Here is a 230686-nt window from a genome sequence, read left to right as displayed (position 1 = left end):
ATAACCCATACAGTCCCCTGACCGGCACAGGCGGCGCATCCAAGTACCGGGCCGCCGCCCGATACCCCAGACCCCTTTCAAAACACGCTACAGCCGAGACCCGCTGCACCACAGACAAAGAACTACGCGAACACATAAAAACTGCTCCCCTCAAATCGGAACTGAAATTCTCAGTCCAACTTCAGGGGAGCAGTTCATCCCCCGCCCTTCCCACCAACCCCCTCCCACATCCCCCGCCCTTCCCACCAACCCCCTCCCACATCCCCCACCCTTCCCACCAACCCCCTCCCACATCCCCCGCCCTTCCCACCAACCCCCTCCCACATCCCCCGCCCTTCCCACCAACCCCCTCCCACATCCCACGCGGTTTTCCCCAACCGTCTCCCACATCCCCCGCCCTTCCCACCAACCCCCTCCCACATCCCACGCGGTTTTCCCCAACCGTCTCCCGCTCTCTCTGAGGAGTGATAGAGCGTCAGGGAATTAGGGGTGGGACGTGATAGAGCGTCAGGGAATTAGGGGTGGGACGTGGAAGAGCGCCAGGGAATTAGGGGTGGGACGTGGAAGAGCGTCAGGGAATAAGGGGTGGGACGTGATAGAGCGTCGGGGACGCAGAAAGGGACCGGTTCTTCAACCGGTCCCTTTCTGTTTATTCAGCTCTTTTTATTCAGCTCTTTTTATTCAGCTCTGTCTATTCAGCTCTGTTTATTCAGCTCTGTCTCTCCAACGAGTGAGCCTTCAGTTGCGCGGGCGTCATTAGCCGCGGCAGAGCTCGCCGTACTTGGTGCCGGCTTCCTGGAATGCTGCATTGAGCTCGCCCAGCTTCGCTTCATCAGGGGCTTCCTTGGCCTGCTCGTCCAGGAATTCCAGGATGGCGGTTACAACCGGCTTCATCTCGGTGGATGCAACGGGCTCGATAGGCCGGATGGCGTTGGCGGCGCGGATGGTGGCGGTCTGGCTGGGGCTCTGGGGAATGCCGGCTGCGGCAACGCCAACGCGGTCGCAGGTTTCCTTGGTGGTCAGCTGCTGCTGAGCGGAACAGGCGGATGCCGTGGCGATGAGCCCGGCAGCGATCAGGACAGTGGTGAGTTTCTTCATGATTCCCTCAGTGGTCGACGTCCCTCTGATTGTAATCAGTGCCGGGCCCCCGCCGCGCATCGGACATCCTTTCCAACCTTTCCGGGCCCTGCCCTAGGCTGGGGTGATGGCGATCATTCACAAGGCAAACCTGTCCCCGTCCAAGCTCGATCTCATCGCCGGCTACCTGCCAAAGCAGCCCTGGTTCATTCAGGACGGCACGCCGGAGCTTATTGGCGCCTACCGTTTTGACGATCCCGCCGGCGAGGTCGGGATTGAGACACATGTGGTGGCCGCGGGCGAGCGCATTTACCAGGTTCCCCTCAGCTACCGGGGCTACGAGCTTGCCGGTGCCGACGAGTGGCTGATCGGCACCATGGATCACTCGGTCCTGGGCAAGCGCTTTGTTTACGACGCCTGCGCCGATCCCATCTACGTCAAAGCCCTGGCCACGGCCATTTTGACCGGCCAGAAAGAAGCCGAGCTGATCGTCGACGGCGAGCCCGAACCCCGGCCCAGTTCCGTGACGGTGAAAGGCAGCGGAATGCTCGACGGCGGCGTTCCCGCCCTGAGTGCCTCGGCACCGGTTTCGGGGAGCGGCGTGACCATCATTGACGCCGGCGAGCTTCGCTTGAAGGTGGCACGCGTGGTTGACATCGCCGCGGACTCCTCCGCCAACTCGGCGGCCGCTCCTGAGCTCCACGGCGAGCTGACCCTGAACGGTCACTGGGCAGGGCTGGAGAACCCGGTGGAGCTGGCGGCTGTGCTCCGCAACTAACGTTTCGACGCGCCGGAGCACCTGTTGGTCCAAGGAGCTCCGGCGTAGTCTGGCTATCGGGGGCCGTCTACTCCTCAAGGAGTGCATCATGTACAAACCACAGAACATCATTCCCGCCGCGCAGGATCTGGCCCGGGAGTGGGTGTCCCACGCGGCGGACGGCACGTCGTCCCAGACTGACGCAGTGGTGAAGTGGGCCTTGGCCCGGATCAACCACGCCGATGTCCCGTCCGTTGTTCACGGCGTCATGCTCACCCTGACCGGGAACAAGAAGACCGCCAAGGAAGCCCAGCGGGCGGCGGCCAAAGCTGTGATCAGGACGACGCAGGCCTTGCGGCGGAGCAGTCCGCAGCGCGCTCCACGTCTGTCCGGGTGGGTGATCGGGCTCATCGTGGGGGCCGCTGTTGGTGCCGGGGCCATGCTGGCTTGGCGCATGATGGTGCCCCCGGGTGAACCTCAACCCGTCAAGCAGCCCGAGGCTCCGGTCCAGCCACCCGTGCCGCCGGTTCCCTAAGACACATTCCCGGTCCGAACCTCAGACGGCTGCACTAAAAGGTGAGCGGCCCCGCTAAGGTGCGGGGTCGTCGTCGTGCGTTCCGAATCTTCGCCGGAGCCAGGTCCCGGCCAGCAGCCAATATGCCCCGGTGCTGGCAAGGAGGAAGCCCAGCACCCCCAGGACTACAAGCTGGGTCATGATCCCGGCAATCACCATGGCAAAGCCGCCTAGAACGGCCAGGGTTCCGAGAATGGTGCGGGCAGCTTCTCCGCGCGGCCGGCCCGATGTCAGCTCGGAGGCGAGATCGGGATCGGTCGAAGCGAGTTCCCGCTCCAGCTCTTCCAAGCTCCTGCGTTCTTCATCGGACAACGACACCGTCATCACCCTCACGATGCTCGGGCCATCAGCACGTGCGCTGCTTGCCGTGCCATGTCTTCATTATCTGCCCCTTTTGGTGTTCAAGCCACAGGGCTGCCTGCCGGAACCGGCCTGCGCTTTGTTTCTGTGGCCTCGACTTACCAATAGTCCTCAGCATGCTTACGATGGTGGTGCGGGTTACAGCCTGCTCATGCACGGACTACCGAACGCCGACCGGAAAGTTGAACTCCCATGGCACGACGAAACTCCAAAAAGGCACACCCCAACGGGACAATTCCCAAGCGCCGCGGACCAGGCCGGACCATCTGGCTCATCGCCACGGGACTCATCGCCGGTGTGGCAGGCGGAGCCTTTGCGTTCCGTATGTTGGTGCCGCCGGGAGAACCCGAACCCGTCAAGGGCCGTCGTCAGGAGCCCAGGGGCGCGTCACGGCTGGAAACGCCACGTATGGACGCTTCCGAGCCGCACGTGGCCCAGCCGGCGGAAATCCTGGTTCCGGAAGAGCCAGTGGAAATTTCAACGAGAATGCGTCCAGGCGAATGGACCGAAGAGTCGCTCGAAGCGCACCTTGAGGAGTATCGGCGGCAGATCCGTGACATGGGCGCCCCGGAATCGCAGATTGTCACTAACGTGGAGCGGACCGAAGAAGGGGCTGCCCGCGTAGTGGTGAGCTGGGACCGGACCCTGCCGTAGCTCCCGGCCTAGAGGTTCTCCCCTTGGCGCGGCCGCCATACAACTACCGCTTGGGACCTTGCCCGGGGACGCTGTCCGCGGGCAAGGCTCACGACGTCGCCCGCTGCTCCCGCGGCGAAGATCCTCGCGTCCAACGGTGAGCGGCGTCGGGACAGTTCCTCGGTCAACTCGGCCACCCGGTACTGGAGGGCAGCTACCTGGTTTTCGAGGTCGAGGATGCGTTTGATGCCCTCAAGGGAGACGCCGGACTGCGAGAGGCGCTGGACCTCCCGCAGTTTGTTGACGTCGTTCTGCGAGTAACGGCGGGACTTGCCGGGCGCACGACTAGGGGAAACGATGCCCAAGCGATCGTACTGGCGCAACGTCTGCGGATGCATGTCGGCAAGCTCCGCAGCCACGGAGATGACAAAGATCGGCTGGTTGACGTCGATTGCCATGACCGCCTCCTTACAACCGGGCCTTTGCGGCCAGGTCGTGACGCGGGTTGGCGTCAGTAGTGGCGGCGGCGAAGGCCTTCACGGCTTCCTCCGCTTCCTTGTTCAGGTTCTGCGGAACCGCGACGTCGATGGTCACTAGCAAGTCACCTGTCACTTTGGACGTCTTCACGCCACGGCCCTTGACCCGGAGGGTTCGGCCCGACGGCGTTCCTGCCGGGACGCGTACCTTGACGGTGTCGCCGTCGAGCGTTGGCACTTCGATGGTGGCGCCGAGCGCCGCTTCGGCGAACGTGACGGGCACGTGGATGCGGATGTTGTCGCCATCGCGGTGGAAGAAGTCATGCGGCTTCACACTAACGGTAATGATGAGGTCGCCGTTGCCGGCCGGGCCAACGTTGCCCTTGCCGCGTTGGCGGACTTTCTGACCGTCTTTGATACCGGCGGGAATCTTGACGTCGATCACGTTGCCGTTGCTTTCGCGCAAGCTGACCGTGGTCCCCTTGATGGATCCGGCAAACGAGATGGAGGTTGTGGCCGTACGGTCCGAGCCCTTCTGGGGGGCACGCTGGAAGCCGGTCTGGCCTGCACCGCCGAAGCCACCGCCAAAGAGGTCAGCGAATTCCGGAGGAATTCCGCCGCCGGCAGGCTGACGGGCACCGGGGCCACCGCCAAACAAGCCACCGAACAGGTCCTCGAACCCGCCGTTGGCTCCTGCACCACCGCGTCCGGCGCCGGCACCCGGAGCAAACCGGGCACCACCCATGGCGCGGATGGCATCGTACTGCTGGCGGTCCTCAGGGTTGGACAACACCGAGTATGCCTCGGAGATGTCCTTGAACTTCTTCTCCGCAGCAGCGTCACCCGAGTTGGTATCAGGGTGATGCTCGCGGGCTAGCTTGCGGTAAGCCTTCTTGATATCCGCGTCGGACGCGTCCTTGGCAATACCAAGGATCGCGTAAAAATCCTTTTCAACCCAGTCCTGGCTGGCCAAGAGCGTTTCCTTTCGTTGTATGTTGCGTTGCGCTCCGTGGATTATGGGCCCCCCGCCCCTACGCGTGGCTCCGGCAGGCCCGAAGCCACTCCCGGGGCCTATAATCCACTCCGCGCTGCGGTCAACTCACCTCAGGCGAGCTTACAGCGGGCGCGAAACCGGATATGGGGCGGCGGTGTAAAGGGCACCGCGGAGCGGGCACCGCCCCATTTCCCGTGTAGCGACAAGGTGAGACCTACGCCGGAACAGCCACGATCACTTGGGCTGCACGCAGGACACGCTCGCCGGAGCGGTATCCGGAGCGCAGCACCTGGCTGACCGTGTCAACCTCGATGTCTTCGCCGGGCTGCTGGATGAGTGCCTCGTGGATGGTGGGGTCGAATTCGACTCCGGTGTCCGCGATGCGTTCCAGTCCGTACGTCTTCAGCGCGTTCTCCAGCTTGGTGGCGATGGCGGCGAAGGGGCCGTCTTCGAGGTCACCGTGCTGGCGGGCGGCATCGACGTCGTCCAGCACCGGGAGCAGGGAGTTCAGGACGCCGATGACGGCCATCTCTCCTGCTACGGCGCGGTCGCGTTCGACGCGCTTGCGGTAGTTGACGTACTCAGCCTGAAGGCGGAGGAGGTCGTTGCGGAGCTCCGCTGCCTGGGCTTCAGCCGCGGCACCGGAGGCTACCGATTCCTCGGCCGGCACCTCAACCCCGTTGAGGATTTCCTCAGCCTGGGAGAGGGCGTCGCCGTCCGTGGGAGCGGCGTTGCCTTCGGTGGGAGCCGCAGCTTCGCTGTCAGGCTGACGCGCCTCACCGGTCTCCGGGTCAACCTTGCGGTTGTCCCGGATTACCGGCTTGCGCGGCTCGTTGCCTTCTGAGTGCTCTGCTTCGTTGCCGTGGTGAGGCATGGCTACTTCTTCGCTTCGTCTTCGTCGATGATTTCAGCGTCGACGATGTCCTCGTCAGCAGCAGTCTTCTCACCGGCAGGAGCACCTTCAGCACCGGCACCCGGAGCGTCAGCTGCAGCGGCCTGCGAGTAGATGGCTTCGCCGAGCTTGGTCTGGGAAGCCTGGAGCTTCTCGAACGCAGTCTTCACGGCGGCGTCGTCGGTTCCTTCCAGCGCGGACTTGAGGGCGTCGACGTCGGCCTTGACCTCGGTCTTGACTTCCTCCGGCAGCTTGTCGTCGTTGTCGGCGATCAGCTTGTCCACGGAGTAGGCGAGCTGCTCTGCGGAGTTACGGGTGTCCGTAGCTTCGCGGCGGGCCTTGTCCTCAGCAGCGTGCTCTTCGGCTTCACGGACCATGCGGTCGATGTCGTCCTTGGAGAGCGCCGTGCCACCGGTGATGGTCATGGACTGTTCCTTGCCGGTGCCCTTGTCCTTGGCGGAGACGTGGACGATGCCGTTGGCGTCTATGTCGAAGGTGACCTCGACCTGCGGAACGCCGCGGGGCGCCGGAGCGATACCGGTCAGTTCGAACGTGCCCAGCGGCTTGTTGTCGCGGGTGAATTCGCGCTCGCCCTGGAAGACCTGGATGGCCACGGACGGCTGGTTGTCGTCAGCGGTGGTGAAGGTCTCGGAGCGCTTGGTGGGGATAGCAGTGTTGCGCTCGATGAGGTGCGTCATGACGCCGCCCTTGGTTTCGATGCCGAGGGAGAGCGGGGTGACGTCGATGAGGAGGACGTCCTTGCGCTCACCCTTGAGGACACCGGCCTGGAGTGCTGCGCCAACTGCCACAACTTCATCCGGGTTGACGCCCTTGTTGGGCTCCTTGCCGCCGGCGAGTTCCTTGACGAGCTCGGAGACAGCAGGCATACGGGTGGAGCCACCGACGAGCACGATGTGGTCGATGTCCGAAACCTTGATGCCGGCTTCAGCGATGACGTCCTGGAACGGCTTCTTGGTGCGGTCCAGCAGGTCCTTGGTGAGGTCCTGGAACTTGGCGCGGGTCAGCTGCTCGTCCAGGTGGACCGGGCCGTCGGGGGTGACGGAGAGGTACTGGAGGGAGATGTTGGTGCTGGTGGAGGAGGACAGTTCCTTCTTGGCCTGCTCTGCAGCTTCACGGAGACGCTGGAGGGCGATCTTGTCCTTGGAGAGGTCGATGCCCTTGACCTTGAGCTGGTTCAGGAGCCACTCGACAACGCGGTTGTCCCAGTCGTCGCCACCGAGGCGGTTGTCACCGGCGGTTGCGCGGACCTGGATGGTGGAGAAGTTGTCTTCGTCCTTGCCAACCTCGAGGAGGGAGACGTCGAAGGTTCCGCCACCGAGGTCGAAGACCAGGATGAGTTCGTCTTCCTTCCCCTTGTCCAGGCCGTAGGCCAGTGCAGCCGCGGTGGGCTCGTTGACAATGCGGAGGACGTTGAGGCCTGCGATTTCACCGGCTTCCTTGGTGGACTGGCGCTCGGCGTCGTTGAAGTATGCCGGAACGGTGATCACAGCGTCGGTGACCTTTTCGCCCAAGTAGCTCTCGGCGTCGTTCTTAAGCTTCATGAGGATACGCGCGGAGATTTCCTGCGGCGTGTACTTCTTGTCATCGACGGCGACGTTCCAGTCGGTGCCCATGTGGCGCTTCACTGAAGCGATGGTGCGGTCGATGTTGTTGACGGCCTGGCGCTTGGCGATTTCGCCAACCAGGACTTCGCCGGACTTGGAGAACGCGACGACGGACGGCGTGGTGCGGCCGCCTTCTGCGTTGGCGATGACGGTGGGCTCGCCACCTTCGAGAACAGAGACCACGGAGTTGGTGGTTCCGAGGTCGATACCTACTGCACGTGACATATCTTGTTTCCTTTCAATGGCCGATGTTGGAGATTGCACCCTGGCAGCGGTCCGCTGGGCGGTCTACGTGCCGGAAGCCTGCTCAACAATCGGCTAGTTGAGCGTTCTGGACTCAACTGTACTCAGCCTCAGAAGGATGTCAATCCAAAGTTGAGTGAAGTACGCTCAACTTTGCTTTTCAGCTCCGGAAACATCCCGGAATCACGGGGCCGGAGGGCTGGTTTCGCCCACGGTGAACTGGCAGTTGCACTCGGGTTCAATTGCTCTACATGACTAGTGGAACGCAGGAAGGGCCCGGCCGTCTGCTGACTGCCGAGCCCTTCCTCTACGAGGTGCGTTTTAGGCGCTTAAAGCGTGAACCTCTTTGCCCGTGAAGTAACGCGAATGAGTCTTCTGGACTGTCTCCAAAGAGTCGCTATTCAGCGAGACGACTTCCCAGTCCTCGCTGGGGCGCAACTTCTCCAGACGCAGTCGCTCTAAGAGCGCTGCTTTATGACCATCGGCTCCAGGAAATGCTGTAACCAGCCGATCGCCGGTAAGGCGGTTGTACTCGATAACATAACCAGGCATGTCTCATTCCTTCCTAGTAAGCCGCATGGTATCAAACGAAGCTTTGAGATTCGCCAGTCCTTCCAGGACCACATTCTCCGTCTCGTCCATGTCTCTTTCCGCTTTGGTGAATTCTCTCAACTTGCTCTTGGACGGCTGTTCTTTGGCCTCTTCCAAGCTGCGAAGCGTGCGGACTTTGCTACGGCGCCGCTCAAGTGTGGAGAGGCCACTAGTGGAGATGTCTTGTAGATCAACGACGAACTTTTTCTCCCTATCGTCCGTGGGCAATTCATCATATCGAATCCCCCTGCCCAGCACGTCTGCTGCTGCTTCATAGGTGTTCGCCCATCGGCCTTGAAGGTGGGTTCTGATTTGGACTTCAACTCGTGCCGGGAGTTTTAGCCAGAGGTGAAGCGCGCGGTATCCACTATGCGGGCTGTCCCGCATGTCGCGACAGCACACCTGCAGATCGTGACCAAACAGACCAGCGATGGCATTCGCCACGCCATCCTGCTCATCAAGGGTCATTTCTGCTTCAAACCGCACGCCAGCTATGTCTTGCACGCTTTGCAAGGGCGTCGAGTGGTCGCGCTGAAGCTTCTCTCGCAGGGTATCGATGGTCTTGGGGCGGGAGGTAACCTCCGGTACGCGCTCACCAAGTAACGGAGTCCAATCCAACGCTTTGATCTTTGATTGCGTGTCGGCAGCTACGTCGTTGTAGTACACCATCACGGCATCGTAGGTGGGGAGTGATTCGGGAATTGGCCTGGAGTCCCTGATGCAGATGCCCAGTTTACGCAACTGATTGGTGGTCCAAGGTAAGTCCGGCATGCTGTGATCTTATGTGATTCGTTGGCCATCGACCGCCCGTGAACTGCAAGTACCAGCGGAAAGTTGCACGTAACGACAGAGCACCCCTACATTTCGCCCCTTGTACCCCTGAACGACCTCGTGGTAGACGGCAGCACTCAAGAAGATACGCGGCGAAGCCTAGAAACCCCCGCGTCCGCGGCAGCGTCCAACGGCTCCGGTTTGTATACCCACGCCACCAGCACCACGGAAATGATCATGAGCAGGAACCACGCCAACAGCTTGTCGATGGAGACGGCCTGCCAACCCTCCAACTGATTGGGATAGAGCCACGCGCGCGACCACGTGCCGATGTTCTCGGCGAACCATATGAACAGCGCCACCAGCAGGAATGACACCAGGATCGGCATGCGGAAGCGACGCCGGAACACCCGGAAGTGCATCACGCACCGCCCATAGACAAGCACGACGGCGGCCAGCAGCACCCAGCGGAGATCGAAGATGTAGTGGTGCGAGAAGAAGTTCACGTAGATCGCGCCCGCCACCAGGGCCGTGATCCACCGGCGCGGGTATCGGTCGAAGCGGAGGTCGAACAGCCGGAAAACCCGCACCATGTAGGAGCCCACGGCCGCGTACATAAAGCCGCTGAACAGCGGGACCGCGCCGATCCGCAGGACGCCCTCGGCCTCGTAGGCCCAGGATCCGACGTCCGTCTTGAACAGCTCCATCACCGTCCCCACCACATGGAACAGGAGGATCACCCGCAGTTCCCGCAGGGTTTCCAGCTTGAAGGCGATCATCAGCACTTGAATCACGACGGCGGCAAGGGTCAGGAAATCGTTCCGGGCGAGGCCGGCGTTGTCCGGATACCAGAGCCGGGCCGCGATGATCACTGCGAGCAACGCTGCCCCGAACACGCAAGCCCATGCCTGCTTCAGCCCGAAGACCACGAACTCCGTGAGCCGCTCACGCAGCCTGCCACCGCGGGCGCGGTCCAAGTAGCGGTGAGCGGCGTCGTCGATTGACTGCTCAATTGAGGTGAAGTTACGCATGCGGCATCACGGCTTCCCCATCGAGCCGGCCCAGATAGTAATCCCGCGGCCAGTGCCGAAGCCGTTGCGGGAGCCGAGGATAAACACGGCCCAGGACCCGCATGGTCCGTTCGAACCGCCGGGCATGCCCCGCGCCCCATTCGAAACCGAATCCGTTACGCACGTGCTCCGGCAACAGGCCGGCAGTGAGGAAGCGCGCCAGCGGCATGGCCAGGCGCAGGAGCCGCGGTCCCGCTGCCGGATAAAGGAGCTCCCGGGCGACCCTTAGCGCCTGGTCGTCCGGCCGGAGTCCGCGCACGCGAGCATCCCAATATGCGGCGAACGCAGCACGATCAGCGGGCCACATATCCGGCGGAAGCTGCAGGGCTGTCCCTATCCGCGCGTACTCGCGGTAAATACGGTCGGCGGCGTCGTCGTCGAGCGTTCCATGGATCTGCTCGTAGACGGTGACGGCGGTGTCGTAGAGGGTGGCCACCACCCACAGCTGGGATTCGGCGTCGAAGGCGTTGTAGCCCGTGGAGCCGCCGTCCGGTCTGCGGCGAACCGGCGCGTGGGCGCGGTTGACGGCGCGGCGCACGGCCTTTAGCTGCTCTTCGGAGCCGTAAACCACCGCATAGACGTAGGTCATGGTGGCCCGAAGCCGATCCATGGGACGCTCCGCGAAATTGCTGTGCTCGGCTACGCCGTGGCCCACCCTGGGGTCTGCGATTTGCAGCAGAATGGCGCGGCCGGCGCCTGCGAGCAGGACGCCCTCCGCACCAATATCTGCCAGCCCTCGAACCATCTGAATACTGTAGCTCCCTAGCCTTGGAGCCCGGCCACGCCTTGAAGCACGCTCAGTTGATGGCAAAAAAGTTCGTCGCGGGCGGTGAAAGTATCCGGACCGTATTGCCCAAACACCTCGAAACTGACCGCCCCAAACAGGGACGTCCACACCAGGACGCCCCGCGCCAACGACGCGTCAGGGGCCGCGAGGTTCAGTTCAGTCCGAATGGCCGTCAGGTCTTTTGCCAGCTTTGGGGGAATCACGACGGCGGGACTCACCTCTGCGTTCAGCACACCTGCACGGTAGGCGGCGTCAAAGATACTGACGAGGCGAACGATGACTCGGGTACCAGGAATGGTGGTGCGCTCACCCGGCGCTTGATACCCGGGGACGGGGCTGCCGAACAACAGGGAGTAGCTGGCGGGTTCACGGATGGCCCAGGCGCGGACCGCTTTTGCGAGCGCCGCGAACTGTCCGGCGAAGTCATCTCCGGGTACAGCGTTCACTGCAGCATCCACTTCGTCGCCGAGTTGGTTGTAGCCGTCTATCAGCAGGAGCGTGAGGAGTTCGTCGCGGCTTTCCACATAGCGGTACACGGCAGAGGACACGACGCCGAGATCCCTCGCGACTGCGCGAAGGGACAGGGCGGCTGCGCCGTGGACCGCCAGGTGTTCCCGGCCGAGCCGGATGATGTCTGCAATGGTCTGAGCGCGAGCCCGTTCGCGGGGAGTCCGGGGCTTGACCTCGGCCTTGGCAGTTGCTGGTTCGGCTGACGTCATGACCACATCCTGCCACAACAGAGAGCGCTGTCAGCAAACGAGAGCACCGCTCTTGACAGTTCCAATTGCAGGGCCCATGCTGAATGAGAGAGCACTGCTCTCCCTTTAGATCTCCCGACACCCACCCGAAAGAAGGACCCCCATGTACGTCGTCACAGGAGCAGGACCGGTTGGTTACAGTGTTGCGGAGCAATTGGCAGAGCTGGGTCACCGCGTCCGGGTATTGACCCGCTCCGGGACCGGACCGGAGCATCCCCTCGTTGAACGCATCAGAGCCGACGTCTCGGATCCATCCCAGCTGGGCCCTTCCGTGCAGGGTGCCATCGCCGTCTTCCACTGCATCCACGGATCCGCCTACCGGGCATCAGCGTGGGCCGCCGAACTCCCCCAAGCCGAGCAGGTGGTGATGGACGCCGCGGCGGATGCGGGCGCCGTCGTCGTCTTCCCTGAAAGTCTCTACTCGTACAGCGAGCCGGAACTGGTCATGACGGAATCGAGTCCACGGGAAGCCTCCGGCGGCAAGCGCGGCATCCGGGTCCAGCTGCTGAAAGCACGGGAGCTGCACGCTGCCAATACGGTGAGCGTCATAGCCGGCGACTTCTTTGGACCACGGGTAAAAATGGCCCATGCCGGCGAACGAATGGTTCCCCTTGTCCTGGCGGGCAAAGCAATCCAGGTCATCGGAAGCGCAGATCAACCGCACTCCTTCACGTATGTTCCGGACCTCGCCGCGGCCATGATCGCTGCGGCGCAGAAGCCCGAGCTGTGGAACAGCGTGCTGCACGCACCAACCGGCCGGGCAATGACCCAGCGTGAAGTGGCTGCCGCCTACGCCGAGGCTGCCGGGGTGTCCGTACCAAAGGTCAGTGCCGTGCCCGGTTGGGTACTGCGGGCTGCCGGCGTCTTCTCCACTGACATGCGTGAGCTGGCGGAGATGCTCTACCAGTTCGAGCGCCCTTTTGTGATGGACTCGACCGCCAGCCAGCGGAGGCTCGGGCTTGAACCCACTCCCCTGCCCGAGGCAGCAGCGGTCACCGTGGCGTGGTGGCGAGGCGCTGCACGGCTGGCCACGTGAGAGCCTAGGAGCGGTGACAGTGAACAGTTGGGACCTTGGCCACACAAGAAACTTGCGCTCACGTCATCTCCGCCGCGGAGGAGCTGGCTGTTCCCCCATTTGTTTCAGTGGAACGTTGAAATGGTGAGACACGCGACCATGAAAATTCGAGAAAGGGATCCCTGAAGAAGTTTCTCATTGGAAAATTGAAGCTGGTTCCTCTAAAGTTGTTTCCGGTAGCGGGTTCCATTGCGGATTGCGCGCCATTTCCGAAGCCCGCGCTCTGCGCGGGCTTTCGTGTTCTCCGGCGGAGCAGCTATAGCATCGAGAAATGCTCATCGCTTATCTGGACGAGTTCGGCCACATCGGTCCGTACATCTCGGATTCCCACACGAAGTTCAACACTCATCCGGTCTTCGGTTACGCCGGCTTTGTTATGCCAGCCGAGAACGTCCGTGAGTTCGGGGGCTACTTCGAGTACATCAAGGAGAACCTTCTCCGCTTCGAGATCGAAAGAGACGGCGCGCACCCGCGACGTTGGGAGAAAAAGGGCGCCTCTTTGTTCACGACTAAGAACATCGAGCAGTACCCGGAACTGATCAGAGCATTCAAGCGCCTGATGCGAAAACTCGACAAGCTCGGCGGCAAGGTCATCTTCTACGGCCAGGTAAAGCCGCTGGGCAGCGCCAAGGAAACCGGCGAAAGCGCCGCAGACCGCACCGCCCACGCCCTACGTCAAACCCTTCGGAGGCTGAGTTGGCATGCCGGTCGTCTGGACAGGGACATCATGATCGTTCTGGACAGCGTTGACGATAAGCCCCGCCTCGAAGCTGTCTCTGTGATGGCCAGTTTCATTTACTCCAACAGCAAAACCGATCTGCGACGAGTGGTTGAGGCGCCGATGCAGGTCGAGAGCCATCTCTACGCAACGATCCAGTTCGCTGACTGGCTTTGCGCTCTCCTCGGCCGCGCTGCTCACCACCAGTTCGTGGAAAACTCCCAATTCGCGTGGGCTCCAGCAAACTTCTCGTCCGTGATAGCCAGCTCGGTCTGTTCAGAAGAGTCAAAGATCCTCGTCCCCCAGAACCCGACGAAAAGCGTCCACTCCAAACACCTCTTCAGCGCACAGACCTGGATGGAACGTACGAAACCAAACCCATCGGCGCGGGTAACACCGGTGCCAGGTCCGCGCCCGATCTTTCAACGACTTGAGACCAACAACCCCGAGCTGGTCAAACTCCGCGATAAACTCGCCGGCGACTAAACACTTCTGCGGACAGAGAGGTAACACATGCGAGTCGAGTACGTCGGGAAGAGCGTTGCAGACCTACATGTGAACCTCAGGAGTGGACCTTCGATCCAGTGCGGTTTTACCTACGGTCTGCGGTTCCGCAAACATACCCCTGACGACCTCTTCAAGGAGGGCGTTACCTCCATCAATATCGCACTAGAGGATACCGCCGACATCCTTGTGTTGGATCCGCATATAGACGACGATCCATACGAGCTCATCGTCGTTGTGGTCAACCAAAGGTGTCTGCAAAATCAGCGACTTTACCAATGGCTTAAGAACGCTTTGACCTCAGATCCAGACGCTCCCTCAACTGCTCTGGTGTTTGTTCCGGAGGACCAACCCGGCGGAACGGGGTTCGCTCACACTCTTGGGAAGAGGCTGAATCGAAACCAAGTGGACGCGGAAGCGTGCTCTTACTACCCGGCGCTCATATAATGAAGTTCGTGATGGACTTCTCTGCCTGCCAGCGACTTCTAGGCCTGGGTTATAGGCCGTCGTCGTAATTCCAGTGCTCCTGGCAGCGCCAATCGACAGGTTCGCTCAGCCGCTGGTAGCGGATGTCTGTCGACAGGCGCATGGTGCCGTGGCTGTCTATGTTGTCCAAAGCGGCATGGACATTATGCACTGAGTGGACCCACGACATTACCCACCTCGTTGTCGGTGACGGGACTCGCGCTCGTTCGCCAGCCCCGGAAGATCTGCGGTGATTGAAGCGGCGGGCAGCTTCAGGGTTCCCTCACGTTTCTGGGCCATCACCCGGTGATGGCTGCTCGCGGAGATAGGCAAAATCCTAATGAGTTTGCGTGGCCGTATCGATGGCGCCTTCGCCCGGTTTGGTGGGGCGGATGATCTTCCGGCGGTGCATATGGACATCATCCCAGAGGAACCATGCGAACCAATCGGCAATCCCTTCGGCGGTGCACAGCCCCTGGTATTCCGGCCCTGCCACGATGTGGTCGAAGAGGCCCCGGCGCAACGCAGCACGGTGCATATCACCCGGCGCTGCAATGCCATCACGCGGATCCGTGCCGGCCGAGTACACATTGGCGTCGGCCAAGGACTCGAAGTAGAACTCCCGGAAATCCAGCAGTTGGCCCGGTTCCAACTGCCCCTTCAAGTAGAGGTGGCCGTCCCGGCGGAGCCTTGCCCACAGCGCGTCACGATCCCTGCGTTCGGAGGGGTTACCGGTTCAGCTCGCCGAGGCGGGTCTCCAATTCGTTGGAACATAGCCATGCGAAGTCAACATGTAGTCCACTGTGGCCGCGGAAGCCAGTGAAGTGAATGGACTCCGATTTGCTGCTACCGCCTGAACTTCGGCACCGCAGTCCAGACTGCGACGGGCTTGGGGCTGAAGGAGCTGCTGATCCAGCTCCCAATGACGCGTGTCCAATCGCTCCTGGCGGACACTGACCTGCCGGTCCAATGCGTCGCCACGCTCACCGGATACGACGATCCGCGATCCTCACCGGCAAAGGCCGCACTGACCTCCATGCAGCCAATGTCTGAAAATGTTCGAATCATGGATTCCGCGGTCTCCAGCTGAAACCCTGAGGGAAGTGCACGTGGACGTATCCGGATCGTCCTCAAAAGCACCATAGCCACCCCCACGGGACACTCAATGAGGAGATCTTCCATGCCCACCTTTGCCATCAATCGCCGTCAATTGCTGCAGACCGGGGGCATCGGCGGACTCGCCGTAGCACTGTCGGCAATGTCCACCGGCGCAGCCCACGCCGCCCGGCCGCTGAACACCTCGGCTCCGCTGATCACGGACCTGGGACCCGCCGTCGTGCAGTTTTCCCTGATGAGCTCGCTACTGGTGGGCGACACCGTCTACATCGGCTCGCGCAATCTGAATCCTGTGCGGATCATAGGATTCCATCTGCCCACCCGCAAGGTGACCTCCCGCACCGATCTCGGTTCCGGTTACAGCATCCAGGCGCTGGCCACTGACTCCACCGGCCGCTATCTGTACGCGGGAGTACTGCGCGATGGCGTGGATGGGAAACCAAACCTCTACCGCTGGGATCTGACCACACCCAACGCTCCGGCAGTGGGCGTGGGCGAAACCGGGGACCGCGACATCAGGGCGCTGGCGGTTGCTCCCGATGGCAAGGTTTACGCGGCCGGTGGCGGTCAAACCACCAACGCACCTTCCCTCTGGGAATACGATCCCGGCACTAATGCCATGACCAGCTGGGGCGTGCCCGATCCCGGGGCGACCATTGCCCAGGCTGTGGCAGCCACTGCCAGTCACGTGTATTTCGGCACGGGCAGCACCTTGGGCGGGGGCAACGGCTCCAGTCCCGCGCGTCTGTTTGCGTTCGATCGGACAACGAAGACGTCCACAAACATCCTCCCGGCCGAGGTAGCCACCGGCGTCTCGGTGACATCTCTCAGCGTCCTGAACGGCCAGCTCGGAGTGGGCGTCAAGGGACCCGGAAAATCCGTGCTGATCAACCTGGCAGATCACAGCAAGTACGCGCTCATCGCCAAGACCGGCGTGATGTTCCGGCAGTTGGGCAATGACGTGTTCTTCGCCAAGGAGCCGGGAGTCTGGTCCTACAACATGGTCACCAAGAGGATCACCCAGATCCTCACCGAGGATGTTGGCGCCATGTGGGGCTTGGACGTCTACGGCACCAAGGCGCTCACGGTCTCTTCCTACGACGTCATTGAAGTCGATCCTGTGGCGAAAACCGCCGTCAAGCATGACCTGACCGAAGCCGGCGCACCTGGCGGACCTCAGTCGTGCATGGGCTTGGCGGCAGGAGCCGGGAGCGTTTACGTGGGTGGCACCGGAACCATCGCGCGCCACCAACCGACCGCAAGCCAGGTGTCCTACCTCCGGGCAACCGGCGAGGCGAAGGACGCCGTGATTGTGGGCGGAGTTTTGTACACCGGTCAGTACAACTCCCGCGGAATTTACGCCTACGACCCCAACACCGGGCAGCTCCCCTACCAAGTGGCGGCACTTCCACCCGGGCAAAACCGGCCCCTGGACGTCTGCTGGGACGCCGTCAACGGGCTGGTCATTGCCGGGGCGCAGAACGATACCGCCGGTGGCGGGTGCTTCGCCGCGTACAACCCGGTCACGACTCAGGTCACCTCCAAGGTCAACCCCATCGATAATCTCCAGATGGTCCGGGCCGTGGCCACCAAGGATGGAGTGGCTTATCTCGGCGGGGACAATATCTACGCCACAGGTCCCCGGAGCACCGTGGTGGCCTGGGATCCAGTAGCGAACCAGGAGTTGTGGCGCCTTGATCCCGGCCAACCCCAAGGGATCGCAGCAATGGCCATCCACGGCAAGTTCCTTTACGGGATGTCGCGCAAGGCGGCGGGCTTGTTCGTCATTGACCTGGACACCCGGCAAGTGGTCCACCGCGGTGACCTGAGCACCGTGTGCACGGACTTCGGCGCGCTCCAGGTCAGCCGCGGAATCGTCTACGGCGTTTCGGACACCACGGTCTTCCGCGTTGATCCAGTGACATTCGCGGTGTCCGTTGTTGTGGCAGACATCAACGGCGGCTGGTACAGCGGACCCCACATCACAGCCGATGAGGACGGCCTGCTGTACACACTTCGTGGCCCCAACCTCGTCCGGATTGACGATCAGCAGGCGATGCAGACCATCCGGCGCTAAGCCAACCAAAGTAAGTAGCAGTAGATGCCGTTCAGAGCCCTCTAAACGGCATCTACTGCTACCCAGTTGGGGTGGCGGTAAATAGTCCCGCAAGAACTGAGCACGCAGCACCTCGGGCCAGCGCTACCGGATCTGCAACGGATGCATCAAACAATGGAGGCGGAGTATTCGCGTGGTCGTATTGGCGCACAAACGAGTGCTTGGTCTGCTCGGCAAAGGTCCCCAGATCGGCTTCGGGCGCAAAACCCACCACCACCTGCTCGGGCCCGAGCACCTTGGCCGCGTTCGCCATGCCGATTCCCAAATGCAAGGCGGCGTCGGCAATCAGTGCGGAGTCGGCGTCGGGGTCCAGTTCCCGGTCCTGACCGCTTCGCTCCAACTCCCGTTGCATGCCCCACAGGCTGCCGCGGGTTTCAAAACAGTCCTCGGCACCGCAGTGGCACGGTCTGGCCGGCCCGGGTCCGGTGATGGCACGCGAATGGGCGAAGCCACCCGCGGCACCGTTGAAGCCCCGCTGGATGCGGCCTTCAACCACGACGGCGGCACCCAAGCTGGTGCCGACGCTGAAAATCAGCATTTCCCGGCCTTTGAAAACGTCGTCGAACAGCAGCCCGCGCGTGTAGGCGTTGACGTAACTATCAATGATGACGGGGTGTTTGGCTGCTTCTTCGAGGAGCGATTGGAACGCAATGTCAGCCCAGCTCATCGCCCCGCTGTGCCGCACCAGGCCACTTGCTTGGTCCACCACTCCGGAGACGGCCGCCCCCACACCAATGAGCCTGGGCTCCCGGGAGCCTGCAGCAACGCGCACAGCCCTCGCCGCGGCTGCCGCGGCTTCGGCAGGTTCCGTAGATGCCAACGGCTCGCTGTGCGTGGCCGCCACGTCTCCGCGCAAATCGACGACGACGGCGTGCGCTTCCGTAGCGGACAACCTCACACCCGCGGCGAAAACGCCTTCGCGGCCAAGTTCGAGCAGGCGGGCTGGTCTGCCCCCCGTGCTGGGCGCGATCTCGGATTCCACCAGAAGGCCCGAGTTGATGAGCTTGCCCGTAATTCCGGTGACACTGGCAGCGCTCAAGCCGGTCTGGACAGTGATGGCTGCCCGGGAAACAGGCGATTGGGTGCGCACGACATCGAGCACAAGGGCTTCGTTGATCTCCCGGATCAGGGCCTTGCTGCCTGCGCGTGGCTTCATTGCTGGTGGCTCCTGTTGTTGCGCCGCATGGGATCCCACCCATTCTGGCATCCGTAGGGCGGTTGCTTTCACACTCTCCATGATACTTACTTTAGTCATTGACAAAAGATATCGAAACTGGCAATCTCAACCCATGAACATCAACAACGGCGTTGCATCTACCCCATCGCCACCCTTACCAAGTCCCAGGATTCTGCTGAGCATCCCGGGCGCGGAACTCGCGGCGTTCATTTCTCCGGAAACCCGCGCCGCACTGGACCAGCTCGGGAACGTCACGGTCATCGATCCTGCCCAACTGCAGTCCCTGGAGGCCTTTGCCGATGCGGCCGCGGAAACAGCCATCTTCGTCACCGCCTGGGGATTCCCGCGCTTGGACGCCGAACACCTCGCACTGGCCCCGCACCTCAAGTGCGTTGTCCACGCCGCCTCGTCGCTGCATGCACTGGTCAGCGAGGCATTCTGGGCCACCGGCATCCCCATCTCCCAAGCAGGAGCTGCCATGGCGCCAGCTGTCGCGGAGCTCTCGCTGACCTTCACCCTGAACCTGCTGCGCCGTGTGCATCGACTCGATCACAGCCTCCGTTCCGGTGCCAACTGGGACGACGCCCGCAACGTCAGCCGAGCCCGCGAAATCTCCGGAGCGCGCATAGGCGTAGTTGGCGCCTCAAGGACAGGACGCCGCTACATCGACGCCTGCCGGGCGCTGGGCGCAGACGTACATGTTTATGATCCGTACCTGGCCAGTGGAGATCCCCTCGCAGCCAGTTCGACCACCCTGCATGGCTTAATGGCAAACAGCGATGTCGTCGCCATCCACGCCCCCGCCACCAATGAAACCGTGGGCCTGATCGGGGCCGGCGAACTGGCCCTCCTCCCGGATGGAGCAGTGTTCGTAAACACCGCCCGTTCCACCATCGTGGACATGGAAGCCCTCTATAAGGAGGTGCACTCGGGCAGGATCGATGCGGCGTTGGATGTCTTCGACGCCGAGCCCCTCCCGATGGATGACCCTTGGCGTTCCCTGCCCAACGTCCTCCTCACACCGCACCTTGCCGGTGCCACCGTTGACTCGCGTCGGCGTGCCGGCGGCATCGTCGTTGACGAGCTCCGGCGCTTTATCACCGGCCAGCCCATGGAACACGCCCTCACCCGGACTGACTTGGAAAGGATGGGCTGAACGTGCGCAACATCCTCTTGATCCACTGCCACGACCTCGGCCGTTTCCTGGGTACGTACGGCGTGGAAACCGTCTCCACGCCAAACCTGGACGCGTTGGCCGATGAGTCAGCACTCTTCGAACAAGCCTTCGCGACGGCTCCGCACTGCAGCCCCGCCCGGGCCTCGCTGTTCACCGGTACGTATCCCCAGAGCAACGGCGTCCTCGGCCTCACACATGAACCGTTCGCCTGGGATCTCAAAGAACCGAAAGACCACATCGCCTACCGTCTCAAGTCCGTGGGGTACCAAACCGAACTGGTAGGCGTGCACCACGAATCGCGTGTCTTGGACGATGACGTGGTGGCCGCCAGACTCGGTTTCGACCACGCCCGTACGGGAGGGGCCCGGGACGTCGTCGTGCATCGCGCCACTGACGCCTTGCGACGGATGTCCGGCAGCGAGCGGCCTTTCTACCTGCAGGTCGGCTTCACTGAGCCGCACAGGGTGCCCTCCCCGAGGGACCGTCCCGGGGTCATGGGTTTTCTGGCCGACGGCGTGAATCCGGACGCGTCCCTGGGACACACCGTTCCAGCTCACCTGGTGAACGACGACGGTGCCCGCGAGGAAATCGCCGAGCTCCAAGGCGCAGTCAAACACATGGATGAGGGTGTTGGCAGCATCCTCGCGGAACTCGATGCGCTCGGCCTCCGCGACCATACGCTGGTGCTGTTCACCACCGACCATGGGCTTGCGCTGCCACGCGCCAAATGCACCCTGTACGACGCCGGACTCGGCGTTGCGCTGATGCTTCGCCATCCCGGCAACCCGGCGTGGTCCGGAAGACGCGTGCCGGACATGGTCAGCCACGTAGATGTCCTGCCCACCTTGTTGGACCTGGCCGGACTGCCGGTGCCGGAGGGTCTGGCCGGAACAAGCCTGCGGCCCGCCGTTGAATCGGGAGACACTCCGCGGAGCCACTGCTTCAGCCAGTTGAGCTACCACACCTACTACGATCCCAAGCGATCAGTTCGGACATCAACGCACAAGCTGATCGTCAACTTTTCCAACGCACCACGCGCCATGGATCCCACACAATCATGGATCCACCGCAGCCTGCCGGCGGACCTCGGCGGGCCAACCATTGGCACCAGCCCTGAAATGGAGCTCTACGACCTCACAGCAGATCCTGAGGAACTGGACAATATCGCCGACCATCCGGATCAGCTGGAGACCCTCAGGGACCTCTCCGCTGCCCTCTTCGACTGGATGCGCGAATGCGGCGATCCCCTCCTCACCGCCCCCGTTGCAGCCAGCCGCCACCAGATCGCGATCGACGCGATCCAAGAAGCCACCCTCACCAGAAAGTAGCCACCATGTTCACTCGAAAGATGCGCCGTGCCACTGTGGCCACTGCCGCCGTCGTCACCGCCGCTTTGACTCTCACCGCCTGCGGTTCGGCTGGTTCTTCAACGTCCGACGGCGGCCAGGCCACCGGGAAGGTGACGCTCTGGATGTACCCCGTCATCAAGGACGAGACAGCCAGCAAGAAATTCTGGCAGGACACCGAAGCCAGCTTTGAGAAAGCCAACCCGGGAATTGACCTGACCATTGAACTCCAGACGTTCGACAAGCGGGACGCCCAGATCTCAGCGGCGCTGGCCGCGGGCTCGGGTCCCGACGTCGTACTCATTACGCCGGACCAAGCTGCCACCTACCGCAACGTTCGTGGTCTGCTGCCAGTGGACAAAGCCGTTGAGAAGGACAAGGACAGCTTCTATCCGGGCACTTTGGAGGCAGCGACGTTCGACGACGAAGTGTTCGGAGTCCCGTTGTTCCAGAACATCAACACCACCGCGTACAACACCAAAATCTTCGCGGATGCCGGGATTCCGCTGCCCAGGACCTGGGACGATCTCCGCAGTGCCGCGCCGGTCCTGGCGAAGAAAGGCATCGCCGTCATGGACTACGCCGGCAGCCCGGAACAAACGTTGAACCTGTCCTTCTATCCTCTGTTGTGGCAGGCAGGCGGCACGGTGTTCACCGATGATGCCAAGGACGTTGCTTTCGACTCCGAGGCAGGGGTTTCGGCGCTGCAATTGCTGGTGGACCTCAAAAAGCTCGGTGGACTTCCCGCAGATGCGGCCACCGACGGACCCAAGGTTGAAGGTGCGCCGATCGCCACCGGCAAGGCAGCAATGCGCGCCACCACCTCGCTGCCGGAGCTGAAACAGATGCGCGCCGCACTCGGTGCCGAAAATGTTGCCCTCGGAGCTCCCTTGCAGGGCAAAGTCCAGGCAACCTACGGCAATCCCGGATTGCTAGCACTGACTTCCATCAACAAGAAGGAAAACCGCGACGCTGCCTACACGGTGATGAGCTACCTGAGCTCGGCTGAGTCCCAGAAGGCCCTCAACGCCGCTGCGGGCAACCTGCCCACCCGTACGGACGCCGCGGCGTTGGGCACGGACGCCGATTCCCTAGCCATGGCCGAGGCCCTGAAGTCCGCCAATCCCGGCGAACCCTCGCCCGTAGCACGCCAGGTGATGGGCGCCCTGGCGCCGAACATCCAGGCAGCCCTCCGCGGCGACGTTTCCGCCAAGGAAGCCCTGGACCGTGCCGCTAAAGAGGCTCGCGGCATCCTGCAGCGCTCGGCATCCTGAGTCCAGCCCAACCACTGATTGGTCACCCCATGTCTGTAAACACCCGCACCAGAAGCACACTGGCCGGTCGACATCCCGAGTTGACGGCACCCCCGCTCAAGCCCTTTGGAGCCAAGACGGCCCGTAACCGCGAGGCCATTGCCGGGATCCTCTTCGTGCTTCCCACCTTGGTCATTTTCGGCCTCTTCAAGTTCCTCCCTATCTTTGGGGCGGGCGCCATGAGCCTGACCGAGTACAGCCTCAACGGCGACTTCGAATTCCTGGGGGCGGATAACTACACACGGCTTGCCGCTGATCCCAACTTCTGGCAGAGCCTCAAGGTGACGTTCCTGTACGTGGCCATCTTTGTGCCGTTCATCATCGGAGTCTCCCTGGCCGGGGCGGTCCTTTTGGACAAACTGGTCCGATTCACCGGGACTTTCCGGGCGTTGCTGTTCATTCCGTACCTCAGCTCATTCGTCATGGCGGGCATCATCTGGACGTGGATCTTCTCCACGGATGGACCGCTGAACGCAGCTTTGGGCGGCCTGGGCATGGGCCCTGTGCACTTCACCTCCGGGCCCCAGCTGCTGGTCCTGCTATCCCTGGCCGTGGTGTCCGTATGGAAAGGATTCGGCTACTCCATGCTGATCTTCCTGGCCGGACTCAAAGCCCAACCAGCAGAGGTACACGAGGCTGCCCGCATTGACGGTGCAGGCGCCTGGAAATCGTTCTGGTACGTCACGCTTCCGCTGCTGAAGCCCGTGGTGTTTTTCGTCCTGGTCATCGAGACGATCGTCGGATTCCAGGTTTTCGACACCATCTACGTGATGACCGGAGGCGGACCCGCCCGGGCCAGCCATAGCCTCATCTACTTCCTGTTCGATGAAGGCTTCAAGTTCTTCGACTTCGGCTACGCATCTGCCATCGGTGTGGTGCTGTTCGTGATCGTACTCATCCTCTCGCTCATCCAGCAGCGCTTCTTCGAAGGTAAGGACTCCAAGTGACTGCCACAGTTTCCAGCCCCGCCGCTGGGCAACGGCCCGCCACGGGCACCGCCCCGCGCAGCCCCCGCCGCAACACGGAGAAGCGCCGCCAGCGCACCCTGACGTGGGTATTGGCAGTGATCTCACTCTTCACCGTGGCGCCACTGATCGCCGTTGCCGTGCTGGCGCTCTCCCCGGAGGACGCTCCCACGCTCCCCTACGCGTTACCGTCGTCGCTGACGTTGGACAACATTGTCCGCATCTTCAACGTAGGCGAATTCCCGCTCTGGCTTTGGAACTCCTTCTTGTACTCAGCAGTATCCGTGGTGGTGGTCCTGCTGACCGCTGCCATGGCCGCCTATGCCTTGGCCCGTAAGAGGTTCCCGGGACGGAACGCGCTGCTGTGGGCCATCATCGCCACCATGATGGTGCCGGTTCAGGCCACCCTGATTCCCACGTTCATCCTCATCTCCAAGATGGGCGGCGTGAACACCCTGTGGGGCCTGATCCTGCCCACCTTGGCCAACGCCCAGGCGATCTTCCTCATCCGCCAGTTCGTCAGGGACATGCCCGAGGAACTCTTCGACGCCGCCCGCATTGACGGCGCCGGTGAGTGGCGTACTTTCTGGCAGATCGTTCTTCCGCTGATCCGACCTGTCCTGGCAACACTGGCAATCTTCGTCTTCCTATGGCACTGGAACGACCTCCTCTGGCCGCTGGTGGTGGGCCAGTCCGACGCAGCCCGCACGCTAACCGTCGGCCTGGCAACGTTGAACACCGAGACAGCCTCCACGTCCAACGTCATGGCAGCAACGCTGGTCAGCTTCATCCCGTGCCTGGTGATCTTTGCCCTCCTGCAGAAGCACATCGTCGCGAGCATCACGCACAGCGGGGTGAAGGGATGACGTATGTTGCGCCCATCCGTTTCGGCCTCATCGGCGTCGACTCCCCGCACGCGCCCTCGTTCACCCGGCTCTTCGGGAACGGTTCCGACGGCGTGGTCCCCGGCGGCACGGTGACGCACGCCTGGAAGGGGGAACCGGCGTCGGACTTTCCGTTGAGCCGCGACCGGATCGACGACTTCGCGGACGAGGTGAGCGGGCTGGGCGTCACCCTGTGCGACTCGCCGGAAGAGGTGGCTGAAGCCTGTGATGCCCTGCTGATCGTCTCCTCCGATGCACGGACACACCCTGGCTACTTTGAGCGTGTGGTGCGGTTCGGCAAGCCGATCTACGTAGACACGCGGTTCGCTCCCACCCTTGCGGAGGCCCGAACCATGCTCACCCAGGCGCAGGCCTCCGGATCATTGGTCCTGGCTGGCTCTCCCAAGCGGTTCACACCGGAGTTCCAGGAGGCCCTTTCCCGCGGGACCGGGCAGTCCGTGTCTTTGGAAGGTCCCCTCCCCACCCAGCCCGGCCACCCGGGCCTGTCCTGGTACGGAGTGCATCTGGTGGACCTCGCAGTGGCCGCCCTGGGGGCCGGACCGGAGACGGTAACGGTCGACGCCGTCAGGCCGGGGTCACCGGCCAGCGCCACCAGCGTGACGGTCCGCTGGGGAGACGGCCGCGTGGTCTCGTTGACGGGCGAAGCGGAATGGAGCGCCTTTACGTCAGGGCGCATCAATACCGACGGCGGCTGGTCCGAGTTCTCCATCGAGGCGGGCCCGCCCATGCTGGTGGGCCTCTTGGAAGGGATCGTTAATTCCATCCGTAACGGGACACCGAATGTGCCGTTACGGGAAATCCTCAGCATTGTCGCGATCGTGGAAGCCGCCAACAAGAGCCTGGAAGCCGGCACACCCGTCCCCCTCTCACCCAACTGAGCAACAGCTATCTTTTACTAGCCAAAGGAACACCCATGGCAGAAGTCATCATTGTCCGCGACCCCATCGAGGCCGGAAGCGTCGCTGCATCCATCTTTTCGCAGCAGATCATCGCAAACCCCGCCACAGTCCTGGGCCTGGCAACAGGTTCCACCCCGCTGACCACCTATTCGGCCTTGGCCAGGGCAATCCAGGAGCGCAGCATTGATGTTTCCCGCGTGCGTGGCTTCGCCTTGGACGAGTACCTCGGGGTCCCGCCTGAGCATCCGGAAAGCTACCGCACAGTTATCACCCGCGAAGTGGTGGAGCCGCTGGGACTGAATCCGGACCAGGTGTTCACCCCGCGGGGAACTGGCCCGGACATCACCCAGGCCGGGGCAGAATATGAAGCCATGATCACGGGTGCTGGCGGCATCGACATCCAAATCCTGGGCATCGGTTCCAACGGCCACGTGGGTTTCAACGAGCCCGGGTCCTCCTTGGCGTCCACTACACGCATCAAGGCACTGGCCGAACAAACGCGCGCGGACAACGCCCGCTTCTTTGGTTCCTTGGAAGGAGTCCCAACCCATTGCATTACCCAAGGGCTTGGGACCATCCTCCGGGCAGGGCAGTTGGTGCTGTTGGCGTTCGGTTCCTCTAAGGCAAAGGCTGTTGCCGCTGCGTTGGAAGGGCCAGTGTCCTCAGCAGTTCCGGGTTCGGTCATTCAGCAGCATCCACGGGCGACGGTGATCATCGACGAGGACGCCGCCGCCCGTCTGGTGCACGCGGAGTACTACCGGCATGCTTGGCAATCGGCACAAGACCTGCTTCCAGTAGATTTCTAAGCGGGACCAACATTCGTCCCGCCGACTCAAGGGGGCACTACGTGGACCAAACCGTCCGTTCATCAGCTTGGAAAGCATTCTGGGACAAAGGCGGTTGGTGGCGGGCTATCCTGCTGGCCGTGCTCTATATGGCGGTTTACCTTGGCGCCGGCCTGGCAATTGGGCCGCTTGCAGGCGACCAAGTGGTAGCCGAGGACATTTTCCGCACCCCGCAGAGCGTCTTCTTCGGCCTGACCCTGTCGTTGATTGTTGGCAGCGTGGCCCTGGCTGCCTTTGTGTACTCGGTGAAGTGGTTCAAACCGCTGTTCGCTCCGCAACCTGTCAAGGGGAGCTGGTGGATGTGGGTAGCTCCGTTCTTCCTGGTGGCCGCGATCGTGCTGCGCTTCCTGGGCATCAACTACAGCAGCTACCATGCCTCCGTTGTGGTGATTACGCTGCTCACGGGCTTGCTGGTGGGCTTTGCCGAAGAAATCCTCACCCGCGGCATAGTGGTGAAGATGCTGCGTGACTCGGGAAAGTCCGAGTGGGTGGTCATGGTGCTGTCTTCCCTGGTCTTCGCGTTGCTTCATTCGGCGAACGTCTTGTCAGGCATGCCGATCGTCACCGTCTTGGTGACCGTGCTGTTTACGTTCGGCTTCGGCATTTGTATGTACTTGACTCTCCGGGTCACCGGCAACCTGATCTGGCCAATGATCCTGCACGCCCTGTACGACCCCACGCTCTTCCTGTCCACTGGCGGCATTGACCAGGCCGCCGCGGGTCCGCAGAGCCCGCTCTTACAGTTGGCGGGCCCGGCCAACATGATCTACATGCTGATTGCTGTCGTCGCTCTCATTGTTGTGCGGGGGCGCGTGCAGCGCGCCCCTCTCGCGGTGCCCGCGGGACTTTAGACCAGTCAAAGCAGAAACGTTCGACGGCGGGTGCGGACCGCCGTCGAACGCTTCTGTTAAGTGCAGCGGCAGTTTGCTGCGGCTTCAGGACTGACCGATATCGATGCCCGTAACCGGCGCCCCGGCACGCTCGTACGCCAGCGCTACCGCCCCGTTGGGAAAGCCCTGCGGCGGCTGAACCAAGCGGAACGCTGCGGGCACCCCGGCTCCATCGGCCCACAAGCGCTTGCCTGTGCCGAAGGTGAGCGGGTAGAGGTACAAGTTGAGCCGGTCCACCAGGTCCGCGTCGAGGAGTGACCGTACCAGTTCGCCGCTGCCGATCACGTGGATATCCTTGAAACGCTCCTTCAGGGCAACGAGCTGATCAATGTCCCCCAGCGTCGTCGTCCCGTCCCAATGAGCGTCGGTCAAGCTTCTGGAAACCACGAATTTGGGCAGGCCGTTCAGTGTCCGGGCAATGTGGTCGTCCTGGTTGGGCCAGTACGCGGCGAAGATGTCGTACGTCCGCCGACCCAGCAAAAGGGCGTCCATCCGGTTAATCCCATCGACGATCGCGGCACCGGCTTCCTCATCTGAATAGGCGGCCTGCCATCCGCCGTGCTCGAAGCCGCCCGAGCGGTCCTCGTCCGGGCCACCCGGAGCCTGGTACACGCCGTCGAGGGTGATGAAGAGGTCAACGGAGAGAATCCCCATGGTGTGCTCCTCTCACTTGTGGTTCAGGGTCGCTGATCTTGCCAGCCGGCTGGCGGCGGGGCGTCCAGGAATGTGGTCACAACGTCCAGCACAAGATTGGTCCTCGCCAGGCCGAAGAAGTGTGTGGTGCCAGGGAATACAGCGAGCTGCGAGGCGGGTACGCCCTCAAAATCGCCGTTGACGTCACCGCCGCGCAGCTGGAGGAACCGCACCGCGTGCTCCAGTTTGACCATGTCGGAATCCCCCACCGTGATCAAGGTAGGGGCCTGGATTCCGCGGATCTCGTCATCCGACCACCCCTTTGACCCGGTGTCGTAGCCGCCGAGCTTGGTCAGGAGTCCTTGCAGGTGCTCGTAATCCGGGTGCGGCGAGACGGCCATGTACCGCTGCTCCATGGGAGTGCCCACGATCATGTCCACTGTCATTTCGGTGACAGCTTCAGCATTTCCACCGCGATCGCCGTCGGGATTGAACGACACCGACGACACGATGAGCTTCCGGATGAGCTCGGGGTGCTTGATCGCCAGATGCAGTGCAACGGCCCCGCCGACGCTGAAACCAAAGACATCAACCTCGCCGACGTCCAGGTGTTCCAGAAGGCCAACGACATCCGATGCAAAGTCAGCGGTGTTCAATGGGCGGTCGATGTCGTTGGTTCTGCCGTGGCCCTGGAAGTCCGTGGCGATCACCCGACGCTCCGCTGACAAGGCCGGGATAGGCGCACCGAACTGCTGCTCGATGTCGAATAGTCCACCGTGCAGGAGCAGCAAGGGCGTACCACCTGAGCCGTGCAATTCGTAGTACATCTGTAGTCCGTTGACGTCTGCGTAACCGGCTTCCGGGTCCGGGGTCTGATAGTTCATTCGTTGCCCTTCCACGTTGTAAGGATCGCTGGCCGTTGCGCGTCATCCTAGTCTCGCGGCGGTGATGGCGGCAGGGTCGCGGGGTGAAGGTAATGCGACTAATTTACAAGCGTCTCCTGGGAGGCGCTCGGCTGTTCCTCGTCAGGATCTGCCCATTCGAGGGCAGCCACAAGGTGGCTTTCGTTGGGTAGGGCTTGCTGTTCGGAGGCCGGGAGCTTGTCGTATGTATAGGCGGCGACTGCCATGGGTGAGGTTGACCGCCCGAGGCTGTACCTGACGCTGCGGTCGTTCTTGGTACCGCAGATCAGGATGCCAATCGTTTCATTGTGATGTTCGCGGCGAAGCATGTCATCCACAAGGGCAACGTAGAAGTTCAGTTTGCCGGCATACTCGGGCTGGAACTTTCCCGTCTTCAGCTCGATAACCACATACCGGTTCTGGTCCATATGGAAGAACAGCATGTCTATGTAGAAGTCGTCGCCGTCGACATCGAAGTGGACCTGACGGCCAACGAACGAGAATCCCGGCCCAAGTTCCCTCAGAGTTTCGGCGATCCGGCTGGTAAGGGCCAGTTCCAGGTCTCGTTCGGCGACTTCCCCCGACAAGCCAAGAAATTCGAAATTGTAAGGGTCCTTGGCGACCTGCTGGGTCAGCTCGGAATCTTGTCCAACAAGCCGTTGGACAAAGTTCGATGGTGCCGCACCTGTCCTTTCCAGCGTCCGGTTCATGATCATGTTCAGGAGGACGTTGCGAGACCAGCCGTGTTCAGCTGCGGCAGCCGCGTACCAATCCCGATCGAACTGGTTGTCCAGTTTGTCTAAGAGCACTGTGATGTGACCCCACGGCAATTGTCCAACAGCTTGTTGGACAATTGGATCCGTCCAGGCCGTTGCGAATCCCCGCATATAAAAGAGGTTCGATCGTGAAAGGCCTTTCATCTCCGGAAACTCTGCCCGGAGGTCGTCAGCCAAGCGCCCCATGACGCCGCTCCCCCATTGCTCCACCTGCTGGCGCTCCAACACAGTCTTCCCGATCGACCAATACAACTCGATCAGCTGTGTGTTGACGGTTCGAAGCGCAGTCTGACGCGCATCGCGCACGCGTTTCTTGAGTGCGTCCAGGAGATCTTTGTAGTCTGCCGGTAAAGCCAGGGCACGCGAATCAGTCATGCACACAAACCTATTGACCGCCACTGACATTTCTCAGAGCAACCCCCCTACTCCGCGTCCTCCCCCGTCACCGTGGACTCCCGGATGATCAGCGTCGGGGCCAGGCTCACGCGCCTCAGCGCCGGAGACGCCAAGGAGCCGGTCTTCCCGCCCAGCCTTTCCATGCACATGGCGACGGCGGCATGCCCCACATCGCGCTTGGGCGGGGCGATGGAGGTCAGGGGCACCGGGGCGAGGTCCGCAACTTCGTCGTCATAGGCCACGATCGCCAGGTCCTCCGGAACGTCCAGCCCGGACTCCTCGGCAAGGTTGATGAGGGTGATGGCTTCCTCGTCCGGAAGCACCAAGGCTGCGTGGGTATCGGTCCGTCGGCAGTCCTTGAGGAACTTGGCAAACTCCTTCTGGTTATTGCCTGCCCCCACCACTGACCTGACATATTCCATGACGGGCGCATCTGTTTCGAGGCCGAGCTTGGACACCATGCGCTCGTGGCTTTCACGAAGCCACGGCGCCGTGGGGCTGGTGGCGATGGCCAGCCCAATCCTGCGGTGGCCCAAGGATGCCAGGTGCTCGATGGCTAGCTCAGCACCATAAGAGTGGTCCGACATCACGGATTCGAACACCCTGCTTGACCGTTCCACCAGCACCACTGGTATCCGCAGCCCGGAGAGCAGGTCAAAGGTGGACGAACCGGGCTCAAGTGACCCGGCGGTTGCCAGCAGTATCCCGTCCACGGAGTTGGCCACCATGCGTTGGAGTTGCCGGTGCTCGTCCTCGGTGGAGTAGTTGCTGACGCCTAGGATAAGCCGCGCGTTCAGCTCCCTGGCTGCTGCTTCCGCGCCTCGGATAACCTCGGGAAAGTAGTAACCCGTGGTGGGCACAATAAGACCCAGGGTGGCCAGCGGCTGGCGGGATCTTCTATGGACAGTGTCCCCGGAGCGCTCGGACGGCACTGGGACAGCCCCGCCATGCACGCGGCGCAAAAGCCCCTGGGCGGCAAGCTGTGTCAGGTCCCGCCGGATGGTCATGGTGGACAGCCCGGTCTTCTCCGCGAACCCGTTGACCGTCAGGGTTCCCCGCATTTCAAGCTCGCGCAGAATCTTCTCGTGGCGTTCGCTGCTGAGCATGCCCACCCTCTCCGGAATCGCGATGTTCAAATAAGCATAGGTGACCATATGCACGTGCGTTGCGGGGCCTGCTTTGCGCGTTAAAAACTCGCCAGAGAACGCAAAGCGGGCCCCGCAACGCCGGGCACCTACCGCCGTGGGTGGTCGTTGATCCGCACTACGTTGCGGCCGCGCATGGTGTACAGGTAACCGTCTTCGTCATTGGTGATGTGCGAGCCGCTGTACCAACCGCCATCGATGTCAGCCACCACCGTGGCGAGCTCGAACGTCTTCGGATCAAAGCGGAAGACATCCGTGTCCGAGACACCATAAACAGCGCCACGGTTGGTCACCAAGGCTGCGAATCCGGTGCAGACCGAACTGATGTCTGCCTGGTGCACCACCACACGCCGAGACAGATCAATGACAAACAAGCGCCCGGTCCGGACAATCCCGTAGAGGTAACGCCCCTGCACAGCCAAGGCAGACACACCAGCGCCCAGACCCGGATCGAGGCGCCACAATTCCTTGCCCGTCACGGGGTCCATTGCCACAACTGTGCCGGGTCCTTCGGTACCCGGCCGTCCGCCGCCAAGGTAAGCGACGCCGTCGTGCGCTGTTACTGCGCGCACCAACTGCACCTTGTCCACGGGGTTGAGGAAGAACCCGGATTTGCCCGTGGCGGGGTCGTAGGTCCAGAGCGAGCCGCCGCCCTCAGTGTCAGCTTGCGCGCACACCAGGACGAGCTTGTTGACCTCATCCCAGTGGACATCCAGGGGCCGGTTCTGTTCGGAGGAGAACTTGGCCACTTGGCTGATCGGCTGCCCGCTGCGGGGGTCATAGCTCCAGATGCCCTGGGAGCTGTACTGGCCTGTGTACAAAACCTGATCCACCACCACGGCGTCTTTCGCTTCGCCCGGAACGGTCATGTTGGTGACTTGTCCGTCCGTCAGCGACCGGCGCGAGATCACACCGTTGCCGCCGACGTACACCAGACCGCCTCCGGCTGCCAGCCCCATGGCTTCCTGCGCGTCCGACGGCGCTCCTGCCTCGCCGAGGTCCGTGGTTTTGCAGGCCCCTGATACGGGATCGATTTCGGCCACGAAACCGAACGCGGAAGTCACCAGAAGCTTGCCGTTCAGGGCATCAACGCCCCAGATTTCGCCAAGGAACGGCCCCTGGTAAGGCACTGATGAAACCTGGTTGCCGGACAAGGAGTAGGCCAGGAGCCCGGCCTCGTTGGCGAAGTAGACCTTGTCCCCGATCGCCGCGAAGTTCTTGGCGGTTTTTCCTTCAGAGGCAACGGCAGCATACGAGGACGGATTAGCGACGCTCACCGCAGCAATCTTGGACGTGGACGTCGAAGCTGCGGAGCTCACCAGGACTTTGTCTCCGACGATCGCCAGGTCACGGATGCTCGGGTCCGCCACCATCTCCGCCGGCGTGACGTTGGTGAAGGTCTTGGCGGCATGGTTGTAGGCATAAAGGCAGGCACGGCTGGCGCTTCCTCCGCCGGCCAGAGTGCTGCCTGCGCCGAAGAAGATGGTGGAGTCCGTGGCTGCGACGGCTCGGGCCAAGGTGGCGCCGGCGTCGGGGACTCCCAAATTGGACACCAATCCGGTGGCGGGGTCGTACTCCCACAACGCGGGCGCCGTGCCGCTGCCGCCGCCCACGGCATAGAGGCGGCCGTTCGGGGCCACGCTCATGTCCCGGACGTCACGGTCACCGATGCGGCCAATGGGCTTGGCTTTCACACCCGGGTTGGAAAGGTCCCAGCGGAACAGGTTCGGCTTGGGCCCGGTGGCGTTCTGCAGCACGCCGGCGTAGAGGTATCGGCCGGATGCGTCAGCGGCCATGGTTTGGATGGCGTAGCCGTTCTCCAATTCGGTCACACCGGTGACCTTGCCGCTGGGAACGTGGAATGCCACCACCCGGACGGGATCCAGGTTCCGCGAGCCGATGAACAGAGTATCGCCTACCAGCAGCCCGCTCATGAGGGAGAACTGTACGACGCCGGGGCCCAGGTCCAGGACTTCAGTCGCCTTCGGATTGGTACCCGGCACCGTGGACGCCGACGCCGGGTGGCCGGCTGCCAGCCCAAAGGCCGCCGCCAAGGACGCCGCTCCACCAACGTGCAGGACCGCTCGCCTGCTGATGTTCGATTTCTCCATTGAAACGCCTGCTTCTCAGTAGTGGGGATGGGGATGGGTGTCCAAAATTCATAGCAGGGGCAGCCTCGGGAGGTCTACACTTTCTGTTCGTTCGAACAAAATTGGCGCCCGACACTTCCGACGCCGCTCATTACCTGCGTGGTCAACACTCAATCCCAATGTTTGAAAATGTTTGAAATCTTGTAGATGTTCGAAGCAGCGCGGTTACATGGATTCATCGCATGTGGCCCCAACCACACCAAACTTCTTCGCATCGCAAGTCTTCAAAGGAGAACACCATGAAGCGTCGTCATCTCTTCGCCGGAGTAGCCGGCTTGGCTGCCAGCACCTTGTTGCTCGCAGCCTGCGGCACCGGCCCCACCCCTGCGGCAGCACCCACACCCACCGAAGACCCTTCGGGTTCCATCACCTTCTGGTCCTCGCTGGCCGGCATGGACAAGGTGGCTGAGGCGTTCAACGCCAGCCAGGACAAGATCAAGGTCAGCTTCGAAACCATCCCCAACGGCGCCAACGGCGGTTACGCAAAGCTCTCCACTGCCATCACCGCAGGCAACGGCCCGGATGTCGCCACCATCGAATACCCGCAGTTGCCCCAGTTCGTCAGCAACAGCCAGGTCATTCCCCTCGATGGCCTGATCAACAAGGCCGAAACGGTGGACAAGCTCACTGACGAGACCAAGGCACTGGTCCAGTTCGGAGAGAAGACGTACGCCCTTCCGTACGACGCAGCCCCCATGCTCATGTGGTACCGCAAAGACATGCTGGACAAGGCCGGCGTCGGGGTCCCTAAGACCTGGGATGAATTCGAACAGGCGGGCAAGAAGCTCAAGGCTGTAGCGCCCGACTCCTACCTGGCCAGCTTCAACCCCAACGAGGTAGCGGCGAGCGCCGGTTTGGCCTGGCAGGCCGGGGCCAAGTGGTTCGGAACCGAAGGCGAGAGCTGGAAGGTGGGCGTCAACGATGAAGCAACGCAGAAGGTTGCCACTTATTGGCAGAAACTGATCGACCAGAAAATCGTCAAGGTTACCCAGGCGTACAGCGACGAGTGGAGCCTGGATCTGGCCAACAGCACCGTTGTTGGCGTAGTGGGCGCCAACTGGAGTGCCACAGGCATCCAGAAACGCACGGAAGCCAGCGGCCAGAAGGGCCAATGGATCGCCGCCGAACTGCCCAACTGGGGCAATGAGTCCGGAGCCTTCTACGGTGGATCCAGCTTCAACGTGACCAAGAGCAGCAAGAACCCCGCCGCTGCCGCCAAGTTTGTTGAGTTCCTTACCACCAGCCTGGAAGCCATCAAGGCCCGCGGCAACACCGGCTCGGCGTTCCTTGCCTTCCCGGGACTGACACCTGTAGCCCAGCAGGCCTTTGACGCCAGCTACTTCGGCAACGACATCTATGAGGTCTTCACCAAGGCCTACGGCACCATCACCCCGGGCTGGCAGTGGGGTCCCAACTGGGACATCACCAACACAGCCCTTAAGGATGCCTACGGCAAGCTGACCACCGGCGGCACCATCCACGACGCCGTCGATACCGCCCAGGACGCCACCGTGGCAAGCCTGAAGCAGGCCGGCCTGTCGGTCAAAGAGTAGTTCCGCCAAAGAGCAGTAGGAGAACCCCATGGCCACCCAGGCCCTCACCACCACAGTGCGCCGCCGCGGCCGTGCACTGGCGGGAACCGGCGGACGGACTGCCGCGCTGTTCCTGGTCCCCTTCTTCGCGGTCTTCGCGATCGCCATGATCGCGCCCGTGATCTACTCCCTGGTGCTGAGTTTCCACTCGCAGCAGAAGTCCGGTTTGGGCTTCGGGGAAGCCAAGACCGTGTTCGTTGGCCTTGAGAACTATGTACAGGTGTTCCAGTCCGAAACGTTCATGGAGGGAATCGGCCGCCTCGGCTTGTACTGCCTGATCTACATTCCCTGCATGGTGGGTGGCGCTGTGGTCTTTGCGCTCCTTCTGGATGCCTCGGTGGCCAAGGCACGCAAACTGTTCCAACTCCTGGTGTTCCTGCCCCACGCAGTCCCTGGCGTCATTGCTGCCCTTATCTGGGCATACCTTTATACCCCGGGCATCAGCCCACTGGTTCAAGCGCTCCAGGGCGGCGGCATCCAGATCAACTTCCTGGACGCGCACTTGGTCCTTCCGTCCATTGTGAACATCGGCGTTTGGGAGTGGACGGGCTACAACGTGATTATCTTGTTCACCGCGTTGCAGGCTGTGCCCCGGGAAATCCTGGAAGCCGCCCGGGTGGACGGCGCCGGCGAAATCCGGGCCGCCGTGAGCATCAAGTTCCCCCTGATCCTCCCGGCCCTGAGCGTCATCATGCTCTTTACCATCATCGGCACCCTGCAGCTGTTTACCGAGCCAAACATCATCTCCAAGGCCACAGCCTCGGTCACCAGCACCTGGGTTCCCAACCTGTGGGCCTACGACGCAGCGTTCATCCGCCACAACCTCAACCAGGCAGCGGCGGCTTCCATCATCATTGCCGGGCTGGCCGCAATCCTGTCCCTGGCCGTCACCCGCCTTAGCTCCAGGATGAACAAAGCATGAGCACCTCAACAGTTTCCCGGCCCCACAGCAGCGCTGCTGCCAAGCAAAACCCAAGCCGTAACGGCGGCCGTACCAACCGCGGCGCATCCAAACGTGCAGGAGGATTCGCCAGCAAGCTCACGGTCAACGGCCTGCTGATCATCGGCTCCGCGTACATGGTGGTCCCCGTCCTGTGGCTGGTGTTCGCTTCCACCAAGAACGCAGCTGACCTGTACGGCACCAGTGCCTACGCGTTGGGGAACTTCTCCCTGTTCGAGAACATCGCCAACGTGGCCAATCAGGACGGTGGCCTCTTCTTCCGCTGGCTGGGCAACTCAGTGATGTACGCCGGGGTGGGCGCCGTCCTTGGCAGCCTGATTTCGGTCATGGCAGGGTACGCGTTCGACAAATTCCAGTTCCGTTGGAAGGACTCACTGTTCGGCTTCGTTCTGGTTGGCGTCCTCATTCCGAACACCGCCACTGTGCTGCCCATGTACCTTCTGGCCTCCGTGGTGGGCATGACCAACACGGTCTGGGCCATCCTCATCCCCGTTCTGTGCAACCCGTTCGGCGTGTACTTGGCCAGGGTCTACTCCGCCAGCTATGTGCCGGCTGAAACTCTCGAGGCCGCCCGCATGGATGGCGCCGGGCCCATCCGGTCCTTCTTCTCCCTGGGCCTGCCCATGATGATGCCCGGTTACATCACCATCGCCCTGTTCCAGTTTGTGGGCGTCTGGAACAACTTCATGCTCCCCTTGGTCATGCTGCAGGACCAGCAGCTACTTCCCGTCAGCGTGGGCATCTCCATCTGGCAGGGGTATTCGGTACCGCAGCCCGAGTTCACGCCCATGGTCATTACGGGCTCGCTGCTTTCCATCCTTCCGTTGCTGGTGGCCTTCATCATGCTCCAGCGCTTCTGGAAGTCCGGCCTCACCGCAGGGAGCGTCAAGTGACCAGCACCAAACCAAACGTCGCGCTGGCCATGGGTCCCGGCGTCGTGTCCCGCGTCTTTCCCCGCCGCCGCCTCGAGACCCTCTCCCCCGGCCTGAAGCTGCTCAGCCCCGAGCCCATGGAAGACTTCACTTCCGCGCGTTCGCTGGAAATCCTGGCTGAGACGGACATCCTGATCACCGGATGGAGCTGCCCGAGGCTCGATGCCGCAGCCCTGGCCGCAGCCCCGCGATTGACCCATGTCCTCCACGCGGGAGGCACGGTCAAACACCATGTGGGCGACGAATGCTGGGAAAGGGGCATCGAAATCAGCACGGCTGCGGACGCAAACTCCATCCCCGTTGCCGAATACACGGTGGCCATGATCCTGCTGGCCAACAAGCGGGTCCTCCAGATCGCCCGCCAACTGCATTCGGAGAAAACAGGGATCGAGCCGGACCAAGTGTTCCCGGACATGGGCAACTTCAGCAAACGGGTGGGCCTCATCGGCGCCTCGAGGATCGGCAAGCACGTCATCCGGCTCCTGAAGCCCTATGACGTCCAGGTTGTGGTGGCTGACCCCTTCCTGGACGATTCCGCGGCCGCGGCCCTCGGCGTCGAACGTGTTTCCTTGGAAGAGCTCGTGGCGACGTCCGACGTCGTCAGCCTCCACGCGCCGTCGTTGCCGTCCACCCGCAACCTGATCCATCAAGGGCTGGTGGCCAGCTTCAAGCCCGGTGCCACTTTCATCAACACCGCCCGTGGTGAGCTGGTGGATCAGGACGCGCTGCTCCGGCGGATCCAGGAGGGCGACCTCTACGCCGTCCTGGACGTCACCACGCCCTGGGTACTCCCTGCCGAATCCGGTTTCTACACGCACCCCAACGTGCTCCTCACTCCTCACTTGGCCGGCTCACTGGGCATGGAGCTGGAGCGGATGGCCGTCAGCACCATCGAGGAAGCGCACCGGGTCTCCCGCGGCGAACCGCTCCGCCACAGGCTGCACGCGAAGGACCTCGCCTTCACGGCCTGACTGTCACGTCCCAGGACACCGACGACGGCGACATTACCGCCCGCGGCTGGCATACTCAGTCCCATCGCTCCACCCATCCTCGGGCAGACTCAGCTCCTTGGATTGACTCAACAACTGGGGGCATGAGTGCCAGAGGACAAGCACCAATCACATGCGGCAGTCCGTTTAGCGGGTGCCTCGGCCCAAGGACTGAGCACTTCCGAGGTCGCCGAGCGGGTGGCCGCGGGACAAACCAATGCGTTCGCCCAGGACACCAGCCGCAGCGTGTGGAGCATTGTCCGCGCCAACGTGCTCACCCTGTTCAACGGCATCATCCTGGCCTGCTTCATTGTCCTGTTCGCGATTGGCCGTTGGCAGGATGCCCTCTTTGGCTTCAGTGCAGTGGCAAACGCGGTGATCGGCAGCGTCCAGGAGTACCGGGCAAAGCGGGCCTTGGATCGGTTGGCCCTCCTGAACGCACCCCACGCCCGGGTGATGCGGGATGGTGCGGAGGCGGAAATCGCCTTGGATGATGTGGTGCTGGACGACTCCCTTATCCTTAGGGCCGGTGATCAAGTGCCCGCTGACGGCGTGGTGACCGGTTCACGGGGACTCCAAGTGGATGAATCCATGCTGACCGGCGAATCGGATCCGGTGGAAAAGTCCGACGGCGATCGCGTCCTGTCCGGGTCCGTGGTGGTGGCCGGCGAGGGCTCCGCGGCGGTGGACCGGGTGGGCGCGGACTCGTTCGCCAACTCCCTTGCCGCCGAAGCCAAGCGATTCTCCCTGGTTGCCTCCGAGCTCCGTTCCTCGATCGACCGCGTCCTGAAATGGGTCACCTGGTTTGTGGGTCCGGTGGCGTTGCTGGTCCTGAACGCCCAAATGATTGCCCAGGGCGGGTGGGCCGAAGCCTCGGCAAGTGGCGCGTGGCGTGACGCTGCGACGGCGACTATTGCCGCCGTCGTCGCCATGGTCCCCTTGGGGCTGGTGCTGATGACCAGCATTACCTTCGCTGTCGGGGCGGTAAAGCTGGCCCGGCAACAGGTGCTGGTCCAGGAGCTTCCGGCCGTCGAGGGCCTGGCGCGCGTGGATATCATCTGCCTCGACAAGACCGGGACACTGACCCAGGGCGACATCGTTTTTGACGCCGCCCATCCCCTGACCGCCCGTCCAGGGTGGGAGTCCGTGCTGTCCTGGTATGGGGTGCAGAAGGATGCCAACGCGACGGCCCGCAGCCTTGCCGGGCACTTCACTGAGCCAGCCGGGCTCCCGCTTGACCGGGTGCCGTTCTCTTCGGCCCGTAAGTGGAGCGCGGTGATTTTCGACGACGGAATGTGGGTGCTGGGCGGCCCCGAAATGGTGTTCCCGGCCCGTGAATCCACCGATCCCGTGCTTCGGCAGCTTGCCGCCCAGGCCGTGGAACTGGCAGCCACAGGACGGCGCACCCTGGTCCTGGCACACGGCACCCCCACCAGCGATGAGACTGTTCCGGCCGATGCTGTCCCTGTGGTCCTCCTGACGTTCAAGGAGAACATCCGTCCCGATGCTGCGGAGACGCTGACTTACTTCGCGGCCCAGGATGTGGATGTCCGGATCATTTCCGGTGACAACCCGCAAACGGTGGCAGCCATCGCCCGCGAAGTCGGCCTGGATGCACCCCATGGCTTCGATGCCCGGGAGTTGCCGGATGATGAGCAAGAACTCATGGAAGTGATCAACAGCAACGTAGTTTTCGGCCGGGTATCCCCGGACCAGAAGAAGCGGATCGTGGTGGCACTGAAGGCTGCCGGCCGCACGGTGGCCATGACCGGCGACGGCGTCAACGATGCCCTGGCCATCAAGGAAGCCGATATTGGCGTGGCCATGAATTCCGGTGCTGCCGCTACGAAGGCCGTAGCCCGGTTGGTGCTCCTGGACGGCAAGTTCTCGCACCTGCCCAGCGTGGTGGCTGAAGGACGCCAGGTGATTGCCAACATCGAGCGCGTCTCCATGCTGTTCCTCACGAAGACTGCCTACGCCACCTTCCTGGCTATCGCGTTCGGCATCCTCCTGCTGCCTTTCCCGTTCCTGCCCCGGCAACTCTCAGTCACTGACGGCTTGACCATCGGCATTCCCGCGTTCTTCCTGGCCTTGCTGCCCAACGCCCAGCGCTACATTCCCGGCTTCCTGCGACGTTCACTCACGTTCGCCGTGCCGGCTGGTGTCGCCGTGACTTTGGGGCTTGCTTCCTATGCACGCCTTGCCGCGAACCTGCAGATACCTGAAGCCGAGATCAGGACAGGCTCCACCCTCATTCTGACGATCATCGGCATCTGGATCCTGGTGGTGCTTTCGCGTCCGGTCACGCGGTTCAAGGGCCTGGTGATCGGGGCGATGATGATCGGACTCATCCTGGTCTATTCCGTGCCGATTGCCCGTGATTTCCTGCAATTCACCGACCCAACCCTGCCCACGGCATTACTCGTCCTGGGAACCTCCGTGGCCTGCATTGCCCTGATCGAAATCGTCCGGTTCGTTCACCGCCGTGTTGCTTACCGGGATGCCCAGGAGGCGCTGCATCACCGGGTTTCCAATCAGCGCGTCTCGAAATAGCGTCGTCCACGGCCCGTCCACAACGGCACCAGCACGGCGACCGTGGCAACGGACTGGGAAATGACAGCCGACCAGTCATTATCTGCGGCAATGATGAGGTCCAGCACGGCAAAGGCCAAGCCCAACAGCATCACCGCTGTTGCGCCCCGGCGTGCCGCGCTGCTTCCCCGCGCCACGCCGGAGGCCAGCCCGATCACCAGGAGGCCGAACAGGATCATGCCCGCACCGAGCAACGTGATGGGCAGGGCGATGCCCCCGGACTGGGCCTCCGGGGTGTACCGCAGGAAGATCGTCAGGATCCCCAGAATGATTTGGGCAATCCCGCCGATGTACATGAGCACCACTGAGAACGTCACCGCACCAGGCCGCTTAGGGCTTTCCCCCGTCGTCATGAACCGAGCATAGATGAGGGGCCCTCCAAGCAGGGACAGTCGCGGGCAGGGGTGACACCTTTTGTCACACAATTAACCACACATTCATGCGGCCCTTGGATCCAGTCAACCCGGACTTCCTAGGGTCGAAGCTATGGAAAAAATCTCCCGCAGGTCCCTCATCTCAGCCGGCCTCGGGGCCGGACTCGTCGCAGCCCTCCCCAGTGCCGCCGTCGCCGGGGCCCTCCCGGCGGTTTCAACAGCGGACGACGCCGGTCTCCGCACCGATCCGTTTACGCTCGGCATCGCGTCGGGCGAACCATGGCCGGACGGCTTCGTGATCTGGACCCGCCTGGCGGTGAACCCCGTGGCCGAGGACGGCCTGGGCAGCATGCCTTCCCGCCCGGTCGCCGTCGCCTGGGAAGTTGCGGAAGACCCGGCGATGCGCCGGGTAGTAGCCCGCGGCGTCGAACATGCCAGGATCGAAACCGCCCACTCGGTGCACGTGGAGCTCAAGGGCCTCCGTCCGGGCCGGGAGTACTTCTACCGTTTCCGTACCGGGCGGCACGTCAGCGAAGTGGGGCGCACCCTGACCAGTCCGGCGCCCGGCGAAACCCCGGCGGCACTGGCCATGGCCTTTGCCAGCTGCGCCCAGTACGAGCACGGCTACTTCACGGCCTACAAGCGCCTGGCCGAGGACCACCCGGACCTGGTGCTGCACCTGGGCGACTACCTCTACGAGTACAAGAAGGGCAGCTACGTGATCGGCGGCGGCAATCCGCGCGATCATGAGGGCCCCGAAACCAGCACCCTGGCCGGCTACCGCCAGCGTCATGCCCAATACAAGTCCGACGCCGATCTCCAGGCAGCGCACGCAATCGCGCCGTGGCTGGTGGTGTGGGATGACCACGAGGTGGACAACAACTGGGCCGACGAAATCCCCGAGAACAACGACGCCGACCAGCTCAACGACACCACGGAGCGTTTCCGGCAGCGCCGCACGGCAGCGTTCCAGGCGTACTACGAGAACATGCCGCTGCGCCGCTCTTCAGTCCCGGCCGGGTTCGACATGAAGATCTACCGCACCATCCAGTGGGGCCAGCTGGCCAACTTCCACATGATGGACACCCGCCAATACCGCGACGATCAGCTCGCGGGCGACGGTTGGCGGAAGAACGTCACCGAACGCCTGGCCGAAAACCGCACCATCACCGGCGCCGAGCAGGAGAAATGGCTGCTGGATGGCTTCAGGAACTCCACGCAGCGGTGGGACATTCTTGGCCAACAGGTCTTCTTCGCCGAGCGGGACCGGGACAAGGCGCCGGATATCGATGACGTCTCCATGGATGGCTGGGACGGCTACGCCGCCTCCCGCCGTCGCATCACCCAAGGGTGGGTGGACGCCAAGGTGCGCAACGCCGTCGTACTGACCGGCGACGTCCACCGCCACTGGGCCACCGAGCTCAAGGTGGATTACAAGGACCCGGCCGCAGCTGTGGTGGGCTCGGAACTGGTGTGCTCGTCCATCACGTCCACGGGAAATGGCACAGGATCCACCACCGACCCCACCATGGCGTGGAACCCGCACCTGAAGTTCTACAACGACAACCGCGGCTACGTGAACACCCGCATCACCAAGGACGCCATGACCGCCGACTTCCGGGTGCTGGACTACGTCACCACGCCCGGTGCACCCGTCAGCACCAAAAAGTCCTACACGATCACCGACGGCGTTCCCGGCCTCGCCTGAGCGCGTGGTCTCCAACTAAGTGACAGCACTTGCTCCAATGAGCCCTCATTGCGACATGTGCTGTCACCTACTTGGGTCCGGATTCCAGTGACTACGCCGAACAGCGGGAGTAGCCTAGTTCCAGTTGATGTAGTAGATCTCTGTCCGGCTGGGGTTCTGCCGTGGGCCATGTGCGTTCGTCGCTGTCCGACCTTCTGGGGGTACTTTCCGACGCCGTCGCTCCTCGGCATGTGAGGTTCGACGACGGGTCCCCCACCGCCGTCGTTCCCTTGCCTGAGGCGCCGGTCACCGTCCGGGCTGTCACCCTCAACCGGATTGGCAGGTCGCGCGGAGACGGGCCCGCACTTGACCTCGAACTGCGGGTTGCCGTGGAATGTCACGGCCCCGAGCAGTTGGACACCATGGAGCAATTGCTGTTGGCAGTGGAACTCCACAGCCAGTACTCCGTGGTTTCTAACGGTGAATTCCGGCCCGAGGAGTATTCGGGCGCCATTCAGCAAGGGCTGGGTTTCCTGGTCCGCATCCCGGTGTCCCTGCCTTTCGACGAACCCTCCGATCCTCCCGCCGGGACTGCCCCCGGCACGTCAGGTGCCGCCCATCGGATCCGGGGACGGGTGGTTGACGGGCACAATAAAGGAGTCGCTGACGCATTTATCTATGCCCATTCATCGGCTACGGCTGCCGTCAGTGATGCCACCGGGCATTTTGAGGTCCTGGCATCAGCGGATGAACTCCAGCACTTCGCTGTTGCGGTGAACGGTACTGAGCGGGAAGTTTCGGCCAACATCAAGACACTTCCTGTGGTGATTCGCTGGCTCTGATTCCGGAATCATTTGCTCCGGCGGGCGGATGCCATGAAATGATCAACCATGCGTCCGATGCAGCACTCCAGCAAACTCCAGAACGTCCGCTATGAACTCCGCGGGCCGATCCTCCAAGCGGCCAAGGCCATGGAGGCCGAGGGGCACCGTATTCTCAAGATGAACCTGGGAGATACAGCACCGTTCGGGTTGGAGGCACCGGAGTCTGTGGTGGTGGACATGATCCACCATCTTCGCGGAGCCCAGGGGTACAGCGATTCCAAGGGCATCTTCTCAGCCCGCACCGCCATCTCGCAGTACTACCAAACGCGCGGACTGATGACCATCGGCGTCGAGGATGTCTTCATTGGCAACGGCGTCAGCGAGCTCATTTCCATGACCCTGCAGGCGTTCATGGAGAACGGTGACGAGATCCTGATCCCGGCACCGGACTACCCTCTGTGGACCGCAGCCGTGACGCTCACCGGTGGCAACCCTGTTCATTACCTGTGCGATGAAGAGGAGAACTGGTGGCCGGACATGTCCGACGTCGAAGCCAAGATCACCCCGCGCACCAAGGGCATCGTGATCATCAACCCGAACAACCCCACCGGAGCCGTCTACCCCCGGCACATCCTGGAGCAGTTCGCCGCGTTGGCCCGCAAGCATGATCTTGTCCTGTTTTCCGACGAGATCTACGAGAAAATCCGCTACGTAGACGCCCCGCACATCCACACCGCCTCCGTGGCCGAGGACGTGTGCGTCCTGACGTTCAGCGGATTGTCCAAGGCGTACCGCATGCCTGGCTACCGCGCCGGATGGGTTGCAGTGACCGGCCCCCGCACCGTCACCGCCGCTTACCGGGAGTCGTTGGAGCTGCTGGCCTCGCTGCGGTTGTGTGCCAACGTTCCAGCCCAGCACGCCATCCAAACATGCCTGGGTGGATACCAAAGCATCGAAGCGCTCATTCGTCCCGGCGGGCGTCTCCGCGACCAGCGGGACCTTGCGTGGAAACTCCTGACCGCGATTCCGGGCGTCAGCTGCGTCCCCGCCGCGGGTGCCATGTACCTGTTCCCCAAGCTGGACCCGGAGATCTACCCCATTGAGAGTGACGAGAAGTTCGTCCTCCAACTCCTGCAGGAGCAGAAGATCCTCATCTCCCACGGAACTGCGTTCAACTGGCCCACGCCGGACCATTTCCGCTTCGTCATCCTGCCCGCAGTAGAGGACATCGAAGAAGCGGTGCGCCGCATCTCCACCTACCTGGCCGCGTACCGGAACCGCCCCGTGGACGCACCCAAGTAAGTCGCAGTTAAGCGCGTTCTGAGCGGTCTAAACACGCTCTGCTGCCACTTACTTGGGCGCTGGGGAAGTGACCTACTGGGCAGGGTCCACCATGGTCATGCCGGCGGGGTTCGCCTTGTCGAAGCCGGGCAATAGTGCCGCTGCTTCTTCCAGGCCAATGGTGCGTTCAATGAGCAACTGCGGCTGCAACGCTCCCTGTTCGATGAGGGCCATCATGCCCGGATAGTCCACAGCGGCCATGCCGTGACTGCCCAGGACGTCCAGTTCCCAACCGATCACCCGTGCCATGGGCACTTGCGGGTTGCCGTCGATGGACGGGAGCAGCCCGATCTGGACGTGCCGGCCGCGCCTGCGCAGGCTCAGTATCGCGTCTGCACAAGTCTGTTCACTTCCGACGGCGTCCACCGCCACGTGGCTGCCTCCGCCGGAGAGGACGTTGACCGCCGCGGGGATGTCCGTGCCGTCAGCCAGCACGGTGTGGTCGGAGCCCAACCGTGCAGCCACAGCCAAAGCTTCCGGGTTCCTGTCCACGGCAATGACCCTTGCTCCCATGGCCTTGGCGATCATCACAGCGCTCAGTCCCACACCTCCCGCGCCAACTACAGTCACCCATTCGCCGGCTTTAACCTGTGCTCGGGCTGCGAGCGCACGGTATGCCGTGGCGAAGCGGCAGCCGAGGCTTGCCGCCGTCGAATATTCAATGCTGTCAGGGATGGCAACCAGGTTGCTGTCGGCCGCGTGCAGGGCCACGTACTCGGCGAAGGAACCCCAGTGGGTGAAGCCGGGTTGCTGCTGGTCAGGGCAGACCTGGGCGTCTCCGGCCAGGCACCACTCGCAGTTGCCGCACCCGCAGACGAAGGGGACGGTGACGCGGTCGCCCACCTTCCAGTGCCGGACGCCCTCCCCTATAGCGTCGATCACCCCCGCGAGCTCATGGCCCGGCACGTGCGGCATGGCGATGTCATCGTGGCCGGCCCAGGCGTGCCAGTCGCTGCGACACATACCGGTTGCCAGCACTCTGACCACCACGCCCCCAACAGGGGCCTGCGGTTTGGCGACCTCCCTGACTTCGGGCTGGGTCCGGACCTCATCAAAAACTATTGCTCGCACGCCCCTGACTCTAACAATCGGCTGCCCCTGTCACACTTTGGCCGGCGAATCCGACATCCCTGATGTAAGGCACCATCTCTGAAGGGACGTCAGCATGACCCGCATCAACATCGGCCGCAGCAACAAGCTCGGCTACGCCGCCGTCATTGGACTCGAAGGCTATGCCCGCAAATCGGTGGATCCCGATCTGTATGAACTGATCAAACTCCGCGCCTCCATCCTCAACGGCTGTGGCTTCTGCGTGGACATGCATGCCACGGACGGCCGGAAGCGCGGCATCCCGGAAAGGAAGCTGCACGCGGTGGCGGCCTGGCAGCATTCGAAGGTGTTCTTCGACGCCCGCGAGCAAGCAGTCCTCGCCCTAACCGATGCGGTAACCCAATTGGGCCCGGAGACAGTCACGGACGAGATTTGGAACGCGGCCGCTACCCATTTCGACGACGGCCAGATGGGTGGCCTGATTCTCGCCATTTCCACCATCAATGTGTGGAACAGGATCGCCATCAGCACCCGGATGGAGCCACCGGTGGATGAGAAGAATCCGATCGTCTGAAAGGTAGCGTTGGCAGCATGGCTCTTGCGGTGTCAGCCACGTCGGCGTGGCAAAGCGAACGGAACCGCCTCCTGGGGATCGCCTACAGAATGCTGGGCGACTTCGGGCATGCGGAGGACGTGGTCTCGGAAGTAGCGATCGACGCTGTGCAGCGGGAGCGTAAAGCCGACGCGGACCGTGTGGATTCCTGGCCGGCCTGGCTGACAACCGTCTGCGTGCGCCGCTCTGTTGATCGGGTACGCCAACTGGCAACCGTGCGTGAGGAGTACACCGGCCCTTGGCTGCCTGAACCGGTGGATGCGTCCCGGCTTCCGGAAGAAACCGTGGCTAACCGGGAGCTTCTCTCCCTGGCCTTGCTGCACTTGGCGGAGCAACTGGCACCGGAGGCCCGGGCGGCGCTCGTGTTGCACCGCGCCTTCGCAATGTCCGCCCCGGAAATTGCGGACATCCTTGAGAAAACCCCCGCAGCCGTGCGCCAAATGATTTCGCGGGCCGAGCGCCGCCTGGAGATCGATCCTGAGGCGCCGGCTCCCCGGACCAAGGATCGCGCGGCCTTGGAGAAGCTGGTTCTGGCCATCGAACTGGGTGACATCAACACAGTGGTCGCCATGCTGGACCGGGACGCTGTCCTGTGGGCCGACGGCGGGGGCAGGGTCAAGAGTGCCATGAACCCGGTCTTCGGAGCGGGCAACATCGGACGCTTCTTTACCGGCATCTTCGGCAAAGCTGCGGAGTTCAACCCTGTGCAGCCGATCCGCGCAAGCCTCATAGGGGTCAATGGCGGAGAAGCTTTGGTGATCCGGCACAACGGCCGCGCCGACATTCTTGAGGTCGAGGCCGGCCCTGACGGGTTGATCCGAGGGCTCCGCCAGGTGTCCAACCCGGACAAGCTAACGTGGGTCTCGCTCTGAGCCGACTCCAAGTAGCCGGAAAGCTGCGTGTTCGTGGGAAACTTCCCTACGAATTGGCAGGTTTCCCGCGGTCTCGCGTGGCTTGGCCCGCCTGAGGCGGGCCACCAGCGTAGCGGCGAGTAACGCCGTCGTGATTTCCAGTCCGATGACCAGCAAAAGCGAGGCGGCGCCGGAAACGCCAACAGCGTTCGACGCCGGTCCCCCGCCGTGCGCGTGTCCGGAACCTCCCGCACCGCCCGCGCTGAGGAGCAGGACGGCGTGAAGTCCCACCATCGCCAGGGCCGAGATGGTCACTTGATGGAGCGCGCCCACGCGGCTGTGGCGCCAAATGTGAACCGTGCACGGGATGCAGACTGCCGCCAGGCCGATCATGAGGATGCCCAGCCAGGCTTGGTGGTGTCCGGAGGCTGCGAGCCACAGATGCACCAGGCAGGAAACAGCCGTGAGGGCCGCGCAGATCCGGGGGTGCAGGACAGGTCCGGAGCCCCGGACCCGTCCTGCCATTGTTCTCATAGTGAGTATCCCGCGGGCTTTAGTGGCAGTGCCCGGCGGGCTCGCCATGTTCGCCGTGCTCTTCGGTTGCGGCCGCGCTGTGGCAGCTCGAACCGGAGGCGTTGGCCGGCACGTCCAGGACCGGGCTCCGATCGAAGAAGCCTTCGGGACGGAGCTTGAAGCCCACCGTGTCCACGGGCATGATGGGCCAATCCTCCACGCGCGGGAAGTGCGTGAGGCCGAAGGTGTGCCAGAGGACAATGTCCTGGCCATCAAGGTCGCGGTCCTGGGCAACGTAGGCGGGTAGGCCGGCGCCACCGGAGTGCTGGTTCACGAAGTCGCCCGTGGGGTAGCGCTCCTCCTCCGAGTACCGGGTCACCCAGAGATCCTTGGTGGCGAAAGCCGCGCGCCTGGCGATGGACGAGCCGGGGTCGGCCAGCAACGTGGGCTGGTTCTCGGCGTGAAGCTTGTAGCCGACCGGCTCACCCAGACGGTTCTTCGAATCAGGGTTGGAGATGATCCATGTCCGGCCGGCGCGGGCGTCGGCCTCACGGACTGCCTCTGATTCCTTTGCCAGGACTGTGCGCTTGCGGGAGAACGCGTTGCCACGCTCGTTGCCCGGGCCCATGGCCTGGCGGACCACGTCTTCTTCCTCCACGCGGTTGGTAAAGCCGTCAATGGCCATGTCCAGCCGGGCGCTGAAGAGGTGCTGGTGGAAGGGGGCGCCGAGGCCCGGGGCGAGCTGGGAGATGTTCTCCGATCCGCCCTCCGGGAAGGCACTGGTGAAGACAACTCCGGTGGCCTTGGCTTCGAATTCAATGGTGCCGTCCAGGTAGAGGTACCAGTAGAAGCCGTAATCGTAATTGCCGATGGTTGTGAAGAAGGAGATCACCAGGCGGCGGTTGCGGCGGGTGTAGTTGATGCCGGTCCAGAGGTCGGAGTGCTTGGAGAGGATGCCCCAGTCTTCTTCATGCATGCAGATGCCGTTGCGGATCTCGCGGGGGTTGCCGAAGGCGTCGCTGATGACGGGGCTGAGGTAGGTGATGTCGCCCAGGCAATCGCAGCCCAGTTCGAGCGAGTTGGCGTACTGGCCTACCAGGTATTCACCGGTGTCGAAGTAGTTCTGCCAGGACCGGATGGGCGATGGATCGCCGTAGGGCACCACCATCTCGGCAATCGAGGCACGGTTGATGATGGGGCGTTTCTTCTCGCCGTCCTTGAAGGCGAGGTTGTGGAGGACAACTCCTTCGCGGACATCGAAGCCGACGTCCAGGCTCCACTTTTCCCACTCAACGTGGTTCCCGCCGGTAACCGTGAAGCTTGGGCCTTCCGGCTGGGTGATGCTGATGGGCTTCTGGGTTTCGCGGAGGGGGCCGGTGAGCTCGGGGTCCGTGTAGTTTCCGTGCTCTGCAGGGATGGGCATGACGCCAAGGTCAATGACCTGGGTGACTTCCTTGTTGACCACGTCCACGTAAGCTACCAAGCCATCCACGGGGTGGGCCCATGCGCTGTCTTCCGGGAAATTCTGGACGAAGGCGAGGCCGCGGAGGATGCGGCGACCTTTCTCGTCGTCGTACTCGAAGACTCCGGCGGACAGGGGCGCGACGCGAACTTTGGCCACCTCCAGATCCCGGGACGCGAGCGCGGCGAGCCACCGTTCGTCAGTGGCAAGGAGTGTCTCGACTACCTCGAATTCCTCTTCCAGGACGGGGAGTTCGCCGGAGACTTTGGTATCCAGCTCGATGGCAGTGAGGATCTCGCCGCTGGTTACGGAGACGAGGACATCGCGCGGAGCTCCGCCGGAGATGTCGTGGATGAAGATGCGGAAGCGGCGGTCCTGCCCGGACTGGCCACGGGAGGGATCCACCAGCCCGAGGTACGCGATGCGCTTCCCGGCTCCCAGGTGGCCGGCGGCCTGCAGGATCCCCTGCACCTGGGAGATCTCGGCGCCTGTTGCCAGTGAGTACTGTGCTTCCGCGGTTGCTGTGTCAGTTGCTGTGGGCGTCATGGCTGCCTCTTGTCCGGGACCTATGATGGGTCAGGATTTATTTTCTATAGGTGTAGAGAATAACCAAAACGTAAGATGGGTCACAAGACCTGTCCGCCATTATTTTTACGGGAGCCCTGCCAGTGCCAAAGATTGTGGACCACGATCAACGACGCCTCGAACTGGTGGACGCAACCTGGCGGATCATCGCGCGGCTGGGCATGGAGGGGGCCACCATGCGGGAAATCGCAGAGGAAGCAGGCTTCGCCAACGGCGCCCTCAAGCCCTACTTCCCCACCAAAGACCTGCTCTTGACCTCGGCATTCGCGCACGTGTTCAACCGGACGAATCAGCGCATCGCCACCATGACGGAAGGGCTCTCAGGTGTCGCAGCTCTCCGCGGGTTCTGCGCCGAAGTCCTGCCACTGGATGAGGAACGCGTCAACGAAGCCCGGATCGTTATTCCGTTCTGGCAGAAGGCGCTCAACGACCCGGACATGGCCGCACTTCACAGCGAGTCCATGAGCCAATGGCACACCACCATCACCGATCACTGCGCAGCAGCCCGCACGGCAGGGGAGATCAACGCCCCCATCGCGGACGCCGCCGTCGCCGACCACCTGCTGAACATGATGCTCGGCGCGCAGATCGTGGTGGCGTTGTCCCCCGCCGAGCATTTCTCGCAGGACCTGGCAGGGCAGTTGGATAGCTACCTGGCGCTGCTGGCAGGTTAGCTGGTGGCTCCCGACGCCACCACTCCGACGCCCAGTCCGGCGATCACACCGCTGCTGACGCGCTCGACGGCGGTGCTCACCTTGGGACGCTTGAGCCACCTCATCGCCTTGAACGCGACGACGGCGATCATCGACAGATAGGCGAAGGCAATGACGGCCACCACCACGCCCAGAATGAGCGAGGTACCCATGGTGTCGCCACCGTGGGGAATGAATTGCGGAACAACGGCCAGGTAGAACAGACCAACTTTGGGGTTGAGCAGCGTCGACAAAGCTCCGGCTCCGAGAGCGGACAGCCGGCTGTACGGGAGCGGGGTGTTCTCCGCGCCGTCTCCGGCCGCGGTGGCTTTGGCTGCTTTTGCGGCCTTCCGGGACTTAATGAATGACGAGACACCCAAGTACAGCAAATAGAGGCCGCCCGCGATCTTGACCCAGCGGAACAATTCCGCCGACTGCTCCAGAATCGCCGCCAATCCGACGCCCACCAGCGCAGCCCACACAATGGCGCCTGCCGCGGACCCGGCCGCAGCGGCAATGCCCGCACTGGGACGGTTCAAGGCAATGCGCAGCACCAGGAACGTGTCCGGGCCCGGCGTCACGGACAGGACGAGGCAGAGGCCGGCGAAGGCCGCGAGGGATGCAAGGGTCACAAGCTCGATTATCAGGCACAGTGCCACGAACGGAAAGCGTTCGCTTCCGGTCAAGGGACGTTCGTGCATAGACAAGGCCCCCGCGCGTGACCCCGGCCACACTGGAAACATCGCCGCGCGCCTCAACGGCCGCCAAGACTTACTACCCGAGCGGAGTACCAATGGAGACTTACGACGCCCTGCTGGCCTCGATCACCCCAGCCCCAGGACAGAACAGCCGCACGATCCTTGACCCGGCAACGGGCGAGGCTGTCGGCGAAGCACCTGTTCACACAGTCGATGACCTCGAAGCAGCCATTTCGGCCGCCGCTGCCGCCCAACCCGCCTGGGCTTCCTTGGGCCACGACGCCCGGTCCGCTGCCCTCATGAAGGCCGCCGACGCCGTCGAACGTTCCGCTGAAGAACTTGCCCAACTCCTGTCCCGCGAACAGGGCAAGCCGCTAAATGGCCCCAACGCGCGCTTCGAAGTTGGCGCATGTGCTGCCTGGCTTCGCGCCACTGCGGCCACGCCGCTTGATCCTGAAACCGTGGTGGACGACGGCGAAACCCACGCCCAACTGCACTACCGGCCCATCGGCGTCGTGGGTGCCATTGGCCCGTGGAACTGGCCCATGATGATCACCGTGTGGCAGATCGCGCCGGCCCTTCGTATGGGCAATGCAGTGGTGGTCAAGCCCTCCGAATACACACCGCTCTCCGTGCTGGCCTTGGCCTCGATCATCAACCAGGAACTGCCGGAAGGCCTTCTCTCGGTCGTCTCCGGTGGTCGCGACGTCGGAGCCCGCCTTGCGGAGCATCCGGTGATCGGCAAGGTCATGTTCACCGGCTCCACCGCCACAGGCAAAGCCATCATCAGGTCCTCGGCCGACACCGTCAAAAGGCTCACGCTGGAACTCGGTGGCAACGACGCCGGGATCGTCCTGCCCGATTCCGATCCCAAGGCCATTGCCGAGGGCCTGTTCTGGGGCGCGTTCATCAACACCGGCCAGACCTGCGCTGCGCTGAAGCGCCTCTACGTGCACGAATCCCAGTACGAGGCCGTCTGTTCAGAACTTGTTGCCGTGGCCGCCGCGATGCCCATGGGCAACGGTTTGGACGAGAACAACGTCCTCGGTCCCCTGCAGAACCGCCAGCAGTACGACATCGTTGCCCGCTTGGTTGAAGCCGCCCGCGAGTCGGGCGCCCGGGTCCTTTTGGGCGGAAACCCCGACGCCGATGCTCCCGGCAACTTCTACCCCACCACTTTGGTGGCCGACATCGACAACGACAACCCGTTGGTTGCCGAGGAACAGTTCGGCCCTGCCTTGCCGATCATCAAGTACAGCACCGTTGACGAGGCAGTCGCCAAGGCAAACGCGCTCGACGTCGGACTCGGCGCCTCAGTCTGGTCCTCCGACCTGAACGCCGCACGCGAAGTGGCGTCGCGGATCCAGGCCGGCACCGTGTGGATCAACAAGCATGGCGCCGTGGACCCGCGGGTCCCGTTCGGTGGTGCGAAGCAGTCCGGCTATGGCCTGGAGTTCGGGGCCGAGGGCCTCAAGGCGCTTGGTGTCCCGCAGGTTATCAACGGCTAAGCCCAACCAGGTGACAGATAACGTCGCAATGAGCCCTCATAGCGACGTTATCTGTCACCTACTTTTGCTTTCCAGTGCTCCATTTTGGCCAGGCTGCGATCGCAACGATGATCGCGCCGCATGCACCTACGACGACGACGCCGAGCTCATGGTCGAATCTGGCGAAAATGGCGGCCCCCAGAGCCAACACCCCCGTTCCGGCAAGGAAGGGGCGGCGGGCACTGGCCGCCCAAGCGATGAGGGCAATTCCGAAGAACGGGCTGTATTGAAAGCCCAATGCGACGTCGGCAAAGAAGAACGCTACGGCTGCGAAACAGAGCAGCCCCGAGGCACTCGTCCGGTGAGCAAATCTTAGGCAGTAGAGATAGATGATGAGCGCTGAAATCAGGCTCAACGCGTGTGATGCGACCTGCCAGGGCACTGTTGCCAGGACGTTCCCGCCCATCAGTCCTGAAATCAGGAATGCCCACAGAAATGTGAATACGCCGATGATCGTGCCCGCAAACCTTGCAACCCGCTGCTCGTTGATCTGCTGCGCCTTGTCCCCTTGTTGTGCCTTGTCCCCTTGGAACGTTGTTGCGCCCGACATCAGCGGCCCCCAATCCTTGCTGCGAACCTAGGGCCGGTGGCACGCGCTTGTCCAGTCACAGGGTGGACGCGGTTGGGAAGCCGGGCGCCCAGCATGCAAACATGAGCATCATGGCCCAGAAGATTGCGTACCAAGGTGAGCCCGGAGCCAATTCGGATCTCGCGTGCAAGGAAATGTTCCCCGAGCTCGAAAGCGTGCCGTGCGCGAGCTTTGAGGATGCTTTTGAGCGAGTATCCACAGGTGAAGTGGATCTGGCCATGATCCCGATTGAGAACTCCATTGCCGGACGCGTAGCTGACATCCACGTGCTCCTCCCCCAGTCCAAGCTCCAGATCGTGGGCGAGTTCTTCCTGCCGATCCACTTTGACCTTCTGGGCGTACCGGGAAGCACCATCGAGGGAGCTACCGAGGTCCACAGCCACATCCACGCGCTTGGTCAGTGCCGCAAGCTGATCCGGGAAGCGGGCCTTAAACCTGTTATCGCCGGCGACACTGCCGGTTCAGCCCGCGAAGTCCGGGACTGGAATGATCCCCGCAAGCTGTCCCTCGCTCCGCCGCTTGCCGCTGGACTCTACGGCCTCGAAGTCCTGGCCTCCGGAGTCGAGGACGACCCCACCAACACCACACGGTTTGTTGTTCTGGCCAGGGAACGCGAGCTGCCCAGCAAAGAGGAACTGCCCGGCCCCGCGATCACCAGCTTCGTCTTCCGCGTACGCAACGTTCCCTCGGCCCTTTACAAGGCACTGGGCGGTTTTGCGACCAACGGCCTGAACATGACGCGGCTGGAAAGCTACATGGTGGGCGACGAGTTCGCTGCCACCATGTTCCTTTCCGACGTCGAAGGCCATCCCGAAGACGCCCGACTCCGCCGGGCGTTGGAGGAACTGGAATTCTTCACTACCGAGGTCCGGGTCCTGGGCGTCTACGCTGCAGACGATTACAGGGAACGGAACACGGTCACCGTCTGATTACAGGCTGCCTTGCCGGCTAGCTGCCTGAGCGGCCGTGGGCAAGCCCTGTGGGGAATCCGACGAATGCTGGTTCTGGAGTGGAGCAGCAGCCGCTGGCCTCCAGCTGCGGTGCCAATGGTGCCACGGCAGGAACGTCACAGCTGGTACCGGCGTCGGAGGAGCAAACCCCCGTCTCCGGCAGTTCAAGGTGAACCGTGTCCGCCGCCAGCTGGTCTCCCGCGAGGGCGGCGGCTACCGAGCGGACCTGCTCATATCCGGTGGCCAGCAGGAACGTCGGGGCACGGCCGTAGGACTTCATGCCGACTATGTAGAAGTTCTTCTCCGGATGGGCAAGCACCTTCGCACCGTGTGGCGGGACCGTGCCGCACGAGTGGAATTCGGGATCGATCAGAGGCCCCAATTCGGTGGGTGCTTCAACGGCAGGGTCCAGGTCCAATCGGAGTTCCCGGAGCATGTCCAGTTCGGGACGGAAGCCGGTACAAGGTACGACGACGTCCGCCGCCAGGGCGCGTCCGTCACCGGAGCTGATGGTCGCCCCGTCCTCGGAATCGGTCAGGGAGCGAATACCAAAACCTGTGTGCAGTTCAATGGTGCCGGATTCAACGAGCCTGCGCAGCCGCGAGCCGAGTTGGCCGCGGGCGGGCAGGCCGTCCGCGTCGCCGCCACCGTAGACCTTCTCCGCGGAGGCACCGCGAATCGCCCAGAGGATCCCCGTCTCCGGTTCCTCCTTGGCCAGTTGGACGAGGTTGATCAGGGTGTTGGCAGCGGAGTGGCCCGCGCCGACCACCAAGACCCTCCGACCAGCGAAAGCCGTTCGATCCCTGCCGGAAACATCGGGCAGCGGCGAAGAGATGCGCCTTGTTGCACGCTCTTCACCCAAGGCAGGCAACCCCGAGGTTCCCAAGGGGTTCCGGGTGGACCATGTGCCGGAGGCATCGATGACCGCTGACACGGTGTAATCGCGTACCTCGTCGCTGTGCTCGACCCGAACCAAAAAGGGAGTGGTGTCCCGGTCACGCACATGGGTTTTGTCGATCCCCGCACGGGTGACTGCAGTAACGCGGGCACCGGTCTGCAGGCGGGAAGCAATAGCCGGGAGTTCCGCCAAGGGGGTGAGGTAGTCATCGATCAGTTCCCCGCCATAGGGCAGGGCGGTGGGGCGGGGCGATTTCCAACCCGTCGGCTCGAGTAGCCGCACAGCAGCGGAGTCGAGGTTGAACCTCCACGGCGAGAAGAGGCGGATGTGGCGCCATTGTTCGATGGCTGCTCCTGCAGAGCTGCCGGCTTCGAAGATGACCGGTTCGAGCCCGCGTTCGAGCAGGTGTGCCGCGGCTGCCAGCCCCACCGGGCCTGCACCGATGACCGCCACCGGGAGGTGCTGAATCATTGTTCTCATATCTCCGTGGGTGGTGTTCAGGAGTGGGTGGGTTCTTCGACCAAGGCCGTGGCAATGCTGTCGGCGTCGTCCAGGGCGGCCAGATAGCGCTCGGCGTCCAGTGCTGCCGAGCATCCGGTGCCCGCTGCGGTAATCGCCTGGCGGTAGCGATGGTCCACGGCGTCGCCGCAGGCAAAGACGCCCGAGAGGTTGGTGCAGGTGGTGGGTGAGTCCACCTTGATGTATCCCTCGGCATCAAGGTCAACCTGCCCTTCGACCAGCTCAGTCCGCGGCACGTGCCCGATCGCAACGAAGATGCCGGTGGCCGCCTGCTCGCGGGTTTCCCCGGTGCGTGTGTCCGTCAGGGTTACCCCTGTGACTTTGGTGTCTCCGTGGATCTTGGTGATGGCGGAGTTCCACGCAAACGTGATCTTGGGGTTGTCCTTGGCGCGCTGGGCCATGATGCGGGAGGCCCGCAGCTGATCCTTTCGGACCACCACTGTCACGGACTTGCCGAAGCGCGTCAGGAAGGTGGCTTCTTCCATGGCGGAGTCACCGCCACCTACAACGATGATGTCCTGCTCACGGAAGAAAAAGCCGTCGCAGGTGGCACACCAGGAGACGCCGTGCCCGCTGAGTTTCTTCTCTTCCGGAAGCCCCAACTCCTTGTAGGCAGAGCCCGTGGCAAGGATCACCGCCGGCGCTTCGTGACTCTCTCCCGCACCGGTGACCACGCGCTTGAGGTGACCCTTGAGGTCAACCTCAGTGACGTCGTCGAATACTATCCGCGCGCCGAATTTTTCCGCCTGTTCCTGAAGGCCGTCCATGAGCTCGGGCCCTTGGACCCCACCCGGGAAACCGGGGAAGTTCTCTACTTCCGTGGTGTTCATCAGGGCGCCGCCGGCGGTGACGGATCCGGCAAGAACCAAGGGGTTCAGCCCGGCGCGGGCCGCGTAGATCGCGGCCGTGTAGCCGGCAGGGCCGGACCCGATGATGATCAACTGTTCAGTGCTCACGATTTCTCCTTGGAAGGGTCAGGTAGCAGGCGTGGGTTACTGGGCGTCGGCGTGACGGGCGGGCAGCAGTTCGGTGATCAGGTTCTCGATGCGGGCCTTGATCTCATCGCGGATGGGACGGACGGCTTCAACACCTTGGCCAGCGGGATCTTCGAGGACCCAGTCCTCGTATCGCTTGCCGGGGAAGTAGGGGCACTCGTCGCCGCAGCCCATGGTGATCACTACATCGGACTCCTTGACCGCCTCGGTAGTCAGGATCTTGGGAATTTCAGCCGACATGTCGATACCGACTTCCGACATGGCTTCCACCGCTGCAGGGTTGACCTTATCCGCGGGCTGCGAGCCGGCGGAGCGGACCTCGATGGCGCCTTTCGCGAGCGTTGTGAGGAAAGCTGCTGCCATCTGGGAGCGCCCTGCGTTGTGAACGCAAACGAACAGGACGGAGGGCTTCTTGGCGGTTTCGGTGCTCACAGGTTTCTCCTGATATCGGTGGGGCTGGTCTGGTGGGGATCATCCGCGCCAATGCCGCGATGAGTCAATATTGATGTTCATCGATGAATTGAGTATTGGTTAATACATTGATGATTGTCAATATAAGTGGGTTGCATGCCTACGCCGCATGCAGGCGGGGCGCGAGATTGTGAACGCGACGCGAAATGTCAGCGAAGGCCTCTTCGAACGCCTCCTCATTGTCGAGTCGAACCGGGTCAGGGATGGACCAGTGAATGCCGCGCAAGTCCGGCAATTCCTCATGGGCGTTATCGCACACCGTGACCACCAGATCCTCATCCCTCATCACTCGGTCTATCAGGCATGGCTTGACTCCATCAAGGTCCAAACCATGCCGGCGGGCGACATCAACGGCCCCCGGCGCCACATGGTCCGCCGGATGAGTTCCCGCTGACACCGAAGGGATGTCGCTGGCAGTTCGCCACAAAGCCGTCGCCAACTGTGAGCGGGCACTGTTCCGGCTACAGACAAACAGAACCCGGCTGGCCCCATGCTCGCGGCCAGGAGTGAGGCCCTCCAGCGCCCCGGGAGCCAGGCGCACATAACTGCGCCGCCTGTCAGCTTCCGAACGATGCCGAACGGCCAACCCGGCGGCCTCCATGGACCGCAGGTGATGGGACAGCAGATTGGCGGGCATATCCAGTTCCACCTGCAATTCCGTGGGCGACATATCCCCCAACGTCAGAAGGTCCACGATGCGGAGCCGTGCAGGATCAGCCAGGGCCGCGTACTTGGCCGCACGCTCCAGGAGGCTTGAATTTCGCTCAATAGTCATTGATTCAATTTTGACTGAACTAACTTATTGCGTCAAGCTGTTTCCCATGACTACTCATCCGCCGGCATTGTGGCGCCGCGCGCTCGCCGAAGCGCTGGGGACCTGCCTCCTCGTTGCGATCGTTGTGGGCTCCGGTATTGCAGCGCAGCAGCTCTCCCCCGACGATGTCGGCCTGCAACTGCTACAAAACAGCACTGCCACGGTGCTCGGGCTGACAGTCCTCATCCTGATCTTTGGACCCATCAGCGGCGCCCATTTCAATCCGGCAGTTTCCCTGGTGGACTGGATTCTGGGCCGAAGGGCCGGTGGCGGGCTGTCCGTGAAGGAACTGTGCACGTACATCGCCTCGCAGACTGCGGGGGCGATCGGCGGCAGCGTCCTGGCCAACACCATGTTTGAGGTGGGCACGTCAATCTCCGGCAAAGAACGTGCAACTGCCGGCCACTTGATGGCCGAGGTCGTGGCTACAGCCGGACTTATCCTGCTGATCTTCTCCCTTGCTGCCACCAAACGCAGCTCCTTGGCAGCCCCTGCGGTGGGCGCGTACATCAGTGCGGCATACTGGTTCACGTCCTCCACGTCCTTCGCGAACCCCGCGGTGACTGTGGGCCGGATCTTCAGCGACACTTTCGCTGGCATCGCACCAGGCTCCGTCCCGGGGTTTGTCCTCGCGCAACTGATCGGCGCCGCCGTTGGGCTCGGCCTTCTGGTGGCCCTCTTTCCCAGGGATGCGCGCACGGGGAATGACGTCGTCGTGCCGCACGCAGTGAACAACCGCGGGTGACCTACCCTTGGTCCCGGGGGGGAACGTTGACATGAAGAAGAACTCAAGCCAAGGACCGGCCTGGATCTTCCCTGTTGGGATGATCGTGGTTGTTGTTGCGGTTTTCGCATGGATGGCCCGCAGCGTCCTGCCCGGGGCTTCAATGGTCTTTGTCTTGGGGGCGCTGTACACCGCGCTGCTGTTCCGGCAGGTTCCGCAGGCTTCCCGAGCCTCCATGGTGATGATCCTGGCACTTCCGCTCACCTTCTACTCGTGGCTCTCCGTCGAAGACAACCTGGGGATACCTGCAGCGGCATCATGGGGTCTCGGGTTCATTGCAGGGGCAACGGGAAGCGGATACCCGTGGTCAAGGAAGAAACCGCGGACCACGGCCCCGAAGAAGGCCAAAAGCAACGCTAAAGACGTCAAGGACGCTGTTGGAAGCCGCCGCCTCTTGCTGACCAATGCAGCCTGCGTGACTGTCCTCATTGCAGGCGGGCTCTCCCACCTGGCCTTCCAGAGCCCGACGGCGGCAGTGGCCGCCGTTTTGGCCGGCGCCTTGATCTGCGGTTGGGCCTTGTTCCGTTTTCCGCCGTCAGCGCTGACCCGGAACGCACTGGTCCTCGTCATCCCGTGGAGTTCTTTTTACTGGCATTCCTGGGCGGGAATACCAGTCAGCCCGCCCTTCCGTTCGCGTGGACGTATGGCGCCCTGGCCGGCATCCTCCTGGGTGGGCATTATTGGAACGGCCTGCCTCAGGGCACACCCAGGCCACCGTTCAGCAGTGACATCAAGCGGCGACGAAAACGCAAGTCAGTACGCCGGTCACGGGATAAGCAGAAGCCGGAAGCAGTCTCCGCAGACCACCCCTGACTTACAGCGGACCGGGGAGCCGGTGTCAGACTGCTGCTGGTTCCGCAGGGTCAAAATCATAGGCGGCGAGGCCGTCAATGCTGGTGCGGTTCTTGGTGATCCGATAGTCCGCACTACCGGCAATGCCCTTGCGTTCAAAGTACGGGCCCAACAGATCGCGGTGGCCCTCAAAGCTCATCAAGGGAACGCCCCACCCGCAGGAATCCGAAATGCGGTGGACGTCAACAACAATGACGGCCCTCGCACCGGGCTTCTCCTCGAAGCGCTGGGCCAGGGATTCAAAGTCTTGGTCGTAGCGGGTAATGACGCGCCCCGTTCCGTGGAGCCTGACAATATTCGGGCGTCCGTCAAAGGCACAGAACATCACAGTTATGCGGCCGTTCTCCCGCAAATGGGCTATCGTTTCACTCCCGCTGCCAGTGACATCAAGCCAAGCAAACGTATGCTCATCCAGGACGGCGAAGGTACCCGGTAGTCCCCTTGGGGACACATTGACGTGCCCCTCGCTGGACAGCGGAGCCGTCGCAACGAAAAAGACCACTTGTTGTTCAATGAATTTGCTCAGCCGCTCATCAATTGCCCCATATACCTTCATGGGGAACACGCTTCCATGAACATGAGCACGCCTCAAAGCCCGTCTCAGGGACCGGTACGGCAAGTTATAGCGGCATACATTGATGACCGTCAATGTAGGCGCATAATAGGTACATGACCGCAATACCAACGCTCCAATCCGCCACAGCGGACGACTGCTGCGAACCCTCAATCCAGCCTGCCCTCGGCGCCGAGGATGCGAAGCGGAAGGCCATGGTCTTCAAGGCCCTCGCTGACCCCAATCGGCTGCGGCTTCTGTCCATGGTCAAGGCTGAAGCTTCGGGCGAATCCTGCGTGTGCGATCTCACCGAGCCCTTGGGCCTCGGCCAGCCAACGGTGTCCCACCACCTGAAAATCCTGGTGGATGCAGGCTTGCTGCACCGGGAAAAGCGAGGTACGTGGGCTTATTACTCCCTGGTGCCTGGCGCATTGGACGATGTTGCCGGCATGGTGGCAAAGCTGTGACGGCAGTATTAAGGGCCATGGAGCCGGGAGACTGGCCGGCCGTCAGGGAGATCTTCCAGGAAGGCATCGACACCGGCTTCGCGACGTTCGAATCATCCACACCGGAATGGGACGCCTTCAATAATTCCAGGTTGCCCGAGCACCGCTTCGTAGCAGTCAACAGTGTGGGCACTATTCTCGGCTGGACCGCGGTCTCGCCCATCTCCACCCGCGCGGCCTATTCAGGTGTCGTTGAGCATTCCATTTATGTGGCTGGCGCCGCCCGGGGCCAAGGCGTCGGAAAACTCCTTCTGCAAGCACTCGCGGCTTCCACGGAGGCGCAGGGAATCTGGACCATCCAGTCCAGCATCTTCCCGGAGAACGAGGCCAGCCTCCGCCTCCATCAAGCTCAGGGATTCGCCATTGTCGGGCGACGGGAACGTATTGCTCGCGTGAGCACCGGACCCGCCGCCGGACAATGGCGCGACACCCTGCTGCTGGAGCGCCGCTCGCCAGTGATCAACTGACAGTTATCGGCCCACCGGAGCCTCTTCCTCCTTGCGGTGCCCAACAGAGGCGCCAGCCGAGGACTCGCGCGCCAGCTTGCTTGGCCACCAGATCTTGCTGCCGATGTCATACGCCAGTGCTGGAACCAGCAGTGAACGGACCAGTACGGTATCCAGCAGCACACCAAAGGCCACGATGAACGCCAACTGCACCAGGAACATGATGGGGATGACCCCAAGGGCGGCAAACGTAGCGGCGAGGACCACACCTGCCGAGGTGATGACGCCGCCGGTAACGGCCAGTCCCCGCAGAATCCCCGGGCGGGTCCCGTGCTTCAGGGACTCCTCCCGGACACGACTCATCAGGAAGATGTTGTAGTCCACGCCGAGCGCCACAAGGAATACGAAACCGAACAGCGGCACCGTGGCGTCGGCTCCGGAGAATCCGAAGACCCCGTTGAAGACCCAGGCCGAGACACCCATGGCGGCGCCGTAGGAAAGAACCACGGACAGGACCAGCAGCACAGGAGCCACAACCGAGCGCAGCAGGAGCATCAGGATGAACAGGATGACCACCAGCACGATCGGGATGATGACTACCAAGTCGCGTTGCGCCGTGGTGTTGGTATCCAGCGCTGTTGCCGTGACACCGCCTACCAAAGCACCGGAATCGACCTCCTTGACGGCCACCCGCAGCGACTTCACCGCTTCCTCAGCTTCGATTGAATCCGCAGCGGAGTTCAGCGTCGCATTGATCAGGACCCTGCCCTCACGGACAGCCGGGTCAGCGGGAGCGCCCGGAGCGCCGGTAATGGGTACGTTTCCGTCAGCCAACAGGTAGGCGTCGCCCACGCCGTCGGCTGCTTTGACCTTCTCCAGGACCTGCTGCGCGGAGACTTCCGAGGCGACTACGACGGCGGGGCTGCCGCTGCCGGCGTCGAAATGGCGGGCCAGCGCTTCCTGGCCGTCCACGGCGTCGGAGGCGGAAAGAATGACGTCCGTTTGCGGAACTCCGTTGGCCTTCAATTGCATCAGGCCGGTCGAGGCCGCAAGGAGCAGCAGCACCGAAGCAACCCACACAACGCGCGGCCGCTTGGAAACCAGGCGGCCCGTGGCGCGCCACAGACCCTTCTGCCCCTCAAGTCCGGTGACAATTTCAGGTTCGCGTTCGTCGTCGGGCAGGAGTTTGGGCCGGAAGGGCCAGAAAGCGGCACGGCCAAGCAGCGCCATCAGAGCGGGCAAAAGCGTGAGTGCCGCGAACAAGGAGCAGAGGATGCCTGCCGCTGCCACTGGTCCCAGGGCTTTGTTGGAGTTCAGGTCCGAGAACAGCAGGCAGAGCAGCGCGATGATGACCGTGGCGCCGGAGGCCAGGATCGGCTCGAACGATGCCTTCCACGCCGTAATGACGGCCTGCGTGCGGTTGGTGGTGTGGGTCAGCGCTTCGCGGAATCGGGCCACGTACAGCAGTGCGTAGTCTGTGGCCGCGCCAATGACCAGGATGGAGAGAATGCCTTGGCTTTGGCCGTTCAGCTGGATCCAGCCGGCCTTGGCCATGCCGAACACCAGCAGAATAGCTGCGCACAGCGCAAAGACAGAGGTGAACAGCACCGCCAGCGGCAGCACCACGGAGCGGTACACCAGCAGCAGGATCACGAATACGGCGCCCAGGGCCACCAGCAACAGGATGCCGTCGATCCCGCCGAACGCGTTGACGAGGTCGGCTGTCAATCCGGCGGGGCCTGTGACGAAGGCTTTCATGCCATCCGGGGCTCCCGGCTGAACTACGTCACGCAACTCCTGCACCTTCTCGCGGAGCTCGTCGGAGGACGCCATGGGGACGATGAACTGGACAGCTTTGCCGTCTTGCGAGGGGATAGGCCCGACGACGGCGCTCCCCAGCTTGAGCGCCTCAATCCCGGCTTTCAGCTGGGCTGCTTCGCCCAGCTGGGCCGGGGTGAATGCGGCATCGTTCTCGACGATGACCACGGCAGGGATCTCTTCGGAGTCCCGGAATTTGGCCTGCCAGTCGCCGGCTTCCGTGGCTTCGGCACCTGCCGGGAGGAATGAGGCTTGATCGTTGGAGGAGACCTCCTCAAGCCGTCCGAACGTGGGGCCGCCGATTCCTGCGATGCCAAGCCACGTGATGACCAGCACCACGGGTAACAGCCATCGCAGCCAGAACGGTACTTTCCGCGAGTTCATGGGTCCTTCTTCTGTGGGGATGCGTAGGGTCTTTCTTCCATCATAGATTATCTCTATGATGGAACTATTCCAAGGCCTTAGGGAAATGAATGCCGGGTTCCCCCGCTGTGGGGAGTAATATCCGGAAGGCACTAATCACCAGGCAAACGCTGGCAGGAGGGCGGAGATGTCGGATACAGAACCCACGCGCCCCGAAAACGCGGGCGGTAGCCACCCTGGCGGCCGCCCCGAAAACGCGGCCCCCCAGGAACTGGTGCGGCTCCTCCAGGACTTCACGTTGGAAGCCAACCACTATGTGGATGCCGCAGGCGGCCGGAACGACATGCACCGCACGGACCTGAACGCACTGGCCGTGATCATGCGCCACACTGCTGCCGGCAAAGTAGTCACGCCCGGAGTCCTCCGCTCCGAGCTGCGGCTCAGCTCCCCAGCCACCACCGCCCTGGTGGATAGGTTGCACGCGAGCGGTCACGTGGTTCGCGAACGCCTTGGCACGGACCGCCGGCAAGTCCAGCTCCAGATGACACCCAAGGCGTACCGGGACGGAAGCGCCATGTTCATGCCTCTCGCCATCCGGATGGGCAAGGCCATGGCCGCGTACAGCCCGGCGGAGCTGGAGCTTGTCACCCGCTTCATGACGGACATGGTGGAAGCCACCCTCGCTGCCCGCGAAGAGGCCACTCAACCCGGCGCAACACATTCCACCTAATTCCACCTTCCAAGTTGTAGCGTTTCCCTATGAACGCGCAGCAGCCTGAAGATGTCTATACCCACGGGCACCACGAGTCGGTTGTCCGGGCCCACGCCTCACGGACGGTCGGGAATTCGGCCGCATTCGTCATCCCGCATCTCACGCCAGGAACATCAGTGCTCGACGTCGGGTGCGGACCAGGCAGTATCACGTGCGACTTCGCGGGGCTGGTGGCGCCAGGGCAGGTGATCGGATTGGACCGGTCAGCAGATATCGTCGCGCAAGCCACCGAGCTGGCCACCGAACGCGGCGTGGACAATGTCACCTTCCAGACCGGCAACATTTACGATCTCGACTTCGAGGACGAGTCCTTCGACCTCGTCCATGCCCACCAGGTCCTGCAGCACCTGACCGACCCCGTCGCCGCCCTTCGCGAGATGCGCCGGGTAGCCAAACCCGGCGCGATCGTTGCCGTGCGGGACGCTGACTTCCACGGCATGAGCTGGTATCCGGAAGTGCCCGAACTGGACGATTGGATGGAGCTTTACCAGAAAATCGCCCGCCGCAATGGAGCAGAACCCGACGCCGGCCGCCGCCTGGTTTCGTGGGCCCAGCAGGCCGGCTTCACCCAGGTTGCTCCCTCCAGCAGCAACTGGCTCTACGCCACCGCACAACAGCGCGCCTGGCAATCACGGGTCTGGAGTGAACGCGTCCTGCACTCCGCGTTCGCTGAGCAGGCACTTGAGTACGGGTTCGCCAACGAGGCCGACCTCGCCAGGATCGCAGCTGGCTGGCATCGCTGGGGTGCTACCGATGACGGCTACTTCCTCATCCCCAACGGCGAGGTGATCGCCCGCGCGTAGTCCTCAAAAAAAAGTTTGCCCGACCATGTAGAAATACCCGCCGCTGTTCCGACCCATGAGTGAAAGCATCCACAAAGGGTGCTCCTCACAAGGAGTTTGAGATGAAATACATGATCATGATGTTCGGATCGGCCGAGGGCATGATGGAGACCGCCGATCCCGCCTGGATCCAGGAAATGATCGGGTTCATGATCCAGATCGACAAGGACCTGACCGAGTCCGGGGAGATGGTGTTCAACGCCGGTTTGGCTGATGGCAGCACCGCGAAGCTGGTCAAGCAAACCCCCGATGGCGTCATCACCACGGACGGGCCATACGCCGAATCCAAGGAATCGCTGGTTGGCTATTGGGTGGTTGACGTGGCCAGCGAGGAACGTGCCGTCGAAATTTGTTCAAGCATCGTGAAGTACGCCCAGGTGGTTGAGCTCCGCGAGGTTCAGCAAGCTCCGCCGCAGGAAGCCCTCCCGGAGGTCTAACTGGGCTCCCCGCGGGACACGCGAATCGAGGACCTGCTGCGCACCTTGGCCCCGCAGGTCCTCGGCGTGCTGGCACGGACGCATGGACAGTTCGATGCCTGTGAAGATGCCGTCCAGGAAGCACTCCTGGAGGCCTCCTTGCAGTGGCCTTCCAGATTTCCGGACAACCCACGGGCGTGGCTGATGGCGGTCGCTTCCCGCCGGCTGGTGGATATGTGGCGCAGTGATAGCGCCCGGCGCGCCCGCGAAGAACGAGTCGCGGCCATGGATTTCCAGGCGGGTTCGGTCCCGGAGGCGGACGATACCCTCACCCTGATGTTCCTCTGCTGCCACCCCGCGCTCTCCGCACCGTCACAACTGGCCTTAACGCTGCGCGCAGTCGGAGGACTCACGACGGCGGAAATCGCCTCCGCCTTCCTGGTCCCCGAGGCCACCATGGGACAGCGCATCAGCCGCGCAAAACAGGCGATCCAGAAGGCGGGAGCCACATTCAGCATGCCGCCGGTTTCCGAGCGCAAGGCAAGGCTCGGCGTCGTACTTCACGTCCTGTACCTGATCTTCAACGAAGGCTACGCGGCAAGCTCGGGCGCGTCCCTTCAGCGCGAAGAGCTCACCACGGAAGCCATCCGGGTGACGCGCCTGCTGGTGGCCGTTGCACCCCGGGAACTCGAGGCGACCGGCCTGCTGGCGCTGATGCTGCTGACTGATTCGAGGCGGGCAGCCCGTGCCTTGCCCGACGGAACACCGGTGCCGCTGGCGGAACAGGATCGAAGCTTGTGGAATCGGCAGCAGATTCAGGAGGGCATCGCCCTGCTGTCCTCCGTCCTGGGACGCGGGGCAGCCGGACCGTATCAACTTCAGGCGGCCATCGCTGCCGTTCACGCGGAGGCCGCCTCTGACAAAGAGACCGATTGGCCACAGATCCTTGCCCTGTACACAGTCCTCGAAGCCGTCTCACCCAGTCCCGTGGTCAGGCTTAATCGAGCGGTAGCTGTGGCAATGGTGCAGGGTCCGGCCGTCGGACTGGAAATGCTGGCCGGACTGGACTTGGCGCTTGGCCGGACCCACCGCTTGGACGCAGTACGTGGCCATTTACTGGAAATGTGCGGCTCCTACGCGGAAGCCCGCGCAGCGTACCTTTCCGCCGCCAAAAAGACCGGAAGCCTGCCCGAACGTAGGTACTTAATGGGAAAAGTAGGGCGAATGGACGGGCATTAAACCCATATAGTCGAACCCATGGAACAACGCATACTTGGCAAGACCGGCCGGTCCGTCTCCACCGTCGGACTGGGAACCTGGCAACTCGGAGCCGACTGGGGTTCCGTCACTGAAGAGGACGCCTTTGCCGTCCTGGAAGCCTCGGTGGAAGGCGGCGTCAACTTCTTCGACACCGCAGACGTATACGGAGATGGCCGCAGTGAGCAGTTCATTGGCCGTTTCCTCCGCTCCCATCCGGACCTGGACATCACGGTTGCCACCAAAATGGGCCGCCGCGTGGACCAACGGCACGAGAACTACACCCTGGAGAACTTCCGGGCGTGGACCGACCGCTCCCGGCGCAACCTGCAGCAGGACACCCTGGACCTCGTCCAGTTGCACTGCCCTCCCACCTCCGTTTACAGCAGCGACGAAGTCTACGATGCCCTGGATACCCTGGTCAGCGAAGGCGCCATCCGCAATTACGGGGTCAGCGTCGAGCGCACGGATGAAGCCTTGGAAGCCATCAAGCGCGGGAACACGGCCTCCGTGCAGATTATCCTCAACGCCTTCCGCCTCAAACCCCTCGACGACGTACTGCCCGCAGCGAAGGAAGCCGGCGTCGGCATCATCGCCCGGGTCCCGTTGGCCTCCGGCCTGCTGTCCGGGAAGTACACGCCGGACACCGAATTCCCGGAGAACGATCACCGTAACTACAACCGCGACGGCTCCTCCTTCGACGTCGGAGAGACGTTCTCCGGCGTCGATTTCGCAACCGGCGTCAAGGCTGCGCAGGAGTTCAGCGGATTAGTGCCCGACGGCGTCAGCACCGCCCAGGCTGCCCTCGCCTGGGTCATCGCCCAGGACGGTGTCACCTCGGTCATTCCCGGAGCGCGATCCGCTTCGCAGGCTGCGGCAAATGCCGAGGCCGGTGGACTGCAATCCGCCGGGGAAGGCCTGACCGGGGGAGTGCGGGACATCTACGACCGCTACTTCCGCGAAGCGATCCACCCGCGCTGGTAGCTGACGGGGCCGCCGTCGGGCCTCTTAGCCCGACGGCGTTAGTGCCCGACGGCGTTCGGCGCCCGACGGCGGTTAGTGCCCGACGGCGTTACCAGCCGCTGCGCGTCGGCGTATGTCCCTTCCTGGCTTCTTCGGGCATGGCCATCTCAGCCCGCAATCCGAGGAGCCGGATGGGACGGTCCGGCTCCATTTTCGCCGTGAGATCCAGGGCTTGGGTGAGGACTTGGTCTTTGTCGAAAGTCTCCGGAATTTTCCTCGCGTAGGTTTTGGTGAAGAACGGCGCATAGCGGACTTTCAAGGTCAGCCCCACCACCGGACGCCCCTCCGCAGCCACGTCCTCCAGGACGCGGGCGGTCAACTCCTTGATGGCGTCACTGATCTGGGCGGGCTCGGTCAGGTCCTGCTGGAAGGTGGTCTCGCGGCCATGTGCCCGGGCGACCCACGGAGTGTCGTCCACTTCGCTGGCACCTTCTCCGCGTCCTAACTGCGCATACCAGGGGCCCATCTTCGGGCCGAACTCCGTGACGAGGTCCTGCGGCTCTGTGGCGGCGAGTTCTGCCACAGTGGTGATGCCGTGCTTCGCAAGCCGCTGCGATACTTTCGGCCCAACGCCCCATAGTTCCTTGGTGGGCTTGGCTCCCATGACGTCGAGCCAGTTCTCCTTGGTCAGGGTGAAGATGCCGGCTGGCTTGCCGAAATCCGTTGCATTCTTGGCCCGGACCAACGTGTCGCCGATGCCCACGCTGCAGTGCAGTTGGGTTTGATCGAGGACTGCGGCTTGGATCTGCTTCGCGTACGCCACCGGGTCCTCGGTTTCGACTCCCACGAAGGCTTCATCCCAGCCCAGCACCTGAACCGTGGCACCGGGCTGTGAGCGCAGGGTGGTCATCACTACCTCCGAGGCCGCGAGATACGCCTCCTGGTCGACCGGCAGGATGATGGCGTCCGGTACCTTCCGGGCCGCAATCCGCAGCGGCATTCCGGAGCCGACGCCGAACGCCCTGGCTTCGTAGGAGGCCGTGGAAACAACAGCGCGTTCCGTGGGATCTCCCCTGCCGCCCACGATGATCGGTTTTCCCGCGAGTTCAGGCCGGCGGAGGACCTCGACCGCAGCAATGAACTGGTCGAGATCAACGTGGAGTACCCAGGGGATTCCGCTCACGGCACCAGTTTGCCCTACGTCCTGGCTGTGGCAGTACGCCCACCACCTACTTTGGTTTTGTTGGGCGGGGGAATCAACCAATTCCGGGTGCATTCCGCTTCGTCCGCCGCCAAAGAGGGTGGTGAAGCAACACGTCCTGAGCACCCGCCCCGCGGGCCTAAGCTGAGGTGTGCAGTTTTCACTTTGGCTGGCCCTGGTTGGCGCCGGCACCCTGATCAGTTTCACTCCCGGCGCCGGAGCCATCTTCACCATGAGCAATTCGCTCAACTCCGGCTTCCGACGCTCCATCTGGGGCATCCTGGGTCAGCAGGTGGCTCTGGTCATCCACATCGTCATCGTCGCTTTGGGCGTTGGCGTACTGGTTTCCAGCTCTCCAGTGATCTTCAACGTTATCCGCTATGCCGGGGCCGCGTATCTGGTGTACTTGGGGATCCGGCAGTTCCTGCGCAAGCCGGACCTGGACGAGGAAGAAGTCGCGGAAAAGAAGAACGAGTCCGCCTTGTCCATGTTCCAGCGCGGCATCTGGGTAAACCTGCTCAACCCGAAGGCCATTGTTTTCTTCCTGGCCTTCATGCCCCAGTTCATCCGCCCGGACCAGCCCCTGCTTCAGCAATACGCGGTGCTGACTATCACGGTCATCATTATCGACGTCCTGGTGATGTGGTTCTTCTTCGCTTTCGCAGCGCGATCTTTCCAGCGATTCACCCACGATGTTCGCGGTCAGCAGGTCCTCAACCGGGTCTTCGGTTGCCTGTTTGTCCTGGTGGGCATCCTGCTCGCAGTCATTCACTAGGCCGGCAAACTAGGCCGGCAACCAGCCCGGCAAACCAGGCCGGCAATGCAGCCTGCGCCGGTGCTACCGTCGAGTGCATGGAACCGGACTGGATCGAACACCGACGCTCGGACGACGGCGAGCCCGTCGGCTGGATGAAGCCCGTGGATGATGGCTTCGTGGCCATGGACCTGCTGGGCCGGGCGCGGACTGAGATTGTGGACTGGTTCAGTGCCGAGGAAACCCTGGACGAGCTCGGGCTGCGTTACCTCGCCGACCCGCACGAGTTACTGCTCGACGACGGCGCTTGGCTGCGGGTCCGGATCGCGGAAGTGACTCCGTCCCTGGTGCGGGTGAAGAAGGAAGACTGGGGAGACATGACCGCTCCGCAGGTCTACTTCACCGTGCCCAACCCGGTCTCGGAAAAGCAGCTTCGCCCGCTGTCACCTAGCTAGGTGACATCCAGCTGGCTGACGTGGATCCCCGAACCACCAGCGAGCTTTCCAGTGTCACATGGGGCTCTGCCAGAGCAACGCCTTCCATCAGTCCCCGCAGTTGTTCCCCCGCTTTGCGTCCCAAGGGCGTCGCCGGCAGGTGGACGCTGGTGAGGCTGGGATTGCTCGTGGCCGAGTACGGCAGATCATCGAAGCCCGCCACCGCCAGCTCCTCAGGGATCCGGACACCCTCCACGCGGGCTTCCTGCAGCACGCCATAAGCATGCGTGTCGGTACCGCAGACGACGGCGGTCACCCCCTCGCGCTGCCACTCCGGCCAGGCTTCGGCGAACGCGGCAGCGGCAGCACCGACGTCGATCGGGGTGCTGATGACATGGCCAGGATCCACTGAAAGTCCGCATGCAGCAGCCTCCGCCAAGAAGGCTTCGCGCCGCAAATGGAACGTGGTTGTGCCAGTGACGCCGTCCACATACGCGGCCCGCGTGTGACCGGAAGCAGCCAGATGCCGGGCCAGCTCGCGGGCACCCTGGGCAACGTCAAGGTTCACCGAGGGCGCATAGGACTCAAGGCCCGGAGCGTCGAGCAGCACAAGGGGCCCGGCTGCGGACAGGTCCTCGAGGAATTCTGCGCTGGGCGCCCCCACCAGCAAGCCGGCGGGACGAAGTGCCAATAGTTTGCGCACGTCGGAAGCCTGGGGCGATTCTCCGGCGTCGGTCACCGAGAGCAACAACTGATACTGGGAGCCCAAGGACTCGCGCACTCCGGCGATCACGTTGGCAAAGAAGGGGTTGGACACATCCGGCGTCACCAGTATGACAATTGAGCTGACACCGCGGGCCAGGGAACTGCCGATGCTGTCCACCACATAACCGAGTTCGGCGATGGCTGAGCGGACCCGGGAAATGTTGTCCTCCGACACCCGTCCCTGGGTTTTTCCATTAGCCACCAATGAGACGGTCGCCGTCGAAACGCCTGCCCGGGCAGCCACCATCGCGGCCGTCACACGAGGCGAACGGGGCGCGCGGCCTTGGCGTCGGTCCAGGGATTCCATGCATCGATCGTAGCGTCCATAAGGGGCCCTGACCTGCGAGAAGGCATCAAGCGCTTGACGTCCCAGCAACAGCGACACGCCCGCGGCTACGTTAAGCGTTTGACGTAGCCCACAAACGAGTGCCAGAATTCCCCTGAATGCTTAGCGCCCTGCCCCGGGCAAGTTCCAGGCAGGCCCCAATGACGTGGAGAGAAACGTGGACCCCAACACCATGACACCGGCACGCAGGAAGATCATTCTTGACTGTGACCCTGGCCATGACGACGCCGTGGCATTGCTGCTGGCGCACGGCAACCCGGACATCGAACTTCTGGCCGTGACAACGGTCGTGGGAAACCAGACCCTGGAAAAGGTCACCCGGAACGCCCTTTCGGTGGCCACCATTGCGGGCATCACCGGCGTCCCCTTCGCTGCCGGCTGCGACCGCCCCTTGGTCCGCACCATCGAAACCGCCCCAAGCATCCATGGTGATTCCGGCATGGACGGCCCGGAACAGCCCGAGTCTGCCATCGAGCTGGACCCGCGCCACGCCGTCGACCTCATCATTGAAACGGTCATGGCACATGAGCCGGGCACGGTCACCTTGGTCCCCACCGCGGGCCTGACCAACATTGCAATGGCAGCCCGCAAGGAGCCACGGATCGTGGAGCGCGTGAAGGAAGTGGTGCTCATGGGCGGCGGCTACCACGTGGGCAACTGGAGCGCCGTGGCGGAGTTCAACATCATCATCGACCCCGAAGCGGCGCACATAGTCTTCAACGAACAGTGGCCAGTGGTGATGGTCGGCCTGGACCTCACGCACCAGGCGCTGGCCACGGACGAGGTAGTGGACCGCATCGCGAAGATCGGAACCAAGCCGGCCAAGTTCGTCATGGAACTCATGGACTTCTTCCAGAAGACCTACAAGGACGCCCAAGGCTTCGACTTCCCGCCGGTCCATGACCCCTGCGCCGTCGCCTACGTGATCGACCCCACCGTCATGACCACCCGCAAAGTCCCCGTGGACATCGAACTCCAGGGCAAGCTCACGCTCGGCATGACCGTAGCTGACTTCCGGGCACCGGCCCCGGACGACTGCCACACCTCCGTGGCCGTGGACCTGGATCACAAGAAGTTCTGGGACCTGGTCACCGACGCGATCGAACGGATCGGCGAACCAACGCACGACGCCGGTGCTGCCGCCACCGCGGCGGGCCGCCCAACCGACGTCGAAGTCAGTGCCACCGCCGAGGCCATCCTGGCAGGAGAGGCAAAGTAATGTCCTCCCTCGCAGCAGATTCCAAGTCCACCCGCGGCAACGTCACCGCCCTCATGGTTGCGTTGCTGGCAGCGTGTGTGGCGTTCCAGCTCAATGCCTCCATGCTCAGCCCGGCCCTGGTCACCATGGGCAACGAACTGAACACGGACCAAGCCACCATCGGCCTGTCCCAGACGTGGTTCTTCACCGCAGCTGCCCTCTTCTCCCTCTTCCTCCCCCGCCTGAGCGACATCGTGGGCCGCAAGAAGATCCTTGTGGGCATGATGCTCCTCATGGCAGTGGGCTCTGTCATCGCAGCAATGGCCCCTGATGTTACGTGGCTCTTCGTGGGCCGCATCATCCAGGGCGTCAGCGGTCCCACGGTTCCGCTCTGCCTGATCATGCTCCGCTCCGCTGTGACCAACCCCCGCAAGTACGGCACCCTCATGGGCCTCATCACGGCAGTCAACGGCGGCGTGGCCGGCGTGGACTCGTTTGTTGGCGGCTACTTTGCTGAGAACTTCGGCTTCCGCAGCATTTTCTGGCTCATGGTTGCCTTGGCCCTGATCGCCACCGTCCTGATCGCCGTCCTCGCCGGCGAAAGCAAGCCCGCTGCCGGCACCACCATGGACTGGCTGGGCGTTTTTTGCATCGTCATCGCCGTCGGTGCCCTGCTGACCGCACTGAACGAAGGAGCCAAGCTGGCCACGGCCTTCGACGCCGGCACGCTGACCCTGGCGCTCGTGCTCACGGTGATTGCCGTCGTCGCGTTCTCTGCGTTCTGGGCCGTGGAGAAGCGCGCCAAGGAACCCATGGTGGAGACAGTGCACCTGCGCCAGCGCTCCACGTGGGCTCCGCTGCTGACCACCACGCTGACCATGACCGGTATCTTCGCGGTCATCAACGGCATTGTTCCCGCTTATGTGCAGGCAGCTGATCCTGGCTTTGGCGTCGGTCCTACGGAGATGTCGCTGATCATCCTGACCCCGTATGCCCTTCTTGGTTGGCTGTTCGGTCCCATCAGCGGCCGCCTGGCACCTGTTTTGGGCTACACCAAGGTCCTGCGCATCGGCCTGATAGGCAGCCTGGTGGCCTTGGCGATCATTGCGTTCTTCGGCCTCAGCAACCTGCCCATGATGATCGTGGGAACGGCCTTGCTGGGCATCATGTACGCCGGTACGGTCAACATCATGCTGAACGGACTGGGCGTGGTTCTCTCGCCGCAGGGCAACCCCGGTTTCCTTCCGGGCATGAACGCCGGCGCCTTCAACCTCGGCGCCGGGCTGAGCTTCCTGGTCCTTCCGGCAGTCCTGGTGGCCACGGCTTCGCTCAATGACGCCAAGGCTTCTTACCTGACCGTTGTGGTGGTGGGCCTTGTCATCACGTTCGCCGCCTTCGCGGCCTCACTCCTGATTCCCAAGCCTGTGGACGCCGAAGTGACCGAGGACCAGAAGGTGACCGCATGACCAGCGCACCCAAGGCGGGAATCGTCGTCGTCGGCTCCCTCAACGCAGACCTCACCATCTACTGCGACCGTCTCCCCCAACCCGGCGAGACAGTTCACGGCAACGGTTTCGCGGTGAATCCCGGCGGAAAGAGCGCCAACCAGGCGGTGGCTGCCAGCAAACTCGGCGGGCAGGTCACCCTGATTGGCGCCGTGGGTGAGGACCCCAACGGCACCATGCTCCTTGAATCAACAGCGAACGCCGGAGTGGATGTGTCGCGCGTCCTGCGTACGGAGGTTGCAACCGGGGTCGCCGTTATTTCCGTGGACTCCAGTGGCGAGAACAGCATCATCATTTCCGCCGGCGCCAACGGGACGCTCAGGCCCGCGGACGTCACACCGGACGCTTTCAAGGATGCGGCTGTGGTGTGCCTCTGCCTGGAGGTGGGGATCGATACTGTGATCTCCGCAGCCCAAGCAGGGCACGACGCCGGCGCAACCGTTCTGCTCAACCTCTCGCCTTACGCGGAGGTGCCGGAGCGTTTGGCCGGGTTGAGCGATGTGCTTTTGGTGAACGCGCACGAGGCTTCGCTGTTTCTTGGCGCAGAAGCCGACATTCCTGACGCCCGGGCTGGCGTCGAGGCATGGGAGCCGGTCCGGAGCCAGTTCGCGGACCGTGGCCTGCAGCGGGTCCTGGTGACCCTCGGCGCCCACGGCTCCGTGGTCCTGGATTCGCTGGCGCGTGGCACTGAAGACCAGATCACCCGCATCGCACCCACGCGCGTTTCCGCAGTCGACACCACGGGGGCCGGTGATGCTTTCACCGGTGCCGTGGCTGCGCGTTTGGCTGCCGGTGATTCACTCGCTGCCGCCGCTTCCTTCGCCTCTGTGGCCGCCGCGTTGGCTGCAACCAAGAAGGGCACGCAGGCCGCGTACCCCACCATCGCCGACGTAGAGCATCTGCGGGACGCTTAGCCCCAGCCCGGCACCCAACTGGGTAACAGCAAATGCTCCACTGAGGCCTCGGTGGAGCATTTGCTGTTACCTACTTGGGTTAAGCGGAGGTGCGGGCTGCCCGCCGTGCTGAGCGCTCCACTGCCTTCCGGGAGAGGGCACCGTGGCCGGCCATGAGCCGGGGAACCACCACGTAAACAGCAGCGGGAACCACCAGTGCTGTGAGCAACAAGGCCCGGAGGACCGGGTGCAACGGCTCCATGATGGGGCCGAGGAGCAGCATGCCGATGGACACCAGCGGGAAAATGGCGAGCCAGGTAATGAGCGCCCGCATGTGAATGGAGGGTCCCAACGGGCGGGAAGGAGCTGCGGGCTCGACGGCGGCTTGGGAGGTTGTTTGAGTGGTCATGGCATTCTCCAACTAAACGGTTGCTTTTGGCTTGTGTTCACAATAACCCCGGTGGCAAGCAATTACAACCACCTGGTTGGAAACTGGTAATATGACCGTATGGCGTGGGACACAGAGCGAACCAAGGGACTGCTTCTTGAGGCGGCGACCTCCGAGTTTTGCGCGCGTGGACTGGCCGGTGCCCGTATTGACCGCATCGCGGCAGAAGCGGGCGTCAACAAGGAACGGATCTACCAGTACTTCGGCAACAAGAACGCATTGTTCGACGCCGTGATCGTCACCGCCCTGAGTTCACTCATGGATGAGGTCCCCATCGAGGGCAGCGGCCCCGAGGCCATGGCGGACTACGCGGGCCGGCTCTTCGACCACCACCAGAAGGATGCCACGGCACCACGACTCCTGTTCTGGGAAGGACTGGAGCGAGGCACCGAAGTTGTCGGGCTGCCCAAGCGGATGGCCAATTGCGCGTCGAAGGTCAACAGCACCATTGCCGCCCTGCCGGGTGTCTCACGTGAAGACGCCGGTGATCTCCTGATTACGATCGTGAGCCTGTGCGACGCCGCTCCGGTACTCCCCGCACTCGATGGCCTCATGGCCGGCAATGACCCCGGCCGCACCGAAAGGCGACGCGCCGCCGTCGTACGCACCGTTTTCCTGGCCGCCGCAGCGCTGGCTGCCGAGGCAACGGAAGCCGCTCCCGCCTAGCGCGTGCATACACCCCACGCCTGCGCGTGACAGCTTTGACAGGAAAAGTGACTCGGTTGTGAAGTTGCCCCTAGCCAAGAGGGGGCGCCATGAATCATGCTTGCTGCATGTACTCAACGACGAGCCCATACCGCATCATCACGGTCTGCACCGGAAACATCTGCCGCTCGCCCATGGCAGCGCTCATGCTGACGGAAGCCTTCGACGCGGAAGGGCTCGGCCAACTGGTGCGGGTGGACTCCGCGGGTACAACAGGGTATGAGGTGGGACACTCCATCGACCCCCGGGCCGCCCGTGTTCTTACAGCCCAACACCTCGCCTCGGAAGACCACGTCGCCCGCGAGTGGCGGCGTGAATGGTATGCCGAACGGGACCTGATCCTGGCCCTGGACGTTGACCACTTCGGCTGGCTTCAGGAAGGAGCCCCGGAGCACGCTTCCCTTGAGAAGGTCCGGATGCTCCGCAGCTTCGATCCCCATATGCAGGGGCGTAGCTCCCTGGACCTCGGCATCGAGGACCCCTGGTATGGCGGACACACGGACTTCGACAACACCTTTACGCTCATCAAAGCCGCAATCCCCGGAATCGTGCAGTACGTCAAGGCAGCCATCAGCCGGGCCGAGACAACCGCAGGCCATGACCACCAGCAGGTAACCTCTATGACATGACCCCTGCACCTGTGATCATCGCTGTTGACGGCAGGTCCGGCGCAGGTAAAACCACGCTCGCCGTTGAGCTGGCGGCACGGTTGCGGCAGCACCACAAGGTTTCGCTGTTCCATCTGGAGGACATCTATCCCGGCTGGAACGGTCTCTTGCCCGGCATCGAACGTTACGTCGGCACGGTCCTGACGCCGCTCAGTTCCGGCCAAGCGGCGGAATGGACCAGTTGGGACTGGGAAAAACATTACGACGGCGGTTTGAACGTCACGCTGCCCGCCGAAATCATCATTGTGGAAGGCGTAGGCGCTGCGGCCGAAGCTGCCCGGCCCATGCTGGACGCCGTGGTGTGGGTGGAATCCCCCGGTGACGATCGCCGTCGTCGGGCGCTGACCCGTGACGGAAGCACCTACGAACCGTTCTGGGACAGCTGGGCGGCGCAAGAGGATGAGTGGCTTGCCTCCGATGCTGTGATCAGCGCTGCCGACGTCCGGGTCCAGAACCTCGCGGACGGCAGTGCGCCGGATGACGTGTTGCGGGCCCTGATGTATTTGTCGCCCATTGCCTCGGTCTTGTCACCCGAACTCAGCGCGCGCCGAGGCCTCCAGCTGCGCTCCGAACGCTTGGACGCGACGCCCGACGCTGCGCTGCTGTTCGAGTCCCTCTATGGCCGGTCCGCGAACGCGGTGTGGCTCGATTCCTCCAACGCCTCCGCAGTCGCCGGCCGTTCACAGGCCGCCGCGCGCAGCCGCTTCAGCATTCTGGCCGACGACGGCGGCATGTTCGGCCAGTCGGTACGTCACCAGTCCGGGACTACCCAGGTGACCGCAGGTTCGGCCTCCGTCAGTACCTCTGGCCCGTTCTTCCGCTGGCTCGATTCCGTCTGGGGCCGCCGGGCCGTCCGCGCACCACGCGGCTATGACGGCCAGTTCACGCTGGGCTGGCTCGGTTACCTCGGCTACGAACTCAAGCGCGAAACCGGCGGCAACGACGTCCCCTCCCACACCCCCGATGCCGCCTTGCTCTTCGCCGGCCGGGCTTTGGTTCTGGATCATCGCGAAAAGACTGTCTGGTTGCTCGCCTTGGATGCGCCCGACGCCGGAGAGTGGTTACGCAAGGCCCGCGCCGCCGTCGAGGATGCCGCCGCTACGGTGAGTACCGCCCTTGCCGGGACATCCGCAGCGGTTCCTGAATTCGTCAGCCGGGACAACGCGACGGACTACAAGCGCAAGATCGAGGACTCCCAGCACCAAATCAGCGAAGGCAACTCCTACGAGATCTGCCTGACCACCACGCTGGAAGCACCTGCCGCGGATTTCGATCCCTGGGCGAGCTACCTGATCCTTCGACGCCGGAACCCGGCGCCGTTCGCCAGTTACCTTCGGTTCGGCGAACTGGTGGTCGCGAGTACCTCGCCGGAGCGATTCCTCCGCATACTGTCCGACGGCGGCATGCGCGCCGAGCCGATCAAGGGTACCCGGCGCCGTTCCTCCGACGCCTCAGAAGATGCTGCCCTGCGCCACGACCTTGAGACATCTCTGAAGGACCGCGCTGAGAACATCATGATCGTGGACCTGCTGCGCAACGACCTCAGCCATTTCGCCATTCCGGGTTCAGTGACTGTCAGCCGGCTGTGCGCAATCGAGAGCTACGCCACGGTCCATCAAATGGTGAGCACCATTGACGCTCATCTTCGTCCGGGCGCTCCCCGGGCGGAAGCCCTGGCTGCAGCCTTCCCCGCCGGTTCCATGACGGGCGCGCCGAAGATCAGCTCCATGGACATCCTCGACCAACTCGAGTCCGGCCCACGGGGCATCTACTCCGGCGCCATCGGCTATTTCTCCCTGAACGCGGCCACGGACCTCGCCGTGGTGATCCGGACCCTGGTGGTAAACCCCGACGACGCCGGCGGGCGCACCCTGTCCCTTGGCGTGGGCGGAGCCATCACCTCGGATTCCCTTGCCGACGACGAGTACGAAGAAATCCGGACCAAGGCTTTTGGGGTGCTGTCCACGTTGGGCGCCGATTTCCCGGGCTGAGCCTTGGTCTGCTGTTGAGGACTACTGGAGCGTCGCGGTCAATCTGGCCACGTTATCCACATACTTGGCCAGCGGGGGTCTATCCATCCAGTCTTCCAACATAAGCTCACGGGACACCTCGCGGTACGTGGATTCCACGGCCCGCATGAGGTTCACGGTTTCGGAACCCAGCAGCATCACCGAGACCTCCATGTTCAGGGAGAAGGAGCGCATGTCCATGTTGCTGGAACCGAGCACGGCCACCTCATCATCAATGGTGAAGTGCTTGGCGTGGAGGACGTATGGCGCCCGGTACAGATAGATGCGGACCCCGGCGTCCAGCAGGGCTTCGTAGTAGGAGCGCTGGGCGTGGTGGACCAGGAACTGATCCCCCTTTTCGGAGACGAAGAGCTCCACGGAGACTCCTCGCTGCGCTGCGGTGGTGATGGCGTAGAGCAGGGAGTCGTCCGGGACAAAGTAGGGGCTGCAGATAGAGATGGTGTGCTGTGCCGAATAGATCAGGGTGTTGAACAGGCGGAGATTGTTTTCGGTGGCGAACCCCGGACCACTCGGCACTACCTGGGCTGTGACGCGCCCCGGAGGCGGCTGGCTCGGCAGGCGCAACTGGTCTTCCAAGGACTCGTCGGTTTCGCTGAGCCAGTCCGTCGCAAACACCACATTGAGCGTGGCTACTATCGGTCCCTCAAGCCGGGACATGAGCTCCACCCATTTGCGCCCCACTTTGTGGTGCTTTGGGTTGTTATAGGAAGGCTCAATCAAGTTCTGCGAACCGGTGAACGCAACCAGTCCATCGATCACCATGATCTTGCGGTGGTTCCTCAGGTCCGGACGCCGCCATTGGCCATGGATCGGCAGGAGCGGAAGCATCCGCTTCCACTGGATCTTGCTTGCTTTGAGCCGGCGGATCAGGCGGCGGTATCCCTTAACCCGAAGTGTTCCGATGTGGTCGAAGAGGAGCCTGACAGTGACACCGCGCTCGGTCGCATTCTCCAGCTCGGTCAGAAGCTCGTCCGTGACCGAGTCGCTGCTCATGATGTAGAACTCGGCGTTGACGTAGTCCTTGGCTCCCCGGACAGCCTCGGCCATGGCCTTGATCGATTCCTCGTAACCGGGAATCAGCTCAACTTTGTTGCCGTCCACCATGGGCAGCGATCCGAGCCGGTGGTTCAGCTCCCCTGCGGACTTCACCCATTCCGGGCCGGAGTACACGCTGACCGGATCAGCGAGATCGGAGGTCACCGCGCGAACGCGTCGATTCACTTCTTCCTGCTGCTCACGCCTGCGTTTGGACAGTTTGAAGTTGCCGAAAAGGAGGAAGAGGACGAACCCCACGGATGGGATGAGGAACACAGCCAAGAGCCAGGCCATGGCGGTGGTGGGACGTCGGTTGCCGGGAATGATCCCCAGCAGCACAATGCGCATGATCACTTCCGCAATGGCCCACGCGCCTAATAACCAGGTCCACTCCTGGCCAAACGGAAAAGGAAACAGCACCTACAAACCCCCACGGTCCATGAATAGCAGTGACCACAGCCTATCCGGCAAAGTCATGCGACATCGCCCCGCACTAAGCTGGGACCATGACTTCACCTGCTCCCACGGTCCTGGTTTTCCTGGACCCCGCCTTCGAAAACGGACGAGTTGCCGACTCAAGCCAGCCGCAGCTCATGGCAACGGACCTTGGCGCCACCCGCGGCGACGGCGTCTTCGAGTCCCTGCTCGCCGTTCAAGGACGTCCCCGGAAGGTACAGGCCCACCTGAACCGGCTGAGCAGTTCAGCAGAAGCCCTGGACCTGGTGCTTCCCGGGCAGGACGCCTGGCGCCGCGCCATCGAGACCGCCATCACCGAATTCCGCGACGTCCACCCTGCTCCCACCCCGGAGGAGGATGAGGTTGTGGTCAAGCTGATCGTGACCCGCGGAGTTGAAGGTGCAGCCAGCCCCACCTGCTGGGTACAAGCGTCGCCCTCACCGGCGGGCAGTCGCCGGCAGCGCGAGACGGGCATCGACGTCGTACTTTTGGACCGCGGCTTCGATACCGAAGCCGGCGAGCGCGCGCCGTGGCTGCTGCTGGGCGCAAAGACGCTCTCATACGCCGTGAACATGGCGGCCCTGCGCTACGCGCACAAGCAGGGTGCCGATGATGCGATCTTCACCTCCACTGACGGCCGGGTCCTGGAGGGGCCCACGTCCACTGTGTTGCTGGCGCACCTTGAAACAGTCGACGACAGCGATGGTTCGGTCAGGACTGTTCGGCGCCTCATCACTCCCCAGCTGGACAGCGGCATCCTTCCGGGCACCTCGCAGGGTGCATTGTTCGCCGCAGCCAAGGCCGCTGGTTGGGAACTTGGCTATGGGCCCCTGGAGCCGCAGGACCTCTTCGACGCCGACGCTGTGTGGCTGATTTCCAGCATCCGTTTGATCGCCCCCGTGAACCACATCAACGGCAAGGAAATCGGCACGCCCGAGGTGCGTAAGCAGCTCACTGCTGAACTGAATCAACTGTTCGCGGGAATCGAGTAAACATCACCCCTTCGGGCTTCCGGCAGAGCGCGGATGGCTCTCACCAGCCGGAATGCTGAACCACTGGGGCGGGTGGCCCCGGAACACCGGCCACCCGACCAGCGGAGCCACCCTGCGCAGCAGGGGCACCGGCTGCAGCGGCACCGTCCGGCAATTCGCGTGCGGCAGGTACCGCAATCTCCCGGGGCTGGAAGGGCGCCGTGTTCAAGACTTTGCGGTCTCCCAAGGGTTGCTTCAGCAAAATTGTCAACGGTGTAGGCGGGTTTCCCTGGCAGGTCTTCATCCCGGCCCCGGACGGCCGCACTCCCACGACGACCTCCACGGTTGAGGCCGTTTCGACAAGTTGGGCTACTTCAAGGCGCCCCTCGGCGTCCTGCCCCGAGTTGCAGGAAATCTCCGTGACAAGCAAGGCGAGGTGGTTGGAGGCAAGGCTTCTGGGCTGTGCCGGATCAAGGGTTACCGCCGCGGTATCCAACCCGCCGAGGTCCCACTCGAGGGTGCATGTAGACGACTCGACCACTGCCCACACAGCTTTGCCTGGTTCCGATTCCATGGACTTGGTGGAAATGATGATGTATTGGTAATCGCGAATATCTCCGCTGCCGTCATCCTGGGGAGTTTGGAGCTTCGTCATCAGCATCACCCGATCACTGCTCTCCTGCGCAATCAGCCACGTGTGAGGGTTAAAGTCAGAGACGTCACGCCCCTCGAGTGCCGGTGCAGCGCCGGAAGACAGCTCGCTTGCGGGCTTGGGATTAACCAGCGCCTGAACCGGCACTTTGTTCCCTTGGCACACGAGGTCACCGGGGTCGTTCTCCCCGGGTCCTTCGCCAGCGGCGCTCCCCTCACTCTGGGTATCACCGACCGACAAAGCCGGAGGCCCTTCCGGCTGAAACTGCGCTGACACGGCAGGAGCCACAGCAACGGCCCCCGCAGCAACGACGGTCAGAGCAGCCAGTCCCAACCGAACTTTGGGCCAAAAGCCGGTGGCGCGAATGTACTGCGGAATCGCCGGGGCTTTGGGCTGGAGTCGCCGTTGCCAGGGCAACTCCCCACGGTCCCCTGTTTTTGTCTTCACTCTCATACCCGGTTAATGTCGGACGGTCCCGATAATGTAACGAAACCAAGAAAAGAGGGAGAGCACCCTGTCAGCGACTTAGACACGGCAGGCAGCTTTTCGCCGCGACTCAGTCTGTGCAGAACGGTTGCAAACCCACTCGCATCAGCGGGCCTCCGGCTAAGGAGCTCCGCTTGGAACCTAACAGATAACAAGTAGAGTAATCGCTCGCGTGGCTCATTGATTAGGGAATCTTAGCCTCGACCCTGAGGTTTTTGCGCGTTCAATCGCATTCCTTATCCTCCTTGAAATGGTCATTCGTCATGTGATGAATCTTGTTCTCGTGTTAGTTGGATCACGTCCGGCTGGTACTACTTCAGACTTTGCTGGCTAACTTCCCGGAGGGAATATGGGACTCAGCTCCCCCACAGAAGCCGAAGCATCGGCAACAGAGGCACAGTCCCGGACTGGTGCCTCACAAACAGGTCTTCGCCGGTCCATGGAGGCCCGGCACCTGGTCATGATCGCCATGGGCGGCGTTATCGGATCAGGCCTGTTCGTTAGTTCCGGATACACCATTGCCACAGCCGGCCCCTTGGGTGCCGTGCTGGCATTCCTCATCGGCGCCGTGGTGGTCTACCTGGTGATGGCCTGCCTCGGGGAGCTCGCTGTCGCGTTCCCCGTCTCAGGCGCGTTCCACATTTATGCCGCCCGCACCATCGGCCCTGCTACCGGCTTTGCCACCGCTTGGCTGTACTGGCTCTGTTGGGCCGTGGCGCTGGGCTCGGAATTTACTGCGGCCGGTCTCCTCATGCAGCGCTGGTTCCCTGGCGTTGACGTCTGGATCTGGTGCTTGATCTTCGCCAGCGTCCTGTTCACCCTGAATGCCATTTCATCGCGTGTCTTCGGCGAATCAGAGTTCTGGTTCGCGCTGATCAAGGTCGCCGCCGTCGTCGGCTTGATCATCCTCGGCGGCGCCGCGCTGGCGGGCTTCCACCCCCTTGCCGCGGGAGATTTCCCCTCCTTTGGCGAGAACTTCAGCACCCCGGAGGGCTTGTTCCCCAACGGTTTCACAGGAGTGTTCGTCACCTGCCTGGCGGTCTTCTACGCCTTCTCCGGCTCGGAACTGATCGGCGTTGCCGCGGGCGAAACCGCCAACCCCGGAGCCAACATCCCCAAGGCCATGAGGACCACGGTCATCCGGCTCATGATCTTCTTCGTCGGGGCGATCCTGGTCATCGCGGCCACCATCCCCTACGAAAAAGTCAGCGTGGACGAGAGCCCGTTCGTCACCGTTTTCTCGATGCTCGGTATCCCCTACGCCGCGGACATCATGAACTTCGTGATCATCACGGCGCTGCTCTCGGCAGGCAACTGCGGCCTCTTTTCCTGTGCCCGCATGCTCTTCTCGCTCGCCGATGAAGGCCACGCACCGCAGGTCTTCAAGAAGCTCACCAAGCGTGGCATCCCCATGGTGGCCCTCTGCGTGAGCATGCTTGGTGGTCTGGCCTCATTGATCAGCAGCGTTGTGGCACCGGCCACCGTCTACCTCGTGCTCGTCTCGGTAGCCGGCTTCGCCACCGTTGGTGTCTGGATGTCCATTGTGGCTTCGCATTTCATCTACCGGCGGACCTTCATCAAAAACGGTGGGGACCTCAGCACGCTTCCCTACAAGGCTCCTTTGTTCCCGCTGGTCCCGATCCTGGCCTTCGCGCTTTGCCTGGTGTCACTGATCGGTATCGCGTTCGATCCCAACCAGGTAGCGGCACTCCTCTTCGGTATTCCGTTCGTGGGTGCCTGCTACGCCGTCTTCTACTTCAAATACGGCCGACGCCGTTCGTTGAAGAAGGCAGTGGACGCTTAGGTCCCATTCCGGCCGCGGCCTCCTGACCTCTTTTCGGCACAGATCAGCCCTTGGGCAGCCTTTCCCGGTTGACCAGGGGCTGATCTCGTCTCAAAGAGGGTCAGGAACCTGCGCTGGCCGAATCACCCACTTTGACGGCCATACCTCCCCAACACGCCTACCAGAGGGTATGTCTGGGGCCTTTCGGAGGCCAAAGTAGGTGGTGGCCGTACAGCTGGCGGTGGTTCCGTGGAACACACGACGACGGCACTCACCGCGCGTGCCCGGGCTTGGGTCTGGACCCGGAGCCTACTTTTTGACCGCGCGGACCGGGTGCTCGCTCAATATGGACAGCCGGTTGAAAGCGTTGATGCCGATCGCAGCCATGCAGAGCACACTGATTTGCTCGTCGCTGTAGTGCTGCCGTGCCTTCTCAAAGAGCTCAGGGCTGGGCCGCGAAGAGCTCATGCGGGTTATTTGCTCCGCAATTTCCATGGCTACCACTTCAGCGGGATCAAAGAGCTGCACTTCCTTGTAAACGGCTACCAAGGACAACCGCTGTTCCGTTTCGCCATACTTCAGGGCCCGACGATGGTGGAGGTCCAGGCAGAAGGCACAGCCATTGATCTGCGAGCACAAGTAGTTGATGAGTTCGAGGGTGCGGCGCGAGATCCCCAGCCGGTCAGCTTCGTCTACAAGCTGCTGGGAATAGTGGCTCAGAGTGGCGTAAAGTTCCGGCTGCTGCTTGTCCAGATAGCCGGCCAGACGTGTTTTTGTTTCCTGTTCAGGCATGGTTGGAGCCTAGCGCAAAGGGCCCATGCAGCCTCCCGTGAAAGAGGGACCACCCCAAACCCGCGGGACGTGAAAGAGGGACCGCCCCAAACCCGCGGGACCTGAAAGAGGGACCGCCCCAAACCCGCGGGACCTGAAAGAGGAACCGCCCCAAACCCGCGGGACCTGAAAGAGGAACCGCCCCAAACCCGCGGGACCTGAAAGAGGGACCGCCCCAAACCCGCGGGACGTGAAAGAGGGTTCTATTCGCGCGCGGCGGGGGCGTCGGCGGCGAGCCGGATGCCGTGCTCCGCCAGCCACACCGGGTTGAAGGCCTTGCTCAGGTAGTTGGTACCGGCGTCGGGCGCTATGGCCACCACCACGGAACCGAGAGGTGCGGCCCGGGCCACCCGGACAGCCGCTGCCACGGCCAGCCCGGAAGACGGGCCAAGCGCAAGCCCTTCTTCCTCAAGGAGCCGGTGAACGGTGGTGTAGACCTCGTCATTGGGGATGCGAAGGAAGCGGTCCACGATTGTGCGGTCGAAAGCCTTGGGCCACTCCGCTTCAGGCCAGGAGTTGCCCACGCCGTCCACCAGGATCTCGCCGGGATGCCCGCCGCTGTAGGCGGACCCGTAAGGATCGGCGCCAACTACTTCCAGGTGTCCGCCAGGCCTGGTATCGGCCACACGTTCCTTCAGGAAACGCCCGTTCCCGCTGATGGTCCCTCCTGTTCCGATGCCCGCGACGAAATGCGTAATCAGCCCACCTGTCTGCTCCCAGATTTCGGGTCCGGTGGTTTGGTAGTGCGCCAGGGGGTTGGCTGGGTTGTCGAACTGCATGGGACGCCAAGCACCGGGTGTCTCTGCGGTGATCCTGGCAGCCACGGCGCGAGCGTTCTCCGGCGATTCGGAGGGTGCGTTCCAGTCGGTCAGGATCACGCGGGCACCATAATTGTGGAGCGCGGCGAGCTTCTCCTCGGAGATCGTATCGCCGGTCACCACCACCACCGGGTGCCCTGTCAGGTGCCCGATCAAGGCCAGGCCGATCCCCGTGTTGCCCGAGGTGCTCTCCACGATCGTGGCTCCCGGCTTCAGTTCCCCGGACCTCTCAGCCGCCCGGACCATGCTGAGGGCGGTACGGTCTTTGATGGAGCCGCCGGGGTTCTCGGACTCAAGCTTGATGTGGATGGTGCTCCCCAGGCCCCGGCTCAGCGACTCCAACTTCACCAGAGGCGTGTTGCCCACCTTGTCCAGGACCGAGGCGTCCAGCACGTCCGGCGTGGAGGTTGCCGCGTGCACTCCGTGTTTGCGAACTGTTGTGCTCACCGCGATCCCGCCCCTTCCTCTGTTTCCGGTAATACCTGGTCCAGGACGTCGCGCAACGCAGTCCGCGCCCGTTCCACAAGGTCGGGCGCGGCCGAGCTGTCGCCCAGCACATCAGCGAGTCGACCCACGACGACGCCTGTCCCCTTCCCGAGCGGCTGCCCGGCCGCCGCTTCGAGCAGCAGATACGAGGCTGTCAAAGCCTCGATCACCAGGAGTTTTTCCGCAGCCTCCAGCGACTTCTCGAGTTGCTGCAAGGCCAGCGGGGCGAGTGTGGAGTGGTCCTCGACGTCGGCGGACAGGGTTGGCGCACCCAGGGTGGCCGGAGCGGCCAGGAACTTGAGCTCGGCCAGCAGACCGGCGGCCGAGTACCAGAGCAGCCCCGGAAGTTCCTCACCCGCCAGGCCTTCTCCGGACGATGCCGCTTGTAGGTGCCGGGCCCGGATGGCACGTTGCGGCGGATACAGCTTGGCGATGCGCCGCTCACTGGAAATACCCATGTGTGCCAGCGCCAACCTCAGGCTTTCAAACGTCAGGGCCAGTTGCATCGGTTGGAAGTTCCCGCCGGACACCATGAGGCCGGATTCGACGTCCACCAACGGATTATCGCCTCGGCCATTGAGTTCCACCTCCAAGGCAGTACCCAACTGCGTCACGAGGGATCGAAACGCCCCGTGAGTTTGCGGCGCTGCCCGGAAGGACAACGGATCCTGTACCGAGGCTTCAGGACGAACATCCTCCAACCACCCGCCACGGAGCAGGTGAAGCACAGCAGCAGCCGAGTCACCCTGACCGTCCACCGCCTTTGCCGCTTGAATGGCCGGCGAAAACGGACTGAGGTTCCCGCCGTCGTCGTACCTTGCGATGGTCTCCAGCGAGAGGGAAAGCGCGACGTCGGCCAGGCGGGCCAGGTGCTGCAGCCGCACCAAGGCGAGTGTCCCGGCGCCGACGGAATAAGCGTTGGCACTGACCAGGGCGAGTGCCTCGCCGGGCGCGAGGACCAAAGGTTGCAGGCCGGCGTCGGCGAGCGCTTTGGCACCGGAGATCAACGCGCCATCGGCATCGAAGGCATGGCCCTCACCGATGGCAACGGCTGCGACGGCGGCCAGTTGGGTGAGGTCCGATGAGCCTACCGAACCTTCGCGCGGGATGGCGGGAAGGACGCCGCGGTTGAGGAGTTCGGCGTAGAAACCGGCTGTTTCCGGGCGCACGCCGGAGCCTCCGCGGCTGAAGCCGATGAGCCGGGCCAGGATCACGGCGCGGGCCGTGGGGCGGTCCAGGTAGGAGCCCACGCCACTGTTGTGATACCTGACCACCTGGATTTGATATGCCAGCAGTGACTTCTCCTCCACAGCGGTGTCACGGCCGGATCCGAGCAAGGTGTTCAACCCGTAGACGCGCTGCCCGGAGGAAGCAGCGCGCTCCAGCACATCACGGGAACGTCCCAGCAAAGACAACACATCTGGGTTGAGTTTCACATGAAACGACGGGTCGGCAGCTGCCAGGGCCACACTCCGCGCGGAAACCGGCGCTGTGCCCAGAACAAGCGCCCGGGGCTCGTCGGCCGCCATCAAAAGTCCAGGAGATTCTGCCGGAACCCACCGTTGCCGTAACTCTTCCTCAACAGGCCACGACGCCGCAGTTCCGGAGTGAGCTTGTCCAACACCCCGTGCACCGTCACAGGGTCCACAAAGCCGGAGAAAAGGAAACCGTCGCCGCCGACCTCGGCCCCGGTGGACTCCAGATAGTCAGCAATTTCATCCACGGTGCCGATGATCGAATCCCCTGCTCCGCCGCTCCTGGCCTGCAGGATCTCCCGTAGCGTGGAACCGGGAGGTGCCGCCTTGGCGAAGTGTTCCAACGTGCCCTGGTTGCTGTTGGTGCTCAGCTCAGGAAGGGGTGCGTCGAGGTCGAACTTCTTGAAGTCGATCACCGAGAGATAGGAAATGGAGTTCAGCTGGCTGTCGATATCGCGCTGGCTGAGCTCCCGGCGCCGGGCCCGCAATTCCTCGGCCTCGGCAGGAGAACCCACAACGGTGGGCTTCAGGACAAAAAGTACCTTGACGTCGTCGGGGTTCCTGCCGGCCCGGGCAGCTTCCGCCCTGATGGAATCCCGGTAGGACTTCATGCCCTCAACACCACGCGCCAAGGCAATGGCCACATCAGCATGCCCGCCCGCGAACGCTTTGCCCCGGGGCGACGCACCGGCCTGCACCAACACGGGTTCCTCCGGCAGCGGCGCCGTGTTCAGGGGGCCACGGACCTTGAAGAAGTCGCCGTCGTGATTGATCGGGTGCACCTTGGTGTGGTCCGCGAACACACCTGCCTCAACGTCCTCAACCAAGGCGTCAGGTTCCCAACTGCGCCACAGCCGCCTAACGACGTCGACGAATTCCTCCGCCTTCTCGTACCGGAGGTCGTGTTCGATCTGCTGGTCCAGCCCGTAATTTTGCGCCGCGAGGTCGCTGCCGGAAGTCACCACGTTCCAGCCCAACTGCCCCTCGGAAAAGTGCTGCAAAGTGGCTAGGAGACGGGCTGCAGTGAAGGGCGGATAGAAGGACGCACTGACCGTCGGGACGATCCCCAGATGCTCGGTGGCGGACAGAAGATACGGGACCAATGCCAAGGGATCATGCTTGGGCGCGAAGGATGCGTGGGCCAGGGAAACCTCGGCCGAACCGCCATAAGTGTCCGGCACCGTGAGGGAATCCTCAATGATGAAGAGGTCCAACCCGGATCGTTCGAACGCCCGGACAGCCTCCTGGTAGAGGGCGGGTTTCTTCCAGTCGTAACCCAGGCCGTAACCGGGCGTCCCCCACCCCTGGACACCGAATCCGTGGCCCACAAACCATCCAAAGTGCAGCATGGGCTTGAGTGTAGAACTGCTCTGTCCGTTCACCGCGACCTGATTTCATGCGAAGTTACAGGGGGACGTACTGGGTCAATTATGCTCCCGGGACGTCACAATTGAACGTGGATTGAGACGGCACGGATTTCCACATAGGCCTTGAATCCTGTTCCGCAAACAGCGGGGGTCGGGAATGATCGCTGTATGAATGCAGCAACCACCCGCCCTTCCGCAAAGGACCGGCTGTCCAGCCTCTGGGTCCTTAAGGGATACAAGCGTGAATGGCTGCGGCACGATCTCATTGCGGGTGCGGCACTGTTCTCCCTGTTGGTGCCCGCTGGCATGGCATATGCGCAGGCAGCCGGCTTGCCTCCTGTCACCGGCCTCTACGCAACTGTCGTACCGCTGCTGGTTTACGCGGCGGTGGGCCCTTCCCGCATCATGGTCCTCGGACCCGACTCAGCATTGGCCCCGTTGATCGCTGCGGCGATTGTGCCCCTCGCAGCGGGCAACAGCGGTAAGTCCGTGGCGTTGGCAGGGCTCCTGGCCCTGCTGGTGGGTGCGTTCATGCTGGCGGGCTCCGCCCTGAAACTGGGGACCATCACGGGTTTGCTGTCCAAACCCATTCGGCTCGGATACCTCAATGGAATCGCACTGCTGGTGGCGCTCTCGCAACTGCCGGCTTTCCTGGGCATAGAGGCCGACGGCGACGTCTGGCAAAAGCTCGGACAGGTCACCACCGGGGTATTCGGCGGTGACATCAACATCACCGCGCTGCTGCTCGGTGCAGGTTCACTGGCGCTCATCTGGATCCCGCGGCTCCTGCGGTGGAAAGTACCCGGCGTCCTGTTCGCAGTGGTTGGTTCATGCGTAGCGACGGCGGTCTTGGGCCTTAACGACGACGTGAAGGTCACCGGAGTCTTGCCGCAGGGCCTGCCGTTGCCCGCACTGGGCGGCATTGGATGGGCCGATGCGTTGACATTGCTGCCCGCCGCGGCCGGCATTGCCCTCATGGCCTTTGCCGATACGGGCGTCCTGTCCCAGACCCTGGCAGCCAAGGACGGCAAACGGGTGTCCGGCAACCGGGAGATGGCTGCGCTCGGGGCGGCCAATGCCGCTACCGGACTGCTGGGAGGATTCCCGATTTCCGGCAGCACCTCGCGGACGCCCGTGGCCGTGGATGCAGGTGCCAAATCCCAGCTGACCGGGGTGGTGGGGTCCTTGCTGGTGCTGGCATTCATGCTGCTGGCACCGGGGGTGACGGAGTACCTGCCATCGGCAACCCTTGCCGCGGTCGTCATTGCCGCAGCGATTGCCCTCGCAGATCCGGCTGGTGTCCGGCGGCTCTTCAGCCTTAGCCGCAGCGAGTCCGTGGTGATGCTGGCCGCGTTCCTCGGAGTCCTGACCGTGGGCGTCCTGCAGGGAATCGTTGTGGCGATTGCCCTGGCGCTCCTGGATTTTGTCCGCAGGGCCTGGGATCCGTACCGAACCGAACTTGGCGCAGAGGATGGCCTGCCGGGGTACCACGACGTTGAGCGGCATCCCGAAGCCGAGCGCATCCCGGGACTCTTGATTCTCCGCTTTGATGCTCCCCTGTTCTTCGGAAACGGCCAGGTCCTGGCCGCATTTGTCCGCGAACAACTGCATGAGGCCCCGGACGAGTCCGCGGTCCCCGTCACCCACGTCATCCTTGCCGCCGAACCCATCACCGGGATTGACACCACGGCCTTGGACGATCTGGTCACCCTGGACGAATGGCTGGCCAGCAAGGGAGTAGATCTGGTGTTCGCCGAACTCAAGGGCCCGGTGAAGGACAAGTTGGTCCGTCTTGGCACTGCAGCGAGTTTCACGCCTGAACACTTCTACCCCACTGTCGGCGCGGCAGTACGTGCGCTCAAGGAAGGGGGCACTGAAGCGTCCGCCGATTACGCAACATGACGGCCGGATCGGCGCCCGCAAGTGCAGCCCGACGCCCGCGGATGCTACGTTTTTCTTGAGTAATGAGTACCAGCGCAAAGCCCTGACTTGCTGGTCGGCAACCCTCTCTCCGGCGGGGTGCCTCAGGTGACTACTCGGCGTATCGACAAATTCGAACTGCAAGCGTGACTGAGGAGCACCAGCAATGCCTGAACCCACTGAAGAAAAACTCTCCTACCGCCTGATTACAGGCCCGGACAACCGTGAATTCTGCGAGCGCATCCACAGCGCGCTCGCTGAGGGCTACGTGCTCCATGGCAGCCCGGCAGCTACCTTCAACGGCACCACCGTCATTGTTGCCCAGGCAATTGTGCTCCCCGCCGCGATCGCCAATGCTGATGCCGCCGTCGCCGACGCCGTTGACCAGCTGGAGAACTATGACGACGAAGAAGCATTCGAGGGCCACGCATGAGCTACGCAGGTGACCTGACCCCGCAGGATGCATGGGCCAAGCTCGAGCAAGGCGCCATCCTGGTCGATGTCCGCACCGAGGGCGAGTGGGCCCACATCGGCATCCCTGACACCAAAGCCACGGAGAACGATCCCCTGTTCATCCAATGGAGCCTCGCAGGCGGCATCCCCAACTCCCGTTTCATCGAGGACCTGCAGCAGCAGGCCCCCGAGGACGAGGCCGTGGAACTCGTTTTCATCTGTCGCTCCGGCCAGCGCTCCATCTCCGCCGCCATTGCCGCAACGCAGGCCGGATTCACGGCGTACAACGTCCTTGAGGGTTTCGAGGGTGAACCTGACCGCTACGGTGAACGCACCGTCAATGGCTGGAAAAATCGTGGCCTGCCGACGAATCTGGGGACCGAGTAAGTGACTTTCAATCCCGACGCCGCCGGCTGGAGCCCTGACACCCAGGCCGTCCGCGGTGGCCTTGACCGTACCAATTTCCAGGAAACATCCGAGCCGGTTTTCCTGAACTCCGGCTTTGTCTACGAATCGGCCGCAGCTGCCGAGCGTGCTTTCACCGGAGAAGACGAGCGCTTCGTGTACTCCCGCTACGGCAACCCCTCCGTGGCCACGTTCCAGGAACGGCTGCGGCTGCTTGAAGGAACCGAGGCGTGCTTTGCCACCGCGTCCGGCATGTCTGCGGTCTTCACTGCCCTGGGTGCCCTGCTGGCTGCGGGCGACCGCGTGGTGGCTGCCCGCTCCCTGTTCGGCTCATGCTTCGTCATCCTCAACGAGATCCTGCCCCGTTGGGGTGTGGAAACCGTGTTCGTTGATGGCCCGGACCTGGAGCAGTGGCGTGAAGCCCTCTCGGAACCAACCACTGCTGTGTTCTTCGAATCTCCGTCCAACCCCATGCAAGAGATCGTAGACATCGCTGCCGTCAGCGAACTGGCGCATGCCGCCGGGGCGACCGTGGTGGTAGACAACGTCTTTGCCACTCCCCTGTTGCAACGCTGCGGCGAGCTGGGTGCCGACGTGATCGTCTACTCCGGTACCAAGCATATTGACGGCCAGGGACGTGTCCTTGGCGGTGCGATCCTGGGCACCAAGGAATTCATTGACGGCCCGGTAAAGCAGCTTATGCGGCACACCGGCCCTTCGTTGTCCGCGTTCAATGCCTGGGTCCTGACCAAGGGCCTGGAGACCATCGGGCTCCGTGTGAACCACAGTTCTGCCTCTGCTTTGAAGATTGCCGAGTGGCTTGAACAGCAGCCGGCCATCAGCTGGGTCAAGTACCCGTTGTTGAAGTCCCACCCGCAGTACGAGCTTGCCGCGAAGCAGATGAAGGCCGGAGGCACTGTGCTGACCTTCGAGCTGCTCCCTTCCGCGGGACGTTCGGCCAAGGATTCCGCGTTCGCACTGCTCGATGGCCTGCGTGTAGTGGACATCTCCAACAACCTGGGCGACTCCAAGTCCCTCATCACCCACCCGGCCACCACCACCCACCGGGCCATGGGGCCGGAGGGGCGGGCGGCGATCGGGCTCAGCGACGGCGTGGTCCGTTTGTCTGTGGGCCTGGAAGATGTGGATGATCTCATCCTGGATCTGGAGAAGGCCCTCAAGCAGGTCTAACCTTGCTGCCATGAGCGGGAACCATCCCTATCGCCGTGCCGGAGCGGTCATCGTTGCCGGCACGGTGGTGTGGCTCGTGGGAATCTCGCCGGTCTCGCGCGTCTACATGACACCGGACGACGCCGAACGCTTGCGCATGCTGACCTCCGGACGGCACGGTTGGATCGTGGGCCAGCACCTTACCGCCGTGGGAACCGTCGCCGTGCCAGTGGGATTCGCCGCGTTTGCCCGTGCCGTTCCAGACAAGAACGCCGTTCCGGACAGGGATGCCGTTCCAGGCCACAACGCGCCACGTGGGAATGCGAAGAGGTGGGCTTTCGCTGCCGCCGCCGCATTGCTCGCCGGCGCCCCGTTCTTCGTCCCCAGCCTCGCCCGGCGCGCTGCTGACATTGAGGGTTTTGCCTACCGCCATGGATCCAACGCGCCTTTCCTGGCCTATTCCGGGTTGCATGTTGTGGCGTTGGCCGCCTTGGGCGGGAGTCTTCTTTCCTTGCCCACAAAACGCTGGATCGGCGTCACGGCCGCGGCCAGCGCACCAATCTACGGCGCCATTCTGGTAGCAAAAAAGGACATCCCGCCGTTCTGCTTCTACTTGGTGGAAGGCCTCACCGGCGCCTACTTGATGGCATGGGAAGAGCCGGAAGCCGGCAAAGCCTAAGGCCTCCTGACCCGGGACAACATGGGCGCAGGCTCCTTGTGCGCGTCGGCAGAGGTTCCGCGAACCGTCACCTTCACTGCATGCCCGACGACGGCGGCCAGGGCTGCGCTGGCGGGTGGACTGCCCGCCTGGTTCTGGCTGCCTCGCTTCCTGTTGTTGTACCGCACCGCCGCTTCCCGTTGCTCGCGGGCGCCGTTCCCCCGCTCCAGCAGATCTGAGATCCCCTCTTTGACCAGCTCCAATTCGCCTTGGTCATCCAGCACTGGGCTCACGTAATCCACCAACGCCCAGACCACGCCCGCTGCCGGCTGGGGACGGAAATCACCGAAGTCCAGAAGATCTCCACGCAACCCCGCATTGCTGGCCTGCCAACTCGCCATCCGCAGGAGTGCCGTGGGCACCGCGGTTGGCTCAACGCCGTCGAGCATTTCCAAGGAAGCCGTCTCAACCAAAGCCCGCACCAGCACCGCAATCAACGCGGCGTCCTCGGCGCGAAGGCAGACGTCGGCCACACGGACCTCCACGGTGGGGTGGTTCCGGGAGATGCGGGCATCGAAGTAGATCATGCCCTCATCCATGATCACGCCCGTTTCCAACAGCCGCTTCACGATGCGTCGGTAGGCAGTGAGTGATCCGAACACGGCCGACGGTCCAGAGGTGGGCCAGCGGTTCCATGCCTGGGTGCGGTAGCTGTCGAAACCGGTAGGAAGGCCTCGCCAGAAGGGTGAGTTGGCAGTGAGCGCCGTGAGCACGGCGAGTTTGTCCCGGATGTGGTCCAGCACCACCACACCTTCCTCGGGGGACTCAACAGAGGTGTGCACATGGAATCCGCACGTCAGTTGTTCCGTGGCGATGATGCCGAAGCGGTCCAGCATCGCGGCATAGCGGGGATCCGGGGTGGTGTGGGTGTTCGAATCCAGCGGGGAGGTGGCGATCGCGGCAACCCGCGCACCGTGCTGTCGGGCCGCTTCATTGGCCATGGCCCGGCCGCGGCGGATCTGATGCAGAAGCTCACCGTAGCTGTGGCAGGGGCGGGTCTGCGTCTCGATCTGCTCCAGCTTGAGTTCGTGGCTGAGACTCGTTGCGGACGCCGCCTGGTTGTGGCCCGCGAGCAGCGCATCCGCGAGGGCAAGAGGCTCTCCCGTCACAGGATGGACGATGAGCAGCTCTTCCTCAACCCCGAAAGTCCGCATGCTCCATTCTGCGTCAGGAGGCCGGTAGAGGACAGTGGCTGGAGGGGCAGCCGCGCACTCTCAAAGGCGCAGCGAGGACCGCCCCCGTTTCCGCCATTCGCACCAGAGCGAGCTGGCGCGAACGGCGGAAACGGGCGCGCCACTGATCCGTTGCCGGCGCGAATGGCGGAAACGGGCGCGCCGCCGATCCGTTGCCGGCGTACGCGTGGAGCCTAGTCCTGGAAGTACTCGATCTTGGCACCGATGGTGTTCAGGCGCTCGGCCAAGTCCTCGTATCCACGCTCAATCACGTAGATGTTGCGGAGCTCGGACGTACCACGGGCAGCCAGCATCGCCAAGAGCAGGCAGGCGGCGGGGCGCAGGGCCGGCGGGCAGCCGATTTCCGCGGCACGCCACTTGGTGGGTCCGTTGACGTAGATCCGGTGCGGATCCAGCAACTGCACCTGGGCGCCGAGCTTGTTGAGCTCGGTCAAGTAGATGGCGCGGTTCTCATAGACCCAGTCGTGGATCATGGTTTGGCCCTCCGCGTTGCCTGCGATGACTGCGAAGAACGGCAGGTTGTCGATGTTCAGGCCCGGGAACGGCATGGGGTGGATCTTGTCCTGGGGTGCGCGGAGCTCGGAGGGCTTGGTGGTGACATCCACCAGGCGCGTCCGGCCGTTGCGTGCCATGTATTCGCCGGAAATTTCGAGGTTCTGGCCCATCTGCTCCAAAGTGGCGAGCTCGATTTCCATGAACTCGATGGGGACGCGGCGGATGGTGACCTCGGAGTTGGTGACAATCCCGGCGGTGATCAGGCTCATGGCCTCGATGGGGTCCTCTGACGGGAAGTACTCAATCTCCACGTCAATGGCGGAACGGCCGGTGATCTTCAGCGTGGTGGTCCCGACGCCCTGGATCTCCACTCCCAGTCCCTGCAAGTAGAAGCAGAGGTCCTGGACCATGTAGTTGGGGCTTGCGTTCCGGATGACGGTGGTGCCCTCGCGGTGAGCGGCAGCCATGATGGCGTTTTCGGTGACGGTGTCACCGCGTTCGGTGAGGACGAAGGAGCGGTCATGGACGTCCGCGGGCGGCGCGGTCACGGAGTAGAAACCGGACTTCGCTTCAACCTCGAGGCCGAACTGCCGCAGGGCCTGCATGTGCGGCTCCACCGTGCGCGTTCCCAGGTCGCAGCCACCAGCGTAGGGCAGCAGGTACTCACTGGTCTCATCCAGGAGCGGGCCGAGCAGCATGATGACGCTGCGGGTGCGGCGGGCAGCATCAACGTCCATCGAGCCAAGGTCCAGAACATCGGGCCTGCGGATGCGGAGGTCGTTCCCGTTGAGCCACGTGCACTCGACGCCAATGGATGTCAGTACTTCAACAATCCTGTTGACTTCCTCGATCCGGGCCAGGCGACGCAGCGTAGTGGTACCGCGGTTGATAAGGCTGGCGCACAAGAGGGCCACGCCGGCATTTTTGCTGCTGTTGACATCCACTTCCCCGGACAGGGTCCGGCCGCCCTCGACCCGGAGGTGGGTCATTTGCGGCTTGCCCACTTTGACGATCGATCGGCCGAATATTGCCTCAAGCCGTTCAATCATCCGGAGGCTCAGATTCTGTTTACCTTGCTCCATCCGCGCGATTGCGCTTTGGCTGGTTCCAAGCTCGGTAGCCAACTGCCCCTGAGTCCACCCTTTTTCGCCACGGGCGTTGCGGAGCAGAAGGCCGACGTGTTCAGCGGTAGGTTGCGTCATATCCAAGAAATATCACAGGTGAGCTAGAAGTGCCGTCCAAAACACCGTTTGAGCGGCAAACGTCACAATGTACCCGAACTGTGAGATATGGAGCACGACGGCGGGTGCTCGCCTCGGGCGAACGCTTTCCGCGAGCCAGCGCCGGGCAGAGGTACCCATTGCGATCCCCGGAGCAATGCCAAAGCATGGAGTCAAAGCTCAGGGGGAAATATGCCTTTCTACGGCGCCGACGTCGAACAACTCAAAGCACTCTCCAAGACCCTGGCCAACGGTGCGTCACTGTTGACCAGCCGGGCCCGGGAACTCGATTCACTAATAGGGCAGGGACTAACCGGCCATGGGGGCGGTTGGCAGGGCCAGGACGCCAAGCGCTTTGCCGCAGACTGGCAGGGCCGGCTGAGGCCATTGCTGGAAAGAACCACGCGCGGATTGGAAGAAGCCTCGCAGTCAGTGCTTACCAACGCGGACCAGCAGTCCTCCGCTTCCACTGAAGGTGCAGGCAGCGGCGGCTCCGGCGGCAGTTCGGGAAGCAGCGGCAGCTCCGACACCACCAAGACCGCAGCCAACCCGAACCCCGGCCAGCCAACACCGCAGGAAATCCTGGACCAATATCAGGTCAGCGATGCCGAGGTCACCAAGTGGCCCGGGGACTGGGACCCCCTGCGATTCGTGGTGGACCAAAGGGAGGTCACCGAGAAGGAAGCGGAGCTCCTCAACGGTTTGGGCCCTTTCGAGATGAACGCCTTCAAGGACATCCATGACGACGCCTTCAGCACAGCAGATGACCGCTTCCCCAGCGCCGACCGCAACGACGACCAGAACGACGCCTTCCGCCATGCGTACTGGAACGCCCTGATGGTCAAGGAGTTCGGTGCGGACTGGGCGGAGGATTACGCCACCGCCCACGAACAACTCCCCGGTAATCCTGCGCCGCGTGAGGCGATGGATCTGTACAACAATGAGGTGGGCCGCAATGTGGCCATAGCCAACCCGGATGCCAGTGCTGAGGAGCTTGCTGATTTGATCGAGGAAGCCGTGAACAACGGCGATACCGTGGTGGTGGGACAGGACCTGCTGCCGCACCCATCCAACGAGGTCCCCATGGACCAGACCGGCGACGCCAACAATGCCGAGCCCGCCCCCGGCGAGGACCCGGAATTCAACGACGAGTCGAGGACCACCTCGTGAGGATCCAACCACGAACACAGGCACGACGACGGATGCGGACCCCTGCTGGCCGCCTCACCCTCGCGGGCCTGCTAACTCTCATCCTGGCCTGCGCCCTGGCCGCCTGTTCACTAGGAGGATCCGTCATGCCCGAATCGAATGAGAAGCTCAACAGCCAGGTCCTTGAGTCCGCAAAGAACGGGACGGCCCTGAAGTTGGCTGACGCCACGGACTTCGAGTGGGACCAGGCAGGATTCGTGACGGAGGGGACACCGGCCAAGGACATCGAAGCCGCCTTCGGCGAGCCGCTGACCAAAGAGAACCGCTACACAGCGTCCCCTGCGTTGTTCGTCTTCCTGAAGGACGGGAAGGTGGCCAAGGCGATCCGCATCGTCGCGGATGCCTTCTTCGGCGCAGACTCACAGAAGAAGTATGGCCGGGACGTGGTCCTCACCCCTCCGGAAGGACAAAAGGGCTTCCTTAACTGGCGCGAGTAACGCTTCAAGACAGCAGCAGCGCCGCGGCACCTAAACGCGGTACCTAACGCGGTACCTAACGCGGTACCTAAACGCGGCGCCTAAACGCGGTGCCGAATCGCGGTACCTAGACACGCCAGTATCCCAAGGCATCGATCCGGTGCTTGTCCACGCCCAGCGTCTTCCGCAAGTGCTTGACGATTGCCCGGGTGCTGGAGGCTTCACAGGCGATCCAGAAAAAGTCCTCTTCCACGGACACACTCTCCGCCGTGAGCGCATCGCAGATTTCCTCAACCAGGGCGGCACCGTCGCGTTTGCGCGGAACCCAGGTGACGACGTCGGACTCTAACGTCCGCACCTGGAGTGAGGGGTCGGCGTCGTGCTGGTATTCAAGCCAGGCGGTGACAGGAGCCGCGCCGGCTGCGGTAAGTCCTCGTTCGTCCAGCAAGGAGTTGATGGCCGGGATCGAAGCGGGATCTCCCACCACCCAGATCCGGCGGGGAGCCGGCTGCGGGAAGGTGAAGGAACTGCCTTGGACGGTGGCGTCAATGGTGTCGCCGGGCTGAACGGAGCGGGCCCAGTCAGCCGCTACCCCGTTGTGCATGGCGAAGTCCATACTGAACGTTCCGTCCGCAGGGGATGCGTTGACCAAGGTGTACGCGCGCTGGTGGGCCTTGCCGGAATCGTTGAACCACAACCGGATCCACATGGTGGGGTGCAGGCCGCTGCGCTCCAGGAGCCCGCCGTCGCGCACGTGCACCCGGAAGAAGTCGGGGGTGATTTCTTCGCGCCCCGTGACCTCCAGGGTGAAGTCCTTGGCGCCCATGACTTTGAGGACGACGCCTTCCCAATTGCGCTTCAAGCAACACTCCTTCACGAATGTCCACGATTTGTGAACGGGGCCAAAGCCATTTATCTTGAACTTAAGTAAGCCTAACCTAAGCTCGAAAGCGGCCAGAGATTATGACGCCTGCCCCGATGCACCCTTCCGCCCCGGCAGGCGGCCCCGGAAGCTACCGCGATCAGTGGGGGATCCCGCACTTATGGGCGGATTCCGCGGACGATCTCGCCTTTCTCCAAGGCATGAATGCCGCAACGGACCGCTCGTGGCAGATCGAGTTGGAGCGCTGGCGTTCGGAAGGCCGGACAGCGGAAGTCCTGGGCGTTGACGCCGTGGTCTGGGACCGGTTCGCCCGCCAAGCCCGGCTGGACGACACCGCACGCCGCTGTTTTGAAAACCTCGACACCGACACTCAGCGGTGGTGCGCAAGATACGTGGCCGGCATCAACCAGGCACTGGCAGACGGACGCCGTGGCGGCCCGGAATTTCAAGAATCCGGCAGCGAACCTGAACCGTGGAACCCCTGGACCCCTATGGGCGTCTTCCTGGTGCACCACGTCCTGTTTTCAACCTTTCCCAACAAACTGTTCCGCGCCCACGTCGCCCGGACATTGGGTGAGGACGCCGTGAGCCTGTTCAGCATCGAAGCTCCCGTCTGGTCCGGCAGCAACGCCTGGGCCGCGCACGGCTCGACGACGGCAAGCGGGCTCCCGCTGATCGCCGGTGACCCCCACCGCCTCCTGGAACTCCCCGGCGTGTACCAGCAAATACGGCTCGCCTGCCCGGAGTTCGACGCCGTTGGCTTCGCATTTCCCGGCGTACCCGGCCTCCCGCACTTCGCCCACACCGGGCACACCGCCTGGGCCATCACCAACGCCATGGCCGATTACCAGGACCTCTTCGAGGAAGAACTGCGCCGGGTCACGGACCCCACCGGGGAACGCATCGAGGCGCGGGGAGCGCAAGGGTGGGAAACCGCCGTCGTGAGCGTGGAAACCATCACCGTCCGCGACGGCGAGCCGGTCACCACTGAGGTCATTGAAACCGCGCGCGGCTCGGTGATCTCCGAAGCGCCCGACGGCGATGCGCTGAGTTTGCGCTTTCCCGCCCGCGTTGAACGGCGGCTGGGTTTCGAGGCCCTCCTGCCGTTGTTGCGGAGCCGGAGTGTCTCCGAGGTGGAAACGGCCTTCGACGCCTGGGTGGAGCCCGTCAACAGCGTGGTGGCCGCGGATACTTCCGGAGCCGTGCGGCACTTTGTTGCCGGGCTGGTTCCGCAACGCAATCCCGCCAACCGGCGCCTGCCTGCTCCAGCCTTCTCCGACCGTCATCAGTGGGAAGGGCAGTACGTGATCCTGCCACGCACCGAGGTGGACCGTTTTGCCGTGAGCGCGAACGACCGCGCGGCCGGAGGGGGTGACGCCGTGGCCATGGAATTCGCCCCGGCGCATCGGGCGGCGCGCATCCGCGAACTGCTCGAGTCGGCGTCGGGGCCGTTGTCCGTGGATGACATGCAGACCATTCATACCGATACCCAACTGGGTCCGTGGCCTCTGTTCCGTTCGGTGCTCTCCGGGGTGTCCGTGGAAAATTCGGTCGCGGATAGTTCGTCTGCGGATGACTCGTCCAAGGCGGGGGGTTCGTCCAGGGCGGGCGGTTTGTCCAGGAAAGGCGGTTTGTCCAGGACAGGCGAGGGCGTGCGTTCGCTGCTGCTCGAATGGGACGGCCGCATGGATGCCGGCAGTCACCACGCTGCAGTGTTCGCGTCATGGCGGGGCTCGTTGGTCCGGAGGCTGGCGCAGCATCCCGCACTGGCGCCGTTGAACGAACCAACGGGCTACTCGCCGTTATTCGGACCCTGGTTATCGGTGGCCTCCCGCATCGGCTTCGCGCTGGAGACGCTGCTGGTCCGAGGCCCCGAACTGGGCATCAGCATTGATGCGGAAGCGGCTGCGGCACTTGAGGACGTCGCGCTCGAAGAATCCCGGGGGCTCTCCTGGGGCGACCGGCATCAGCTTCTGGCCGTGCATGTCCTTCCCGGCCCGCTGGCCTCCTCGGCCCCCCGTGCCGGCCTCAGCGGAGATACCGGCTGTGTTCTCTGCACCGAGAGCCTGCCCGGCGTTGATGACCGAAGCTTTCGTGGACCTGTGGCCCGCTACGTCTGGGACCTCTCGGATCGGCGCAACAGCCGGTGGATCGTCCCGTTCGGGGCTTCCGGCACACCGGAGCACCAACACTTCGCCGACCAACTACCGCTCTGGACCGCCGGAGAACTCACACCCGTGGTGACCGACTGGTCGCTTCTGGCCAAAGACACGCCCTGACCCATTCCGCTCCACGCATCAAGCACGCATCAGCCCCGCATCAGCCCCGAAGGAAGCCATGACCACCGTTACCCAGGACTTCTCTGTCCGAGCCACCGTCTACTCCGAAGATCTCGAAGGATGGGGCGCGCTGCGGCTCGTCCCGCTGGTTCCCGCCGAGGACATTGACCTCATCTTCGAATGGGTCACCCAACCCCGCGCCAAGTTCTGGGGAATGACCGAAAACTCCCGCGAGGAAGTCCAAGGGATCTACGAGTTCCTGGACTCCTTGGAGACCCACCACGCGTTCCTGGCCATCCTTGATGGGGAACCGCTGGCCCTTTTCCAGACCTACGAGCCACTGCACGATCCCGTGGGCGAGGCCTACCCCGCGCGGGAGGCGGACATCGGCATGCACCTGCTGCTGGCACCGGCTACCCGGCCCATCCCACACTTCACCCCGCGGCTTGGCACGTCCTTGATCAAGTACATGTTCTCCCTGCCCGGCAAGGACCGTATTGTGGTGGAGCCCGACTCCCGCAATGCCAAAGCCCTCCGTCGTTTGGAAGCTACCTGCTTTGAGCTTGGCCCCATCATCCAGCTCGCCGAGAAGGAAGCCCAGCTCGGATTCCTGACGAGGGCAGGCTTTGATGAGATCCAGGAGCAGCAGGCCCGCTAGCGCCAGACGAAACTCCAGGTTCCCGCGCCGACGGCTGCGAGCACTGCACCGGCGGCGATGAGAAGCCCGCCAAGGACCACCCATACGTCCAGCAGTGAGTACGTGGATTCGCGTGCCCAGGTTCGCTGCCCGCCGCCGAAGCCGCGCGCTTCCATGGTCACCGCCAAACGCGACGCCCTCCTCACGGCCTGGACCAGTAACCCGAAGCTCTGGCCGAGAGTAGCCTTCAACCGTTGGAACGGGCTGCCTTGGGAACCGACACCACGGGCGCGGCGGGCCATGCCGATTGTCTGCCACTCTTCTGCCATCAGGCCCACCAGCCTCATGGCTGCCAGGGAGCCCAGGACAAATCGGTGCGGCAGCTTGGCCTTTTGCGCCAGCGCATCGGCCAGATCAGTCGGGTCCGTGCAGGTCATCAGCAGGATCGCCGGTAAGGCAATCGCCAAACCGCGCAGCATGAAACCCAGCCCCAGTTCAAGGGAACCTTCGCTGATGGACCAGAGTCCGACGTCGAGCAGTACAGCGCCGCTGTCCGCCGCCACGATCGCCGTGCTCCAGCCGCCAATCGCTGCCGCCATGATCAAAGGCCAGGCCCGCTGCCACAAAAGGCGTACAGTGAGGCCGGCCAGCGGGAAGAGCGCCAGTTCCGCAAGGAGTGCTGTTGACGCCGATACCCAGTCGATGGACAAGGCCAGCACCAGGGAAATCAGGAAGACCGACACGAACTTGGCCAAGGGGTTGGCGCGGGTCAGCAGGGCGTGGTTTCCGCGAATGTTCAAAGCGTCCCTCACGCCGCACCCGCTTCCTGATGCGTGGCCTCACCTTGGGAGATCGGGCCGAGCCGCAGTTCCGTGCCTCCGAGTACTGCACTGAATTCCTGGTCGTGGGTCACGGACACCACCGCCGTACCGGCATCCAACAGCTCCGAAAGAAAGGACGCCAGCTCGGCCCAGGTATTGGCGTCCTGGCCGAACGTTGGCTCATCGAGCACCAGGACCTTGGGGTGCGCAGCCAGGACCGTGGCCACCGAAAGCCGCCGCTTCTCGCCCCCGGAGAGCGTGTAGGGGTTGGCATCCACCAGGTGTGTGAGTCGCAGCCGCTCCAGGAGCTCGTCCACGCGTTCCTCACCGTGGCCCAAATGCCTGGGACCAAACATCAATTCGTCCAGCACGTTGCCTGTGACAAACTGGTGCTCCGGTTCCTGGAACACCGTGCCGATACGGGAGATCAGCTGCTCCGCTTTCCACTTGAACGGGTCAATACCCGCACCCTCGGAAAGCTCGACGGCGGCACTCACCGTACCGTCCACCGGCGCCAAAAGACCGGCCAATGTGAGCGCAAAAGTGGACTTGCCGGCACCGTTCGGTCCTGTGACCGTCAGGGCTTGGCCTGCCCTGACCTGTGCACTGATCCCGGATTGCGCGGGGACGGGCGGTATGGTTTTGAAGCCCTTGCGCCGCGGTTTTTCCCGGGACACGGCCAGATCCTGGGTTGCCAGGAGAAGCTGCGCGGTGTCGGGCTGGTTCAGGCGGCCCCTGGTTGCAGGAACGTACCCCGGCACCCAGACACCGGCCGACATCAGCATGGTGCGGGCTTCGGACAGGACCTGGTCCGGTGGGCCGTCCAAGAGGACGCCGGCGGTTGACCCAGGCGCCAGGACCACAATCCGGTCCACCAGGTCCTTCCATACGGACACCCGGTGTTCCACAACCACCAAGGTGGCACCGGTCTTATCCAGGCAGCGCCGAACAGCATCACGGACTTCCAGCACTCCGGCCGGATCCAGGTTGGCCGTCGGCTCGTCCAAGAGGATCAGGCCGGGGCGCATCGCCAAAATACCGGCAAGCGCAAGGCGCTGCTTTTGGCCTCCGGACAGTGCCGCCGTCGGGTGATCCAGTGGCAAACCGCCGCCGGCAGCGGTGCGCAACCCGACGTCGTCGAGCGCTTCATGGACGCGGGACCAAATCTCCTCGCGCGGAACGGCAAGGTTTTCCGCGCCGAAAGCGACGTCGTCACCCACCCGGGACAGCACCACTTGCGTCTCGGGGTCCTGCTGCATCAGCCCTGCGCGCCCACGTTGCTCGCGGGGCGCAACACCGTCGATCAGCAGGGAGCCGGTCTCGTCAGAGTCGTCTTCCTCATCGCTCAGCACGCCGGCAAGGGCATGCAGGAGCGTGGACTTGCCGGCACCCGAAGGCCCCAGCAACAGCACGCGCTCTCCCGGTTCAATCCGGAGATCGAGGCTTTGAACGGCGGCTTGGGCCCGGCCGGCATGCCGCCAACCCCAGCCCTCAGCTGAGATGGCGGCAGGCCTCACCGTGCCGCTTTGCGTGGCGGACATCAGCTGAAGACTGGCTCCGAAGCGGCCTTGCGCGATGCGAAGGAGCTCAGCACGCCGGTCTTTGCCAGGCCGCGGGTGGCGATCCAGGACAGTGCGCCGGCGATTATTGCACCGGAAATCGTGGTGAAGGTGATGTAGGCCAGTTTGTCGACGGCCTCGTAGGCAATGTTCCAGCCCCAAGGCAGGAAGGAGTCGTTGAGACCGCAAAAGAGGCCCGCACCGGCGCCGGCAAGGAGGGCAGCCGGCAGGTTGAACTTCTTGTACCGGAAAGCGGCAAAGATGAGCTCGGCACCCAGACCCTGCAGAACGCCGGAGATGAGTACCGTGGTGCCGTACTGCGAACCCATGATGAGCTCCCCTGTAGCCGCAACAGCTTCACAGAAGAGCGCTGCCCCTGGCTTGCGGATAATGAGCATGCCCAGCACTGCGGGGATCATCCAACCACCGGCGATCAAGCCTGTCAGGGGCGGATATGTCGCGTTCATGGGGATGGACACCAGAGCAGCGCCCTGGGACCAGGCCCAGAAGATCACGCCGCCGGCAATGGCGATCAAGGCCGCCACAACAATGTCTACAACACGCCAGTTATAACTGGTCTTCTTCACGTTTACCGTGGTCATTTTCTGCCTCCTGAGGTTACAGGAGGGGAAAGTGCTCCCCGGATCCCGGGATCGGCTTGCGCCGCCCGTTTCCGGACACTCTGAGAAGCTCGACTCCCTTGCGCCGGTACTAACCGGATCAGGTTCGAGGGTCTGCGGCTGTCCGCACTCTCAGCGCCCTCGCGTCACCTGCATCTCTGCAAGGAACGACGGCGGCGCTCCCCTGTCGTTATCAAATCTGCCCTGATGGGCTGGTTCAGTTTACACCTGGGCGTGTTGCCGGCGCTGGCCCCCTGCCGGAATGCGGTCACAATCGGCTCTGCCCGTGCCCGTTGCGAGGCCCGCTCTGCGCCCCACCCCCGGGATCTCACACGCACACCAGGCCCCACAACAAAACCCACCCACGTTGCGAGGCCCGCTCTGCGCCCCACCCCCGGGATCTCACACGCACACCAGGCCCCACAACAACCCCCCCTACGTTGCGAGGCCCGCTCTGCGCCCCACTCCCGGGATTTAGCACGCACACCAGGCCCCACAACAACACCCACCCACGTTGCGAGGCCCGCTCTGCGCCCCACCCCCGGGAATTAGCACGCACACCAGGCCCCACAACAACACCCCCTACGTTGCGAGGCCCGCTCTGCGCCCCACCCCCGGGAACTAGCACGCACACCAGACCCCACAACCCGACCTGAGAGAATGAACCAGCAGAATCCACCGCGGCAAAAGGGGCACCTCCATGACTGACCTTCCCCAGCACGACCTCCCCCTTCCCACTGATGTATCCGAACCCCGGCTCGCTGCCAGCGTCATCCTGCTCCGCGATGCACCCGGTGGTCTCCAAGCGTTCGTCCAGCACAGGGTGAGCACCATGGATTTCGCGGCCGGAATGGTGGTCTTCCCGGGAGGCCGGGTGGATGCTGCGGACGAGTCAGGCTGGGACTACCCAGCGGACCTGCTTGAACGCCACGCCGCCGCCTGGCATTCAAGCTCAATCGGCACCGACCATTCACAGGCGCCCACCCGTGCCGGCACGGTCCTCAGTGCCGCAATCCGTGAAGTCCAAGAGGAGTCCGGGCTGAGCATCAGCGCCACGGATCTCCGCCCTTGGGCCAACTGGATCACGCCCACGGACATGCCGAAGCGCTTTGACACCTATTTTTATGTTGCCAAACCGGCCCCGGAAGCTACCCCCCGGCATCAAACCACGGAGGCGTGGCAGTCGTTGTGGATGCCCGTGGATCAGATCCTGGAATCCGAAGCAGCCGGGACCCTGAAGCTCATGCCGCCCACGTATTACCTGCTCAAAGAAATTGCGGAGTTTGAAACCGTTGAGGCTGTGTGGTCCGCAGAACACGCGGTCGTTCCGGTACTGGCACCGGCGGGTTCGCTGGCTGCGTTTCTGAAGGAGCGGGAAAGCCGCCGCTAGCGCTTGGGTGGGCCCACGGCCAGCTAGGCTGGGGGCATGAACCTCTTCTTCAAGCTGCTGGGCACCGGAGTGAGCCTCGGAGCAGGCTTCGTCGGTACAAAACTCGTCAACAAAGGGTGGGAAAAGGCCACTGGCAACAAGCCGCCCCTGGGCAATGACGACATGGAGACGAGCTTGCGTTCCGCACTGACTTTCGCCCTGATCTCGGCCTTCGTCAGCACGCTCATCCAAGTCCTGGCGAGCAGGGGCACTCAGCGCGCCATTGCACGCTTCGCCAAGACCCACGACATCGTCTAGGCACCAACAGAAGCAACGCGGGGTCACTTCCTGCCCATCCCTCAGGGGATTCAGGGCCGGAGGTGACCCCGCGTCGTTCTAACGTTCCGTGGGCTCTTGCCCCGCAGCTGCCCGCTGCACAACGGCCTCGAGTTCATCCTTCGTGAGCATCTCGCGGTGGCCGTGCTTGGTGCGGTAGGCGGAGCGGCCCACCATGTGGGCGGACACCGGTGCGGTCAGCAGTTGGAAGATCCATGCCACCAGAAGGACAGGCCACACCCACCACGTCCGCATCTGGAGGCCGATCGCGGCAAGCATGAGGAACAGTCCCAGAACCTGCGGCTTGGTGGCTGCGTGCATGCGGCTCATGAGGTCCGGGAATCGCAGCAAACCGATGGCAGCACCCAGGGACATCAGCGCACCAACCACCAGGAACACAGCGGTGACGGCATCGATCACGGCATCCACGCCGGTTGCGTCAGGACTCATTGCTCTGTTCCCTCCGTTCCGCGACGAACCGTGCAACGGTCACCGATCCAATGAACCCGATCACCGCGAGGGCCACCAGCAACATGAGGTTGTTGAGGTGCCTGTTCATTGCCATGTCGATTGCAAGGGCAGCGCCCAGGATGGCCAACAGGACATCCGATGCCAGAACCCTGTCCAGCAACGACGGGCCGATCGCGATGCGGACAATAGCCCCTGCCGCGGCCAAGCTGAGGATCACAGCTGTGGCGACGAGAACAAATTCCTTCATAGCGTTGCCCCTTCCATTCCCGGACGCTGTTCGGAATCCAAGGCCGCGACTTCTTCCCGAGTGCCCATGATCCGGATCAATCGCGCCTCGATGACGCGTGTTTCCTCACGGATCTTTTGGATATCCGCTTCTTCATAAATATTGAGCGCGTGCAAGTACAGGGTGGACGTTGAGCGGTCCACTTCCACCACCAGCGAACCCGGGATCAACGAGATCACGTGGCCCGTGGCCGTCACCATCAGGTCCGAGTGGCTCCGCAGGGGAACGGCGACGACGGCGCTGCGCACCTTGGGTCCCTTGACTACAGCCAGGAACAACACCAGGAAGCTCGCTGCCACCACTTTGCCCAGGAACATCAGCGCGAAAGGAATGGCGCGAAGGATGTTGAACCGGCCGCTGAGCTCCACCGGCGGAAGATAGAACAACTTGGCAACCAGGACTGCGATCAGGGCACCGAAAAGCAGGTTCCCCGGGCTGAAGTCCCGCCACAGGGCGCCCCAGACAATGACCAGCCAGATGAGCAGTGGGAGCTCGGTGCGGAATGAGATGGGCTTACGGCTCATTTGGCATCACCCGTCTGTGCTTCCTCGGGCTGGGCAAGCGGTGGCACTTCGACAGAATCGCCCAGGACCGAGTGGATATAGGCCGAACGGTCCAGCATGATCCCTGCGGAACCGTCGGCCACCTGGAAGAGTGGACCCGCGAAGACCGTCAGCGCAACACCGAAAACCACCAGTCCCGCCGTCGAGCCCACCATGGTGCGCGGCAGGACGCCCACGTTCCCGGGGGTCATGAGCACCGGGTCCGGATACTCGGCGTCTTCGGGCTTGCGCCAGAAGGCCCTGTTCCAGACACGGGCGATTGCCAGGAGTGTCAGAAGGCTGGTCACCACCCCGCCTACCACCAAAGTAATGGCCAAGGGCGTCCCCAGTTCCACACCTGCTTGCAGGAGGCCGAGCTTTCCAAGGAATCCTGAGAATGGCGGGATGCCCGCCAGGTTCATGGCTGGAATGAAGAACAGCAGGGCCAGCAACGGGGAGAGTTTGGCCAAGCCTCCCAACCTGTCAATGGACGAACTGCCGCCCCTGCGTTCTATGAGGCCTGTGACCAGGAACAGGCTGGTCTGGACAGTAATGTGGTGCGCCACGTAGAAGACTGCGGCGCCCAAGCCAGCGACGGAACTCATGGCCAGGCCGAACACCATGTACCCGATGTGGCTCACCAGGGTAAACGACAAGAGACGTTTGATGTCGCTCTGCGCCAGGGCACCCAATATGCCCACCACCATGGTCAGCAACGCCACCACCATGAGCGGAACGTTCAGCGTGTCCCCGGGGAACAGCAGCGTCTCGGTGCGGACCATGGCGTAGACACCCACCTTGGTCAGCAACCCGGCGAACACTGCCGTGACCGGTGCCGGCGCTGTGGGATAGGAGTCAGGAAGCCAGAAGGACAACGGGAACACAGCGGCCTTGATGCCGAAAGCCACCAGGAGCATAACGTGCAGGAGGTTTTGCGTGCCTTGGTCCAATTCCGCCAACTTGATGGCCAGGTCCGCCATCGTGATGGTTCCGGTGGCACCGTAGATCATGGCGATGGCAACGAGGAACAGCACCGAGGAGACCACTGAGACCACCACATAAGTGACGCCTGCCCGGATGCGCGGCCCGGTGCCGCCCAGGGTCATGAGCACATAGCTTGCCGTCAGCAGGATCTCAAAGCCCACGTAAAGGTTGAAGAGATCGCCGGTAAGGAAGGCGTTGGACACGCCCGCCACCAGGATCAGGTACGTGGGGTGGAAGATCGAGACAGGTGCTTCCTGGTCGCCGTCGGCCATGCCCTGGCCAGTAGCGTAGATCAACACCGCGAGGCTCACTACGGTGGAGACAACCAGCATCAGCGAGGAGAACTGGTCCACTACCAGAACCACGCCCCATGGCGGCAGCCAGCCTCCCAAAGTAACTGATGTTGTGCCGCCGTCCCACACGGAAATCAACAGGAGGCACTCGAGCAGCAAGGTTGCGCTAAGGATGCCGATGCTGACCACGCGCTGGGCGGTGTGGTGCCGGATCAACAGGAACGCAAGTGCGGCACCCAGAATCGGCAGGAGGACAGCTAGCGGCGACAGGTTTGCGAGATTCACGCGCTGCCTCCTTCCTGGTGGGGTGCCTTTTTGGGCGTCTCGGTGGCTTCGGGATGCGTGTGATCGGAACTGTTGGCCGGGGTCACGGCGAACTCTGAGGTTTCCAACGGCACAATGGCGTCGTCCTCGGCGTCGAAGCTTGGCGTCTCGGCCACTCGACGGTCCTCAATGTCGTCCTGGATCTCGTCTTGCCGTGCCAGGACCCACGTACGGTAGATGATGCCCAGCATGAAGGCCGTCACGGCGAAGGAAATGACGATCGAGGTCAGGATCAGTGCTTGGGGCAAAGGATCGCTGTAGGCTTCCGGGTCGGTGTCCTTGGTGAACAGGGGCGCCAAGCCGGCGTAGCCTCCGGTGGCCAGGATCAGGATGTTGGTGGCATTGGCCAGCAACATCAGGCCCAACAGCACACGCGTCAGGCTCCGCTCCAGGATCAAGTAGATGCCGCAGGCGTACAAAACGCCCATGACGATCAGCAGGGTCAGGTTGATGCTCATGCGGAACCTTTCCCGGATGCGGCGGATTCAGCGGCTTCTTCGGCGAGGTCGGCGGCGTCTTCCTCTGCGAGGGGTGCGCCCTTGCCCTCAAAGTGTTCGTCGATTTCGGCACCCAGGCTGCGGAGGACGTCCAGAGCCAGGCCCACCACCACGATGTACACGCCGATGTCGAAGATGGTGGAGGTAACGAACTTGATGTCTCCGAAGACCGGAAGCCAGAACTCGATGATTGCGCTCTGGAACACTTGCCCGCCAAGGAAGAGCGGCACCAGACCCGAGGCCGCCGCCGTCGCAAGTCCCGTCCCCAAAAGGGTCCCCGCGCTGACTGTCGCTGCCTCACTCAATTCGAATCGGCCGCCCGCCAGGTAGCGGATGGTCAGGGCGAGGCCTGCAGTGAGGCCGCCGGCAAAGCCACCGCCCGGCAGGTTGTGGCCGGCGAGGAGCAGGTAGATGGAGAAGACGATCATCGAGTGGAAGATCAGCCTTGTTACCACTTCGAAGATGATGGAGCGACGTTCCGGCGCCAGTGTTCGTCCCGCCACCAGCCAGGCGTCACGGCTTACGTCAGTGAACTTCTTGGCCACGGCCAGCGTGGCGCCATCGCGGGAGTCACGGTCGACGCCGGTGCGGCGCCCCACGCTGCCTTCCGGCACGGCTTCCGAAGTCTTGATGCGATCGCCGCGGCTCCGGACGAAGATCAGGCTTGCAACACCCGTGGCCGCGATGGCCAGCACCGAGATCTCGCCGAAGGTGTCCCAGGCGCGGATGTCCACCAGTGTCACATTGACGACGTTCAGGCCACCGCCGCCCTCGTAGGCCAGCCGGGGGAAGTCCAAGGAAACCGGTGTGGCCACGCGGGCACCCATGGCATAGATGGCCACGAAAATCATCGTGATGCCGAAGGCCGCCCCGATGATCACGCGGATCACCCGGAGCCTGCCGCCGGTCCTGTCCCGGAGTTCAGCAGGCAGGCTGCGCATGGCGAGCACGAACGCCACCAGGACGATCGTTTCCACCAACATCTGCGTCAGCGCAAGGTCCGGAGCGCCTTGCAAGGCGAACATGAGGGCAATTCCGTAGCCCGTCACGGAAACCATGAGCACCGCAAGGAAGCGCTTGTTGGCCCGGACAGCAGCCAGGGCGCCCACCACGATTCCCGCGCCGGCAACCATTTGCAGCGGAGAATTCGGATCGATGAAGTAGATGCCTTCAGGCAAGGGCTTGTTGGCCGCGATCAAGGCCGCCAGCGGTACCGCGAAGGCCACGGTCAGGATCACCGTCAGGTAGAAGTACAACGAACCACGCTGCGTGCGGCCCGTGACCCAGACAGCGATGTCGTCCAAGGCGCCGATGGTGTGCTGGTAGGCGCGGTCGCCGTCGACCCAGTCCGGTACCAGGCTTTGTGCCCGGGCCACGAGGTTGCGCCCGTAGAACATGGCAGCACCAGCGGCGAACGTGATCGCTGTCAGCCCCAGCGCAGGGGTGAGGCCGTGCCACAAAGCCAAGTGCCCGGCGTCGGCAGCGTCCGGAGCGTCAGCGAACAGTGCTGCATATGGCTGGATCCAGGTATCAACGGGAGCGGGCCACACGCCGTAGACAATGGTGAGCAGGCTCAGGATCGCCGGAGCGGCCAGGAAAGCGGGCTTGATGGGTTTGAACGGCGTGGGTTCAACGCCAGGCTTGATGGCAAATGCACCCCACATGAACCGGGCGCTGTAGGCGAATGTGAGGATCGATCCGATCACCAAGCCCACCAGGATCCAGATTCCCCAGGCGGGGGCATGATCGCCTGTGCCGTAGTGGACGAAGGCTTCGAACACTGATTCCTTGGCAACAAAGCCCGCCAGCGGTGGCACACCCGCCATGGACGCTGCGGCTATTGCTGCCACCACTCCCAGTGCCCGTGAGGAGCGGAAAACGCCGGAGAGCTTACGGATATCGCGCGTTCCGGACTGGTGGTCGATGATGCCCACTACCAGGAAGAGCGCCGCTTTGAACAAGCCATGTGCCAGCAGAAGTCCGAGTCCGGCCAGAGCGGCGTCGGGCTGGCCCAGGCCCACCACCATGGTGAGGAAGCCGAGCTGGCTGACCGTTCCGTAGGCAAGGATGAGTTTGATGTCGGTCTGGCGAAGCGCCCGGTATCCACCCACGAGCATGGTGGCCAAGCCCAGCCCCAGGACCACGGGCAGCCAAAACTCCGACGTCGAAAACCCCGGAGCGAGGCGCGCCACGATGTAGATGCCCGCTTTGACCATCGCTGCCGCGTGCAGGTAGGCGCTCACGGGCGTGGGTGCCGCCATGGCGCCGGGCAGCCAGAAATGGAAGGGCACCAGCGCCGATTTGGTGACTGCACCGGCCAGGATCAGCACGACGGCGGCAGCCACCGCACCTGCCATGGGCCCGGTCATGAGCGGTGCTGCTTGGTCCAGGATCGCCGAGATGCGATACGTTCCCGCCGCCTGACCCAGGATGATGAGCCCGACGAGCATTGCCAGGCCGCCAGCGGTAGTGACCATGAGAGCCTGCAGCGCTGAGCGGCGGGCTGCCAAGCGGGTACGCGCATAACCGATGAGGAGGTAGGACAGGATGGTGGTGAGTTCCCAGAAGACGAACAACATCAGGAGGTCATCGGAGGTCACCAGGCCGAACATGGCTCCGGCGAAGGCCAGCAACTGGGCACCAAACCCGCCAAGGTCGGCATCCTTGTTCTTGAAGTAGCGGGCGCAATAGACCAGCACCAGGGAGCCGACGCCGAGGATCAGGAGGGACATGATCCATGCCAACGGATCCATGCGGAATGCCAGTTCCAACTGCAAAGTGGGGATCCACGGAAGAAGTTCTTCTATGCCGCCACCGGAATACACGGGTCCGTATTGGAAGAGCAACCAAATGAAAGCACCGGCCGGGACCGCTGCCAGGACGTAGAACGCGTTCCGGCCCAGTTTGCTGAAGATCAAGGGCGCCACAGTTGCCGCTACAAAGGTGATGGCGAGAACTGTGAGCACTGTTTTCTCCGCAAAGTCAGGAAGCAATTGTCAAAAGTTGGAGCAGGCGGTCATACGTTGGGTTCGGTCTACCAAGTTTATCAAGGGGGGCGGACAGTTTTTCGCCAGGGAAGCGGCCCGGAGGTTACGTTTCAATCCCTGTTCTCCACATAGCGGTCTGTCATCCGCCCGCCGTTCTCCCCGCCGCTATAGCATCGAGCTATGAACGCGGCCGCAGTTCCCGAAGCCTCCCACCCGACGTCCGAGCTGGCGTCAGGACCTGTCTCCTCGAAGAAGGGCCAGATCCTCGCCTGGGCGTCCTGGGACTGGGGTTCGGCTGCCTTCAACGCGCTCATGACCACGTTCGTTTTCACTGTGTACCTCACGTCCAATGCTTTCGGCGGAGAGGACGCAGCCTCCGCGGCGCTTGGGGCCGCCCTGGCCATCGCGGGCCTTGCCATCGCGCTGCTTGCTCCGGTCACCGGCCAGCGCTCTGATGCCGGGGGCCGCCGCAAGCTGTGGCTCGGCGTCAACACTGCCGCCACTGCAGTGCTTACTGCACTCTGTTTCTTTGTCTTTCCCCGGCCGGAATTCCTCTTGCTGGGTGTTTGCCTCATCGCGCTGGGCAACATCTTCTTTGAGTTCGCCGGCGTCAACTACAACGCCATGCTGGCCCAGATCTCTACCCCGAAGAACATCGGCAAAGTCAGTGGCTTTGGCTGGGCCATGGGCTACCTGGGCGGAATCGTGGCACTTCTGCTGGTGCTGCAGTTGTTCGTTCAGCCGTCCTTCGACTGGTTCGGCGCGTCCACGCAGGATTCCCTCAACATCCGCCTGGTGGCAGTGTTCTCGGCGCTGTGGTTCTTCATCTTCGCCCTGCCGGTGATGTTCGCGGTCCCTGAAGTTCCCGCGAAGAAGGCCACCGCATCCTTGGGCTTCCTGGCCTCGTACAAGCTGCTGATCCGCCGTGTCGGGGCCATCTACCGCACCAGTCCCCACACCATCTATTTCCTGCTCTCCAGCGCCATCTTCCGTGACGGTCTCGCTGCTGTCTTCACCTTCGGTGGCGTCATTGCAGCAGGTACGTTCGGTTTTGAACTCAAGGAAGTCATCTTCTTTGCCATCTTCGGCAACGTCGTCGCCGCCGTGGGCGCCATCATCGGCGGCTTCCTCGATGACAGGATCGGCCCCAAAAGCGTCATTGTCCTCTCGCTCGTGGGCCTCCTCGTCGCGGGCACCTTCATTCTGGTGCTGGGCAACGGCGACTACGTCTTCTTCGGTAATGACTGGCCCGCAAGCAACACCTTCTGGATCTTCGGCCTGATGCTTTGCCTCTTCGTAGGCCCGGCACAGTCCTCGTCACGGGCCTACCTTGCCAGGCTCGCACCGGAAGGCGAGGCAGGTGAGCTGTTCGGCTTGTACGCCACCACAGGCCGGGCTGTCAGCTTCCTCGCTCCCACACTCTTCACTCTTTGTATTGCCATCGCTTCTCCCCTGGTTGCCGAGGGCGAAGCCCAGCGTTGGGGCATCCTCGGAATCATGGTGGTTCTCCTGGCCGGCCTCCTTGTGATCCTGCCGGTCAAGCCACCGGCGAAAGTGGAAATAGCTGTGGTCCCAGAGCGTTAACTACAAAGGACCGGTTGAGTGCGGGGGTCGTACCAGCCAGGTTCAGGACAGTTTAGGGTGGAGCTATGAACGTGGATGAGACCGAACTCCCGGGCCTTGGGGTGCGCAAGGATTTCGTCACGGCCTCGGGCCGTCGTATCGGTGTGGTGGAGCTGCGTGAAGGGGAAACAGAGCTTTTCGTCTCCACGTGGGACGACCCCGATACTTGCCAGGCGTCCATTCCGTTGACCGCCGATGAAGCCTCAACTCTGGGGAACCTTCTGGGCGGGCAGCACATCGCCATGCGTTTGGCGGAAGATCACCGGGAAATCCCAGGCATTGTCACCCGGCAGTTCTCCATTACCCCGGATTCCCCCTTCGTGAACCAGCCCATGGGCAAGGCGCAGATCCGCACCCGAAGCGGCGTATCCATCGTGGCGATCATGCGCGAAGGCGAGGTTGTCCCCTCACCGGCACCCGACGTCGTACTTCATTCCGGTGATTTGCTCGTAGCAGTCGGTACCCAGGAAGGCCTTGACTCGGCAGCCGACATCCTCCGCAACGGCTGAACGGGATGGACCCACTCGCACTAGCCCTCGTTGAGTTGGGGGCCGTCGTCTTCTGCCTCGGCCTCCTGGCACGGCTGGCGGGCCGGATCGGAATGTCCCCCATCCCCCTCTATCTCGTGGGTGGATTGGCCTTCGGAGCGGGTGGCTTCGTCAAACTGGACGGCATGAACGAGTTCGCGCATCTTTCCGGTGAAATCGGCGTGATTCTCCTACTGCTTATGCTCGGACTGGAATATACGGCTTCCGAGCTTGTCACTGGCCTGCGGCGATCCTGGCAAGCCGGGGTCATGGACTTCGTCTTCAACTTCCTACCCGGTGCAGGCTTGGCCGTTCTTTTGGGCTGGGGTCTCGTAGGCGCAATCGTCATGGGCGGTGTTACCTATATTTCTTCGTCGGGCATCGCGGCCAAGGTCATCACCGATCTCGGCCGGATTGGTAACCGCGAAACACCGGTGGTCCTCTCCATTCTCGTTTTCGAAGACCTCGCCATGGCCATCTACCTGCCAATCCTTACCGCAATCCTCGCGGGCGTTGGTTTCCTCGGCGGACTCCAGACCGTGGGCATTGCCCTCGCCGTTGTCACAGTGGTGCTGGTCATCGCGCTTAAGCACGGACACCGTGTCTCCCAAGCGGTTCACAGCGAGAATTCCGAGGTGTTCCTGCTCAACGTTCTGGGGCTGGCTCTTCTTGTGGCCGGCATCGCTTCTGCATTGCAGGTATCCGCCGCCGTGGGTGCGTTCATGCTGGGCATTGCCATCTCCGGAGCCACAGCCCACAATGCCACGCGGATCCTCGAGCCGCTGCGGGACCTTTTCGCGGCGATCTTCTTCGTGGCGTTTGGACTCAACACCGATCCCTCCTCGATTCCGCCTGTCCTCGGCTGGGCACTTGTCCTGGCGGTCGTGACTGCAGCAACCAAGATGCTCACGGGATTCTGGGCCGCGAAACGCGCCGGCATAGCCATGCCCGGGCGCTTCCGTGCGGGGGCCGCTTTGATCGCCCGCGGTGAGTTCTCCATTGTCATCGCCGGTTTGGCCGTCGCATCAGGGGCAGTTCCCGACGAACTCGCCGCACTCGCCACGGCCTATGTCCTCATCATGGCCATCCTGGGCCCGCTGGCTGCACGCTTCATCGAACCCGTGGTCAAGGCCCTCCGCCGAACCCCCGGCGCCCCGCCCCGCACCCCGGAACGCGCCCCGGCCTGACTCCGCCGAGGGGCGACATCCCAACCCATGCCCCCCAAAGCACCGAAAGCTAACCCCTCGGCGACCACCCACCCCTCCCCCCTCCGCCGAGGGGCGACATCCCACCCCTCCCCCCCCTCCGCCGAGGGGCGACATCCCACCCCTCCCCCTCCGCCGAGGGGCGACATCCCACCCCATAAGCCCCACCCAAAGCACCGAAAGCTAACCCCTCGGCGACCACCCACCCCGGATCAATGACTCCCGAATCCGACGCGCAACCCCGTCATAGCCGAGCTCCCGAACCTGCTCCACCGTGACCACAACGGAGATCCACCCGTTTGCTGCGAGCGCGGCTTCCCGGCGGATGTCGGATTCCTTCTGCGCGGCGCCAAGGTGATGGCCGCCGTCGTAATTGATTGCCACTTTGAAGCTTGGAAAGGCGAGATCCGGCCACGCCACTTCGCGCCCTGAACTATCGCGTACGACGTAGCTCAGCACCGGTTCGGGTAAGAATTCCCTGCCGATGGCCAGACGCAGGCTCGTCTCAGGCACGGAATCAGCCCCCACCCGCGTCAATTCCAACGCGGCGCGGGCCTTGCGGATGCCACGCATGCCGGCATGCCGATAAACCTGCGTTTTGAGATCCTCGAGGGAACAAAGGGGTACCCGGTTGTGACCAAAACTTCTTGTTTGCCTGCAGATGAAATGATCAGCGGCAGCCACCAAGTCCTCGAAGGGCAGCACGGCAGCCAGGTCCAGCCATGTACGGGCGGGGCTCGTTATGGGAATCCCTTGCAGGGTTCTGACGTCGGAGGGCGCCAAAACCATCCGATGCCCCTTAACTCCCCTGCGTTGGGGTCGAAAGGCAGCGTCGGACCTGGTGAGATGAACCAGGAAATCCTGTTGGGCATCCCAAGGAAGTGGGCAACCCCAGAGCATGGCAGCCGTTTCACGACAACAAATGGCTCCCTCACTGATCCCGGTGAGGAGTCTCGCTGTATGGGCAAGGTCCTGCTGTTCACCCCAAGGAACCCGGATTCCCCTGCTGGCTACCTGGAGATCGCTGTTCCACGCACGATGTTCCGGGATGCCGGCCGCCCGTTGCTCGGCAAGCGTAAAGGAACGACCCAGGAACTCAGTGGGGAGCGGTGCGGAAATCCTCATCAGCCATTGTTGGCATGGTCGAGGACGCCCCGTGAGGTTACCCACAGTGTGGAGGACTAGTGGAGCCCGGCGAGCCTCATTGAGGGGCGGGATCTCGACCGAAAGACCCACCCAAAGTGCCGAAAACTAACCCCTCGCGGGGAAGAAGACCCACCCAAAGTGCCGAAAACTAACCCCTCGCGGGGAAGAAGACCCACCCAAAGTGCCGAGAGCCAGCCCCTCGCGGGGAAGAAGACCCACCCAAAGTGCCGAGAGCCAGCCCCTCGGCGGGGAGGTAGGGCTAGATGGACGTCCGGTGGAAGTTCTGGTGGCTGCGGCTGGCGGTGGGACCGCGCTGGCCTTGGTATCGGTTGCCGTATTCGCCGGAGCCATAGGGGCGCTCGGCGGAGGACGTCAGCCGGAAGAAGCAGAGCTGTCCGATCTTCATGCCGGGCCACAGTTTGATGGGCAAAGTGGCAACGTTGGAGAGTTCCAATGTCACGTGGCCCGAGAATCCGGGGTCGATGAAGCCTGCCGTGGAGTGCGTCAGCAGTCCGAGCCGACCCAAGGACGACTTGCCTTCGAGGCGCGCCGCGATGTCGTCGGCGAGGCTGACTGTTTCATACGTGGAGCCCAGGACGAACTCGCCAGGGTGCAGGATGAAGGGTTCGTCGCCTTCAACTTCCACCAGCCGCGTTAGCTCGGGCTGTTCCTCGGCGGGGTCGATGTGGGCGTATTTGTGGTTGTCGAACAGACGGAAGAACCGGTCAATCCGGACATCCACTGAAGACGGCTGCACCATCGCGGGGTCGTACGGCTCAAGAACAATCCGTTGGGAGTCTATTTCGGCACGTATGTCGCGGTCAGAGATCAGCACAGCATCAAAAATACCCCATGCATCCAAGTCCCCATGCATTGTCCGGGCGTCCCCGTGGGACTATAGTTCCCGGACATGTAGAACCGCGCCCGTACCTGGGGGCAACGAGCATCCGCGGGGTAATTGTGAAAAAACTGGCAGTGCCGGCTTCCATTGTGCTGGCCGGGGCACTGGCCCTGTGTGTGGCGGCTTCGAGCCAGATCCTGCCAGCTACGGATGCGGGTCCGGTCGGCAGCGCCACCCCGTCCGCCAATGTCGAGTCAGGCCTGACGGCACCCGAACCAACTGCGACGCCGGAAACCGCACCCTCCGCTGATGTCCCTGCCGTGGGGGAAGCCTCCGACCCCGCCGCAGTGCCCCCGGCCGACGACGGTTCGCCCACCGTTGTGCCGACCAGGCCTATTGCCCTGGATCCGGTCATCGAGACGCCACCACCGGTGCCGAACATCGGACCTTCGTGGGGTCCGGACGGTCCGGGTGGTCCGGACGGTCCATCGACGGAAGGCACCGGGAACCCTGCCCCCAGCGAACCGGCCGTTTCCAGCCCCGCTGAACCGTCGCCGTCGCAGTCGTCATCCTCAGCACTTCCGACGCCGACAGCACCAGCCCTGGGCCCGCTGCCTACGGCCTCTGCATCCGCATCACCGGCAGCAACAGCAACACCAACGCCATCAGCTACCCCGTCAGCGCCGATTCCCTCCCCCACTCAGACTTCAACCCCCACGGCTTCGCCGTCGGCACCGGCTGCACCGGCACCCAGCGAATCACCGGCCCCCAGCGAATCACCAGCACCCAGCGAATCACCGGCCCCCAGCCGCTCATCACAGCCCAGCGCCACGCAGCCGCAGCCGCCAACCCCGGACGCACCCCAGACCCCAACACCCAGCACCACCCCCTTCCCCGGCAAAGCCCCCAGCGGTGAAAACAATCCGGACAACGGCGCCCTTGCCCTCCTGCCGGACAGCAACACTGCCGCAATCCTGACGGTGTTCAACGCGATCAACAGCTACCGCGCATCCTTGGGCTTGGCCCCGGTGAAGTACCACGCGACCGTGGCGAGCCTGGCGCAGGACTGGTCCAACAACATCGCAACACGGGAAGTGATCCAGCACCGCCCCAATTTCTGGACCGACCCGCGTGCACTCAACCCGAACAACGGGGCGGGTGAGGTCATTGCCGTCCGCTGGGACCGCGATGCTGCGCAACTGGTGGAGTGGTGGAAGGGTTCCCCGGGGCACGATGCCCTGCTGCGGGATCCCCGGTTCAACGTCATGGGTATCGGCATTACGTACACGGACGGTAACTGGCAGACCACGCCAAACCGTTACACGCTGTGGGGTGTGGTGAATTTCTTCGGCTACACCTCGCTGCCGGCCGGAACCACCACGGCACCCGGAGGGACGGTCACTCCTCCTGCGGATCCCGTTGGAGCGTGCCAGCCGGGCGACAAATACCAGCCCCCGACGCTCAATCTCAGCAGCGCCTCCATCAGGAGTGCAGCGGATCTGGTCTCGATCGGAAAAGACGGGACCGTCTATTCGTACCCCTCCTTGGGAAACGCGAAATACGGCGCGGCCCGCAAGATCGGGATAGGTTTCACTGGCCTCAAGGAACTGTTCGTCAGTGACTGGGACCGGGACGGCGTCTTTGACCTCATCTCCCAACGCACCGACGGAGCACTCCTGGTGTATCCGGGCAGGCAGACCGGCGGCTTCGGTTCCCCGGGAGTTCTGGGCCATGGGTGGCAGTCGTTGAACATTGCCGTGGGGAACTGGTGCGCCAACAACCGGCTGCCGCAGATCGTGGCCATGGACGCATCGGGCGGTCTCTGGTTGTACAAGAACGCGGGGATGACGTACATCCGTTCCCAGGCAGCGATCGGCACGGGAAACAAGGCCCTCCGGCTCAGCATGGTTGATTACAACGCTGATGGCTTCCAGGACCTTCTCACCGTTGAATCCAACGGTTCCTTGCGGCTGTACCGTGGCACCGGATTGGCTACGCCCAGGCAGGAAGCAAGGCCCATAGTGGGTGCGGCGTGGACGGACTATTCAGGTCTGCGTTCACTGAAGGGCGTAACGGGAGCGAACACCACCGGCATCGCGGGACTGGGTACCAACGGGGTACTGGAGTACTGGGACCTCACCTCCGGAAGGCTGACGACGCCGGTCGCCGTGGGTGGCGGGTGGAGCGGCTTCAAGCTGGCCCAATAGCCGGGAGGCCAACAACGGTAGCGCTCACACTACGGAGCGCGACTCCATCACGGTTTTGAGCTGCTCCAACTGGGCAACTTCGCTTTCCATGGTTTTTTGGATCATGCCGTTCATCAGCTTTTGCAGGCCCTTGGGGTGGTACTCAAGGGCGAACCGGAGCCGCGTGGTTTGGCCTTCGGTACTGAGGTAGTAGCCGCCGGTGGGTCGGGCGGGTCCTGCGACGACGGCGAACCGGACTTCCGCTCCGGGCCTGGCCTCGGTGATCTGGAAATCGGCGGCGATGGGACGTCCGCCCGGGCCGTTGATGGTCTGTTGGTAGAGCGCGCCCTTTTGGCCGCGGATGCCGGAGCGCAGCGAGATGCTGCGGATTCCAGATCGCCAGAGGGAGTTGTTCATGCCGTCCATGAGGAATCCGTAGACGGTCATGGCGTCCCTGCTGATCACCACTTCGTAGTCTGCAAATGCCACGGAAACCTCTTTCGGCGTACGGTTCGAATGTCGTAGCCCGGTTCCCCATACGCTGCAGCTAACACCTTCAGAATAGTCAGCGGACGCTCCACCGGCACACATAAGAGTCGAGCCTTGACCGAATGGTTATCTGGCGCTTCATAAAGTTACGACTGACAGGGCATGGCACCACGGGGTAGAGTTCCCGAGGCTGGCTAAAACCGATTTGGGGGCGTTATGCGGGTTCCGGGACATCAATCTTTTGTTATTAAGGCACGACGCCGGATGGCTGCGTGCGCTGTTTTCCTCGCTGTGGCGGTGGCCGGCGGAGTTGTCACAGCGTTGCCTGCCACGGCGGCAGCACCAACGGTGAACGCCACCGCTAAAACAGCGGCCACCACGAAAATCCCCACAACGGTCAACCCGTTGCCGAGTGTGGACCCCATCGGGGATCCGGCCAACTTCTCGGTCCTGGTCAACAAGTCGCGGCCGCTGAATCCGGCGAGCTACGCGCCGTCGGACCTTGTTAACGCGCGTGGCTCCGGCCAGTACATGCGGGCGGAAGCTGCCGCATGGCTCAACGGGCTGTTCCAAGGCGCAGCGGACGCCGGTACCGGCGGCTTGTCGATCGTGAGCGGTTACCGTTCCTACGCCACCCAAAGCCAGGTGTACTGGGGCTATGTCAATGCTTACGGCCAGGCGTACGCGGACACTATCTCCGCCCGTCCGGGGTACAGCGAGCACCAGACGGGCCTCGCCATGGACATCGGCAACGCTGCCGGCAGCTGTGGGCTCAGCACGTGCTTCGGTGACACTGTGGCAGGCAAGTGGGTGGCTGCCAATGCCCACAAATACGGTTTCATTGTCCGTTACCCCAACGGCTACACGGGCACCACCGGGTATAGCTACGAGCCCTGGCACCTGCGTTATGTGGGAGTAGCCCTCGCCACTGACATGAACCGGCGCGGCTTCCCCACGATGGAGCACTACTTTGCGGGCAACACCGCAGCCGGGGCCAGCATCAAGTCAGGCGCGGACCTGGTGGCTGCCGATTCTTCCGGCCGCCTGTTGCGATACCCCGCGACGGCGGCGGGCGGCTACGCCGGTGCCGTCCAGATCGGTTCCGGGTGGACCGGGTTGAAGCAGGCCTTCGTGGTGGACTGGGACATTGACGGCATCTACGATCTCCTGGCGCAGTGGAACAACGGCGTCCTGGGGGTTTATCGGGGCCTGCCGGGCGGCGGGTTCGGCAATCAGGTGGTGGTGGGCAACGGCGGCTGGGAGCGCATGACCATCACCGTGGGTAAGTGGACGCACGCACATGGCCGCCCCGGCGTCGTCGGCTACTTCCCTGACGGCGTACTGCGTTATTACCCCAACACCTTTGGTGGTGCCCTGAGTGCTCCCCAGATCATCGGCAAGGGTTGGAACGGCATGGAGTTGACCATCGCCGATTGGGAAGGCGATGGCGCCAACGACATCCTGGCGAGGACGGGCTCCGGCGCCCTCATCAACTACCGCGGCGACGGTTGGGCCGGCTTCTATGGGCCGGCCACTACCGTGGGCACGGGCTGGCAGTACATGCGGGTCCTGGCCCCGAGCTTCGGGCTGACCGGCGCGGGCACCCGCGGCATCACGGCCCAGACCGCCGACGGCAACCTGTACAACTACGGCCTGGGTCGGAGCCAGTGGACCACGTACCGCCAGGTGGGGTCCGGATGGAACGGGCTGAAACTGTTCAAGTAGGCACCGGACGTGCTTGTCATGGGCAGCCCCGCAACTGCGCTAAGCTAGGACTCGCCCGGGCGATTTTTACCGGGCAGCGCGGGCGTAGCTCAATGGTAGAGCGCTAGCTTCCCAAGCTCGATACGCGGGTTCGATTCCCGTCGCCCGCTCAAGGAAAACCCCGGATCCCACGATCCGGGGTTTCTTTGCGTCCAAGGGCTGGTTCCAAGGACTGAATGCCCGACGACGACACCCACCCCGCCCGGGCCGCACGCCCACCCCACCCGTGGGCTGGGAATCGTCCCGGCATAGTGACCGCTGACACTGTGCCTCCCTGCGAGGTGTAGGGTCAGGAGTCAGGAGCCATTTCGGCTCCGCTCTAAGGGAGCCACCATGGGCGACAAATCACCGCGCCAAGCTGCATCGAAAAAATCCAGTAAGTCCATCAAGGAAAAACGAGCCGATAAGCGGGCTTCCGAGTCCTCCGCCACGGAGGCTGCGAAACCTTCGACCGGCAACAAGAAGTGACCGGCCCACTGAGCGTCGGGCTCCTGGCGTCCTCGCTAAAGCCCCATGAGCGCCGCCTCCCCATCCATCCACAGCATCTGGAACGTATCGATCCGGAAGTGCGCCAGCAGCTCTGGTTTGAACATGGCTATGGCGATCGCTTCGGCGTCTCTGACAGCACGCTGAAATCGATGGTGGGTGGGCTCGGTACCCGCCAGGAGTTGATTGCGTCCAGCGATGTCATCCTCCTGCCTAAGCCGCAGGCCCAGGATCTGGCCGAGCTCCGGGACGGCCAAACACTGTGGGGCTGGCCGCATTGCGTCCAGGACAGGGCCATCACCCAGCTGGCGATTGACAAGAAGTTGACGCTCATTGCCTTTGAGGCGATGAATCACTGGGCGGCCGACGGTGGATTTGGCCTGCACGTGTTCCACAAGAACAACGAACTCGCCGGCTACTGCTCCGTGCTCCATGCCTTGGCGCTTACGGGTTCCACGGGCGACTACGGCCGCCGGCTGAGCGCCGTCGTCATTGGCTTTGGTGCCACTGCCCGCGGTGCCGTCACGGCTTTGAACGCCCACGGTGTCCACGACGTCCAGGTCCTGACCAACCGTGGAGTTGCCGCCGTCGGGTCACCGATCCATTCAGTAAGGATCGTCCAGTTCGATCACGACAATGAGGCACCGTTCCTTAGCGAAGTCATCACGGACAAGGGCCGCAAACCGTTGGCACCGTTCCTGGCGGCGGCGGACATCGTGGTCAATTGCACTTTGCAGGACCCCAACGCCCCGCTGACCTACCTTCGCACGGAGGACCTGACGGATTTCCGGGCCGACAGTTTGATTGTGGACGTTTCCTGCGACGAGGGGATGGGCTTCAGTTGGGCCCGAACCACCACGTTCGATGACCCCATGTTCCGCGTGGGCGGCCACGTCAACTACTACGCCGTGGACCACAGCCCGTCGTATCTTTGGAACTCGGCCAGCTGGGAAATCAGCGAAGCCCTGCTGCCATTCCTGGACACCGTTGTGGCGGGCCCGGACGCGTGGGATGCCAGCGACACCATCTCCCGCGCCATCGAAATCCGCGACGGCGTGATCCGCAACCCGGACGTCTTGGAATTCCAGGGACGCTCAGCGGAATTCCCGCACTTGCCGGTAGCCCGGCTTCAGCCGCAATAGCCCTTGAATTCGCAATAGCCTTTGAGATGCAGGCGCCCCTGGTTCCCCGGGGGCGCCTGCATTTTCTAAACCGTCTGCGGCTCCTGCACGATCTTCAGCACCCGCCGCCGGTCGCGCAGGTCCACCTTGATGTGCAGGGATGACTTACGTGCCAGTACGACGGCGACTACCGCGGCGGCGATGGCCGGCACGCCACCGGAGATCAGGACCGCCAGGTGCGGGCCAAAGTGCTCAGCGAGCCAGCCCATCATGGGACCACCGATTGCCTGCCCGCCGATCAGCACCACCAGGTACAGGCTCATGACGCGCCCACGGATGCTCATGTTTGAGCTGGTCTGCACCATTTGGTTGGCCGCGGTGAGGAACATGAGGCACCAGAATCCGGCGAGGACCATGGTGACGCTGAACCACACCATGGTTGGCATGAGCGAAGAGACACAGAGCATCAGCCCATACAACCCGGCGGACGTCACCACCGATCGCAACCGCAGCTGACGGCGGCGGGTGGAAGCCACCGCGCCGATCAGTGCACCGAGCGCAACCATCGCGTTGAGCAGGCCGTAGCCTCCGGCACCGGCGTCGTACACGTGGTCCGCGAAGGCGGCCAGCAGCACGGGCAGGCTCATGGCGAAAACTGCCACGAAGCCGGCCATCAGCCACGGCCAGTAAATGGTGGGTTTGCTGAGCGCATAGTTGAGGCCTTCGCGCAGCATTCCCTTCTTGCGGGGTGTGGGCTGGCTGAGGTGCAGCTGGTCCTTGCGGAGGATCAGCAGCATCGCAACAGTGGAGCAGCATGCCACGGCGTTGGCGGCGAAGGCCCAGCCGGCACCGACGGCGGTGAGCAGAACACCGGCCAACGCGGGCCCGATCAGGCCGCCGAGCTGGAAGGTGGTGGAGTTGACGCTGATGGCGTTCCGCAAGTATTTGGGGCCCACCAGCTCATTGACGAACACTTGCCGGGCAGGCTGGTCCAGGACAGTAACGAAGCCCAGAACCAAGGCAATGACGTACACGTGCCATACCTGGACGAGACCGCTCAGGGAAAGCACCGCGAGCGCCGCGGCCAGCACGGCCGCCGCGGATTGGCAGATGATGAGGATCTTGCGCTTGGCGAAGCGGTCGGCCATCATGCCGCCCCAGGGACCAAGGAATAGCGACGGCATGAATTGCAGCGCCACGGTAATTCCGACGGCGGTGACCGACCCGGACAGCTGGAGCACCATCCAGTCCTGGGCGATGCGTTGCATCCAGATGCCGATCACGGCAATGAAGTGGCCGATCGCAAAGATCCTGAAATTGGGGACCTTCAACGAGATGAAGGTATGCCGCCAGGGCAGCTTTTCACTCACGACGGCGAGTGGCTGGGTGACGGTGTCCGCGGGCTGAGGCGCGGAGAGGGAATCGATGACGGGCTGGCTGACGTTTGCCGCTGAAGGCGGTGGGGGTGCCAAAAGTAGTCCTCGGATGGAGAGTTTCGGTGGGATGCGTTTAACGCTATGGTTGCCAGCAGCAATTATGGAAGCGTATTGCGCCTATAACTAGCATTGCGGAATGCAATGAGGTGCCTGCGGGACAAGGGGCATCGGCGCAGTACTCCGGCCGTGCGCTGACCTGCGCTTAGAGGAGTTCCGTGTTCGAACCTGTCCAGCTCCGTTCCTTTTTGGCGGTCGCGGAAACGCTGAGTTTCACCAAAGCTGCCGAACGTCTTGGGCTCGCACAGCCCACCGTCAGCCAGCATGTCCGCAAGCTTGAGGCCGCCGCCAAGCGGGTGCTGGTTGCCCGGGATACGCGCGAGGTCCGGCTGACCGACAATGGAGACGCCATGGCCGGATTTGCCCGCAGCATCCTGGCCGCGCACGACTCCGCCGCCCGCTACTTTTCCGGCTCGGCAATGCGCGGACGCCTGCGCTTCGGGACCGCCGACGACCTCGCCATCACCGGCCTCCCCCGGATCCTTCGCGAATTCCGGCAGCTCTACCCGCAGATCAACCTCGAGCTCACCGTCAGCCAAAGCGATCAGCTGTACAAGCGGCTAAACGCCGGGCAACTGGATCTGGTGTTCGTCAAATGGGTGGCGGGCGCCAAGGAAGGCACTGTGGTCCGGCATGACAACTTCGCCTGGGTGGGCGTGGAACAGACGGTGCTGGAACCGGGGGCGCCGGTGCCCCTCATCGCGTACCCCGCCCCGAGCCTGAGCCGAAAGCTGGCCATCGATGCTTTGGAAGCCGAGGGCCGGACGTGGCGCATCACGTGCAGCACCAAGCAGATCAGTGGAGTGCTGGCAGCCGTACGTGCGGGCATCGGGGTCGCTGTGATGCCGTCGTCGTTGGTTCCCGAGGACCTCAAAGTCATCACACAGCGTTTCGGACTGCCGCCGGTAGGTGACGTCGATTTCACCCTGATCCGCAACCCGCTGGCCAACGCTGAAGTGATCGACGCCCTCACGCAGGCCATCATGGGCCGGACGCTGAGCAAGTCGAACTAGCGGACCAGGCCCCGGAAGCAGCCGTAGTACGCTCACCGAATGATTCACACCGAGCTCACGCAACCCTCCGCCAGCTTTCATGCGTCCTGGCTTGAAAGCTGGGACGAGTGGGGAACCCTCGACCAACATGGCTCCGCGGCCTTTCTGGCAGCCCGCTACGAGCTGGACCTCCGCGACGGCAGCGACTACGCGAAGTGGATTGAACTGCTGCACCACATGCCCCTGGAAGAATTCCAGCCTCCCGAAGGCTTGGTCAACCAGAGCACCATCTGGGTGGTGGAGGGCAATTCTTATCTGGGTTCCACCAGCCTCAGGCACTCGTTGGCCAATGAGTATCTGACCGAAGTGGGAGGACATATCGGTTATGGAATCCGGCCAAGCGCCAGGGGCCGGGGACTCGCCAAGCTTGCCCTCAACGGCGCCCTCCAGGAAGCACGCGCCCTGGGTATGGAACGCGTGCTGGTGACGTGCAAACAGCCGAACGTGGCATCCGCCCGCACCATCGAGGCATGCGGCGGCGTTCTTGAAAGCGTCCGGCCACCGGAGAGTTTTGCACCGGCGTTGGGAGTGACGGAAGCGATCCGGCGTTACTGGATCAATCTTTAGCGTGACTTGGCACAGACGCCGACCCCTTTCCCCCATTCGCACCAGAAACCTCTGGTGCGTGTGGCGCGAACGGGTGCGGTGCCGGCGCCAAGGGGTGCGCACGGCGGGAAAGGCTGCGGGAGAGTTCAACAGGCGATACGCCCTTACTGGGTAAGCGCATTCCCGGTATCCTGTGATCATGATCGACCTCACTACGCTTGCTGACCTCACGCCGGGCATCTGTTCCGTCACTCTCCGATCACACGGGATTGACGAGGTGGTTCGAATCTCCTCGAATGCAGGACTGGCAGGCATCGAGTGGGGCACCGATGTCCACGTAAGCGATGCGGAGTCGGCGGCGCGGGCCAAGGAAGCCACCACGGCGGCCGGGCTCAGAGTCCTCTCCCTCGGTTCGTACTACCGTTGCGGTGCATTCGGGGACTTCGGGCGCGTGCTGGACCTGGCCTCAGCGCTGGGTGCTCCCAGGATCCGGGTATGGGCCGGTGAACTTGGCTCTGCCGAAGCGAGTGAAAGCCTTTGGGATGCCGTGGTCACGGACACCCGGCGGATTGCCGATCTCGCAGCCGCCCGGGGCGTCGCCATCGCCTTTGAGTACCACGGCAACACGCTCACCGACTCCCCGGCCACCACCCTGGACTTACTGAACCGGGTGAATCACGGCAACGTCGGCACCTACTGGCAGCCCGCCGTCGGACTTTCTGATCAGCAGGCACTGGACTCGCTCCACCAGGTCCTGCCGCATGTAGTGGGCGTGCACTGTTTCTCGTGGGGTCCGGAAGCTGAACGCTTTCCGCTGCGGAACCGGAAGCTGCTCTGGCAGACGGTCACCGATGTCCTGCGCGGTAACGGCAAGGACATGGACATCATGCTGGAATTCGTCCAGGACGATCTCCCGGACAACGTACTCAACGACGCCGCTTTCCTGCACACCATCACCCTCGGTGAGGACTGACGCGGCTAGGCAGTCCATTCCATTCGCCGAAGCCAGGCGGCACAGAGCGTTGTCCATTGATCGGCACCCGGCGTTCCCTGTGCCAAGCCAATACCGTGGACTCCGCTCGGAAAGACGTGCAGCTCCACCGGAACACCGGCGCGGCTGAGCGCCGCGGCATAGGCGAGGCTGTGGCTGACGGGGACTGATTGGTCCTCGGCGGTGTGCCACAGGAAAGCGGGCGGCGTGGCAGGGGTAACGTTCAGCTCCGCGGACATCCCGCGCAGCACTTCCAGTCCCGCACCCGTTCCCACGAGGTTGTCCACGGACCCTTGATGCACGGAATCCACAAATGAAATCACGGGATAGCAGAGGATGCTGAGGTCCGGAACAGCGCCCGTGGCGTCCAGCAAAGGATCACCGGTGGCAACGCCAACGGATAGCGTGGATGCGAGGTGGCCGCCGGCCGAAAACCCCAGGACCCCCACCTTGGAGGCCTCGACCTTCAAGCCGTGGTTGCCTGCCCGGATCCACAACAGGGCCCTCTTGGCATCTTCCAGCGGCGCAGGGTGTTGCTCAGGCGCCACCCGGTACCGCAACACGAACGCGTGGATGCCCAACGAGGCAAGCCATTCGGCCACGGGTTCGGCCTCATGGTCTGCCGTCTTCGCGTAGCCTCCTCCTGGCAGCACCAGAATGGCAGGTGCAGTTCGGGAGGAACGCCCGACGGCGGGGATCACCGTGAGCGCCCGGGGCGCCTTGGCATCGGCTGGAGTCATGCTTGTGATTCGGCTGGAATCTCCGTGCTGCGGCGAAGCTTGACCGCGCCGCTCACGGGAGGGGTGTCCGGGTCTCCAGCTGCGAGCCTGCCAATATCCTCAAGCGGCAGGTGAACCGTGGAGAGGGCCGGCCGGAAGTCGCGCAGGGTTTCAATATCGTCAAAGCCGGCAATCGTGGCATCCCTGGGAATCCACACGCCCTCGGGCCGAAGTGCTGCCGTAACCCCGATGGCCATCACATCGTTGACCGCGAAGATGCAGAGGCGTTCCGGGGAGGACTTGATGCGCTCGGCAAGAGCCGCGCCGGCATCGTATCCGCCGGCACGGTTAAATCCAGTGCGGATCACCTCGGCCGCAGGCTTTCCGGCTTCTTCAAGACCACGTTGGAAGCCGCGAACCCGATCGTCCGAGGTGTAGAGCCCTTCGGGTCCGGCAATGATCAGGAAGGCACCATCGTGAGTGGCGGCCAACTCGGCAGCCAGGCCGGCAGCGAGCTCCTCATTGGGTACTTTCACCACGTGGTAGCCCTCGGTGATGGACGCGCCGACAACCGGGTGGCCTACCACCCCCACATGTCCGCCGTTGCGGCAGTAGCGGTCCAGCTCGGCAGCCAGTTCAATGTTGCCTTGCTTGTCCTCGGCACGTACGGAACGCGAGCCGGCAATGACGATTGAGTCCGCACGACGCGCGGCGAAGGCCGCTACGGCCTCTTTTTCATCAGAAGGAGCCCCGGACGTGCTGGCCAGGAGCACCATGCGGTTCTGCTGCCGGGCAGCTTCCTGGACTCCGCGGGCGATCGCAGAGAAGTAGGGATCGGCGATGTCGTGGACAACCAGTCCGATCAAGCCTGAGCTGGACTTTGCCAGGGCCTGGGCCTGCGCGTTGGGAACGTATCCGAGTTTGTCGGCAGCCTCCCGAACGCGCTCGGCAATGTCCTCAGCCGGCTTCCGGGAAGATCCATTCAGGACCCGGGATGCCGTAGCCAGGGAGACCCCGGCTAAACGGGCAACTTCACTCAGTGTGCTGGCGGCCACGGGGCCCTCCTTGTCTGCAGGCGTCGGGACTGGCGCTAGGGAAATTATGTCAGTCTTCGGGCAATTCCGGGAAAGCGCTTGCCAACCCGGCGCGTCATGGTGCATGATCGATTGCAACGGGAATGCGCTTTCCCACACCACACGACTGAAAGCACCGGCATCCGCAAAGCGACCGGCACACAAGGCACTGGAGAAAACATGGGCTTCGAAACAAAGACGATCCGCATCGCCATGAACGGCATCACTGGCCGTATGGGCTACCGCCAGCACCTGCTGCGGTCCATCCTGCCCATCCGCGATGCCGGTGGCTTCACCCTTGAAGACGGCACCAAGGTGCAGGTGGAACCGATCCTGGTTGGCCGCAACGAAGCCAAGATCCGTGAACTCGCCGAGCTCCACAAGGTGTCCGAATGGACCACGGACCTGGACGCCGTGATCGCTGATCCCACCGTTGACATCATCTTTGACGCCTCCATGACCAGCCTCCGCGCCGCCACCCTGAAGAAGGCAATGCGCGCCGGAAAGCACATCTTCACCGAGAAGCCCACGGCAGAGACCCTGGAAGAAGCCATTGAACTGGCTCAGATCGGCAAGGAAGCCGGCGTTACCGCAGGCGTTGTGCACGACAAGCTGTACCTCCCCGGCCTGGTAAAGCTCCGCCGCCTGGTGGATGAAGGCTTCTTCGGCCGCATCCTGTCCATCCGCGGCGAATTCGGCTACTGGGTCTTCGAAGGCGATGTCCAGGCTGCGCAGCGTCCGTCCTGGAACTACCGCAAGGAAGACGGCGGCGGAATGACCACGGACATGTTCTGCCACTGGAACTACGTCCTTGAAGGCATCATCGGCAAGGTCAAGAGCGTCAACGCCAAGACCGCCACGCACATCCCCGCACGCTGGGACGAGGCCGGCAAGGAATACAAGGCCACTGCCGACGACGCTTCCTACGGCATCTTCGAGCTCGAAACCCCGGGCGGGGACGACGTCATCGGCCAGATCAACTCCTCCTGGGCCGTCCGCGTCTACCGCGACGAACTGGTTGAGTTCCAGATCGACGGCACGCACGGTTCCGCCGTCGCCGGTTTGAACAAGTGCGTTGCGCAGCAGCGCGCCCACACCCCCAAGCCTGTCTGGAACCCGGACCTGCCCGTCACCGAATCCTTCCGCAGCCAGTGGCAGGAAGTTCCCGCCAACGCTGAACTGGACAACGGCTTCAAGCTGCAGTGGGAAGAGTTCCTGCGCGACGTCGTCGCCGGCCGCGAGCACCGCTTCGGCCTCCTTTCCGCAGCACGCGGCGTGCAGCTGGCCGAACTCGGCCTGCAGTCCTCCGCCGAGCGCCGCACCATCGACATCCCGGAGATCACCCTCTAATGACGTCACTGATTCTTCCCACAGACGACGGCGGCACGCGCGAGTACCGCCTTCAGGCAGCCACCTCCTGGGCCAAGCCGACCGCACCTTTGACGGCCCGCCGCGCCTACGCCGCAGCCCATGTGATCCCCGAGGTCGCTGCGGACAACACTCCCGGCGCGCCGGCCCAGCTGGACTGGGACGCCACCCTGGCCTACCGGCACGAGCTGTGGTCCTACGGCCTGGGCGTTGCTGACGCCATGGACACCGCACAGCGCGGCATGGGCCTGGACTGGGCAGCCACGCAGCAGCTCATCAAGCGCACCGGCGCCGAGGCAGCCTCCGTTGTGGCAGCGGGCAACGCAGCCATCACCGGTAAGTCGGTCCGCGACCTCGTCTCCTGCGGCGCAGGCACCGATCAGCTGGACATTGCTGCCCTTCCTGAGGGAGCAGCCGGCATCCAGGCCGTCATCGACGCCTACCGCGAGCAGATCGCCGTCGTCAGCGAGGCCGGTCCCAAGGTCATCCTCATGGCATCCCGTGCCTTGGCCAAGGTTGCCAACGGCGCCGACGACTACCTGCACGTCTACTCGACGCTCCTGCAGGAAGTCGACCAGCCCGTCATCCTGCACTGGCTCGGCACCATGTTCGACCCCGCGCTGGCCGGATACTGGGGCTCGGACGACGTCTCCGTGGCCACCGAAACGTTCCTCAGCCTGATCCGTGAGCACTCGGACAAGGTTGACGGAGTGAAGGTTTCGCTGCTGGACGCCTCGCATGAGGTAGCCCTGCGTGCCAATCTTCCGGAAGGAGTCCGCCTCTACACCGGCGACGACTTCAACTACCCGGAACTGATCGACGGCGACCAAACCCACCACTCGGATGCGCTCCTGGGTATCTTCGCTGCCATCTACCCGGCCGCTTCGGTCGCGTTGCAGAAGTACGACGCCGGCCAAGGCGCCGAAGGCCGTGCGATCCTGGACTCCACCCGCGAGCTCGGAAAGCACATCTTCAGCGCACCCACGTTCTACTACAAGACCGGCATCGCTTTCATGTCCTGGCTCAACGGCAAGCAGCCCGGTTTCCAGATGGTGGGCGGCCTGCACTCGGGCCGTTCGGTCCTGCACCTGGCCAAGACCTTCGAACTGGCCGACCAAGCCGGACTGTTGAAGGATCCTTCGCTGGCCGCGTTCCGGATGTCCGACTTCCTGCGGATCAACGGGGTGGGCGCATGAGCGACTTCTCCCGACTGTCCCTGAATAGCGCCACCACCAAGAAGTGGACGCTTGCCGAGGCCGTGGATGGTTGCGCACGTGCCGGCATCCCCGCGATCGGGCCGTGGCGTGACCGCGTGGCCGAGGCCGGACTGGATAAGGCCGCCAAGCTGATCAAGGACGCCGGCCTCCGGGTTTCGTCGTTGTGCCGCGGCGGCTTCCTCACGGCGGCCGACGCTGAAGGACAGGCAGCCGCCCTGGCCGACAACTTCGAAGCCGTCCGCGAAGCCGTAGCACTGGACACCCAGGAGCTGTTCCTGGTGGTCGGCGGGCTCGCTCCGGGTGAGAAGGACGTAGTCGCTGCGCGCCAGCGTGTGGCCGACCGGCTCGAGGAACTGGTTCCTTTCGCTTCCGAAAACGGTGTCCGCTTGGTGCTGGAACCCCTGCACCCGATGTACGCCGCTGACCGCGCGCTGATCTCCACCCTTGGACAAGCACTGGATCTTGCCGCGCCCTATGACGCAAAGGCTGTTGGCGTCGCCGTCGACACTTTCCACGTCTGGTGGGATCCGGAACTGAAGGCCCAGATCGACCGTGCCGGCCGCGAGAACCGCCTTGCCTCCTATCAGGTGTGCGACTTCAACCTGCCCATCGCTGCGGACGCGTTGTTGTCCCGCGGCATGATGGGCGACGGCGTCATCGACTTCGCCACCATCGGCACCTGGGTCAGGGACGCCGGATACACGGGCGACATCGAGGTTGAAATCTTCAATCAGGAAATCTGGGATGCCGATGGCGACACCGTCCTGGAAACCATGAAGCAGCGCTACGCGGAGCTCGTCCTCCCGTTCGCGTAACACGTGATCCTCCCGCGGATGCCCTAAGCTCCGCGGGAGGATCACTCCAAGAACAAGCGGGTTCCTGCCACGGTCACGGCGGGGGCCCGCTTTTTGGTGCCCTGTTCGAGTGTCCGTCCTGGCTGTGTGTACGGCCATCACCCACTTTGAATCCTGGACGGCCGGACACGCCGCAACATGGGTGTGTCGCGGGGCCTGTGAGCTCCAAAGCAGGTGGTGGCGATACACCGGGTTTGTGTCGGCTGTGAGTCGGCGAACGGGCAAGTGAGATAAAAGGTACACAGCTGAAACATTGCGTCGATGGGAGGAAAAAATGCCCACCTACGCTGGTTTTACCTGGACAAAGAGGTCCACGAAACCACTGAAAGGACACCACCATGATGCTCTTGAAGACACTCAGCTTTTTCCTCGATGCCAGCGGCAACCACAGCGGTCCCTCCGGCGAATCCAGCCCCGAGCACTCCCCCGCTGTTGCCGTGCGACTGACGTCCAGCGCCTGGGAGGGCTGGTGGGATGACGCCGATCAGGGCTTTCCCGCCGAGGCCTGAACCGTCAGTGTCGGAGGCTTGTGAGGCTGCGGCTCAGAGGGCTCCTGCGGCTCAGGATGCCCGCGCGGCGAGCTGCATCTTGGCCTTCGGCAACCCGATAAAGGTGACCGATCCGCCGTCGTGCCCTTCCAATACGAGACTGATGTTCCGTGAGCCTTCTTGAGGTTCCACGGAGCTGACCTGGAAAATCTCACCACCGATCCGGACGTTGTCGCCGCCCTTGATGGCCTTGAGCTTCTTGTGCGGCATATCAGTTCTCACGGCGGCGATCTCCCTTGCTTGTCCGGTCCGGCTGGTCACCGTGGTTTTCCCGGATTTCCTCGCCATCCCGAATGACTTGGTCTTCCTTTTCCTGCATCTTGTCGCTCTTCTTGGTATCGCGCGGCGGGAGCTGGATGCTCTTTTCGGCTTCAATACCGCCCTGCAGTTGGCGCCCGCGTTCCATCTCGGCGTCAAACTCGGCACCGAACAGCAGGGACATGTTCAGGATCCAAAGCCACAGCAGCATGATGATGACGCCGGCCAGGGCGCCGTAGGTCTTGTTGTAGTTGCTGAAGTTGGCCACGTAGAAACCAAATCCCAGCGACGCCAGGGCAAAGATCACCAGCGCGGTGAAGGAGCCCATGCTCATCCACCGGAACTTGGGCTGCTTTACGTTGGGAGTGAAGTAGTAGAGGACTGCGATGATGGCCACCACGATCAAGATCAAGACCGGCCACTTGGCAACGTTCCAGACTGTCAGGGCCGCCTCTGACAGGCCAATGGCACCGCCGATGGCCTCTGCTACCGGGCCGCTCAGGACCAGCATGGCCGCGGCGATTGCGGCACCGACCACGGCAACGATGGTAACCGCGAGCATGGTGCCGCGCAGTTTGACGAACCCGCGGCCTTCATCCACTTCATAGACCCGGTTCATGGCCCTGCTGAAGGCTGTGGTGTAGCCGGACGCCGACCAGAGCGCCACCAAAATACCGAAAACCAAGGCGAGGCCGGCCGTATTGGACTGCGTCAGTTCCTCGATCGGCTGGCGCATGGCGTCCACACCCGGCCCCGGCGCGAACTGCTGAACGATGTCGAGCAACGCCGTGGTGGTGCGTCCGGCGTCGCCGAAGATGCCAATCAGCGAGACCAACGCCAGAAGCGCGGGGAAAAGGGAGAGCACAGCGTAATACGTCAGGCCGGCTGCAGCATCGGGACACTGGTCCTTGGTGAACTCCCGGAGCGTCCGCTTGGCGATGTACATCCAAGTGGGCTTGACCAGATCGTTGGGGCTGTCCGGCTTCCGCGAATCTTCCGGGGAAGGGGCGGTCTGCTCCTTGGCTGTGCTGGTGTGGGCTGAGTCTTGTGTAGTCATGGGGCACTCGTCCGTGGGGTTGGTTTTCGCGAACAACTGACTCATCAATAGTAAGCATGCTGATGAATCATGCGGAAGAACCCACGCCGAATTATCGCCTGCGACCCATAGGCGAAACTAGGCCAGCTTGCTCGCCAAAAGGAACTCGAACGGCGACTCAATGACCGACCTGATGACCTGTCCGGCAGCCCCAAGAAGGGTGCCGGAGTGCTCCAAGCTGGAAACACCCAGGCTATCCGGCTCCAGGAGTCCCGGCGCATAGCGCTCCAAGCTCACAAGCAACGCCGGCCTCAGCCACTCTGCCAGCAAAGCAAAGTGCCCACCGAGGACTACGGCGTCAATGTCCATCAAGCGGGCCGAGGATGCGAGCGCGACGCCCAAGTACCGCCCGGCGTCGTGCACTGCCTTCAGCGCGCCGGGATCCCGGGCGGCGAGGGCGGCCAGGAGCTGCTCCGTCCGATCCGCCAGTGAGCCGTCAGGGATATTGGCTGCCTCGAAGATGGCCTCCTGGCCGGCGAAAGTTTCCAGGCACCCCGCCCCGCCGCAGGAACACTCCGGCCCCTCCGGATGGACAACAATATGGCCCAGTTCGCCCGCCGATCCCCCGGGGCCCACATAGAGGTCGGAGCCAATAATGACACCGCCACCAACACCTACTTCGCCGGAGACGTAGAGGAAATCTGCAGGACCCCCGCCGTACCAAAGTTCGCCGAGGGCGGCACTGTTGGCCTCGTTGGACAGCCGGACGCCAAGGGGCGCACCCTCAAGCAAGGAACCGGGCTGCAGTTGCTCGTTTTCCCAGTGGAGATTGGGGGCGGACAGGACTATGTTCCGCTGCTCATCCACCAGGCCCGGGACGGCCAGGCCTCCACCAAGGATGGCCACGTTTTCGACTGCCGCTGCGGCAACCGCTTCAGCCACCAAACTTCCCAGCCGCTGCATGACCTCTTGGGGTGCCATGCCCCGGTTGCGCGATTCAACAATGGAATGGAAGCGGAGATTACCACCCAGATCCACCAGCCCCACGGCAAGGTAGTCAACGTTGATTTCCATGCCCACCACGCCGCGTCGCGAACTGAGCTCCAGCCCCTGGCCAGGCCTTCCCCGCTCTCCATCGCGGTAGAGGCCCACTTCGGAAACAAGGCCCGACTCCACCAGATCCGCCACGAGACTGGAGACCGCCGCCTTGGTAAGACCCGTTCCGGCCGCGAGTTGCGCACGGCTGGGCTTGGCATCGCCGGTCCGGGCAATGGAGTCCAGGACCAGCGAAAGATTTCGACGGCGGACATCGCCTACGCGGCCGGGCGCTGCTGACTCGTTCACTGGCGTGGGACTCCCTGCGGATTTGAAAAATTGTTGCTGGCTTCCATTGACCATGATCCATCATCCCCCATATAGTTCAGATTGAAAACTAATTGGAGTGCTTTTCTTCGCCTCCTTCCCCAGTGCTTTGCAAAGGAGCAAAATGACCCCGCAGCCCACCCCGCAGGACCGCTTCACCTTCGGCCTCTGGACCGTCGGTTGGACCGGCGCCGATCCTTTCGGCGTCGCTACCCGCCCGGCCCTTGACCCGGTGGAAGCAGTGCACAAGCTCAGCGAGCTTGGCGCGTACGGCATCACTTTCCACGACAATGACCTGATTCCTTTTGATGCCACCGCATCCGAGCGCGAGCTGATCCTCAAGAACTTCAAGGCAGCCTTGGCTGAGACCGGCCTGAAGACACCCATGGTCACCACCAACCTGTTCAGCCACCCCGTCTTCAAGGACGGTGGCTTTACCTCGAACGATCGCTCCATCCGTCGCTTCGCACTGAGCAAGATCCTCCGCAACATCGATCTCGCCGCCGAGCTTGGCGCCGAGACGTTCGTGATGTGGGGCGGTCGCGAAGGCAGCGAATATGACGGTTCCAAGGACCTCTCGGCAGCACTGGACCGCATGAAGGAAGGCGTGGACACCGCCGCCGGTTACATCAAGGAAAAGGGCTACAACCTCCGGATCGCACTGGAGCCGAAGCCGAACGAACCCCGCGGCGATATCTTCCTCCCCACCGTCGGACATGGATTGGCATTCATCGCGCAGCTCGAACACGGCGACATTGTGGGCCTCAACCCGGAGACGGGCCACGAGCAGATGGCCGGGCTGAACTTCACGCACGGCATCGCCCAGGCCCTGTGGGCCGGCAAGCTCTTCCACATTGACCTCAATGGCCAGCGCGGCATCAAGTACGACCAAGACCTGGTCTTCGGCCACGGCGACCTCACCAGCGCCTTCTTCACGGTGGACCTGCTGGAGAACGGGTTCCCCAACGGCGGCCCCACGTATGACGGCCCGCGCCACTTCGACTACAAGCCTTCACGCACCGACGGCTACGACGGCGTGTGGGAATCAGCCAAGTCCAACATGTCCATGTACCTCCTGCTGAAGGAACGCGCCCTGGCCTTCCGCGCAGATCCCGCTGTCCAGGAAGCCCTCGCCACCTCGGGCGTCTTCGAGTTGGGCCAGCCCACCTTGAATGCCGGCGAGACCACCGCCGACCTGCTGGCCGATGCCAGCGCTTTCGAAACGTTCGACGCCGATCAAGCCGCCGAGCGCTCGTTTGCCTTCGTCCGCCTCAACCAGCTGGCCATCGAGCACCTGCTCGGCGCCCGCTAAACCACAAAACCATCCCAGTCCCGGCGCCGGACCCGTCAAGCTTCGCTTGCAGGGCCGGCGCCGGTTCGCCAAAGGAACAAACGCATGCCTCTCGTAGCCGGGATCGATAGCTCCACCCAGTCCTGCAAAGTGGTCATCCGCGACTCAGCCACGGGCGCCTTGGTGCGCCAGGGCAGGGCCTCCCATCCGGCGGGCACGGAAGTCCACCCCGATCACTGGTGGAAGGCCCTCCAGGAAGCCATCGCAGAGGCTGGCGGCTTGGACGACGTCGAGGCTGTGTCCGTTGGCGGCCAGCAGCACGGGATGGTGTGCTTGGACGAATCCGGAAACGTAGTGCGTCCCGCGCTCCTGTGGAACGACACCCGCTCCGCACCCGACGCCGAGGAGCTGATCCTTGAAGCCGGCGAAGGCGATGCCGCCGCCGGAGCCTCCTTCTGGGCGTCCACCACCGGAACCGTGCCGGTGGCATCCTTGACTGCCACCAAGCTACGCTGGCTGGCCCGGAACGAACCGGAGAATGCTCGACGAACTGCCGCAGTTTGCCTGCCGCACGATTGGCTGTCCTGGCGTCTCGCCGGACATGGTCCGGGCAGCGGGCCGGCATCGCTGGAGCTATTGCGCACCGACAGGTCGGACGCTTCAGGTACGGGCTACTTCTCGGCCAGCAACGGCGAGTATCTTCCGGAGGTGCTCGAAAGCACGCTCGGCCATGTTCCCATCCTGCCCGTCGTGGTCGGGCCCCTGGAAGCTGCGGGCAAGACGCCTGGTGGCGCTTTGATCGGACCCGGAGCAGGTGACAACGCCGCAGCAGGCCTGGGCGTCAGCGCCGCCGTCGGGGATGTGGTCATTTCCATTGGAACTTCCGGGACCGTATTCGCGGTGTCGGACGTTCCGGCGCAGGATGTCAGCGGACTGGTCGCCGGCTTTGCCGATGCCACGGGCAACTTCCTTCCCCTTGCCTGCACCCTCAACGCCACCCGGATTTTTGACGCCACGGCGGCTTTGCTGGGGGTTGACCTCAACGAACTGGGCACCCTGGCGATGTCCGCTCCGGAAGGTGCTGAAGGACTGACCCTGGTCCCGTACTTCGAGGGCGAACGAACACCCAACCTGCCCGACGCGACGGGCTCGCTCCACGGCATCACCGTTTCCAACTACACACCGGCCAACCTGGCGCGGGCAGCGGTGGAGGGCGTCCTGTGTTCGTTGGCGGACGGACTCGCCGCACTGCAGGCCCAAGGCGTTTCCGCCCAACGCATCATCCTGGTGGGTGGAGGCGCGCAATCAGAAGCCGTCCAGCAAGTTGCAGCATCGGCCTTTGGGCTGCCGGTCTTCATACCCCGGCCCGGCGAGTACGTCGCAGATGGGGCTGCCCGGCAGGCAGCCGGTGTCCTGACGGGCCAGTTGCCGGAATGGCCCCTGGATGGCGTCGACGTCATGCCACAGGATTCCGAGGGAACCGCCCCGTTCCTAACGAGGTACCGCCACTACGCCGCCAAGGTGGCCCTGGGTTGATCATGGGTGCCGGTGATCTATCGTGACAGGGTGAGCTCAGATCAATCTGCACCAGCCCGTCCCCCCGTCATGGAGGACGTTGCCCGCGTGGCGGGAGTTTCCCACCAGACCGTTTCCCGGGTGCTGAACAACCACCCGAACGTGAGTTCCAAGACGCGTGAGCGTGTGGAACAAGCAATCACGGAGCTTGGGTACCGCAGGAACACCGCGGCACGCAGCCTGGTCACGCGACGCTCGCAAACCATTGGGGTTCTCGGCAGTGAAATGGCGCAGTACGGACCGTCGCACACGCTCCTCGGCGTTCAGCATGCGGCACGGGATGCAGGCTACTTCGTCAGCGTTGCGGGCTTGCGGGAAGTCACTCCGGAGACCATCAAGGACGCCATGGCACACTTCATGGACCAAGGCGTCGACGGCATAGTAGTCACAGTTCCGCACCCGGGGACCTTTGACGTCCTCAAAGACATTACCGCCCAAGTGCCTTTGGTTGCTGTTGGCTCCATCGGCGATGAGCACCTCACGGGGGCCACAGTAGACCAGCGCCAAGGTGCCAAGCTCGCCGTCGAGCACCTCCTGAGCCTTGGACATCAGCGGATAGGCCACCTGTCCGGACCTGCCGACTGGATTGACGCCGCTGCCCGCATTGACGGGTGGCAGGAGGCCCTGGTGGAGGCCGGCCTGGAACCGGCAACCTTGATCGAGGGCGACTGGAGTGCAGAGTGCGGCTACCGCGCAGGCCTGAAGATCGCCGCCGACCGTTCGGTCACTGCCCTGTTCGTGGCCAATGACCAGATGGCACTCGGTGTGCTGCGTGCGTTCAACGAGACAGGCGTGCAGGTTCCCGGCGACATCAGCGTTGTGGGCTTCGATGACCAACCTGAATCCGCCTACTTCATCCCCCCGCTGACAACGGTTGCGCAGGACTTCGAGGAACTCGGCCAGAGGTGCATCGGACTGCTGCTGGACCGTCTGGACGGCGGCACAACCCGCGAGGCAGCCACAGTCACGCCCCGCTTGGTGGTCCGCTCCACCACCGCCCCCGCACCCAACTGAGCCGCAGTAGATGCCGATGTGAGCCCGCAAAGCGGCATCTACTGCGAGCTACTTGGGGGCGTTCGGGGCCAGCTTCCGTCATGAGCACCGGTTCGACACCACCCGCTCTTGACATCAAAGTTGTGAGCGCTAACAATTACATCAGACCTTCTTCACTTTTCCACCCCGACCCCCGGCAATGAGGCCTTGGCCAGCCGGATGGAGACCCCATGAATACCTCTGAAAACCTCCCGCTGGACGAGCAGTTCGTCATCGGCGTGGACTATGGCACCCTGTCCGGACGCGCCGTCGTCGTGCGTGTATCGGACGGTGCAGAACTTGGCAGCGGCGTGTTCGAGTACCCGCACGCCGTCGTGTCGGAAAAACTGCCCGGCAGCGGCCAGCGGCTTCCCGCTGACTGGGCGCTTCAGGTCCCCAACGACTACCGCGACGTTCTACGCAATGCTGTACCGGCCGCCGTCGCCGATGCCGGGATCAACCCGGAACATGTGGTGGGTATTGCTACGGACTTCACCGCCTGCACCATGGTTCCGACGACGGCGGACGGCACGCCGCTGAACGAACTGGAACGCTTCGCGGACCGGCCGCACGCTTTCGTGAAGCTGTGGCGCCACCACGCGGCCCAGCCGCAGGCTGATCGGATCAACAAGCTCGCTGAAGAACGAGGTGAAGCATGGCTTCCCCGCTACGGCGGCCTGATCTCCTCCGAGTGGGAATTCGCCAAGGGACTGCAGCTTCTCGAGGAAGACCCGGAAGTCTACGGCGCCATGGACCACTGGGTCGAGGCTGCTGACTGGATTGTCTGGCAGCTCTGCGGCAGTTACGTCCGCAACGCCTGCACCGCCGGCTACAAGGGAATTTACCAGGACGGAAAATACCCCTCCGAGGACTTCCTGGCGGCGTTGAACCCTGAGTTCAAGGGCTTCGTGTCCGAAAAGCTGGAACACACCATTGGCCGATTGGGCGATGCCGCGGGATACCTCACCGAAGAAGCCGCAGCATGGACGGGGCTTCCGGCCGGAATTGCCGTGGCCGTGGGCAACGTGGACGCCCACGTCAGCGCCCCGGCTGCGAACGCCGTGGAACCCGGACAGCTCGTGGCCATCATGGGCACCTCCACATGCCACGTCATGAACGGGGACGTGCTCCGCGAAGTCCCCGGCATGTGCGGAGTAGTGGACGGCGGAATCGTCGACGGCCTCTGGGGTTACGAAGCCGGCCAATCCGGCGTTGGCGATATTTTTGGCTGGTTCACCAAGAACGGTGTCCCGCCGGAGTATCACCAGGCCGCCAACGACAAGGGCCTGGGTATCCACGAATACCTGACCGAACTCGCGCAGAAGCAGGCAATCGGCGAGCACGGACTGATCGCCCTGGACTGGCACTCGGGCAACCGTTCAGTGCTGGTTGACCACGAACTTTCAGGAGTGGTTGTGGGCCAGACCTTGGCCACCAAGCCCGAAGACACCTACCGTGCACTTCTGGAGGCAACGGCGTTCGGAACCCGCACCATCGTGGACGCCTTCCGCGACTCGGGTGTCCCGGTCAAGGAATTCATCGTGGCCGGCGGGCTCCTGAAGAACAAGTTCCTGATGCAGGTCTACGCCGACATCACCGGCTTGCAGCTCTCCACTATCGGGTCCGAACAGGGCCCAGCGCTGGGCTCGGCCATCCACGCCGCTGTTGCCGCCGGAAAGTACAAGGACATCCGCGAAGCCGCAGCCTCCATGGCAGCTGCTCCCGGCGCGGTGTACACCCCCATCCCCGAAAACGTGGCGGCCTACGAGGTCCTCTTCCAGGAATACAAAGCCCTTCACGACTACTTCGGCCGCGGCACCAACAACGTCATGCACCGCCTCAAGTCCATCCAACGAGCCGCCATTCAGGGCTCGGCACAAGGGTCGGCCCGGTCCAACAGCCTTGAAGGAGCCTCCGCATGAGCACACTGTTGGAAACCATCGCGAAGGTCCGCAAGGAAGTCTGCGAGCTGCATGCAGAACTCACCCGCTACGAACTGGTGGTGTGGACCGCGGGCAATGTCTCGGGCCGTATCCCCGGGCACGACCTCATGGTCATCAAGCCTTCGGGCGTTTCCTATGACGACCTCACGCCCGAGCTCATGGTGGTCACTGATCTTTATGGCACACCTGTGCGGGGCATCAACACCGGAAGTGCCGGGACTGTGGACTGGGGCAACCCGGACCTCTCCCCGTCATCGGATACGGCCGCGCATGCTTATGTCTACCGGCACATGCCCGAGGTAGGCGGCGTGGTCCACACCCACTCCACCTACGCCACGGCCTGGGCTGCCCGCGGGGAGGAAATCCCCTGCGTCCTGACCATGATGGGCGACGAGTTCGGCGGTCCCATCCCCGTAGGGCCCTTTGCCCTCATCGGTGACGACTCGATCGGCCAAGGCATCGTTGAGACCCTCAAAAACTCCAACTCGCCCGCGGTCCTGATGCAAAACCATGGACCCTTCACCATCGGCAAGGACGCCCGCAGCGCCGTCAAAGCAGCGGTGATGTGCGAGGAAGTGGCAAGGACAGTCCACATTTCCCGCCAACTCGGTGCTCCCCTGCCCATAGATCAAGCCAAGATCGAGTCCCTCTTCGACCGATACCAGAACGTTTACGGCCGCTAACCCGGTCAGCCAGAAGCCAGCTCACAAAACCCAAGAAAACCCAGGAGCCACCATGCCCAGCGCCAACAACACGTCCGCCAACTCCACCTCCCTGGGGCAGTACGAGGTCTGGTTCCTCACCGGCAGCCAGCACCTTTACGGCGAGGACGTCCTCAAGCAGGTCGCAGCGCAGTCGCAGGAGATTGCCAACGCCCTGAACGCCAGCAGCGATGTTCCGGTGAAGCTCGTATGGAAGCCGGTCCTCACCGATTCCGACGCGATCCGCCGCACAGCACTGGAAGCCAACTCGGACGACTCCGTGATCGGCGTGACCGCATGGATGCACACCTTCAGCCCCGCCAAGATGTGGATCCAGGGCTTGGATGCGCTCCGCAAGCCTCTGCTGCACCTGCACACACAGGCCAACCGGGACCTGCCCTGGGCTGACATCGATTTCGACTTCATGAACCTCAACCAGGCAGCCCACGGCGACCGCGAGTTCGGGTATATCCAGTCGCGCCTCGGCGTGCCGCGGAAGACCGTCGTCGGACATGTTTCCAATCCTGAGGTTGCCCGCCAGGTGGGCGCATGGCAGCGTGCCTCGGCCGGCTGGGCCGCCGTCCGCACGCTGAAGCTGACCCGTTTCGGCGACAACATGCGCAATGTCGCCGTCACCGAAGGCGACAAGACCGAAGCGGAACTGCGCTTCGGCGTTTCGGTCAACACCTGGTCCGTCAATGAGCTCGCCGACGCCGTGCACGGCGCGGAAGAGTCCGACGTCGACGCCTTGGTAGCGGAGTACGAGCGCCTTTACGAGGTGGCTGACGAGCTGAAGGCGGGCGGCACCCGCCACGAGTCGTTGAGGTACAGCGCCAAGATCGAGCTGGGCCTCCGGAGTTTCCTGGAAGCCAACGGTTCTGCGGCGTTCACCACGTCCTTCGAGGATTTGGGCGCTTTGCGGCAACTGCCGGGCATGGCTGTCCAGCGCCTCATGGCCGACGGTTACGGCTTCGGCGCCGAGGGCGACTGGAAGACCGCCATCCTGGTCCGCGCCGCCAAGGTCATGGGCGGTGACCTGCCCGGCGGCGCGTCGCTGATGGAGGATTACACCTACCACTTGGAACCGGGCAGCGAGAAGATCCTGGGCGCGCACATGCTGGAGGTCTGCCCTTCCCTGACCGCCACGAAGCCGCGCGTGGAGATCCACCCGCTGGGCATCGGTGGCAAGGAAGACCCTGTCCGCATGGTGTTCGACACCGACGCGGGCCCCGGCATCGTTGTTGCCCTGTCCGACATGCGTGATCGGTTCCGCCTGGTAGCCAACGTTGTGGACGTCGTAGATCTCGACCAGCCGCTGCCCAACCTGCCGGTTGCCCGCGCCCTCTGGGAGCCGAAGCCCAACTTCGCCACGTCGGCGGCCGCGTGGCTCACCGCCGGAGCCGCACATCACACGGTATTGTCCACGCAGGTGGGCCTTGAGGTGTTCGAGGACTTCGCCGAAATCGCCAAGACCGAACTCCTCACCATCGACGAAAGCACCACCATCAAACAGTTCAAGAAGGAACTCAACTGGAACGCCGCGTACTACAAGCTGGCTGGCGGCCTGTGAGCACTGAATTCACGCTGAACGCGGGCGGTTACACGGCCGTTGTTACCGCCCGCGCGGCCGCGCTGCGCGTCCTGCAGTTCCAGGGCAGGGACCTCGTTGTCCCCTTCCCGGAGGGGGGTCCGATCCCGGACTACCGTGGCGTCATCGCCGCGCCATGGCCCAACAGGATCGCAGACGGCACCTACAGCTTCGACGACGTGAAGCACCAGGTGGCCCTTAACGAGCCCGAGCGGGCGACGGCCTTGCACGGGCTCGCCTTTCCGCTGGATTGGATCCTAAAAGAGTCCGACGCCGGCTCACTCACCTTGACGTGCATGGTGGGCCCCACGGCCGGATACCCGTTCGTGCTGGAACTTTCAGCCCGGTTCGCCTTGGACGAGACGGGGCTTCACACCTCTGTCACGGCCCGCAACGCTGCCGACGTCGCCGCCCCCTACGGCGTGTGCCCGCACCCCTACCTGGTGGCCGGCACTTCGCCGCTGGATGAGTGGGTTCTGGAGTTTTCAGCCGACTCGTTCCTGGAAGTCACACCTGACAGGCTCCTGCCCGTGGGTGTTGTTCCCGTGGAAGGTCACGAGTTCGACTTCCGTTCAGCGCGCATCATCGGCAGCACCGAGATCGACCACGCCTTTACGGGAATAACGTTCGACGGCGGGCTGGCGCGGCTGTCGCTGCGGGACCCGGCGAGCACCGGCGTCGGGATGTCCTGGGACGAAAGCTGCCCTTGGCTTCAGATCCACACGGCTGACAAGCCGGCACCCCTGCCCAACCGCCTGGGCCTGGCCGTGGAACCCATGACGTGCCCACCGGATGCCTTCAACAGCGGGATGGACTTGATCCGGCTGGAACCGGGCGCGGAGCACACCGCGTCCTGGAGCATCTACGCCCTGTAGCCATCCAACTAGGTAACAGCAAATGTCGCTATGGGCATCTGTCATGTCTCATGACCTTGTAGACACTTCATGTCTCATGACTTCGTAGACAGTTGGTGTCTCATGACTGTGTGGACACTTCGGCTTGGGGCTCTGTTTGTCGGTTTTTGAGGGGTGGGTAGTTCGTCCGTTTCTTGCGGGTGCCTCGTGGGTCGGCTTCGACTCCTGTGGGTTTGCCGTTGCCGACGTAGGGTGTGCCTCGGGGCGGCAGTGAGTGCGTGATGATCTCGGTGCCGCGGGCGTCGAAGAAGACGATGGTGCTTTCGTCGTGGAGGATGTGCACGGTGGCGCCGATGTGTTCTTTGCCCAGTTTGAAATGGGTTCCCAGGATCGTCGCGCATCCGTTTCGGTTCACTGTTCGTTGCGTGGTTCGCCGTTCAGGTCCGGGTGTGGGCTCTCGTGGGGTCGCTGGCGGGGGTGTCTTGGGGGTTGCGTTCCATGCTTCCTGGGGTGTCATTGCCGGTGAGAGTGCCTGGTGTTCCCGTTCGCTGTTGTAGTAGAGATCGAACGCGTCAACCTGGAGTTGCAGGGCGGCCATTGAGGATGCAGGTGGTTGCCGGTGCAGGTATCGGTGCAGTGTCTGATGGAAGCGTTCGTTCTTGCCCTGAGTGGTTGGTTTGTAGGGTTTGCCCGTGATCGGCTCCACGCCCCTGGCCTTGAGGAACTCCACGAGCGCCCCCGTGCGGCCGCGGCGGGTGGGATTCAGTGCCAAGCCCTTGTCGGAGAGGAATTTCTGCGGTGCCCCGTGGCGTTCGATGGCCTGTGTGACCACCGCAACCGCGGCGGCGCTGGTCTCCCCGGTAGCGACCAAGGACGCCAGCGCAAGACGTGAATGGTCATCGATGAGCTGAAAGATCACCACCGTCTTCCCGTCAGCGAGTTGCCATTGGGTCGAATCGATCTGCCAGCACGCGTTCGGCTGGGGATAGACGAACCTTTTGTAAGCGCTTCGTGGTTTCTTCCGAGGTTCGGGCACTACCACCCCCGCCCGAACAAATATCCTGGCCACGGTGGCGCGGGAGGGCGGTTTGAAGCCCTGTCTGGAGAGCTTCGCGATAACCGAGAGTGGGCCGTGATCGAGCCCGCTCTCGTGTAGTTCCTCCCTGGTGCCCAGCAGTAGCTCGATCATGGCCGGTGCCGTGCTGGTCGGCGTCGTCCTCGGAAGCGTGGACTTCTTCTCCAACGCCTTCACCGGCCCCACCTCAGCTGCCGCCGCCCGGACCCGGTAGAACCAGGCCCGGGAAACGTTGTGCTTCCTGCAGAACGCTGAGACCGCGCCCCTGGGCGAATCCTCGGACCACGTTGCCACAGCATGCCGGATCCTGATGTCCGGCTGGGATTTACTCATGAACAGCAGCAAACCCGCCCACGAACTGTCCACGATGTCCTGAGACAGAGTGTCTACGAAGTCATGAGACAGAACTGTCTATTAAGTCATGAGACTCCACAGTCGCTATGGGCATCCATTGGGACATCTGCTGTTACCTAGTTGGGTTGGGTCGTCATGAAAGCTGCCACGGCTCCACTCCATTCATGAGGAGAGTTCTTCACCTCGATGTATGTGAAGTTGAAGTTATGGGGAATGGCGTGCAGACCAGATTCAGGAAACTCATTGGCGTGGCTGTTGCGGGCATGCTGGCGCTGAGTTCGTGCGGCACCGTGCCGCATGACTCGGTGGCGGGACAGACTCGCGCAGAAGCCCGGGAAGCCTTGGAAGCCGTGCCTGGAATCACCGTCGCCGGCTTGTCCGGGGGCGAGAAGCCAAACGGCAAAACCAACACCGGCTACACCGTGGATTTGGAGATCGAGCCCGGCTACAGCGTGAAACGCGGCGACCTTCTTATTGACTACGCAGTCCGCCTCATTTGGTCGATCGGAGAGGGATATATGCCCACCGAAGAACTACGCCTGGTGGTTACCACTGCCGAATGGGAACCCTTTTTCGACCTGGTTGCGGCAACGGAAGCGGCCCACCTGAGCGCCAAGGCAACCCAGATCGGCGATCGGAATACGGTGCTCATTCCCGTGGATATCGACCACCCGGACGGTGAACGGAACCTGTCCCGGATCGCCACGAACGGGCGGTGGCCGATCGATGTCCCGGCACCGCTTCCGCTGGACGTAACAGTCAAGCGAGGCTAGGCCTGCGCCCAACAAGCGTCGCCGGACAAAGGCCGGCGTCGCCGCCTTCCTCGGCCCCGCGCCAAGCACACCGCCTCCTGGAGCATCTACGCCCTGCAGTCGCCCAACTAGGTAACAGCAAACGTCGCTATGGGCATCCATTGGGACATGTGCTGTTACTCAGTTGGGTGCGGACTTAGTTGGGTGCGCCCGCAGTACTTTGGCGGACCACCAACTCGGGCGTGAACACCACGGCCCGGTGCTTGGTTCCGCCGCTTTCCTGTTCTTCCGCGAGCAGCTCGATCGCCGTCCGGCCCAAGGCCTCGGTGGGCTGGCGGATGGAAGAGAGCGGAACCACTGCGGAGATGGCGAAATCGATGTCGTCATAGCCGATGAGCGCAATGTCCTCCGGGATCCGGACCGTCCGCAACATGGTCAGCGACTGCATGACGCCCAGCGCCAGGAGGTCGTTGGAGCAGAACACGGCTTCAGGCCGGAGCTCCGGGGCGCGTTCCACCAGGCTGTTGCCCACCTGCCTGCCGGCCAGAACGGTCTGGCCAGCAGAATCCAGGACTTCAACACTGGCCCCGGATACCTCTGCCACAGCACGCTGCGCGCCTTTGAGTCGGCTCGCCACCTGGCGGATGGACGGCGTACCAACAAATGCCAGACGACGGCGGCCCAGGTCCAGCAGGTGCTTGGCGGCAAGATAACCGCCCTCCTGGTCATCCACGGAGACCGAGCTGCAGCGTTCAGTGTCTGCAAGCTCGTCCACCAGAACCGTGGGCACGCCCCGTTCGCGCAAAGTATCGATCCGCTCCGCCACATCCCCTACCGGAGAGATGAGCAGCCCTTGGACGCGTTGCTCCTGGAAAAGGTCCATGTAGTGCGCTTCGCGGGAGGAATCCTGCCCGCTGTCGCCTACCAGGACCACGCTTCCGAGTGCGGTGGCGGCGTCCTCTGCGGCGCGGGCCACCGAGGAGAAGAAGGGGTTCCCGACGTCAAGGACGATCAGCCCGATGGTCCGGCTTTGGCCGGCGCGGAGCTGTCGGGCGGCATCATTGCGGACGAAACCGAGTTCAGCAATGGATTTCAGGACGCGTTCCTTGGTCCTCTGCGAAACCCTGTCCGGATAGTTCAGCACATTGGAAACAGTTCCCACTGCTACTTGGGCATGGGTGGCAACGTCTTTGATGCTGGCTGTCTGGGACATGCTTTCCGATCTCCGCTGGCTGACGTCAATGTGCTGGAAACGCCTTGACACCCTCCCGTTTACGAGGGTAATTTGAATCGTAACAAATGAAACGATTCAAAGACGAGTGACCCTGGAGAAACACACATGAGGGTTTGTTTCCGCTCCTCAGTCCAACCGGAACTGATGGCCGAGTACAAGCAACGCCATGCCGCCGTATGGCCGGAGATGCTGTCAGCACTGAAAAACGCAGGATGGAACAACTACTCACTGTTCCTCGCTCCTGACGGCCAATTGATCGGCTACCTGGAGTGCGAAGACTACGAGGCCTCTCAAGCCCGCATGGCCTTGACTGAGGTCAATGCCCGCTGGCAGGCCGAAATGGCCACCCTTTTTGCGAACAGCGACCTCCCTCCGGACCAGGGCTTCGAGATCGTGGAAGAAGTTTTCAACCTCGAAGACCAGCTTGCCGCTGCGGGCCGCGTCACAGACGCCGCCGGCACCGCACACATAGACAAAGACCCAGCCCACGAATACCAAAAGGAACAAGCATGAACACCACAGAATCGGCCCTGGGCCGTCTAGGGGAACTGGCCATCGAAGTGCCGTCCTGGGCCTACGGAAATTCCGGGACCCGATTCAAGGTCTTCGGCACTCCGGGTACTCCGCGCACCGTCCAGGAAAAAATTGCCGACGCCGCCAAGGTCCACGAACTCACCGGGCTGGCCCCCACCGTTGCCCTGCACATTCCGTGGGACAAGGTGGATGACTACGCAGCCCTCCGTGAGTACGCCGCAGGACTGGGCGTGGGACTGGGCACCATCAACTCCAACACCTTCCAGGATGACGAGTACAAGTTCGGCTCCCTCACCTCGTCCAACGAGTCCGTGCGCCGCCGCGCCATCGACCACCACTTGGAGTGCATTGAGATCATGCACGCCACGGGTTCCAAGGACCTGAAGATCTGGCTGGCTGACGGCACCAACTACCCCGGCCAGGACGATATCCGCGGCCGCCAGGACCGCTTGGCTGAGTCCCTCCAGGAGATCTACGCCGGCCTCGGCGATGAGCAGCGCCTGGTCCTGGAGTACAAGTTCTTCGAGCCCGCTTTTTATCACACCGATGTTCCGGACTGGGGCACTTCCTACGCCCAGACCCTGGCCCTGGGCGAGAAGGCGTTCGTCTGCCTGGACACCGGCCATCACGCACCGGGCACCAACATCGAGTTCATCGTGATGCAGCTCCTGCGCCTCGGCAAGCTGGGTTCCTTCGACTTCAACTCCCGCTTCTACGCCGACGATGACCTTATTGTTGGCGCTGCTGATCCTTTCCAGCTGTTCCGCATCATGCACGAGGTCATCCGCGGCGGCGGTTTCGGCAAGGATTCAGGCGTCGCCCTGATGCTGGACCAGTGCCACAACCTGGAAGAGAAGATCCCCGGGCAGATCCGCTCGGTCCTGAACGTCCAGGAAATGACCGCCCGTGCGCTCCTCGTGGACACGGCCGCACTGTCCGAAGCCCAGCGTGCCGGCGATGTCCTGGCCGCCAACGGCATCTTCAACGATGCCTTCTACACCGATGTCCGCCCGGTCCTGGCCGAGTGGCGCGAATCCACCGGCCTCCCCGCCGATCCCATGGCCGCGTACAAGGCCAGCGGATACCAGAAGAAGATCAACGAGGACCGCGCTGGCGGCCAGCAAGCCGGATGGGGCGCATAAGCATGACAACGCAGAACAAGACAAACACTGTTCAAGAGCTGATTTCCCGTTCCAACCGCCTCGGCGCGGACAAACGGAACACCAACTTCGCCGGCGGCAACACCTCCGCCAAGGGCACCGAGCAGGACCCCGTCACCGGCCAGGATGTCGAACTCCTCTGGGTTAAAGGTTCCGGCGGCGACCTCGGCACCCTGAAAGCTGAGAACCTTGCTGTACTCCGGCTGGACCGGCTGCAGGCACTGAAGTCCGTTTACCCCGGCGTCGAGCGTGAAGACGAAATGGTGGCCGCCTTCGATTACTGCCTGCACGGCAAGGGCGGCGCTGCGCCGTCGATCGATACCGCCATGCATGGCCTAGTGGACGCCGCGCACGTTGACCACCTGCACCCGGACTCGGGCATCGCCATTGCGACGGCGGTGGACGGCGAGGCGCTGACCTCCAAGGTGTTCGGCGACAAGGTGGTGTGGGTTCCGTGGCGTCGCCCCGGCTTCCAGTTGGGCTTGGACATTGCTGCCATCAAGGAAGCCAACCCCCAGGCCATCGGCACCATCCTGGGCGGCCACGGCATCACCGCCTGGGGTGCCACCAGCGAAGAGGCCGAAGCCAACTCGCTCTGGATCATCGACGCGGCCGAGAACTACATCAAGGACAACGGCAAGGCCGAGCCCTTCGGTGCCAAGCTCCCCGGCTACAGCGCCCTTCCCGAGGCCGAGCGCCGCGCCAAGGCAGCGGCCCTCGCGCCGGTGATCCGAGGCCTGGCTTCCACGGACAAACCGCAGCTGGGGCACTTCAGTGATGACGCCGTCGTGCTTGAATTCCTTGAATCCGCGGAGCACCCGCGCCTGGGCGCCCTGGGAACCTCCTGCCCGGACCACTTCCTGCGCACCAAGGTCAAGCCGCTGGTCCTGGACCTGCCGGCCGACGCCTCGATCGAAGACTCCGTCAACCGCTTGAAGGAGCTGCACGCCGCGTACCGCGAGGACTACCAGGCCTACTACGACCGCCACGCCGACGCCGATTCACCCGCCTTGCGCGGCGCTGACCCGGCGATCGTACTGGTCCCCGGCGTTGGCATGTTCTCCTTCGGCAAGGACAAGCAGACCGCACGCGTGGCCGGTGAGTTCTACATCAACGCCATCAACGTGATGCGCGGCGCCGAGGCCATCTCCAGCTACGCCCCCATCGAGGAATCCGAGAAATTCCGCATCGAGTACTGGGCCTTGGAAGAAGCCAAGCTCGCCCGGATGCCCAAGCCCAAGTCGCACGCTACCCGCATCGCACTGTTGACCGGAGCGGCGTCGGGCATTGGCAAGGCGATCGCCACCCGCTTGGCGTCCGACGGCGCGTGCGTAGTCATTGCCGACCTCAACCTCGAGAACGCGCAAAAGGTAGCCGAGGAACTGGGCGGTTCCGACGTCGCCATCGGCGTCCAGGCTGACGTGACTGACGAAGCCCAGATCGCAGCGGCGATCCAGGAGGCCGTGCTCGCGTTCGGCGGCTTGGATCTGGTGGTCAACAACGCCGGCCTTTCCATCTCCAAGCCATTGCTGGAGACCACGGAGAAGGACTGGGACCTCCAGCACAACGTCATGGCCAAGGGCTCGTTCCTGGTGTCCAAGGCCGCTGCCAAGGTCATGATCGATCAGGGCCTGGGCGGAGACATCATCTACATCTCCTCCAAGAACTCCGTGTTCGCCGGTCCCAACAACATCGCCTACTCCGCCACCAAGGCTGACCAGGCCCACCAGGTCCGCCTGCTCGCCGCCGAACTGGGCGACCACGGCATCCGCGTCAACGGCATCAACCCCGACGGCGTGGTCCGCGGCTCCGGTATCTTCGCCGGCGGCTGGGGCGCCAAGCGGGCAGCCGTGTACGGCGTGGACGAGCAGGAACTGGGCAAGTACTACGCCCAGCGCACGCTCCTCAAGCGCGAAGTCCTCCCGGAGCACGTGGCCAACGCCGCGTCCGTGCTCACCAGCAACGAGCTCTCCCACACCACCGGCCTCCACATCCCCGTGGACGCCGGCGTTGCGGCAGCATTCCTCCGCTAGGACCGTCGGTGAACAACGGAACCACCGCGAGCACCGCCCCGGCACACGCCGGGGCGGTGCCCGCCGCCGTCGACAACAACGCAGTGTTCGCCGCCATCGACATCGGCGCATCCTCCGGCCGAGTCATGCTGGGCCGCGTCTCCCCTGAGTCCGGGGTGTCGCTCGAGACAATTCACCGCTTCCCCAACGGGGTTGTGGAGCTCGACGGCGGCCTCCGCTGGGACTTCAACGCCCTGTTCGCCGAGGTACTCAAGGGCTTGGCGGCTGCCGCTGCCACGGCGGCCACGAACGGCGAGAGCATCGTCAGTATCGGCATCGATACCTGGGCCGTTGATTATGGGCTGGTGAACGCCGCCGGGGAACTGACGGCGCAACCGTACAGCTACCGGGACGAGCGCAGCCGGGCCACGGTGGAACGGGTGCACGCGGCGATCCCTCCGGAGAAGCTGTATTCCACTACGGGTTTGCAGTTCCTGCAGTTCAACACGGTGTACCAGCTCGCCGCGGAACCACACCTTGACGGCGTTCAGGCCCTCCTGATCCCGGACCTCATCGCCTTCCTGCTGACCGGTGAGCGCCGGACTGAAGCCACCAACGCCTCCACCACAGGTTTGTTTGACGCTGTAGCCGGTGAGTGGGCCACGGAGTTCCTGGATGCCCTCGCCCTGCCCCGGAACATCTTCCCGCCGCTCATCCAGCCCGGTGAAACCGTAGGCAGGCTCCTGCCGGGAATCCTGGAGCAAACGGGTTTGCCCGCAGCCACCACCGTGGTTGCTGTGGGGTCCCACGACACTGCGTCGGCCGTCGCGGCGGTCCCTGCAGAGCTTGAAGATTTCGCGTACATCTCCTCCGGAACCTGGTCATTGGTGGGTGTGGAGTTGGACCGGCCCGTCCTCACGGAAGCCAGCCGTCAGGCCAACTTCACCAACGAACGAGGCGTTGACGGCACCATCCGCTACCTCCGCAATGTGGGTGGCTTGTGGTTGCTCAGCGAATGCCAGCGCGCGTGGGCCGCGGAAGGCTATACCCAAGCGCTCCCGGCCCTGCTGGACTCGGCGGCAGCGCTTCCTGCCGGTGGCCCGCAGATCAATGCCGATGATCCTGCTTTCACTGCTCCGGACAACATGCCAGATCGCATCCGGGCAGCCGTGCGCAACACCGGTGCCGTACTCCCGGACCGGCCTGCCGCCGTCGTGCGTTGCATTATGGACAGCCTCGCGGCCGGGTACGCCCGGACCTTGGCTGATGCCGAACGGCTCACCGGCCGCACCACCAGCGTGGTGCACATTGTGGGGGGCGGTTCGCAGAACAGGCTCCTGTGCCAGCTCACCGCCGACGCTACCGGCAAGCCCGTGATCGCGGGGCCCGTTGAGGGAACGGCGCAAGGCAATGTCCTGGTCCAGGCCCGCGCCGCCGGGGTGGTGACCGGCGGGCTGGCGGAGCTGCGTGAACTGGTGGCGGCCGGGACCAGCCTGGAACGCTACGAGTTTAGCGGTGCTCGCGTTGGGCTGTGAGGGGTGGCCAACCAGTAGAACCAACCTTCTATCGCAATCAAGGCAAAATGTAACCGAACGGTGTCATACTGTCCTTATGGACATGAGCACCAAGGCTATCGGCCAAGCCATTCGCGAGCGACGGAAAGACCGTGGCTACACTCAGCAAGCCTTGGCCAACGCCATTGGGGCTTCCCGAAAGTTCGTGGTGGATCTGGAATCAGGCAAGAACGGAGCATCTTTTGGGCTGGCCCTCGAGGCAATGCGGGTCCTTGGCCTGGAAATAACTCCTAACGATTCGGAGGACCGTGAATTCATGGGAGACTTCGCGCGCACTCTCGCCGAGGGTGACTACCACTACGCCATTCGACTACTGGGCGAATACACTAACTCTTCGCTCGTCGCGGGCCGGGCTCTCATGCCGACCGCCCCGTCCTTCGACGACGACGCCTACCGGGCTGCGCTTGGCGCGGTTACTCGATGGGTTTCAGCCAAAACCAACTCCCCCGTCCCAAAGTGGGCAATGAACGCCAAGGCGTCATCGCAACCTGTCTTCCTGGCCGAGAAAATTCATCCGGTCAGCGACAGGATGAAGGATCTCATCCGTCGTGAAACTCCTACTGAGATCGCTGCCATGAACGTTTGGATCCGTGAGAGAGATTTGGCCACGATTTGACGGTGTTCGAGTTCCGGCGTGACGACGTAGTTGAACTGCTTCGCGAAGTGGAAGCCCGACTGGAAGCACGCGGGATCACCTTGAATATCCACATAGTGGGTGGCGCCGCGCTCCTGCTCCATGGCATCTTGGGCCGCGCGACCGGCGATATTGACGCGCGGTACTCCCCCCGGGAGGCTGTGGATGAAGTGGCCGCTGCCATGGAACAGGAGTTCGATTTGCCCCCGAAGTGGCTGAACAGCAATGCTGCGGCCTTCCTCCCTGAAGAAGCGCAGTGGATCGCCGGCCCGGAAGGGACCTCCTCAGCCGTAAAGCTCGCAGACCTGCCCACCCTGGCAGCAATGAAGGTTGCTGCGGAGCGGGCCAAAGATATTGAGGACCTTGGCCATATAGTGCTCGCACTGGGGATTGAAAGCGCTGATGAACTGGTACAACTCGCTTTCGACAAGTACGGCGAGCACTCAGTGGCCCTCAGCGCACCGGCGGACAATTACGAAATCGTGGCTGAAGAAGCGATGGCTGCCGCCAAGGCCTTGCGAGGGCGTTAGCCTGAACGCGAACGTCTGGTACGTCACAGCGCCGGATGAGGGTGCCGCGCTAAACTGATGGCATTATGATCCGCACAATGTTCAAGTCCAAGATCCACCGCGCAACGGTCACCCATGCCGACCTCCATTACGTCGGTTCCGTCACCGTAGACCTGGACCTCCTGGACGCGGCCGACATCCTCCCCGGTGAACTCGTCTCCATTGTTGACGTCACCAACGGCGCCCGCCTGGAGACGTACACCATCGCCGGCGAGCGCGGTTCCGGTGTCATCGGCATCAACGGTGCCGCCGCCCACATGGTCCACGTTGGGGACACGGTCATCCTCATCACCTACGCGGAAATGACCACGGAGGAAGCCAGGGCCTACGAGCCCAGGGTGGTCCACGTGGGCAAGGACAACAAGATCCTGCAGCTCGGCAACGACCCCGCGGAGGGACACACTCCCGGGCTCATGCGTCCGCCGCACGCGCTCAGCAACGCGGCGCACCTCAGCTAAGGCGCCACAGCAGGCTCCACAAGCAGCGTTCGACGTCGGCACTCGGGTGAGTGCCGACGTCGAACTTTTAGGGGGCTGCTTTAGCCCACGGGAGCAGGAGCTCGCAGGGGTGGGCGCGTGTCACTGGCGAGCGCGGATGCTGCTTCGCGGGCAGCGTCAAGGCCGCTTTCGATGGCGCCGTCGATGAAGCCGCCCCATCCATTGGCGAAGTCAGAACCAGCGAGACGGATCCGGCCCTCGGGCCTTTGGAGTTCGGCCAAGTGCCGGGTGAGGTAGCCCGTGTAATGCATGGGCCAGGTGGATCGTGCGTGTTCATCGGAAACCCAGTCATGCCCGGCAACTTCGAGCACTGTCAATCCCGGGATAACGGCGTCCAGGTGTGCTTGTGCCCCAGCGACGTCGGCTACATCCACGACCCCGGCGTCTGGACCGAAGCACACAAGGGTGGTGGTGTCCTGATCGATGTACTCGGCTTGGACGAAGTTCAGGGCTGCCGTTTCGGGCCCGAACGCAACGAACCTTTCCTGCCGACCGTCCACCTTGATCCACAGTTTGGCGCCGCGGCCCGCTTGTCCCCTTGCAGCCGCTTCCCTCTTACCGGGCGACAACGGTGGTTGGACGTCGATGCCGTTCAGTACGCTCAGCGGCAGTGCGAGGATGACCTGGCGGGCTCGGTATTGTTCGCCCGCTTCAGTTCCCACCAGGACTCCCCCGGCATCCTGCTCGACGGACACCACCCGCTGCTTCAGCCGCAGCTGTGCCGATGAGTCCGCAAGGATCGCCTCGGCGAGGCGGCGGGTGCCGCCGTCGATCTTGAAGCTGGCGCAGGCCTCAAACATGAGCTGCCAGTCCCCGCTGGCCACTGCGCACCAGCGCAACGCCTGGGTGTAGGCGGCTTCATCCAGCCTGCCGTTGAAATTCAGCGTCCAGAAGGATCTCAAGAGCTGGCGCTGATCCTCAGGCAGACCCAGGCGGTCGATGGCTTCTGACAGCGTGATCCCGTCGATGTCCGCCACATCGGGGTTATCCAAGGGCTGCCACGGCATGGGGAAATAGCGTCGCGAGTCAGCCAGCAGCAGACGATTTGGGCCATCAAGCAATTCCATCAAGCCTTCAGCTGTGCCTTCATGCCTTTGACCGTTTGCCGTCCAGCAGGCCTTGGTGAACTCCGGCCCCGGCAAGGCCTTGATCCCGTACCGCCCCATTTCCGCCCAGACATATGGCTGGGTCCAGTGCACCCAGGTGCCCCCGAGTTCCAGGTTTCGGCCAAGGCGTTCCGCCAGATGGGTTCTCCCGGCGATCCTGTCCTTCGCCTCCAGCAGGATGGTGGCGTGTCCGCTCCGGGACAGCTCCCTTGCTGCTGTGAGACCGGCAAAGCCAGCGCCAATAACAATGACGTCGGAAGTTTCCACAGTGCCCAGGCCCCTAGCTGTAAACGAAGAATTCGATGGTTGGTTCCAAGACACTCCAGCGGGTCATTGCGCCCTTGGAGAAGGAGGCCATGGAGCCTTCCGTCAGCTCAAGGGTGTGCCCGCCCTTGACCTCGATGCGGAGGTGGCCGGAGACGATGTAGATCGTTTCGTCCTGGTCAATGGGCAGGTCGAAGGGTTCCGGTGCTTCTTCGGGAGAGACTTTCCAGATCCCGCCGCTCAGCGTTTCGTTTCCGTTCCCACCTGCACGCCTGAGCCATTGGACAGATCCCAACGCAAAGGGTTCGAACGCTGCTTGGTCCAGCTGGGCATGAAAGACCTGGGTCATGGTGTTGCTCCTGTCAGTATTTGCGGGGTGTTCAGTGTTTGTGGGTGTCTTGCGGGTAGGCCGTGCTGTTCAGGACGCTGAGCCTGGAATTGAAGGGGAGGCTCACCGGTTGGGCGGAGGGATTGTCCCAGCCGAACATCCGCCCAATGGAACGCTGCTCACGCAGATCGATCAGGAGCACAGCTTCAACAGTCATCACTTGTTCGGTCCAGAAGAAGATGTACAGGTCCTCCGCGACAGCCCAGGTCATGCAACGGTCAGTATCAGCAAGCCCGGCTTCACCACCCCGGACGCAGTGCCAGGTGAAGGTTCCTTGATTCAGGTAGATGTGTTCGTAGGATTCGACATCGCTGTAGCGGTAGAAAATGCGCTTCCCCACGAGGTCTGAAGTCCGCTGGTGCACAGTGGGTTGTCCGCCGGCGTTGGAATGCGTGAAGTCAGTAGTTCCGCGGACTTGACCGTCCGCAGTGACAAAACGGGATACCGCAGTGGAGACTGCATCAGTGGATCGGTCGAGAATGATGGTGACGTTTTCGGCGTTGGTATCCTGGGCACCGCCGTCTTGGGCACCGCCGTCGCCGCCTCGGGGCCCCTGGCCACGAACGAAGTCGATGATGAAGATTTCCGGGCGGGCTTCAATGGCCTTGTAATCAGCGGTCCCGCTGGCAGTGCCCTCGGTCCACGTAAGTTGTGACGCAGTGAGGAAGCTGTACTCGATGGCCGTTCCATCAGCTGCCTCAAGGGCGATCTTTGTGCTCGCCAGCGCGGGGGAAGCAGGCAGGGTCTGGTCCCCGAAGCCGTCCAGCATGGTGGAAACCGGCGGCCACTCTTCCTCGGGAACGTAATCCTGGAGTTCGGTGGTGGTCATGTGATGAGTCCTTTGGTTGTTTCAGGCAGTTGCATACGTGGAGAGTTCGGTTCAGACAATTTCTGCGGCGTAATTGATGGCCGGCTTTTGAGATCCTCGAACCAGGCCGGCCACAAAGATGAGCGGTATCCCCAGGAGGAGATATCGGGCCACTCCTCCTGCGCCTTCGAGAAGGACGTCGTAGTTCTCCAGGGTCAGGTAGCCCACAACGATGAACGCCAGGAATGAAAGAGCCGGAGCAATCACGGTGACCCAGAGGTTATCCCTGGTCCCGGATCTGGCGAAGTACACCAGGATTGCGGCCGATGTCAGCAGCAGGATGGAAATAAATCCTGCCGTTCCCAAGGCCACAAACCAGGCAAAGACCGTAGCGATCGGGTCAGCACCTGCCAGCAGAAAAGCGCTGATGATGGCCAGGACAACCAGGGAGTTGACCAGCCCTGCCAATGACGGCGCCCCCGTTGCGGAAACGGCGGACAGCTTGGCCGGGAGTGCGCCCGCCCTGCCCAGTGCGAACAGGTACCGGGAGAACATATTGGACAGCCCCAGAAGCATCGCGATGAAGCTCGTCACAACCAGCACCTGCATGGCAATGCTTAGCCAGGCACCTGCGCTGGACTCTGCAAGATCGAAGATCATTCCGGAGGGGTTTTCGGTGGCTAACGCCTGGATCCCCTCGATGCCCACGGCACCGCTGATGGCCCACGTGGAAACCATGTAGAAGACACCGATGAAGGCGATGACAAGGTAGGCGGCACGCGGGATGGTACGCCGCGGTTCTTTGGCTTCTTCCGCGAAGACAACCGTGGCTTCGAAGCTGGTGAAGCAGGCGAAGGCGAACAGCAACGAGATGCCCAGGCCAGGCCCAAAAATGTTCTCTCCCGTGAAACCTGCGAACGTGAAGATCCCCAGCCCCTTTTGGATAACAAGGGAGCCTACAAGGGCGGCAACCACCAGCGTTTCACCAAGGATGAGCACACCCAGCACCTTGAGGCTGGCATCCACGCCCTTCATTGTCAGGAAGGTGGTCAGCGCCAGCACTGCAACGATCCAAAAATAGACCGACAGTCCAATGCCCGTGAGGCTTTCAACCAGCTGCCGGGCGAAGACTCCGAACTGCGACCATAGGCCGATTTGCAGGCTGAGGTAGGTCAGGATGGCTATCCCGGCGCCTCCTGTGGCCCACTTATTGCCCAGACCTTTGGCTATGTACGCCACAAAGCCCCCGGCATTGGTGATGTGTTGGCTCATCCTGAGGTAGCCCACTGAAAACAGGGCTACCAACAGGGCTGCTATGACGTAGATGACGGGAGTGCCGGGACCGCTGGCCGAGAAGATAACGGGGCTTGCTCCTACAACAGCGGCCATGGGCGCAGCGGCAGCAATGGCAAAGAAGGCTATGGCAACAACGCCAAGCTTGTTGGCCCTGAGCCTGGCAGTACCGGTGGAGGGACTTGCGCCTTTGGGACCGGCCGGGGCCGAGGTCTGACTGGATTCGTTCATGAGGCTGTTCTTTCCGGAATGCACTGGCGCCATCGCCACTGCGGAGGGATAGGGAGCCTTGCGGCTGAAGGACGAACGTCCGGGCGGCGAGGCTGAAGCTGCTCTTGGCGGCAGGGAGGTGATCCGGGCCACACCCCAAACTATACGTTTGTATAGTTTGGGGTGTCAATGGGTTCGTTCCACCGATTTCCCCGCCGCTAGACTCGCTACATGAGCCAGGATGCGCGCAAGTTGCCCTATGGGGACGGCAGGGATGCTTTGCTTTCCGCCGTCCTGGACGTTGTGGCGGAGAAGGGCCTGCGCGGAGCGAGCTATAGGTCAGTTGCCGCCCGCGCCGGCGTCAACCACGCCTTGATCACCCACCACTTCGGGTCCATGGAAGGGCTCCTGGCCGCCACCATGGAGTGGTCCGTGCAACGATCGATCCAGGAAACCGGCCTCTCCGGGCTCGCCGAACCCGACGGGAACTTTGCCGATTCACTGATCGCCACGGTTTCCGCCGAGCCGGAGCTTCAGTTGTTCCAGTTCGAAATGCTCCTCGAGTCCAGGCGCAACCCGGAGATTCGCGCACTGGTTGAGGGTCTCTATGCGAGCTACGTCAGCACAGTGGAAGACGCTTTGACCCGTCGCGGCTTGGACACCGGCAACGAAGCAGCGCTTGCCATCTTCGCGGCCCTCGACGGCCTCATGCTTCAATTCGTCACCATGAGCCACCCCGCCCGAATACGGTCAGCCGTCCATCAGGTAGCGCGAATGATCACCGCACTGGAGAAGGCGAACGGAACCGCCGAAAAGCCAGGCAAAAATTAGAGCACGACGTCGAGACTCACCTCGGTTGCTTGGCGTCGAGCGCGTTTTGATACAGGCCTAAAACCGGGATTTAGCGTCACCCGAGGTGCAAGAACTCCTCCGTCCGCATGACGGAACTCTCATGAGAAAACGCTTACTCAGATCCTATTTATGGCTAAGCTGTCTTTCGTGACCCAACGAACCTCCGTCCGCGCAGCGCCATGATCGGCGTCCTGTCCGGGTTCTTCGTCGTGTGGGCCATCATCCTGGTGGGCATGTTCGTAGGGCGTCGGGAAATTCTGGGCGAGAACGCGCGGTCGGTGCTGAGCTCGCTGACATTCTTCGTTGCCAGCCCTGCCCTCCTCTTCGAGACGCTGAGCAAGGCCAAGCTGCATGACGTCTTCGCCGCGCCGCTCCTGGTCACCGCCGTGGGCGCAGTACTCACCGGCTTGTTGTTCTTCCTGATCGTGAAGTTCTGGCTGAAACGGGACATGCCCGAAGCCCTCATGTCCTCCATGAGCGCATCCTTGGCCAACTCGGCCAACCTAGGCATCCCCATCGCCGTATTTGTCCTGGGCGACGCGAGTTATGTGGCGCCCCTGCTGATCTTCCAGCTCGCGTTCTTCACGCCGATGTACCTGATGGCCCTGGATGCCAGCACCAGCACGCACCGCACCACTCCCCTGCGCTTCCTGCTGATGATCGTCAAGAACCCCATGATCGTGGGTTCTGCGCTCGGCCTGCTGGTAGCGGGGACCGGTTTTCAGGTGCCGACACTCATCCTGGAACCCATCCACTTGATTGGTGGTGCCGCGATTCCCGCCATGCTGATGGCCTTCGGCATGAGCCTCAACGGTTCCAAACCCCTGCAGAAGGAAGCCGGGAGGAGGCTGGACACCCTGCTGGCCAGCGGCTTCAAACTCATAGTCCATCCACTGATCGCGTACGTTTTTGCCCGCTTTGCGTTGGGCATGGAGGGGCACGCGCTCTTCGCCGTGGTGGTGACTTCGGCGCTGCCCACTGCCCAAAACGTCTTCGTCGCGGCCAACCGGTACCAAGCAGGAATCACCGTAGCCAAGGACACCGTGCTGATCACCACCATCGTGGCCGTTCCCGCCATGATCGCAGTGGCGCTGCTGCTTACCTAGCCGTCGAATACGATGGCGTCGGCGATGCGCCGGATGCCGGCAAAACCCGGGTAACGTTCACGGCAACGTGGAAGTACAATGGCTGGTTCGGACAGTTGGGCTACTCCACGTCCGCGCTGGCCAAATAGTGGTCCAGGAGTTGTGCACAGCGGATGAAGCCCAAGTGCGAGTACGCCTGGGGATGGTTGCCCAGGTGTGTTTCCGTTCCGGGATCGTACTCTTCGGGCAGGAGCCCCGTGGGACCAAACAACGCCACCAACTGGTTGAACAGCTCCAACGCATCATCCAACCGGCCCACTGCAAGGTAAGCCTCGATCAGCCACGTGGTGCAGATGTGGAAGCCGCCCTCCAAGCCCGGCAGGCCGTCGTCGTACCTGTACCGGAAAACGGTGGGCCCTACCCGCAGTTCGCGCTCCACGGCGGTCACCGTATCCAGGAAGCGCTGGTCCTGGGCGTCCAGCAGCCCGGACAATCCGATGTGCAGGACAGCGGCGTCCAGGTCCGGGCTGTCATAGGCCACCGTGTAGGACGCGGCGGAGGAATCCCAGCCTTCCTCAAGCACTTCCTCCCGGATGGTGTGGGCAGTGGGTGCCCAGTCCGCGTGCTCCTGGCGGCCATGCAAAGCTGCAGCCCGGAGCGCCCGGTCCAGCGTCACCCAGCACATGACTTTGGTGTACACGTGGTGCCGCGGCGGCCGGCGGGCTTCCCAGATGCCATGGTCCGGCTCGTGCCAGCGGGCCAGCACTGCGTGCGCCATCTGTTCCATGAGGAACCAGTGCTCGTCAGGAAGGAATCCGCGCCGCTCGGCAAGGTCGTGGATCAGCTCCGCGATGGGTCCGAACACGTCCAGCTGGACCTGGTGATCCGCTGCGTTGCCAATCCGCACCGGCCTGGAGCCCGCATAGCCGGGCAGGCTTTCCACGATTGCTTCCGTGGACAGCGGCGCGCCGGTCACCGAATACAGCGGATGCAGCCATTCGGGCCCCGGCGCGTTTTCCAGGATCCGGCCCAGCCACCCCAGGAACCCGTCGGCTTCCTCCGTGGACCCCAGCGACACCAGCGAGTTCACCGTCATGGACCCGTCCCGCAGCCAGCAATACCGGTAATCCCAGTTGCGTGTGCCGCCAATGCCTTCCGGCAGGGACGTGGTGGGCGCGGCCAGCACGGCGCCGGTGGGCTCGTGGACCAGCGACTTCAGCACCAAGGCGGAACGACGCACCAGCGAAGTCTTGATGGTGGGCAGCTGCAGTGCTTTGACCCAGTCACGCGCTGACTGCCCGACGGCGGTACGCCGCTGGGGTTCACCGGCCGGGTCTGCGGGAGGCGGCTCAGTATCCCCGCACCGCATGTTCAGGACCACAGGCCCTGCACTGAGGGAGACCTCGGCTGTTGCCGTGGCATATTTTGAGTCGCTGGTGATGGTGAAGGCCACGCCCGGTGCCGTGAGGATGATCGGATCCGAGGTGCCGATGATATGCACCTCGTCGCCGCGGATCTCCATGTTGAAAGGGGCATTGGCGTAATCAGGCCTCGGTGCGAAGACCACGCGGGCATGGCCCGTCCCGGACAGGACCCGGACCAGGCTGGTGATTCCTTCCGGGGCCGGTTCCAGATAATCGGTCACCGTGACGTCCGCCCAGCGGGTCTCTACGATCATGGTGTTATCCACATAGCGTTGTGCCAGCACCGGAGACGGCTTCACGGGTTCTATGCTGAAGTGGCCTGCGGGGTCACCGCCCAGGATGTGCGCAAACAGCGAGCCGGAATCGGGCAAGGGGTGGCTCATCCAGCAGACCTTTGCATCCGGGGTGAGCAACGCCGTCGAGCTTCCATTGCCGATCATCGAATGCCGTTCCAGGCCTACAGCGTCCTCGCCGAACAACCATGCCCGCCGCAGTTCGAACAACAACGCCAGCACCCGGGCAAAGGATTCCGGATCCGGAATGGTGTGCGGCGCCGTGGTGTCCCCTGGCCCTACATGCAGGCCGAGGTCGGGGCCGCGGAGGGTGGCCAGCGCTTTTTCATCACTCTCGGCATCGCCTGCATACAGCGCTGCACTGACCCCGAGCCTTGAACGCAACTGTTCCAGGGCTTGCCCCTTGGCCGGTTCCTCGACCGTCAGGTCCAACACCGTGCCGTCAATGATGAAGTAGAGGCCAAACTCGATGGCGATCTTTTGGGAGGCAAAGATCACCCGTTCCACCACTTCCGGTGTCGCGGGCCGGGTGTGCACAGCGACGCCCACCGGTTTGCGGACAACGCTGATGCCCTTCTCGAAACCTACGGCTTCAGTCAGCGCCGTGGCCACCTGCTGAAGCAGCTGCTCGGTGGCAAGGGAGAGCGTATAGGCGTACCCCATGTCGAACTCCACCCCGTGGGAACCCACCAGGTGGACCTCGGCGGGCAACCTGGACACCGCCGCCAGGTCCCTGAGGGATCTGCCCGAAATGATGGCCGTGTGGGTATTTGGCAGCGCAGCCAGCGCCCGGAGCGCCACGGCTGCGCTATCCAAGGGGAGCGTCTCCGTGGAAACGCCCTCCGCCGAGCAAAGAGTGCCGCCATAGTTACAGGCCACCAGCAAACCGGGGACCCGGGCCAGAACCCTCAGCTCCGCGAACAACTGCGGGGTGATGCCGTTTTCCGCGTCTGATTGGAGCACTGTCCGGAGCAGGCCAAGCGGAAGCGATTTCATCAGCAGCGCGGAATCGGCAACTGATTGATTCAAGTGCGTAGGCATGGCGGACCCTTCCGAAGCGGATAACTACAGTCTCCGCCCGGACGGTTTCGCTTGACTACCTAGTAGATTGCAAACGCGTAAAGCTTTTCCTTGGATTTATGCGTTTGCTCTCAGCGGTGCGCCTACGCACTCACCAGCCCCGCAACCTCTGCCACGAGTTCCACCGACCGCAGGCGCTCTTCGGTGCCGATGCTCTGGTGCGCCACGATCAGTTCGTCGGCGTCCGCGAACGTCGCAAACTCGTCGAGGTAATCGCGCACCACGTCCTTGGTTCCCACCGCGGAGAACTTCATCATCTGGGCGATGTGCTGGCCTTGAGGGGAGTCGAGCACCATGTCCGCTTCGTCGTCCGTGAATTCGCGGCCGCCGCCGAAGAACAGCGATACACGGGCGCGCTTCACCGCGAGATGGATGGCCTGCGCCTCCGCGTTGGAGTCCGCGGCAGTGACATTGACGCCTGCAATGACGTGCGGCTCGGACAACTGGTCCGAGGGCTTGAATTCGCGTCGGTAGATGGCAACAGCGTCCTGCAGGGCCGCCGGGGCAAAGTGCGATGCAAACGCGTACGGAAGCCCGAACTGCGCGGCCAGCTGGGCGCCGAACAGCGAGGACCCCAGGATGTACAGCGGCACGTTGGTGCCCTTGCCCGGCGTCGCCTCAACACCCTGGATGCGGGTGGGGCCAGTGAGGTAACCCTGCAGTTCCAGGACGTCCTGGGGGAACCTGTCCGAGGACGTGTGATCCCTGCGCAGTGCGCGCATGGTGTTCTGGTCGCTGCCCGGTGCACGCCCCAGGCCGAGGTCGATCCGCCCCGGGTGCAGGGTCTCCAATGTGCCGAACTGCTCGGCGATGGTCAGCGGTGAATGGTTGGGCAGCATGACGCCACCGGCCCCGAGCCGGATGGTGTTGGTGTGCGCGGCAACGTGGGCGATCAGCACGCTGGTAGCCGAGGAGGCAATGGCGGACATGTTGTGGTGCTCGGCATACCAAACGCGGCGATACCCCAGCTCTTCGGCCTTCTGTGCCATGGCCACGCTGCCCGCGAGGCTTTCCGCCACCGTCTGGCCCTTGCCGATGGTTGCCAGGTCGAGGATGGAAAGAGGAACAGTCACAGGAAGGCCTTTCGGTACGTTTCGGTGCCCGCACGGTTGATTGCCGGGCACTTAAGCGACAACGACGGCGGCACCCGCGTTATTTCTGTGAGTTGCGTCGCGCACTGGTTTCCGCCCTTTTTTAGAACGCATTTATGACCCCGTTCGACGCCCGATTAACCGCCATGAACCCCTGTATCCCAGCGTTTCAGAGTGCTTTGACCTGGCTCGCAGGGCTACCGGATAGTTGCAGCCACAAGTACGCATCAGACCGCCCTGTCGCGACGACCAGGACGAACCCAAGGAGAACCAATGGCACGTTTTGCAGCCAAAACCGGCGTCACCGCGGCGCTGGCCGCCACCGCTTTGCTGGGGCTCGCGGCCTGCTCGGACCCGGGTGCGACCGCAGCGACTGGTGCGTCAGCTTCGGCGTCGAACGCTTCATCCAGCTCGTCCACCAAGGAGTTCAATCTGTCCCCCCAGCAGGACCGCATCAAGGTGTCCGTTGACTCCGCCGCGGCCGCACTGGTTCCGGACGCCATCAAGGCAGACGGCAAGCTCACCGTGGTGACCACCGGCGGCACTCCCCCGCTCAGCACGTTCGCCACGGACAACAAGACCCTCATCGGCAGCGAAGTGGACATCGCCTATGCCGTAGGCGAGAGCCTGGGCCTTGAGGTGGAGGTTTTGCCGGTGGCCTGGGCTGATTGGCCGCTGGGCGTGGAGTCCGGCAAGTACGAGGCTGTTCTCTCCAATGTCACCGTCACCGAGGCACGCAAGGAGAAGTTCGACTTCGCCACCTACCGCAACGACCTCCTGGGCTTCTATGCCAAGGCCGGCTCGGACATCGGAGAGGTTAAGGAAGCCAAGGACGTGGCCGGCAAGCGCATCATTGTGGGCTCGGGCACCAACCAGGAAGCCATCCTGGTGCGCTGGGACGAGGAGAACAAGAAGAACGGCTTGAAGCCAGTTGATTTCCAGTATTACGACGACGACTCCGCCTCCCAGCTCGCCCTCCAGTCAGGACGCGCTGACCTCACGTTCGGCCCCAATGCTTCGGCAGCCTACAAGGCGGCCAAGGACGGCAAGACCAAGGAAGTGGGAACGGTGGAAGGTGGTTGGCCGCTGAAGGCCGAGATTGCGTTCACTACCCAGAAAGGCAACGGCTTGGCTGTGGCGGCCCAAGCCGCGCTCAACACCCTCATCAAGGATGGCAGCTACGCCAAGATCCTGGACCGCTGGGGCCTTTCATCCGAGGCCATTCCCGCATCCGAACTGAACCCGGCAGGCCTGCCCAAAAAGTAGGAACCGCTATGGCAGGGCAGACCTGCCGACGCCGAATCCCCGCCGGACATCCCCGGCGGGGATTCTTTGCGCCGCTGCCCCAACCAAGTGACAGCACATGTCGCAATGACCACTCAATGGAGCGTTTACTGTTACCTACTTGGGTGCGGTTAGAAGTGGGCGGGGTCCGTGTTGGCCCCGCACAGGATGACGGCAACGGTTTCGCCGTCGTCCGGCTTGTACGCTCCTGAAAGCAACGCAGCATAGGCTGCCGCCGCACCGTGCTCCACCACGATCCGGTGCTTTTCCCAAAGCGCGCGACGAGCCTCGATGATGTCCTCGTCCGTCACCAGGACGCTCTGGACACCAGTCCGGCGGGCAACCCCGAATCCGATCTCCCCGATCCGGCGGGCACCGAGGGAATCAGCTGCGATCCCCGAAACAGCTACGTCCACCGGCTCGCCCTTGGCCAGTGCCGTATGCAAGGTGGGAACGGTCTCGGGTTCGACGCCCACAACCCGTGCCCGGCCCTCTGCCGCAGCTGCGATGCCGCCCATCAGGCCACCGCCGCCAACAGCAACGACGATGGTGTCGACGTCGGGCAGTTCATCCAGCAGCTCAAGCCCGACCCCGCCCGCACCGGCCACGATCTCCGGCTGGTCGTAGGCGTGGCAATAGACCGCACCCTTCTCCTCAGCGAACCGGATGGCTGCGGCATAGGCTTCGGCGTACTCGGCACCGCCTTGGACCACCGTGGCGCCTATGGCATAGAGCTTGTGGACTTTGTTGGCCGGCGCGGATTCCGGGACGAACACCGTTGCCGGAACGCCGAGTTTCGCCGCCGCATAGGCGTTGGCGAGGCCCGCGTTCCCGCCGGATGCCACCACAATGCCAACCCCGGGGTCCAGCTCGCCGCTTTCCTGGGCGGTGAGCAGGCGGTTGAACGCGCCACGGGCTTTGAAGGAGCCCGTGTGCTGCATGTACTCGCATTTGAACCACAGGTGGTACGGCTCCTGATCGCCGCTTTCAGCCAAGGGCGTGTGGCGGACCCAGCCCGCTGTGCGTGAGTACGCTGCTTCTACTTCTTCGCGTGTGACCATCGTGGCTGCACCTTTCCGTCCGTTTCATCCTATGGACTGGATACGGTTACCGGATATTCACAATATTGTCTTGCAATATCTTTCTAGATTGTGCGACAATATTCCATGGGGATCAGGTGGGCCAGCAGCGCAGACAAGCACGGGATTGACAGGGAAGACGCATTACACGCGATCCTCAACTACATGTACCGCATCGAACAATTCGATGAACCCCGCGTTGACACAACCACCAGACCTGATCTCTTTATCGGCTCAAGCCGTGACCGTAGAACGACTATAGAGGTCATGGCGGTGATAACGCCGCCAGGTGACATCCTGATCTTTCACGTCATGGAAGCAAGGCGGAAGATTCTCGAAATTGCAGAAAGGGGCACAGTGCAATGAGCAAATCTGCGAAGGAAGCAATGGAAGTTACTGTCAATGGAGAGACGGAGGCCCACTATACCGACTTGGCTGAGTGGGCAGAGACGGCGGACATCGGGAACGACGCACGCATCACAAAGGCAGAAGCGCCCGGTGCCGGGCAGTCAATTCTTGAGGCGGCGTTGGGCTCAGCCGAGGCAGTAAAACGCGCCGTGGGCAAGCCCTCGTTGAGCGCCAAAGGCACTTCTCCTTCCCGGTCCCTCAGACTTTCGCAGGAAATGGACGACCAACTGCTGGCGCGGGCCGCAGTTGAGCACCGCAAGCCCTCAGCCATCATGCGTGACGCCCTGGCCGAGTATCTTGCAAAGGCCTCCTGACCGACTCCACAGCATAGGCTTGAGACATGCCTGCCGACTTTGCCCTCCGCCCCGCCGTCGCCTCGGACGCTGCCTGGATAGCAGAACTCCGGGCTGTGGTGATGCGCCCGGACCTGGAACGGTTGGAGCGTTTCGATCCTGTGCGGGTGCGCGAGCGCTTCCTGAACGGTTTCCAGCCGGAGCACACGTACATCATCCATAGCGAAGGCGTGGACGCTGGCGTCATAGCGGTCCGCCCCGAGCCGGATTCGCGGTGGATAGAACACTTCTACGTTGCTCCCACCCATCAAGGCAGGGGCCTGGGCACTGCCGTGCTGAGGCATGTCATGACGGCCTCCGTGGACGAGCGCCCGTTCCGGTTGAACGTGCTCCAGGGCAGCCCCGCACGCCACCTGTATGAGCGGCATGGCTTCGTGCTCGAAAACGAGGACCCGGTGGATGTTTTCATGGTCGCCCCAAACCCTTCTCGGTGGCCCTAGCCTTTCTCGTAGGAGCGGGTTTGTTGGAGCGTCGACTGCGGTGATCGAGTTTTTGCTTTGACGTGGGCTCCAGAAAGGGCGGGTCAGCCGGCGAAAGTCTCTGGCCCTCGAAACTAGGCTTCACCAATAAATGGCTACAACCTCGACATCTAAGAGTTCTTCAGGCCCCCGTAGCTGCGCATACGCGGAAAATCTTCACCGACAGGGTCCCGAACCAAAACAGCTGTTCCGTGATGCTGTGGTTTCGGCGCGGCCTCAGCTGCACGCTACCTTCCATCCCACCACTTGGGAGGTGCCGCCACGCCACGCTGTCTGGTAATCGTTATCCCGTCTGCCCTACAGAAAACTTGACTGGTAACCACTGAAGCTGGTCAAGGGCTCTACATTCTGACGATAGACAGGCATGTACAGAATCTCCGTTATCGGCGTTCGAGTGGGACGAGTTCAAACAGACGAGAGATCCCGTCATATGCGTTTTGCGGTGATTTCGCGGCTGGGATAGCACATGCCAAAGGAGTGTTGCTGCGGCTTGGGTGTAGTGATGGTATCAGCGGCGCAACCTCTCATTAGATGGGAGATTCTTGCGTAGAGTTTGATCCGTGAATATTGAAGCCGGCCGGATTCCGGCCGTTCTGACCACCGCCAATGATGCGGCCCAGGGTCAGGTTGCTATGAATGAAGGGCTGGATACGGCCATGTCTGCGCCTCCTTCTGTAGCTGTCTGCGGCCCCGCATCGTGGAATCAAACTCATCCTCCTCGACCACCTTCCGGAACCTGTCCCCCACATGCAGTTTGCCCGCCGCTCGTGGCACACCATCGGAGGGACCTCCGCTGGCAAGGCCCTGCATCTGGCCGGCCTGGGCATTAAAGTGCGGTTGTGTTCGCCGCTTGGAACTGATGCCGAGGGGCAGCGGATCCGCAGCGCCCTTACGGCAGCCGGGGTGCACGTCGAGCCCTTGGCGTCCGAGCAGACCGAACGCCACGTCAATTTGATGTCCGACGGCGGCAAACGGGTGTCGCTGTACGTTGCGGTTCCGTCGACGCCCACCGAGCGCGAACTCAGCATCGCGGCTGAGGCGGTGGCCGCCGCCGACGTCGCCGTCGTTGACCTCAGCGAACTTGGTGCGCTCCTGTTGCAGCGCTTGGACGCGCAGGAGACGCCCATTTGGGCGGACCTTCACGACTATGACGGATCGTCAGAATTCCACGAACCGTTCCTTCGCGCTGCCACAACGGTGTTCATGAGTGACGACAATGCAGAAGACCCGTGGGACCTTATGCGTTCCTGCCTGGAACGCGGCCCCCGCTTGGCCGTTTGCACCCGCGGAGCAGAGGGTGCAATTGCACTGGAGGCATCCGGGGCACGGCACGAGGTCAGCGCTCTTCCCGCCGAGGTTGTTGATACCAATGGTGCTGGTGATGCCTTCATGACCGGTTTCCTGGCCGCGACACTCCGCGGTGCCACCATTGACGATGCCCTGACGGTAGCCGCGACTCAGGCCCGCACTGCGATTGAAAGTAAGCATCTGCACCCGAAACTGTCGGAGCTACTGACCTAACTGTGGCGTAGCTCGATATCCAGGGTCTCCTTCTCGACAAAGTCCAGCGCGCTTCTGACCGCACCCATGGTCACCACCGAATCACCCAGGGGTGAAACGGCCAGCCGTGGAGGGGTCGCGGTGAATTGGGGCAGTTGCTCAGCAATTGGGTCCATCAGTGCGCCTGCAGACTTGGCAACTGCACCACCTATCACCACAAGCTCCGGGTTGTGGATGGTAGCGACGGCCCCGATGACCCGTGCCATGCGATCGGCAAGCCGATCCAGAATCCGCCGTGCCACAGCGTCACCTTGGCGAGCGGCGGCGAAGACGTGTTCAGCTTCAATTGCTTCGGCAGGATATTCGCGGAGCAGCGTGTCATCACTTCCCGCGAGGGCCTCCGCAGCCCAGGTGCGTGCCATCAGGGCAATGCCAAAGGTGTCCCCGACCCCCTCGACTTGTTTGAGGAATGCCAGCTCGCCGGCGCCTCCGCCACAACCATGCAGAAGCCTGCCGTCGTCGATCACTCCGGAACCAAATCGCTCACTGGCGAGGATAACCACGACGTCGTCCACCCCCACCGCTGAACCGCGCCAACGCTCGCCCAGGGCCGCCAGGTTTCCGTCGTTGGCGAGCAACACTGTCCATCCGTGAAGATCCTTCAGTGCCGATTTCAAGCCAACGTCCAGAAGAGCCCAGAAGGGTTGAGTCACCAATACATCGCCGTTACGGCCCACCGGAGCCGCAATTCCGGCACTGACTGCGAGAACCGCGCCGGGGGTGACGCCTGCTTTGCGGAGGGCATCACATGCAGTGCTGTCTATGGCTGATACACGCTCGTGGGGACTGATATCCGAACCCGGAATGCTGTCATCGGCCGTGATCTGAACTCCACGGAACTGCTGGCTCGCCCTACCGACGATTTCACCGCGAAGGTTGGACACGACGGCCGTCACCTTGGAGACACCCACATCCAGGCCAATGACGTATCCCGCTTCCTGGTTCAGAACGAATCGTCGGGCCGGCCGCCCTTTGAGGTACTCACCAAACTCGCGTTGGTTTTCAAGCTCCGTGATCCAACCCCGGTCCATAATCTCTTCACATACAGATATGGCAGTAGCCCGGGCGAGCCCGGTGCCCTCCATGACGTCCGAGATCGTCACGATGGTGGAGGCCCTCATGAAGTCCAAGACTGATCTGAGGCTTGCCCGCCTAAGCATCTGCGGCATGGGGGAGGAGGAAGGGGCGCTCATCGGGTCTTGACCTCTCTGTAGCTCAGGTCACATAATACTTCAGGCACTAAATTTTGAGTCCAAATTAACTTCGGAGACACAATGCATGAAGCCCCGGACCACCCAGGAACCCTCGCCACCAGCGAATCCGCCCTGGACCGCTGGAATACCCTGTGGGAGCCCGCCGCACGTCGGTACCAGCCCGTCGTCGACCATTCGACGCCTCCCGCACTTTTCGCAGCCCCCTCGTCATCATCAGAGCCGACAGTACAGCTCTAGCTCGGCCCCCGTCCTCGTCCCCACGCTTTGACCTGTCATAAACCAGCCCTTCCGCACGCGAGTTCTTCGTGCCGAAGACGCACTTTCGCCGATCTGCAAGCGCTTCCAGTTTTTACTAAGTTGCTCTTGTTTATCGGCCGAACTCCGCCTACCTTGATGGGTAGCCGTCATCGTGACGCGGCCGCCCGTTCCGCGCGGGCGGCGTCAGTCGCTGCCAGGACTCCCGGCCTGTAGCAGCCTCTCACTGAGGAGACTTCACCTCTATGCCAGCACACGACGAGGACGTCGCAGTCCGCTTTTCCAGCAATGGGAAACGCTTTCAGATAATAGCCGCGTTGGTTCTCATGGCCTTCTTCGGCACCCTCTTTTCCTCCACAGCCGCAGCTCCACCGGCCCAAGCCGCAGCTCCCGGGCCCAAAGACGCCACCGCGGTGATGTTCTCCTGGACATGGAACGCCATAGCCCGCGAATGTACCGAGAACCTCGGCCCGGCCGGATACGGATACGTGCAGACATCTCCCCCGCAAGAACACGTCCAAGGTCCGGAATGGTGGACCCACTACCAGCCCGTCAGCTACAAGGTTGAGTCACGGCTCGGCACTCGGGCCGAGTTCAAGCAGATGGTGGACACCTGCCACACCGCTGGCGTGAAAGTGATCGCGGACGCCGTGATCAACCACATGTCCGGAAAGAGCGCCGGAGGAACCGGTTGGGCGGGAACCATATTCCAGCACTACGACTACCCCGGAAACTACCAAGGGCAGGACTTTCACTCGTGCCGAAGGGACATCGCCAACTACCAGAACCGATGGGAAGTCCAGGAGTGCAATCTGGTCAACCTCTCTGACCTCAACACCTCCTCCCCCTACGTTCAAGGAAGAATTGCCGGATACCTCAATGACCTGGTGGCCTTGGGAGTTGACGGGTTCCGGATTGACGCAGTCAAACATATTGCGGCCAGCGACATGCAAGGAATTCTCTCCAGGGTCAACGACCGCGCAAGGCTCTATGTGGTCCAGGAAGTTATCCGAGCCAACGAACCGATCCAGCCGGAGGAATACACCAGCAACGGTGATATCCACGAGTTTGCCTTCGCCCGCAAACTCAAAGAGGCCTTCAACGGCGGGAATATCAACTGGCTGATCACGGGCAATGGCATCGGCCCCAGCTGGGCAGGCTTCCTTCCTCAACAGAACGCCGCCGTCTTCGTCGATAACCATGACACTGAGCGCAATGGTGAGACACTCACCTACAAGGACGGGGCAAACTACGATCTTGCCCAGATCTTCACACTGGCGTGGAACTACGGGTCCCCGTCGATCCATTCGGGTTATTCCTTCTCCAACAATGAGACAGGACCGGCGGTTGCCTCGAACGGGGAAGTCATGGATCCCGTGTGCGGCCAGAACGGCTGGACCTGCAAGCATGCGCAAACCAACATTGAAAACATGGTGGGCTTCCGCAATACAAGCCATGCGGCGCCGGTCGTCAATAAGTGGGACAACGGCTCTAATGCCATCGCTTTTGGTCGTGGTGACAAAAGCTATGTGGCGATCAATCGTGGCAATGCCATCACCAGGACTTTCCAGAGCTCCCTTCCCGCTGGCCGCTACTGCAACGTGATTGTGGGACTGCCAACAGCTACAGGCTGCTCGGCGGGTGACGTGGTAACCGTGGACGCATCGGGGACTTTCCAGGCCACCGTCGGCCAAAACGCCGCCCTCGCATTGCACATCAACGCAAAAGCAGGCGGGCAAACAGAACCGGGAGCAACCAACCTCAAGGTCTACTACTCCACAACCAAAGGCTGGAACGACTACAAAATGCACTACCGGGTAGGCACCGGCGCCTGGACAACTGCACCCGGCGTCACCATGACCGCCGCCTGCCCTGGCTGGGTCTCGTACACCATCCCCGCCGGCTCAACCGGGGCAACGGCTGCCTTCAACAACGGAAACGGCATCTGGGACAACAACAACACCAGCAACTACGCCTTGGACGGTGGGATCGCAACGGTGAACGGCAATGCTGTTAGTAATGCCGATCCTTGCAGCAGCGCATCTACCCCCGGGCCAACAGACACCACAGTGCTGTTCTACTCAACCAACAAGAATTGGTCCTCCTATAACGCCCACTATCGTGTGGGCGCCGGAGCATGGACTACTGCCCCGGGCGTGGCCATGACTGCCTCATGCCCTGGTTGGGTAACTACCTCCATCCCCCTCAACGGAGCTTCCGGCATCACCGCAGCCTTCAACAATGCGGCCGGAACCTGGGACAACAACGGAACAAACAACTACACCGCTGGTCCCGGCTACCAGCAAGTGAAAGACGGAGTCGTCAGCCAAGGAAACCCCTGCGCCTGACGCACAAAGACCTCACGTGCCCGGGCCTTCCGGTCACGTGAGCCGGGAAGGAGGCGGCGCCGGATCCCGGCGCCGCCTCCGTTTAGAGCCTCATCGAAGCCTCATGGAGCAGGTCTGCAAACGACCCATGGAAGCAAGCTGGCAAGGGAACCCATTTTGGCCCACCGACAGCCACCTTGGACTCAATTGTCCAGACGCTGTATGGACAATTGAGCGTACGGGTTAGCAGCAGGCGGTCGTCCTGATCGGTGGGGGGTTGTTCCGGCTGATCGTGATCACTCGCGCCTCCTGACTGCCCCACCCCAAGTGCGGTAGCCTCGGCACAAACCTACGCACGTCAATGCCGCTCCCGGGGGGAACATCATGGGGAACGTTCGAGCGCGCACCAAAGCGCCCAAAACCAAAGCGCCCAAAACCAAAGCGCCCAAAACCAAAGCGGTCAAGAAGAGGTATCCACTGGTGCAGGCCAAGGCCCTGGCAGCCGGTCTGCTGGCCGCGGGACTGATCGCGGCGGGGCTGCTCGCCACGGAGGCACCGCGCGCAACCGCGGACACGCAGCTACCGCAGCCAACGCCCATCATCGACGGCGCCCCGTACGTGGGTGCCGAGCTGCGCCGACAGTACGACTACAGCTACTGGGGCTGCAGGAATCCGGATGGCTCGGGTGACGGCATTACGTTGGAATGGTTCCGCGACGGCGATCCGCTTCCGGAGGATCGGCAGGGGGAAACCCTCCGGATCCTGCCGGAGGACCAGGGCAGCCGGATATCCATGCGCGTCCATCCCCTCACCCCGGGCAACCAGGGCTGCCCAACCGGCACGCAGCTGAGCGCGGAAACCTTGCCCGTGAAGGCCTCCAGCCGGGCCATGGGGTGGACCGGCCGTGGCAACTTTGAGCCCCTCGCCCGGACGCACGATGGCAGGCTCATCCTCTACCCACGGACCTACACGTACTACAAAGGCATGTGCGAGGGTCCCTGCCCTGCCTATTGGGGTTCATGGGACGAACCCGAGCAGGTGGGACAAGGATGGAATGTCTTTGACATCGTCTTCTCCCCCGGCGACTTCGACGGCGACGGTTTCAACGATCTCCTCGGCCGCGATGCAGCAGGCAAGCTCTTCCTCTACCCCGGCGATGGCGAGGGTGGTTGGCTCGATCGCGAGCAGGTTGGCCAGGGCTGGAACGTCTTCAATTCCATCGTGGGCCCTGGCGACTTCAACGGCGATGGCACCAACGATGTGCTGGCACGCGACGCAGCAGGCGGCCTCTTCCTCTACCCCGGCGACGGCGAAGGTGGCTGGCTCCCCCGCGAACAGGTGGGCTGGGGCTGGCAGGTCATGAACAAGATCATCACCGGCGGCGACATGAATGCCGATGGTGCCGTGGACATCTTCGGACGCGACCAGGACGGTTTCCTGCACCAGTACCCCACTGACGGCGAGGGCGGCTGGGAGGAACCTGCGCCCCTCGGCCCGGGGTGGGAGGCGTTTTCCGAGGTAGCAGGAATTGGTAGCTCCAGCCACTCGAAATACAACGAACTCTCCGCCGTCGCCGCCAATGGCGACCTCCTCAGTTACATTACGGGCGCTTCAAACTCAGGGCTGTATGGCCCGTACGGGCCCATAGGCCGGGGTTGGAACGTCTTCAAGGAACTGCTCTAAGCCCCTGAATGCTACAGCGGCTGCCCCAACACGGTCAGCTGCAGGCTGACGGTCCCGCGCGAACCGTCGACGACGGCGGCACCCGGCCCGCCGCCGTCGGGCGCTCCGCCGTGCTGGCCCGGCGTGAAACCAAACCAGCGCCTGCAGAGCTGCAGCAGGCGGCCCGTGCTCATGGGAACCGCACCGACTCTGTTGAGCGCACTGGCGTCTCCAACCCCAGGTTTTCCCGGAGCGTGGTGCCGCGGTATTCCGTGGGGTAGACGCCGCGTTCCTGGAGCTCGGGCACCAGGTGGTTCACGATCTCGTCCAACCCGCTGGGGACCAGCCACGGCGAGATGTTGAACCCGTCCACGGCGCCAACCCGGGCGTATTCGGCCAAATGATCGGCAACGGCTGTGTAGGAGCCGGTGAAGGTGGCATCGATGCGTGCCGTCTTGGAGGTGACGAACTGGCGGATGGAAAGGCCCTTGTCCTTGGCCTCGGCCCTCCACTGGTCAGCGAGTTGGCGGGCCTTGGCGCCGTGGAAGCCGCTGCCCCGGGTCTCGGAGGTTTCCTCCACCACGGGGTCGATCTCCGGAAGGGGACCATCGGGATCGTAGGAGGAGAGCTCCCGGCCCCAGAACTGTTCCAGATAGGCAATGGCCTGCTGCGGCCCGATCTGCAGGCTGCGGACCCAGGCCTTCTTTTCCCGGGCTTCCTGATCAGTAGCGGCAAGGATGAACTCGCTGGCGGGCATGATCTGCACGGCATTGGCTCCACGCCCGGCTGCGATGGAGCGTGCCACGATGTCGCGGCGGAACTCCACGGCGTCATCGAACTTGGGGTGGGCGGAGAAGATCACATCCGCCTGGCGGGCTGCGAAGTCGCGGCCTTCAGGTGAGTCGCCCGCTTGGAAGAGCACGGGACGGTATTGGGCGCTTCGGGGCAGCCGCGGTGTGACATCAACGGTGTAGTGCTGTCCTTCGTGCAGGACCGGCCGGGCCGGACCGGACGCGGTTTCCCAGGAGTCCCAGATGCGTTTGGCGGTCTCAACAAAAGCTTCAGCGTGCTTGTAGCGATCGGCGTGGTCCAGGTAGCCCCCGCGGCGGAAGTTCGCACCGGTCCAGGCGTTGTCCGTGGTGACAATGTTCCACGCGGCGCGTCCTCCTGAGATGAGGTCCAGGGAGGACAAACGGTGCGCGAGGTCTGCGGGGTCGTTGTAGGTGGTGTTTTGCGTTGCCACCAACCCGATGTTTTTGGTCACGGCAGCGAGCGCGGCCAGCATGGTCTGGGCATCGGGGCGGCCCACCACGTCCAGGGCGTGCGGGCGGCCGAGGTGCTCGCGAAGACGCAATCCTTCGCCCAGGAAGAAGGCGGCGAACTTGCCTCGCTCGGCGGTCTGGGCGATGTGGCGGAAGGACTCGAAGTCCGTCTGCGATCCCGCCTGGGGAGCCTTCCAGATGGTGCCGGAGTTAACGCCTTGGAAGAAAATGCCGAACTGGATCCGGCCGCTGGGCTGGAAAATATCGCGGGTCATGGTGGTCTCCTACTTTCCGGCGGCAATGGCAGCCGCGGCAGTGGTTGAGTAGCGGTTTTCCGCCTTCGGCAGGCCCAGCAGCGCGCGGAAGGTGCCGTCCTGGACGGGCGCCCTGAGGGAGCCTCTGCGGCGAAGCTCCGGAAGTACCAGCCGGGACAGTTCTTCCAGTTCCACGGTGAGGACAGCCGGGTGGAGACGGACGCCGTCGGCTTCCTGGAGAAGTGAGTCGAGCAGTTCGGTGAGGCCGGCGGCCGATCCAACAAAGCGTGCAAGGCCGCTTTCCCGGGGTGTCACCACGCGCGACTCCGCCGCCTGCCCGCGCGCGTCCAGGACGACGTCGAGCTCTGCGACAACCGCTATTGAAGCGCCAAGCCGTGCGCGCACGTCGCGGATCTCGGCGCTGAGCAGCTCCGGTGTCGGCGCGGTGACCAGTACAGCGTCCACTGCTTCGGCCGGCACCAGGCCTTCGCCCACCAGGGATGCCGCAGTGAGCACGGGCAGCTGCCCTTGGAGCGGCCTGGGGATGATGGACGGACCCTTCACCGAGTAAGCGGGGCCTGTGAAGTCCGCAGGCGTTTCGAAATCGGCGTAGTGCAGCTTGTCCACGTCGATGTATCTTCCGGTGGCGACGTCGCGGATCACGGCGTCATCCTCCCAGGAGTCCCACAACCGGCGGCTGACCTCGATGGAGGCGGCGGCTTCCTGGGTCAGTGCCCCGCCCTGGACAAAGGAGCGTCCGACGGCGGCGGCAGCTTCGGGTGATTCTGCTGCGGTGACGATCCACCCGGCACGCCCACCGGAGACATAGTCCAGGCTGGCGAGCTGCGTGGAGACATGGAACGGTTCGGTATAGACCGTGTCTACCTCGGGAACCACCGCGATGGTCCGGGTTACCGGCCCGGCAAAGGCCGCGCGCTGCAGGGCGTTGGCGCGTCCGGCCTCCGGGGTGTCCTTGAAGGTTGCCACGTGGAAACCGGCGGACTCCGCGGCGAGGACGGCGGCGGCAAGGTTTTCATACCCCGCACCGTCGAGTTCAATGGCCAGGAATCCGGCCCTGTTATCTTCGGAGGAACTCACTTTTGGTCCTGACGTTCGTAGGGAATCTTTTCGCCGGCCTCGATCGCCACGGGAAGCCGGTTTTCTGCGGGCGGCAGCGGGCAGGTGGCGAGGTCGGTGTAGGCGCATGGAAGGTTCACGGCCCGGTTGAAGTCGAGCTGCACGGATCCGTCAGCTGCGGGAACCACGGACAAGGAGCGGTTGGCCGCGTAGGTTGTCTTGCCGGAAGTCTGGTCGGTGAACAGAACGGACAGCGACCCCGGGGCGTGGCCATTGAAAGCGGTCAGCGCGAGTTCTTCACCGGCCAGTTTGAAACGGATCTCACCGGGAGCTTCGTAGACGTGGTGGATTCCCTCTATGGCGGCCCCCACGGTAGTGGGGCGCGGAGCCTCGAACGGGACGAAGGTACCAGCCACGGCGAACGCTGCATTGGGAGCGTAGGCGGGTGTCCCCTGGTACTCCTGGAGGAGGGCGTTGGACGGGTTTCGCGACCGCACGATGTACTCGCCTCCGCGTTTGGCCACCTCAATGACGGTGTCGCCGGACACCAGGTTGATGCCGCCGCGCTCCTGGATGGGGCCAAACTCAAGCGTCGTGCCCGGGTCGGTGTTCAGTTCAACGCCGTCCTGCTGCAGGCTTTCTCCCGGTTCCAGGACAACACGCACGACGTCGGCGTCCACACGCCAAGTGCCTGGCGCACCTTCCAGCCGGGTCGCCTCGCTGCTGAGCCAGTGAAGGTGCGTGACTGCGAGGAAGCCATGCGGGTGGGTGCGGTGCTGCTCGTGGGCGGCGTGCCAGTCCTGCCATTCCTGGTTGAAGGACTCGAGGGCTGTTTCAGTGTGCGTAGACAAGTGCGTTATCCGTCCTGTTCAAGGCGTGGTCTGCTGTGACTGCTGCTGCGGCGTCGGGTTCAGTGGCCCCGGCGGATGCGGGCCGGCCACCGAAGGGATCACCGGATTCCCAGAGGGTGGTGGGCGCGGCAGCCCGGACGGCCGGAATGACGCCCAGCGCGAAACGTTCCAGGATCTCGAGCTGCTGCTCAAAGGGCAGCGTGGTGGGCAGGGAGATCGACTGGAGATCATGCTGGTACAGCGAGTGGTAGCTGAGGATTTTGTCGATCACCTGCTCCGGGCTGCCAACCAGCGCCGGCCCCTCGGCAACGGCGTGCTGGATGTCCCGGAACGGCGAGTTGTTTCCCGGGACATTCCGGTTGGCGGTCAGTGCTTCATAAACAGGCCCGTACTGGCGGATGGCTTCCTGCGTGGTGCCTGCAAGGAAAACACCGCCCGCGCCGCTGCCCGAGCCGAGGTACTGATGCCGCAGATCATGGCCCTGGCGCTCATACTCTTCGCGGTAGTGGTCGATCAGGACCTTGTAGTTCTCCCGCGGTTGGATGGCATTGGCGGTGAACAGCGGATCTCCCCACTTGGCGGCGAGCGCAGCGGACGTCAGGGTTGTAGCCGAGCCGTGCCAAATCCGGGGTGAGCCCGCAAAGGGGCGTGGCGTCGTCGTGGTTGGCTCGGTGAGCGCGGACCGGAAGCGGCCGGACCACGTGACGCTTTCCTTGCGCCACAGTGCCCGCAGGAGGGCGTACTTTTCGGCCAGCAGGTCCCATTGATCGTCCAGCGACAGCCCAAAAAGCGGGTACTGCAGCACTTCGTTGCCTTTGCCGATCACCAGTTCCAGGCGGCCGCGGCTCAGCTGGTCGATGGTGGCGTAGTCCTCGGCCACGCGCACCGGGTCCAGCACGGAGAGCACGGTGACCCCGGTTTGGAGGCGGATGCGGCTGGTGACCGCGGCAATGGCGGCGAGGACCGTCGTCGGGGATGAGGAGATGAACTCCCCGGCGTGGCGTTCACCGACCGAGAAGCTGTCGAAGCCGAGTTCCTCCGCACGCCGGGCCGTCTCCACCACTTGGTTCAGACGGTCAGCAGTGGAGACGATCTCCCCCGTCACCGGGTTTTTCACATGAGGGATGATGTCCAGGACCTGGAACTTCACTTGGTGGTCCCGGCCGGGGTCCCAAACGTCGCTTCGGTGACTGTCTTGGATTCCGGAATGGCTTCCTCGGAGAGGCCCCAGCGTTCAAGGACCTTGCCGTAGGAGCCATCCTTGACGGTGGAGTTCAAGGCATCCGTGATGGCCGGGGCCAGGCCGTTGCCCTTGAGGGTGGTAGCAGCAACCAGCGTTTCTGCGGGCCAGCCGGCGTTGACTTTGCTCACAACCTTGAGGTCGTCGCGGGTGTTTTCGCGGTACGTCACGGAAGGGAACGGTGCCAGGTTCAGGTCCGTGCGGCCCGAGGAGAGCGCCAGGATGGTGTCGGCGTCGGAGGAGTAGTACTGCAGTGCAGCTGGTGCCTTGCCCATGGCTTCAAGCTCCTTGTTCCAAGCCAGCAGGATCTTCTCCTGGTTGGTACCCGAGCCAACGGAGATCTTCAGGCCGGAAATGTCGTCCGAGCCCTTGATGTCGTAGCTGGAGCTCTTCTTCGCTTCGAAGCCCATGTACGCGGCGCGGTAGGTGGAGAAGTCGAACAGCTTCACGCGGGCTGCGTTGATCCCCACGTTGGAGAAGACGGCTTCGAAGTCGCCGGACTGGGTCTTGAGCGGCCAGTTCTCCCAAGACGTCACCTGGAGGTCCAGCTCCAGGCCGAGCTTGTCGGCCACCAGTTGGGCGATGTCCACCTCCACACCGATCGGCGTCTTGTCATCGGTGGCGTGGAAGGACAGCGGGATGGACCCCGCTGTGGTGGCCACGGTCAGCTTGCCATCCTTGGCGATTGCTGCAGGAACCTTCGAGGCAGCAGCAGCGTCCTTTTCGCCGCGGATCCGGTTCTGGTCCACGGAGGTGTTGTAGATAACGCCGTTCTTGGCAGCCTCGGACTCCGGCTTGGCTGCCGACGCTCCAGGATCGGAGCACCCTGCCAGCACGGGAAGCACGACGGCGGGAAGTACAGCAAGTGCCAACAGCTTGCTTTTGGTGGTGGCGGCGGATCTGCGGGTGATGCGAAGCATGGGGTGTCCTAGATGTTGAAAGCTGGTTCGATGACTTTGGAGAAGAAGCTGCGCGTACGTTCCTCGCGGGGGTTGGCGAAGATGTCCTGGGGTGTGCCGGACTCCACAATCTGTCCTTGGTCCATGAAGACCACGGTGTCCGCGACGTCCCGGGCAAAGCCCATCTCGTGGGTGACCACAATCAGGGTGGTTCCGGACTTGGCGAGTTCGCGGATGACGTCCAGGACCTCGTTGACGAGCTCCGGGTCCAATGCGGAGGTTGGCTCGTCGAAGAGGAGGATCTTGGGATCCAGTGCCAGCGCCCTGGCGATCGCCACGCGTTGCTGTTGGCCGCCGGAAAGCTGGCGGGGGTAGGCGTCGGCGCGATCCTTCAGGCCCACCCGGTCCAGGAGTTCCAGGCCCCGCTTCCGGGCTTCGGCCTTGGACCGTTTCTGGGCCACGATGGGCGCCTCGATGACGTTTTCCAAGGCGGTGAGATGCGGGAACAGGTTGAAGCTCTGGAACACCATGCCAATGTGGGTGCGCTGCTTGAGGATGTCCTTCTCACGCAGCTCGTGGAGCTTGTTGCCACGGACCTCGTAGCCCACCAGTTCGCCGTCGATGGTGATGTATCCGCCGTCGACCTTTTCCAAGTGGTTGATGGTACGCAGCAAGGTGGACTTGCCGGAGCCGGAAGGACCCACGATCACGGCCACACCTCCCGGCGGGACGGACAAGGAAACTCCTTTGAGGACTTCCGTGGTGCCGAAGGACTTGCGGACATTGGTGATGTCCACCTGGCCGCGGGTCACAGCGGGTGTGGCGTGCGCCGTCGTCGTGCGCTTTCCGCCCTGCGAAGGCGACGGTGAAGCCGGGCCGTAGGCCGGTGTCGCCTCAGCGAGGCGGGCGGCAGCGGCAGCTTCGGAGGAAGAGAAGACGGTGGTCATCGGGGTTCCTTCGTAGGAGTGGCGGCAACGTGGGTAGTGAAGAACTTGCGTGCCTTCTGTACCGGCGTGAGCGGCAGGGTCCGCAGGGCGCCCTTGGAGAAGTGGCGTTCGATGTAATACTGGAAGACGCTCAGGACCGAGGTGATGACCACGTACCAAAGCGTGGCCACCAGGAGCAGCGGCAGCACCTGCTGGGTCCGGTTGTAGATGACCTGGACCGTGTAGAAGAGCTCGGAGTAGGCCAGGACGTAAACAATCGAGGTGCCCTTGACCAGGCCGATGATCTCGTTGAAGGCGTTGGGCAGGATGGCGCGCATCGCCTGTGGAAGCACAATCCTGGTGGACCGCTTCCACGCCGGGATGCCCAAGGCAGAGGCGGCTTCGAGCTGGCCCTGGTCCACTGAGAGAATGCCGCCGCGGATGATTTCCGCGGAGTAGGCGGCCTGGTTCAGCGTCAGGCCCAGGACGGCTGCAGCGAACTGGCTGATGAGCGTGGTGGTCTGGGCTTCGAAAAAGCGGACGTCCGTGAAGGGGATGCCCAAGCTGATTTTCTCGTACAAGTAGCCCAGGTTGTACCAGAGCAGGAGCTGGACCAGCAGCGGCGTGGAGCGGAAAATCCAGGAGAACGTCCAGGACACCGAGACCAGCAGCGGTGAGGCGGACAGGCGCATCAGGGCCAGGATGAAACCGAGGACAAAGCCAAGGACCCCGGAGATGGCCGTGAGCTTGAGGGTCTCGATGAGTCCGTTGACCACCGACTGGGCCGTGAACCATTCGGCCACCACTCCCCACTCCCAGCGGGGGTTGGTGACCAGGGACCAAGCAATGGCTGCAACGCCCGCGGCCACCAGGACGGTGCCCACCCAACGCCACGGGTGGCGGGCAGGGACCAGCTGATAGCCGGAGTAGTCCGGGGTGGGCGGTGACGTTTCCGCCGTGGCAGGCGGTGCGAATGCACTCATGCGCCACCTCATTTCAGATCGGTTGTTCTCTATCGGATGGCTGCCAATCTATGGGCGCGTGAAACCCGGCAGCAAGGCGGGAATTTGCACTTCTTCACTGGACTTCGCAAGGCTTCTCAGAGGTTCGCAGGGCGTCACAATCCTCGTCATCAGGAGCCATATGAATCCCTTCTTTGCGCGTCTTAACGCGACGTGACGCGTGGTGAACGGCCGTTACCGCCGCCTCGACCGGCACACCTCAACGTCCCTAGATTGGGCATCACCAACCGCTGCTTTTCAGGAGATCCCATGCCGTCACGAGTACCCGCCATCGCCTTCATCGGCGGCGGCCCGCGCACGGCCGGCGTCCTTGAACGGCTCGCAGCCAACCGTCCGGCGTTGTTCGCCGGACCGTTGGAGATCCACGTCATCGAACCCCATGAACCCGGCTCCGGGAGGATCTGGCGCTATGACCAGGATCCCGGGCTGCTGCTGAACTCAACGGCCGCGGACGTCACCATGTTCACGGATGCCTCAGTAGCTTGCGACGGGCCTTCGGTTGAGGGACCCGGGCTCTCCGCCTGGGCGGCAGGAGTACTCGATGGCAGCATCCGGGACGTTCCCGCGTTCGAGCCGCACCTGCTCAGCCAACTCCGCTCGCTGACCCCCGATTCCTTTCCCACCCGGCAACTGCAGAGCAAGTACCTTGAGTGGTTCTTCCGCCGGGCCGTGTCCTCGTTGGGCCCCGACATCACCGTGACGGTGCATCGCGACACCGCCACAGGCGTCGGGCGTTCCTTGGACGGTGGCGCTTCAGCTGGCACTGCCCCTTCTGGCGCTGCCTCTTCTGACACTGCCGGCACGCACGACGACGGTACGCACCGGGTGCGGCTCGCTTCGGGCGCCGAGGTGGTTGCCGACGTCGTGGTTTACGCCCTTGGCCACACCGATTCCCTGCCGGATCCCGAATCCGCCAGGCTCAGTGAGTTCGCCGCCCGGCACGGCGGGTTCCATGCGCCGCCGTCGTACACCACAGACGTTGACTACTCGGCGATTGAAGCCGGGCAGGACGTCATTGTCTCCGGCATGGGCCTGGCGTTCGTGGATCTGGTGGTCCTGCTGTTTGAGGGCCGTGGCGGCCGCTTTGACGAAGGGCCCGACGGCGAACTCCACTATGTGCCCTCCGGCGCCGAACCGCGGGTCTGGGCCGGGTCCCGACGCGGTGTGCCGTACCACTCCAAGATCTCCTCAACGCTGCGCGGTGAACCGATTGCCAAGCCGCGGTACTTCACTTCCTCCGCAATCGAGACCCTGCTCGCCACGCACCAGGAGCTCGATTTCCGCGAGCATCTGTGGCCTTTGATCGCTAAAGATGCCGGCTACGCCTATTACCGTGAGCTGTTCACGGGTTACCCGGAGCGGGTGCTGGGGACCTGGAGCAGCTTTGAGTCCAGGTTCGACGCCGTCGATTGGTACAGCGCCGGACGCGAAGAACTGGTGGCCTTCTCCGTTCCGGATCCCGCACTGCGCCTGGACCTCGAAAAGCTGGACCATCCCCTGAGCGGTTGCGCCTTCGCCGATCACGACTCGGTCCAGCGTTCCGTGGCCGCCTACATCCAGCGCGATCTTGACCTTCGGACCAGTCCCGACCATTCCGAGACCCTGGCCCTGTTCACGGCGTTGTTGTTCGTGTACATGGACCTGGGCCGTTTGGTCCCGCAAGAACGGCTCAACGCCCGCTCCCAGCAGACCATCCATGGTTGGTGGCACGGCTTCTTCAGTTTCGTGGACTCCGGGCCGCCGTCCCACCGGTTGCGTGAGATGCTCGCACTGCACAAGGCCGGGTTCCTGAAATTCCTGGGCCCCGGCATGTGGGTGCGCGCCGATGACGCCATGGGCAGGTTCGTGGCCGGGACGTTCCAGTCGCCGGTAGTGGTGGATGCGTCCGCGTACGTTGAGGCCCGGCTGCCGTCCGCTTCCGTGGAACGTTCCGCGAATCCCGCTTTGGCTGACCTGCACCAGGCCGGGTGGGGAACCGAACAACGGTTGCTCACCTCCGAGGGCGCCCACTCCACGGGTAAACTCCTGGTTTCCGGGAATCACCGCATCGTTTCCCCTGTTGGTACTCACCGGAAGGGTATGTTCGCGGTGGGTCCGTGGACGTCGGGCTGGGGTGCGGGAGCGTTCGCCCGGCCCAACACCAACGCGGCGCCCTTCCGGGAAAACGACGCCCTGGCGCGGAGGATCCTGTCCACCGTGGCTGCCGCCCGCCCAACTGAGTCGCAGTTAACGCCGTTATGAGCGCTCAAAACGGCATTAACTGCTACTTACTTGGGTTCCACCTACGAAAGGCCTGACATGACCACAACGCCAACCCTGCCGACGTCGGGCCTTACCGTCCTTCGGCTGCCCATGCGCGATCCCCGTGTCCGTCCGCTCCTGGACGAGCTCGCCGTCGAATACAACACCCGCTACGGGGACCTGTTCAGCAGCGAAGGGGCCGCGGAGGAATTGAACCGCTACCCGGCCGAGGAATTCGAGGCCCCGCACGGTGCGCTGGTCATCATCCAGGAGAACGGCGAGTCCGTGGCAGGCGGCGCGTTCCGCCGTTACGACGAACACACGGCCGAGCTCAAACGGATCTGGACGCATTCGGCCCACCGGCGCCGCGGCCTGGCGCGCCTGGTCCTGGCGGAACTGGAAAATGAAGCTCGACGCCGGGGATACCGGAAGCTCTACCTCACCACCGGGCCACGCCAGCCGGAGGCAAAAAACCTCTACCTCGCCACCGGCTACAAGGCGCTGTTCGACCTCGCGGCAGACCCCGAGGAAATCAAGCATTTGGCCTTCAGCAAGGATCTTGCCGCGCACAGCTAAGCTATGCCCATGGCCAACAAATCCACTGCAACAACTGCCGAAAAACTCGCCACCATCCAGCAGGGCTACACCTTGGAGGGTGCCACCATCGAGCTGGGTGCCGCGATTGTTGACGGCGAAATCCATAAAGAGGCCCAAGTCCGCTTGCCGCTGGCCATGATGAACCGGCACGGACTGGTGGCCGGCGCTACCGGCACCGGCAAGACGGTCACGCTGCACATGATTGCCGAGCAATTGTCGACGGCGGGCGTTCCGGTTTTCCTCGCGGACATCAAGGGTGATCTGTCAGGATTGGCGACGCCGGCCACCGGCAGTGAGAAGCTGACGGCCCGCACCTCGGCGTTGGGGCAGGACTGGCAGGCCAAGAACTTCCCGGTGGAGTTCCTCTCACTCGGCGGTGACGGCCACGGCATTCCCGTCCGGGCCACCATTACCTCGTTCGGGCCCATCCTGCTCTCCCGCGTCATGGACCTCAACGACACCCAGGAATCCAGCCTTCAGCTGATCTTCCACTTCGCGGATAAGAACAACCTGGAGCTGATCGATCTCAAGGACCTCCGCGCCGTCATCCAATTCCTCACCTCGGATGAGGGCAAGGCCGAGTTGGCCAACCTTGGCGGGCTGTCCAAAGCCACCGCAGGCGTCATCCTGCGGGAGCTGGTTGGCTTGGAAGCACAAGGCATGGAGAAGTTCTTCGGCGAACCGGAATTCGACACCGCAGAGCTCCTCCGCACAGCACCGGATGGCCGCGGCGTCATCAGCTGCCTGGAACTCCCCACGCTGCAGACCAAGCCCTTGCTGTTCTCCACGTTCCTCATGTGGCTCCTGGCCGACCTGTTCGAAGACCTGCCCGAAGCCGGGGACTTGGACAAACCCAAGCTCGTGTTTTTCCTTGATGAGGCACACCTGCTCTTCAACGGTGCCTCCAAGGCCTTCCTTGAAGCCATCACCACCACGGTCCGTCTCATCCGTTCAAAAGGCGTTGGCATCTTCTTCGTCACCCAGACACCCAAGGACGTTCCGGCCGACGTCCTCGGCCAACTGGCCAACCGTGTGCAGCACGCGCTCCGGGCTTTCACTCCGGAGGATGCCAAGGCTTTGAAAGCCACGGTGTCTACGTTCCCCGTCAGCGATTACGACCTCGAAGAGACGCTCACTTCCGCCGGCATCGGCGAGGCCGTCATTACCGTGATGAACGAGAAAGGCGCACCCACGCCCGTTGCCTTGACCCGGCTCCGCGCTCCGGAATCTGTGATGGGCCCCAGCACAGAGGACCTCATTCGCAGTACGGTTGCGGCGTCCTCACTGTTGGCCAAGTACGGCACCGCCGTGGACAACCTCTCCGCGTACGAGAAACTCAATGGCCAAGCAGCCGCGCCCACCGGGGACGCTGCGCCGGGATTGCCTCCGGTGCCGACGTCTACGTCCTTGCCTTCCGGGGGTTCAGGGGGTTCCGTGGGTTCCGGGGCTTCACAGGCCGACATCGATGCCGAAGCGCGCCGGATCGAGGAAGAGATCCTGGGCCGTCCCAGCTCGCGGTCCTCTTCACCTGAGTCGTACCCAAGCCCGCCCGCGCCTCCCGCTCCGGCGCCGCAGCCGCAGTCTCCCCAAGACGGAATGTTCGGCGACATTGCCGGCGCCCTCGGCGGTGCTCTGGGCGGCGGGCTCAAGAGCATGGTCCGGTCCATGGGGACGCAACTGGGCCGCGACCTCATGCGCGGCGTGTTCGGGACGTCCTCACGGCGTCGCCGCTAGTTCAGGCTTGCTTCCCTAAGAGTTCAGGCTTGCTTCCCTAAGCACGACGCCGGGCGGCAGCGATGGTTGCTGCCGCCCGGCGTCGCGCCTTCTCCAATCGGTGGACATTCGCCGTAACGTGGCCTTCCTGCACAGTGATCGCTGCCGTGGCAGGTAACGTAAAGGGCGTGCAGTTGAGTCAAGCATTCGTCAAGACCGCAGCCGGATGGCTGCTCGGTCTGATGCTTGCTGCCGCCGGGGCCATCGTCTGCATCAACCTGGTGAGCTCGTCAGTGGCCAGCCCCCAACAACCCGTCAAAGAGTATCTGGCGGCGTTGCAGAAGGGCGAAGGCGAAGAGGCCTTGGGTCTCTTGCGGGCCAAGGTGCCCAGCTCGAATGCTGCCATGTTGGACGGCACAGCCCTGCAGACTGCCGCTTCCAAATTGTCCGACGTCAAGGTTGGCAACCCGGAATCACGGGGCAACAACCGGGTAGCAGTGCCGGTCGATTACACCCTGGATGGCAGCAGGCTCACCACCGAGTTCCTGATGGAGCGGACCGGGACGCAGTGGCTGTTCTTCGCCAAGTGGGCGTTTGTGCCCACCACCTTGCCCACCATTGAAGTGACAGTGGTCAACGCCAGCGAAGCCACCCTCAATGGGGTTCCGGTCAACATGCCCAACGGCCGCAACACGTTCGCCGTCTTCTTCCCCGGCAAGTATGAGGCCAGCCTGAACGGGACCTTCTTCGAAGCGCCGCCCACCTCCGCCCTAGTATCAACGCGCGACGGCGGCCAGGCTCCCCTGAACCTGCAGACGCGGTCCACCAAGTCCATGAACGACGCCGTCGCCGGCAAAGTCCGGGAGTTCCTGGACAACTGCGCCGCCCAAGCCACCGAACAGCAGCGGCTCCAGCCCGATTGCCCGTTCTACCACGCCAGCAATGCCCGTGTGGTGGATGGAACCATCAAGTGGGCCATCACCGAGTACCCCAAGATCACCATCGAACCCTTCGGCGGCAAGTGGGTGGTGGCTCCCCTCAATGGCAAGGCCACCCTGACCGCCCGGGAAATCAACCTGTTCAGCGGGTACGTCAACGATCTCAACGTGGAGCACGATTTCAGCTTCACCACCCAACTGGACGTGGGCGGCGACACCGTGACGGTCACCCCGATGCTGACGTTCTAGGCCGCCCGCCCGGCCCTTCCCGTCTGTAGGGCTTAGTCCATGCCGCGCAGGTCCAGCACCAGCTCGGATTCACCGTCGGCCTGCAGGACCACGGGAATACCCCAGTCCTGCTGGTAGAGGTGGCACGCTGCGTGGTCCGGGATTTCGCCGTCCTCAGTTTCGGGGCCATCACAGGCAGCGGCGCGGGCCGTGATGTGAAGGATGCCCTCGGGAACGTCGGCAGAAAGTTCAAGGGTCCGCAACAAGCCCACTGACGTGCCGCCACCGGAGACCAGCAGCTCCGGCGGAGTGGAAGAAATCTTCAGCTGCGTGGGGTCGCCCCAACGATCGTCCAGCTTCTGGCCGGTGGGCGCCGTGAACCTGACTGCAAGTTCCAGCGCACCCGGAGTCACCGGGCTCTTGGGTCGATGCGTCTGCGATGCACCCTCATCCACCTGCTGGGCTTCCTTGGGAATCGGAACCAGGACCAGTTGGTGCTTGTTGGACTCCACCACTACGAGCAGTGGCTCGCTGCCTTCAACCTGGACCACGACGACGTCGCTCGGCTCAGCGAGGCCCCTCGCCAGAGTGGATACCGACTTGGTGGCGGGATCGTATCGGCGCACGGCACCGTTGTAGGTGTCTGCGATGGCCACGGAATTGTCCGGCAGGACTGTGACACCCAAGGGGTGCTGCAGACGTGCGTCATCGGCCCCGCCGTCGCGGAAACCGAAATCGAACAGGCCCTTTCCTACGGCAGTTTCCACGGTCACACCCGAATCACTGACCACAAGGCGACGCAAGGACGACGTTTCCGAATCCGCTACCCAAATGTTGTCTTCACCATCAATGGCCAGGCCGGAAGACTGGGCGAACCAGGCTTCCTCTGCCTTGCCATCCAGCAGGCCCTCGAGCCCGGAGCCGGCGAGAATGGAAACCTCGTTGGCCAGGGGGTCGAAGGCGAAGATCTGGTGGGTTCCGGCCATCGCGATGACAACACGCTGCAGCTTCCCGCTCCACACCACATCCCATGGTGAGGACAGTGAAACCTCGGTACCGAGACCCAGCGCGCCAACATCGATCGCGTCGGCAGCGAAGTCAGCCGGGCCGGCGTCGTGGTGTTCTGACCAAGTGCCCGCGCCGGTGTCAGTCACCCGGGCGGGGCCGGCGTCGAGCAACCGCTGTACACCGTTGCCGGCTACTGTCTGCACGTACCCGGAGCTCAGCGTCACGCCGCGAAGGCGGTGGTTGACGGTATCGGCCACCACGGCGTCGTAACCGAGTTTCCATGCCAACTCCGACGGAAGCACCGCCACGCCCTGTGGTTCGTTGAACTGTGCGATCTCCGCCTGTCCGTCCAGGAATCCCTTGGTGCCGGAGCCAATGACGCGCTCCACGGTTTCGAGGTCGGGACGGAGTTCCACCAGTCGGTGGTGGCCGGAGTCCACCACAAGGTAGTTGCCGTTGGCCAGCTGCGTGGCTTTGCCCGGGAAGCGCAAAGTTCCCGACGTCGGCACGGGAGCCACGTACGGACCGTCACCCCGGTGCAGGGTGCCCTTGGCTTCGTGCTCGGCCACGAGTTCCTCCAAGAGGACCGCGAGGCCACCGGCGTGGCCCTCACCGGAAAGGTGGGCCACGATGTAACCCTCGGGGTCAATGACCACCAAGGTTGGCCAGGCGCGGGCCGTGTAAGCCTTCCACGTGGCGAGCTCGGGGTCGTCCAGGACCGGGTGGTGGATTTCGTAGCGTTCAACGGCGGATGCCAGGGCCACCGGATCTGCCTCATGCTCAAACTTGGGTGAGTGCACACCCACCGTCACCAGGACGTCTGAGTACTTCTCCTCGAGGGGGCGCAGCTCGTCCAGAACGTGCAGGCAGTTGATGCAGCAGAAGGTCCAGAAGTCGAGCAGCACGATCTTGCCGCGCAAGGACTCGAGGTCCAGGGACTTACCGCCCGTGTTGAGCCAGCCGCGACCCTCCAGTTCGGAGGCCCGGACCCGGAGTTGGGTGCGTACTGTTTCGCTCATCAGCGTCCTTCCAGCTTGGTGTTTGGTTCTGTCTGCCCGGCAGAGTCCTGGGTGCTGCGTTCTGCATTGGTGCGTTGACCATTGCTGCGTTGACCATCGCTGGCCTCGGCATCGCGCTCAGCTTGGGCCGTCCGGGACTGCTGAACTGTCCTGGCAGGCTGGGCCGTGCGTCCTGCCATCTTGGCATCGCGGTCAGCGAGCCGGGCAAACATATCGTTGTAAGCACTGAGATCGGCGTCATTATTCCTGTCGGCCGCACGATCAACCCGTCGGGTCTCGCGTTCGTCGGAGCGCGACCACATTACGGCCACTCCGATCGCCACCAGCAGTGTGGGTACTTCGCCGATCCCCCATGCCACCGCACCGCCCAGTTGCTGGTCTCCAATGGCTGACGGACCCCAGGCCCGGCCCAGGTTGCCGAAGTAGTCGGCTGCCAGCAGCCCGGTGCCACCCATGATGGCCACGCCGAAGAAAGCGTGGAAGCCCATAGTGGCCAACAGGAGGAGCAGGCGCATCGGATAAGGGGCACGGCGCGGTAGGGGATCGCTGCCGATCATGCTCAGCACAAAGATGTAGCCGGTCAAAAGGAAGTGCACGTTCATGAGTTCATGGCCAACGTGCTCGCGCATCGCCAGGCCGAACAGGTCCGAGTAGTAGAACAGCACGATGGAGCCTGCAAAGTTGGCCGCGGCGAACAACGGGTGTGTCACCACCTGCGAGAACCTGGAGTGCACAAACAGCAGCAACCACTCGCGAAGGCCACGCGAGCCGTGGGTACCTTCCCCACGGGAGGGCAGGGCTCGCAGCGCAAGCGTCACGGGGGCACCCAGGACGAGGAAGATCGGCGCCACCATGGTCAGGGCCATGTGATCCACCATGTGAGCGGAGAACAACACGCGCCCGTAGACAGCGGGTGGACCCGAGGTGATGTAGGTGAGTACCACCAGCCCAATGATCCAGTTGACTGTCCGGAACCAGGACCACTTGTCTCCACGCTTGCGGACCTTGACGATGCCCATGATGTAGGTGACCGCGCCGAACAGCGCCACTCCCACCCACAGCCAGTCGAAGCGCCATTCCGTCAACCAGCGCTCCGGCGTGAGTTCCGGTGGAAGCTCGTAACCAGAGAGGATGAACGACGGCGAGGCATCGGGGGCGTACGTGGTGGGCTGCGGAGGAGCCGAACGTCCCAGCGCAACGGCGAGTCCCGACGTCGCGCCCATCACCAGCAACTCAACCAAAACCAACTGCCACAGCACGCGACGGGCCGACATGGAGCCGTTCTTTCCAAGCTGCGGAATGACCCATTGGCGGTGCATGAAGCCGATGCCACCTAAAACCAGCGTGGCCAGGGACTTTGCGACGATCAGTTGCCCATAGGGAGAGCCGAACAGGTCCGCGGGGTTGGTCACGCGGATGGCAGCATTGATGACACCCGAGGCGAACACCAAAACGAAGGCAAAGCCGGCCAACGCCGAGAAGCGGCGCAGTGTCTGCTCGGTGATGTCCGGTGTTCCCTTGCTCCGTGAACCAGTGAGGATTCCGGAGAGGACCACCAACATGATGATGCCGCCCACCCACGTGGACACGCCCACCAAGTGGAGACCCAGGGAGTTGATGGCACCTTCATGGTCGCTGGAACTGGACGAGTGGCCAATCAAGGCTGTGGGAATCAGCCCGATCAAGGCCAGCAGAAGAGTGAATGCCAGGCCGGTCAACGAGCGGACCCCGAACAGCGCAGTGGTCACAACGGCGGCGATGATGGTGACGGCGAGCCAGGCCTTGCCTGTCTCGATGTCGGTCATGAAGTACACCAGCGAGCGGGTGAACTCTGCGTCGCCGGAAAGCCCTTGGCCCGCTACGTCTGCGTAGGTCAGGACGAGGACTGCCACTGAGGACAACGTCCATGCCGCTCCAGCACCTGCGGCAACGGCCAGGGCCCGGGCAAAGGCTGGATGTTCGGGGGCGTCGACGTCCTTCTCGCGGGAACGTGACCCGCCGAGGTTCTTGGGGAGGATGCCAACGGCAAATATCAGGCCGCCCACCACGGTAGCTACTGAGACGTTGTGGATGGCTTTCGCGAACGGGAGACCCCAGCGGACCAACTCGCCGGGATCAGACACCTGCCGGGCGGCCGAGGCACCCGAGTAGATGAGGGCCGCGGCGAGCGTCAGGAACAGCGCGGCCAGACCAGCCAGCTGCCACGGCAGGGAAATCCCCGCGACTGTAGTGCCTCCCCTTGCTCCCGGCTTGGGAACAGGCGAAGGGGCAGTTGCGGAACTTCTTGCTGATGGCACTTATCCATTGTCCGCTACCAGTCGCCGGGCTGCGAATCGGGAGGGTGCCATGTGGATTCCGGGCGCTATGTGGAAAACAAAAGGGACGGCAACCATCAGGTTGCCGTCCCTTCAAGGCGTTCGCCGAAGAGTAATTACTTCTTCTTGGCGACAGCGGCCTTCAGCTTGGAGCCGGCGGTCAGCTTGACGCTGTGGCCTGCTGCGATCTGGATGGTCTCGCCGGTCTGCGGGTTGCGGCCGGTGCGGGCTGCACGGTCGGTGCGCTCAACTGCGAGCCAGCCCGGGATGGTGATCTTTTCGCCGGCGGCGACAGAAGTCTCGAATACTTCGAACAGTGCATCGAGCACGGAGTTGACTGCTGCCTGGCTGGTGCCAGCCTTGCCTGCTACCTCTGCAACGAGTTCACTACGGTTCTTAGCCATTTACGTCCTCCTGGACTCATACGTTTTTGAGCTTTCAAGCGGAATGCGAGCAAGCCACTGTTCGAAAACTTACCAGCTTGGGCTCGCATGGCCAGCAAATTCCGCGTGTTTCCGCGCCTTTTTGACCAAAATCACCGGATTTTAGGGGTTTTTAGGGGTGCTTTACGCCCTTGGCGTACCCTACGGCCTTGGCCGGCGCTGCCTGCTGTGCGCTGTCAGAACAGTATGCGCTGGAACAGAAGGTGGTCCTGCCACTCCCCCGCGATCTGCAAGTAGGAGGGCGCAACACCTATCTTTTCGAAGCCGCACCGCCTCAGAACGGCCTGTGAACTTCCATTGTGAAGCAGCGTGGCTGCTTGGATCCGATGCAGCCCTAGTTCCTCGGCGGCCATCTTTACGACGGCGTTCACCGCACCTGACGCGTGGCCCCTGCCCGTACATTCCGCATCAATCCAGTAGCCAAGGTTGGCGTTCTGGAAAGGACCGCGGACGATGCCGGTCAGAGTGATCATCCCTTGAATGCCCCTGCTGCCGGAAATGATCCACGGCACTTCGTTGCCCGCTGCAAAGTGATCCATCTTGGCACTAAGCGCGGCCTCCTGACCCAGTACCGTGAAAAAGTCATCACCGCGGGTAGGCTCCCAGGGAGCCAGATGGTTACGGTTGCGCAGATACGCTGCAGCCAGCTCGGAAGCATCCGAGAGCTCCACGGGCCGAAGGTGTAGCTCTTCGCCTGCCCTGTCCTCCGAAGCCGTAAACACTCTTCGTGTGAGATTCATCCCCAGACTCTACCGGCACCCTGCCAAGACAATTGCGCGGTGGTCTACCGGGTGATAGCTTTCGGGTGATCGTGAACTTATGACAGGAGGTGGGACCCATGAATGCAGTATCCGCAATGGGCGCTCCCTCCAGTCCACGATCTCCGCGACTTAGCTAGTCGCCATTCGGAGCGCCCTACCCCCGCACTTCGCGAAAGGCGTCTCCCTTGAGTACATCAACTTCTTCCTCCCCGCACTTCCCATCCCCGCACGGAAACTCGACGGCGGCACCCCGGACGCCAGGGTCCGGCCAGTCCCAGCCAGAAGCCGAAGCCGGCCAGTCGGTTCGGCAACCGCCCGAGGACCAGCGCGCCCTGGTCCTCGGCGGCGGTGGATCCACAGGCAACGCATGGCTGATTGGAGTCATAGCCGGCCTCTTTGATGCCGGACTGGACGTCACCACGGCAGATCTCACTGTTGGCACGTCAGCGGGCTCCACCGCCGCTGCGCAGCTCGCCGGCGCAACACCGATTGAGCTCTTCAACGCCATTCTGGATGCTCCCCCGCAACCCGCCGGCAGGGCCGGGTCAGGCCAGGTTGGACCTGGCACCGGCCCCGTAGTCAGCCACATGGAGCGGACCGGCAACATCATGAAGGCTGCCTCGGACATGGCTGATATGCGCCGCAGATTGGGAGCAGCAGCCATCGATATGGCTGAAGCCATGGAAGGCCCCAGCACGCGGTGGCGGGCCACGGTGGCAACCCGTCTCCCCTGTGCAGAGTGGCCGGAGCGGGCAATCCGCCTGACCGCTGTCAATGCCCGGACTGGTGACCCCATGGTCTTCGACCGCAACAGCGGGGTGGACCTGGTGGACGCCGTGGCCGCCAGCTGCGCCAACGGATTCGCCTACAGCATCGGTACCAACTACTACATCGACGGCGGTTACCGCGCCAACGCCGAGAACGCCGATTTGGCTGCCGGCTATGGACGAGTGCTGGTGCTGGCGCCCTTTGGCGGACGGACGCGGACGCCAGTGGAGTGGGGCATGCACCTCTCCGGGCAGGTGGACACTCTACGATCCAACGGGAGCCTGGTTGAGACGGTCTTCCCTCATAGCGATTCCGAGCACATGTTCGGTGTTAATGCCATGGATCTGTCCCTGCGTCCTGCCGCAGCCCGAGCCGGATTCCAGTTAGGCAACGTCCTCGCGGGACGGCTGGCTGATTTCTGGGGCAAACGGGACACTTCAGTCTGAAGGACGTTTCGGCATCATGCCCACGCTGGCCGATAGTCCGTCACCTGGCTGGTGTGGTGGTTAAAGGGGAAGAGCCCCGACCTTGGGTCGGGGCTCTTGCCTTAATGGTTGTCCGGCGGTGTCCTACTCTCCCACACCCTCCCGGGTGCAGTACCATCGGCGCTGTGGGTCTTAGCTTCCGGGTTCGGAATGGGACCGGGCGTTTCCCCCACGCTATGACCGCCGTAACTCTGTTACCCGTCCCGGTCCACCAAAACCCTGTTGGGGGTGTGGTTTTCCTGGGTGGGAAGTTTGGTTACAACTGTGGTGCTTGGTTGTTATTCAGTTGTTTGGTTCCTGGAACAAGGGTTTGTTGTTCGGGAACCACATAGTGGACGCGTGCAGTGTGTTGTGTGGTGTAAGTTGTTGGCCTATTAGTACCGGTCAGCTTCACGAGTCTTTAGTCCTCGCTTCCACATCCGGCCTATCAACCCAGTGGTCTGGCTGGGGGCCTCTCACACATAAATGTGTATGGAAATCTCATCTTGAAGCGAGCTTCCCGCTTAGATGCTTTCAGCGGTTATCCCATCCGAACGTAGCTAATCAGCGATGCACTTGGCAGTACAACTGACACACCAGAGGTTCGTCCGTCCCGGTCCTCTCGTACTAAGGACAGCCCTTCTCAAATTTCCTGCGCGCGCAGCGGATAGGGACCGAACTGTCTCACGACGTTCTAAACCCAGCTCGCGTACCGCTTTAATGGGCGAACAGCCCAACCCTTGGGACCTACTCCAGCCCCAGGATGCGACGAGCCGACATCGAGGTGCCAAACCATGCCGTCGATATGGACTCTTGGGCAAGATCAGCCTGTTATCCCCGAGGTACCTTTTATCCGTTGAGCGACGGCCATTCCACAATGTACCGCCGGATCACTAGTCCCGACTTTCGTCCCTGCTTGAGATGTCTCTCTCACAGTCAAGCTCCCTTGTGCACTTACACTCGACACCTGATTGCCAACCAGGCTGAGGGAACCTTTGGGCGCCTCCGTTACTTTTTAGGAGGCAACCGCCCCAGTTAAACTACCCATCAGGCACTGTCCCTGACCCGGATCACGGGCCGAAGTTAGATGTCCAAAGTGACCAGAGTGGTATTTCAACGATGACTCCACCCGAACTGGCGTCCGGGTTTCAACGTCTCCCACCTATCCTACACAAGCCACTCCGAACACCAATACCAAACTATAGTAAAGGTCTCGGGGTCTTTCCGTCCTGCTGCGCGTAACGAGCATCTTTACTCGTACTGCAATTTCGCCGAGTTTATGGTTGAGACAGCGGGGAAGTCGTTACTCCATTCGTGCAGGTCGGAACTTACCCGACAAGGAATTTCGCTACCTTAGGATGGTTATAGTTACCACCGCCGTTTACTGGGGCTTAAATTCTCAGCTTCGCCCGCAAGGGGCTAACCGGTCCTCTTAACCTTCCAGCACCGGGCAGGAGTCAGTCCGTATACATCGTCTTGCGACTTCGCACGGACCTGTGTTTTTAGTAAACAGTCGCTTCCCCCTGGTCTCTGCGGCCCACACCCGCTCACGGAGAGCAAGTCTCCATCACGGGGCAGGCCCCCCTTCTCCCGAAGTTACGGGGGCATTTTGCCGAGTTCCTTAACCATAATTCTCTCGATCGCCTTGGTATTCTCTACCTGATCACCTGTGTCGGTTTGGGGTACGGGCGGCTAAAACCTCGCGTCGATGCTTTTCTAGGCAGCATAGGATCACCGGATCCCCCCAAACGGGAGTCCCATCAGATCTCAGGCACGTGCTCGAAGCACACAGGAACGGATTTGCCTATCCCTGACCCTACATCCTTAGACCGGGGCAACCATCGCCCGGCCCGGCTACCTTCCTGCGTCACACCTGTTAATACGCTTACCTCCCGGGATCAGGTCCCGCGCTCGGCCAAAACCCACAACACCACAAGGGTGAGCGGGCAGGCTCCGGGCGGTTAGTATCCCCCGCTTGGCATGGGCGGTTTTTCGCCGGTACGGGAATATCAACCCGTTGTCCATCGACTACGCCTGTCGGCCTCGCCTTAGGTCCCGACTTACCCAGGGCAGATTAGCTTGACCCTGGAACCCTTGATCATTCGGCGGACGGGTTTCTCACCCGTCTTTCGCTACTCATGCCTGCATTCTCACTCGTGTAGGCTCCACCGCTGGTTTACACCGCGACTTCACTGCCCACACGACGCTCCCCTACCACTCCACACCCCTGAACCACGAAGGCTAGGGCAATGTGTGAAATCCACAACTTCGGCGGTGTACTTGAGCCCCGCTACATTGTCGGCGCGGAATCACTTGACCAGTGAGCTATTACGCACTCTTTCAAGGATGGCTGCTTCTAAGCCAACCTCCTGGTTGTCTTCGCAACTCCACATCCTTTCCCACTTAGCACACGCTTAGGGGCCTTAGTTGGTGGTCTGGGCTGTTTCCCTCTCGACTATGAAGCTTATCCCCCACAGTCTCACTGCTGCGCTCTCACTTACCGGCATTCGGAGTTTGGCTGACGTCAGTAACCTTGTAGGGCCCATCGGCCATCCAGTAGCTCTACCTCCGGCAAGAAACACGCAACGCTGCACCTAAATGCATTTCGGGGAGAACCAGCTATCACGGAGTTTGATTGGCCTTTCACCCCTACCCACAGCTCATCCCCTCCATTTTCAACTGAAGTGGGTTCGGTCCTCCACGACGTCTTACCGTCGCTTCAACCTGGCCATGGGTAGATCACTCCGCTTCGGGTCTAGATCACGCCACTACACTCGCCCTATTCAGACTCGCTTTCGCTACGGCTACCCCACACGGGTTAACCTCGCGACGTAACACTAACTCGCAGGCTCATTCTTCAAAAGGCACGCCGTCACCAGAATCAGACTGGCTCCGACGGATTGTAAGCACACGGTTTCAGGTACTGTTTCACTCCCCTCCCGGGGTACTTTTCACCTTTCCCTCACGGTACTGGTCCGCTATCGGTCATTAGGAAGTATTTAGGCTTATCAGGTGGTCCTGACAGATTCGCACGGGATTTCTCGGGCCCCGTGCTACTTGGGATACTCTCCAGGCTGCACACAACATTACGGTTACGGGGCTCACACCCTCTCTGGCCGGCCTTTCAAGACCGTTCACCTATGCACGCACATCACCTCACTGGTCCGGCAGAACCAGAACGGAAAGTCCCACAACCCCGCCCATGCAACGCCCGCCGGCTATCACACATGGAAACGGTTTAGCCTGATCCGCGTTCGCTCGCCACTACTAACGGAATCACTATTGTTTTCTCTTCCTGCGGGTACTGAGATGTTTCACTTCCCCGCGTTCCCCCCACGCACCCTATGTGTTCAGATGCGGGTCACACAATCACCTTGCAGCGTTGTGCGGGGTTTCCCCATTCGGACATCCTGGGATCAACGCTCGGTTATCAACTCCCCCAGGCTTATCGCAGATTCCTACGTCCTTCTTCGGCTCCTAATGCCAAGGCATCCACCGTGTGCCCTTAAAAACTTGACCACACAAGATCAAAAACTTACTCGAGAGAACCACGACCACAAGGGCCAGGTTCATTCATAAGAAATTGCTGTAAGAACACACCCACACCAAAGCGTGTGTGTGTTCTAGATGCTCGCGTCCACTATGTAGTTCTCAAACAACAACCCCGTCAACCAGACCACACCCACCACAACCCACACCCCACAAAGGGAAGCGCAAGCCATCAACAGCGGACGAAGTACCGGAAGCAGGAACAAAAGAAACACCAGAAGTGCCCCCCTGCATTGCTGCAAAAAGGTCCTGTTGCCTCAGGACCCAACAGTGCGCCAAACACAACCCCCACCAGCCACGCCCCGGACACGTTCCCAACAACACCACACCCCCCAAAAAAGGAGAGCACAGGCCGCCGTACTAGCACCAGGACACAACCACAAAGGCCATGCCAAAAAACTTTGATTCGTTGATATTCCACCCATGAGCACCCACCGCAGAACAGACGCCTGCGCAATGGGCAACACTGACAACCACCAACCATCCGCATGCACGGACACCGGCAATTATTAGCAGCTCCTTAGAAAGGAGGTGATCCAGCCGCACCTTCCGGTACGGCTACCTTGTTACGACTTAGTCCCAATCGCCGGTCCCACCTTCGACGGCTCCCCCCACAAGGGTTAGGCCACCGGCTTCGGGTGTTACCAACTTTCGTGACTTGACGGGCGGTGTGTACAAGGCCCGGGAACGTATTCACCGCAGCGTTGCTGATCTGCGATTACTAGCGACTCCGACTTCATGGGGTCGAGTTGCAGACCCCAATCCGAACTGAGACCGGCTTTTTGGGATTAGCTCCACCTCACAGTATCGCAACCCTTTGTACCGGCCATTGTAGCATGCGTGAAGCCCAAGACATAAGGGGCATGATGATTTGACGTCGTCCCCACCTTCCTCCGAGTTGACCCCGGCAGTCTCCTATGAGTCCCCGCCATAACGCGCTGGCAACATAGAACGAGGGTTGCGCTCGTTGCGGGACTTAACCCAACATCTCACGACACGAGCTGACGACAACCATGCACCACCTGTAAACCGACCGCAAGCGGGGCACCTGTTTCCAGGTATTACCGGTTCATGTCAAGCCTTGGTAAGGTTCTTCGCGTTGCATCGAATTAATCCGCATGCTCCGCCGCTTGTGCGGGCCCCCGTCAATTCCTTTGAGTTTTAGCCTTGCGGCCGTACTCCCCAGGCGGGGCACTTAATGCGTTAGCTACGGCGCGGAAAACGTGGAATGTCCCCCACACCTAGTGCCCAACGTTTACGGCATGGACTACCAGGGTATCTAATCCTGTTCGCTCCCCATGCTTTCGCTCCTCAGCGTCAGTTACAGCCCAGAGACCTGCCTTCGCCATCGGTGTTCCTCCTGATATCTGCGCATTTCACCGCTACACCAGGAATTCCAGTCTCCCCTACTGCACTCTAGTCTGCCCGTACCCACTGCAGAACCGGAGTTGAGCCCCGGTCTTTCACAGCAGACGCGACAAACCGCCTACGAGCTCTTTACGCCCAATAATTCCGGATAACGCTTGCGCCCTACGTATTACCGCGGCTGCTGGCACGTAGTTAGCCGGCGCTTCTTCTGCAGGTACCGTCACTTTCGCTTCTTCCCTACTGAAAGAGGTTTACAACCCGAAGGCCGTCATCCCTCACGCGGCGTCGCTGCATCAGGCTTGCGCCCATTGTGCAATATTCCCCACTGCTGCCTCCCGTAGGAGTCTGGGCCGTGTCTCAGTCCCAGTGTGGCCGGTCACCCTCTCAGGCCGGCTACCCGTCGTCGCCTTGGTAGGCCATTACCCCACCAACAAGCTGATAGGCCGCGAGTCCATCCAAAACCACAAAAGCTTTCCACCACCTGACATGCGTCAGACAGTCATATCCGGTATTAGACCCAGTTTCCCAGGCTTATCCCAGAGTCAAGGGCAGGTTACTCACGTGTTACTCACCCGTTCGCCACTAATCCCCCAGCAAGCTGGGATCATCGTTCGACTTGCATGTGTTAAGCACGCCGCCAGCGTTCATCCTGAGCCAGGATCAAACTCTCCGTTGAAGTAAAACAAATCAAACAGACACAACCACACCCACCGGAAATAACGGCAAACACGGCTGCACAAAATTCGAAACCAGCTGAAAACCAGACCACCACACACGGGGGTGCGCGACGATCCAGCCATAATTTCAACCAATCAATAAAACAATCGGTATCAACAAACTTGGCACACTATTGAGTTCTCAAACAACAGACCCCCCAAAACATCACCCACAGCACACCACACAAAGCAGCGCACCCAACAGGGCCATTGGAAAAGAAGAGTTATTTTTTGGCCGCCTACCGAACCGTACACACCTTCCGGCTTTCCGTTTCGCACCCGGCGACTCAGAAAACAATACACGCCCCCAACCCCCAACGCAAATCCACCCCCACACCACACCCCCACACCCCCAAAACCCCCACCAAACCGCCGTCGAACACCAACCCCTAACGCCTCACCAACACCCGCAACGCAGCGATCACGGCGCCGGGATTCTCTTCGGCCATGAAGTGGCCGCCGTCAAACGTCACATGATGAAGGTCAGGAGCCCAGGCGCTCCAGAGAGCGGCGGCATCGTAGCCCAGCGCAGCTCCCCAATCCTGCTGCATCACAGTTACGGGCATCTCCAAGGTGCGTCCACGCTTTCTGTCGGCTAAATCATGCACCACGTCGATGCCGGCCGAAGCGCGGTAGTCAGCAACGATCGAAGGCACTGCCCCGCGCGAGGCCTTCAGGTACTCCTCCCGGTAGGACGCCGGGATCGCCTCGGGATCCTTGGTCCACCCATCCAGGAACGAGGCAAAAAAGGACTCGGCTGTGGATTCGATCATGGGCTCCGGGATGCCGGCGGGCTGCGCCATCAGATACAGATGCCAGGCCACCTTGGCATCAACGCCCTGGAGAACATCCCACATATCCAAGGTCGGAAGGACATCCAGGGACAAAAGATGCGTCACAGCGTCAGGGTGGTCCAAACCGGCGCGGAGGGCAACAAGCGCACCGCGGTCGTGACCGGCAAGGGCGAAGCGCGGATGGCCCAACGCAGTTGCCAACGCAACAACATCGGCGGCCATGGTGCGCTTCGAATAGGTCCCTTCGTCAGCCTCCACTGGCTTGTCACTGGCGCCATACCCGCGAAGGTCGGGGCAAATGACTGTGTGATCCGACGTCAGCTGGGCCGCGACGTGACGCCACATCAGATGCGTCTGGGGAAAGCCATGCAAAAGCACGACCGCGGGCCCGCTCCCGGCAACTGCTACATTCAGCTCCACATCGGGTGCCACAGGGACTCGGTGATAGGTAGCTTCAGGTATCAATGTCAACGTCATGGGGTCTCCTTCTTGAGGTTTGTCCCCCTACTGTTTCGTCTCCCAATCAGCGGCGAATCAGCTGGCCTTTCCTTGTCGGTGCCCGTGGCTACGATTGACCGGTGAGCATGCCGCAGATCCGAGTTCTTGGCCCCATCGTGGCGATGGTTGACGGGGCTCAGCTGGAACTGTCCAAACGCAGGCACAGGGAGATCATCGCGATCCTCGTTGCCCTGCGGGGCCGGTCGATCTCCACTGCTTCCTTGGCTGAAGAACTTTGGGATGGCATGCCGCCAGCCGCGGCGGTGGGAGCCATTCGAACCTTTGTTGGCGAGCTGCGGCGCATTCTTGAACCGCATCGAAAGCCCCGGACACCGCCCTCCGTTCTGGTCACGGTGGGTGACGGCTACGCGTTACGGCTCGATGCCGATGCTGTGGACGCTTGGCGCTTTGAAACGGCCGTGGCACTGGCAGGTAAGGCAGCGCCCATCGACGCCGAGTCGCGTTTGTCGACTGCCCTGGTTGAGTGGAGTGGAAATGCCTATCAAGAATTTGCCGATCGACCATGGGCGATCCCGGAGGCCACGCGGCTAAGCGGGCTGCGGCAGACCGCCGTCGAACGATGTGCAGAAGCCCGCCTGGCTAACGGGCGGCCAACCGACGCGGCAGCCATTCTGGAAACGCATGTAGCAGCGAATCCATGGCGCGAAGAAGGGTGGCGGCTGCTGGCACTGGCCCTCTACCGGAGTCATCGTCAGGCGGACGCTCTTGCTGCGCTTCGTCAGGCACGCCGCCAGCTGTCCGAGGAACTCGGGCTGGACCCCAGCCCCGTCCTCATAGACCTGGAGACCCGAATCCTCCGTAGGGACCGGCAATTGAACCGCCCCGAAGGCGACAGTCTGACGCCGATAGCGAATGCCTATTCCAGCAGCGGCATCCGGGCCCGGCTGGAGGCCTCGAACGCAGTGTTGGGCAGTCTGGCGGTCGCCGGCGACCTTCAAACATCCCGACACCAACGCATCGCTGCCATTGAGGCTGCCGCCGACCTCAACGATCCCCAACTCGCCGCGCGAATCATCGGGGGCTACGACGTCCCCGGAATATGGACACGAGCAGACGATCCCGCTGCTGCTGCGGCCGTGATCGCCGCAGCTGACAATGCCTTGGCTTCGACCATTCACCTCAGCGACCGGATCCGGGCCCGTCTCCTGGGGACGATCGCCATGGAATCACGCGGGACAGGGAACAGACAGAGCGAAGCGGCCGAGTCCGTTGCCTTGGCCAGAAAGTTGGGCGACAGCCACGTCCTTTGCTTTGCCTTGAGCTCCAGCTTCATGCAGGGCTTCGCCCGCGCCGGCCTGGCAAAACACCGCCTGGATCTTGGCCGGCAACTGATAACAACAGCGTTCGACGCCGATTCGCCCACCTTTGAGATCAACGGCCGCCTGATGCGGATGCAGGCCTTATGCGCTATGTCCGACATCGAGTCCGCTGCTCTTGAAGCTACTGCAGTGGACCAGCTGGCCGCTCGTCACGAGCGGCCCCTGGCGACGGTCTTCACCCAGTGGTTCCGCTGGACCTTCCTTGGCGCTGGCACAGTGCCCCCTGCACCTGAGGAGATGCCGGGTTTCAGCGAGGGAATTGTTGCCTTTGCGTCGTTCACGCGACAGCTGCGCGATGGCGACGAACTGACCGACGGAAACTTCGGGCCTTATGAGCCATGGGTACGCCCCCTACTACTGCTGCGATCCGGTGAAGCAGCCAACGCTGCGGCCGCACTTCGCCAGGTACCGGACCCGCCACTGGATCTCCTGCTGGAAGCCACTTGGTGCATTCTGGCCCAAACTGCCTGCGAACTCCGTGAACCATCAATGATCAGCCGGGCCCTGACGGCACTGGCCCCGGCCAGCGGAGAGCGTGCGGCCGGAAGCGGAGTGGTTGATGCCGGCGATGTGGGCCACTACCTGGGAATGCTCAGGGCTGCTGGGGCTGGCTTGGGGTAGGGCTGGTGTGTGTGGTGGTTAAAGGGGAAGAGCCCCGACCTTGGGTCGGGGCTCTTGCCTTAATGGTTGTCCGGCGGTGTCCTACTCTCCCACACCCTCCCGGGTGCAGTACCATCGGCGCTGTGGGTCTTAGCTTCCGGGTTCGGAATGGGACCGGGCGTTTCCCCCACGCTATGACCGCCGTAACTCTGTTACCCGTCCCGGTCCACCAAACCCCTGTTGGGGGTGTGGTTTTCCTGGGTGGGAAGTTTGGTTACAACTGTGGTGCTTGGTTGTTATTCAGTTGTTTGGTTCCTGGAACAAGGGTTTGTTGTTCGGGAACCACATAGTGGACGCGTGCAGTGTGTTGTGTGGTGTAAGTTGTTGGCCTATTAGTACCGGTCAGCTTCACGAGTCTTTAGTCCTCGCTTCCACATCCGGCCTATCAACCCAGTGGTCTGGCTGGGGGCCTCTCACACATAAATGTGTATGGAAATCTCATCTTGAAGCGAGCTTCCCGCTTAGATGCTTTCAGCGGTTATCCCATCCGAACGTAGCTAATCAGCGATGCACTTGGCAGTACAACTGACACACCAGAGGTTCGTCCGTCCCGGTCCTCTCGTACTAAGGACAGCCCTTCTCAAATTTCCTGCGCGCGCAGCGGATAGGGACCGAACTGTCTCACGACGTTCTAAACCCAGCTCGCGTACCGCTTTAATGGGCGAACAGCCCAACCCTTGGGACCTACTCCAGCCCCAGGATGCGACGAGCCGACATCGAGGTGCCAAACCATGCCGTCGATATGGACTCTTGGGCAAGATCAGCCTGTTATCCCCGAGGTACCTTTTATCCGTTGAGCGACGGCCATTCCACAATGTACCGCCGGATCACTAGTCCCGACTTTCGTCCCTGCTTGAGATGTCTCTCTCACAGTCAAGCTCCCTTGTGCACTTACACTCGACACCTGATTGCCAACCAGGCTGAGGGAACCTTTGGGCGCCTCCGTTACTTTTTAGGAGGCAACCGCCCCAGTTAAACTACCCATCAGGCACTGTCCCTGACCCGGATCACGGGCCGAAGTTAGATGTCCAAAGTGACCAGAGTGGTATTTCAACGATGACTCCACCCGAACTGGCGTCCGGGTTTCAACGTCTCCCACCTATCCTACACAAGCCACTCCGAACACCAATACCAAACTATAGTAAAGGTCTCGGGGTCTTTCCGTCCTGCTGCGCGTAACGAGCATCTTTACTCGTACTGCAATTTCGCCGAGTTTATGGTTGAGACAGCGGGGAAGTCGTTACTCCATTCGTGCAGGTCGGAACTTACCCGACAAGGAATTTCGCTACCTTAGGATGGTTATAGTTACCACCGCCGTTTACTGGGGCTTAAATTCTCAGCTTCGCCCGCAAGGGGCTAACCGGTCCTCTTAACCTTCCAGCACCGGGCAGGAGTCAGTCCGTATACATCGTCTTGCGACTTCGCACGGACCTGTGTTTTTAGTAAACAGTCGCTTCCCCCTGGTCTCTGCGGCCCACACCCGCTCACGGAGAGCAAGTCTCCATCACGGGGCAGGCCCCCCTTCTCCCGAAGTTACGGGGGCATTTTGCCGAGTTCCTTAACCATAATTCTCTCGATCGCCTTGGTATTCTCTACCTGATCACCTGTGTCGGTTTGGGGTACGGGCGGCTAAAACCTCGCGTCGATGCTTTTCTAGGCAGCATAGGATCACCGGATCCCCCCAAACGGGAGTCCCATCAGATCTCAGGCACGTGCTCGAAGCACACAGGAACGGATTTGCCTATCCCTGACCCTACATCCTTAGACCGGGGCAACCATCGCCCGGCCCGGCTACCTTCCTGCGTCACACCTGTTAATACGCTTACCTCCCGGGATCAGGTCCCGCGCTCGGCCAAAACCCACAACACCACAAGGGTGAGCGGGCAGGCTCCGGGCGGTTAGTATCCCCCGCTTGGCATGGGCGGTTTTTCGCCGGTACGGGAATATCAACCCGTTGTCCATCGACTACGCCTGTCGGCCTCGCCTTAGGTCCCGACTTACCCAGGGCAGATTAGCTTGACCCTGGAACCCTTGATCATTCGGCGGACGGGTTTCTCACCCGTCTTTCGCTACTCATGCCTGCATTCTCACTCGTGTAGGCTCCACCGCTGGTTTACACCGCGACTTCACTGCCCACACGACGCTCCCCTACCACTCCACACCCCTGAACCACGAAGGCTAGGGCAATGTGTGAAATCCACAACTTCGGCGGTGTACTTGAGCCCCGCTACATTGTCGGCGCGGAATCACTTGACCAGTGAGCTATTACGCACTCTTTCAAGGATGGCTGCTTCTAAGCCAACCTCCTGGTTGTCTTCGCAACTCCACATCCTTTCCCACTTAGCACACGCTTAGGGGCCTTAGTTGGTGGTCTGGGCTGTTTCCCTCTCGACTATGAAGCTTATCCCCCACAGTCTCACTGCTGCGCTCTCACTTACCGGCATTCGGAGTTTGGCTGACGTCAGTAACCTTGTAGGGCCCATCGGCCATCCAGTAGCTCTACCTCCGGCAAGAAACACGCAACGCTGCACCTAAATGCATTTCGGGGAGAACCAGCTATCACGGAGTTTGATTGGCCTTTCACCCCTACCCACAGCTCATCCCCTCCATTTTCAACTGAAGTGGGTTCGGTCCTCCACGACGTCTTACCGTCGCTTCAACCTGGCCATGGGTAGATCACTCCGCTTCGGGTCTAGATCACGCCACTACACTCGCCCTATTCAGACTCGCTTTCGCTACGGCTACCCCACACGGGTTAACCTCGCGACGTAACACTAACTCGCAGGCTCATTCTTCAAAAGGCACGCCGTCACCAGAATCAGACTGGCTCCGACGGATTGTAAGCACACGGTTTCAGGTACTGTTTCACTCCCCTCCCGGGGTACTTTTCACCTTTCCCTCACGGTACTGGTCCGCTATCGGTCATTAGGAAGTATTTAGGCTTATCAGGTGGTCCTGACAGATTCGCACGGGATTTCTCGGGCCCCGTGCTACTTGGGATACTCTCCAGGCTGCACACAACATTACGGTTACGGGGCTCACACCCTCTCTGGCCGGCCTTTCAAGACCGTTCACCTATGCACGCACATCACCTCACTGGTCCGGCAGAACCAGAACGGAAAGTCCCACAACCCCGCCCATGCAACGCCCGCCGGCTATCACACATGGAAACGGTTTAGCCTGATCCGCGTTCGCTCGCCACTACTAACGGAATCACTATTGTTTTCTCTTCCTGCGGGTACTGAGATGTTTCACTTCCCCGCGTTCCCCCCACGCACCCTATGTGTTCAGATGCGGGTCACACAATCACCTTGCAGCGTTGTGCGGGGTTTCCCCATTCGGACATCCTGGGATCAACGCTCGGTTATCAACTCCCCCAGGCTTATCGCAGATTCCTACGTCCTTCTTCGGCTCCTAATGCCAAGGCATCCACCGTGTGCCCTTAAAAACTTGACCACACAAGATCAAAAACTTACTCGAGAGAACCATGACCACAAGGGCCAGGTTCATTCATAAGAAATTGCTGTAAGAACACACCCACACCAAAGCGTGTGTGTGTTCTAGATGCTCGCGTCCACTATGTAGTTCTCAAACAACAACCCCGTCAACCAGACCACACCCACCACAACCCACACCCCACAAAGGGAAGCGCAAGCCATCAACAGCGGACGAAGTACCGGAAGCAGGAACAAAAGAAACACCAGAAGTGCCCCCCTGCATTGCTGCAAAAAGGTCCTGTTGCCTCAGGACCCAACAGTGCGCCAAACACAACCCCCACCAGCCACGCCCCGGACACGTTCCCAACAACACCACACCCCCCAAAAAAGGAGAGCACAGGCCGCCGTACTAGCACCAGGACACAACCACAAAGGCCATGCCAAAAAACTTTGATTCGTTGATATTCCACCCATGAGCACCCACCGCAGAACAGACGCCTGCGCAATGGGCAACACTGACAACCACCAACCATCCGCATGCACGGACACCGGCAATTATTAGCAGCTCCTTAGAAAGGAGGTGATCCAGCCGCACCTTCCGGTACGGCTACCTTGTTACGACTTAGTCCCAATCGCCGGTCCCACCTTCGACGGCTCCCCCCACAAGGGTTAGGCCACCGGCTTCGGGTGTTACCAACTTTCGTGACTTGACGGGCGGTGTGTACAAGGCCCGGGAACGTATTCACCGCAGCGTTGCTGATCTGCGATTACTAGCGACTCCGACTTCATGGGGTCGAGTTGCAGACCCCAATCCGAACTGAGACCGGCTTTTTGGGATTAGCTCCACCTCACAGTATCGCAACCCTTTGTACCGGCCATTGTAGCATGCGTGAAGCCCAAGACATAAGGGGCATGATGATTTGACGTCGTCCCCACCTTCCTCCGAGTTGACCCCGGCAGTCTCCTATGAGTCCCCGCCATAACGCGCTGGCAACATAGAACGAGGGTTGCGCTCGTTGCGGGACTTAACCCAACATCTCACGACACGAGCTGACGACAACCATGCACCACCTGTAAACCGACCGCAAGCGGGGCACCTGTTTCCAGGTATTACCGGTTCATGTCAAGCCTTGGTAAGGTTCTTCGCGTTGCATCGAATTAATCCGCATGCTCCGCCGCTTGTGCGGGCCCCCGTCAATTCCTTTGAGTTTTAGCCTTGCGGCCGTACTCCCCAGGCGGGGCACTTAATGCGTTAGCTACGGCGCGGAAAACGTGGAATGTCCCCCACACCTAGTGCCCAACGTTTACGGCATGGACTACCAGGGTATCTAATCCTGTTCGCTCCCCATGCTTTCGCTCCTCAGCGTCAGTTACAGCCCAGAGACCTGCCTTCGCCATCGGTGTTCCTCCTGATATCTGCGCATTTCACCGCTACACCAGGAATTCCAGTCTCCCCTACTGCACTCTAGTCTGCCCGTACCCACTGCAGAACCGGAGTTGAGCCCCGGTCTTTCACAGCAGACGCGACAAACCGCCTACGAGCTCTTTACGCCCAATAATTCCGGATAACGCTTGCGCCCTACGTATTACCGCGGCTGCTGGCACGTAGTTAGCCGGCGCTTCTTCTGCAGGTACCGTCACTTTCGCTTCTTCCCTACTGAAAGAGGTTTACAACCCGAAGGCCGTCATCCCTCACGCGGCGTCGCTGCATCAGGCTTGCGCCCATTGTGCAATATTCCCCACTGCTGCCTCCCGTAGGAGTCTGGGCCGTGTCTCAGTCCCAGTGTGGCCGGTCACCCTCTCAGGCCGGCTACCCGTCGTCGCCTTGGTAGGCCATTACCCCACCAACAAGCTGATAGGCCGCGAGTCCATCCAAAACCACAAAAGCTTTCCACCACCTGACATGCGTCAGACAGTCATATCCGGTATTAGACCCAGTTTCCCAGGCTTATCCCAGAGTCAAGGGCAGGTTACTCACGTGTTACTCACCCGTTCGCCACTAATCCCCCAGCAAGCTGGGATCATCGTTCGACTTGCATGTGTTAAGCACGCCGCCAGCGTTCATCCTGAGCCAGGATCAAACTCTCCGTTGAAGTAAAACAAATCAAACAGACACAACCACACCCACCGGAAATAACGGCAAACACGGCTGCACAAAATTCGAAACCAGCTGAAAACCAGACCACCACACACGGGGGTGCGCGACGATCCAGCCATAATTTCAACCAATCAATAAAACAATCGGTATCAACAAACTTGGCACACTATTGAGTTCTCAAACAACAGACACACCCGGCACCACCCAAACCCACCAAAGGGTCCAAGATCGCTCCGGAGCAACTTTTCAAACTTACCCGAACCAGCGGAACTTTGCAAATCAGCGTTTCCGCGATTCTCACTCCGTGATTCGGCCCCACCCGTCATAGACACGCTCAAAGCGCACCATTTTCAGGCTGTCATCAAAGGGGGGTTGGCCTCCGCGGTTCTCAGCTCCAGGCTGTCTCACTCGCGGCGACTCAGAAGACATTACACGCCCGCACGCCCCGGCACAAATCAGCCCCACCACCACCCAAAACCCCCGCAAACACGGGCCAGAAAGCCCCACAAAAGCCCCAAACCATGCCCAACCCGCCAAAAACAGCACAAGTGAAGCCCGTCACAACACCCAACCACCCAACCCGGCCACCGACACCACCCAACGGCAACCACCGCCGTCGCGTATTCCACCAACCCCAAGGACCCGAAACAAGCGACCGCACCAAACCCGAGGGACCTGAAAGAGCATCCGCACCAAACCCGAGGGACCTGAAAGAGCATCCGCACCAAACCCGAGGGACCTGAAAGAGCATCCGCCTCAAGCCCGAGGGAAGTGATAGAGCGTCGGAAGGGAGCGGCGGGCGTCCGGCAGCGCGCGCCAAGGCGACGCAGGAGCAGCACGCACCAAAGCCACCAAAGAGCAGCGCCCCGAAAACGACCACCGCCCCAGTCGCCGCCCCGCCGGACCAACCAGCAACCGCCCCACTCGCCCCGCCGGATCAACCAGCAACCGCCCCAGTCGCCACTCCGCCGCCGGACCAACCAGGAACCGCACCCACTAACACCCGGCGCTCCAACCGCACCCACCAGAAGCGTTCTTAAACGCAAAAAGGCCGGCAACCATAACGGTTGCCGGCCTTTTCAGGGCTTCGTGATTACCAGGAAGACTTGGTGATGCCCGGGAGCTCACCGCGGTGAGCCATGTCGCGGAAGCGAACACGGGAGATACCGAACTTCTGGAGCGTGCCGCGGGGACGGCCGTCGATCTGGTCGCGGTTACGCAGACGGATCGGGGAGGCGTTGCGGGGCAGCTTCTGCAGGCCGAGGCGTGCAGCTTCGCGTGCTTCGTCAGTCGCGTTGGGATCAACCAGGGTCTTCTTCAGTTCGAGACGCTTGGCAGCGTAACGCTCAACAATGACCTTGCGCTGCTCGTTGCGAGCAATCTTTGACTTCTTTGCCATGTGTTTAGCGCTCCTCTCGGAATTCGACGTGCTGGCGGATCTTGGGGTCGTACTTCTTCAGGACCAGACGGTCAGGATCGTTACGACGGTTCTTGCGGGTTACGTAGGTGTAACCCGTGCCCGCGGTGGACTTCAGCTTGATGATCGGACGTACGTCCTTGTCCTTTGCCATTAGAGCTTTACTCCTCGTGCCAGGATGTCGGCGACGACTGAGTCGATGCCGCGTACGTCGATTGTCTTGATGCCACGGGCTGACAGGGTCAGCGTGACGTTACGGCGCAGGGACGGAACCCAGTAGCGCTTCTTCTGAATGTTCGGGTCGAACCGGCGCTTGTTGCGACGGTGCGAGTGCGAAATGCTGTGTCCAAAGCCCGGCTCGGCTCCGGTCACTTGGCAGTGTGCTGCCATGACTCTCCTCCAAAGATTGAATGTAACGGCGTGCAGATATTCCTGCGTTACCGTGCGACAGGCAGCGTCCGCATCCGGGTCCAAACCATTTCGGTAGTTTCCGCAGCAAGTGCGGCGAAGGAGGTTGGCCTCAGGACCGGGCAGTGAAAATCACTGCAACAGATCCTGGGATACCGGGCGAATACAGGAATGCACGCAACTTGAGCCCCTAACTACCGGCCACCGGGATGTCGGAAAAACCGACAGTCACCACCAACCGGAGCAATTGCACACGAACCGCACTACCTAGCGCCTAACTATTCTACGGGTCAGGCCAAATTAAGACCAATCCGGCATCATAAGCCCTACCAGCCGCGGCCAGGGCCACCAGCACATCGCTGGCGGGTCGCAGGTTGCATAACCCATCCCGGCACCCACCAGGCCGGACTACTGTGGCCGGATCAGTTCCGGGTATTTCGGGTTCAATCCGTCGCCGGAAGAGACTCCCCGGACACGGCGGGCCACCCACGGTGCTGCGGATTCGCGGATCCACCGGGCGTTGGCCTTCAACGCTTCTACACGGTTCATCAGCCGGACGGGAGCCAGTTCCGGGACCTCAATGACGTGCTCGTGCTCCAGGACTTCGAGCACCCGCTTTGCCATGTTGACGTGACCGGCGGTGGACATGTGCATCCGGTCCTCACCCCACAGGCGCCAGTCGTCGTATTCGTCGAAACGCCAGTAATCCACCAGCAAAGCGCCATGGTTCTCCGCGATCTCCCGCACCAACTCGTTGTAGATCGCTGTACGGCCGCGCATTGCGCTGAAGACTTTGGAGCCCTTGGCATCAAAGCCCGTGAAGAGGACCACCGTGGCTCCGGACGCGCTCAACTTGGCGATGCCAGCGTCGTACTCCTCAAGAAGCGAGTCAATATCGATCTTGGGCCGAAGGATGTCGTTGGCCCCGGCGTACAACGTCACCAACGTGGGGTTCATGGCGACGGCTGCGTCAACCTGCTCCGCCATGATCTGCCGAAGCTTGCGGCCACGGATGGCAAGGTTTGCGTAACCGAAGTCCTCATTGCTGCGGGCCAATTGTTCGGCCACGACGTCGGCCCAGCCACGAACACCGTTGGGGCGGCGGGGATCATCGTCTCCAACCCCCTCAGTGAAGGAGTCACCAAGAGCAACATAACGGGCAGAAAAATCCATGCCGTCAGTCTGCCACTTCAGCGCTCGAGGCCACAAAGCACTTACGAATCACGGAGGATCCAGTGGTTGTTGTCCAGGCGTGCCACAATTTTCTCGCCAATCCGGGCGAGGTCTGCCACATCGTCCGGGGTCAGGGAATCCAGCATCAGGGTCCGCACGGATTCCACATGTCCCGGGGCGAGGTAAACGATGGTGGCCATGCCGGCTTCGGTGAGGTGCGCAACGGTCACGCGGGCGTCGCCCGGGTGCGCCTGCCGCTCCACCCAACCACGTTTCTGCAGCTTGGTGACCACGTGGGACAGACGCGACAAAGAGGCACTTGTGCGTGCGGCCAGCTCACTCATGGGAAGGTATCGGCCCTCGGTTTCGGAGAGCATTGCGAGCACGTTGTAGTCGAAGAGCGACAATTTCCCTGCCGACTGAAGCTGGGTATCCAAAGCCGAGGGAAGCAAGGTGTTGATGCTCAGCAGGGCCAGCCAAGCACGGCGTTCGTCGGCATTGAGCCAGCGGGGTTGAGTCATGAACCCATCTTAGGAGAATTCACAGCTTCCTTAGGTCCGGGCTGCGGCCCAACCGATAGGCTGGGCCGCATGTTCGTAGTCTCCTTGACCTACAAAGTTCCCGACGACATTGTCGACTTCCATCGCCCCGGCCATATGGCCTGGCTTAAGGACGCGTTCGACGACGGCATCTTCCTCGCGTCCGGACGTCGCGTCCCAGCCACGGGCGGCGTGCTGCTCTCCAAAGTGGACCGCGCAACCTTGGATGCTTCCCTGGCGCAGGACCCGTTTTACAGCAACGGCGTAGCCGAATTTGAGATCATCGAATTCACGGCAACCAGCGTGGCTGAAGGCTACGAAAACCTGCTGGACAGCTGAGGTATCTGCGCTTTCGCAGTACCCAACCGTTCGGGCAGCACCACCGGCATGAGTTCCGGCCATCGCGCCCGCACATGGTCGCCGCTCGATACGCCGCGAAGCCTCCGCGAAAACCAAGGGCCGACGTCGCGCCTCAGCCAGGCGACGTCGTCGGCGATGTTTTCGGCGCGGGTCCGCGGACGGGGAGCTGCGAGGGCCGGCGATTGGATCGAGTGCTGCGCACCGAGCACCTCGAGAACTTTCTTGGCCATGTATTTGTGGCCGGGAGTGGACATATGCAGGCGATCGGGAGCCCACATCCGGGGGTCCTGGAATTTCTCGAAACACCAATAGTCCACCAAAAGCGTTTGGTACTTGGCGGCGATCCGCCGAATGCTGCGGTTGTACATGGCCGTGCGGACCTTAAGGGGTTCGAGCAGAGGCGACAAAGGAACGTTGTAGCCCGTGAACATCAGGACCGTGGCGCCGGTGGCTGTGATCCTTTGGATAGCCTCCTCATAATCCTGGATGAGTTTGGCCATGTTGGGCCGGGCCATCAGGAGGTCGTTGCCCCCGGCGTAAAAGCTGACCAGTGTGGGTTTCATAGCCAAAGCAGGCTCGATTTGCTCGTCAACGATCCTCTGCAGGCGCCTGCCCCGGATGGCCAGATTGGCGTATTCCACACCGGAGTTGTGCCGTGCCAGTTCTTCTGCCACCCGGTCTGCCCAGCCCCTGCAGTTGTTGGGGAGCCGGAGGTCGGTGTCGCCCACGCCCTCCGTGAAGGAATCGCCGAGCGCCACGAACCGGGTCTGTTCCGTCACTGCTTTGCCTCTTCCATGAGCTTTTTAAGGCCGCCTTTTCGCGGGACCTTCACGGGCTGGGGCCAGCGCGGGCTAAGCGTATCGCCAAGGGTGACGCCGCGAAGTTTGCGGCCGAACAACGGGACCACCCAATCGTTGACCCATCGGCGCTGCCGGCGTTCCCACTCGCGCATGGACATGCGGGTAGGTGGATCCCATTCTTTCGGGGAGATCTTGTGCGGGATATTGAGGTGGTCCAGGACCTGCGCGGCCAAATACTTGTGCCCCGCTTTGGACATATGAAGACGGTCAGGGGCCCACATCCGGGAGTCCTTGTAAGCGTCGAAGCACCAGTAGTCCACCAGGACCGCGCCGTATTTATCGGCAATCTCACGGACTCTTTGGTTGTACAAGGTGTTGCGCTTCTTGAAGGGCTCCAGAACCGCGGAGACTTTCACATCGAACCCTGTGAACAGGACCAAAGTGGCCCCGGTTTCGCTCAATCGTGCAACGAGCAGCTCGTAATCGTTGAGGAGCGCATCCATGTCGGTGCCGAAGTCGAGGATGTCGTTGCCGCCGGCATAGAGCGTAATGAGCGTTGGCTCCATGGCCAGGGCGGGCTCGAGCTGTTCATCGATGATCTGCCGGAGCCTCTTACTTCGCACGGCCAGGTTGGCATATTCCCAGCCCGGCTGCGCCTTGGCCAACTTTTCGGCCACACGGTCCGCCCAACCGCGGACCCCGTTGGGCAGGACCTTGCTCACGTCCCCGACGCCCTCGGTGAAGGAATCCCCGATGGCGACAAACCGCCGTCGAACCTTACTCCCGTCCCCGAATTCCTCCCGCACCCAGCCGACGCTACCGTTCCCCGGTTACACCGGAGCCAACCCAAAGTGAACAAGCGAACGGGAAGTGAAAGAGCGTCGGCCCCAACCCGAGGGAAGTGAAAGAGCGTCAGCCCCAAACCCGAGGGAAGTGAAAGAGCGTCGGAAGGGGGCGCCCGCAAAGCAGTACAGCCGGCTTAGCCCTCGGCTTTACCTCGGCGCCAGTAGCCCATGAACGCAACCTGCTTGCGGTCAATGCCGACGTCGCGCACCAGGTAGCGCCGCAACTCCTTGATCACGAACGCTTCACCGGCGATCCAGGCGTAGAACGGCAGGGCGCCGGCAGGCAGCGTCGGGTTCTTGGAGGCTTCGATGGCGGCGGCGTCCATGCGCTGCGGCGTTTCCCACAGGATGTCCTGGTCCACGTTGACGTCTTCGGGCTCGGGGCCTGCGGCTCCGGAGCCCTTGATGCCCACCCATCCGGGGACGGGAACAGCCTTGGCGACCGCTTCCTTGAGCAGTTCGCCGTGGGGACGTGAGCGTCCGATGGCCGCGCCGCGGGCGAGCCACGTGATTTCGATGTCTGCTGCCGTGGAGATGTCCTGGAAGTCGCCGGCTTCGGGGACCTCGAGGAAAGCGTGGCCGGTCATGTCGGCGGGGAGGCTTTCGAGGATGGCGCTGATGGCGGGGACAGCTGTTTCGTCGCCGGCCAGGAGCACGCGCTGTGCCAGGCCCGGACGCCATTCGATGCCACCGTAGGCTCCGGCCGTGGTGCACTGGGCTGCGCGGTTGTTGGGGCCGATGATGGTGATGGCGTCACCAGGTTTCGCGCCCACCGCCCAGTTTGCCGCGGGGCCGCCGTGGCCGGCGTCGTCGAAGTGCATGACGAAATCGATGTCGATCTCGGGGTATACGGCGTCCAGGCGCTCGGAGCGGACGGTGTAGGTGCGCATGTCACCGCGGACGGATGGGTCCATGGCAAGCCACTCCTGGTACCAACCGGCTTCCTCCATCTTGAAGGGAGGCAGCGGAATGACGTTACCGGAGGCATCGAAGGACGGGATCATCAGTTTCACGCGGAGGTCCAGGGTGTCACCTGCAACTCCGAAGTCGCGCAGTGAGTAGCCGCCGAAGGTGATGCGGCGGAAGTTGGGGCTGAGCTCCTGCACGGCGGTCACGGTGACGTCGAAGGCGAGGGTCATGGGCTCCACGGCGGCACTTGCTGTGGCCTGTGTCGGTTGTGCACTCATGAGGCGATCTCCAGTTCGTTGGTTGAAGCGGTGCGTGCGTGGTGGCGTCCGATGGGAACGATCAGCGGTGTGCCTGAAATGGGGTCCGGGACTACCCGGGATTCCAGGCCGAAAACGTTGAAGACCAGTTCTTCGGTCACGACGACGGGCGCCGGCCCCTCGGCCACGATGCACCCGCCCTTCATGGCGATGACATGGTCTGCGTAGCGGGCTGCAAGATTGAGGTCGTGGAGCACGATCGCCACGGTGGTGCCGCGGCTGCGGTTAAGGTCCGTGACGAGGTCCAGGACTTCAACCTGGTGCGCGAGGTCGAGGTAGGTGGTGGGCTCGTCCAGCAACAGGACTTCGGTTTCCTGTGCCAGGGCCATGGCGATCCAGACGCGCTGGCGTTGCCCGCCGGACAGTTCGTCGATGCTCCGCTCAGCGAGTTCAAGGGTGTCGGTGGCGTGAAGCGCGCGCTGCACCGCGGCGTCGTCGGCGGCTGACCAGCTGCGGAAGAAGCCTTGGTGCGGGTAACGGCCGCGGCCTACGAGGTCCCGGACGGTGATGCCATCGGGAGCGGTGGGGTGCTGCGGCAGGAGTCCCAGCGTGCGGGCAAGTTCGCGGGCGGGGCGGGTGTGGATGTCCTTGCCGTCCAGGGTCACTGCGCCACCGGCCGGTTTGAGGAGGCGTGACAGGCCGCGCAGGAGCGTGGACTTGCCGCAGGCGTTTGCGCCCACGATCATGGTCACTTTGCCTTCGGGAATCTCGGTGGTGAGTCCCTCCACCACCTTGCGTGCCTCGTACTGGAGCGTGAGGTCCTTGGCATTAAGGATGGCCATGTCAGGCCTCCTTTCGGTTCGAGGTGACCAGCAGCCACAGCAGGAAGGGAGCACCGAGGGCGCCGGTGATGACGCCAACGGGAAGGACGGTTCCGTCCAGGATGACGGGGGCGATGTTGGAGGCGAAGAAGTCTGCGAGCAACACGATCAGGGCCCCTGTCAGGGCCGACGCCGGGAGGCTGGGTCTGCGGACGATCCGGCGGGCGATGGGACCTGCGAGAAAAGCAACGAACGCTACCGGCCCGGCAGCAGCGGTTGCGACGGCGGCAAGTCCGACGGCGGTCAGCACCAGTCCCAGCCGGGCGGCGTTGACCTTGATACCGAGTCCGGCAGCTGCGTCATCGCCAAGTTCGAGGATGCGCAAAGGTCCGGCGAGGGCAATGACGGCGGGGATCAGGACCAGCAGAGAGACTGCGAGGACGCCTGCACGGTCCCAGGTGGCGGAGTTCAGTGAGCCGTTGAGCCAGATGAGGGCGTCGGCTGCGGTTCGGATGTCCGCCCGGGTCATGAGGAAATTGACCACTGCGTGAAGTGCGGCGGCGATGCCGACGCCGGCAAGGATGAGGCGGTTTCCGGCGGCGTTGCCACGACTGCCTCCTCCGGCCCCGGTTCCGCCGCGGGAGATTGCGTAAATGATGGCCGCGACGCCGAGTGCTCCGCCAAGTGCTGCCCCGGAAACCACGGCTCCGGAAGCGCCGAAAATCACGATTGCCGTGACTGCCGCGGCGCTGGCGCCATAGCTGATGCCGATGATGTCCGGGCTGGCCAGCGGGTTGCGCAGCATGGTCTGGAACAATGCTCCGGCCAAGCCGAACGCGATGCCGATCATGGTTCCCACCACGGCGCGGGGCAGCTTGTGCTCCATCACGATGAAGCTGGCCCCGGGGATCTTCTCGCCGCCGGTCAGGTGGTTGATGACGATGGTGAAGAAGTCCGGGATGGTTACTGTGTAGCTGCCCAGGAGCACGTACACCGCGAACATGGCAGTGACTGCCAGCCCGAGGAAGAATGTGGGGCTCAGCACACGCCGAAGTGGCAGATGACGCCCACGTTCCTGGGAATCATTGGTGTTAAGTGCCAACTCGGGCACGGTTTTGAGGGTCACAGCCCGGCCCCCTTGCCGCGGCGGATCAGCCAGACGAAGACGGGCGCGCCGATGATGGCGGTCATGATTCCTGCGGGGACTTCGCCGGGGAGAAGGATCACGCGGCCGATGATGTCGGCGCTGATCAGCAGGACGGGGGCCACCACCGCGGAAAACGGCAGGATCCACCGGTAGTCCGGGCCGGTCAGCGAGCGGACGGCGTGGGGTATGACCAAGCCAAGGAAGGCAATGGGTCCGGCTACGGCGGTAGCGGATCCGCAGAGCAGGACGATGCCCAGTCCGGTGATGCTGCGGGCCAACGTGACGTTCTGGCCAAGGCCTCGGGCAATGTCGTCCCCCAAGGCCAGGCTGTTCAGGATCCGGCCACCGGCCAGGACGATCACCGCTCCGACTGCAAAGAACGGAAGCGCAGGCAGAAGGACGGACCAGTCACGGCCGCCAATGGTGCCGACCTGCCAGAAACGGAAGCGGTCAAAGGTGTCCTGGCTCGAGACCAGGATGACGTTCATCAGGGAGAACAGGCCCGCGCTTAGGGCCGCACCCGCCAGGGCGAGCTTGACCGGCGTCGCGCCGTCGCGCCCGATGGAGGCGATGGCATAAACCACGACTGCGGCCGCTGCGGCGCCGATGAAGGCGAACCAGATGTAGCCGGACAGCGAGCCGATACCGAATACGTAGATTCCCACAACCACAGCGAGGGCTGCACCTGCGTTGAGGCCCAGGATGCCCGGATCTGCCAGCGGGTTGCGGGCGACGCCCTGCATGGCGGCACCTGCCAGGCCAAGTGCGGCTCCGGCAAGCAGCCCCAGCACGGTGCGGGGAATCCGGGCGATGACCACAGCGTGGTTACCGTCTGCCGGATTGAAGTTGGTGAGTGCTTCCCACACGGTGTTGAGGGGAAGACCGCGTGCGCCGATCGCCAAGGATGCGGCGCAGACTGCTGTGAGTACGACGACGGCCACCAGCAGCCAAGCGGAGCGCTTGCCTGCGGTGCTGCGGGAACCGGTTCCCCCTCCGGTTCCCACAGTTTCAGGGGTGATGCCTCCCGGGCCAGCCGTCACCGAAGTGCCGTTGCCCCGCCCCTGGAGTGCCGTCGTCGTACTCAGTTTCATTGCAGCTACTTGCCTGCTGCGTCTGCTGCTTTACCAAGCTGCGGCAGGAACGTATCCAGGGCCCACGGCAGGCTCAGCGGTGAAGAAGCGGAGATGGACAGCGTCAGGGTGTTGTCCGAATCGGCAACCAGGGCGCCCTTCTTGATGGCCGGGATCTGGCCGAGCAGCGGATCGGCCTTGATGGCTTCTGCTGTACTGGCGTCCGGAACCCAGGTCACGAAGATGTCGGATTCGAGCTCGTTGGCCTTCTCAGCGGACCACGGGATGAAGAACTCCGTGGAGGTCTTGGTGTTCTCGGTGACCACAGGAGCCAGCTTCATGCCGATTTCGGAGAGGAAGCGGGGGCGGTTGTCGATAGCGGTGTAGACGTTGGCGCCGTCACCCTTGGCGGGTTCGAGGTTGCCGTAGATGAAGGTCTTGTCCTTGATCTGCGGGAACTTGGAAACCTTGTCCTTGACGGTGGATTCGGTGTCCTCGATCAGCTTCTTGGCTTCGGCTTCCTTGCCCAGTGCCTTGCCGATCAGGGTGGTGCTTTCCTGCCATGGGGTTCCGTAGGCGAGCTCCGGCTGCGCCACGACGGGGGCGATCTCGCTGAGCTTCTTGTAGTCCGCTTCTTCCAGACCGGAGTAAGCGGCCAGGATAACGTCCGGGCTGAGCTTGGCGATCTCGGTGAAGTTGATGCCGTCGGCCTCGGAGAACTGGACCGGAGCCTTGTCGGTGCCGAAGCCGGCGCCGAGCTTCTCCAGCGCTGCGTCCTTCCAAGGGGTGGAGCCCTTGTCATTGTTGCCCCACTCGTTCTTGGGGACGCCAACCGGAACCACGCCCAGCGCGATCGCGATGTCGTCGTTGACCCACGAGACGGTGACTACGCGCTTGGGCTGTTCCTTGATGGTGGTCTCACCAAAGACGTTCTTGATGGTCACCGGGAAAGCTGCGGAAGCTGCCTGCTCAGTTGCCGGAGTGGATGTTGCCGGACCAGTGGAGCAGCCGGTGAGGGTAAGAGCGACGGCGGCCAGGGCGGCCGTAGCGGTTCCTGCTGTTTTGAGCAGGGCGCGGCGTGGGAGAAGGGAAGCCACGGGACTCCTTAAGTAAGTGATGCGAACCTAAGTAAGGCTAGCCTAGCCTGCCGATAATTAAGAAACGTTTGCGTCACCTAATCCAGCCCAAGGGCAAAATGGGACGCAGATCACACCCTCTCCCACGTCCCGCGCCCTCAAGCCGAACCCTCTCCCACATCCCACGCCCTCTAGCCGAACCCTCTCCCACATCCCACGCCCTCTAGCCGAACCCTCTCCCAGTGGACATCGGCACGGAAGATTTGAAAGTATTGGCGACAGCGGACTACCGCTTCACAGGAACACGACGAGGGGATGAGCATGCGCACTGTTTCAGTTGCGGCAGCCATGGTTGGCGAGGTGGCCGTTTTGGCCTGCTTGGCACTCCCCCGCACGTCGGCATCCTCCTAGGCAATTCTCCCAAGCACCACTAATTTTGGGGTCCCTTTGCTGTGCCCGCTTCACGGGTGACCGACGTCTTCTGCCATTTACCGCGCGCGCCAAAGTTCAGCGCGCCGACGTCGAACATTTCCGAAAGAAGCCTTGCCATGCAGAAAATCACTGCCCAACAGATCCGATCGTCCTTCATTAACGCCAGCCGCTCCGAGGCTGCCCGGCTCAACCTCCCCCGTGACTTCGAAACCATCAACTGGGACAACCTGGAATTTCTGGGTTGGCGTGATGAGAAGATGCCCCAGCGCGGATACCTCGTGGTTCCTCATCGGGGAAAGCTCACCGGAATCATGCTCCGGGCACCCGAAGGCGGGTCCGGGAAAAGGCGTGTAGTCCTTTGCGAACTGTGCCGCGACGTCTTTTCGAAGGACGACGTTTACCTGTGGGTTGCCAAAAAGGCCGGACAATCCGGCAAGGACGGGAACACCGTGGGGACCCTGATCTGCGCAGAATTCGGCTGCAGCGCCAATGTGCGCAAGGAACCACCCGCCAACGAGATCAACCCGGACCCGGCCGCCGTCGTGGTTCGGCAGATTGCGGGGCTGGAAGAACGGACAGCGCAGTTCCTGGACCGCGTGCAGGCCAAGTAACCCGCTGAGTGACTCCACGTGGCCAAAGTAGGTAGCAGCAGATGCCGTTTAGAACGCTCAAAACGGCATGATCTGCTACCTACTTGGGCGGGTCACCCACGGCGGGGGCGACCCACGGCGGGTCACCCACGGCAGGGCTAGCGCAGGACGATGTCCACCGGGTTCGCTTCGGAACGCCACGCTCCCGGCTCGCCTGGTCCGGCGATGACGGGAGCCGTGAGCACGCCCGAGCGGTTGGTGCGCTTATCCCGAAGGATCTCGGTAACAGATCCAAGGTGCCGGGACAGGTCGATCACGTTCTCAGGAGCCGCCAGCAACAGCTGGAACCCGAACTCGTGCAGCGCCTTGATGCCCGCACCCGCGAATTCCTCGGACGCCAATACGAAGGCTTCGTCCATCATGACGGTGCCGTATGTCGTGAAGCCTTGCTCGGCGATGCCCAGCTGGTAACTCAGGGCAGCGGCCATGATGAACGCCGTGAAACGCTGGCGCTCACCGCCGGACATCGATCCGGTGTCGGCGTGCATGAACACTTCGGTCTTCTTCTTGCCCGATTTACCGGAGGCCTTGCCCGATTTCGACGTAACCTCGCGGTGTTCCTTGCACTGGATAAACAGGTGACCTCGAACGTCCAGCACCTCGGCCCGCCAACGCCGATCCTCCGGAGCCTGTGATCCGAGCCGTTTCACCAGTGTTTCCAGCGATTTATAGCGCGCGGTGAGCTCAGCGTCGTCGTCCACTTCCGTTGCTGAAGCAGCAGCACCACGCGTCGGCCGAGTGTGTTTAGCCTTCAGGGCGTTCTGGATCGCATCCTTGAACTGCTTGGCCGTGGCCGGAAGTGTCTGTTTGATATCGAGTTCCAGGAAGCTGCCCTCATGGAAGTTGACCTGCGACAGAATGCCGTTGAGGGGCAGGATGCGGCTGGTGATGCTGCGCCGTTCTTCATCCAGCAAGTGCAGGAGCGTACTGAACGACTCGTGCGTGCGTTGATTGAAGAACAGCCGGAATTCGGCCTCCTGAGCGGGCAAACCGTCACTGACGATCGCGTGGTACCGGGATTCGAAGTCCCCTGCGGCACCTATCGACGTGCCGTGGTCAACGCTGATGGCGCTCCCCCAGTCACGCACAAAAGCTTCAAACATGCGGGTCAGCCGCTCGGCCGTCGCCTGCCCGCGGGACTCAGCTGCGTGCAGTTCATCGAGCAACTTATTGCGGACGCTGTTGGCCAGGTTGTCCAGCTCGTACAGTTCGGAGACGTCAGCGACGCCGTCGAAGTACGGCTCCAGGGCCGTGACGGTGGAGCCCGACGGCGGTGCTTGCTCCAGCTTCAGCCTCGCGGCATCGAGCAGGCCGTCAGCTGTGGTCATCTTGTGGTCCAGCGCCTTGTATTCGCTCTGGAGCACAGCGGCCGAGCCTGTGGAGGACTGGTGCTTTTCTCGCACGGCTTCGATGTTGGCACGCAGCGGCTCCAGATCCGCCTGGGCCGCCAAGGCGTCCACCAGGCGCTGCTCGATCCGGGCCAGTTCCTCCGCAGCGACGGCTGCCGAGACCTGCTCCCACGGCCGCTCGTCTTCAGCGACCCGACGCAGGGCTTCGAGCTGCCGCGCCATGCCTTGGTGCGAATCCTCACGGCTCTGGGCAAGCTCCGCAGCCTTCACGAGCTCGTTTTCCAACTCGTCCACACGCGCTGCCACCAGCTCCAGCTTGGAAGCATTATCGAAACCGAGGACGTAATCCTGCCGGCTGGTGAAACGGTCGTCCTTTTCCACGGTGTGCCGGTTGCGCTTGACCACGCCACCCAGGCTCAGGCCCTTGTCCATCCCGGCCAGCTGGTCGGGGTCCTCGACGCACGGGTACGCAAAGTCCAGGGCGATCCGCTCACGGATCCATTCGCCGGCGTCGGCATTGGCGCCCGAGGTGAGGATGCTCAACTTAGTCAAGAGGTCGCCGTCGGACACGTCCTCCACAGCCAGCGCGCCGCCGGCAAGCGGTTTGGACACGTCGACGGCGCGGAGTGCGCCCCGCACAGCGTTGTCGTTCAAGTACCGGGTCACGGCCGCGAAGTGTTCGCCGGGAACCAGCAGCGTGGTGGCGAGGTTACGGAGCGCGCGTTCCGCGGCCGGACGCCACTGGTCCTGGCCCTCAGTGAGATCGATCAACTCGCCGCCAAACGGCATCCGCTCTTCCGGGACGCCGGTTGCGGCTGCGATCGCCGCCCGGTTTTCAATGCTCGACGGCGGCAGCAGCGACTTGCGCGACCGCAACGACAACAACTCCTGCTGGGCCGCTGCGAGTTCACGTTTCTTGGTCGCATGGCCGTCGAAGGCCTCAAAACGAAGCTCCTTGAGCGCCTCGGAATCGTCCTTCAACTCCGCAGAGCGGGCCGCCGCCTGCTCATGCGCCTGATCCCAGCCCTCGGCGGTCCACTCAAGATTCAGTCCCGCGTCAGCCAATGCCTTCTTGGCCGAATCCTCAACCTGCTGCCGCAATTTCAGGCCCACCCGGGCGTTCTCCAACGACTGCTCAATGGCCGATATCGCGTTGCCGCCACGGTTGTTGTAGTCCAGTTCGAGGTCGCGGAGCTCCTTGGCCAAGGCGTCCCGCACCGTACGCTCAGCGGCGAGCTCCTGTGCCTTGGTCTGCGCCAACTCCTTGAAACGAGCCAGGGTCTTGGCGTGCACCGTGACCGCAAGCTGCTGCTTGTAAGCCTCGAATTCCTCGCCCGCCAGCTCCCGGAGACGGTTCGCGTCCAGCAACGCCTGCGCGTACTCCTTGTTCAGCGCCGGAACCGGTGCCAACTGGTCCCGCTGCTGCCGAACGTCCTCCAACCGCTGCCGGATGGACATCAGGTTGCTGAATTCCTCCACCACGTCATCGGCGGCAGCCAGCGTGGCCGGAGCATCAAGCACCTGGTCCCGGAAGAACGTGTTCACGCTGCCGCCCAGGCCCTTGCCGGCCTGAATCACGCGAAGCAGCGGCAGCGCCTGGTCGGAATTAATGCCCAGAAGCCGCCGGAAGCGCTCCGCGAACGCCTTATGGACATCGAAAACCTGTCCGTCCGGAAAAATCGACTCCAACGCGCCCTTGGTGAACCGCTTCTGCGCGATCCCCTCAATGGCCTCGAGGTCCAGCGGCTTGCTGTCGATCACATAGAAACGACCGACGCTCGACTCCGTGCCGTTCTTGGGAAGGTCAAACAGCGCCGACACCGTCACCTTCGTGCCGGCCGCGTTATCAAACGTCAGCGCGACGGCGGACCACGTGGCACCAGGGCGCTGGAAGGCACTGGCAGAGCTATCGCCCACCGCCTTATCACCCACCTTGCCGCGCATGTAAGTGAACGTGGTCCTCTTGTCCTCCACAGCGCCGCCGGACCGCTGGGCGGCGGCCTCATTCGAGCGTGGACGGGCATCGAAAACGCGCAGCATCGCATCAAAGAGAGTCGACTTGCCGACGCCCGAATTACCCGTAAGGAGTGTGCCCTTACGGTCCACGTGCATGGTGTGGGCGCCGTGGAACGTGCCCCAGTTGACCACTTGGACGAGCGCCAAACGCATCTGGCCGGGGTTGGTGAGCTCACCGAGGGGGAGCATGCTTGCGATCGTCACTTGCCAACCTCCTCTGTTGCCGGGTCGCCTATCGTGGCGGTACCGGACACATGCTCTGCGGGCCCGTCACCTTCGGAATCGTCGTCCAGCTCGTCACCTGTGGGCGTGGGTTGGTTGGAGTCGGAGTCCAGGTCCAGGAGGGGTTCTGTGCCGGATTCGTCCGCCGCTACTGCAACCAGGGCTTCGATTTGGGCCGGGATGTCGCCGATGTTTTCGAAGGGCAGGGCCAAGGGGAGCGCGTTGCTGATGGTGTAGCTGTCGTCCAGCGGGGTGGGGAGGAGGAGTTGGCGGGCCAGGAGTTTGGTGATGGTGCGGGTGACCACGTCGGAGTCGCGGAGGGCGTCTTGCTGGCCGGCCGGAGTGTAGTTGGCGACGAGGTCCGAGATCTCTTCGCGGGTGATCGTCGGATCTGTTTGGGCCGTGATGTGGCGGTCCAGCAACAGTCGCAGGCGCAGCAGGACGATGGTTTCCACGCGGCTCAGTGCCCGCTGCTGCCGAAGGATGCTTGACCGGGAACCGGCACCGACGATTTCGGGGTCGACGGGGCGGAGCACCGCGATCTTGCGGTCGTGATCGAGCTGGAGCGTGAGGAACAGCTCGGACAGCCTGCTACGGAGGATCAGCTGGTTATCCAGGAGCGTGGTCCAAAGTTTCTCGTCCCGACCACCGTCGATGTACGGGCCTTTGAGCAGTTTCACCAGAGCATGCCGGACCTTCAGGGGAAGCACGCCGGTGTCGCCGGGGAACAGCGCGGCGCCGTCCACGAACGAGTCGCGTGGTGTGACCCGGAACGGGTCAGCATGGTTTGCGTCAGCTGCAGCGGTCGGGTCATCGGCAGCGACCTCGGCCACCTCTTTGGTGACCTCATCCGCTTCGGTGATGTCCGGCGTCGTGATTTCTTCAGTCATCAGAACCCTCATTCAGCGTGACGACCGGCAGGTACGCGGTGCGGATGCTGCCGTCGATTTGTTCGAAGTCGATGTGTTCCCAGGCGGCCCGATCGAAGGCCGCGCCCGTCTGCAGTGCCATGGACAGCAAGGTGCGCACAGTGTTGATGTGCCGTTCCTCGGCCGGCAGGTTCTCCCAGGCTTCACCCAAAGTTGCGGCTCCGGCCATGGCTGCCCGGACCACGGCGGGCCGCGCCTTGCCGGTACGGGCAGACCGAACCCTGTCCGAGTCGCTGAAGGCGATGGGGTCCGCGAGGCGGGGTGGCGTGGCGAATTCGTCGGGGTCGAAGAGCTTGACCATGGCCAACGATTCGAACCCGGCGTTGAACAGGACCGGCCCCGGCACCAAACCCGGCCTGTCACGTTCGTAGGGCATCGAGCGGATGGCTTGCTCGGCCTCGGCCAGAACCTTACGGAGGCTGACGGACTGCCGGACGTCGTCGCTCTGGATGTACGTGTTCAGGCTTTCAGAAAGCTTGCCGTAGATCCGTTGGATCTGGCTGTGCTGATACCGCAGCTCTGCCACCAGGTTCTTCAGCGTTTCGCGGTCTTCCTGGGAGAGGTCGTCCGCGAACTGCCGGCTGAGCACTTCACCGATCGCCGAACGGAACCGCAATTGCTGCTGCGGATCCTCCAGGAAAGCGGTGAAGGATCGGAAGGTTCGGCCTTCAGGGCTTTGCCGCAGCCGCTTGTCGGCTTCCAGGACCTGGGCCATCGTGGCGCCCTTGCTCAGGGATTCCTCGATGATCTGGTTGCGGAGTTCGCCCACAAGGTCTTCGATGCGGTCGCGCATCTTCTTGTAGTCCGCCGGCAGGCTGGCTGCGAGGTCAAGAATGTTGCCGGCGGCTTCCACGGCTTCTTCGTCATCCAACAGGCCATCGAACTCGCCCGAGCTGATGTCCTCCACCAGCTGCCGGCGTTCCTGGATTTCTTCCTCCAGGGCCTCCAGGCGCGCGCTCTGGTCCGGGTTGGTTTCGTTGGCGAGTTTCTCCACATCGCCCAGCAGCGTGCCGAGCCGCGAACCGTTCAGCGTGGAACGCTCGCTGGAAAGGCTGTCCAGGAAAGCGAGCACACGGGCAGCCGGTTCGGTGACTTCGTAAACGATCCGGCCCGACTGGTTTCGGCGCGTCAGGAACTGCTTCCTTGTCCATTCGTCGCCGAACAGCTTGCCGTTCTGCTGACCGCCCAGCGTGGGGTCCTGGCGGCGGAGCTGCTCAAGGAAGGCGTCGACGTCGGCATGGAATTCTTCCAGCGGAAGCTGCGGACGGGTTCGGGTAAAGGATGCCTGCAACACCGCGATCACCCATGGTGCCGAACGCGTCAGGGCCCATGCGGGCCCCTTGGTCAGCTGTTCGAGGTCACGGAGCCTGGCGCTGATGGCATCGGCGGAGGACATGGCTGAACGGGACAATTACTCTCCTTCAGCTGCTGCGAAACCTGGCTGGCAGCGAAAACTGCCCCGTACAAGGTTAACGCAGAGCATCAGGACCTCCCCACCGCAACCATTTCGTAACCTACCGTGCGGTATGGTTTCGATCCCATATCAACGCGGCTCCGGGGCGTTTCCGCTCTGGCCGGAACGCACCCCCACCCCTAGTGTCAGAACATCGACGCAGCCACGCCGCGCCGACCCACGCACCGTCGCTCCGGGGGGAACCATGGATTTCGATTTCACTGCGCTGGAAACAGGCACGTACGTAGTTATTGGAACGCTGGTATTTGCTGCGCTTTTGGTGGCATTCATCGCAGCAGCAGCTATGGCAACAATCATTCTTATTGGCACCATGGGGATGGTCTGGTATGCCGTCAAAGGCATTCTGGGCGGCCTTGTCCATGGCATTAACTTTGCGTGGGACCGTGTGGTCCACCACGCCGGACAAGTGGAAATTCCGGCTGAATTCCAGCCGCAGATTTCCACTGGCACGGGTAGCTACCCGCGGGTAGCATTGAGGGACAGCTGAAGGGTTCCCACCCGAGGCGGACCCTGGCTCCAACCGGCACAACCGGCTAGAGGAGTTATCCCATGACGTCCGCCACTGACAACAGTCTCGCCGCAGCAAGCGTCAACGCCACCGCAGAAGAAGCCCGCGCCGTCGCAGAAGCCGCGCGCGAGACTGAATGGAACCGGCCCAGCTTCGCCAAAGGCCTCTACCTGGGCAGTTTTGACCTCAGCCTGGTTCATCCGTGGCCACAAGCCCGTGCGGATGACGTGGAGCGGGGCGAAGAGTTTATGGGCCGGCTGGTCACGTTCGCCAAAACCATGTCCGGCCGCGTTATTGAACGGGACGCCAAAATCCCGGATGAATACCTGAAAGGCCTCGCGGACCTGGGTGTTTTCGGCATGAAAATTCCGCGCGATTACGGCGGATTGGGCCTCTCCTTGGTCTACTATGGCCGCGCGTTGGCCCTTCTGGGTTCTGTGCACCCAAGCCTCGGCGCACTCATTTCCGCCCACCAGTCCATCGGAGTGCCGGAGCCGGTCAAGGAATTCGGCACTCCCGAACAGAAGCAGGAATACCTGCCGCGTTGCGCCGCCGGCGCCATCACCGCATTCCTCCTGACAGAGCCCGACGTCGGCAGCGACCCAGCGCGGATGGGCGCCACTGCCGTATTGTCCGACGACGGCGGCTCTTACGTTCTGGACGGCGTGAAACTGTGGACCACCAACGGTGTGATCGCCGAACTGGTGGTGGTCATGGCCAGGGTCCCCGCGCACACCGATGCTGATGGCACCGAGCATAAAGGCGGCATCTCCGCTTTCGTTGTGGCGATGGACTCCCCCGGCATCACCGTAGAGAACCGCAACGCGTTCATGGGCCTGCGTGGAATCGAGAACGGGGTGACGCGCTTCCACCAAGTGCGTGTCCCCGTGGCCAACAGGCTTGGCCGGGAAGGTCAAGGGCTCAAGATCGCCCTCACCACCCTTAATACGGGGCGGCTTTCCATCCCGGGGCTCTGCGTTGCCGCCGGAAAGTGGAGCCTGAAAATCTCCCGCGAATGGTCCAATGCCAGGACTCAATGGGGGCGCCCTGTAGGCAAGCATGAAGCCGTCGGCAAGAAAATCGCCTTCATCGCTGCCACGACTTTCGCCTTGGAAGCCGTGTTTGAACTGTCCGCCGAAATGGCAGACGCCGGCCAGAAGGATGTGCGCATCGAGGCTGCGCTGGCCAAACTGTGGTCCACGGAGCTGAGCTGCCGGATCGCCGATGAACTGGTCCAGATCCGCGGCGGCCGGGGCTTCGAAACCGCCGATTCCCTTGAAGCCCGGGGCGAGCGTGCCGTCCCGGCCGAGCAACTGCTCCGGGACCTCCGCATCAACCGGATCTTCGAGGGTTCCAGCGAGATCATGAAACTC

General features: G+C 62.7%; 205 protein-coding genes, 1 tRNA gene, 6 rRNA genes, 1 pseudogene and 2 riboswitches (1 of these 215 running past the window's edge). Of the genes and pseudogenes, 108 read left to right on the top strand and 105 right to left on the bottom strand.

Features of this window, described 5'->3' with window-relative positions; genetic code table 11:
• Window positions 1-756 precede the first annotated feature (756 nt).
• Window positions 757-1098 carry a hypothetical protein gene (locus tag M1D51_RS03010; protein WP_172323965.1) on the bottom strand — a complete coding sequence of 114 codons (342 nt, stop codon included), beginning with the start codon at window positions 1096-1098 and terminating at the stop codon, window positions 757-759.
• Between the two features lie 106 nt (window positions 1099-1204).
• On the opposite strand from M1D51_RS03010, the gene M1D51_RS03005 reads away from it, so the two are divergent.
• Window positions 1205-1855 carry a CG0192-related protein gene (locus M1D51_RS03005; RefSeq protein WP_458108478.1) on the top strand — a complete coding sequence of 217 codons (651 nt, stop codon included), beginning with the start codon at window positions 1205-1207 and terminating at the stop codon, window positions 1853-1855.
• Window positions 1856-1943: 88 nt separating this feature from the next.
• Window positions 1944-2369, top strand: coding sequence for a hypothetical protein (locus M1D51_RS03000; RefSeq protein ID WP_172323963.1), 426 nt, complete (start codon window positions 1944-1946; stop codon window positions 2367-2369).
• Window positions 2370-2423: 54 nt separating this feature from the next.
• Here the strand turns inward: M1D51_RS03000 and M1D51_RS02995 are convergent, their stop codons facing one another.
• Window positions 2424-2732, bottom strand: a complete 309-nt coding sequence (locus M1D51_RS02995; protein WP_458108477.1) for a DUF3040 domain-containing protein — start codon at window positions 2730-2732, stop codon at window positions 2424-2426.
• Window positions 2733-2960: 228 nt separating this feature from the next.
• Between M1D51_RS02995 and M1D51_RS02990 the strand changes: the two genes are divergently transcribed.
• Window positions 2961-3422 carry a hypothetical protein gene (locus M1D51_RS02990; RefSeq protein WP_458108476.1) on the top strand — a complete coding sequence of 154 codons (462 nt, stop codon included), beginning with the start codon at window positions 2961-2963 and terminating at the stop codon, window positions 3420-3422.
• 8 nt (window positions 3423-3430) lie between these two features.
• Here the strand turns inward: M1D51_RS02990 and M1D51_RS02985 are convergent, their stop codons facing one another.
• From M1D51_RS02985 to M1D51_RS02945, 9 genes are all read right to left on the bottom strand, one after another.
• On the bottom strand, window positions 3431-3859 hold the full coding sequence (locus M1D51_RS02985; RefSeq protein WP_091470032.1) for a heat shock protein transcriptional repressor HspR: 429 nt from the start codon (window positions 3857-3859) through the stop codon (window positions 3431-3433).
• 10 nt (window positions 3860-3869) lie between these two features.
• Window positions 3870-4850: a DnaJ C-terminal domain-containing protein gene (locus tag M1D51_RS02980; protein ID WP_172323962.1), complete on the bottom strand. Its 981-nt coding sequence runs from the start codon at window positions 4848-4850 to the stop codon at window positions 3870-3872.
• Between the two features lie 235 nt (window positions 4851-5085).
• Window positions 5086-5745, bottom strand: coding sequence for a nucleotide exchange factor GrpE (locus tag M1D51_RS02975; RefSeq protein ID WP_172323961.1), 660 nt, complete (start codon window positions 5743-5745; stop codon window positions 5086-5088).
• 2 nt (window positions 5746-5747) lie between these two features.
• A complete protein-coding gene (dnaK, locus tag M1D51_RS02970) occupies window positions 5748-7613 on the bottom strand; it encodes a molecular chaperone DnaK (protein ID WP_458108475.1) in 1866 nt (621 codons plus the stop codon).
• Window positions 7614-7952: 339 nt separating this feature from the next.
• Entirely contained in the window at window positions 7953-8183 is a 231-nt protein-coding gene (locus tag M1D51_RS02965; protein ID WP_026543423.1) for a hypothetical protein, read from the bottom strand.
• A 3-nt stretch (window positions 8184-8186) separates the two neighbouring features.
• Window positions 8187-8993, bottom strand: a complete 807-nt coding sequence (locus M1D51_RS02960) for a hypothetical protein (protein WP_458108474.1) — start codon at window positions 8991-8993, stop codon at window positions 8187-8189.
• A 137-nt stretch (window positions 8994-9130) separates the two neighbouring features.
• The gene (locus M1D51_RS02955) at window positions 9131-10024 is read right to left on the bottom strand and encodes a DUF817 domain-containing protein (protein WP_458108473.1); all 894 of its coding nucleotides are present in this window, start codon (window positions 10022-10024) and stop codon (window positions 9131-9133) included.
• Window positions 10017-10808, bottom strand: coding sequence for an oxygenase MpaB family protein (locus tag M1D51_RS02950; protein ID WP_458108472.1), 792 nt, complete (start codon window positions 10806-10808; stop codon window positions 10017-10019). Before M1D51_RS02950 ends, M1D51_RS02955 begins: the two co-directional genes overlap by 8 nt.
• Window positions 10809-10825: 17 nt before the next feature.
• Window positions 10826-11569 (bottom strand): TetR/AcrR family transcriptional regulator, encoded by a 744-nt coding sequence (locus M1D51_RS02945; RefSeq protein WP_458108471.1) that lies wholly within the window; start codon window positions 11567-11569, stop codon window positions 10826-10828.
• A gap of 142 nt (window positions 11570-11711) precedes the next feature.
• Here M1D51_RS02945 and M1D51_RS02940 point away from each other — a divergent pair, with 142 nt between their 5' ends.
• The 3 genes from M1D51_RS02940 to M1D51_RS02930 all read left to right on the top strand — a co-directional run bounded on the left by M1D51_RS02940 (window position 11712) and on the right by M1D51_RS02930 (window position 14352).
• Entirely contained in the window at window positions 11712-12644 is a 933-nt protein-coding gene (locus tag M1D51_RS02940) for an NAD-dependent epimerase/dehydratase family protein (RefSeq protein ID WP_458108470.1), read from the top strand.
• Window positions 12645-12954: 310 nt separating this feature from the next.
• On the top strand, window positions 12955-13887 hold the full coding sequence (locus tag M1D51_RS02935; protein WP_458108469.1) for a DUF3800 domain-containing protein: 933 nt from the start codon (window positions 12955-12957) through the stop codon (window positions 13885-13887).
• A gap of 27 nt (window positions 13888-13914) precedes the next feature.
• Window positions 13915-14352, top strand: coding sequence for a hypothetical protein (locus M1D51_RS02930; protein ID WP_458108468.1), 438 nt, complete (start codon window positions 13915-13917; stop codon window positions 14350-14352).
• 49 nt (window positions 14353-14401) lie between these two features.
• Here M1D51_RS02930 and M1D51_RS02925 read toward each other — a convergent pair whose 3' ends face one another.
• Both M1D51_RS02925 and M1D51_RS02920 read right to left on the bottom strand, forming a co-directional pair.
• On the bottom strand, window positions 14402-14560 hold the full coding sequence (locus M1D51_RS02925) for a hypothetical protein (protein WP_458108467.1): 159 nt from the start codon (window positions 14558-14560) through the stop codon (window positions 14402-14404).
• 147 nt (window positions 14561-14707) lie between these two features.
• A complete protein-coding gene (locus M1D51_RS02920; protein ID WP_458108466.1) occupies window positions 14708-15022 on the bottom strand; it encodes a hypothetical protein in 315 nt (104 codons plus the stop codon).
• A 270-nt stretch (window positions 15023-15292) separates the two neighbouring features.
• Between M1D51_RS02920 and M1D51_RS02915 the strand changes: the two genes are divergently transcribed.
• Both M1D51_RS02915 and M1D51_RS02910 read left to right on the top strand, forming a co-directional pair.
• Window positions 15293-15460, top strand: coding sequence for a hypothetical protein (locus tag M1D51_RS02915; RefSeq protein ID WP_458108465.1), 168 nt, complete (start codon window positions 15293-15295; stop codon window positions 15458-15460).
• Window positions 15461-15550: 90 nt separating this feature from the next.
• Entirely contained in the window at window positions 15551-17563 is a 2013-nt protein-coding gene (locus M1D51_RS02910) for a hypothetical protein (protein ID WP_458108464.1), read from the top strand.
• A 58-nt stretch (window positions 17564-17621) separates the two neighbouring features.
• On the opposite strand, the gene M1D51_RS02905 is transcribed toward M1D51_RS02910, so the two are convergent.
• Window positions 17622-18758, bottom strand: coding sequence for an ROK family protein (locus tag M1D51_RS02905; RefSeq protein WP_458108463.1), 1137 nt, complete (start codon window positions 18756-18758; stop codon window positions 17622-17624).
• A gap of 133 nt (window positions 18759-18891) precedes the next feature.
• On the opposite strand from M1D51_RS02905, the gene M1D51_RS02900 reads away from it, so the two are divergent.
• Genes M1D51_RS02900 through M1D51_RS02865 form a run of 8 tightly spaced genes read left to right on the top strand, consistent with a single transcriptional unit; the run spans window position 18892 to window position 27080 of the window.
• Window positions 18892-19935 (top strand): hydroxyacid dehydrogenase, encoded by a 1044-nt coding sequence (locus M1D51_RS02900; protein ID WP_458108462.1) that lies wholly within the window; start codon window positions 18892-18894, stop codon window positions 19933-19935.
• Between the two features lie 2 nt (window positions 19936-19937).
• Window positions 19938-21284: a sulfatase family protein gene (locus M1D51_RS02895; protein ID WP_458108461.1), complete on the top strand. Its 1347-nt coding sequence runs from the start codon at window positions 19938-19940 to the stop codon at window positions 21282-21284.
• Window positions 21285-21289: 5 nt separating this feature from the next.
• Window positions 21290-22576 (top strand): extracellular solute-binding protein, encoded by a 1287-nt coding sequence (locus M1D51_RS02890; RefSeq protein ID WP_458108460.1) that lies wholly within the window; start codon window positions 21290-21292, stop codon window positions 22574-22576.
• Window positions 22577-22605: 29 nt separating this feature from the next.
• The gene (locus tag M1D51_RS02885; RefSeq protein ID WP_458108459.1) at window positions 22606-23562 is read left to right on the top strand and encodes a carbohydrate ABC transporter permease; all 957 of its coding nucleotides are present in this window, start codon (window positions 22606-22608) and stop codon (window positions 23560-23562) included.
• Complete coding sequence (locus M1D51_RS02880; protein ID WP_172325067.1) at window positions 23559-24446, top strand: carbohydrate ABC transporter permease; 888 nt, start codon at window positions 23559-23561, stop codon at window positions 24444-24446. The genes M1D51_RS02885 and M1D51_RS02880 overlap by 4 nt, the downstream gene beginning before the upstream one ends.
• Complete coding sequence (locus tag M1D51_RS02875) at window positions 24443-25363, top strand: Gfo/Idh/MocA family protein (protein ID WP_458108458.1); 921 nt, start codon at window positions 24443-24445, stop codon at window positions 25361-25363. The genes M1D51_RS02880 and M1D51_RS02875 overlap by 4 nt, the downstream gene beginning before the upstream one ends.
• 35 nt (window positions 25364-25398) lie before the next feature.
• A complete protein-coding gene (locus tag M1D51_RS02870) occupies window positions 25399-26190 on the top strand; it encodes a glucosamine-6-phosphate deaminase (protein ID WP_458108457.1) in 792 nt (263 codons plus the stop codon).
• Between the two features lie 41 nt (window positions 26191-26231).
• Window positions 26232-27080, top strand: coding sequence for a CPBP family intramembrane glutamic endopeptidase (locus tag M1D51_RS02865; protein ID WP_458108456.1), 849 nt, complete (start codon window positions 26232-26234; stop codon window positions 27078-27080).
• Window positions 27081-27164: 84 nt separating this feature from the next.
• On the opposite strand, the gene M1D51_RS02860 is transcribed toward M1D51_RS02865, so the two are convergent.
• The 5 genes from M1D51_RS02860 to M1D51_RS02840 form a co-directional block, all read right to left on the bottom strand.
• On the bottom strand, window positions 27165-27773 hold the full coding sequence (locus M1D51_RS02860; RefSeq protein WP_458108455.1) for a dihydrofolate reductase family protein: 609 nt from the start codon (window positions 27771-27773) through the stop codon (window positions 27165-27167).
• 23 nt (window positions 27774-27796) lie between these two features.
• Window positions 27797-28636, bottom strand: a complete 840-nt coding sequence (locus tag M1D51_RS02855; RefSeq protein ID WP_458108454.1) for an alpha/beta fold hydrolase — start codon at window positions 28634-28636, stop codon at window positions 27797-27799.
• A 98-nt stretch (window positions 28637-28734) separates the two neighbouring features.
• Entirely contained in the window at window positions 28735-29805 is a 1071-nt protein-coding gene (locus M1D51_RS02850) for a PDDEXK nuclease domain-containing protein (RefSeq protein ID WP_458108453.1), read from the bottom strand.
• Between the two features lie 47 nt (window positions 29806-29852).
• Window positions 29853-30980, bottom strand: coding sequence for a substrate-binding domain-containing protein (locus M1D51_RS02845; RefSeq protein WP_458108452.1), 1128 nt, complete (start codon window positions 30978-30980; stop codon window positions 29853-29855).
• Window positions 30981-31060: 80 nt separating this feature from the next.
• Entirely contained in the window at window positions 31061-33082 is a 2022-nt protein-coding gene (locus M1D51_RS02840) for a hypothetical protein (protein WP_458108451.1), read from the bottom strand.
• Between the two features lie 278 nt (window positions 33083-33360).
• Here M1D51_RS02840 and M1D51_RS02835 point away from each other — a divergent pair, with 278 nt between their 5' ends.
• The 5 genes from M1D51_RS02835 (at window position 33361) to M1D51_RS02815 (ending at window position 40148) form a co-directional block, all read left to right on the top strand.
• Window positions 33361-34674, top strand: coding sequence for an ABC transporter substrate-binding protein (locus M1D51_RS02835; RefSeq protein WP_458108450.1), 1314 nt, complete (start codon window positions 33361-33363; stop codon window positions 34672-34674).
• 28 nt (window positions 34675-34702) lie between these two features.
• Window positions 34703-35635: a carbohydrate ABC transporter permease gene (locus M1D51_RS02830; RefSeq protein WP_458108449.1), complete on the top strand. Its 933-nt coding sequence runs from the start codon at window positions 34703-34705 to the stop codon at window positions 35633-35635.
• Window positions 35632-36567 carry a carbohydrate ABC transporter permease gene (locus M1D51_RS02825; protein ID WP_172324417.1) on the top strand — a complete coding sequence of 312 codons (936 nt, stop codon included), beginning with the start codon at window positions 35632-35634 and terminating at the stop codon, window positions 36565-36567. Before M1D51_RS02830 ends, M1D51_RS02825 begins: the two co-directional genes overlap by 4 nt.
• Entirely contained in the window at window positions 36564-37577 is a 1014-nt protein-coding gene (locus tag M1D51_RS02820) for a hydroxyacid dehydrogenase (protein WP_458108448.1), read from the top strand. Before M1D51_RS02825 ends, M1D51_RS02820 begins: the two co-directional genes overlap by 4 nt.
• 126 nt (window positions 37578-37703) lie before the next feature.
• Complete coding sequence (locus M1D51_RS02815) at window positions 37704-40148, top strand: HAD-IC family P-type ATPase (RefSeq protein ID WP_458108447.1); 2445 nt, start codon at window positions 37704-37706, stop codon at window positions 40146-40148.
• Here M1D51_RS02815 and M1D51_RS02810 read toward each other — a convergent pair.
• Window positions 40130-40540 (bottom strand): hypothetical protein, encoded by a 411-nt coding sequence (locus M1D51_RS02810; RefSeq protein ID WP_253951558.1) that lies wholly within the window; start codon window positions 40538-40540, stop codon window positions 40130-40132. The two genes, M1D51_RS02815 and M1D51_RS02810, sit on opposite strands and share 19 nt — an antisense overlap.
• 133 nt (window positions 40541-40673) lie before the next feature.
• On the opposite strand from M1D51_RS02810, the gene M1D51_RS02805 reads away from it, so the two are divergent.
• The 3 genes from M1D51_RS02805 (at window position 40674) to M1D51_RS02795 (ending at window position 44374) form a co-directional block, all read left to right on the top strand.
• Complete coding sequence (locus M1D51_RS02805; RefSeq protein WP_458108446.1) at window positions 40674-42269, top strand: alkaline phosphatase D family protein; 1596 nt, start codon at window positions 40674-40676, stop codon at window positions 42267-42269.
• 161 nt (window positions 42270-42430) lie between these two features.
• Entirely contained in the window at window positions 42431-43090 is a 660-nt protein-coding gene (locus M1D51_RS02800; protein ID WP_458108445.1) for a hypothetical protein, read from the top strand.
• Between the two features lie 48 nt (window positions 43091-43138).
• Window positions 43139-44374, top strand: a complete 1236-nt coding sequence (locus M1D51_RS02795; protein WP_458108444.1) for a pyridoxal phosphate-dependent aminotransferase — start codon at window positions 43139-43141, stop codon at window positions 44372-44374.
• A gap of 72 nt (window positions 44375-44446) precedes the next feature.
• On the opposite strand, the gene M1D51_RS02790 is transcribed toward M1D51_RS02795, so the two are convergent.
• The gene (locus M1D51_RS02790) at window positions 44447-45484 is read right to left on the bottom strand and encodes a zinc-dependent alcohol dehydrogenase family protein (RefSeq protein WP_458108443.1); all 1038 of its coding nucleotides are present in this window, start codon (window positions 45482-45484) and stop codon (window positions 44447-44449) included.
• A gap of 94 nt (window positions 45485-45578) precedes the next feature.
• Between M1D51_RS02790 and M1D51_RS02785 the strand changes: the two genes are divergently transcribed.
• Both M1D51_RS02785 and M1D51_RS02780 read left to right on the top strand, forming a co-directional pair.
• On the top strand, window positions 45579-46037 hold the full coding sequence (locus M1D51_RS02785; protein WP_172326038.1) for a carboxymuconolactone decarboxylase family protein: 459 nt from the start codon (window positions 45579-45581) through the stop codon (window positions 46035-46037).
• A gap of 17 nt (window positions 46038-46054) precedes the next feature.
• On the top strand, window positions 46055-46948 hold the full coding sequence (locus M1D51_RS02780) for a sigma-70 family RNA polymerase sigma factor (protein ID WP_458108442.1): 894 nt from the start codon (window positions 46055-46057) through the stop codon (window positions 46946-46948).
• 87 nt (window positions 46949-47035) lie between these two features.
• Here M1D51_RS02780 and M1D51_RS02775 read toward each other — a convergent pair.
• Together M1D51_RS02775 and M1D51_RS02770 are read right to left on the bottom strand one after the other, a co-directional pair.
• Window positions 47036-47461 (bottom strand): annotated as a pseudogene (locus M1D51_RS02775) (hypothetical protein); the annotation flags it as partial.
• A 19-nt stretch (window positions 47462-47480) separates the two neighbouring features.
• On the bottom strand, window positions 47481-49448 hold the full coding sequence (locus M1D51_RS02770; protein ID WP_458108441.1) for a primary-amine oxidase: 1968 nt from the start codon (window positions 49446-49448) through the stop codon (window positions 47481-47483).
• A gap of 122 nt (window positions 49449-49570) precedes the next feature.
• Between M1D51_RS02770 and M1D51_RS02765 the strand changes: the two genes are divergently transcribed.
• Entirely contained in the window at window positions 49571-50161 is a 591-nt protein-coding gene (locus M1D51_RS02765) for a TetR/AcrR family transcriptional regulator (RefSeq protein WP_458108440.1), read from the top strand.
• Here the strand turns inward: M1D51_RS02765 and M1D51_RS02760 are convergent.
• Window positions 50158-50811, bottom strand: a complete 654-nt coding sequence (locus M1D51_RS02760) for a LysE family translocator (protein WP_458108439.1) — start codon at window positions 50809-50811, stop codon at window positions 50158-50160. The two genes, M1D51_RS02765 and M1D51_RS02760, sit on opposite strands and share 4 nt — an antisense overlap.
• A 161-nt stretch (window positions 50812-50972) precedes the next feature.
• Here M1D51_RS02760 and M1D51_RS02755 point away from each other — a divergent pair, with 161 nt between their 5' ends.
• On the top strand, window positions 50973-52385 hold the full coding sequence (locus M1D51_RS02755; RefSeq protein WP_458109536.1) for an aldehyde dehydrogenase family protein: 1413 nt from the start codon (window positions 50973-50975) through the stop codon (window positions 52383-52385).
• 58 nt (window positions 52386-52443) lie between these two features.
• Here M1D51_RS02755 and M1D51_RS02750 read toward each other — a convergent pair whose 3' ends face one another.
• Window positions 52444-52974: a hypothetical protein gene (locus tag M1D51_RS02750; RefSeq protein ID WP_458108438.1), complete on the bottom strand. Its 531-nt coding sequence runs from the start codon at window positions 52972-52974 to the stop codon at window positions 52444-52446.
• Window positions 52975-53084: 110 nt separating this feature from the next.
• Here M1D51_RS02750 and M1D51_RS02745 point away from each other — a divergent pair, with 110 nt between their 5' ends.
• Window positions 53085-53942: a prephenate dehydratase gene (locus M1D51_RS02745; protein ID WP_458109535.1), complete on the top strand. Its 858-nt coding sequence runs from the start codon at window positions 53085-53087 to the stop codon at window positions 53940-53942.
• Window positions 53943-53961: 19 nt separating this feature from the next.
• On the opposite strand, the gene M1D51_RS02740 is transcribed toward M1D51_RS02745, so the two are convergent.
• The 4 genes from M1D51_RS02740 to M1D51_RS02725 form a co-directional block, all read right to left on the bottom strand.
• Window positions 53962-55332, bottom strand: a complete 1371-nt coding sequence (locus M1D51_RS02740) for an NAD(P)-binding domain-containing protein (RefSeq protein ID WP_458108437.1) — start codon at window positions 55330-55332, stop codon at window positions 53962-53964.
• Window positions 55333-55358: 26 nt separating this feature from the next.
• Complete coding sequence (gene trxB, locus M1D51_RS02735) at window positions 55359-56336, bottom strand: thioredoxin-disulfide reductase (protein ID WP_458108436.1); 978 nt, start codon at window positions 56334-56336, stop codon at window positions 55359-55361.
• A gap of 36 nt (window positions 56337-56372) precedes the next feature.
• Window positions 56373-56807, bottom strand: coding sequence for an arsenate reductase ArsC (locus tag M1D51_RS02730; protein WP_172322206.1), 435 nt, complete (start codon window positions 56805-56807; stop codon window positions 56373-56375).
• A gap of 139 nt (window positions 56808-56946) precedes the next feature.
• The gene (locus M1D51_RS02725) at window positions 56947-57621 is read right to left on the bottom strand and encodes an arsenate reductase/protein-tyrosine-phosphatase family protein (protein WP_458108435.1); all 675 of its coding nucleotides are present in this window, start codon (window positions 57619-57621) and stop codon (window positions 56947-56949) included.
• Between the two features lie 46 nt (window positions 57622-57667).
• On the opposite strand from M1D51_RS02725, the gene M1D51_RS02720 reads away from it, so the two are divergent.
• Window positions 57668-58405 carry an aquaporin gene (locus M1D51_RS02720; RefSeq protein WP_458108434.1) on the top strand — a complete coding sequence of 246 codons (738 nt, stop codon included), beginning with the start codon at window positions 57668-57670 and terminating at the stop codon, window positions 58403-58405.
• Between the two features lie 246 nt (window positions 58406-58651).
• On the opposite strand, the gene M1D51_RS02715 is transcribed toward M1D51_RS02720, so the two are convergent.
• Both M1D51_RS02715 and M1D51_RS02710 read right to left on the bottom strand, forming a co-directional pair.
• Entirely contained in the window at window positions 58652-59014 is a 363-nt protein-coding gene (locus tag M1D51_RS02715; RefSeq protein ID WP_458108433.1) for a hypothetical protein, read from the bottom strand.
• A 268-nt stretch (window positions 59015-59282) separates the two neighbouring features.
• Window positions 59283-59852, bottom strand: a complete 570-nt coding sequence (locus tag M1D51_RS02710) for a pyridoxamine 5'-phosphate oxidase family protein (RefSeq protein WP_458108432.1) — start codon at window positions 59850-59852, stop codon at window positions 59283-59285.
• 113 nt (window positions 59853-59965) lie between these two features.
• Between M1D51_RS02710 and M1D51_RS02705 the strand changes: the two genes are divergently transcribed.
• Together M1D51_RS02705 and M1D51_RS02700 are read left to right on the top strand one after the other, a co-directional pair.
• Window positions 59966-60316: an ArsR/SmtB family transcription factor gene (locus M1D51_RS02705; protein ID WP_458108431.1), complete on the top strand. Its 351-nt coding sequence runs from the start codon at window positions 59966-59968 to the stop codon at window positions 60314-60316.
• Window positions 60313-60822: an N-acetyltransferase family protein gene (locus tag M1D51_RS02700; RefSeq protein WP_458108430.1), complete on the top strand. Its 510-nt coding sequence runs from the start codon at window positions 60313-60315 to the stop codon at window positions 60820-60822. The genes M1D51_RS02705 and M1D51_RS02700 overlap by 4 nt, the downstream gene beginning before the upstream one ends.
• Window positions 60823-60825: 3 nt before the next feature.
• On the opposite strand, the gene M1D51_RS02695 is transcribed toward M1D51_RS02700, so the two are convergent.
• Entirely contained in the window at window positions 60826-63003 is a 2178-nt protein-coding gene (locus M1D51_RS02695) for an MMPL family transporter (RefSeq protein WP_458108429.1), read from the bottom strand.
• A gap of 166 nt (window positions 63004-63169) precedes the next feature.
• Here M1D51_RS02695 and M1D51_RS02690 point away from each other — a divergent pair, with 166 nt between their 5' ends.
• The 5 genes from M1D51_RS02690 to M1D51_RS02670 all read left to right on the top strand — a co-directional run bounded on the left by M1D51_RS02690 (window position 63170) and on the right by M1D51_RS02670 (window position 67253).
• Entirely contained in the window at window positions 63170-63712 is a 543-nt protein-coding gene (locus M1D51_RS02690) for a MarR family winged helix-turn-helix transcriptional regulator (RefSeq protein ID WP_458108428.1), read from the top strand.
• A 29-nt stretch (window positions 63713-63741) separates the two neighbouring features.
• Window positions 63742-64557, top strand: coding sequence for a methyltransferase domain-containing protein (locus M1D51_RS02685; RefSeq protein WP_458108427.1), 816 nt, complete (start codon window positions 63742-63744; stop codon window positions 64555-64557).
• A 101-nt stretch (window positions 64558-64658) separates the two neighbouring features.
• Complete coding sequence (locus M1D51_RS02680) at window positions 64659-65033, top strand: YciI family protein (protein ID WP_172322215.1); 375 nt, start codon at window positions 64659-64661, stop codon at window positions 65031-65033.
• 45 nt (window positions 65034-65078) lie between these two features.
• Window positions 65079-66251, top strand: a complete 1173-nt coding sequence (locus M1D51_RS02675) for an RNA polymerase sigma factor (protein ID WP_458108426.1) — start codon at window positions 65079-65081, stop codon at window positions 66249-66251.
• 18 nt (window positions 66252-66269) lie between these two features.
• Window positions 66270-67253, top strand: coding sequence for an aldo/keto reductase (locus M1D51_RS02670; RefSeq protein WP_458108425.1), 984 nt, complete (start codon window positions 66270-66272; stop codon window positions 67251-67253).
• Window positions 67254-67341: 88 nt separating this feature from the next.
• On the opposite strand, the gene M1D51_RS02665 is transcribed toward M1D51_RS02670, so the two are convergent.
• On the bottom strand, window positions 67342-68415 hold the full coding sequence (locus tag M1D51_RS02665; protein WP_458108424.1) for a DNA polymerase IV: 1074 nt from the start codon (window positions 68413-68415) through the stop codon (window positions 67342-67344).
• Window positions 68416-68584: 169 nt separating this feature from the next.
• On the opposite strand from M1D51_RS02665, the gene M1D51_RS02660 reads away from it, so the two are divergent.
• Together M1D51_RS02660 and M1D51_RS02655 are read left to right on the top strand one after the other, a co-directional pair.
• On the top strand, window positions 68585-69208 hold the full coding sequence (locus M1D51_RS02660; RefSeq protein WP_172322218.1) for a LysE family transporter: 624 nt from the start codon (window positions 68585-68587) through the stop codon (window positions 69206-69208).
• A gap of 77 nt (window positions 69209-69285) precedes the next feature.
• Complete coding sequence (locus tag M1D51_RS02655) at window positions 69286-69642, top strand: hypothetical protein (protein ID WP_458108423.1); 357 nt, start codon at window positions 69286-69288, stop codon at window positions 69640-69642.
• Here the strand turns inward: M1D51_RS02655 and M1D51_RS02650 are convergent.
• Window positions 69635-70693: a LacI family DNA-binding transcriptional regulator gene (locus M1D51_RS02650; protein ID WP_458108422.1), complete on the bottom strand. Its 1059-nt coding sequence runs from the start codon at window positions 70691-70693 to the stop codon at window positions 69635-69637. The two genes, M1D51_RS02655 and M1D51_RS02650, sit on opposite strands and share 8 nt — an antisense overlap.
• Before the next feature lie 211 nt (window positions 70694-70904).
• Between M1D51_RS02650 and uriH the strand changes: the two genes are divergently transcribed.
• Genes uriH through M1D51_RS02635 form a run of 3 tightly spaced genes read left to right on the top strand, consistent with a single transcriptional unit; the run spans window position 70905 to window position 74349 of the window.
• Window positions 70905-71951: a uridine-preferring nucleoside hydrolase UriH gene (gene uriH, locus M1D51_RS02645; protein WP_458109534.1), complete on the top strand. Its 1047-nt coding sequence runs from the start codon at window positions 70905-70907 to the stop codon at window positions 71949-71951.
• Window positions 71951-73396, top strand: coding sequence for a uridine transporter UriT (gene uriT, locus M1D51_RS02640; protein ID WP_458108421.1), 1446 nt, complete (start codon window positions 71951-71953; stop codon window positions 73394-73396). The genes uriH and uriT overlap by 1 nt, the downstream gene beginning before the upstream one ends.
• Entirely contained in the window at window positions 73393-74349 is a 957-nt protein-coding gene (locus M1D51_RS02635; protein ID WP_458108420.1) for a ribokinase, read from the top strand. Before uriT ends, M1D51_RS02635 begins: the two co-directional genes overlap by 4 nt.
• A 79-nt stretch (window positions 74350-74428) precedes the next feature.
• Here M1D51_RS02635 and M1D51_RS02630 read toward each other — a convergent pair whose 3' ends face one another.
• A complete protein-coding gene (locus M1D51_RS02630) occupies window positions 74429-74737 on the bottom strand; it encodes a hypothetical protein (RefSeq protein ID WP_458108419.1) in 309 nt (102 codons plus the stop codon).
• A 99-nt stretch (window positions 74738-74836) separates the two neighbouring features.
• Here M1D51_RS02630 and M1D51_RS02625 point away from each other — a divergent pair, with 99 nt between their 5' ends.
• From M1D51_RS02625 to pabB, 3 genes are all read left to right on the top strand, one after another.
• The gene (locus M1D51_RS02625; protein ID WP_172322224.1) at window positions 74837-75442 is read left to right on the top strand and encodes a TetR/AcrR family transcriptional regulator; all 606 of its coding nucleotides are present in this window, start codon (window positions 74837-74839) and stop codon (window positions 75440-75442) included.
• A 107-nt stretch (window positions 75443-75549) separates the two neighbouring features.
• Window positions 75550-76110: a low molecular weight protein-tyrosine-phosphatase gene (locus M1D51_RS02620; RefSeq protein ID WP_458108418.1), complete on the top strand. Its 561-nt coding sequence runs from the start codon at window positions 75550-75552 to the stop codon at window positions 76108-76110.
• Window positions 76107-78140 (top strand): aminodeoxychorismate synthase component I, encoded by a 2034-nt coding sequence (gene pabB, locus M1D51_RS02615; RefSeq protein ID WP_458108417.1) that lies wholly within the window; start codon window positions 76107-76109, stop codon window positions 78138-78140. Before M1D51_RS02620 ends, pabB begins: the two co-directional genes overlap by 4 nt.
• 21 nt (window positions 78141-78161) lie before the next feature.
• Here pabB and cls read toward each other — a convergent pair whose 3' ends face one another.
• Entirely contained in the window at window positions 78162-79562 is a 1401-nt protein-coding gene (gene cls / locus M1D51_RS02610; RefSeq protein ID WP_253951318.1) for a cardiolipin synthase, read from the bottom strand.
• 158 nt (window positions 79563-79720) lie between these two features.
• Between cls and M1D51_RS02605 the strand changes: the two genes are divergently transcribed.
• Window positions 79721-80662, top strand: a complete 942-nt coding sequence (locus M1D51_RS02605; RefSeq protein ID WP_458108416.1) for an aminodeoxychorismate lyase — start codon at window positions 79721-79723, stop codon at window positions 80660-80662.
• A 40-nt stretch (window positions 80663-80702) separates the two neighbouring features.
• On the opposite strand, the gene M1D51_RS02600 is transcribed toward M1D51_RS02605, so the two are convergent.
• Window positions 80703-81740 carry a hypothetical protein gene (locus M1D51_RS02600; RefSeq protein ID WP_458108415.1) on the bottom strand — a complete coding sequence of 346 codons (1038 nt, stop codon included), beginning with the start codon at window positions 81738-81740 and terminating at the stop codon, window positions 80703-80705.
• Between the two features lie 388 nt (window positions 81741-82128).
• On the opposite strand from M1D51_RS02600, the gene M1D51_RS02595 reads away from it, so the two are divergent.
• Window positions 82129-83583, top strand: a complete 1455-nt coding sequence (locus M1D51_RS02595; RefSeq protein WP_458108414.1) for an amino acid permease — start codon at window positions 82129-82131, stop codon at window positions 83581-83583.
• A gap of 288 nt (window positions 83584-83871) precedes the next feature.
• Here M1D51_RS02595 and M1D51_RS02590 read toward each other — a convergent pair whose 3' ends face one another.
• The 4 genes from M1D51_RS02590 to M1D51_RS02575 all read right to left on the bottom strand — a co-directional run bounded on the left by M1D51_RS02590 (window position 83872) and on the right by M1D51_RS02575 (window position 88554).
• Entirely contained in the window at window positions 83872-84354 is a 483-nt protein-coding gene (locus M1D51_RS02590) for a carboxymuconolactone decarboxylase family protein (protein ID WP_458108413.1), read from the bottom strand.
• 242 nt (window positions 84355-84596) lie between these two features.
• A complete protein-coding gene (locus tag M1D51_RS02585; protein WP_458108412.1) occupies window positions 84597-85658 on the bottom strand; it encodes a PLP-dependent cysteine synthase family protein in 1062 nt (353 codons plus the stop codon).
• Complete coding sequence (locus M1D51_RS02580) at window positions 85655-87226, bottom strand: aromatic amino acid ammonia-lyase (protein ID WP_458108411.1); 1572 nt, start codon at window positions 87224-87226, stop codon at window positions 85655-85657. Before M1D51_RS02580 ends, M1D51_RS02585 begins: the two co-directional genes overlap by 4 nt.
• Complete coding sequence (locus M1D51_RS02575; protein ID WP_458108410.1) at window positions 87226-88554, bottom strand: NtaA/DmoA family FMN-dependent monooxygenase; 1329 nt, start codon at window positions 88552-88554, stop codon at window positions 87226-87228. Before M1D51_RS02575 ends, M1D51_RS02580 begins: the two co-directional genes overlap by 1 nt.
• Before the next feature lie 153 nt (window positions 88555-88707).
• Here M1D51_RS02575 and M1D51_RS02570 point away from each other — a divergent pair, with 153 nt between their 5' ends.
• The 5 genes from M1D51_RS02570 to M1D51_RS02550 all read left to right on the top strand — a co-directional run bounded on the left by M1D51_RS02570 (window position 88708) and on the right by M1D51_RS02550 (window position 93166).
• Window positions 88708-90441: a SulP family inorganic anion transporter gene (locus M1D51_RS02570; RefSeq protein ID WP_458108409.1), complete on the top strand. Its 1734-nt coding sequence runs from the start codon at window positions 88708-88710 to the stop codon at window positions 90439-90441.
• Between the two features lie 58 nt (window positions 90442-90499).
• A riboswitch (SAM riboswitch) is annotated at window positions 90500-90612 on the top strand.
• 13 nt (window positions 90613-90625) lie between these two features.
• Window positions 90626-90892, top strand: a complete 267-nt coding sequence (locus tag M1D51_RS02565; RefSeq protein WP_172326387.1) for a DUF1737 domain-containing protein — start codon at window positions 90626-90628, stop codon at window positions 90890-90892.
• Window positions 90889-91299: a rhodanese-like domain-containing protein gene (locus M1D51_RS02560; protein WP_172326388.1), complete on the top strand. Its 411-nt coding sequence runs from the start codon at window positions 90889-90891 to the stop codon at window positions 91297-91299. The genes M1D51_RS02565 and M1D51_RS02560 overlap by 4 nt, the downstream gene beginning before the upstream one ends.
• Window positions 91300-92508, top strand: a complete 1209-nt coding sequence (locus M1D51_RS02555; protein ID WP_458108408.1) for an O-succinylhomoserine sulfhydrylase — start codon at window positions 91300-91302, stop codon at window positions 92506-92508.
• A 10-nt stretch (window positions 92509-92518) separates the two neighbouring features.
• Window positions 92519-93166, top strand: a complete 648-nt coding sequence (locus M1D51_RS02550; protein WP_458108407.1) for a hypothetical protein — start codon at window positions 92519-92521, stop codon at window positions 93164-93166.
• On the opposite strand, the gene M1D51_RS02545 is transcribed toward M1D51_RS02550, so the two are convergent.
• Both M1D51_RS02545 and M1D51_RS02540 read right to left on the bottom strand, forming a co-directional pair.
• The gene (locus M1D51_RS02545) at window positions 93163-94359 is read right to left on the bottom strand and encodes a glutamate--cysteine ligase 2 (RefSeq protein ID WP_458108406.1); all 1197 of its coding nucleotides are present in this window, start codon (window positions 94357-94359) and stop codon (window positions 93163-93165) included. The genes M1D51_RS02550 and M1D51_RS02545 overlap by 4 nt on opposite strands.
• Window positions 94360-94571: 212 nt before the next feature.
• Complete coding sequence (locus tag M1D51_RS02540; RefSeq protein WP_458108405.1) at window positions 94572-96095, bottom strand: UDP-N-acetylglucosamine 1-carboxyvinyltransferase; 1524 nt, start codon at window positions 96093-96095, stop codon at window positions 94572-94574.
• Between the two features lie 210 nt (window positions 96096-96305).
• On the opposite strand from M1D51_RS02540, the gene M1D51_RS02535 reads away from it, so the two are divergent.
• Entirely contained in the window at window positions 96306-97283 is a 978-nt protein-coding gene (locus M1D51_RS02535; RefSeq protein WP_458108404.1) for a WXG100 family type VII secretion target, read from the top strand.
• A 125-nt stretch (window positions 97284-97408) separates the two neighbouring features.
• Window positions 97409-97759 (top strand): hypothetical protein, encoded by a 351-nt coding sequence (locus M1D51_RS02530; RefSeq protein ID WP_458108403.1) that lies wholly within the window; start codon window positions 97409-97411, stop codon window positions 97757-97759.
• 106 nt (window positions 97760-97865) lie between these two features.
• Here M1D51_RS02530 and M1D51_RS02525 read toward each other — a convergent pair whose 3' ends face one another.
• Window positions 97866-98600 carry a siderophore-interacting protein gene (locus M1D51_RS02525; protein WP_458108402.1) on the bottom strand — a complete coding sequence of 245 codons (735 nt, stop codon included), beginning with the start codon at window positions 98598-98600 and terminating at the stop codon, window positions 97866-97868.
• 101 nt (window positions 98601-98701) lie between these two features.
• Here M1D51_RS02525 and M1D51_RS02520 point away from each other — a divergent pair, with 101 nt between their 5' ends.
• The gene (locus M1D51_RS02520; RefSeq protein WP_458108401.1) at window positions 98702-100900 is read left to right on the top strand and encodes a penicillin acylase family protein; all 2199 of its coding nucleotides are present in this window, start codon (window positions 98702-98704) and stop codon (window positions 100898-100900) included.
• Between the two features lie 58 nt (window positions 100901-100958).
• The gene (locus M1D51_RS02515) at window positions 100959-101558 is read left to right on the top strand and encodes a GNAT family N-acetyltransferase (protein WP_458108400.1); all 600 of its coding nucleotides are present in this window, start codon (window positions 100959-100961) and stop codon (window positions 101556-101558) included.
• On the opposite strand, the gene M1D51_RS02510 is transcribed toward M1D51_RS02515, so the two are convergent.
• The 3 genes from M1D51_RS02510 to M1D51_RS02500 are packed head-to-tail and all read right to left on the bottom strand — an operon-like array spanning window position 101555 to window position 104519.
• On the bottom strand, window positions 101555-102349 hold the full coding sequence (locus M1D51_RS02510) for an energy-coupling factor transporter transmembrane component T family protein (RefSeq protein ID WP_172326447.1): 795 nt from the start codon (window positions 102347-102349) through the stop codon (window positions 101555-101557). The two genes, M1D51_RS02515 and M1D51_RS02510, sit on opposite strands and share 4 nt — an antisense overlap.
• Window positions 102346-103899: an ABC transporter ATP-binding protein gene (locus M1D51_RS02505; RefSeq protein WP_458108399.1), complete on the bottom strand. Its 1554-nt coding sequence runs from the start codon at window positions 103897-103899 to the stop codon at window positions 102346-102348. Before M1D51_RS02505 ends, M1D51_RS02510 begins: the two co-directional genes overlap by 4 nt.
• Window positions 103899-104519: an ECF transporter S component gene (locus tag M1D51_RS02500; protein WP_458108398.1), complete on the bottom strand. Its 621-nt coding sequence runs from the start codon at window positions 104517-104519 to the stop codon at window positions 103899-103901. The genes M1D51_RS02505 and M1D51_RS02500 overlap by 1 nt, the downstream gene beginning before the upstream one ends.
• Window positions 104520-104596: 77 nt before the next feature.
• A riboswitch (TPP riboswitch) is annotated at window positions 104597-104733 on the bottom strand.
• A gap of 504 nt (window positions 104734-105237) precedes the next feature.
• Here M1D51_RS02500 and M1D51_RS02495 point away from each other — a divergent pair.
• The gene (locus M1D51_RS02495; protein ID WP_458108397.1) at window positions 105238-105927 is read left to right on the top strand and encodes an NUDIX hydrolase; all 690 of its coding nucleotides are present in this window, start codon (window positions 105238-105240) and stop codon (window positions 105925-105927) included.
• A 36-nt stretch (window positions 105928-105963) separates the two neighbouring features.
• Complete coding sequence (locus M1D51_RS02490) at window positions 105964-106224, top strand: DUF4235 domain-containing protein (protein WP_172322289.1); 261 nt, start codon at window positions 105964-105966, stop codon at window positions 106222-106224.
• A gap of 78 nt (window positions 106225-106302) precedes the next feature.
• Here M1D51_RS02490 and mnhG read toward each other — a convergent pair whose 3' ends face one another.
• The 6 genes from mnhG to M1D51_RS02460 are packed head-to-tail and all read right to left on the bottom strand — an operon-like array spanning window position 106303 to window position 112605.
• Entirely contained in the window at window positions 106303-106692 is a 390-nt protein-coding gene (gene mnhG / locus M1D51_RS02485) for a monovalent cation/H(+) antiporter subunit G (RefSeq protein WP_172322290.1), read from the bottom strand.
• A complete protein-coding gene (locus M1D51_RS02480; protein WP_172322291.1) occupies window positions 106682-106960 on the bottom strand; it encodes a monovalent cation/H+ antiporter complex subunit F in 279 nt (92 codons plus the stop codon). The genes mnhG and M1D51_RS02480 overlap by 11 nt, the downstream gene beginning before the upstream one ends.
• Window positions 106957-107523 carry a Na+/H+ antiporter subunit E gene (locus tag M1D51_RS02475; RefSeq protein ID WP_172322292.1) on the bottom strand — a complete coding sequence of 189 codons (567 nt, stop codon included), beginning with the start codon at window positions 107521-107523 and terminating at the stop codon, window positions 106957-106959. Before M1D51_RS02475 ends, M1D51_RS02480 begins: the two co-directional genes overlap by 4 nt.
• Complete coding sequence (locus tag M1D51_RS02470; protein WP_172322293.1) at window positions 107520-109103, bottom strand: Na+/H+ antiporter subunit D; 1584 nt, start codon at window positions 109101-109103, stop codon at window positions 107520-107522. The genes M1D51_RS02475 and M1D51_RS02470 overlap by 4 nt, the downstream gene beginning before the upstream one ends.
• Window positions 109100-109600, bottom strand: a complete 501-nt coding sequence (locus M1D51_RS02465) for a Na(+)/H(+) antiporter subunit C (RefSeq protein ID WP_172322294.1) — start codon at window positions 109598-109600, stop codon at window positions 109100-109102. The genes M1D51_RS02470 and M1D51_RS02465 overlap by 4 nt, the downstream gene beginning before the upstream one ends.
• On the bottom strand, window positions 109597-112605 hold the full coding sequence (locus M1D51_RS02460) for a Na+/H+ antiporter subunit A (RefSeq protein ID WP_458108396.1): 3009 nt from the start codon (window positions 112603-112605) through the stop codon (window positions 109597-109599). The genes M1D51_RS02465 and M1D51_RS02460 overlap by 4 nt, the downstream gene beginning before the upstream one ends.
• A gap of 201 nt (window positions 112606-112806) precedes the next feature.
• On the opposite strand from M1D51_RS02460, the gene M1D51_RS02455 reads away from it, so the two are divergent.
• The 3 genes from M1D51_RS02455 (at window position 112807) to M1D51_RS02445 (ending at window position 115963) form a co-directional block, all read left to right on the top strand.
• Window positions 112807-114210, top strand: a complete 1404-nt coding sequence (locus M1D51_RS02455) for an MFS transporter (protein ID WP_458108395.1) — start codon at window positions 112807-112809, stop codon at window positions 114208-114210.
• 65 nt (window positions 114211-114275) lie between these two features.
• Complete coding sequence (locus tag M1D51_RS02450) at window positions 114276-114758, top strand: cation:proton antiporter regulatory subunit (protein WP_458108394.1); 483 nt, start codon at window positions 114276-114278, stop codon at window positions 114756-114758.
• Between the two features lie 5 nt (window positions 114759-114763).
• Window positions 114764-115963 carry a cation:proton antiporter gene (locus M1D51_RS02445; protein ID WP_458108393.1) on the top strand — a complete coding sequence of 400 codons (1200 nt, stop codon included), beginning with the start codon at window positions 114764-114766 and terminating at the stop codon, window positions 115961-115963.
• Window positions 115964-116164: 201 nt separating this feature from the next.
• Here the strand turns inward: M1D51_RS02445 and M1D51_RS02440 are convergent, their stop codons facing one another.
• Window positions 116165-117106 carry a hypothetical protein gene (locus M1D51_RS02440; protein WP_458108392.1) on the bottom strand — a complete coding sequence of 314 codons (942 nt, stop codon included), beginning with the start codon at window positions 117104-117106 and terminating at the stop codon, window positions 116165-116167.
• Between the two features lie 280 nt (window positions 117107-117386).
• Window positions 117387-117962, bottom strand: coding sequence for a dCTP deaminase (gene dcd, locus M1D51_RS02435; protein ID WP_458108391.1), 576 nt, complete (start codon window positions 117960-117962; stop codon window positions 117387-117389).
• Window positions 117963-118102: 140 nt separating this feature from the next.
• Between dcd and M1D51_RS02430 the strand changes: the two genes are divergently transcribed.
• Window positions 118103-120175 carry a CAP domain-containing protein gene (locus tag M1D51_RS02430; RefSeq protein WP_458108390.1) on the top strand — a complete coding sequence of 691 codons (2073 nt, stop codon included), beginning with the start codon at window positions 118103-118105 and terminating at the stop codon, window positions 120173-120175.
• Window positions 120176-120199: 24 nt separating this feature from the next.
• On the opposite strand, the gene M1D51_RS02425 is transcribed toward M1D51_RS02430, so the two are convergent.
• On the bottom strand, window positions 120200-120643 hold the full coding sequence (locus tag M1D51_RS02425; protein ID WP_172322300.1) for an SRPBCC family protein: 444 nt from the start codon (window positions 120641-120643) through the stop codon (window positions 120200-120202).
• 264 nt (window positions 120644-120907) lie between these two features.
• Here M1D51_RS02425 and M1D51_RS02420 point away from each other — a divergent pair, with 264 nt between their 5' ends.
• From M1D51_RS02420 to M1D51_RS02405, 4 genes are all read left to right on the top strand, one after another.
• A complete protein-coding gene (locus tag M1D51_RS02420; protein ID WP_458108389.1) occupies window positions 120908-122368 on the top strand; it encodes a M15 family metallopeptidase in 1461 nt (486 codons plus the stop codon).
• Window positions 122369-122446: 78 nt separating this feature from the next.
• Window positions 122447-122517 (top strand) — tRNA-Gly (locus tag M1D51_RS02415).
• Between the two features lie 223 nt (window positions 122518-122740).
• A complete protein-coding gene (locus M1D51_RS02410) occupies window positions 122741-122875 on the top strand; it encodes a hypothetical protein (protein WP_458108388.1) in 135 nt (44 codons plus the stop codon).
• Window positions 122872-124035 (top strand): N(5)-(carboxyethyl)ornithine synthase, encoded by a 1164-nt coding sequence (locus M1D51_RS02405; protein WP_458108387.1) that lies wholly within the window; start codon window positions 122872-122874, stop codon window positions 124033-124035. The genes M1D51_RS02410 and M1D51_RS02405 overlap by 4 nt, the downstream gene beginning before the upstream one ends.
• Window positions 124036-124100: 65 nt before the next feature.
• On the opposite strand, the gene M1D51_RS02400 is transcribed toward M1D51_RS02405, so the two are convergent.
• Window positions 124101-125486 (bottom strand): MFS transporter, encoded by a 1386-nt coding sequence (locus M1D51_RS02400; protein WP_458108386.1) that lies wholly within the window; start codon window positions 125484-125486, stop codon window positions 124101-124103.
• 179 nt (window positions 125487-125665) lie between these two features.
• On the opposite strand from M1D51_RS02400, the gene M1D51_RS02395 reads away from it, so the two are divergent.
• From M1D51_RS02395 to M1D51_RS02385, 3 genes are all read left to right on the top strand, one after another.
• On the top strand, window positions 125666-126520 hold the full coding sequence (locus M1D51_RS02395) for a LysR substrate-binding domain-containing protein (protein WP_172322303.1): 855 nt from the start codon (window positions 125666-125668) through the stop codon (window positions 126518-126520).
• 39 nt (window positions 126521-126559) lie between these two features.
• On the top strand, window positions 126560-127126 hold the full coding sequence (locus M1D51_RS02390; protein WP_458108385.1) for a GNAT family N-acetyltransferase: 567 nt from the start codon (window positions 126560-126562) through the stop codon (window positions 127124-127126).
• Window positions 127127-127304: 178 nt separating this feature from the next.
• Window positions 127305-128078, top strand: a complete 774-nt coding sequence (locus tag M1D51_RS02385; RefSeq protein WP_458108384.1) for a sugar phosphate isomerase/epimerase family protein — start codon at window positions 127305-127307, stop codon at window positions 128076-128078.
• A 5-nt stretch (window positions 128079-128083) separates the two neighbouring features.
• Here the strand turns inward: M1D51_RS02385 and M1D51_RS02380 are convergent, their stop codons facing one another.
• Both M1D51_RS02380 and M1D51_RS02375 read right to left on the bottom strand, forming a co-directional pair.
• A complete protein-coding gene (locus M1D51_RS02380) occupies window positions 128084-128836 on the bottom strand; it encodes an alpha/beta hydrolase (protein ID WP_458108383.1) in 753 nt (250 codons plus the stop codon).
• The gene (locus M1D51_RS02375; protein WP_172322307.1) at window positions 128833-129870 is read right to left on the bottom strand and encodes a LacI family DNA-binding transcriptional regulator; all 1038 of its coding nucleotides are present in this window, start codon (window positions 129868-129870) and stop codon (window positions 128833-128835) included. The genes M1D51_RS02380 and M1D51_RS02375 overlap by 4 nt, the downstream gene beginning before the upstream one ends.
• A gap of 198 nt (window positions 129871-130068) precedes the next feature.
• On the opposite strand from M1D51_RS02375, the gene M1D51_RS02370 reads away from it, so the two are divergent.
• The 4 genes from M1D51_RS02370 to M1D51_RS02355 all read left to right on the top strand — a co-directional run bounded on the left by M1D51_RS02370 (window position 130069) and on the right by M1D51_RS02355 (window position 133836).
• Window positions 130069-131238: a Gfo/Idh/MocA family protein gene (locus tag M1D51_RS02370; RefSeq protein ID WP_166842176.1), complete on the top strand. Its 1170-nt coding sequence runs from the start codon at window positions 130069-130071 to the stop codon at window positions 131236-131238.
• Window positions 131238-132452 (top strand): dihydrodipicolinate synthase family protein, encoded by a 1215-nt coding sequence (locus tag M1D51_RS02365; RefSeq protein WP_458108382.1) that lies wholly within the window; start codon window positions 131238-131240, stop codon window positions 132450-132452. Before M1D51_RS02370 ends, M1D51_RS02365 begins: the two co-directional genes overlap by 1 nt.
• Window positions 132449-133288, top strand: coding sequence for a sugar phosphate isomerase/epimerase family protein (locus M1D51_RS02360; protein WP_458108381.1), 840 nt, complete (start codon window positions 132449-132451; stop codon window positions 133286-133288). The genes M1D51_RS02365 and M1D51_RS02360 overlap by 4 nt, the downstream gene beginning before the upstream one ends.
• A 377-nt stretch (window positions 133289-133665) precedes the next feature.
• Window positions 133666-133836: a hypothetical protein gene (locus tag M1D51_RS02355; RefSeq protein ID WP_311213942.1), complete on the top strand. Its 171-nt coding sequence runs from the start codon at window positions 133666-133668 to the stop codon at window positions 133834-133836.
• A 51-nt stretch (window positions 133837-133887) separates the two neighbouring features.
• Here M1D51_RS02355 and M1D51_RS02350 read toward each other — a convergent pair whose 3' ends face one another.
• The 3 genes from M1D51_RS02350 to M1D51_RS02340 all read right to left on the bottom strand — a co-directional run bounded on the left by M1D51_RS02350 (window position 133888) and on the right by M1D51_RS02340 (window position 136513).
• A complete protein-coding gene (locus M1D51_RS02350; RefSeq protein WP_458108380.1) occupies window positions 133888-134097 on the bottom strand; it encodes a hypothetical protein in 210 nt (69 codons plus the stop codon).
• Window positions 134087-135190, bottom strand: a complete 1104-nt coding sequence (locus M1D51_RS02345) for a YihY/virulence factor BrkB family protein (RefSeq protein WP_458108379.1) — start codon at window positions 135188-135190, stop codon at window positions 134087-134089. Before M1D51_RS02345 ends, M1D51_RS02350 begins: the two co-directional genes overlap by 11 nt.
• A 117-nt stretch (window positions 135191-135307) precedes the next feature.
• Window positions 135308-136513 carry an ROK family transcriptional regulator gene (locus M1D51_RS02340; protein WP_458108378.1) on the bottom strand — a complete coding sequence of 402 codons (1206 nt, stop codon included), beginning with the start codon at window positions 136511-136513 and terminating at the stop codon, window positions 135308-135310.
• 142 nt (window positions 136514-136655) lie between these two features.
• Between M1D51_RS02340 and xylA the strand changes: the two genes are divergently transcribed.
• From xylA to M1D51_RS02305, 7 genes are all read left to right on the top strand, one after another.
• Window positions 136656-137843 (top strand): xylose isomerase, encoded by a 1188-nt coding sequence (gene xylA, locus M1D51_RS02335; protein WP_458108377.1) that lies wholly within the window; start codon window positions 136656-136658, stop codon window positions 137841-137843.
• A gap of 84 nt (window positions 137844-137927) precedes the next feature.
• Window positions 137928-139358, top strand: coding sequence for a xylulokinase (xylB, locus tag M1D51_RS02330; protein WP_458108376.1), 1431 nt, complete (start codon window positions 137928-137930; stop codon window positions 139356-139358).
• A 69-nt stretch (window positions 139359-139427) separates the two neighbouring features.
• Window positions 139428-140411 carry a LacI family DNA-binding transcriptional regulator gene (locus M1D51_RS02325; protein ID WP_458109533.1) on the top strand — a complete coding sequence of 328 codons (984 nt, stop codon included), beginning with the start codon at window positions 139428-139430 and terminating at the stop codon, window positions 140409-140411.
• A gap of 209 nt (window positions 140412-140620) precedes the next feature.
• Window positions 140621-142351, top strand: a complete 1731-nt coding sequence (gene araB, locus M1D51_RS02320) for a ribulokinase (protein WP_458108375.1) — start codon at window positions 140621-140623, stop codon at window positions 142349-142351.
• The gene (locus M1D51_RS02315; RefSeq protein ID WP_172325654.1) at window positions 142348-143055 is read left to right on the top strand and encodes an L-ribulose-5-phosphate 4-epimerase; all 708 of its coding nucleotides are present in this window, start codon (window positions 142348-142350) and stop codon (window positions 143053-143055) included. The genes araB and M1D51_RS02315 overlap by 4 nt, the downstream gene beginning before the upstream one ends.
• A gap of 52 nt (window positions 143056-143107) precedes the next feature.
• Window positions 143108-144643: an L-arabinose isomerase gene (gene araA, locus M1D51_RS02310; protein ID WP_458108374.1), complete on the top strand. Its 1536-nt coding sequence runs from the start codon at window positions 143108-143110 to the stop codon at window positions 144641-144643.
• A complete protein-coding gene (locus M1D51_RS02305; RefSeq protein ID WP_458108373.1) occupies window positions 144640-145536 on the top strand; it encodes an aldose 1-epimerase family protein in 897 nt (298 codons plus the stop codon). The genes araA and M1D51_RS02305 overlap by 4 nt, the downstream gene beginning before the upstream one ends.
• 100 nt (window positions 145537-145636) lie before the next feature.
• Here the strand turns inward: M1D51_RS02305 and M1D51_RS02300 are convergent, their stop codons facing one another.
• Window positions 145637-146923 carry a DDE-type integrase/transposase/recombinase gene (locus tag M1D51_RS02300; protein WP_458108372.1) on the bottom strand — a complete coding sequence of 429 codons (1287 nt, stop codon included), beginning with the start codon at window positions 146921-146923 and terminating at the stop codon, window positions 145637-145639.
• A gap of 239 nt (window positions 146924-147162) precedes the next feature.
• Here M1D51_RS02300 and M1D51_RS02295 point away from each other — a divergent pair, with 239 nt between their 5' ends.
• Window positions 147163-147717 carry a hypothetical protein gene (locus M1D51_RS02295; RefSeq protein ID WP_458108371.1) on the top strand — a complete coding sequence of 185 codons (555 nt, stop codon included), beginning with the start codon at window positions 147163-147165 and terminating at the stop codon, window positions 147715-147717.
• A 175-nt stretch (window positions 147718-147892) separates the two neighbouring features.
• On the opposite strand, the gene M1D51_RS02290 is transcribed toward M1D51_RS02295, so the two are convergent.
• A complete protein-coding gene (locus tag M1D51_RS02290) occupies window positions 147893-148909 on the bottom strand; it encodes a LacI family DNA-binding transcriptional regulator (protein WP_172322849.1) in 1017 nt (338 codons plus the stop codon).
• 126 nt (window positions 148910-149035) lie between these two features.
• Here M1D51_RS02290 and M1D51_RS02285 point away from each other — a divergent pair, with 126 nt between their 5' ends.
• The 7 genes from M1D51_RS02285 (at window position 149036) to panD (ending at window position 155871) form a co-directional block, all read left to right on the top strand.
• Window positions 149036-149443, top strand: a complete 408-nt coding sequence (locus M1D51_RS02285) for an L-rhamnose mutarotase (protein ID WP_458108370.1) — start codon at window positions 149036-149038, stop codon at window positions 149441-149443.
• Window positions 149440-150606 carry an L-rhamnose isomerase gene (gene rhaI, locus M1D51_RS02280; RefSeq protein WP_458108369.1) on the top strand — a complete coding sequence of 389 codons (1167 nt, stop codon included), beginning with the start codon at window positions 149440-149442 and terminating at the stop codon, window positions 150604-150606. Before M1D51_RS02285 ends, rhaI begins: the two co-directional genes overlap by 4 nt.
• A complete protein-coding gene (locus tag M1D51_RS02275) occupies window positions 150594-152657 on the top strand; it encodes a bifunctional aldolase/short-chain dehydrogenase (protein ID WP_458108368.1) in 2064 nt (687 codons plus the stop codon). Before rhaI ends, M1D51_RS02275 begins: the two co-directional genes overlap by 13 nt.
• A gap of 8 nt (window positions 152658-152665) precedes the next feature.
• Window positions 152666-154171 carry a rhamnulokinase gene (locus M1D51_RS02270; RefSeq protein ID WP_458108367.1) on the top strand — a complete coding sequence of 502 codons (1506 nt, stop codon included), beginning with the start codon at window positions 152666-152668 and terminating at the stop codon, window positions 154169-154171.
• Window positions 154172-154253: 82 nt separating this feature from the next.
• Window positions 154254-154826, top strand: coding sequence for a helix-turn-helix domain-containing protein (locus M1D51_RS02265; RefSeq protein WP_458108366.1), 573 nt, complete (start codon window positions 154254-154256; stop codon window positions 154824-154826).
• 2 nt (window positions 154827-154828) lie between these two features.
• Entirely contained in the window at window positions 154829-155374 is a 546-nt protein-coding gene (locus M1D51_RS02260; RefSeq protein ID WP_458108365.1) for a DUF6036 family nucleotidyltransferase, read from the top strand.
• 65 nt (window positions 155375-155439) lie between these two features.
• Window positions 155440-155871, top strand: a complete 432-nt coding sequence (gene panD, locus M1D51_RS02255; RefSeq protein ID WP_026267226.1) for an aspartate 1-decarboxylase — start codon at window positions 155440-155442, stop codon at window positions 155869-155871.
• 80 nt (window positions 155872-155951) lie between these two features.
• Here panD and M1D51_RS02250 read toward each other — a convergent pair whose 3' ends face one another.
• From M1D51_RS02250 to M1D51_RS02235, 4 genes are read right to left on the bottom strand one after another with little or no spacing between them, the layout of a single operon-like run.
• A complete protein-coding gene (locus M1D51_RS02250; RefSeq protein ID WP_458108364.1) occupies window positions 155952-157283 on the bottom strand; it encodes a flavin monoamine oxidase family protein in 1332 nt (443 codons plus the stop codon).
• 13 nt (window positions 157284-157296) lie between these two features.
• A complete protein-coding gene (locus M1D51_RS02245; protein ID WP_172322855.1) occupies window positions 157297-157629 on the bottom strand; it encodes a cupin domain-containing protein in 333 nt (110 codons plus the stop codon).
• A 31-nt stretch (window positions 157630-157660) separates the two neighbouring features.
• The gene (locus M1D51_RS02240) at window positions 157661-158497 is read right to left on the bottom strand and encodes a MoaF C-terminal domain-containing protein (protein ID WP_458108363.1); all 837 of its coding nucleotides are present in this window, start codon (window positions 158495-158497) and stop codon (window positions 157661-157663) included.
• Between the two features lie 51 nt (window positions 158498-158548).
• A complete protein-coding gene (locus tag M1D51_RS02235) occupies window positions 158549-160000 on the bottom strand; it encodes an APC family permease (protein WP_458108362.1) in 1452 nt (483 codons plus the stop codon).
• A 210-nt stretch (window positions 160001-160210) separates the two neighbouring features.
• On the opposite strand from M1D51_RS02235, the gene M1D51_RS02230 reads away from it, so the two are divergent.
• On the top strand, window positions 160211-160810 hold the full coding sequence (locus M1D51_RS02230) for a TetR/AcrR family transcriptional regulator (RefSeq protein ID WP_458108361.1): 600 nt from the start codon (window positions 160211-160213) through the stop codon (window positions 160808-160810).
• Between the two features lie 200 nt (window positions 160811-161010).
• On the top strand, window positions 161011-161937 hold the full coding sequence (locus M1D51_RS02225; protein ID WP_172322859.1) for an AEC family transporter: 927 nt from the start codon (window positions 161011-161013) through the stop codon (window positions 161935-161937).
• Window positions 161938-162037: 100 nt separating this feature from the next.
• On the opposite strand, the gene M1D51_RS02220 is transcribed toward M1D51_RS02225, so the two are convergent.
• Both M1D51_RS02220 and M1D51_RS02215 read right to left on the bottom strand, forming a co-directional pair.
• Window positions 162038-164674 carry a trehalase-like domain-containing protein gene (locus M1D51_RS02220; protein ID WP_458108360.1) on the bottom strand — a complete coding sequence of 879 codons (2637 nt, stop codon included), beginning with the start codon at window positions 164672-164674 and terminating at the stop codon, window positions 162038-162040.
• 122 nt (window positions 164675-164796) lie between these two features.
• Window positions 164797-165786 carry an LLM class flavin-dependent oxidoreductase gene (locus M1D51_RS02215; protein ID WP_026543288.1) on the bottom strand — a complete coding sequence of 330 codons (990 nt, stop codon included), beginning with the start codon at window positions 165784-165786 and terminating at the stop codon, window positions 164797-164799.
• Between the two features lie 291 nt (window positions 165787-166077).
• Between M1D51_RS02215 and M1D51_RS02210 the strand changes: the two genes are divergently transcribed.
• Window positions 166078-167070 (top strand): ABC transporter substrate-binding protein, encoded by a 993-nt coding sequence (locus M1D51_RS02210; protein ID WP_458108359.1) that lies wholly within the window; start codon window positions 166078-166080, stop codon window positions 167068-167070.
• A gap of 149 nt (window positions 167071-167219) precedes the next feature.
• On the opposite strand, the gene M1D51_RS02205 is transcribed toward M1D51_RS02210, so the two are convergent.
• Window positions 167220-168149, bottom strand: a complete 930-nt coding sequence (locus tag M1D51_RS02205) for a threonine/serine dehydratase (protein ID WP_458108358.1) — start codon at window positions 168147-168149, stop codon at window positions 167220-167222.
• Window positions 168150-168254: 105 nt separating this feature from the next.
• Between M1D51_RS02205 and M1D51_RS02200 the strand changes: the two genes are divergently transcribed.
• The 4 genes from M1D51_RS02200 (at window position 168255) to M1D51_RS02185 (ending at window position 170928) form a co-directional block, all read left to right on the top strand.
• A complete protein-coding gene (locus M1D51_RS02200; RefSeq protein ID WP_458108357.1) occupies window positions 168255-168533 on the top strand; it encodes a hypothetical protein in 279 nt (92 codons plus the stop codon).
• Window positions 168530-168889, top strand: a complete 360-nt coding sequence (locus tag M1D51_RS02195; protein WP_458108356.1) for a hypothetical protein — start codon at window positions 168530-168532, stop codon at window positions 168887-168889. The genes M1D51_RS02200 and M1D51_RS02195 overlap by 4 nt, the downstream gene beginning before the upstream one ends.
• Before the next feature lie 26 nt (window positions 168890-168915).
• Entirely contained in the window at window positions 168916-169368 is a 453-nt protein-coding gene (locus M1D51_RS02190; RefSeq protein WP_458108355.1) for a GNAT family N-acetyltransferase, read from the top strand.
• Between the two features lie 786 nt (window positions 169369-170154).
• Window positions 170155-170928, top strand: coding sequence for a carbohydrate kinase family protein (locus tag M1D51_RS02185; protein ID WP_458108354.1), 774 nt, complete (start codon window positions 170155-170157; stop codon window positions 170926-170928).
• On the opposite strand, the gene M1D51_RS02180 is transcribed toward M1D51_RS02185, so the two are convergent.
• On the bottom strand, window positions 170925-172160 hold the full coding sequence (locus M1D51_RS02180) for an ROK family protein (protein ID WP_172325403.1): 1236 nt from the start codon (window positions 172158-172160) through the stop codon (window positions 170925-170927). The genes M1D51_RS02185 and M1D51_RS02180 overlap by 4 nt on opposite strands.
• Window positions 172161-172241: 81 nt before the next feature.
• On the opposite strand from M1D51_RS02180, the gene M1D51_RS02175 reads away from it, so the two are divergent.
• The 3 genes from M1D51_RS02175 to M1D51_RS02165 all read left to right on the top strand — a co-directional run bounded on the left by M1D51_RS02175 (window position 172242) and on the right by M1D51_RS02165 (window position 176446).
• Window positions 172242-172418 carry a hypothetical protein gene (locus tag M1D51_RS02175; protein WP_458108353.1) on the top strand — a complete coding sequence of 59 codons (177 nt, stop codon included), beginning with the start codon at window positions 172242-172244 and terminating at the stop codon, window positions 172416-172418.
• Between the two features lie 263 nt (window positions 172419-172681).
• Window positions 172682-174784 carry a carbohydrate binding domain-containing protein gene (locus M1D51_RS02170; RefSeq protein WP_458108352.1) on the top strand — a complete coding sequence of 701 codons (2103 nt, stop codon included), beginning with the start codon at window positions 172682-172684 and terminating at the stop codon, window positions 174782-174784.
• A gap of 363 nt (window positions 174785-175147) precedes the next feature.
• A complete protein-coding gene (locus M1D51_RS02165; protein WP_458108351.1) occupies window positions 175148-176446 on the top strand; it encodes an FG-GAP repeat domain-containing protein in 1299 nt (432 codons plus the stop codon).
• A 169-nt stretch (window positions 176447-176615) separates the two neighbouring features.
• Here M1D51_RS02165 and M1D51_RS02160 read toward each other — a convergent pair whose 3' ends face one another.
• The 7 genes from M1D51_RS02160 to M1D51_RS02130 are packed head-to-tail and all read right to left on the bottom strand — an operon-like array spanning window position 176616 to window position 183917.
• Window positions 176616-177962, bottom strand: coding sequence for an NtaA/DmoA family FMN-dependent monooxygenase (locus M1D51_RS02160; RefSeq protein ID WP_458108350.1), 1347 nt, complete (start codon window positions 177960-177962; stop codon window positions 176616-176618).
• Between the two features lie 9 nt (window positions 177963-177971).
• On the bottom strand, window positions 177972-179039 hold the full coding sequence (locus M1D51_RS02155) for an LLM class flavin-dependent oxidoreductase (protein WP_458108349.1): 1068 nt from the start codon (window positions 179037-179039) through the stop codon (window positions 177972-177974).
• The gene (locus tag M1D51_RS02150) at window positions 179036-179869 is read right to left on the bottom strand and encodes a DUF1684 domain-containing protein (protein WP_458108348.1); all 834 of its coding nucleotides are present in this window, start codon (window positions 179867-179869) and stop codon (window positions 179036-179038) included. Before M1D51_RS02150 ends, M1D51_RS02155 begins: the two co-directional genes overlap by 4 nt.
• Window positions 179853-181019, bottom strand: coding sequence for an LLM class flavin-dependent oxidoreductase (locus M1D51_RS02145; RefSeq protein ID WP_458108347.1), 1167 nt, complete (start codon window positions 181017-181019; stop codon window positions 179853-179855). The genes M1D51_RS02150 and M1D51_RS02145 overlap by 17 nt, the downstream gene beginning before the upstream one ends.
• On the bottom strand, window positions 181016-182029 hold the full coding sequence (locus M1D51_RS02140; protein ID WP_458108346.1) for an ABC transporter substrate-binding protein: 1014 nt from the start codon (window positions 182027-182029) through the stop codon (window positions 181016-181018). The genes M1D51_RS02145 and M1D51_RS02140 overlap by 4 nt, the downstream gene beginning before the upstream one ends.
• Window positions 182030-182037: 8 nt before the next feature.
• Window positions 182038-182955 carry an amino acid ABC transporter ATP-binding protein gene (locus M1D51_RS02135; RefSeq protein WP_458108345.1) on the bottom strand — a complete coding sequence of 306 codons (918 nt, stop codon included), beginning with the start codon at window positions 182953-182955 and terminating at the stop codon, window positions 182038-182040.
• Window positions 182952-183917 (bottom strand): amino acid ABC transporter permease, encoded by a 966-nt coding sequence (locus tag M1D51_RS02130; protein ID WP_458108344.1) that lies wholly within the window; start codon window positions 183915-183917, stop codon window positions 182952-182954. The genes M1D51_RS02135 and M1D51_RS02130 overlap by 4 nt, the downstream gene beginning before the upstream one ends.
• A gap of 288 nt (window positions 183918-184205) precedes the next feature.
• On the opposite strand from M1D51_RS02130, the gene M1D51_RS02125 reads away from it, so the two are divergent.
• The 4 genes from M1D51_RS02125 to M1D51_RS02110 all read left to right on the top strand — a co-directional run bounded on the left by M1D51_RS02125 (window position 184206) and on the right by M1D51_RS02110 (window position 189694).
• Window positions 184206-186197 carry an FAD/NAD(P)-binding protein gene (locus tag M1D51_RS02125; protein WP_458108343.1) on the top strand — a complete coding sequence of 664 codons (1992 nt, stop codon included), beginning with the start codon at window positions 184206-184208 and terminating at the stop codon, window positions 186195-186197.
• A 57-nt stretch (window positions 186198-186254) separates the two neighbouring features.
• Complete coding sequence (locus M1D51_RS02120) at window positions 186255-186773, top strand: GNAT family N-acetyltransferase (protein ID WP_458108342.1); 519 nt, start codon at window positions 186255-186257, stop codon at window positions 186771-186773.
• Between the two features lie 3 nt (window positions 186774-186776).
• A complete protein-coding gene (locus M1D51_RS02115; RefSeq protein ID WP_458108341.1) occupies window positions 186777-188528 on the top strand; it encodes a helicase HerA-like domain-containing protein in 1752 nt (583 codons plus the stop codon).
• A gap of 137 nt (window positions 188529-188665) precedes the next feature.
• Window positions 188666-189694, top strand: coding sequence for a hypothetical protein (locus M1D51_RS02110; protein WP_458109532.1), 1029 nt, complete (start codon window positions 188666-188668; stop codon window positions 189692-189694).
• 32 nt (window positions 189695-189726) lie between these two features.
• Here the strand turns inward: M1D51_RS02110 and M1D51_RS02105 are convergent, their stop codons facing one another.
• From M1D51_RS02105 to M1D51_RS02090, 4 genes are all read right to left on the bottom strand, one after another.
• Window positions 189727-191700 (bottom strand): NHL domain-containing thioredoxin family protein, encoded by a 1974-nt coding sequence (locus M1D51_RS02105; RefSeq protein ID WP_458108340.1) that lies wholly within the window; start codon window positions 191698-191700, stop codon window positions 189727-189729.
• On the bottom strand, window positions 191700-193997 hold the full coding sequence (locus M1D51_RS02100) for a cytochrome c oxidase assembly protein (protein WP_458108339.1): 2298 nt from the start codon (window positions 193995-193997) through the stop codon (window positions 191700-191702). Before M1D51_RS02100 ends, M1D51_RS02105 begins: the two co-directional genes overlap by 1 nt.
• A 134-nt stretch (window positions 193998-194131) precedes the next feature.
• A complete protein-coding gene (locus M1D51_RS02095) occupies window positions 194132-194419 on the bottom strand; it encodes an HU family DNA-binding protein (RefSeq protein WP_011776355.1) in 288 nt (95 codons plus the stop codon).
• A 215-nt stretch (window positions 194420-194634) separates the two neighbouring features.
• Window positions 194635-195198, bottom strand: coding sequence for a GNAT family N-acetyltransferase (locus tag M1D51_RS02090; RefSeq protein ID WP_458108338.1), 564 nt, complete (start codon window positions 195196-195198; stop codon window positions 194635-194637).
• Between the two features lie 206 nt (window positions 195199-195404).
• Here M1D51_RS02090 and M1D51_RS02085 point away from each other — a divergent pair, with 206 nt between their 5' ends.
• Window positions 195405-196433, top strand: a complete 1029-nt coding sequence (locus M1D51_RS02085; RefSeq protein WP_458108337.1) for a patatin-like phospholipase family protein — start codon at window positions 195405-195407, stop codon at window positions 196431-196433.
• A gap of 110 nt (window positions 196434-196543) precedes the next feature.
• On the opposite strand, the gene rrf (M1D51_RS02080) is transcribed toward M1D51_RS02085, so the two are convergent.
• The 4 genes from rrf (M1D51_RS02080) to M1D51_RS02065 all read right to left on the bottom strand — a co-directional run bounded on the left by rrf (M1D51_RS02080) (window position 196544) and on the right by M1D51_RS02065 (window position 203355).
• Window positions 196544-196660, bottom strand: a 5S ribosomal RNA gene (gene rrf, locus M1D51_RS02080).
• A gap of 165 nt (window positions 196661-196825) precedes the next feature.
• Window positions 196826-199970, bottom strand: a 23S ribosomal RNA gene (locus tag M1D51_RS02075).
• A 554-nt stretch (window positions 199971-200524) separates the two neighbouring features.
• Window positions 200525-202044 (bottom strand): 16S ribosomal RNA (locus M1D51_RS02070).
• The 16S, 23S and 5S rRNA genes sit together here, the layout of an rRNA operon.
• A gap of 429 nt (window positions 202045-202473) precedes the next feature.
• A complete protein-coding gene (locus tag M1D51_RS02065) occupies window positions 202474-203355 on the bottom strand; it encodes an alpha/beta fold hydrolase (RefSeq protein ID WP_458108336.1) in 882 nt (293 codons plus the stop codon).
• Between the two features lie 107 nt (window positions 203356-203462).
• Here M1D51_RS02065 and M1D51_RS02060 point away from each other — a divergent pair, with 107 nt between their 5' ends.
• Entirely contained in the window at window positions 203463-205337 is a 1875-nt protein-coding gene (locus M1D51_RS02060) for an AfsR/SARP family transcriptional regulator (RefSeq protein WP_458109531.1), read from the top strand.
• A gap of 68 nt (window positions 205338-205405) precedes the next feature.
• On the opposite strand, the gene rrf (M1D51_RS02055) is transcribed toward M1D51_RS02060, so the two are convergent.
• The 8 genes from rrf (M1D51_RS02055) to M1D51_RS02020 all read right to left on the bottom strand — a co-directional run bounded on the left by rrf (M1D51_RS02055) (window position 205406) and on the right by M1D51_RS02020 (window position 214430).
• Window positions 205406-205522: ribosomal RNA gene (gene rrf / locus M1D51_RS02055) — 5S ribosomal RNA — on the bottom strand.
• Between the two features lie 165 nt (window positions 205523-205687).
• A 23S ribosomal RNA gene (locus M1D51_RS02050) occupies window positions 205688-208832 on the bottom strand.
• 554 nt (window positions 208833-209386) lie between these two features.
• Window positions 209387-210906, bottom strand: a 16S ribosomal RNA gene (locus M1D51_RS02045).
• Window positions 210907-212004: 1098 nt separating this feature from the next.
• Window positions 212005-212310: a 30S ribosomal protein S14 gene (gene rpsN / locus M1D51_RS02040; protein ID WP_011776360.1), complete on the bottom strand. Its 306-nt coding sequence runs from the start codon at window positions 212308-212310 to the stop codon at window positions 212005-212007.
• A gap of 4 nt (window positions 212311-212314) precedes the next feature.
• Entirely contained in the window at window positions 212315-212482 is a 168-nt protein-coding gene (gene rpmG, locus M1D51_RS02035; protein ID WP_003798558.1) for a 50S ribosomal protein L33, read from the bottom strand.
• Window positions 212482-212718 carry a 50S ribosomal protein L28 gene (rpmB, locus tag M1D51_RS02030; RefSeq protein WP_011776361.1) on the bottom strand — a complete coding sequence of 79 codons (237 nt, stop codon included), beginning with the start codon at window positions 212716-212718 and terminating at the stop codon, window positions 212482-212484. Before rpmB ends, rpmG begins: the two co-directional genes overlap by 1 nt.
• Window positions 212719-213144: 426 nt before the next feature.
• Window positions 213145-213909, bottom strand: coding sequence for an SGNH/GDSL hydrolase family protein (locus tag M1D51_RS02025; RefSeq protein WP_172325750.1), 765 nt, complete (start codon window positions 213907-213909; stop codon window positions 213145-213147).
• Between the two features lie 41 nt (window positions 213910-213950).
• Window positions 213951-214430 carry a MarR family winged helix-turn-helix transcriptional regulator gene (locus tag M1D51_RS02020; RefSeq protein WP_458108335.1) on the bottom strand — a complete coding sequence of 160 codons (480 nt, stop codon included), beginning with the start codon at window positions 214428-214430 and terminating at the stop codon, window positions 213951-213953.
• A 69-nt stretch (window positions 214431-214499) separates the two neighbouring features.
• Between M1D51_RS02020 and M1D51_RS02015 the strand changes: the two genes are divergently transcribed.
• Entirely contained in the window at window positions 214500-214787 is a 288-nt protein-coding gene (locus M1D51_RS02015; RefSeq protein ID WP_172325748.1) for a YciI family protein, read from the top strand.
• Here the strand turns inward: M1D51_RS02015 and M1D51_RS02010 are convergent.
• The 7 genes from M1D51_RS02010 to M1D51_RS01980 form a co-directional block, all read right to left on the bottom strand.
• Entirely contained in the window at window positions 214763-215587 is an 825-nt protein-coding gene (locus tag M1D51_RS02010) for an SGNH/GDSL hydrolase family protein (RefSeq protein WP_458108334.1), read from the bottom strand. The two genes, M1D51_RS02015 and M1D51_RS02010, sit on opposite strands and share 25 nt — an antisense overlap.
• The gene (locus M1D51_RS02005; RefSeq protein ID WP_458108333.1) at window positions 215584-216414 is read right to left on the bottom strand and encodes an SGNH/GDSL hydrolase family protein; all 831 of its coding nucleotides are present in this window, start codon (window positions 216412-216414) and stop codon (window positions 215584-215586) included. The genes M1D51_RS02010 and M1D51_RS02005 overlap by 4 nt, the downstream gene beginning before the upstream one ends.
• A gap of 173 nt (window positions 216415-216587) precedes the next feature.
• Entirely contained in the window at window positions 216588-217640 is a 1053-nt protein-coding gene (locus tag M1D51_RS02000; RefSeq protein WP_458108332.1) for a siderophore-interacting protein, read from the bottom strand.
• Window positions 217637-218461, bottom strand: a complete 825-nt coding sequence (locus M1D51_RS01995; RefSeq protein ID WP_458108331.1) for an ABC transporter ATP-binding protein — start codon at window positions 218459-218461, stop codon at window positions 217637-217639. The genes M1D51_RS02000 and M1D51_RS01995 overlap by 4 nt, the downstream gene beginning before the upstream one ends.
• Before the next feature lies 1 nt (window position 218462).
• Window positions 218463-219443: a FecCD family ABC transporter permease gene (locus M1D51_RS01990; RefSeq protein WP_458109530.1), complete on the bottom strand. Its 981-nt coding sequence runs from the start codon at window positions 219441-219443 to the stop codon at window positions 218463-218465.
• 119 nt (window positions 219444-219562) lie between these two features.
• A complete protein-coding gene (locus M1D51_RS01985; RefSeq protein WP_458108330.1) occupies window positions 219563-220678 on the bottom strand; it encodes a FecCD family ABC transporter permease in 1116 nt (371 codons plus the stop codon).
• A 5-nt stretch (window positions 220679-220683) separates the two neighbouring features.
• Window positions 220684-221754: an iron-siderophore ABC transporter substrate-binding protein gene (locus M1D51_RS01980; protein ID WP_172326061.1), complete on the bottom strand. Its 1071-nt coding sequence runs from the start codon at window positions 221752-221754 to the stop codon at window positions 220684-220686.
• Window positions 221755-222281: 527 nt separating this feature from the next.
• On the opposite strand from M1D51_RS01980, the gene M1D51_RS01975 reads away from it, so the two are divergent.
• Window positions 222282-222776: an FBP domain-containing protein gene (locus tag M1D51_RS01975; RefSeq protein WP_458108329.1), complete on the top strand. Its 495-nt coding sequence runs from the start codon at window positions 222282-222284 to the stop codon at window positions 222774-222776.
• A 137-nt stretch (window positions 222777-222913) separates the two neighbouring features.
• Here the strand turns inward: M1D51_RS01975 and M1D51_RS01970 are convergent, their stop codons facing one another.
• From M1D51_RS01970 to M1D51_RS01960, 3 genes are read right to left on the bottom strand one after another with little or no spacing between them, the layout of a single operon-like run.
• A complete protein-coding gene (locus M1D51_RS01970) occupies window positions 222914-226384 on the bottom strand; it encodes an ATP-binding protein (protein ID WP_458108328.1) in 3471 nt (1156 codons plus the stop codon).
• The gene (locus M1D51_RS01965) at window positions 226381-227292 is read right to left on the bottom strand and encodes a DUF4194 domain-containing protein (RefSeq protein WP_458108327.1); all 912 of its coding nucleotides are present in this window, start codon (window positions 227290-227292) and stop codon (window positions 226381-226383) included. Before M1D51_RS01965 ends, M1D51_RS01970 begins: the two co-directional genes overlap by 4 nt.
• Entirely contained in the window at window positions 227285-228742 is a 1458-nt protein-coding gene (locus M1D51_RS01960) for a DUF3375 family protein (RefSeq protein ID WP_253951679.1), read from the bottom strand. The genes M1D51_RS01965 and M1D51_RS01960 overlap by 8 nt, the downstream gene beginning before the upstream one ends.
• A gap of 247 nt (window positions 228743-228989) precedes the next feature.
• On the opposite strand from M1D51_RS01960, the gene M1D51_RS01955 reads away from it, so the two are divergent.
• The gene (locus M1D51_RS01955) at window positions 228990-229292 is read left to right on the top strand and encodes a hypothetical protein (protein WP_172325596.1); all 303 of its coding nucleotides are present in this window, start codon (window positions 228990-228992) and stop codon (window positions 229290-229292) included.
• A gap of 62 nt (window positions 229293-229354) precedes the next feature.
• Window positions 229355-230686, top strand: the 5' portion of a protein-coding gene (locus M1D51_RS01950; protein ID WP_458108326.1) for an acyl-CoA dehydrogenase family protein. It continues 633 nt past the right edge of the window; only the first 1332 of its 1965 coding nucleotides appear in the window; the start codon lies at window positions 229355-229357; the stop codon falls past the right edge of the window.

The organism is Arthrobacter sp. R3-55 (genome assembly GCF_054161505.1).
Note: the sequence above shows the minus strand (reverse complement) of the source record. Positions and strands in the feature narration are given on the sequence as shown.

Coding starts and splice junctions, on each gene's coding strand:
- M1D51_RS03010 (WP_172323965.1), bottom strand. CDS start 1,098: ATGAAGAAACTCACCACTGTCCTGATCGCTGCCGGGCTCATCGCCACG.
- M1D51_RS03005 (WP_458108478.1), top strand. CDS start 1,205: ATGGCGATCATTCACAAGGCAAACCTGTCCCCGTCCAAGCTCGATCTC.
- M1D51_RS03000 (WP_172323963.1), top strand. CDS start 1,944: ATGTACAAACCACAGAACATCATTCCCGCCGCGCAGGATCTGGCCCGG.
- M1D51_RS02995 (WP_458108477.1), bottom strand. CDS start 2,732: ATGACGGTGTCGTTGTCCGATGAAGAACGCAGGAGCTTGGAAGAGCTG.
- M1D51_RS02990 (WP_458108476.1), top strand. CDS start 2,961: ATGGCACGACGAAACTCCAAAAAGGCACACCCCAACGGGACAATTCCC.
- M1D51_RS02985 (WP_091470032.1), bottom strand. CDS start 3,859: ATGGCAATCGACGTCAACCAGCCGATCTTTGTCATCTCCGTGGCTGCG.
- M1D51_RS02975 (WP_172323961.1), bottom strand. CDS start 5,745: ATGCCTCACCACGGCAACGAAGCAGAGCACTCAGAAGGCAACGAGCCG.
- dnaK (WP_458108475.1), bottom strand. CDS start 7,613: ATGTCACGTGCAGTAGGTATCGACCTCGGAACCACCAACTCCGTGGTC.
- M1D51_RS02965 (WP_026543423.1), bottom strand. CDS start 8,183: ATGCCTGGTTATGTTATCGAGTACAACCGCCTTACCGGCGATCGGCTG.
- M1D51_RS02960 (WP_458108474.1), bottom strand. CDS start 8,993: ATGCCGGACTTACCTTGGACCACCAATCAGTTGCGTAAACTGGGCATC.
- M1D51_RS02955 (WP_458108473.1), bottom strand. CDS start 10,024: ATGCGTAACTTCACCTCAATTGAGCAGTCAATCGACGACGCCGCTCAC.
- M1D51_RS02950 (WP_458108472.1), bottom strand. CDS start 10,808: ATGGTTCGAGGGCTGGCAGATATTGGTGCGGAGGGCGTCCTGCTCGCA.
- M1D51_RS02945 (WP_458108471.1), bottom strand. CDS start 11,569: ATGACGTCAGCCGAACCAGCAACTGCCAAGGCCGAGGTCAAGCCCCGG.
- M1D51_RS02940 (WP_458108470.1), top strand. CDS start 11,712: ATGTACGTCGTCACAGGAGCAGGACCGGTTGGTTACAGTGTTGCGGAG.
- M1D51_RS02935 (WP_458108469.1), top strand. CDS start 12,955: ATGCTCATCGCTTATCTGGACGAGTTCGGCCACATCGGTCCGTACATC.
- M1D51_RS02930 (WP_458108468.1), top strand. CDS start 13,915: ATGCGAGTCGAGTACGTCGGGAAGAGCGTTGCAGACCTACATGTGAAC.
- M1D51_RS02925 (WP_458108467.1), bottom strand. CDS start 14,560: ATGTCGTGGGTCCACTCAGTGCATAATGTCCATGCCGCTTTGGACAAC.
- M1D51_RS02915 (WP_458108465.1), top strand. CDS start 15,293: ATGACGCGTGTCCAATCGCTCCTGGCGGACACTGACCTGCCGGTCCAA.
- M1D51_RS02910 (WP_458108464.1), top strand. CDS start 15,551: ATGCCCACCTTTGCCATCAATCGCCGTCAATTGCTGCAGACCGGGGGC.
- M1D51_RS02905 (WP_458108463.1), bottom strand. CDS start 18,758: ATGAAGCCACGCGCAGGCAGCAAGGCCCTGATCCGGGAGATCAACGAA.
- M1D51_RS02900 (WP_458108462.1), top strand. CDS start 18,892: ATGAACATCAACAACGGCGTTGCATCTACCCCATCGCCACCCTTACCA.
- M1D51_RS02890 (WP_458108460.1), top strand. CDS start 21,290: ATGTTCACTCGAAAGATGCGCCGTGCCACTGTGGCCACTGCCGCCGTC.
- M1D51_RS02885 (WP_458108459.1), top strand. CDS start 22,606: ATGTCTGTAAACACCCGCACCAGAAGCACACTGGCCGGTCGACATCCC.
- M1D51_RS02875 (WP_458108458.1), top strand. CDS start 24,443: ATGACGTATGTTGCGCCCATCCGTTTCGGCCTCATCGGCGTCGACTCC.
- M1D51_RS02870 (WP_458108457.1), top strand. CDS start 25,399: ATGGCAGAAGTCATCATTGTCCGCGACCCCATCGAGGCCGGAAGCGTC.
- M1D51_RS02860 (WP_458108455.1), bottom strand. CDS start 27,773: ATGGGGATTCTCTCCGTTGACCTCTTCATCACCCTCGACGGCGTGTAC.
- M1D51_RS02855 (WP_458108454.1), bottom strand. CDS start 28,636: ATGAACTATCAGACCCCGGACCCGGAAGCCGGTTACGCAGACGTCAAC.
- M1D51_RS02850 (WP_458108453.1), bottom strand. CDS start 29,805: ATGACTGATTCGCGTGCCCTGGCTTTACCGGCAGACTACAAAGATCTC.
- M1D51_RS02845 (WP_458108452.1), bottom strand. CDS start 30,980: ATGGTCACCTATGCTTATTTGAACATCGCGATTCCGGAGAGGGTGGGC.
- M1D51_RS02840 (WP_458108451.1), bottom strand. CDS start 33,082: ATGGAGAAATCGAACATCAGCAGGCGAGCGGTCCTGCACGTTGGTGGA.
- M1D51_RS02835 (WP_458108450.1), top strand. CDS start 33,361: ATGAAGCGTCGTCATCTCTTCGCCGGAGTAGCCGGCTTGGCTGCCAGC.
- M1D51_RS02830 (WP_458108449.1), top strand. CDS start 34,703: ATGGCCACCCAGGCCCTCACCACCACAGTGCGCCGCCGCGGCCGTGCA.
- M1D51_RS02825 (WP_172324417.1), top strand. CDS start 35,632: ATGAGCACCTCAACAGTTTCCCGGCCCCACAGCAGCGCTGCTGCCAAG.
- M1D51_RS02810 (WP_253951558.1), bottom strand. CDS start 40,540: ATGACGACGGGGGAAAGCCCTAAGCGGCCTGGTGCGGTGACGTTCTCA.
- M1D51_RS02805 (WP_458108446.1), top strand. CDS start 40,674: ATGGAAAAAATCTCCCGCAGGTCCCTCATCTCAGCCGGCCTCGGGGCC.
- M1D51_RS02795 (WP_458108444.1), top strand. CDS start 43,139: ATGCGTCCGATGCAGCACTCCAGCAAACTCCAGAACGTCCGCTATGAA.
- M1D51_RS02785 (WP_172326038.1), top strand. CDS start 45,579: ATGACCCGCATCAACATCGGCCGCAGCAACAAGCTCGGCTACGCCGCC.
- M1D51_RS02780 (WP_458108442.1), top strand. CDS start 46,055: ATGGCTCTTGCGGTGTCAGCCACGTCGGCGTGGCAAAGCGAACGGAAC.
- M1D51_RS02770 (WP_458108441.1), bottom strand. CDS start 49,448: ATGACGCCCACAGCAACTGACACAGCAACCGCGGAAGCACAGTACTCA.
- M1D51_RS02755 (WP_458109536.1), top strand. CDS start 50,973: ATGGAGACTTACGACGCCCTGCTGGCCTCGATCACCCCAGCCCCAGGA.
- M1D51_RS02750 (WP_458108438.1), bottom strand. CDS start 52,974: ATGTCGGGCGCAACAACGTTCCAAGGGGACAAGGCACAACAAGGGGAC.
- M1D51_RS02745 (WP_458109535.1), top strand. CDS start 53,085: ATGGCCCAGAAGATTGCGTACCAAGGTGAGCCCGGAGCCAATTCGGAT.
- M1D51_RS02740 (WP_458108437.1), bottom strand. CDS start 55,332: ATGATTCAGCACCTCCCGGTGGCGGTCATCGGTGCAGGCCCGGTGGGG.
- M1D51_RS02725 (WP_458108435.1), bottom strand. CDS start 57,621: ATGACTATTGAGCGAAATTCAAGCCTCCTGGAGCGTGCGGCCAAGTAC.
- M1D51_RS02720 (WP_458108434.1), top strand. CDS start 57,668: ATGACTACTCATCCGCCGGCATTGTGGCGCCGCGCGCTCGCCGAAGCG.
- M1D51_RS02715 (WP_458108433.1), bottom strand. CDS start 59,014: ATGACGAGGACCAGTGCGTTCCGGGTCAGCGCTGACGGCGGAAAACGG.
- M1D51_RS02710 (WP_458108432.1), bottom strand. CDS start 59,852: ATGAAGGTATATGGGGCAATTGATGAGCGGCTGAGCAAATTCATTGAA.
- M1D51_RS02705 (WP_458108431.1), top strand. CDS start 59,966: ATGACCGCAATACCAACGCTCCAATCCGCCACAGCGGACGACTGCTGC.
- M1D51_RS02695 (WP_458108429.1), bottom strand. CDS start 63,003: ATGAACTCGCGGAAAGTACCGTTCTGGCTGCGATGGCTGTTACCCGTG.
- M1D51_RS02690 (WP_458108428.1), top strand. CDS start 63,170: ATGTCGGATACAGAACCCACGCGCCCCGAAAACGCGGGCGGTAGCCAC.
- M1D51_RS02685 (WP_458108427.1), top strand. CDS start 63,742: ATGAACGCGCAGCAGCCTGAAGATGTCTATACCCACGGGCACCACGAG.
- M1D51_RS02680 (WP_172322215.1), top strand. CDS start 64,659: ATGAAATACATGATCATGATGTTCGGATCGGCCGAGGGCATGATGGAG.
- M1D51_RS02670 (WP_458108425.1), top strand. CDS start 66,270: ATGGAACAACGCATACTTGGCAAGACCGGCCGGTCCGTCTCCACCGTC.
- M1D51_RS02655 (WP_458108423.1), top strand. CDS start 69,286: ATGGAACCGGACTGGATCGAACACCGACGCTCGGACGACGGCGAGCCC.
- M1D51_RS02650 (WP_458108422.1), bottom strand. CDS start 70,693: ATGGAATCCCTGGACCGACGCCAAGGCCGCGCGCCCCGTTCGCCTCGT.
- uriH (WP_458109534.1), top strand. CDS start 70,905: ATGACACCGGCACGCAGGAAGATCATTCTTGACTGTGACCCTGGCCAT.
- uriT (WP_458108421.1), top strand. CDS start 71,951: ATGTCCTCCCTCGCAGCAGATTCCAAGTCCACCCGCGGCAACGTCACC.
- M1D51_RS02635 (WP_458108420.1), top strand. CDS start 73,393: ATGACCAGCGCACCCAAGGCGGGAATCGTCGTCGTCGGCTCCCTCAAC.
- M1D51_RS02630 (WP_458108419.1), bottom strand. CDS start 74,737: ATGACCACTCAAACAACCTCCCAAGCCGCCGTCGAGCCCGCAGCTCCT.
- M1D51_RS02625 (WP_172322224.1), top strand. CDS start 74,837: ATGGCGTGGGACACAGAGCGAACCAAGGGACTGCTTCTTGAGGCGGCG.
- M1D51_RS02620 (WP_458108418.1), top strand. CDS start 75,550: ATGTACTCAACGACGAGCCCATACCGCATCATCACGGTCTGCACCGGA.
- pabB (WP_458108417.1), top strand. CDS start 76,107: ATGACCCCTGCACCTGTGATCATCGCTGTTGACGGCAGGTCCGGCGCA.
- cls (WP_253951318.1), bottom strand. CDS start 79,562: ATGCGCATTGTGCTGCTGGGGATCATTCCCGGCAACCGACGTCCCACC.
- M1D51_RS02605 (WP_458108416.1), top strand. CDS start 79,721: ATGACTTCACCTGCTCCCACGGTCCTGGTTTTCCTGGACCCCGCCTTC.
- M1D51_RS02595 (WP_458108414.1), top strand. CDS start 82,129: ATGGGACTCAGCTCCCCCACAGAAGCCGAAGCATCGGCAACAGAGGCA.
- M1D51_RS02590 (WP_458108413.1), bottom strand. CDS start 84,354: ATGCCTGAACAGGAAACAAAAACACGTCTGGCCGGCTATCTGGACAAG.
- M1D51_RS02580 (WP_458108411.1), bottom strand. CDS start 87,226: ATGGCGGCCGACGAGCCCCGGGCGCTTGTTCTGGGCACAGCGCCGGTT.
- M1D51_RS02570 (WP_458108409.1), top strand. CDS start 88,708: ATGAATGCAGCAACCACCCGCCCTTCCGCAAAGGACCGGCTGTCCAGC.
- M1D51_RS02565 (WP_172326387.1), top strand. CDS start 90,626: ATGCCTGAACCCACTGAAGAAAAACTCTCCTACCGCCTGATTACAGGC.
- M1D51_RS02560 (WP_172326388.1), top strand. CDS start 90,889: ATGAGCTACGCAGGTGACCTGACCCCGCAGGATGCATGGGCCAAGCTC.
- M1D51_RS02550 (WP_458108407.1), top strand. CDS start 92,519: ATGAGCGGGAACCATCCCTATCGCCGTGCCGGAGCGGTCATCGTTGCC.
- M1D51_RS02545 (WP_458108406.1), bottom strand. CDS start 94,359: ATGCGGACTTTCGGGGTTGAGGAAGAGCTGCTCATCGTCCATCCTGTG.
- M1D51_RS02540 (WP_458108405.1), bottom strand. CDS start 96,095: ATGACGCAACCTACCGCTGAACACGTCGGCCTTCTGCTCCGCAACGCC.
- M1D51_RS02535 (WP_458108404.1), top strand. CDS start 96,306: ATGCCTTTCTACGGCGCCGACGTCGAACAACTCAAAGCACTCTCCAAG.
- M1D51_RS02530 (WP_458108403.1), top strand. CDS start 97,409: ATGCCCGAATCGAATGAGAAGCTCAACAGCCAGGTCCTTGAGTCCGCA.
- M1D51_RS02520 (WP_458108401.1), top strand. CDS start 98,702: ATGACGCCTGCCCCGATGCACCCTTCCGCCCCGGCAGGCGGCCCCGGA.
- M1D51_RS02515 (WP_458108400.1), top strand. CDS start 100,959: ATGACCACCGTTACCCAGGACTTCTCTGTCCGAGCCACCGTCTACTCC.
- M1D51_RS02505 (WP_458108399.1), bottom strand. CDS start 103,899: ATGTCCGCCACGCAAAGCGGCACGGTGAGGCCTGCCGCCATCTCAGCT.
- M1D51_RS02500 (WP_458108398.1), bottom strand. CDS start 104,519: ATGACCACGGTAAACGTGAAGAAGACCAGTTATAACTGGCGTGTTGTA.
- M1D51_RS02495 (WP_458108397.1), top strand. CDS start 105,238: ATGACTGACCTTCCCCAGCACGACCTCCCCCTTCCCACTGATGTATCC.
- M1D51_RS02490 (WP_172322289.1), top strand. CDS start 105,964: ATGAACCTCTTCTTCAAGCTGCTGGGCACCGGAGTGAGCCTCGGAGCA.
- mnhG (WP_172322290.1), bottom strand. CDS start 106,692: ATGAGTCCTGACGCAACCGGCGTGGATGCCGTGATCGATGCCGTCACC.
- M1D51_RS02480 (WP_172322291.1), bottom strand. CDS start 106,960: ATGAAGGAATTTGTTCTCGTCGCCACAGCTGTGATCCTCAGCTTGGCC.
- M1D51_RS02475 (WP_172322292.1), bottom strand. CDS start 107,523: ATGAGCCGTAAGCCCATCTCATTCCGCACCGAGCTCCCACTGCTCATC.
- M1D51_RS02465 (WP_172322294.1), bottom strand. CDS start 109,600: ATGAGCATCAACCTGACCCTGCTGATCGTCATGGGCGTTTTGTACGCC.
- M1D51_RS02455 (WP_458108395.1), top strand. CDS start 112,807: ATGAACGCGGCCGCAGTTCCCGAAGCCTCCCACCCGACGTCCGAGCTG.
- M1D51_RS02450 (WP_458108394.1), top strand. CDS start 114,276: ATGAACGTGGATGAGACCGAACTCCCGGGCCTTGGGGTGCGCAAGGAT.
- M1D51_RS02445 (WP_458108393.1), top strand. CDS start 114,764: ATGGACCCACTCGCACTAGCCCTCGTTGAGTTGGGGGCCGTCGTCTTC.
- M1D51_RS02440 (WP_458108392.1), bottom strand. CDS start 117,106: ATGAGGATTTCCGCACCGCTCCCCACTGAGTTCCTGGGTCGTTCCTTT.
- M1D51_RS02420 (WP_458108389.1), top strand. CDS start 120,908: ATGGCTGCGTGCGCTGTTTTCCTCGCTGTGGCGGTGGCCGGCGGAGTT.
- M1D51_RS02410 (WP_458108388.1), top strand. CDS start 122,741: ATGGGCGACAAATCACCGCGCCAAGCTGCATCGAAAAAATCCAGTAAG.
- M1D51_RS02390 (WP_458108385.1), top strand. CDS start 126,560: ATGATTCACACCGAGCTCACGCAACCCTCCGCCAGCTTTCATGCGTCC.
- M1D51_RS02385 (WP_458108384.1), top strand. CDS start 127,305: ATGATCGACCTCACTACGCTTGCTGACCTCACGCCGGGCATCTGTTCC.
- M1D51_RS02380 (WP_458108383.1), bottom strand. CDS start 128,836: ATGACTCCAGCCGATGCCAAGGCGCCCCGGGCGCTCACGGTGATCCCC.
- M1D51_RS02370 (WP_166842176.1), top strand. CDS start 130,069: ATGGGCTTCGAAACAAAGACGATCCGCATCGCCATGAACGGCATCACT.
- M1D51_RS02365 (WP_458108382.1), top strand. CDS start 131,238: ATGACGTCACTGATTCTTCCCACAGACGACGGCGGCACGCGCGAGTAC.
- M1D51_RS02360 (WP_458108381.1), top strand. CDS start 132,449: ATGAGCGACTTCTCCCGACTGTCCCTGAATAGCGCCACCACCAAGAAG.
- M1D51_RS02355 (WP_311213942.1), top strand. CDS start 133,666: ATGATGCTCTTGAAGACACTCAGCTTTTTCCTCGATGCCAGCGGCAAC.
- M1D51_RS02345 (WP_458108379.1), bottom strand. CDS start 135,190: ATGACTACACAAGACTCAGCCCACACCAGCACAGCCAAGGAGCAGACC.
- xylA (WP_458108377.1), top strand. CDS start 136,656: ATGACCCCGCAGCCCACCCCGCAGGACCGCTTCACCTTCGGCCTCTGG.
- xylB (WP_458108376.1), top strand. CDS start 137,928: ATGCCTCTCGTAGCCGGGATCGATAGCTCCACCCAGTCCTGCAAAGTG.
- M1D51_RS02325 (WP_458109533.1), top strand. CDS start 139,428: ATGGAGGACGTTGCCCGCGTGGCGGGAGTTTCCCACCAGACCGTTTCC.
- araB (WP_458108375.1), top strand. CDS start 140,621: ATGAATACCTCTGAAAACCTCCCGCTGGACGAGCAGTTCGTCATCGGC.
- M1D51_RS02315 (WP_172325654.1), top strand. CDS start 142,348: ATGAGCACACTGTTGGAAACCATCGCGAAGGTCCGCAAGGAAGTCTGC.
- araA (WP_458108374.1), top strand. CDS start 143,108: ATGCCCAGCGCCAACAACACGTCCGCCAACTCCACCTCCCTGGGGCAG.
- M1D51_RS02300 (WP_458108372.1), bottom strand. CDS start 146,923: ATGAGTAAATCCCAGCCGGACATCAGGATCCGGCATGCTGTGGCAACG.
- M1D51_RS02290 (WP_172322849.1), bottom strand. CDS start 148,909: ATGTCCCAGACAGCCAGCATCAAAGACGTTGCCACCCATGCCCAAGTA.
- M1D51_RS02285 (WP_458108370.1), top strand. CDS start 149,036: ATGAGGGTTTGTTTCCGCTCCTCAGTCCAACCGGAACTGATGGCCGAG.
- rhaI (WP_458108369.1), top strand. CDS start 149,440: ATGAACACCACAGAATCGGCCCTGGGCCGTCTAGGGGAACTGGCCATC.
- M1D51_RS02275 (WP_458108368.1), top strand. CDS start 150,594: ATGGGGCGCATAAGCATGACAACGCAGAACAAGACAAACACTGTTCAA.
- M1D51_RS02265 (WP_458108366.1), top strand. CDS start 154,254: ATGAGCACCAAGGCTATCGGCCAAGCCATTCGCGAGCGACGGAAAGAC.
- panD (WP_026267226.1), top strand. CDS start 155,440: ATGATCCGCACAATGTTCAAGTCCAAGATCCACCGCGCAACGGTCACC.
- M1D51_RS02245 (WP_172322855.1), bottom strand. CDS start 157,629: ATGACCCAGGTCTTTCATGCCCAGCTGGACCAAGCAGCGTTCGAACCC.
- M1D51_RS02240 (WP_458108363.1), bottom strand. CDS start 158,497: ATGACCACCACCGAACTCCAGGATTACGTTCCCGAGGAAGAGTGGCCG.
- M1D51_RS02235 (WP_458108362.1), bottom strand. CDS start 160,000: ATGAACGAATCCAGTCAGACCTCGGCCCCGGCCGGTCCCAAAGGCGCA.
- M1D51_RS02230 (WP_458108361.1), top strand. CDS start 160,211: ATGAGCCAGGATGCGCGCAAGTTGCCCTATGGGGACGGCAGGGATGCT.
- M1D51_RS02225 (WP_172322859.1), top strand. CDS start 161,011: ATGATCGGCGTCCTGTCCGGGTTCTTCGTCGTGTGGGCCATCATCCTG.
- M1D51_RS02220 (WP_458108360.1), bottom strand. CDS start 164,674: ATGCCTACGCACTTGAATCAATCAGTTGCCGATTCCGCGCTGCTGATG.
- M1D51_RS02210 (WP_458108359.1), top strand. CDS start 166,078: ATGGCACGTTTTGCAGCCAAAACCGGCGTCACCGCGGCGCTGGCCGCC.
- M1D51_RS02205 (WP_458108358.1), bottom strand. CDS start 168,149: ATGGTCACACGCGAAGAAGTAGAAGCAGCGTACTCACGCACAGCGGGC.
- M1D51_RS02200 (WP_458108357.1), top strand. CDS start 168,255: ATGGGGATCAGGTGGGCCAGCAGCGCAGACAAGCACGGGATTGACAGG.
- M1D51_RS02195 (WP_458108356.1), top strand. CDS start 168,530: ATGAGCAAATCTGCGAAGGAAGCAATGGAAGTTACTGTCAATGGAGAG.
- M1D51_RS02190 (WP_458108355.1), top strand. CDS start 168,916: ATGCCTGCCGACTTTGCCCTCCGCCCCGCCGTCGCCTCGGACGCTGCC.
- M1D51_RS02185 (WP_458108354.1), top strand. CDS start 170,155: ATGCAGTTTGCCCGCCGCTCGTGGCACACCATCGGAGGGACCTCCGCT.
- M1D51_RS02180 (WP_172325403.1), bottom strand. CDS start 172,160: ATGAGCGCCCCTTCCTCCTCCCCCATGCCGCAGATGCTTAGGCGGGCA.
- M1D51_RS02175 (WP_458108353.1), top strand. CDS start 172,242: ATGCATGAAGCCCCGGACCACCCAGGAACCCTCGCCACCAGCGAATCC.
- M1D51_RS02170 (WP_458108352.1), top strand. CDS start 172,682: ATGCCAGCACACGACGAGGACGTCGCAGTCCGCTTTTCCAGCAATGGG.
- M1D51_RS02165 (WP_458108351.1), top strand. CDS start 175,148: ATGGGGAACGTTCGAGCGCGCACCAAAGCGCCCAAAACCAAAGCGCCC.
- M1D51_RS02160 (WP_458108350.1), bottom strand. CDS start 177,962: ATGACCCGCGATATTTTCCAGCCCAGCGGCCGGATCCAGTTCGGCATT.
- M1D51_RS02140 (WP_458108346.1), bottom strand. CDS start 182,029: ATGCTTCGCATCACCCGCAGATCCGCCGCCACCACCAAAAGCAAGCTG.
- M1D51_RS02135 (WP_458108345.1), bottom strand. CDS start 182,955: ATGACCACCGTCTTCTCTTCCTCCGAAGCTGCCGCTGCCGCCCGCCTC.
- M1D51_RS02130 (WP_458108344.1), bottom strand. CDS start 183,917: ATGAGTGCATTCGCACCGCCTGCCACGGCGGAAACGTCACCGCCCACC.
- M1D51_RS02125 (WP_458108343.1), top strand. CDS start 184,206: ATGCCGTCACGAGTACCCGCCATCGCCTTCATCGGCGGCGGCCCGCGC.
- M1D51_RS02120 (WP_458108342.1), top strand. CDS start 186,255: ATGACCACAACGCCAACCCTGCCGACGTCGGGCCTTACCGTCCTTCGG.
- M1D51_RS02115 (WP_458108341.1), top strand. CDS start 186,777: ATGCCCATGGCCAACAAATCCACTGCAACAACTGCCGAAAAACTCGCC.
- M1D51_RS02105 (WP_458108340.1), bottom strand. CDS start 191,700: ATGAGCGAAACAGTACGCACCCAACTCCGGGTCCGGGCCTCCGAACTG.
- M1D51_RS02095 (WP_011776355.1), bottom strand. CDS start 194,419: ATGGCTAAGAACCGTAGTGAACTCGTTGCAGAGGTAGCAGGCAAGGCT.
- M1D51_RS02090 (WP_458108338.1), bottom strand. CDS start 195,198: ATGAATCTCACACGAAGAGTGTTTACGGCTTCGGAGGACAGGGCAGGC.
- M1D51_RS02065 (WP_458108336.1), bottom strand. CDS start 203,355: ATGACGTTGACATTGATACCTGAAGCTACCTATCACCGAGTCCCTGTG.
- M1D51_RS02060 (WP_458109531.1), top strand. CDS start 203,463: ATGCCGCAGATCCGAGTTCTTGGCCCCATCGTGGCGATGGTTGACGGG.
- rpsN (WP_011776360.1), bottom strand. CDS start 212,310: ATGGCAAAGAAGTCAAAGATTGCTCGCAACGAGCAGCGCAAGGTCATT.
- rpmG (WP_003798558.1), bottom strand. CDS start 212,482: ATGGCAAAGGACAAGGACGTACGTCCGATCATCAAGCTGAAGTCCACC.
- rpmB (WP_011776361.1), bottom strand. CDS start 212,718: ATGGCAGCACACTGCCAAGTGACCGGAGCCGAGCCGGGCTTTGGACAC.
- M1D51_RS02025 (WP_172325750.1), bottom strand. CDS start 213,909: ATGGATTTTTCTGCCCGTTATGTTGCTCTTGGTGACTCCTTCACTGAG.
- M1D51_RS02020 (WP_458108335.1), bottom strand. CDS start 214,430: ATGACTCAACCCCGCTGGCTCAATGCCGACGAACGCCGTGCTTGGCTG.
- M1D51_RS02015 (WP_172325748.1), top strand. CDS start 214,500: ATGTTCGTAGTCTCCTTGACCTACAAAGTTCCCGACGACATTGTCGAC.
- M1D51_RS02000 (WP_458108332.1), bottom strand. CDS start 217,640: ATGAGTGCACAACCGACACAGGCCACAGCAAGTGCCGCCGTGGAGCCC.
- M1D51_RS01995 (WP_458108331.1), bottom strand. CDS start 218,461: ATGGCCATCCTTAATGCCAAGGACCTCACGCTCCAGTACGAGGCACGC.
- M1D51_RS01990 (WP_458109530.1), bottom strand. CDS start 219,443: ATGTTCGCGGTGTACGTGCTCCTGGGCAGCTACACAGTAACCATCCCG.
- M1D51_RS01985 (WP_458108330.1), bottom strand. CDS start 220,678: ATGAAACTGAGTACGACGACGGCACTCCAGGGGCGGGGCAACGGCACT.
- M1D51_RS01975 (WP_458108329.1), top strand. CDS start 222,282: ATGCAGAAAATCACTGCCCAACAGATCCGATCGTCCTTCATTAACGCC.
- M1D51_RS01965 (WP_458108327.1), bottom strand. CDS start 227,292: ATGACTGAAGAAATCACGACGCCGGACATCACCGAAGCGGATGAGGTC.
- M1D51_RS01955 (WP_172325596.1), top strand. CDS start 228,990: ATGGATTTCGATTTCACTGCGCTGGAAACAGGCACGTACGTAGTTATT.